The organism is Roseibium aestuarii (assembly GCF_008477545.1).
In the GTDB taxonomy this organism is placed as follows: Bacteria; Pseudomonadota; Alphaproteobacteria; order Rhizobiales; family Stappiaceae; genus Roseibium; species Roseibium aestuarii.
In genome coordinates this window covers 226,288-456,973 of record NZ_VORA01000001.1, presented here as the reverse complement: position 1 = coordinate 456,973, position 230,686 = coordinate 226,288, and the positions used below count along the sequence as shown (strand labels likewise).

The 230,686-nt window shown below is 64.8% G+C and carries 190 protein-coding genes, 2 tRNA genes and 2 riboswitches (2 of these 194 running past the window's edge); of the genes, 92 read left to right on the top strand and 100 right to left on the bottom strand.

Translation table 11 applies throughout. The features are described 5' to 3' along the window. Positions 1-35, bottom strand: the 5' portion of a protein-coding gene (locus FR728_RS01995) for a hypothetical protein (protein ID WP_208998618.1). It extends 535 nt beyond the left edge of the window; the window shows 35 of its 570 coding nt (coding positions 1-35); it begins with the start codon at positions 33-35; the stop codon falls past the left edge of the window. 289 nt (positions 36-324) lie between these two features. Between FR728_RS01995 and ispH the strand changes: the two genes are divergently transcribed. From ispH to FR728_RS01975, 4 genes are read left to right on the top strand one after another with little or no spacing between them, the layout of a single operon-like run. Continuing rightward, entirely contained in the window at positions 325-1,311 is a 987-nt protein-coding gene (ispH, locus tag FR728_RS01990) for a 4-hydroxy-3-methylbut-2-enyl diphosphate reductase (protein WP_188318758.1), read from the top strand. Between the two features lie 6 nt (positions 1,312-1,317). Continuing rightward, positions 1,318-2,283 (top strand): homoserine kinase, encoded by a 966-nt coding sequence (locus FR728_RS01985; protein ID WP_149890981.1) that lies wholly within the window; start codon positions 1,318-1,320, stop codon positions 2,281-2,283. Continuing rightward, entirely contained in the window at positions 2,280-2,753 is a 474-nt protein-coding gene (rnhA, locus tag FR728_RS01980; RefSeq protein WP_149890980.1) for a ribonuclease HI, read from the top strand. The genes FR728_RS01985 and rnhA overlap by 4 nt, the downstream gene beginning before the upstream one ends. A 47-nt stretch (positions 2,754-2,800) precedes the next feature. Beyond that, positions 2,801-3,661: a diacylglycerol/lipid kinase family protein gene (locus FR728_RS01975; RefSeq protein ID WP_208998617.1), complete on the top strand. Its 861-nt coding sequence runs from the start codon at positions 2,801-2,803 to the stop codon at positions 3,659-3,661. Between the two features lie 97 nt (positions 3,662-3,758). On the opposite strand, the gene FR728_RS01970 is transcribed toward FR728_RS01975, so the two are convergent. From FR728_RS01970 to FR728_RS01950, 5 genes are all read right to left on the bottom strand, one after another. Next, positions 3,759-6,665, bottom strand: a complete 2,907-nt coding sequence (locus FR728_RS01970) for an EAL domain-containing protein (RefSeq protein WP_149890978.1) — start codon at positions 6,663-6,665, stop codon at positions 3,759-3,761. Positions 6,666-6,695: 30 nt separating this feature from the next. Continuing rightward, positions 6,696-7,334 (bottom strand): GNAT family N-acetyltransferase, encoded by a 639-nt coding sequence (locus FR728_RS01965; protein ID WP_149890977.1) that lies wholly within the window; start codon positions 7,332-7,334, stop codon positions 6,696-6,698. A 13-nt stretch (positions 7,335-7,347) separates the two neighbouring features. Next, complete coding sequence (locus tag FR728_RS01960; RefSeq protein WP_149890976.1) at positions 7,348-8,637, bottom strand: M16 family metallopeptidase; 1,290 nt, start codon at positions 8,635-8,637, stop codon at positions 7,348-7,350. 2 nt (positions 8,638-8,639) lie between these two features. Next, positions 8,640-10,046: a threonine synthase gene (gene thrC, locus FR728_RS01955; protein WP_149890975.1), complete on the bottom strand. Its 1,407-nt coding sequence runs from the start codon at positions 10,044-10,046 to the stop codon at positions 8,640-8,642. Between the two features lie 157 nt (positions 10,047-10,203). Next, positions 10,204-10,785 (bottom strand): YqgE/AlgH family protein, encoded by a 582-nt coding sequence (locus tag FR728_RS01950; RefSeq protein ID WP_149890974.1) that lies wholly within the window; start codon positions 10,783-10,785, stop codon positions 10,204-10,206. A gap of 263 nt (positions 10,786-11,048) precedes the next feature. Between FR728_RS01950 and FR728_RS01945 the strand changes: the two genes are divergently transcribed. Further along, the gene (locus tag FR728_RS01945; protein ID WP_149890973.1) at positions 11,049-11,981 is read left to right on the top strand and encodes a protein-disulfide reductase DsbD domain-containing protein; all 933 of its coding nucleotides are present in this window, start codon (positions 11,049-11,051) and stop codon (positions 11,979-11,981) included. Positions 11,982-12,126: 145 nt separating this feature from the next. Further along, positions 12,127-12,606 (top strand): peroxiredoxin, encoded by a 480-nt coding sequence (locus FR728_RS01940; RefSeq protein ID WP_149890972.1) that lies wholly within the window; start codon positions 12,127-12,129, stop codon positions 12,604-12,606. 87 nt (positions 12,607-12,693) lie between these two features. Here the strand turns inward: FR728_RS01940 and FR728_RS01935 are convergent, their stop codons facing one another. The 8 genes from FR728_RS01935 to coxB form a co-directional block, all read right to left on the bottom strand. Next, positions 12,694-13,533 (bottom strand): SURF1 family protein, encoded by an 840-nt coding sequence (locus FR728_RS01935; RefSeq protein WP_149890971.1) that lies wholly within the window; start codon positions 13,531-13,533, stop codon positions 12,694-12,696. Continuing rightward, the gene (locus FR728_RS01930) at positions 13,530-13,964 is read right to left on the bottom strand and encodes a DUF983 domain-containing protein (RefSeq protein ID WP_149890970.1); all 435 of its coding nucleotides are present in this window, start codon (positions 13,962-13,964) and stop codon (positions 13,530-13,532) included. The genes FR728_RS01935 and FR728_RS01930 overlap by 4 nt, the downstream gene beginning before the upstream one ends. Positions 13,965-14,099: 135 nt before the next feature. Continuing rightward, complete coding sequence (locus tag FR728_RS01925; protein ID WP_149890969.1) at positions 14,100-14,972, bottom strand: cytochrome c oxidase subunit 3; 873 nt, start codon at positions 14,970-14,972, stop codon at positions 14,100-14,102. A 50-nt stretch (positions 14,973-15,022) separates the two neighbouring features. Continuing rightward, the gene (locus FR728_RS01920) at positions 15,023-15,649 is read right to left on the bottom strand and encodes a cytochrome c oxidase assembly protein (RefSeq protein ID WP_149890968.1); all 627 of its coding nucleotides are present in this window, start codon (positions 15,647-15,649) and stop codon (positions 15,023-15,025) included. A gap of 19 nt (positions 15,650-15,668) precedes the next feature. Then, entirely contained in the window at positions 15,669-15,842 is a 174-nt protein-coding gene (locus FR728_RS19285; protein WP_188318757.1) for a hypothetical protein, read from the bottom strand. Positions 15,843-15,845: 3 nt separating this feature from the next. After that, a complete protein-coding gene (locus tag FR728_RS01915) occupies positions 15,846-16,781 on the bottom strand; it encodes a heme o synthase (RefSeq protein ID WP_149890967.1) in 936 nt (311 codons plus the stop codon). Between the two features lie 152 nt (positions 16,782-16,933). Continuing rightward, positions 16,934-18,529: a cytochrome c oxidase subunit I gene (gene ctaD, locus FR728_RS01910; RefSeq protein WP_149890966.1), complete on the bottom strand. Its 1,596-nt coding sequence runs from the start codon at positions 18,527-18,529 to the stop codon at positions 16,934-16,936. A gap of 78 nt (positions 18,530-18,607) precedes the next feature. Beyond that, positions 18,608-19,552, bottom strand: a complete 945-nt coding sequence (coxB, locus tag FR728_RS01905) for a cytochrome c oxidase subunit II (protein WP_244304349.1) — start codon at positions 19,550-19,552, stop codon at positions 18,608-18,610. Positions 19,553-20,146: 594 nt separating this feature from the next. On the opposite strand from coxB, the gene FR728_RS01900 reads away from it, so the two are divergent. Further along, the gene (locus tag FR728_RS01900) at positions 20,147-20,665 is read left to right on the top strand and encodes an invasion associated locus B family protein (RefSeq protein WP_149890965.1); all 519 of its coding nucleotides are present in this window, start codon (positions 20,147-20,149) and stop codon (positions 20,663-20,665) included. Positions 20,666-20,719: 54 nt separating this feature from the next. Here the strand turns inward: FR728_RS01900 and FR728_RS01895 are convergent, their stop codons facing one another. The 4 genes from FR728_RS01895 to tldD form a co-directional block, all read right to left on the bottom strand. After that, positions 20,720-22,504 (bottom strand): monovalent cation:proton antiporter-2 (CPA2) family protein, encoded by a 1,785-nt coding sequence (locus FR728_RS01895; protein WP_149890964.1) that lies wholly within the window; start codon positions 22,502-22,504, stop codon positions 20,720-20,722. A gap of 103 nt (positions 22,505-22,607) precedes the next feature. After that, on the bottom strand, positions 22,608-23,231 hold the full coding sequence (locus tag FR728_RS01890; protein WP_244304348.1) for a glutathione S-transferase family protein: 624 nt from the start codon (positions 23,229-23,231) through the stop codon (positions 22,608-22,610). Further along, positions 23,228-23,872: an HAD family hydrolase gene (locus tag FR728_RS01885; protein ID WP_149890963.1), complete on the bottom strand. Its 645-nt coding sequence runs from the start codon at positions 23,870-23,872 to the stop codon at positions 23,228-23,230. Before FR728_RS01885 ends, FR728_RS01890 begins: the two co-directional genes overlap by 4 nt. A gap of 40 nt (positions 23,873-23,912) precedes the next feature. Further along, positions 23,913-25,337 (bottom strand): metalloprotease TldD, encoded by a 1,425-nt coding sequence (gene tldD / locus FR728_RS01880; protein WP_149890962.1) that lies wholly within the window; start codon positions 25,335-25,337, stop codon positions 23,913-23,915. A gap of 277 nt (positions 25,338-25,614) precedes the next feature. On the opposite strand from tldD, the gene FR728_RS01875 reads away from it, so the two are divergent. Continuing rightward, entirely contained in the window at positions 25,615-25,836 is a 222-nt protein-coding gene (locus FR728_RS01875) for a DUF2093 domain-containing protein (protein ID WP_149890961.1), read from the top strand. A 19-nt stretch (positions 25,837-25,855) separates the two neighbouring features. On the opposite strand, the gene lpxK is transcribed toward FR728_RS01875, so the two are convergent. From lpxK to FR728_RS01845, 6 genes are all read right to left on the bottom strand, one after another. Continuing rightward, positions 25,856-26,938 carry a tetraacyldisaccharide 4'-kinase gene (gene lpxK / locus FR728_RS01870; RefSeq protein WP_149890960.1) on the bottom strand — a complete coding sequence of 361 codons (1,083 nt, stop codon included), beginning with the start codon at positions 26,936-26,938 and terminating at the stop codon, positions 25,856-25,858. Beyond that, complete coding sequence (locus tag FR728_RS01865) at positions 26,935-28,254, bottom strand: 3-deoxy-D-manno-octulosonic acid transferase (protein WP_149890959.1); 1,320 nt, start codon at positions 28,252-28,254, stop codon at positions 26,935-26,937. Before FR728_RS01865 ends, lpxK begins: the two co-directional genes overlap by 4 nt. Then, positions 28,247-28,945: a lysophospholipid acyltransferase family protein gene (locus FR728_RS01860; protein ID WP_149890958.1), complete on the bottom strand. Its 699-nt coding sequence runs from the start codon at positions 28,943-28,945 to the stop codon at positions 28,247-28,249. Before FR728_RS01860 ends, FR728_RS01865 begins: the two co-directional genes overlap by 8 nt. Positions 28,946-28,977: 32 nt before the next feature. Beyond that, complete coding sequence (locus FR728_RS01855; protein ID WP_149890957.1) at positions 28,978-29,205, bottom strand: DUF4170 domain-containing protein; 228 nt, start codon at positions 29,203-29,205, stop codon at positions 28,978-28,980. Between the two features lie 70 nt (positions 29,206-29,275). Then, positions 29,276-30,091: a 3'(2'),5'-bisphosphate nucleotidase CysQ gene (locus FR728_RS01850; RefSeq protein WP_244304347.1), complete on the bottom strand. Its 816-nt coding sequence runs from the start codon at positions 30,089-30,091 to the stop codon at positions 29,276-29,278. Then, entirely contained in the window at positions 30,078-31,421 is a 1,344-nt protein-coding gene (locus tag FR728_RS01845; protein WP_149890956.1) for a TldD/PmbA family protein, read from the bottom strand. Before FR728_RS01845 ends, FR728_RS01850 begins: the two co-directional genes overlap by 14 nt. A 312-nt stretch (positions 31,422-31,733) precedes the next feature. Between FR728_RS01845 and FR728_RS01840 the strand changes: the two genes are divergently transcribed. Further along, entirely contained in the window at positions 31,734-32,327 is a 594-nt protein-coding gene (locus FR728_RS01840; protein WP_149890955.1) for a DUF6101 family protein, read from the top strand. A gap of 180 nt (positions 32,328-32,507) precedes the next feature. Here FR728_RS01840 and ubiA read toward each other — a convergent pair whose 3' ends face one another. Beyond that, complete coding sequence (gene ubiA / locus FR728_RS01835; protein ID WP_149890954.1) at positions 32,508-33,452, bottom strand: 4-hydroxybenzoate octaprenyltransferase; 945 nt, start codon at positions 33,450-33,452, stop codon at positions 32,508-32,510. A 221-nt stretch (positions 33,453-33,673) separates the two neighbouring features. Between ubiA and purD the strand changes: the two genes are divergently transcribed. The 4 genes from purD (at position 33,674) to FR728_RS01815 (ending at position 40,203) form a co-directional block, all read left to right on the top strand. After that, the gene (gene purD, locus FR728_RS01830; protein ID WP_149890953.1) at positions 33,674-34,936 is read left to right on the top strand and encodes a phosphoribosylamine--glycine ligase; all 1,263 of its coding nucleotides are present in this window, start codon (positions 33,674-33,676) and stop codon (positions 34,934-34,936) included. A gap of 636 nt (positions 34,937-35,572) precedes the next feature. Continuing rightward, positions 35,573-38,758: a bifunctional diguanylate cyclase/phosphodiesterase gene (locus tag FR728_RS01825; protein WP_149890952.1), complete on the top strand. Its 3,186-nt coding sequence runs from the start codon at positions 35,573-35,575 to the stop codon at positions 38,756-38,758. Positions 38,759-38,904: 146 nt separating this feature from the next. Further along, positions 38,905-39,741, top strand: coding sequence for a patatin-like phospholipase family protein (locus FR728_RS01820; protein ID WP_149890951.1), 837 nt, complete (start codon positions 38,905-38,907; stop codon positions 39,739-39,741). A 111-nt stretch (positions 39,742-39,852) separates the two neighbouring features. Next, the gene (locus tag FR728_RS01815; protein ID WP_188318756.1) at positions 39,853-40,203 is read left to right on the top strand and encodes a hypothetical protein; all 351 of its coding nucleotides are present in this window, start codon (positions 39,853-39,855) and stop codon (positions 40,201-40,203) included. A gap of 199 nt (positions 40,204-40,402) precedes the next feature. Here FR728_RS01815 and rsmD read toward each other — a convergent pair whose 3' ends face one another. Together rsmD and FR728_RS01805 are read right to left on the bottom strand one after the other, a co-directional pair. Then, entirely contained in the window at positions 40,403-40,960 is a 558-nt protein-coding gene (gene rsmD, locus FR728_RS01810) for a 16S rRNA (guanine(966)-N(2))-methyltransferase RsmD (protein WP_149890950.1), read from the bottom strand. Then, positions 40,960-42,645 carry a pseudouridine synthase gene (locus FR728_RS01805; RefSeq protein ID WP_244304346.1) on the bottom strand — a complete coding sequence of 562 codons (1,686 nt, stop codon included), beginning with the start codon at positions 42,643-42,645 and terminating at the stop codon, positions 40,960-40,962. The genes rsmD and FR728_RS01805 overlap by 1 nt, the downstream gene beginning before the upstream one ends. A 239-nt stretch (positions 42,646-42,884) precedes the next feature. Here FR728_RS01805 and FR728_RS01800 point away from each other — a divergent pair, with 239 nt between their 5' ends. Both FR728_RS01800 and amt read left to right on the top strand, forming a co-directional pair. Beyond that, positions 42,885-43,358: a nucleoside deaminase gene (locus FR728_RS01800; protein WP_208998616.1), complete on the top strand. Its 474-nt coding sequence runs from the start codon at positions 42,885-42,887 to the stop codon at positions 43,356-43,358. A gap of 227 nt (positions 43,359-43,585) precedes the next feature. Further along, positions 43,586-46,786, top strand: coding sequence for an ammonium transporter (amt, locus tag FR728_RS01795; protein ID WP_149890949.1), 3,201 nt, complete (start codon positions 43,586-43,588; stop codon positions 46,784-46,786). Between the two features lie 30 nt (positions 46,787-46,816). Here the strand turns inward: amt and mutL are convergent, their stop codons facing one another. Continuing rightward, positions 46,817-48,769 (bottom strand): DNA mismatch repair endonuclease MutL, encoded by a 1,953-nt coding sequence (mutL, locus tag FR728_RS01790; protein ID WP_149890948.1) that lies wholly within the window; start codon positions 48,767-48,769, stop codon positions 46,817-46,819. Between the two features lie 126 nt (positions 48,770-48,895). Here mutL and FR728_RS01785 point away from each other — a divergent pair, with 126 nt between their 5' ends. Continuing rightward, positions 48,896-49,768 (top strand): TIGR01459 family HAD-type hydrolase, encoded by an 873-nt coding sequence (locus FR728_RS01785; protein ID WP_149890947.1) that lies wholly within the window; start codon positions 48,896-48,898, stop codon positions 49,766-49,768. A gap of 64 nt (positions 49,769-49,832) precedes the next feature. Here FR728_RS01785 and FR728_RS01780 read toward each other — a convergent pair whose 3' ends face one another. Together FR728_RS01780 and FR728_RS01775 are read right to left on the bottom strand one after the other, a co-directional pair. Then, a complete protein-coding gene (locus tag FR728_RS01780) occupies positions 49,833-50,510 on the bottom strand; it encodes a protein phosphatase CheZ (protein ID WP_208998615.1) in 678 nt (225 codons plus the stop codon). A gap of 180 nt (positions 50,511-50,690) precedes the next feature. After that, complete coding sequence (locus FR728_RS01775) at positions 50,691-51,074, bottom strand: response regulator (protein WP_149890946.1); 384 nt, start codon at positions 51,072-51,074, stop codon at positions 50,691-50,693. A gap of 236 nt (positions 51,075-51,310) precedes the next feature. Between FR728_RS01775 and FR728_RS01770 the strand changes: the two genes are divergently transcribed. The 8 genes from FR728_RS01770 (at position 51,311) to FR728_RS01735 (ending at position 61,924) form a co-directional block, all read left to right on the top strand. Further along, positions 51,311-51,757 (top strand): MaoC family dehydratase, encoded by a 447-nt coding sequence (locus tag FR728_RS01770; RefSeq protein ID WP_149890945.1) that lies wholly within the window; start codon positions 51,311-51,313, stop codon positions 51,755-51,757. A gap of 197 nt (positions 51,758-51,954) precedes the next feature. Continuing rightward, a complete protein-coding gene (locus FR728_RS01765; protein ID WP_149890944.1) occupies positions 51,955-52,962 on the top strand; it encodes a bifunctional riboflavin kinase/FAD synthetase in 1,008 nt (335 codons plus the stop codon). A 140-nt stretch (positions 52,963-53,102) separates the two neighbouring features. After that, entirely contained in the window at positions 53,103-54,053 is a 951-nt protein-coding gene (locus tag FR728_RS01760) for a DMT family transporter (RefSeq protein ID WP_149890943.1), read from the top strand. A 275-nt stretch (positions 54,054-54,328) separates the two neighbouring features. Next, positions 54,329-57,319 (top strand): isoleucine--tRNA ligase, encoded by a 2,991-nt coding sequence (gene ileS / locus FR728_RS01755; RefSeq protein ID WP_149890942.1) that lies wholly within the window; start codon positions 54,329-54,331, stop codon positions 57,317-57,319. A 45-nt stretch (positions 57,320-57,364) separates the two neighbouring features. Next, the gene (lspA, locus tag FR728_RS01750) at positions 57,365-57,901 is read left to right on the top strand and encodes a signal peptidase II (RefSeq protein WP_149890941.1); all 537 of its coding nucleotides are present in this window, start codon (positions 57,365-57,367) and stop codon (positions 57,899-57,901) included. 126 nt (positions 57,902-58,027) lie between these two features. Continuing rightward, positions 58,028-58,717: a hypothetical protein gene (locus tag FR728_RS01745; protein ID WP_149890940.1), complete on the top strand. Its 690-nt coding sequence runs from the start codon at positions 58,028-58,030 to the stop codon at positions 58,715-58,717. A gap of 308 nt (positions 58,718-59,025) precedes the next feature. Next, positions 59,026-60,501 (top strand): M16 family metallopeptidase, encoded by a 1,476-nt coding sequence (locus FR728_RS01740; RefSeq protein ID WP_341872922.1) that lies wholly within the window; start codon positions 59,026-59,028, stop codon positions 60,499-60,501. A 76-nt stretch (positions 60,502-60,577) separates the two neighbouring features. Next, positions 60,578-61,924 (top strand): M16 family metallopeptidase, encoded by a 1,347-nt coding sequence (locus FR728_RS01735; protein WP_149890939.1) that lies wholly within the window; start codon positions 60,578-60,580, stop codon positions 61,922-61,924. A 162-nt stretch (positions 61,925-62,086) separates the two neighbouring features. Here FR728_RS01735 and FR728_RS01730 read toward each other — a convergent pair whose 3' ends face one another. Continuing rightward, positions 62,087-63,685 (bottom strand): EAL domain-containing protein, encoded by a 1,599-nt coding sequence (locus FR728_RS01730; protein WP_149890938.1) that lies wholly within the window; start codon positions 63,683-63,685, stop codon positions 62,087-62,089. Positions 63,686-64,269: 584 nt separating this feature from the next. Between FR728_RS01730 and FR728_RS01725 the strand changes: the two genes are divergently transcribed. From FR728_RS01725 to FR728_RS01690, 8 genes are all read left to right on the top strand, one after another. Continuing rightward, positions 64,270-64,980, top strand: a complete 711-nt coding sequence (locus FR728_RS01725; RefSeq protein ID WP_149890937.1) for a hypothetical protein — start codon at positions 64,270-64,272, stop codon at positions 64,978-64,980. Positions 64,981-65,142: 162 nt separating this feature from the next. Continuing rightward, positions 65,143-66,672, top strand: a complete 1,530-nt coding sequence (locus FR728_RS01720; protein WP_149890936.1) for a sigma-54 dependent transcriptional regulator — start codon at positions 65,143-65,145, stop codon at positions 66,670-66,672. 125 nt (positions 66,673-66,797) lie between these two features. Then, positions 66,798-67,403: a hypothetical protein gene (locus FR728_RS01715; protein WP_149890935.1), complete on the top strand. Its 606-nt coding sequence runs from the start codon at positions 66,798-66,800 to the stop codon at positions 67,401-67,403. A gap of 358 nt (positions 67,404-67,761) precedes the next feature. After that, on the top strand, positions 67,762-68,049 hold the full coding sequence (groES, locus tag FR728_RS01710) for a co-chaperone GroES (RefSeq protein ID WP_149890934.1): 288 nt from the start codon (positions 67,762-67,764) through the stop codon (positions 68,047-68,049). A gap of 56 nt (positions 68,050-68,105) precedes the next feature. Further along, positions 68,106-69,743, top strand: a complete 1,638-nt coding sequence (groL, locus tag FR728_RS01705) for a chaperonin GroEL (RefSeq protein ID WP_149890933.1) — start codon at positions 68,106-68,108, stop codon at positions 69,741-69,743. 487 nt (positions 69,744-70,230) lie between these two features. After that, positions 70,231-70,572 (top strand): hypothetical protein, encoded by a 342-nt coding sequence (locus FR728_RS01700; protein ID WP_149890932.1) that lies wholly within the window; start codon positions 70,231-70,233, stop codon positions 70,570-70,572. A 75-nt stretch (positions 70,573-70,647) separates the two neighbouring features. Next, positions 70,648-70,857: a SlyX family protein gene (locus tag FR728_RS01695; protein WP_208998614.1), complete on the top strand. Its 210-nt coding sequence runs from the start codon at positions 70,648-70,650 to the stop codon at positions 70,855-70,857. A gap of 95 nt (positions 70,858-70,952) precedes the next feature. Further along, positions 70,953-71,073: riboswitch (SAM-I-IV-variant riboswitch) on the top strand. A 44-nt stretch (positions 71,074-71,117) separates the two neighbouring features. Next, positions 71,118-71,444 carry a hypothetical protein gene (locus FR728_RS01690; protein ID WP_149890930.1) on the top strand — a complete coding sequence of 109 codons (327 nt, stop codon included), beginning with the start codon at positions 71,118-71,120 and terminating at the stop codon, positions 71,442-71,444. 9 nt (positions 71,445-71,453) lie between these two features. On the opposite strand, the gene FR728_RS01685 is transcribed toward FR728_RS01690, so the two are convergent. The 5 genes from FR728_RS01685 to FR728_RS01665 all read right to left on the bottom strand — a co-directional run bounded on the left by FR728_RS01685 (position 71,454) and on the right by FR728_RS01665 (position 76,518). After that, positions 71,454-71,807, bottom strand: a complete 354-nt coding sequence (locus FR728_RS01685; RefSeq protein ID WP_377175313.1) for an acyl-CoA thioesterase — start codon at positions 71,805-71,807, stop codon at positions 71,454-71,456. Positions 71,808-71,939: 132 nt separating this feature from the next. Continuing rightward, a complete protein-coding gene (locus FR728_RS01680) occupies positions 71,940-72,629 on the bottom strand; it encodes a Crp/Fnr family transcriptional regulator (protein WP_149890928.1) in 690 nt (229 codons plus the stop codon). A gap of 268 nt (positions 72,630-72,897) precedes the next feature. Beyond that, positions 72,898-73,695 carry a ChbG/HpnK family deacetylase gene (locus FR728_RS01675; protein ID WP_149890927.1) on the bottom strand — a complete coding sequence of 266 codons (798 nt, stop codon included), beginning with the start codon at positions 73,693-73,695 and terminating at the stop codon, positions 72,898-72,900. 86 nt (positions 73,696-73,781) lie between these two features. Beyond that, a complete protein-coding gene (locus FR728_RS01670; RefSeq protein ID WP_149892141.1) occupies positions 73,782-75,281 on the bottom strand; it encodes an ArnT family glycosyltransferase in 1,500 nt (499 codons plus the stop codon). 61 nt (positions 75,282-75,342) lie between these two features. Beyond that, positions 75,343-76,518 carry a glycosyltransferase family 2 protein gene (locus tag FR728_RS01665; protein ID WP_149890926.1) on the bottom strand — a complete coding sequence of 392 codons (1,176 nt, stop codon included), beginning with the start codon at positions 76,516-76,518 and terminating at the stop codon, positions 75,343-75,345. 385 nt (positions 76,519-76,903) lie between these two features. Here FR728_RS01665 and hisS point away from each other — a divergent pair, with 385 nt between their 5' ends. Genes hisS through hisG form a run of 3 tightly spaced genes read left to right on the top strand, consistent with a single transcriptional unit; the run spans position 76,904 to position 80,533 of the window. Next, the gene (gene hisS / locus FR728_RS01660) at positions 76,904-78,379 is read left to right on the top strand and encodes a histidine--tRNA ligase (RefSeq protein ID WP_149890925.1); all 1,476 of its coding nucleotides are present in this window, start codon (positions 76,904-76,906) and stop codon (positions 78,377-78,379) included. 1 nt (position 78,380) lies between these two features. Next, the gene (locus FR728_RS01655; protein WP_149890924.1) at positions 78,381-79,556 is read left to right on the top strand and encodes an ATP phosphoribosyltransferase regulatory subunit; all 1,176 of its coding nucleotides are present in this window, start codon (positions 78,381-78,383) and stop codon (positions 79,554-79,556) included. Next, entirely contained in the window at positions 79,553-80,533 is a 981-nt protein-coding gene (gene hisG / locus FR728_RS01650; protein WP_149890923.1) for an ATP phosphoribosyltransferase, read from the top strand. Before FR728_RS01655 ends, hisG begins: the two co-directional genes overlap by 4 nt. 226 nt (positions 80,534-80,759) lie before the next feature. Here hisG and FR728_RS01645 read toward each other — a convergent pair whose 3' ends face one another. Together FR728_RS01645 and FR728_RS01640 are read right to left on the bottom strand one after the other, a co-directional pair. Then, positions 80,760-81,425, bottom strand: a complete 666-nt coding sequence (locus FR728_RS01645; protein ID WP_149890922.1) for a DNA-3-methyladenine glycosylase I — start codon at positions 81,423-81,425, stop codon at positions 80,760-80,762. 152 nt (positions 81,426-81,577) lie between these two features. Then, the gene (locus FR728_RS01640) at positions 81,578-82,330 is read right to left on the bottom strand and encodes a protein phosphatase CheZ (RefSeq protein WP_149890921.1); all 753 of its coding nucleotides are present in this window, start codon (positions 82,328-82,330) and stop codon (positions 81,578-81,580) included. Between the two features lie 349 nt (positions 82,331-82,679). On the opposite strand from FR728_RS01640, the gene FR728_RS01635 reads away from it, so the two are divergent. Next, positions 82,680-83,408: a DUF2927 domain-containing protein gene (locus FR728_RS01635; protein ID WP_149890920.1), complete on the top strand. Its 729-nt coding sequence runs from the start codon at positions 82,680-82,682 to the stop codon at positions 83,406-83,408. Between the two features lie 213 nt (positions 83,409-83,621). Beyond that, positions 83,622-84,347: a L,D-transpeptidase gene (locus FR728_RS01630; protein WP_149890919.1), complete on the top strand. Its 726-nt coding sequence runs from the start codon at positions 83,622-83,624 to the stop codon at positions 84,345-84,347. 28 nt (positions 84,348-84,375) lie between these two features. Here FR728_RS01630 and FR728_RS01625 read toward each other — a convergent pair whose 3' ends face one another. The 4 genes from FR728_RS01625 to FR728_RS01610 form a co-directional block, all read right to left on the bottom strand. After that, positions 84,376-85,059: a hypothetical protein gene (locus FR728_RS01625; RefSeq protein WP_149890918.1), complete on the bottom strand. Its 684-nt coding sequence runs from the start codon at positions 85,057-85,059 to the stop codon at positions 84,376-84,378. Between the two features lie 91 nt (positions 85,060-85,150). Then, a complete protein-coding gene (gene glcF / locus FR728_RS01620) occupies positions 85,151-86,476 on the bottom strand; it encodes a glycolate oxidase subunit GlcF (RefSeq protein WP_149890917.1) in 1,326 nt (441 codons plus the stop codon). Between the two features lie 2 nt (positions 86,477-86,478). Next, positions 86,479-87,693, bottom strand: coding sequence for a glycolate oxidase subunit GlcE (gene glcE / locus FR728_RS01615; RefSeq protein WP_149890916.1), 1,215 nt, complete (start codon positions 87,691-87,693; stop codon positions 86,479-86,481). A gap of 26 nt (positions 87,694-87,719) precedes the next feature. Then, positions 87,720-89,216, bottom strand: coding sequence for an FAD-linked oxidase C-terminal domain-containing protein (locus FR728_RS01610; RefSeq protein WP_149890915.1), 1,497 nt, complete (start codon positions 89,214-89,216; stop codon positions 87,720-87,722). A 184-nt stretch (positions 89,217-89,400) separates the two neighbouring features. Here FR728_RS01610 and FR728_RS01605 point away from each other — a divergent pair, with 184 nt between their 5' ends. Together FR728_RS01605 and FR728_RS01600 are read left to right on the top strand one after the other, a co-directional pair. After that, on the top strand, positions 89,401-90,348 hold the full coding sequence (locus tag FR728_RS01605) for a LysR family transcriptional regulator (protein WP_149890914.1): 948 nt from the start codon (positions 89,401-89,403) through the stop codon (positions 90,346-90,348). A 147-nt stretch (positions 90,349-90,495) separates the two neighbouring features. Continuing rightward, complete coding sequence (locus FR728_RS01600; RefSeq protein ID WP_149890913.1) at positions 90,496-90,873, top strand: c-type cytochrome; 378 nt, start codon at positions 90,496-90,498, stop codon at positions 90,871-90,873. A gap of 92 nt (positions 90,874-90,965) precedes the next feature. Here FR728_RS01600 and FR728_RS01595 read toward each other — a convergent pair whose 3' ends face one another. Beyond that, positions 90,966-92,276, bottom strand: a complete 1,311-nt coding sequence (locus FR728_RS01595; RefSeq protein WP_149890912.1) for a DUF3422 family protein — start codon at positions 92,274-92,276, stop codon at positions 90,966-90,968. A gap of 216 nt (positions 92,277-92,492) precedes the next feature. Between FR728_RS01595 and FR728_RS01590 the strand changes: the two genes are divergently transcribed. Both FR728_RS01590 and FR728_RS01585 read left to right on the top strand, forming a co-directional pair. Next, complete coding sequence (locus tag FR728_RS01590; protein WP_149890911.1) at positions 92,493-93,308, top strand: FadR/GntR family transcriptional regulator; 816 nt, start codon at positions 92,493-92,495, stop codon at positions 93,306-93,308. Positions 93,309-93,391: 83 nt separating this feature from the next. Continuing rightward, a complete protein-coding gene (locus FR728_RS01585) occupies positions 93,392-94,528 on the top strand; it encodes an alpha-hydroxy acid oxidase (protein ID WP_149890910.1) in 1,137 nt (378 codons plus the stop codon). A gap of 59 nt (positions 94,529-94,587) precedes the next feature. Here FR728_RS01585 and FR728_RS01580 read toward each other — a convergent pair whose 3' ends face one another. Both FR728_RS01580 and FR728_RS01575 read right to left on the bottom strand, forming a co-directional pair. Further along, positions 94,588-95,292: a type 1 glutamine amidotransferase gene (locus FR728_RS01580; protein WP_149890909.1), complete on the bottom strand. Its 705-nt coding sequence runs from the start codon at positions 95,290-95,292 to the stop codon at positions 94,588-94,590. Between the two features lie 76 nt (positions 95,293-95,368). Beyond that, positions 95,369-96,310: a LysR family transcriptional regulator gene (locus tag FR728_RS01575; RefSeq protein ID WP_149890908.1), complete on the bottom strand. Its 942-nt coding sequence runs from the start codon at positions 96,308-96,310 to the stop codon at positions 95,369-95,371. A 366-nt stretch (positions 96,311-96,676) separates the two neighbouring features. On the opposite strand from FR728_RS01575, the gene FR728_RS01570 reads away from it, so the two are divergent. Then, positions 96,677-97,333 carry a hypothetical protein gene (locus tag FR728_RS01570; RefSeq protein WP_149890907.1) on the top strand — a complete coding sequence of 219 codons (657 nt, stop codon included), beginning with the start codon at positions 96,677-96,679 and terminating at the stop codon, positions 97,331-97,333. A 112-nt stretch (positions 97,334-97,445) separates the two neighbouring features. Here the strand turns inward: FR728_RS01570 and FR728_RS01565 are convergent, their stop codons facing one another. Continuing rightward, complete coding sequence (locus FR728_RS01565; protein ID WP_149890906.1) at positions 97,446-98,324, bottom strand: LysR substrate-binding domain-containing protein; 879 nt, start codon at positions 98,322-98,324, stop codon at positions 97,446-97,448. Positions 98,325-98,634: 310 nt separating this feature from the next. Between FR728_RS01565 and FR728_RS01560 the strand changes: the two genes are divergently transcribed. Next, entirely contained in the window at positions 98,635-99,000 is a 366-nt protein-coding gene (locus FR728_RS01560; RefSeq protein WP_149890905.1) for a DUF1127 domain-containing protein, read from the top strand. A 144-nt stretch (positions 99,001-99,144) separates the two neighbouring features. Here FR728_RS01560 and FR728_RS01555 read toward each other — a convergent pair whose 3' ends face one another. From FR728_RS01555 to FR728_RS01545, 3 genes are all read right to left on the bottom strand, one after another. Next, on the bottom strand, positions 99,145-99,957 hold the full coding sequence (locus FR728_RS01555; protein ID WP_208998612.1) for a hypothetical protein: 813 nt from the start codon (positions 99,955-99,957) through the stop codon (positions 99,145-99,147). A 102-nt stretch (positions 99,958-100,059) separates the two neighbouring features. Continuing rightward, positions 100,060-101,433, bottom strand: a complete 1,374-nt coding sequence (locus FR728_RS01550) for a glutamate--cysteine ligase (RefSeq protein WP_149890903.1) — start codon at positions 101,431-101,433, stop codon at positions 100,060-100,062. A 162-nt stretch (positions 101,434-101,595) separates the two neighbouring features. Further along, entirely contained in the window at positions 101,596-102,363 is a 768-nt protein-coding gene (locus FR728_RS01545) for a 16S rRNA (uracil(1498)-N(3))-methyltransferase (RefSeq protein WP_149890902.1), read from the bottom strand. Positions 102,364-102,560: 197 nt separating this feature from the next. Here FR728_RS01545 and xseA point away from each other — a divergent pair, with 197 nt between their 5' ends. Beyond that, positions 102,561-104,117 carry an exodeoxyribonuclease VII large subunit gene (gene xseA, locus FR728_RS01540; RefSeq protein WP_149890901.1) on the top strand — a complete coding sequence of 519 codons (1,557 nt, stop codon included), beginning with the start codon at positions 102,561-102,563 and terminating at the stop codon, positions 104,115-104,117. A gap of 39 nt (positions 104,118-104,156) precedes the next feature. Here xseA and FR728_RS01535 read toward each other — a convergent pair whose 3' ends face one another. The 4 genes from FR728_RS01535 to FR728_RS01520 form a co-directional block, all read right to left on the bottom strand. Beyond that, a complete protein-coding gene (locus FR728_RS01535) occupies positions 104,157-104,606 on the bottom strand; it encodes an RES family NAD+ phosphorylase (RefSeq protein ID WP_149890900.1) in 450 nt (149 codons plus the stop codon). Between the two features lie 170 nt (positions 104,607-104,776). Next, entirely contained in the window at positions 104,777-106,147 is a 1,371-nt protein-coding gene (locus FR728_RS01530; RefSeq protein WP_149890899.1) for a TRAP transporter large permease, read from the bottom strand. Further along, positions 106,144-106,788 (bottom strand): TRAP transporter small permease subunit, encoded by a 645-nt coding sequence (locus FR728_RS01525; protein WP_208998611.1) that lies wholly within the window; start codon positions 106,786-106,788, stop codon positions 106,144-106,146. Before FR728_RS01525 ends, FR728_RS01530 begins: the two co-directional genes overlap by 4 nt. 104 nt (positions 106,789-106,892) lie before the next feature. After that, positions 106,893-107,918 carry a C4-dicarboxylate TRAP transporter substrate-binding protein gene (locus FR728_RS01520; protein WP_149890898.1) on the bottom strand — a complete coding sequence of 342 codons (1,026 nt, stop codon included), beginning with the start codon at positions 107,916-107,918 and terminating at the stop codon, positions 106,893-106,895. Positions 107,919-108,237: 319 nt separating this feature from the next. Between FR728_RS01520 and FR728_RS01515 the strand changes: the two genes are divergently transcribed. The 3 genes from FR728_RS01515 (at position 108,238) to FR728_RS01505 (ending at position 113,330) form a co-directional block, all read left to right on the top strand. Continuing rightward, positions 108,238-109,392: an acyl-CoA dehydrogenase family protein gene (locus tag FR728_RS01515; RefSeq protein WP_149890897.1), complete on the top strand. Its 1,155-nt coding sequence runs from the start codon at positions 108,238-108,240 to the stop codon at positions 109,390-109,392. Positions 109,393-109,554: 162 nt separating this feature from the next. Further along, on the top strand, positions 109,555-110,385 hold the full coding sequence (locus FR728_RS01510; protein ID WP_149890896.1) for a universal stress protein: 831 nt from the start codon (positions 109,555-109,557) through the stop codon (positions 110,383-110,385). 197 nt (positions 110,386-110,582) lie between these two features. Further along, a complete protein-coding gene (locus FR728_RS01505; RefSeq protein WP_149890895.1) occupies positions 110,583-113,330 on the top strand; it encodes a bifunctional acetate--CoA ligase family protein/GNAT family N-acetyltransferase in 2,748 nt (915 codons plus the stop codon). Between the two features lie 64 nt (positions 113,331-113,394). Here FR728_RS01505 and FR728_RS01500 read toward each other — a convergent pair whose 3' ends face one another. Both FR728_RS01500 and FR728_RS01495 read right to left on the bottom strand, forming a co-directional pair. Beyond that, the gene (locus FR728_RS01500; RefSeq protein ID WP_149890894.1) at positions 113,395-115,062 is read right to left on the bottom strand and encodes a thiamine pyrophosphate-binding protein; all 1,668 of its coding nucleotides are present in this window, start codon (positions 115,060-115,062) and stop codon (positions 113,395-113,397) included. A gap of 256 nt (positions 115,063-115,318) precedes the next feature. Then, a complete protein-coding gene (locus FR728_RS01495; RefSeq protein ID WP_149890893.1) occupies positions 115,319-115,699 on the bottom strand; it encodes a hypothetical protein in 381 nt (126 codons plus the stop codon). 137 nt (positions 115,700-115,836) lie between these two features. Between FR728_RS01495 and FR728_RS01490 the strand changes: the two genes are divergently transcribed. Then, complete coding sequence (locus FR728_RS01490) at positions 115,837-117,432, top strand: bifunctional aminoglycoside phosphotransferase/ATP-binding protein (protein WP_149890892.1); 1,596 nt, start codon at positions 115,837-115,839, stop codon at positions 117,430-117,432. A 4-nt stretch (positions 117,433-117,436) separates the two neighbouring features. Here FR728_RS01490 and FR728_RS01485 read toward each other — a convergent pair whose 3' ends face one another. The 3 genes from FR728_RS01485 to FR728_RS01475 form a co-directional block, all read right to left on the bottom strand. Then, positions 117,437-117,757, bottom strand: a complete 321-nt coding sequence (locus FR728_RS01485; protein WP_149890891.1) for an AzlD family protein — start codon at positions 117,755-117,757, stop codon at positions 117,437-117,439. Further along, positions 117,750-118,454 (bottom strand): AzlC family ABC transporter permease, encoded by a 705-nt coding sequence (locus tag FR728_RS01480; protein WP_149890890.1) that lies wholly within the window; start codon positions 118,452-118,454, stop codon positions 117,750-117,752. The genes FR728_RS01485 and FR728_RS01480 overlap by 8 nt, the downstream gene beginning before the upstream one ends. A gap of 203 nt (positions 118,455-118,657) precedes the next feature. Continuing rightward, on the bottom strand, positions 118,658-119,485 hold the full coding sequence (locus tag FR728_RS01475; RefSeq protein ID WP_149890889.1) for a sulfite exporter TauE/SafE family protein: 828 nt from the start codon (positions 119,483-119,485) through the stop codon (positions 118,658-118,660). Positions 119,486-119,964: 479 nt separating this feature from the next. Between FR728_RS01475 and FR728_RS01470 the strand changes: the two genes are divergently transcribed. Then, on the top strand, positions 119,965-122,040 hold the full coding sequence (locus tag FR728_RS01470) for a methyl-accepting chemotaxis protein (RefSeq protein WP_244304446.1): 2,076 nt from the start codon (positions 119,965-119,967) through the stop codon (positions 122,038-122,040). 251 nt (positions 122,041-122,291) lie between these two features. On the opposite strand, the gene FR728_RS01465 is transcribed toward FR728_RS01470, so the two are convergent. The 3 genes from FR728_RS01465 to FR728_RS01455 form a co-directional block, all read right to left on the bottom strand. Further along, positions 122,292-122,368: transfer RNA gene (locus FR728_RS01465), tRNA-His, on the bottom strand. A 482-nt stretch (positions 122,369-122,850) separates the two neighbouring features. Further along, entirely contained in the window at positions 122,851-123,366 is a 516-nt protein-coding gene (locus tag FR728_RS01460; protein ID WP_149890887.1) for a phasin, read from the bottom strand. Between the two features lie 298 nt (positions 123,367-123,664). Beyond that, positions 123,665-124,048, bottom strand: coding sequence for a phasin (locus FR728_RS01455; protein WP_149890886.1), 384 nt, complete (start codon positions 124,046-124,048; stop codon positions 123,665-123,667). Positions 124,049-124,767: 719 nt separating this feature from the next. On the opposite strand from FR728_RS01455, the gene FR728_RS01450 reads away from it, so the two are divergent. From FR728_RS01450 to FR728_RS01440, 3 genes are all read left to right on the top strand, one after another. Then, positions 124,768-128,943, top strand: a complete 4,176-nt coding sequence (locus tag FR728_RS01450) for an ATP-binding protein (RefSeq protein WP_149890885.1) — start codon at positions 124,768-124,770, stop codon at positions 128,941-128,943. Between the two features lie 299 nt (positions 128,944-129,242). Beyond that, positions 129,243-130,289: a Fe(3+) ABC transporter substrate-binding protein gene (locus FR728_RS01445; RefSeq protein ID WP_149890884.1), complete on the top strand. Its 1,047-nt coding sequence runs from the start codon at positions 129,243-129,245 to the stop codon at positions 130,287-130,289. Between the two features lie 76 nt (positions 130,290-130,365). After that, the gene (locus FR728_RS01440) at positions 130,366-132,093 is read left to right on the top strand and encodes an ABC transporter permease (protein WP_208998610.1); all 1,728 of its coding nucleotides are present in this window, start codon (positions 130,366-130,368) and stop codon (positions 132,091-132,093) included. Positions 132,094-132,200: 107 nt separating this feature from the next. Here FR728_RS01440 and FR728_RS01435 read toward each other — a convergent pair whose 3' ends face one another. Beyond that, on the bottom strand, positions 132,201-132,830 hold the full coding sequence (locus FR728_RS01435; RefSeq protein WP_149890883.1) for a CoA transferase subunit B: 630 nt from the start codon (positions 132,828-132,830) through the stop codon (positions 132,201-132,203). 11 nt (positions 132,831-132,841) lie between these two features. Beyond that, entirely contained in the window at positions 132,842-133,537 is a 696-nt protein-coding gene (locus FR728_RS01430; protein WP_149890882.1) for a CoA transferase subunit A, read from the bottom strand. A gap of 257 nt (positions 133,538-133,794) precedes the next feature. Here FR728_RS01430 and FR728_RS01425 point away from each other — a divergent pair, with 257 nt between their 5' ends. Further along, a complete protein-coding gene (locus tag FR728_RS01425; RefSeq protein ID WP_149890881.1) occupies positions 133,795-134,040 on the top strand; it encodes a DUF6460 domain-containing protein in 246 nt (81 codons plus the stop codon). A gap of 72 nt (positions 134,041-134,112) precedes the next feature. Here FR728_RS01425 and FR728_RS01420 read toward each other — a convergent pair whose 3' ends face one another. The 5 genes from FR728_RS01420 to FR728_RS01400 form a co-directional block, all read right to left on the bottom strand. Continuing rightward, positions 134,113-134,934 (bottom strand): ABC transporter permease, encoded by an 822-nt coding sequence (locus tag FR728_RS01420; protein WP_149890880.1) that lies wholly within the window; start codon positions 134,932-134,934, stop codon positions 134,113-134,115. After that, positions 134,931-135,854 (bottom strand): ABC transporter permease subunit, encoded by a 924-nt coding sequence (locus tag FR728_RS01415; protein WP_149890879.1) that lies wholly within the window; start codon positions 135,852-135,854, stop codon positions 134,931-134,933. Before FR728_RS01415 ends, FR728_RS01420 begins: the two co-directional genes overlap by 4 nt. Positions 135,855-135,876: 22 nt before the next feature. Beyond that, on the bottom strand, positions 135,877-137,046 hold the full coding sequence (locus FR728_RS01410) for an ABC transporter ATP-binding protein (protein ID WP_149890878.1): 1,170 nt from the start codon (positions 137,044-137,046) through the stop codon (positions 135,877-135,879). Between the two features lie 560 nt (positions 137,047-137,606). Next, complete coding sequence (locus FR728_RS01405) at positions 137,607-138,695, bottom strand: polyamine ABC transporter substrate-binding protein (protein WP_149890877.1); 1,089 nt, start codon at positions 138,693-138,695, stop codon at positions 137,607-137,609. A gap of 150 nt (positions 138,696-138,845) precedes the next feature. After that, positions 138,846-140,231, bottom strand: coding sequence for a glutamine synthetase family protein (locus FR728_RS01400; protein ID WP_149890876.1), 1,386 nt, complete (start codon positions 140,229-140,231; stop codon positions 138,846-138,848). 361 nt (positions 140,232-140,592) lie between these two features. Between FR728_RS01400 and FR728_RS01395 the strand changes: the two genes are divergently transcribed. From FR728_RS01395 to FR728_RS01385, 3 genes are all read left to right on the top strand, one after another. Further along, a complete protein-coding gene (locus FR728_RS01395) occupies positions 140,593-141,351 on the top strand; it encodes a GntR family transcriptional regulator (protein WP_149890875.1) in 759 nt (252 codons plus the stop codon). Positions 141,352-141,696: 345 nt separating this feature from the next. Beyond that, positions 141,697-143,064, top strand: coding sequence for a glutamine synthetase family protein (locus FR728_RS01390; RefSeq protein WP_149892138.1), 1,368 nt, complete (start codon positions 141,697-141,699; stop codon positions 143,062-143,064). A 34-nt stretch (positions 143,065-143,098) separates the two neighbouring features. Further along, the gene (locus FR728_RS01385; protein ID WP_149890874.1) at positions 143,099-144,490 is read left to right on the top strand and encodes an aspartate aminotransferase family protein; all 1,392 of its coding nucleotides are present in this window, start codon (positions 143,099-143,101) and stop codon (positions 144,488-144,490) included. Positions 144,491-144,670: 180 nt separating this feature from the next. Here the strand turns inward: FR728_RS01385 and FR728_RS01380 are convergent, their stop codons facing one another. From FR728_RS01380 to FR728_RS01350, 7 genes are all read right to left on the bottom strand, one after another. Continuing rightward, positions 144,671-145,204, bottom strand: coding sequence for a DUF934 domain-containing protein (locus FR728_RS01380; RefSeq protein WP_149890873.1), 534 nt, complete (start codon positions 145,202-145,204; stop codon positions 144,671-144,673). A 51-nt stretch (positions 145,205-145,255) separates the two neighbouring features. After that, positions 145,256-146,017: a phosphoadenylyl-sulfate reductase gene (locus tag FR728_RS01375; RefSeq protein ID WP_149890872.1), complete on the bottom strand. Its 762-nt coding sequence runs from the start codon at positions 146,015-146,017 to the stop codon at positions 145,256-145,258. Continuing rightward, positions 146,004-147,662, bottom strand: coding sequence for a nitrite/sulfite reductase (locus FR728_RS01370; RefSeq protein WP_149890871.1), 1,659 nt, complete (start codon positions 147,660-147,662; stop codon positions 146,004-146,006). The genes FR728_RS01375 and FR728_RS01370 overlap by 14 nt, the downstream gene beginning before the upstream one ends. Before the next feature lie 116 nt (positions 147,663-147,778). Continuing rightward, a complete protein-coding gene (locus FR728_RS01365) occupies positions 147,779-148,078 on the bottom strand; it encodes a DUF2849 domain-containing protein (protein WP_149890870.1) in 300 nt (99 codons plus the stop codon). An 11-nt stretch (positions 148,079-148,089) separates the two neighbouring features. After that, a complete protein-coding gene (gene cysG / locus FR728_RS01360; RefSeq protein ID WP_149890869.1) occupies positions 148,090-149,535 on the bottom strand; it encodes a siroheme synthase CysG in 1,446 nt (481 codons plus the stop codon). A gap of 276 nt (positions 149,536-149,811) precedes the next feature. Next, positions 149,812-151,530, bottom strand: coding sequence for a methyl-accepting chemotaxis protein (locus FR728_RS01355; protein ID WP_149890868.1), 1,719 nt, complete (start codon positions 151,528-151,530; stop codon positions 149,812-149,814). Between the two features lie 237 nt (positions 151,531-151,767). Continuing rightward, positions 151,768-152,934, bottom strand: a complete 1,167-nt coding sequence (locus FR728_RS01350) for an acetyl-CoA acetyltransferase (RefSeq protein ID WP_149890867.1) — start codon at positions 152,932-152,934, stop codon at positions 151,768-151,770. Positions 152,935-153,415: 481 nt separating this feature from the next. Here FR728_RS01350 and FR728_RS01345 point away from each other — a divergent pair, with 481 nt between their 5' ends. Beyond that, the gene (locus tag FR728_RS01345; RefSeq protein WP_149890866.1) at positions 153,416-155,086 is read left to right on the top strand and encodes an alpha-glucosidase family protein; all 1,671 of its coding nucleotides are present in this window, start codon (positions 153,416-153,418) and stop codon (positions 155,084-155,086) included. A 168-nt stretch (positions 155,087-155,254) separates the two neighbouring features. Here FR728_RS01345 and FR728_RS01340 read toward each other — a convergent pair whose 3' ends face one another. From FR728_RS01340 to FR728_RS01315, 6 genes are all read right to left on the bottom strand, one after another. Continuing rightward, the gene (locus tag FR728_RS01340; protein WP_149890865.1) at positions 155,255-156,316 is read right to left on the bottom strand and encodes an ABC transporter ATP-binding protein; all 1,062 of its coding nucleotides are present in this window, start codon (positions 156,314-156,316) and stop codon (positions 155,255-155,257) included. Between the two features lie 32 nt (positions 156,317-156,348). Then, on the bottom strand, positions 156,349-157,635 hold the full coding sequence (locus tag FR728_RS01335) for an MGH1-like glycoside hydrolase domain-containing protein (protein WP_149890864.1): 1,287 nt from the start codon (positions 157,633-157,635) through the stop codon (positions 156,349-156,351). 66 nt (positions 157,636-157,701) lie between these two features. Next, positions 157,702-158,949 (bottom strand): carbohydrate ABC transporter permease, encoded by a 1,248-nt coding sequence (locus FR728_RS01330; RefSeq protein WP_149890863.1) that lies wholly within the window; start codon positions 158,947-158,949, stop codon positions 157,702-157,704. A gap of 1 nt (position 158,950) precedes the next feature. Then, positions 158,951-160,198: a sugar ABC transporter permease gene (locus FR728_RS01325; RefSeq protein WP_149890862.1), complete on the bottom strand. Its 1,248-nt coding sequence runs from the start codon at positions 160,196-160,198 to the stop codon at positions 158,951-158,953. Between the two features lie 288 nt (positions 160,199-160,486). Then, positions 160,487-161,836 (bottom strand): ABC transporter substrate-binding protein, encoded by a 1,350-nt coding sequence (locus FR728_RS01320; RefSeq protein ID WP_149890861.1) that lies wholly within the window; start codon positions 161,834-161,836, stop codon positions 160,487-160,489. A gap of 37 nt (positions 161,837-161,873) precedes the next feature. Beyond that, entirely contained in the window at positions 161,874-162,926 is a 1,053-nt protein-coding gene (locus FR728_RS01315) for a LacI family DNA-binding transcriptional regulator (protein WP_208998608.1), read from the bottom strand. Positions 162,927-163,327: 401 nt separating this feature from the next. Here FR728_RS01315 and FR728_RS01310 point away from each other — a divergent pair, with 401 nt between their 5' ends. After that, positions 163,328-164,107 (top strand): glycosyltransferase family 2 protein, encoded by a 780-nt coding sequence (locus FR728_RS01310; RefSeq protein ID WP_149890859.1) that lies wholly within the window; start codon positions 163,328-163,330, stop codon positions 164,105-164,107. A gap of 48 nt (positions 164,108-164,155) precedes the next feature. Here the strand turns inward: FR728_RS01310 and FR728_RS01305 are convergent, their stop codons facing one another. After that, complete coding sequence (locus FR728_RS01305) at positions 164,156-165,355, bottom strand: HD domain-containing phosphohydrolase (RefSeq protein ID WP_149890858.1); 1,200 nt, start codon at positions 165,353-165,355, stop codon at positions 164,156-164,158. Between the two features lie 252 nt (positions 165,356-165,607). Here FR728_RS01305 and FR728_RS01300 point away from each other — a divergent pair, with 252 nt between their 5' ends. Continuing rightward, complete coding sequence (locus FR728_RS01300) at positions 165,608-166,840, top strand: BaiN/RdsA family NAD(P)/FAD-dependent oxidoreductase (RefSeq protein WP_149890857.1); 1,233 nt, start codon at positions 165,608-165,610, stop codon at positions 166,838-166,840. After that, positions 166,837-167,292, top strand: a complete 456-nt coding sequence (locus FR728_RS01295) for a YaiI/YqxD family protein (RefSeq protein ID WP_149890856.1) — start codon at positions 166,837-166,839, stop codon at positions 167,290-167,292. Before FR728_RS01300 ends, FR728_RS01295 begins: the two co-directional genes overlap by 4 nt. 113 nt (positions 167,293-167,405) lie before the next feature. Here FR728_RS01295 and FR728_RS01290 read toward each other — a convergent pair whose 3' ends face one another. Continuing rightward, a complete protein-coding gene (locus FR728_RS01290; protein ID WP_149890855.1) occupies positions 167,406-167,747 on the bottom strand; it encodes a BA14K family protein in 342 nt (113 codons plus the stop codon). Positions 167,748-168,168: 421 nt separating this feature from the next. On the opposite strand from FR728_RS01290, the gene FR728_RS01285 reads away from it, so the two are divergent. Beyond that, complete coding sequence (locus tag FR728_RS01285; protein WP_149890854.1) at positions 168,169-168,381, top strand: cold-shock protein; 213 nt, start codon at positions 168,169-168,171, stop codon at positions 168,379-168,381. Between the two features lie 218 nt (positions 168,382-168,599). On the opposite strand, the gene FR728_RS01280 is transcribed toward FR728_RS01285, so the two are convergent. After that, on the bottom strand, positions 168,600-169,466 hold the full coding sequence (locus FR728_RS01280; RefSeq protein WP_149890853.1) for a MurR/RpiR family transcriptional regulator: 867 nt from the start codon (positions 169,464-169,466) through the stop codon (positions 168,600-168,602). A gap of 222 nt (positions 169,467-169,688) precedes the next feature. Here FR728_RS01280 and FR728_RS01275 point away from each other — a divergent pair, with 222 nt between their 5' ends. The 8 genes from FR728_RS01275 to FR728_RS01240 all read left to right on the top strand — a co-directional run bounded on the left by FR728_RS01275 (position 169,689) and on the right by FR728_RS01240 (position 178,469). Continuing rightward, complete coding sequence (locus FR728_RS01275; protein WP_149890852.1) at positions 169,689-170,480, top strand: N-formylglutamate amidohydrolase; 792 nt, start codon at positions 169,689-169,691, stop codon at positions 170,478-170,480. Next, positions 170,473-171,069, top strand: a complete 597-nt coding sequence (locus FR728_RS01270) for a TRAP transporter small permease subunit (protein ID WP_149890851.1) — start codon at positions 170,473-170,475, stop codon at positions 171,067-171,069. Before FR728_RS01275 ends, FR728_RS01270 begins: the two co-directional genes overlap by 8 nt. Further along, positions 171,069-172,409 (top strand): TRAP transporter large permease, encoded by a 1,341-nt coding sequence (locus FR728_RS01265; protein ID WP_149890850.1) that lies wholly within the window; start codon positions 171,069-171,071, stop codon positions 172,407-172,409. The genes FR728_RS01270 and FR728_RS01265 overlap by 1 nt, the downstream gene beginning before the upstream one ends. A gap of 122 nt (positions 172,410-172,531) precedes the next feature. Beyond that, positions 172,532-173,581: a TRAP transporter substrate-binding protein gene (locus tag FR728_RS01260; RefSeq protein WP_149890849.1), complete on the top strand. Its 1,050-nt coding sequence runs from the start codon at positions 172,532-172,534 to the stop codon at positions 173,579-173,581. Between the two features lie 88 nt (positions 173,582-173,669). Further along, positions 173,670-175,034, top strand: coding sequence for a glutamine synthetase family protein (locus tag FR728_RS01255; RefSeq protein WP_149890848.1), 1,365 nt, complete (start codon positions 173,670-173,672; stop codon positions 175,032-175,034). A gap of 95 nt (positions 175,035-175,129) precedes the next feature. After that, positions 175,130-176,518 carry an aldehyde dehydrogenase family protein gene (locus FR728_RS01250; RefSeq protein WP_149890847.1) on the top strand — a complete coding sequence of 463 codons (1,389 nt, stop codon included), beginning with the start codon at positions 175,130-175,132 and terminating at the stop codon, positions 176,516-176,518. A gap of 76 nt (positions 176,519-176,594) precedes the next feature. Further along, entirely contained in the window at positions 176,595-177,758 is a 1,164-nt protein-coding gene (locus FR728_RS01245) for an iron-containing alcohol dehydrogenase (protein ID WP_149890846.1), read from the top strand. Positions 177,759-177,965: 207 nt separating this feature from the next. Then, positions 177,966-178,469, top strand: a complete 504-nt coding sequence (locus FR728_RS01240; RefSeq protein WP_149890845.1) for a DUF4405 domain-containing protein — start codon at positions 177,966-177,968, stop codon at positions 178,467-178,469. 14 nt (positions 178,470-178,483) lie between these two features. Here FR728_RS01240 and FR728_RS01235 read toward each other — a convergent pair whose 3' ends face one another. The 4 genes from FR728_RS01235 to FR728_RS01220 form a co-directional block, all read right to left on the bottom strand. Then, a complete protein-coding gene (locus FR728_RS01235) occupies positions 178,484-179,335 on the bottom strand; it encodes a GGDEF domain-containing protein (RefSeq protein WP_188318754.1) in 852 nt (283 codons plus the stop codon). 132 nt (positions 179,336-179,467) lie between these two features. Next, on the bottom strand, positions 179,468-180,502 hold the full coding sequence (gene choV, locus FR728_RS01230) for a choline ABC transporter ATP-binding protein (protein ID WP_149890843.1): 1,035 nt from the start codon (positions 180,500-180,502) through the stop codon (positions 179,468-179,470). Then, positions 180,499-181,344 carry a choline ABC transporter permease subunit gene (gene choW, locus FR728_RS01225; protein WP_149890842.1) on the bottom strand — a complete coding sequence of 282 codons (846 nt, stop codon included), beginning with the start codon at positions 181,342-181,344 and terminating at the stop codon, positions 180,499-180,501. The genes choV and choW overlap by 4 nt, the downstream gene beginning before the upstream one ends. Positions 181,345-181,459: 115 nt before the next feature. Continuing rightward, positions 181,460-182,407, bottom strand: a complete 948-nt coding sequence (locus tag FR728_RS01220; protein WP_149890841.1) for a choline ABC transporter substrate-binding protein — start codon at positions 182,405-182,407, stop codon at positions 181,460-181,462. Positions 182,408-182,793: 386 nt separating this feature from the next. Between FR728_RS01220 and betI the strand changes: the two genes are divergently transcribed. From betI to betB, 3 genes are all read left to right on the top strand, one after another. Then, positions 182,794-183,405 (top strand): transcriptional regulator BetI, encoded by a 612-nt coding sequence (gene betI / locus FR728_RS01215; protein WP_149890840.1) that lies wholly within the window; start codon positions 182,794-182,796, stop codon positions 183,403-183,405. A gap of 83 nt (positions 183,406-183,488) precedes the next feature. After that, positions 183,489-185,147, top strand: coding sequence for a choline dehydrogenase (gene betA / locus FR728_RS01210; RefSeq protein ID WP_149890839.1), 1,659 nt, complete (start codon positions 183,489-183,491; stop codon positions 185,145-185,147). A gap of 53 nt (positions 185,148-185,200) precedes the next feature. Then, positions 185,201-186,670, top strand: a complete 1,470-nt coding sequence (gene betB / locus FR728_RS01205) for a betaine-aldehyde dehydrogenase (protein WP_149890838.1) — start codon at positions 185,201-185,203, stop codon at positions 186,668-186,670. Positions 186,671-186,727: 57 nt separating this feature from the next. On the opposite strand, the gene FR728_RS01200 is transcribed toward betB, so the two are convergent. After that, positions 186,728-187,777: a helix-turn-helix domain-containing protein gene (locus tag FR728_RS01200; RefSeq protein WP_149890837.1), complete on the bottom strand. Its 1,050-nt coding sequence runs from the start codon at positions 187,775-187,777 to the stop codon at positions 186,728-186,730. A 119-nt stretch (positions 187,778-187,896) separates the two neighbouring features. Here FR728_RS01200 and FR728_RS01195 point away from each other — a divergent pair, with 119 nt between their 5' ends. The 7 genes from FR728_RS01195 (at position 187,897) to FR728_RS01165 (ending at position 193,908) form a co-directional block, all read left to right on the top strand. Further along, a complete protein-coding gene (locus FR728_RS01195) occupies positions 187,897-189,084 on the top strand; it encodes a BaiN/RdsA family NAD(P)/FAD-dependent oxidoreductase (RefSeq protein ID WP_149890836.1) in 1,188 nt (395 codons plus the stop codon). A gap of 112 nt (positions 189,085-189,196) precedes the next feature. Beyond that, positions 189,197-190,252: a LacI family DNA-binding transcriptional regulator gene (locus FR728_RS01190; protein WP_149890835.1), complete on the top strand. Its 1,056-nt coding sequence runs from the start codon at positions 189,197-189,199 to the stop codon at positions 190,250-190,252. A 152-nt stretch (positions 190,253-190,404) separates the two neighbouring features. Then, complete coding sequence (gene rirA, locus FR728_RS01185; protein WP_149890834.1) at positions 190,405-190,887, top strand: iron-responsive transcriptional regulator RirA; 483 nt, start codon at positions 190,405-190,407, stop codon at positions 190,885-190,887. A gap of 403 nt (positions 190,888-191,290) precedes the next feature. After that, on the top strand, positions 191,291-191,491 hold the full coding sequence (gene hemP, locus FR728_RS01180) for a hemin uptake protein HemP (protein ID WP_149890833.1): 201 nt from the start codon (positions 191,291-191,293) through the stop codon (positions 191,489-191,491). 120 nt (positions 191,492-191,611) lie between these two features. Continuing rightward, on the top strand, positions 191,612-191,968 hold the full coding sequence (locus FR728_RS01175) for a DMT family protein (RefSeq protein ID WP_149890832.1): 357 nt from the start codon (positions 191,612-191,614) through the stop codon (positions 191,966-191,968). A 73-nt stretch (positions 191,969-192,041) separates the two neighbouring features. Beyond that, positions 192,042-193,436: an L-serine ammonia-lyase gene (locus tag FR728_RS01170; protein WP_149890831.1), complete on the top strand. Its 1,395-nt coding sequence runs from the start codon at positions 192,042-192,044 to the stop codon at positions 193,434-193,436. A 64-nt stretch (positions 193,437-193,500) separates the two neighbouring features. Beyond that, positions 193,501-193,908, top strand: coding sequence for an MAPEG family protein (locus tag FR728_RS01165; protein WP_149890830.1), 408 nt, complete (start codon positions 193,501-193,503; stop codon positions 193,906-193,908). 59 nt (positions 193,909-193,967) lie between these two features. On the opposite strand, the gene FR728_RS01160 is transcribed toward FR728_RS01165, so the two are convergent. The 3 genes from FR728_RS01160 to FR728_RS01150 are packed head-to-tail and all read right to left on the bottom strand — an operon-like array spanning position 193,968 to position 197,078. Continuing rightward, positions 193,968-194,585 (bottom strand): GntR family transcriptional regulator, encoded by a 618-nt coding sequence (locus FR728_RS01160; protein WP_149890829.1) that lies wholly within the window; start codon positions 194,583-194,585, stop codon positions 193,968-193,970. A gap of 44 nt (positions 194,586-194,629) precedes the next feature. After that, the gene (locus FR728_RS01155; RefSeq protein WP_149890828.1) at positions 194,630-195,724 is read right to left on the bottom strand and encodes an anhydro-N-acetylmuramic acid kinase; all 1,095 of its coding nucleotides are present in this window, start codon (positions 195,722-195,724) and stop codon (positions 194,630-194,632) included. Between the two features lies 1 nt (position 195,725). Then, positions 195,726-197,078, bottom strand: a complete 1,353-nt coding sequence (locus tag FR728_RS01150) for an aspartate aminotransferase family protein (RefSeq protein ID WP_149890827.1) — start codon at positions 197,076-197,078, stop codon at positions 195,726-195,728. 655 nt (positions 197,079-197,733) lie between these two features. Here FR728_RS01150 and FR728_RS01145 point away from each other — a divergent pair. The 6 genes from FR728_RS01145 to FR728_RS01120 all read left to right on the top strand — a co-directional run bounded on the left by FR728_RS01145 (position 197,734) and on the right by FR728_RS01120 (position 215,818). Beyond that, the gene (locus FR728_RS01145) at positions 197,734-199,155 is read left to right on the top strand and encodes a TolC family protein (RefSeq protein WP_188318753.1); all 1,422 of its coding nucleotides are present in this window, start codon (positions 197,734-197,736) and stop codon (positions 199,153-199,155) included. A gap of 5 nt (positions 199,156-199,160) precedes the next feature. After that, on the top strand, positions 199,161-200,141 hold the full coding sequence (locus FR728_RS01140; RefSeq protein ID WP_149890825.1) for an efflux RND transporter periplasmic adaptor subunit: 981 nt from the start codon (positions 199,161-199,163) through the stop codon (positions 200,139-200,141). A gap of 93 nt (positions 200,142-200,234) precedes the next feature. After that, positions 200,235-211,838: a beta strand repeat-containing protein gene (locus tag FR728_RS01135; RefSeq protein WP_149890824.1), complete on the top strand. Its 11,604-nt coding sequence runs from the start codon at positions 200,235-200,237 to the stop codon at positions 211,836-211,838. A gap of 17 nt (positions 211,839-211,855) precedes the next feature. Beyond that, the gene (locus FR728_RS01130; RefSeq protein WP_149890823.1) at positions 211,856-212,155 is read left to right on the top strand and encodes a DUF3467 domain-containing protein; all 300 of its coding nucleotides are present in this window, start codon (positions 211,856-211,858) and stop codon (positions 212,153-212,155) included. Between the two features lie 10 nt (positions 212,156-212,165). Beyond that, the gene (locus FR728_RS01125; protein WP_149890822.1) at positions 212,166-213,785 is read left to right on the top strand and encodes an HlyD family secretion protein; all 1,620 of its coding nucleotides are present in this window, start codon (positions 212,166-212,168) and stop codon (positions 213,783-213,785) included. Next, complete coding sequence (locus FR728_RS01120; protein WP_149890821.1) at positions 213,758-215,818, top strand: site-2 protease family protein; 2,061 nt, start codon at positions 213,758-213,760, stop codon at positions 215,816-215,818. The genes FR728_RS01125 and FR728_RS01120 overlap by 28 nt, the downstream gene beginning before the upstream one ends. A 71-nt stretch (positions 215,819-215,889) precedes the next feature. On the opposite strand, the gene nrdF is transcribed toward FR728_RS01120, so the two are convergent. The 8 genes from nrdF to FR728_RS01080 all read right to left on the bottom strand — a co-directional run bounded on the left by nrdF (position 215,890) and on the right by FR728_RS01080 (position 224,732). Beyond that, complete coding sequence (nrdF, locus tag FR728_RS01115) at positions 215,890-216,864, bottom strand: class 1b ribonucleoside-diphosphate reductase subunit beta (RefSeq protein WP_149890820.1); 975 nt, start codon at positions 216,862-216,864, stop codon at positions 215,890-215,892. An 8-nt stretch (positions 216,865-216,872) separates the two neighbouring features. Continuing rightward, a complete protein-coding gene (nrdE, locus tag FR728_RS01110) occupies positions 216,873-219,020 on the bottom strand; it encodes a class 1b ribonucleoside-diphosphate reductase subunit alpha (RefSeq protein ID WP_149890819.1) in 2,148 nt (715 codons plus the stop codon). Continuing rightward, a complete protein-coding gene (nrdI, locus tag FR728_RS01105) occupies positions 219,002-219,406 on the bottom strand; it encodes a class Ib ribonucleoside-diphosphate reductase assembly flavoprotein NrdI (RefSeq protein WP_149890818.1) in 405 nt (134 codons plus the stop codon). The genes nrdE and nrdI overlap by 19 nt, the downstream gene beginning before the upstream one ends. Before the next feature lie 5 nt (positions 219,407-219,411). Beyond that, entirely contained in the window at positions 219,412-219,633 is a 222-nt protein-coding gene (nrdH, locus tag FR728_RS01100) for a glutaredoxin-like protein NrdH (protein ID WP_149890817.1), read from the bottom strand. 111 nt (positions 219,634-219,744) lie between these two features. Beyond that, positions 219,745-219,992: riboswitch (cobalamin riboswitch) on the bottom strand. A gap of 357 nt (positions 219,993-220,349) precedes the next feature. Further along, positions 220,350-220,426, bottom strand: a tRNA-Arg gene (locus FR728_RS01095). A 251-nt stretch (positions 220,427-220,677) separates the two neighbouring features. Next, positions 220,678-222,315, bottom strand: coding sequence for a sensor histidine kinase (locus FR728_RS01090; protein WP_208998607.1), 1,638 nt, complete (start codon positions 222,313-222,315; stop codon positions 220,678-220,680). A 216-nt stretch (positions 222,316-222,531) separates the two neighbouring features. Continuing rightward, complete coding sequence (locus FR728_RS01085; protein WP_149890816.1) at positions 222,532-223,935, bottom strand: dihydrolipoyl dehydrogenase family protein; 1,404 nt, start codon at positions 223,933-223,935, stop codon at positions 222,532-222,534. Then, entirely contained in the window at positions 223,932-224,732 is an 801-nt protein-coding gene (locus tag FR728_RS01080; RefSeq protein ID WP_149890815.1) for a TVP38/TMEM64 family protein, read from the bottom strand. Before FR728_RS01080 ends, FR728_RS01085 begins: the two co-directional genes overlap by 4 nt. A gap of 428 nt (positions 224,733-225,160) precedes the next feature. Between FR728_RS01080 and rpmH the strand changes: the two genes are divergently transcribed. The 7 genes from rpmH to FR728_RS01045 form a co-directional block, all read left to right on the top strand. Continuing rightward, on the top strand, positions 225,161-225,295 hold the full coding sequence (rpmH, locus tag FR728_RS01075) for a 50S ribosomal protein L34 (RefSeq protein ID WP_149890814.1): 135 nt from the start codon (positions 225,161-225,163) through the stop codon (positions 225,293-225,295). Positions 225,296-225,360: 65 nt separating this feature from the next. Then, on the top strand, positions 225,361-225,762 hold the full coding sequence (gene rnpA, locus FR728_RS01070; protein ID WP_149890813.1) for a ribonuclease P protein component: 402 nt from the start codon (positions 225,361-225,363) through the stop codon (positions 225,760-225,762). 5 nt (positions 225,763-225,767) lie between these two features. Beyond that, the gene (yidC, locus tag FR728_RS01065) at positions 225,768-227,582 is read left to right on the top strand and encodes a membrane protein insertase YidC (RefSeq protein ID WP_149890812.1); all 1,815 of its coding nucleotides are present in this window, start codon (positions 225,768-225,770) and stop codon (positions 227,580-227,582) included. Positions 227,583-227,799: 217 nt separating this feature from the next. Next, on the top strand, positions 227,800-228,468 hold the full coding sequence (locus FR728_RS01060) for a CatB-related O-acetyltransferase (RefSeq protein ID WP_149890811.1): 669 nt from the start codon (positions 227,800-227,802) through the stop codon (positions 228,466-228,468). A 48-nt stretch (positions 228,469-228,516) separates the two neighbouring features. Next, positions 228,517-229,161 (top strand): ribosome biogenesis GTP-binding protein YihA/YsxC, encoded by a 645-nt coding sequence (yihA, locus tag FR728_RS01055; protein WP_149890810.1) that lies wholly within the window; start codon positions 228,517-228,519, stop codon positions 229,159-229,161. A 167-nt stretch (positions 229,162-229,328) separates the two neighbouring features. Beyond that, on the top strand, positions 229,329-230,216 hold the full coding sequence (gene argB, locus FR728_RS01050; protein ID WP_149890809.1) for an acetylglutamate kinase: 888 nt from the start codon (positions 229,329-229,331) through the stop codon (positions 230,214-230,216). 19 nt (positions 230,217-230,235) lie between these two features. Continuing rightward, on the top strand, positions 230,236-230,686 hold the 5' portion of the coding sequence (locus FR728_RS01045) for a pyrimidine 5'-nucleotidase (protein ID WP_149890808.1). Its footprint extends 293 nt past the window's final position; the window shows 451 of its 744 coding nt (coding positions 1-451); the start codon lies at positions 230,236-230,238; its stop codon lies off the right edge, out of view.

Sequence of the window (230,686 nt, the reverse complement as noted above, 5' to 3'; positions counted from 1 at the left end):
GAGGGTCCGCCAGCCACTTCCGGACGGTCGCTCATGCATCCGGCCAGGGCGAGAGCCACCCCGAGGGTTGCCGCACGCGCCAGTCGGGACGCCAAAGGATTCAGTGTTTCAAAGCCCTTACCCATCACCGGCTCATCACTCCCTGCTTCTGTCCGAAAGGGTCATAGCAGGTCCGTTTCGCCTTGGCGAGGGGAAGACGCGCGCTCGGGCCCGCAAGTTCGCCGCCAAAGGGCCGCTTGCTTTTGGATGCGGCCCGGTTTGAACCTTGACATGGGCCGGGGAGATCCCCTTATTGCGCGTATCACCCAGAACGCAGGCACAGGCATGACTTTGGCCCAGACACCCAAGCCGCCGCTGACGGTTTTCCTTTGCGCGCCGCGCGGCTTTTGCGCCGGTGTGGACCGCGCGATCCAAATCGTCGAGCTGGCGCTGAAGAAATTCGGTCAGCCGGTCTACGTGCGCCACGAGATCGTGCACAACAAGTTCGTCGTGGACGGGCTGAAGGCCAAGGGCGCCGTCTTCGTCGAGGAGCTGGACGAGATTCCGGCCGATCACCGCGACCGGCCCGTGATTTTCTCTGCCCACGGGGTGCCGAAATCCGTGCCCGCCGACGCCCAGTCGCGGCAGATGTTCTTCCTCGACGCCACCTGCCCGCTGGTGTCCAAGGTGCACAAGGAAGCGGAGATCCATTTCCGCCGCGACCGCGAGATCCTGCTGATCGGCCACGCCGGCCATCCGGAAGTGATCGGCACCATGGGTCAGCTGCCCGACGGCACCGTCTCCCTGATCGAGACGGAAGAGGATGCACGCCGCTTCGTGCGCCGCACGGACAAGCCGCTCGCCTTCATCACCCAGACCACGCTCTCCGTCGATGACACGGCAGGCATTGTCGCCGTGCTGCAGGAGCGCTTCCCCGACATCGTCGCCCCCCACAAGGAAGACATCTGCTACGCCACGACCAACCGCCAGGAAGCGGTCAAGGTGGTCGCGCCCAAGGTGGATGCCATGATCGTGGTCGGGGCGCCGAATTCCTCCAACTCCCAGCGTCTGCGGGAAGTGGGAGAGCGGGCCGGTTGCCGCGTGTCGCATCTGATCCAGCGCGCCAGCGAGATCGACTGGGCTGCCTTCGAGGGCATTTCCACCCTGGGCCTCACCGCCGGCGCCTCCGCACCGGAAACGCTGGTGGAAGAAATCATCGCCGCCTTCGCCGAACGTCATGACGTCACGGTGGAGATCGTGCGCACGGCCGAAGAGACCATTGCCTTCAATCTTCCGCGCGAATTGCGCGATCAGCGCGACGCCGCAGAGTAGAGTTTCATGGCCGTCTATACCGAAGTCACCGATGAAGAGCTTTCCGCCTTCATCGCCCAATATGATGTTGGCCAGCTGCTGTCCTACAAGGGCATCGCGGAAGGGGTCGAGAACTCCAACTTCCTCGTGCACACCGAGAAGGCCTATTTCATCCTCACCCTCTACGAGAAGCGGGTGAACCGGGACGATCTGCCCTTTTTCCTGAACCTGATGCAGCATCTGGCTGCCAAGGGGCTGAGCTGCCCGACACCGGTCGTGATGAAGACCGGCGCGACGCTCGGCGAACTGGCAGGCCGTCCGGCCGCCATGGTCACCTTCCTGGAAGGCATGTGGGTCAAGCGGCCGAAGCCGGTGCACTGCTCGGGACTCGGCGGCGGACTGGCTGCCCTGCATGTGGCCGGCGCCGACTTCGCCATGACCCGCCGCAACAGCCTGTCGGTGGCCAGCTGGCGTCCGCTCTTTTCCCAGAGTGCGGCGCGCGCCGACGAGGTGAAGCCCGGGCTTCGCGCGACCATCGAGCAGGCGCTGGACCAGCTGGAAGCCGACTGGCCGCAGGACCTGCCCGGCGGCGTGATCCATGCGGATCTCTTCCCCGACAACGTGTTCTTCCTCGGCGACCGGCTGTCGGGCCTGATCGACTTCTATTTCGCCTGCACCGATTCCTTTGCCTATGATCTGGTGATCTGCCTGAATGCCTGGTGTTTCGAGCCGGACCAGTCCTTCAACGTGACCAAGGCCCAGGCCCTGCTCGACGCCTATCAGAAGGTTCGTCCGCTGGAACCGGCCGAGATCGCAGCCCTGCCGGTTCTCGCCCGGGGTGCGGCCCTGCGCTTCCTGCTGACCCGTCTGCATGACTGGCTGAGCGTGCCGGAAGGCGCGCTCGTCACGCCGAAGGATCCGCTGGAATATCTCAAGAAGCTGCAGTTCCACCAGGACGTGGATACGGTCAGCGCCTATGGTCTGGCCCTATGAGCGAGACCTCCCGCGTCACGATCTATACGGACGGTGCCTGCTCCGGAAACCCGGGCCCGGGCGGCTGGGGCGCCGTGCTGCGCTTCGGCGCGCATGAAAAGGAATTGTGCGGCGGCGAGTCCGAGACCACCAACAACCGCATGGAGCTGACGGCGGCGATCGAAGCCCTCAACGCCCTGACCCGCCCCTGCCCGGTCGATCTCTATACGGACAGCACCTATGTCCGCTCCGGCATCAAGGAGTGGATGTTTGCCTGGAAGAAGAAGAACTGGAAGACGGCCGCCAACAAGCCGGTGAAGAATGCCGATCTGTGGCAGGCCCTCGACGAGGCACGCAAGCGCCATGACGTGACCTGGCACTGGGTGAAGGGCCACGCCGGCCATCCGGAAAACGAGCGCGCCGACGCGCTGGCCCGCAAGGGCATGGCGCCCTACAAGCCGGGCGGCGCGCCCGCGGCGGATTTCGATTGAGCCCCCGGGCGCCCCGTCTCTCCCCTGTGGAGCCGCGCGCCAGGCGCGTGCTCATCGTCGCCAATCCGACCAGCGGCGGCTACGATCCCCGGCGGCTCGAGCGGATCATGACCTATCTGCGCAACGCGGAGTGCACGGTCGACCTTCACCTGACGAGCCACGCCGGCGAGATCGAGAGCCTGGCCGCAGACCCGCTCCTCGCCCTGGACGTGCTGGCGATTGCCGGCGGCGACGGATCGGTGAACGAGGCGCTCACCGGCTTCCAGCGCAATGACGCACCGCCGGATCTGGCGGTCATCCCTGCCGGAACGGCGAATGTTCTCGCCCATGAACTGGGCCTGCCACGCCGGCCGCTTGCCATTGCCCGGTCGATCCTGGCCCACCGCACAAGGCCGCTGCATTTCGGCCTCGCCAACGGCCATCCCTTCGTGCTCATGGCCTCCGCCGGGTTCGATGCGGAGGTGGTGCATGGGGTGCCGCTGTCCCTCAAGCGCAAGCTCGGCAAGCTCGCCTATGTGCTCACCGCGCTGCGGATAGGCTTCACCCGGCGCTCCAGCGAGATGCAGGTGGATGTGGATGGCCAGACCCTCTCTGGCAAGCTGGTGGTCGCCACCAACGGCCGGTTCTATGGCGGCCCCTTCGTGCTATGCCCCGATGCCTCGGTGACCACCGAAGGCCTGCACGTTCTGGTGCTGCAGAAGGACGATCCGGTCTCCGCCCTGCGCTTCGGGCTGGCGCTGATGCTCGGCCGGGTGCACAAGGCGCGCGGCGTCACGGTCATGGCGTTCCGGAAGGCTCGCGTGCTTGCCGGTTTTCCCGTCGCAGTGCAGATCGACGGCGACCCCTTTGGGACCACTCCGCTGGATCTCGAACCGGCGGCGACAGGCTATTCGGTGGTCGTGCCTTGACGGGGTGCACGGGACTTCTTCCTCGACCGATCCATGAAAAAAAGCCCCGCGCCAATGCCGGGGCTTTTTCTGTCTTCATCTTCAGCGTCGGAAAGGCTCAGCCGGCCGCTTCAAGCGCCTTCAGGCCGACCTTCAGATATTTGGTCGCCTCGTCCGCATCCATCGCCTGACCAAAGTGGTAGCCCTGGGCGAATTCGCAGCCGAGCTGCAGCAGCTCCAGCGCATCGCCCTCGCTTTCGGCCCCTTCGGCCACGACGGACATGCCCAGGTCGTGACCCATGGCGACGATGGAACGCAGCAGCACCGGACGCACGGCGCGGGCGTCGGGCTTCACGAAGGACTGGTCAATCTTGATCGTGTCGAAGGGGAAGCGCTGGAGATAGGCCAGCGAGGAATGGCCCGTGCCGAAGTCGTCCAGCGACAGGCCCGCCCCCAGATCCTTCAGGCGCTCGAGAACGCGGGCGGCATATTCCGGGTTGGACATGACCATGCTTTCGGTCAGCTCAAGCTTCAGCGTGCCCTGTGCCAGCGCATTGCGCGAGAGCACCGCCTTCACCTCGTTGATCAGATCATGGCGCAGCAACTGGCGCGACGACAGGTTGATGCTGACGAAGAGCGGGTGCGGATAGGGGAAGTCACGCTGCCAGCGCGCAAGCTGCTGGGCGCCCCGGTCCAGCATATAGGTGCCCAGCTCGTTGATCAGGCCGGACTGCTCGGCAATCGGAATGAACTCGGATGGCGCGATGCGGCCGCGCTTCGGGTGGGTCCAGCGGGCCAGCACCTCGAAGCCCGCAACGCTCTGGTCCTGCAGGCGGATGATCGGCTGGAAATAGACACCGAGCGACTGGGTCTTGATCGCGTCGCGCAGCTCGCTTTCCAGTTCCACCACGTTCTTCGCCAGCGGGCGCAGGATCGGCCGGAAAACCTCCTGCCGGTCGCCGCCCAGGCGCTTGGCGTGGTTGATGGCGATCTCCGCATTGGTGACGAGATCCTCCAGCGACTGGCTCTCGCCTTCGAAGAGCGCAATGCCGACCGAACAGGTGAGGAAGATCTCGCGGTCGCCGAAGGTGATCGGCGCGCGCACGGATTTGCGCAGGCTGTCGGCCAGGGCGACGATCCGGTCCGGTTCGTTTTCCGACAGGAGCACCAGGCCGAACTGGTCGCCACTGAGGCGGGAGAGCGCATCCTGCGGGCCGATCAGACGGCTGAGGCGGCGCGCAACCGTCAGAAGGATGCTGTCGCCGGCAGACAGCCCGATGCTGTCGTTGACCTGTTTGAAGCGGTCCAGATTGATGATGAGCACGGTCGGCTTGCCGGCATTGTCCATCTTGGTGCGGGCAATGGCCGAGCGCAGGCGATCCATGAAGATCTCGCGGTTGGCGAGGCCGGTCAGGTTGTCGTGGACAGCATCATGGAGCAGGCGCTCCTCGGCGGTGCGCTCCTCGGTCACGTCGAGAAGGGTGCCGACGCAGCGGATCACCTCTCCGTCAGAGCCGACGATGGGCCGGGCGCGCAGGCGGAACCAGCGGAAGTGGCCGTCCTCGGCGCGCAGGCGGAAGTTCTGCGAGATCTTGCCGCGCCGCTGGTCGATGACCGCATCGAGGGTCGCGCGGAACCGGTCGCGGTCCTGCGGGTGCAGCACTTCCAGCCAGTCGCGGGCCGGACCGTCAAGAGTGCCATGGCGCAGGGAGAGCAGGTCTTCGACCTCGTTGCCGGTGAAGATCCGGTCCCGGTCCACATCCCAGTCCCAGATGATGTCGCCGGAGCCCGTCATGGCCAGCGCCCGGCGCTCCACGTCCGAGATCAGCCCCTGGGCAATCGCCCCGCCGGCAAAGGCGTGCTGCATCACGGTGAAGCCGATAAGGAGAACGATCAGAACCAGTCCGCCCCCAAGGGCAGGCTGCACGATGTCATTGGCAAGGGCGCCGGTCACCGTCATGGCCGCACCGATCAGCCAGGTAATCAGCAGGAACCAGGTGGGAATGAGCATGATCGCCCGGTCATAGCCCTTGAAGGCCAGCACCAGGATGGTGGCAAAGCCCAGCACGCCGATGACGCCCAGGGACAGCCGCGCAATGCCGGCCGCGACGGACGGATCCCAAACCGCCACACCCAGCAACCCGAGCAGCAGGACGAGGGTCGTCAGCGCCAGATGGCTGTAGTGAATGTTCCAGCGATTGAGGTTCAGATAGGCGTAGAGGAAGATGATAAGGCTGGCCGCCAGCATCACCTCCGCACTGGCTCGGTAAAGCTGGTCCTGCCCCTGAACCAGATCGAACACCCGGCTCCAGAAGCCGAAATCGATGCAGAGATAGGCCAGAACCGACCAGGCCAGGGCGGCCGTCGCCGGGAACATCACCGTGCCCTTCACCACGAAGAGAATGGTCAGGAACAGCGCAAGAAGACCGGAGATGCCGAGGATGATGCCGCGATAGAGCGTGTAGGAGTTCAGCGTCTCCTTGTAGACGTCCGGCTCCCACAGGCGCAGCTGCGGTAATTCGGGCGAGGTCAGCTCCGCCACGAAGGTGACGACAGAGCCCGGATCCAGCGTGATGCGGAAGACATCGGCCTCAAGGTTCTTTTCCCGCACCGGCGCGATGCCCTGGCTGGGGGTCAGATAGGCGATGCGCGACGAGCCGAGGTCCGGCCAGAACATGCGGGAGCCGACCAGCTGGAAGAAGGGAGCGACCAGAAGCCGGTCGATCTGCTCGTCGCTGGTGTTGGCCAGCGCGAAGACGGCCCAGTTGGAATTGACCCCGTTGCGGGACGACACTTCGATGCGGCGAACGATGCCGTCCGCGCCCGGTGCCGTCGAGACCTGCAGGCGCGAGCCCACCTCCACATGCATCTCGACCGCGTCGGTCAGGTCCAGGGCTTCCACGTCGAGGGGGACGGGAATGGGCTCCAGCGCGCGGGCAGCGGTCAGACCGGCCAGCAGCAGCATGAGACCTGCGACAGCGGTGAGAAGGAGGCGGTTCGCGCCCTGCGGGATCAGTCGAGACATGGGCGAAGGACTACTTGTTTGGGGCACATGTCACAAGATATCTTTCAGATTGCCCCCGACAGAGTAGGGCCGATTGGAGAGAGCATCCAGGTGATCCTGGCGCTGGCAGGCAAAGAGAATATGGTCCTGCCAGAGCCCATTGATCAACAGATAGTTGCGGGCATATCCCTCGCGCTGGAAGCCGGCCTTTTCCAGAAGATGGATGGACGGTCCGTTGCTGGGCAGACAGGCCGCCTCGACCCGGTTGAGACCCAGCGTATCGAAACAATACGGCAAGATCAGGCGCACGCCGGCACTCATGTGCCCCTGCCCCGCATTGGGCGCGCCCATCCAGTAGCCGAGCGTGGCGGCCTGGGACACGCCCCGGCGGATGTTGGAGACGGTCAGTCCGCCCAGAAGCCGGTCACTGCCGGCCTGAAACAGGAAGAGAGGCAGGGTGCGTCCGTCGCGCCATTCTTCCGCATAGCGGCGCAGACGGCGGCGAAAGGCGGCGCGGGTCAGGTCATCGGCGGGCCAGATCGGTTCCCACGGCTGAAGGAAATTGCGACTGTCCTCGCGCAGGCGCGCCCAGGCGGGGAAGTCCCCCATCACGGGGGGACGCAGGTAATGGGTGCGCGAGGCGATGCGCGGCTCGCCCTCCTGCGGCTGAAACGATCGCAGAAACACCATTCCCCACCCCGTCCTACATGCCGGCAACCTTCAGGGCTTCAGAATGCGCCAGAGCGGCGGCAATGTCATCGCTGCTCATCAATGCAGAGACCGGACCGACGCCGCACAGGGTCGGGCGACTGCCGAGGAAGGTCTCGTTGGCCACGCGGCGAATGTCGGCGGCGGTAACGGCGGCGATCTTGTCGGAGACTTCCTCGAGGGTGAGCACCCGGCCGTGGACCAGAATCTGGCGGGCGATCTGACCGGCGCGGGCGGCGGGGCTTTCCAGCGCCATCATCAAGCCGGCGCGGATCTGGGCGCGGGATCGGGCCACTTCTTCCTCGGTGATGGTCTCGCCTGCCTGACGCAGTTCCTTGAGGATCACCGGCATCAGCGCGGCGATCTCGTTCTCGCTGGTCGCCGCATGAAGACCGAAGAGACCGGTGTCGGAGAAGGCCCAGTGGAACGTGTAGATGGCGTAGCAGAGACCCAGGCGCTCGCGCACTTCCTGGAAGAGGCGCGAGGACATGCCGCCGCCCAGGATCGAGGCCAGGATCTGGATGGCATAATAGTCCCTGGACTTGTACGGCTGGCCGGGGAAGCCCATCAGGATCTGGGCTTCCATCAGCTCCTTGGGCAGGCGTTGCTCGCCGCCCTGGTAGGTGGCCAGGCCTTCGCTGATGGCCGGCTCCGCGCTGATCTTGCAGAACTTCTCTTCCGCCAGGGCCACGATGGCGTCGTGATCAACGGCGCCGGCGGCGGCCAGCACCATGTCCGGACCGCGATAGCGCTCGGCCATGTAAGTCCGCAGCGCATCGCCGGAGAAGCTGGTGACGGTTTCCGGCGTGCCGAGGATCGGCCGGCCGAGCGGCTGATCGGGCCAGGCGGCTGCCTGGAACAGGTCGAAGGCCTGATCCTCCGGACTGTCGTGAGCCGCACCGATTTCCTGCAGGATCACCTGCTTCTCTCGGCGCAGCTCTTCCTCGTCGCAGGTGGAATTCTGGAGAATATCCGCCAGGAGGTCGACGGCGAGCGGTACATCTTCGGCCAGAACGCGGGCGTAATAGTTGGTGTGCTCGATGGAGGTGGAGGCGTTGAGCTCACCGCCGACGGCCTCGATCTCCTCGGCGATCTGCCGGGCGGTGCGGGTCGCCGTGCCCTTGAAGGCCATGTGCTCGAGCAGATGGGTGATGCCGTTCTGGTCGATCGCCTCGTTGCGAGACCCGGTCCGAACCCACACGCCGAGAGCTGCGGTTTTCAGGGAAGGCATGCGGTCGGTGACGACCGTCATGCCATTTGCAATCTTGGTCGTGCGCACCTGCATGACTACACTCCGCTCCGGACCGCCCTTGCGTGATCCTCGATAAATCCTTCGACCGCCCCCTGTTCCGCAGCCAGGACGCTCAACCGCTCGTCGGCCGACATCATCGGCTGCAGTTCCGGCGGCAGCTCCGGCCGATGGCCGCAAGCCGCTTCCACTGCATCAGGGAACTTGGCCGGATGGGCGGTGCCCAGAATGATCATCGGCACGGCGCCATCGTCATGGTCTGCGGCCACATGCACGCCGATCGCGGTGTGCGGATCAAGCAAATAGCCGCTTCCCTTGAGGGTCTCGTCGATGGTCGCCGCCGTCTGCGCCTCGTCGCAGCGCCCGGCCGCGAAGGACGAGCGGATCTCGGCCAGGGCTGCATCCTCGATGGTGAAGGAGCCAGATTGACCGAGCTGGTTCATCATGCGACGCACCGCATCGGAATCACGCCCGGTGGCTTCCCACAGCAGACGCTCGAAATTGGACGAGATCTGGATGTCCATGGACGGCGCCGTGGTGGCGGTCACGCCGCGCATCTCGTAGCGGCCGGTGTCGAGGGTGCGCGCCAGAATGTCGTTCACATTGGTGGCGACCACCAGCTTCTCGACCGGAAGGCCCATCTTCATGGCCGCGTAGCCGGCGAAGATATCGCCGAAATTGCCGGTCGGCACGGTGAAGCTGACCTTGCGCGCCGGGCTGCCGAGTGCGGCGGCGGAGACGAAGTAATAGACGATCTGCGCCAGAATGCGCGCCCAGTTGATGGAATTGACCCCGGAGAGCCCCACCCGGTCGCGGAAGGCGAAGTTGTTGAACATGCCCTTCACGATGGACTGGCAGTCATCGAAATTGCCGGTCAGCGCGAGGGCGTGGACGTTGTCCTCCGTCGGCGTCGTCATCTGGCGACGCTGGACCGGCGACACGCGCCCGTCGGGGAAGAGAATGAAGACATCGGTGCGGGACCGGCCGCGGAAGGCCTCGATGGCAGCACCACCGGTGTCCCCGGACGTGGCGCCGACGATCGTCGCCCGCATGCCGCGCTGTTCCAGCACATGATCCATCAGGCGGCCGAGCAGCTGCATGGCCACGTCCTTGAACGCGAGCGTCGGACCGTGGAAGAGCTCCAGCACGAAGCGGTTGGGCGCGATCTGCACCAGCGGCGTGACGGCCGCGTGGCGGAAGCCGGCATAGGCCTCGTCGATCATGCGCTTCAGGTCGGCATCGGAAATCTCGCCGTCGACGAAAGGCTTGATCACCGCGAAGGCGACATCCTGATAGGGCTTGCCGGCGAAGGAGGCGATGGTCTCTTCGGAAAGCTGCGGCCAGGTTTCCGGCAGATACAGGCCGCCATCGCGGGCCAGACCCTGGAGGAGCACATCGCAAAATCCGAGTACAGGAGCCTCGCCACGCGTACTAAGATACTTCACCGCAAACCGCCTCCGCGTTTCCTGCCAGTTCTTTTGCGGCTGCCCGCGGGCGCCGCCGTCTTTAGCCGGAAGTAACATACTTCCGTTGTCCGGGACAGGATTTAACCCGGATTTTTTCCATGTCGGGAAAGGTCAAGCCCGGCCGGACGGCAAGGGCTCAGGCGTGGCCGGCCTCGCCGAAGAGCATGGCCGGATCAATGCCGATGGACTGGAGCGCGCGGTGCCACTTGTTGTCGGTCGCTCCGTCGAAGACCAGGGCCTTGTCCGCCGGTCCGGTGATCCAGCCATTCGCCTGAATTTCCGCTTCCAGCTGCCCCGGCGCCCAGCCGGAATAGCCCAGTGCCAGCATGGCCTGACGCGGCCCGCCGCCTTCCGCCATGGCCTTGAGGATCTCCAGCGTGGCCGTGAGGCAGATGCCATCGCGGATCTGCAGGGTGGAGCGATCGAGCACATAGTCGTCGCTGTGCAGGACGAAGCCACGCTCCACCTCCACCGGACCACCCTTGTGCACGCTCATCTCGCGCAGGCGATGCGGCACCTGGATGCCCGGATCGTCCCGCAGGATGTTGAGCTGGATGAGCAGGCCTTCGAGGCTGAGATGACGCGCCACCTGGTTGATGACCAGACCCATGGCCCCCTGTTCGGTGTGGGAGCAGATGTAGATCACCGAATGCTCGAACCTGCCATCCTCCATGTTGGGCATGGCGATCAGAAACTGTCCTTCGAGCGAATCGGTCATGGCGACGTGTCCCCGCGCAAGAGGTTCGGGAATGCCGGAGAATCCGGCACTCCCGGCAAGCCAGTCCCCGAAGGCGACCCGGATGCCGAGACGGCAGACTAGCCTGTCTTGCCGCGATTGTTAACGGCAAGCGCCGGGAAGGGTTGCGCTTTTACCCGTCGGGCACAAATTCGCCGCCATCACCGGTCACCTTCACGGGATTATGACCCTCGTGTGCGCGACCGGAGGATGACCGGGTCGCCTTCAGGCCCTAGCTTACGCCCATGAACAGACCCAAACCTCGCTTCCTGCCCCCTGCATCGTCCGAAGCATCGCGCCGGACCACAGGCCTCCCCCTGCGCCTTTCTCTGGCAGCATCGCTCGGCGCCGCGCTTGTGTTCGGTGGCGCCTTGCCGCTTGCGACGGATGCGCGGGCCGCAGGGTCGACGGCGGCTCTCGGGCTCGGCGGGTCGGCCCGTCTCATTTCCGAGGGACCGCTGGAGCAGGGAGCCTATCTTGCCGGGATCGAGCTGGCACTCGAGACGGGCTGGCACACCTACTGGCGCTTTCCGGGGGATGCGGGCATTCCGCCGCTCTTCGATTTTTCCGGTTCCACCAACCTGCGCGCGGCCGAGGTGCTCTATCCTGTGCCCGAGCGCGAGGATGACGGCTATTCGGTGAGCGCGGTCTACCATGGCGGAATCACCTTGCCGCTTCGAGTGGTGCCGGTGAATCCCGCGCAGCCCGTGGAGCTGAGGATCCAGGCGACCTACGGGGTCTGCAAGGACATCTGCGTGCCCCGCGACGACGTGCTGGAGCTGGCGCTTGCCCCCGACGAGAGGGCGGACAAGGTGAGCAGCCTGCTGATCCGCAGGGATCTTGCGGGAGTGCCGAAACCCATTCCTGCCGAGGAGGCGGAGGGAGCCTACAGGCTCGATCTTTCCGAAGACGGCAAGTCCCTGCTGATCGGCCTGACGCGGGAGGGAGATACGGATGTCCTCGACCTCTTCGTCGAGGGGCCGGAAGGGTCCTTCAACCGGCTTCCCGAGCGGATCACCGCGCCGAGCGGCTTGGCAGCGGCCTGGTCCCTTCCCTTGCGCGGGCTGGCCAAGACCGATGACGGCGGAACCCGGCTCCGGCTGGTGCTCAGCACCGCCGACGGAGGTCTGGAGAGCCTGCATGTGCTGGAGGCCGGAGACCTCTCCCGCGCACCCTGAGGCGTCCCGCCTGCTGATACTCCCAGTTGCGTGAGGGATTTTTCACCGACCGGTCGCGTCACACCTCGACGGATCGGAGGGAACATCCTATGTCATCGCTGGAGATGTTCCTGATACATTTCGCGAGCAACCAGGAGACAGGCGAATGACCATCAAGGTAGGCGACAAGCTGCCGCAGGCGACCTTCAAGACCAAGACCGCAGACGGCCCCGCGGAACTGACCACGGCGGACGTGTTCGCCGGCAAGACCGTCGTTCTCTTCGGCGTTCCGGGGGCCTTCACCCCGACCTGTCACATGAACCACCTGCCGGGCTTCGTGGAACATGCCGACACGATCAAGGGCAAGGGCGTTGACACCATCGCCGTGATCGCCGCCAACGACCTCTTCGTGATGGACGCCTGGTGCAAGGCCTCCAAGGCCGATGCCATCACCTTCCTGTCCGATCCGGCAGCCGACTTCATCAAGGCCATCGGCCTGGGTCTGGACGCACCGATCTTCGGCTCCACCCGCGCCCAGCGTTTCGCCCTGATCGCCAAGGACGGTGAAGTCACCTTCCTGAGCGTCGAGGAAACCCCCGGCACCGCCACCGCAACGGGTGCCGCCGCCATTCTCGAAGCTCTCTGAGCCTTTCGGCTCCACAGCTTCGGAAAAAGACAAAAGGCGCGGGCCGGTCCCGCGCCTTTTCTTGTTTTTACGGACCGTCGGCAGCCGTCATGCTTCGTCCTTGCGGCTTCCTCGCAGAACGGTGACAGCCCAGGTCGCGAAGACACCGATGAGGGTTGCGGCAAGACCGAACCAGGTCAGCGCGTATCCGAGGTGATCGTTCTTGAACCGCACCACGGTTTCCCCCGCCTGCGGCAGCCCGCCCGGCCCCGAGAAAGCCTGATCGAGGTCGAGACTGAAGGGTGCCCGCCCCTGCCCCGGCACGTCGAGCGTCTTGGCCATGTGGATCGTGTCGCGGGCAAACCAGACCATCCCGTCCGTGTCGGCCGCCGGTGTCGTCCAGTTGGGCTGTTCCGACAGGCGAAGCAGACCGGTCAGGGTCACGGGAGTGCTTGCGGCGCCTTGCGCTGGCGCATCTTGCCGGAAGTCCTCGCGGCGATCCCGCCAGACTTCCTGCGGCAGGAAGCCCCGGTTGACCATCAGCGTCCAGCCCTCGATCGTCTCGAAGGGCTGATAGAGCATGTAGCCCGGCCCTTGCGCCGCACCGCGTGCATCCTCCCCGAGCGCGGTGAAGTAGTAGGCCGTGCCCGGAAGATAGTGGCCGGTGACCGCCACGTGCCGGTAGTCGATCTCGAAAGGATCGAGGGTCGGCCAGGCGTCCGGACCGGGCGCCGCCACCGGATCGGCCGCCACATCGGCGGTGACCTTGGCAATCAGCGCTTCCTTCCAGACCAGCCGATCAACCTGCCACAGGCCGAGATTGACGAGGACGCCGAGGGCAATGGCGGCGGCAGCACCGGGCAGAAGCAGGCGCGACAGCGGGGATGGCGCCGCGTCCTCAAAGCTGGGTGCGGGCTCGCGGTCGGACTGGGGATTGGAAGCGGTCATGATGGGGTATTTTCGTCTGTTGCGTGGGCGTCAGATAGGGCCCCGGTTTCGAGCTGTCCCTCCTGGGCTGCATGGCGGAACTGCAGGGCGATCATCAGGCCCTTCAAGGGCCGCAGGATGCCCAGGGACAGACCAGTAGTCAGGGGCAGCCAGATCAGCAGATGCAGCCAGATCGGCGGCTGGAAGGTGAACTCGACCCAGAGCACCAGACCAACGATCAGGAAGCCAACCAGCAGGATGATGAAAACCGCCGGGCCGTCACCGCTGTCGGCAAAGTCGAAGTCCAGTCCGCAGGCCGAACAGCGGCGTCTCAGGGTGAGATAGCCCTTGAACAGGCGCCCCTGACCGCAGCGCGGACAATGGCCGGAGAGGCCCGAGGTCACCGGATTGACCGGCGGATAATGCGCCTTGTCGGCCTGTGGATCTGTCACCGGATACCTCCGCGTGGGCCCATGGCCCGGAAAATCGGCCGAGCCTAGCGCCTCTGCTCCCCCAATGCAAAACGCCCGAACCGTTTGCCGGTCCGGGCGTCCATTTGTCACAAGGCCACTGGCCGGTCGCGCAGGTCAGTGCGCGGCCGGGGTTCCGGCGCCCCAGATGTAGATGGCGACGAAGAGGAAGAGCCAGACCACATCGACGAAGTGCCAGTACCAGGCCGCTGCCTCGAAGCCGAAATGCTGCTTCGGAGTGAAGTGGCCGGCCAGCGCACGGAACAGGCAAACCGCCAGGAAGATGGTGCCGACGATCACGTGGAAGCCGTGGAAGCCTGTGGCCATGTAGAAGGTCGCGCCATAGATGTTGCCGCTGAAGTCAAAGGCGGCATGGCCGTATTCATAGGCCTGGCAGATGGTGAAGAGGACACCCAGCACGACGGTGAGGGTCAGGCCCCACTTCAACCCTTCCCGGTCGTCATGCAGCAGGGCGTGGTGCGCCCAGGTAACGGTGGTGCCGGAGCACAGCAGGATCAGGGTGTTGAGCAGCGGCAGGTGCCAGGGATCGAAGGTCTGGATGCCGGCCGGGGGCCAGTGACCGCCGGTCGCCTCGACGCGGGCATAGTTGATGGCCTCGCCGGCATAGAGCGCCGCATCGAAATAGGCCCAGAACCAGGCCACGAAGAACATCACTTCAGAGGCGATGAACAGCAGCATGCCATAGCGCAGGTGCAGGGACACGACCCGAGTGTGGTGACCCTGATGGGCTTCCTTGATGGTGTCGCGCCACCAGGCGAACATCACGTAGAGGACCACCAGAAGACCGATGGCGAAGAGGCCCCAGCCGGTGAGGTTCATGCCGAAGAGAACGAACTCCTCGCCCTTGCCGAGCTTCATGAATCCGATGGCGCCGAGCGCCAGAATGAAGGCGCCCATGGAGGCCAGGAACGGCCAGGGGCTCGGTTCAACCAGGTGGTAATCGTGATTCTTAACGTGTGCCTCAGCCATCGGCATGCTCCCCAAGCCTGACAATCCGGACGCCGTCATCGGCGGGCGGATCAGAGTTTCGATTTCGCGGCCCCGTCATCCTCCCGGGCCGCAACAGGTTGTTCCGGCGCGTCGACCGGAAAAAAGGTATACGAAAGCGTGATTTCCCGCACGTTTTTCAGGTCCGGATCGGTATCCATGTCCGGATCGACAAAAAACACCACCGGCATCTCGACCGTTTCACCCGGTTCGAGGGTCTGCTCGGTGAAGCAGAAACACTGCAACTTGTTGAAATAGGCCCCCGCTTCGAGCGGGGTCACGTTGAAGACGGAGGTTCCGGTCAGAGGCCGGGTGCCGGTGTTGGTGGCGCGATAGGCCATCTCTCCGGTCTCGCCCATCTTCAGCGTCATCTCCCGGTGTTCGGGCGCGAAGCTCCAGCTCAGGTCGTGGCGCACGTTGCCGTCGAAGCGGACGATGATCTTGCGGTCGATGACGTGATCCGCCGCCTGCTCGGCGACCTGGGTGGTGCCGCCGAAGCCGGTGACACGACAGAAGAGATTATAGAGAGGCACCGCTGCATAAGCCGCCCCCACCATGAACAGGAAGACACCGGCGCAGACGAGCCCGACCGTGCGATTGCGTCGCGCGGCGAGGGTCTGGGCTGCGGCCTCATCCTGAGGGGTGGCGGGGCGGGTCATCGGTCCTTGCAATCCTTCTTCAGAGCGGCCGGCTCATGATCTCGGGGCCCATCTTGACGATGGTCACCACGTAGAACAGCACGACCAGGGCCCCGAGCGCACAGGCAATCGCGATGGAGCGACCCCGGCGACGCTTCTGCTGGGCGTCCGTCAGACGGACGCCGTCGGGCAGGACGGTCTTGTCTTCAGCCACGGATCAGGCCCCCACGATCAGGCTTTCCGCCAGAAGGAAGGCGAAGAGCATGAAGAGATAGAACAGGGAGAAGGTGAAGAGCCGGACCGCGGACTTGCGGGCCAGATCCCCTTCCCGGTGACGCCAGACCTGCACGGCAAGACCCAGGAAGGCCAGGCCGAGGGCCCCGGCGAATGCGCCATAGGCGGCACTTGCGAAGCCGAAGACCCAGGGCAGCACGCCGATGGGCAGCAGCGCCAGGGAATAGATCAGGATCTGGTTGCGGGTCGCGGTCTCTCCGGCGACGACGGGCAGCATCGGCACGCCGGCCTTGCGATAGTCGCCGCACTTGAAGAGGGCCAGCGCCCAGAAATGGGGCGGCGTCCACATGAAGATGATGAGGAACAGGACCGCGCTCTCGATGCTGATGTCGCCGGTCACGCAGGACCAGGCCACCATCGGAGGGAAGGCGCCGGCCGCGCCACCGATGACGATGTTCTGCGGCGTCGAGCGCTTCAGCCACATGGTGTAGACCACCACATAGAAGAAGATGGTGAAGGCGAGGAAGGCAGCGGCGAACCAGTTGACGGCAAGGCCCAGGGTCAGCACGGAGCCGACGGACAGGGTCATGCCGAAGCCGAAGGCCTCCTGACGGGTGATCTTGCCGGCCGGGATCGGCCGCTTGGCGGTGCGCGACATCACGGCGTCGATGTCGGCGTCGTACCACATGTTCAAGGCACCTGACGCGCCCGCACCGATGGCGATGCAGAGGATCGAGACGACGGCCAGAACCGGGTGGAGATGACCGGGCGCGAGCATCATGCCGACGAAGGCGGTGAAGATCACCAGGGACATGACGCGCGGCTTCAGGAGAGCGATGTAATCGCCGACCGAGCCTTCGCCGCCCTCAAGGGCGAGACCGTCCACGGTGAAAGTATCCTGGCGCTCGACGAGCGACATGGGCGCATCCTTGACTGAATTCTTCAATTTCTTGTTTTCTGCCTGGCCCGTCCGGACGGATCGCGTCCCTGTCTGGCGGGCGACACCGCACCCGTGAGCGCGGTGTCTTATGTTCTTGGGTCGGCCCTCGGGCCGATGCGGATCGGGGCGACTTACTTGATCCGCGGCAGAGTTTCAAACTGGTGGAACGGAGGAGGAGACGTCAGCGTCCACTCCAGGGTCGTTGCACCTTCACCCCACGGGTTGTTGCCCACGGCCCGCTTCTTCATCATCGCCTCGACGATGCCGACCAGGAACACCAGGACGGCGAAGGCGGAGATGTAGGAGCCAATGGAGGACACGAAGTTCCAGCCGGCCAGCGCATCCGGATAGTCGGCATAGCGGCGCGGCATGCCGTTCAGACCCAGGAAGTGCTGCGGGAAGAAGATCAGGTTCACGCCAATGAAGGTGATCCAGAAGTGCGCCTTCCCGATCGTCTCGTTGTACATGTAGCCGAACATCTTCGGGAACCAGTAGTACCAGGCCGCGAAGATCGCGAAGACGGCCCCCAGCGACAGCACGTAGTGGAAATGCGCCACCACGTAGTAGGTGTCATGCAGCGCGCGGTCGAGACCGGCATTGGCCAGCTGCACCCCGGTCACACCACCGACGGTGAACAGGAAGATGAAGCCGATCGCCCAGACCATCGGGGTGCGGAAGGTGATGGAGCCGCCCCACATGGTGGCGATCCAGGAGAAGATCTTCACGCCCGTCGGAACCGCGATCACCATGGTGGCGGCGACGAAATAGGCCTGGGTCTCGGTGGACATGCCAACCGTGTACATGTGGTGCGCCCACACGATGAAGCCGACGACGCCGATGGCGACCATGGCATAGGCCATGCCCAGGTAGCCGAAGACCGGCTTGCGGGAGAAGGTGGAGATGATGTGGCTGATGATGCCGAAGCCCGGGAGGATCAGGATGTACACTTCCGGGTGACCGAAGAACCAGAACAGGTGCTGGAACAGGATCGGATCGCCACCGCCGGCCGGATCGAAGAAGGACGTGCCGAAGTTGCGGTCCGTCAGCAGCATGGTGATCGCGCCTGCCAGAACCGGCAGGGAGAGCAGCAGCAGGAAGGCGGTGACCAGAACCGACCAGGCAAAGAGCGGCATCTTGTGCAGCGTCATGCCCGGGGCGCGCATGTTCAGGATGGTGGTGATGAAGTTGATGGCACCGAGGATCGAGGAGGCACCTGCAATGTGCAGGGACAGGATCGCCAGATCCATCGCCGGGCCAGGCTGGCCGGAGGTGGACAGCGGCGGGTAGATGGTCCAGCCGCCACCCGTGCCGGAATAGCCGGACGGGCCGTCAACGAAGAGGGTCAGCAGCAGCAGGGCGAAGGCCGGCGGCAGCAGCCAGAAGGAGATGTTGTTCATCCGCGGGAAGGCCATGTCCGGCGCGCCGATCATGATCGGCACGAAGTAGTTGGCAAAGCCCCCGATCATCGCGGGCATGACCATGAAGAAGATCATGATCAGGCCATGCGACGTGGTGAACACGTTGAAGGTGTGGGGATTGGAGAAGATCTGCATCCCCGGCTCCTGCAGCTCCATGCGGATGCCCACGCTGAGTGCGCCGCCGATGATGCCCGCGCAGATCGCGAAGATCAGATACAGAATGCCGATATCCTTGTGGTTGGTCGAATAGACCCACCGTACCCATCCCGTCGGATGGTCATGTGCCGCATGTGCTTCGCTGGCAGCCATGATGAACTCCCTCTTTCAATCTCTCCAGAGCCGGCGCGGGTCTCACTCCCCCCGCCCGCCGGCTCGCATACCGTCGCCTCAGTTGCGGGCGACGGTGATCTCGGATGCGCTGCCTGCGACCTTCCGCTCGGAAGCGATCGCGGCCATGAGCTGCTTGTTGGCCGTGTCCAGGTCGCTCTGGGCGGCTTCGGCCCAGGCGTCGAACTGCTCGCGGGTCACGACCCGGACGGCGATCGGCATGAAGGCGTGGTTCAGGCCGCAGAGCTCGGAGCACTGGCCGTAGTAGACGCCGGTCTGGCGCGCACGGAACCAGGTCTCGTTCAGACGGCCCGGCATGGCATCGATCTTGACGCCGAAGGCCGGCATGGCGAAGGCGTGGATCACGTCCTCGGCGACCACCTGCAGGCGAACCGTGGTGTCGACCGGAATGACCAGCTCGTTGTCCACGGCCAGCAGGCGCGGCACTTCGTCGACGGTGACGCCACGGGCGGCCGCAACTTCGGTGCGCGCTGCCAGATCCTTCTCGGCATCCATGCTGTCACCAATCATGAGGGAATCCATCGCGAGACCGTTCATGTTCTCGTCGGTGTATTCGTAGCCCCAGTACCACTGGTAGCCGATGGCCTTCACGGTCATGTCGTATTGCGGGATTTCCAGCTCCTTGTAGAGGAGACGGAAGGAGGGAATGGCGATGACCACAAGGATGAGGATCGGCGCCACCGTCCAGACAACTTCAATGAAGGTGTTGTGGGAGGTGCGCGAAGGAACCGGGTTGGCCTTGGCGTTGAACTTGACCATGACGATGATCAGCAGCGCCAGCACGAACAGGACGACCGCGAACATGATCCAGAACGTGAGATCGTTGAACCAGCGGATATCGTCCATCACCTCGGTCGCGGCCTCCTGAAGGCCGATCATCCACGGGTGAAATCCTGCTTCCTGGGCCAGACCTGCACCGGCCGACCCGAACAGGGCGGCCGCACCGGCGACTGCCCCCATAAGACGCTTGAAGTTGGCCTTCACGTCCTCGCTCCCTTCCCTCAAACCGTCGACAGCCCGTCGACGTTCGCACTGTATAGTCACCATTCCGGCCGCGTCGCCCGGCAGGTCCTTGCGGCGCCCCCTGGCGCGGTCCTGTCGAAGGCGTCCATCCGCAGGTCGCGGGCACCTTGCCCTGCGCCCGACCCTCCCGGTCGGCCTGCAGATCGCCTTGCGCGAACTGACCGAAACAAACGCCGCAGCGGTATCTTATCCTGAAACCAGCACCTAACGCGACGGAGCCTTAAGACGAAGCGGCGATCTGCCGCACCCTGGTTTCAACAGCTACCTTCAGGACAAAAACCACAAGAACGGCCCTGCCGCAACGGATTTCCGCCTCGGCTGGCCAGAGGGGGTGTTTCAACTGTCTTGATAAGGATCAATGACTTGCATTTTTGCCCAGATTTGTCGGCAGCAAGGGAGAACCGACGTCGCTAGGGTGGAAAGCACCTTCGGCTTGGTGCACTCTGCACCGCAGAAAATCATCACGATTCGCCAGGAACGCTGAAGGTTCGCTCAGCCGGCCCGTTCCATGGCATCAGGAGGAAGTTCCCCTTGTCCAGACGCGTGCTCCGCCGAATGACCCGTCTCACCGCCTGCCTGGGCGCTGCCCTCACCGCGAGCCTTGCCGCGACCTCCCTTTCCGCGTTCGTGTCACCTGCGCTCGCCCAGGGCGAGGTGAAGGCGGTGCACGGGGACTGGCAGATGCGCTGCGACACGCCTCCGGGCGCTTCCGGCGAGCAATGCGCTCTGATCCAGAACGTGACGGCGGAAGACCGGGAGAATGTCGGGCTCTCCGTCATCATCCTGAAGACCGCCGACCAGCAGGCCAAGATCCTGCGGGTTCTGGCCCCTCTGGGCGTGCTGCTGCCCTCCGGTCTCGGCCTGCGGGTGGATGAAGCGGATATCGGCCGCGCCGCCTTCGTGCGCTGCGTCTCCAACGGCTGCATCGCCGAAGTCATTCTCGACGAGGAGCTGATCAAGAAGCTGAAGGCCGGCAACCTGGCCACCTTCATCATCTTCCAGACCCCGGAAGAAGGCATCGGCATTCCGATTTCGCTGAAAGGCTTCTCGGCCGGCTTCGACGCCCTGCCCTGATCCGCACCGCATCCAGGCATTCGAAGGCCCGCCCATGGCGGGTCTTTTTTTGGTTCAGGAGGGGTCGGCGGCCACGTCGCTCGCCCGGCGGCGCGGGGTGATGCCGTGAATGCGGTCCAGCCCGGCCTCGAACCCCTCGCGCATCTGGATGGCGAGGCGCTCCTGATCCCGCTGGCGCACGTCCGCCTCGATTTCGGCAACCCGGTCCGCCGGAATACCGAGGCTGTAGAGCGCTTCCTTGCCGAAGACGAGGGACGATTCGAAGGTCTCGCGGATCTGGAAGTCGACGCCCTTCTTCGCCAGTTCAAGCGCATGGGCCCGGTCGGTGGCGCGGCAGAAGATCAGCGCCTGGGGGAAGCCTTCGCGCACCACATCCACCGCCTGCCCCATCACCCGGTCGTTTTCGACGCAAAGCGCAATCAGGGCGGCCTTGCCGGCACCGGCCGCCGCCAGAACGTCCGGACGGGTGGCGTCGCCGTAATAGACCTTGAAGCCGAGGCGGCGGGCATAGGCGATCCGGTCCGGGGCATTGTCGATGGCGCGCACTTCCAGCCCTTCGGCGGTGAGGATCTGGGCCACCGTCATGCCGAATCGGCCGAAGCCGATGACAAGCACCGTGGGGGTCGCCTCCTCGAAGGTCTCCACCATCGGGTTCTCCACGCCGCGGGCGCGCAGGCGCTCTGCCACCGCATCGAGCAGCAGGCAGGCAATCGGCGTCAGAAGCATCGACAGGATGACGATGGAGTTCAGCACGTTGGCAACGTCATAGGTCAGGATGCGATTGCCGACGGCCGCGGTGAAGAGAACGAAGGCAAACTCCCCGCCCTGCGGCAGGGTGACGGCCACGCGCAGCGCATCGGAATTGGGAGAGCCGGTCGCCCGGGACAGGGCCCAGAGGAAGGCGCCCTTGACGGTCATGACGCCGAAAACGCCCAGCACCACCAGACCGATGTGGTCCATGAGCAGGCCGAAGTCGAGCGACATGCCGATGGCGGCAAAGAACAGGCCCATGAGCAGGGAGCGGAAGGGCTCGATATCGGCTTCCAGCACATGGCGGAAGCTCGATTCGGCGAGGAGCACACCGGCAAGGAAGGCACCCAGCGCCATGGACAGGCCGACCACATGCATGAGCCCGGCACTGCCCAGCGCGACCAGAAGGGCCGCGGCGAGCATCACCTCGCGGGCGTGGCTGCGGGCCAGGATGGTGAAGAGGGGCGAGGCCAGATAGCGCCCGGCAATCACCACGGCCGCGATGGCTCCGAGGATGGTCAGGCTCTCGATCCAGATCGAGGGTCCGGCCTGGGCATCGGCAAAGGGAGTCAGCAGGGTGACCATCGCCAGCAGCGGCACGATGGCAATGTCCTGCAGCAGCAGGATCGAGAAGGCCCGCTGGCCATAGGCCGCGGACAACTGTCCGCGCTCCTGCAGGATCTGCAAGGCAAAGGCTGTGGAGGACAGCGCCAGCCCGAAGCCCGCCACGAGGGCCATGCGCATGGGATACCCCATGAGCATGATCAGCGAACACAGGGTCAGGCCCGTGATCAGCACCTGCGCGGTGCCAAGGCCGAAGATGTCCCGTTTCATGCGCCAGAGCTTGGCGGGGTCGAGCTCCAGACCGATGACAAAGAGCAGCAGCACCACGCCCAGTTCCGCGATGGGCAGCATCTCCTCGCCCGAGGCCAGGAAGCCGAAGCCGAAGGGGCCGATCACGACGCCAGCCGCCAGATAGCCGACCACCGACCCGAGGCCCAGCCGCTTGGCCAGCGGCACCGCCACCACGGTTGCCGCAAGGAAGATCAGCCCGTCAGCCATGAAGGGGGGCACGCCACCGCCGGCCATTTTCGCTCCTTTGTCCGTAATCTGAATGCGTTGCACCCAGTCTAGCCCTGCAAGGTTAAGACTTGCATGTGCCAGCAGCGTTTCAGATCAGGGATTGCAGCGCTCAGGTCAGCGGCGACATGACGCCCTTGCGATAGGCCGGACGCTCCTTGAGCCGCGCGTACCAGGCTTCCAGATGGGGCATGGCCGGGCGCTCGATCGGCATTTCGAACCAGGCATAGGCGATGGAGCCGAGCGGAATGTCGCCGATGCCGAGATGGTCGCCCGAGAGATAGGGCTGGCGGGAGAGCGCCTCGTCGGCAAGGGCGAAATGGGAGATGCACTGGGCGAGCCCTGCCTCCAGCGCCGCATGGTCGCGCTTCTCGGGCGCGGTGCGCACGACGTTCCAGAACACATCCTTGAAGGGCACGGTGAAGGAGAAGGTCATCCAGTCCATCCAGCGGTCTGCAGAAGCCCAGCCTTCGAGCGTCTCGTTGACGAAGGGCGCCTTGCCGTATTTCCGGGCCAGATAGCGGACGATGGCGTTGCTCTCCCACAGGACGAAGTCGCCATCCTGCAGGCAGGGAATGCGCCCGTTCGGGTTCAGGGCGCGGTATTGCGGGGTGGCGACCACTCCGAAGGCGCCGCCCGCATCGATCTGCTCATAGGAGAGGCCAAGCTCTTCCGCGCACCAAAGAACCTTGCGCACGTTGGAGGAATTGATCCGGCCCCAGATCTTCATGCTCATTTCAAGTCATCCTGCTGGTGAGATCCGGGAAGAAGACCGAGATCCGTCAGATATGCGCGAAGCCCTGCCTCGTCGCGATAGAGATGGGCCGACAGCCCGCAGGCCCGAGCGCCCTCGATATTCTCCTGCCGGTCATCGACGAAGGCACTTGCCTCCGGCCGATGACCATAACGGGCGCAGATCCGCCGGAAGACCTCGGGATCCGGCTTGCGGGCGCCGAACTCCGCGGAGACATGCGCCTTTTCGGCGAAGATCTCGATCACTTCGGGTGCGCAGCCGGGCAAGGCCTTCTTGAGAAGCATGCCATTGTTGGTGAGGAGCGCCAGTTCCACCCGGCCCTTCAGCGCCCGCGCCATGTCGAGGACGCCGGGGCGCGGGGTCTTCATGCGGCGGCGGATGTCGGTCCAGGTCGCCTCGTCGATCGGATAGCCCAGCAGCGCCTGAAACTGGTCCAGATAGGCTTCCGCCGTTGCCGGATTGCCGGCCTCCGCCAGATTTTCGTGGGGACCGCCCCAGACGTCCCGGTCGATGTCGGCGGGATCGCGCCCGGTGAGCGTGGCCAGCGCACGCAGGCGGAAGTCATGGTCGAAGTCGTAAAGAACATCGTCCATGTCGAAGATCACGAAGGTGATGTCGCTCATCGGGTGGTCCTGCGGGGGAAGTGCGTTCGCGGCACGCGGATCAAACCGCCGTGCCGCCCACGGTCAGGCCATTGATGCGCAGGGAAGGCTGGCCGACACCCACGGGAACGCCCTGTCCCTGCTTGCCGCAGGTACCCATGCCCGTGTCGAGGGCCATGTCGTTGCCGATCATGGAAATACGGGTCAGCGCGTCAGGACCGTTGCCGATGAGCATGGCGCCCTTGACCGGCTCGCCGATCTTGCCGTCCCGCACCCGGTAGCCTTCCGTGCAGGAGAAGACGAACTTGCCGGAGGTGATGTCCACCTGACCGCCGCCGAAGGAGACCATGTAGAGCCCGTCCTTGACGGAAGAGAGGATCTCGTCCGGCTCGTGCTGGCCGTTGAGCATCAGCGTGTTGGTCATGCGCGGCATGGGAATGTGCGCGAAGGACTGGCGCCGTCCGTTGCCGGTGGGCTTCATGCCCATGAGCCGGGCGTTCTGCCGGTCCTGCATGTAGCCGGTGAGAATGCCGTCCTCGATCAGCACGGTGCGTCCCGACGGCGTGCCCTCGTCGTCGACGGTAATGGAGCCGCGGCGGTCCGGCAGGGTGCCGTCGTCCACCACGGTGACGCCCCTGGCCGCGACCTGCTGCCCCATGAGACCGGCAAAGGCGGAGGTCTTCTTGCGGTTGAAATCGCCTTCCAGCCCGTGGCCCACGGCCTCGTGCAGCAGGATGCCCGGCCAGCCCGGGCCCAGCACCACGTCGAAGGTTCCGGCAGGGGCCGGCACGGCGTCCAGATTGACCAGCGCCTGACGCAGGGCCTCGTCGACCCCGGCCTGCCACATGTCGGGGGAAATGAAGCGGGCAAAGCCTTCCCGGCCGCCACAGGAATAGGAGCCGGTTTCCTGACGGCTGTCGTCACCGGCCACGAGGGAGATGCTGAGGCGCACCATCGGGCGGATGTCGCGCACCCGGTGGCCGTCGGCGCGCAGGATGTCGACCACCTGCCAGGAGCCTGCGACCGAGGCGGTCACCTGACGAACGCGGGGATCCTTGTCGCGGGCATAGACATCGATCTGCTGGAGCAGGCGGACCTTTTCCTCAAAGGACGGGGCGCCGAGCGGATTGAGATCGGCATAGAGCGCCTGGTTGGTGCGGGCGGGTGCGGCGGCATAGCTGCCAGAATGCCCGCCCTTGACGGCGGAGACCGCTTCAGCGGCGCGGCGCAGGGCGCCTTCGGAAATCTCGCCGGAATGGGCATAGCCGGCCGCCTCGCCGACGACTGCCCGCAGGCCGAAGCCCTGGGCCGTGTCGTAATTGGCCCCTTTTAGGCGACCATTGTCGAAGACGAGCCCCTCGGACTGGCGGTATTCGACGAAAAGCTCGCCGTCATCGGCTCCCTGCAGGGCCTCCGCGGTAATCCGGCGGGCCGTCTCGAGGCCCAGGCCGGAGGATTCGATGAGGTCGGTGCTGAAGTCGCTCATGGTGCAGTCCTGCTTGCCGTGGCTTCTGCGGCGGGTCGTTGTCGGCGCAAGGGCTGCCTGACCGCCACCGCAGAGGGAAATCGTCCCCACCATATAGGAGCCGATGGGATTTACACCTGCGCAATTTCGCAAGTGGTGGACAAGATGTGCGCAGCTCTGTCTACCGGCGACGGGGGCGCGGGCCATTCCCGGCTTGCCCTTCCGGTCCCGGATCCTTAGGATCGCGCCACTTTCCGGCGCGCCCGTGCGCCCGCAACCGTTGACGATGGCCCCCAAGATGAACCGTTTCGACAAACCCAAGATGCCCAGTGAGGCGCGCGTGCGCTATCTCGACGGCGACTTCCAGATCGAGGTGCAGGGCACCTTCGTGCGCTGCGCCGTGACCGGCGTGCCGATCCCGCTGGACGAGCTGAAATACTGGTCCGTCGAGCTGCAGGAAGCCTATGCGGATCCGGAATCTTCGCTGAAGCGCTACAAAGAGACTAAGGGTCTCAAGTAAAGGGAAGATCCCGGCACCCTTACGCCGGATCCCCGCTGCTGCTGCCTGCCGACGGCGCCTGACGGAACACCCGCAGGCGCCGCATTTCATTGATCTGACCGAGCAGTCGGGCCTGCTGGTCGATGACCATCTCCACGGGCAGGACCTTCGTGCGGGCCGAAAGCCAGCGATGGATCTCGCCAGTGGCGGTGCGCAGGCGCGCCATGTCCTTGGCCGTGGTCACGAGCTGCCAGTCCTCGCGCTCCGCCTCGAGCAGCAGTTTCTCCGTCTCGGCTTCGCTGAAGGCATGATGATCGGGGAAGGCGACCTTGCAGGCGAGCGTGCAGCCACAGCTCTCCAGCGACGCGAAGAACTTCTCCGGCCGCCCGATGCCGGCGAAGGCCAAGACGGGACGGTCTGTCAGCCCCGCCTCAGGGCGCGCCTCGATGCGCGCGTGGTAAAGCGGCAGGCCGCGCCGCGCTGCCTGATGAACCACCTCATCGGCCGCCGTCCCCTCGCCCACCAGCACCAGCGCATCGGCATGGACGATCTGCTGGCGCAAGGGGGCGCGCAAGGGGCCTGCCGGGAAGCACAGCCCGTTGCCGAGCCCGGTGGCCGCATCGACCAGCACGAGGCTCAGATCCTTGCACAGGGCCGGGTTCTGGAAGCCGTCGTCCATGAGCAGAATGTCGATGGCCGCAGGATCCGCGAGGCTCGCTGCGAACCTTGCCCCCGCCACACGATCCGCACTGACGACAGTGGGGGCGACCTCGGCCAGGAGCAGCGCCTCGTCACCGACGTCGCTTGCGGAATGGCGGTCGAGATCGACCAGCAGCGGCCCCTTCTCGCGCCCGCCGTAGCCGCGCAGGAGAAATCCCGGCCGCAGCCCCTGCGCTTCGAGCGCCCTTGCCAATGCGATCGAGAACGGCGTCTTTCCCGCGCCGCCCAGAACGAAATTGCCGACGCAGATCACGGGAATGGCGCTCTTACCGGAGGGGGCGGCCTTCATGCGCTGGCCGGTTATGCGGCCGTAGATCAGCCCGGGAATGGCGAGCAGGAGCGATTGCCAGCTCAGGCCCTTGCGCCACCAGAAGGCAGGTGCCCGGCTGAAGGCGCCGCTCATGGGCGCTCTCCCCGCCCGGCGCGGGCAGATGCCAGAAGCGGGCGCAGCCGCTCCAGGGTGCGCTCCACGGCGCCGGAAGACGCGTCGATGACAGCTTGCCCGTTGCGGGACAGGCGCTCGGCGCGGGCCGGATCGAAGAGAAGACCGGCAACGGCTGCGGTCAGCGCTTCGGGGGTCTCGACCCGGCAGGCGGCATCCGCCTGCCAGAGGGCCTGATAGGTGGTGCGCGCGTTGGCGACCTTCGGCCCGGTGATCAGGCCGGCCCCGGCGCGCAGGGGCTCGAGCGGATTGTGTCCGCCCACATCGGCAAAAGACCCGCCGAGAAAGATCGTGCTGCAAAGGCTGTAGAAGATACCCATCTCGCCGATGGTATCGCCGAGATAGACGCCTGTCTGCGGAGAAATCGCGTCGCCGGCGCTGCGTTGGGCCACGCTCAGTCCCTCGCGCTCGCACAGGGCCCGGACATCCGCCGCACGGGCCGGATGGCGCGGCACCAGAAGCAGCAGCAGATCCGGATGATCGGCCAGCAAGGCGTGATGGGCCTTGAGGACGATCTCTTCCTCGCCCGGATGGGTCAGCGCCGCCAGCCAGACCGGCCTTGCGCCGATCTGGGCCTGCAGGCGCTCCAGTTCCTGCGGGTCCGCCGGGGCAAGCGCCCCGTCGAACTTGAGATTCCCCGGACAGCCGACATGGCGCGCGCCAAGAAGCGCAAGGCGCTCCGCATCGGCCGGGCTCTGGGCCAGGCAGAGGTCCAGGCAGCCGAAGATCACCTCCGCCGAGCGACCGACCCGGGACCAGCCACGGAAGGACTTCTCCGACATGCGCCCGTTGATCAGCACGAGCGGCACATGGCGCTCGGCCAAGGTCAGCCAGGTGACAGGCCAGACTTCGGATTCCACCACCAGCGCCAGATCCGGCCGCCAGTGATCGAGGAAGGCGCCCAGATAGGCCGGGTGGTCATAACAGGCAAACTGGTGGACCGCGCCCTTGGGAAGCCGGTCCGCTGCCAGCTCGGCCGAGGTCCGCGTGACCGTGGTCAGGACAACGAAGGCCCCCTCGGCGACAAGACGCTCGATCAGAGGCAGGACAGAAACGGTTTCACCGACGCTGGCCGCGTGAACCCAGACACAGGGGCCGGAAGCGATGGGGCCTGTGGGCCGTGAGCAGTTCGTCACGCCGAAACGCTCCGCGCCGCGCAAGGGATCATCCTTGCCGGCGGAGCGTCTCACGCGGTGAAGCAGGCGATAGACGGGGCCGGCGCTGGAGGCCAGGCGCCGATAGAGAGCGAGGGGGAGCGGCAGCCGCCCTTCAGCCATCGCTGCGCCCCACAAGCTCATAGGCCCGGCGGGTGGTGGCGTTCAGGCCGGCCTCCACCTGCTGGCGGGCCAGTTCGAGCGCCTCGTCATCCGCATCGGCCGCCACGTGGATCGGCGCGCCGAAGGTGATCGACCCCTTGCCGAAGGGCAGGTTGATGCTGGCCTTGTCCCAGGAATTGAGCTCGATGCTGCGGCTGGTGGCCACGGCAATCGGCACGATGGGGCAGCCGGAATGGCGGGCCAGCTGAACGATGCCGAGACCGGACACGCGGGCCGGACCCTTGGGCACGTCTGCGGTCAGGGCCACGCACGACCCTTCCTTCAAGGCGCGCATGGCCTCGATGAAGCCGCGCATGCCGCCGCGCTTGCGGAACTGATGGGCCTTCTGCCCGCCAGAGGCGCGAATGAGACCGAGGCCGAGCTTCTCGGCCGCGATCGCATTGACCTCGCCATCGGCGGAGCGGGAGATCATCACCTTGACCGACCAGCCGTCGGGCCGCACGAAGGGGGCCATGAAGTGCTGGCCATGCCACATGGCCACGATCACCGGCAGCTTCGGCAGCAGCTCGTCATAGATGCCGGGGGGATCGATCACGAAGCGATTGGTCCGGCGAACCAGCTTCAGGTATCCGGCGAGCGCCGTGCCGATGCTCTTCAGCACGAGGGGGTGGCGTCCATAGGTCTTGAGCATCAGGCAGTCCGTTCACATGGGGCCGTCGCCGATCAGGCGGCGGCAGTCTGAGCCAGAAGGCTTTCCAGGTTGACGAGGAAATAGCGCATATGCGCGTTGTCGACGGTGGACTGGGCCTTAGCCTTCCAAGCGGCGTAGGCGGTGTCGTGACTGTCGAAGATGCCCACGAGATCGAGCGCCTGAACATCGCGGAAGGTCAGGCCTTCCGGCGTCTCGAGTTCACCGCCGAAGACCAGATAGAGAGGCTGTGTCGTGCTCATGGGCGTAGATTCCTCTTGAATGTGTCTCGATGCCCGGATGGTCGGGCCTGGCAGCAGCGCCGCCAGCCGATCAGACAACCGCTCGGGACAGGATGTGCCGCGCCGCCTCTGCCAGCTGGAGAGGAGCTGCCAGAAGGGCCGGATGGCGTGTCGAGACCTGGTTGTAGGTTCGGGGCTGGCCGGAGAGATCGATCAGCCTGCCGCCCGCTTCCTGCACCAAAAGATCCGCCGCCGCAAGATCCCAGTCGTTTGCATGGGCCCGCGCTGCTGCAACGTCCACACGTCCGGCGGCCACCATGGTGAGCCGATAAGCCAGGGAGCGGAGCCGGTCCGAAGGCTCGATCCCCGCCTCCAGCAGCAGGGGATCGGACAGGAGCGACGGCGGAGCTGCCACCCGCGCGCCGCGCATCTCCGCCTGAGCCGACACGCGAACGGACGCGCCATTCAGGGTGGTTCCCTGCCCGGCGCCGCTGACGAACATCTCCTGGCGCACCGGACAATAGACCACACCCGCCACCGGGCGGCCATCCGTCACCACGGCAAGCGACACGGTCCATTCCTCGCCGCCGGCCAGAAAGGCACGGGTGCCGTCGATGGGGTCGACCACGAAAATCGTGGCGCGGGTCAGCCGATCCTCGGTATCTGCCGTTTCCTCCGACAGCCAGCCATAGTCCGGGCGGGCGGAGCGCAGGGCATCGATCAGGTAGGCGTCGACCTCAAGATCGGCTTCAGAGACCGGCGACTTCCCGTCCTTGAGCCAGGACCGGGGATGCTTGCCGAAGAAGCGGAGCGCGATCTCGCCGGCACGGCGCGCTGCCTCGCTCAGAAGCTCCATGTCCGCGCGGAGGGTCGGCGTGTCGGGCTGGTGACGATCAGCTCCCGGCAAGCGTCATGCCCTCGATCAGGATGGACGGCGTGGCCACGGCATAGCGGTTGTCGAGGTCGCTGGCCGGAACGAGCCGGGCGAACATGTCCTTCAGATTGCCTGCAATCGTGATCTCGCTGACCGCCTGAACCGGCTCGCCGTTCTCAATGAGGAAGCCGGCAGCGCCGCGCGAATAGTCGCCCGTCACCCCGTTGACCCCGTGGCCGATCAGGTCGGTGACCAGAAGGCCGTTGCCCATGGCCTTGAGCATCTCCTCCAAGGAGGTCTCGCCGGGCATCAGGGTGAGGTTGGTCGCGCCGGGCACGGTGCCGGAGCCACCCCGGTGAGCGCGGCCATTGGGGGCCAGACCCAGCTCGCGCGCCGTTGCGCCATCCAGGAACCAGTGACGCAGGACGCCGTCCTGCACCATGTCCAGACGCTCGGCGCGAGCCCCCTCCCCGTCGAAGGGGCGGGCCGCGCCGCCGCGCGCCTTGAAGGGATCATCCACGATGGAGATGCCGGGCGCAAAGACCCGCTCGTTCATCCGGTCGCGCAGGAAGCTGGTCTTGCGGGCAATCGCCGAGCCGTTGACGGCCCCGGCGAAATGACCGAGCAGCGACCGGGCGGCGCGGCTTTCATAAATGACATCCGTGGTGCGGGTGCTGATCTTCACCGGATTGAGCCGGCGCACGGCCCGCTCGCCCGCGCGGCGGCCGATCTCGGCCGGATCCGCCATGTCGGACAGGAACGTGCGGGAATCGAAGTCATAGTCCCGCTCCATCCCCGTGCCCTCGCCGGCCACAGCCGTCACCGAGAGACCGTGGCGGGAGGCCAGATAGGAGCCGCAAAAGCCGTTGCTGGTGGCCAGCACCACGCCGGCGAGCCGCCAGGAGGCGCCTGCGCCACCGGACTTGCTGACGCCGGAGACCGCAAGAGCAGCCTCTTCCGCCGCACGGGCGTATTCGGTCATCTGGTCGGGAGACACGGATGTGGGGTCGAGCAGCTCGAGCGCCGGGATCTCGCGCACCAGACGATCTTCCTCGGCGAGACCCGCATAGGGGTCTTCCGGGGTGACCCGGGCCATGGCGACGGCGCGGGCCGCGAGACTGTCCAGATCGGTCAGGCTGTTCGCCGAAACAGAAGCCGTGCGCCGGCCGACGAAGACGCGCAGCGTGACATCGTCGCCCTCGGCGCGATCCGTCTCCTCGACCCGACCGTCGCGCACATCGACGGACAATGCCGTGCCGGTGGCCGCCACCACATCACAGGCATCCGCTCCGGCGGCGCGGGCGGCCGCCACGAGCCGGGCGGCCCGATCCTCGAGGGCGCCCAGGTCAATCTGATCGGTCATGGACAAGAAGTCTCCTTGAAGTTCCGTCCTGTTTAGGACGGGATGGCGGTCGCGGCAAGGGCCAGAGCCACAGCGCCCGGCGCTGCGCCACAAGGGGCGCGACGGGAGCGGCCTGTTTGCATCCCTTGCGTGTCCTGCCGGTGGCGCGACACAGTAAAGAGGAGGTGAATGACCCGTTTGGGTTTGAGTAACCCTCTTTGAAATCAAGGTTTTTTAACCGTACCCGTTAAGCGGGTAAGCACTTCCTGCAAGTAGTGTCGGACTCGTTCGAGAGGTCTGGAGCAAAACCCACCGGCCCGACGGAGAAGAACATTGGGACGTCAGACAGCAACCGACTGGAACCTTGAAACGGATAGCGCAGGACCTGTTGCGCTCGATCCCGGCCAACTGCCGGTCCGCTTCGAGACCCATCTCGCCTGTGAAGGGGCCCGAGCCGGGCGCGCCACCCGGTGCCGGGTCCTTCTGAGCGCTCACGAAGTCCACATTCAATCGCTTGGCGGTCCCCAGACCGCAGCCCTCGTCGCGCCGACCTCCGCCTATGCCGGGGTGATGGTGCAGATCGAGCCGGGGCTGCAGCCGGGCACCGTCATGGCCCGCCTGATCCTCAAGCATCACGATGCGGCCCTGAGCCTCGTCCTGGTCGAGACCGACCAGCCCGAAGGCCTCGCCCAGTCGTGGCCGGCGTGGGCACGGGCGCTCGACCTGCCCATGCTCGTCTGCGATCAGGGGGGAACGACCAAGCCCATCGAGGCCTATCGCGCCGAACCCAAGGCCGTGCCGGCGCCCCGTCGCAAGCTCGCCCTTCTGACCGGCCGCCGTCCGCGCTTCCTGGTGCGCCGCCGGGTCGGCAATCCGGACGGCATGGTGATCCACCGGGACGAGGCGGAGCTCACCGCGCGCAGCTGACCGGTTCACCGCATGCAGGACAAGACAAGAGGGGCGGCCCGCCGGGACCGCCCCTTTGCTTTTCAAACACGGGAAGCGCTTGGCAGCTTCGGGCCTGTGCGGAGGATGACCGGCGACGGGGTGGAGGGCAGAGACTCCTGCAGGGATGACGCCAAATAGGGGCGTCAGGCCGCGTGCGGATCAGAGACCGCCGATGGCCGCGTCGAGCACGAAGCCGCCGAAGACGATCCAGCCATAGACCGTGTTGGAGCGGAAGAGCTTCAGGCACTGGTCGGGATCGTCGATGTCGAGGATGAGGCCCTGCCAGGCCAGGTGCAGGGCGCCCAGCGCGAGGCCGGCAAAGGCGGCAGGCCCAGCGTCCGCGAGGGTTGCGGCCAGAGCAAAGAGCGCCGTCGCCAGAAGATAGAGCGCGAAGATGGCGGGCTTGGTGAAAATCCCGAAGAGTCGCGCCGTGGATTTCACACCGACCACCGCATCGTCTTCCTTGTCCTGATGGGCATAGATGGTGTCGTAGCCGATGGTCCAGGCGATCCCGCCGACATAGAGTACAACCGGTGCCCAGCCGAGATGACCGAAGGCCGCCGCCCAGCCCATGAGCGCACCCCATGAGAAGGCCAGCCCCAGGAAGAACTGCGGCCAGTAGGTGATGCGCTTCATGAAGGGGTAGATGGCCACAGGCAGCAAAGAAGCTGCCCCCAGCACGACGGAGAACCAGTTGAACTGGAGCAGCACCACGAGACCGACGAGGGCCTGGATCACCAGAAAGACCTTCGCCTGGGCACGGGACACCTGGCCGGCGGGAATGGGGCGGGATCGGGTGCGCTCCACCTGGGCGTCGATATCCTCGTCCACCAGATCATTGTAGGTGCAGCCAGCGCCGCGCATGGCCACGGCGCCGATGAAGAAGAGCGCCAGGTGCCAGAGATTGGGCAGCATGGCGCCCTTGGCGATGGCGGCCAGCGCCGCCGACCACCAGCACGGCCAGAGCAGCAGCCACCAGCCGATGGGGCGCTCCCACCGGGCCAGACGCGCATAGGGACGCGCCCAGGACGGAAGATGGGTGTCGACCCAGTGGCGGCGGACGGCGTCGGCCACGGGTCCGGTGTCTTTGGTTCCGAACAACATGGTCCAAGGCTTTAGCGCGATCCGCAGGAGGATGCGAGCCGGATTTTCGCTGCCACGCCGACCTCCCCGGGGCCTTCCGCGTGCCATCGCCGATTGTTTGAGGCGAGCGACCATGCTAGAGCCGCCCACAAGATCCGCTCCCGCAGGGATGGGCAGGACATGCGTCCGCGGCAGATCCTTGTCGCCAGGCCCCTCCGCCACTCTTGGAAAGACGAGACCCCATGAACATTCTCCTCATCGGTTCCGGCGGCCGCGAACATGCGCTGGCCTGGGCAATCTCCAGATCTTCCCGTTGTGACACGCTCTATGCCGCGCCCGGCAATGCGGGCATCTCGGACTGCGCGATCCTCGTTGACCTTGATGTCGCCGATCATCCCGCCGTCATCGCCTTCTGCCGGTCTCATTCGGTCGAGTTCGTGGTGATCGGCCCGGAAGCGCCGCTGGTTGCGGGTCTCGCCGACGATCTGGCGGATGCAGGGATCAAGGCCTTCGGCCCGAGCAAGGCCGGCGCCCAGCTCGAAGGTTCCAAGGCCTTCACCAAGGGCGTATGCGACGAGGCCGGCATTCCCACCGCCGCCTACGGACGGTTTGCCGACAAGGCGGCCGCCCTTGCCTATGTGCGCGAACAGGGTGCTCCGATCGTGGTCAAGGCCGACGGCCTGGCCGCCGGCAAGGGCGTGGTCGTGGCCATGTCGCTCGCCGAGGCCGAAGAGGCCGTGGAGGCCTGTTTCGATGGCAGCTTCGGCGAGGCTGGCGCGGAAGTGGTGATCGAGGAGTTCCTCGAAGGGGAGGAAGCCAGCTTCTTCGTCCTGTCCGACGGCAAGACCGGTCTGGCGCTCGCCACCGCGCAGGACCACAAGCGCGCCTTCGACGGCGATCAGGGCCCGAACACCGGCGGCATGGGTGCCTATTCTCCCGCGCCGGTGATGACCGACGCCCTGATCGAGCAGACCCTGCGCGAGATCGTCACCCCGACCATCGAGACCATGGCCGCGCGTGGAACCCCCTTCAAGGGCGTGCTCTACGCCGGACTGATGATCACGAAGGACGGCCCGAAGCTCATCGAATACAATACCCGTTTCGGCGATCCGGAGTGCCAGGTTCTCATGCTGCGCCTGAAGAGCGACATCGTCGATCTGCTGCTGGCCAGCGCGGAAGGCACGCTCGACCAGACGTCCGCCGAGTGGCACGACATGGTGGCGCTGACCGTCGTCATGGCCGCAGAGGGATATCCGGGCGCCTATGCCAAGGGCACAGAGATCCGCGGGATCGAGGCGGCTGCCGCCGATCCGGATGTGGAAGTCTTCCACGCGGGCACCCGTTTCGGCAACGGCCGCCTGCTGGCCAACGGCGGACGGGTGCTCAATGTGACGGCCAGGGCTGCGACCGTGCGCGAAGCCCGCGACAAGGCCTATGCCGCCATCGAGCGGATCGACTGGCCGGAAGGCTTCTGCCGCAAGGACATCGGCTGGCGCGCCCTCTGAGGGAGCGCCTTTCCCGACCGCCCAGACCTTGCCCCCTCAGGCCCGCGTGCCCTCCGGTTTGGACGATGCGGGCCTGTTCAAAGCGATTTGAACGCCCGATTCGCGCCGGACATGCGTGCTTTCAGGTCCGCCGTTCCTGTCCTCAGCGAAGCTGTCTTCAGCTCTCGCGCCGACCGCCCGCCCCAGCAGTTCCGGAGACTTGACGCACGCCTTTCCCACCTTCGCGGGAGAGGGAAAGATACCGATGCGCTGAAACGGGTGTGGAAATCCGGCGAAGACACAATACGCCCGAGAGACCAGATAAAAACCGATCCAGATTTCTTTGTTCGTTTCCGGGTTTGACTTCGAAACGGGCCGAAGAACTTAATTTCATACCGTTCAATTTACCCCCAGCTAAAGACATCTGGAAATAGTTCTCCGGCTCACGGGTCACGAGCGCTCCCGGGATTTTTTATCCTTGGGCGCCATTACGTATTATCAATCGCACATTTCTCTAGCATTCTGTAATTATTGATGCTTTTCACAATGCATAAACTTTCATGGCGGACACTCATAAGCAGAACCCTCTAGCTGACGCCCGTGGAGAAACGCGTGTCTCATCCGAAATCTCGACTCGCCACGGGACCGCGCAACACCATGAGCGCCGCGCTCAGCGCCCTTTCGCCGGAGGAGCTGCTGCGCCGGTTGAGCAAGGATGGCCGGGAGATCTCCCGCCCCTTGAAAGTTCTGCTTGTTACCTTTTTCCTGCTGACCGTTCTCGGCCTCACGCTGCACTCCGCAGTCATAAATTATCTGCAGCTGAGCCGCCAGCTTACCGAACAGAGCGCGACGGCCGAGAATTTTCTCCTCTACCAGGAAGAAGTCGGCAGCGCCGGGCTGGAGCGGGCGCTGGCTGCCCTGTTTCACAATCGGCAACTGCTTGAGACAATCAAGTCCGGCGAACTGACCGAGCCCCGATCGGAGATCCGCGCCTTCTTCGAGGAGATGCGCAAGGATCACCGGGTTTCAGAACTCAGCATCTATTGTCCCGACCTGAGCCTGCTGATGCGCGGCCACGAGAGCGCCGGCAGCACCGATGCCGCTTCCGCGGAACAGAGCCTCACACGGCGGGCGCGCGAAACCCTGTCCACCACCCATGGGCTGGAAATCGGTGATCTCGGCACCCCGGTGATCGCGGTCGTTCGCCCCTTCTACGACAAGCAGGGCCAGCTGATTGGCCTCGTCCGCATGGCGATGGAGATCACCGATCCCCTGAACATGCTGGCTTCCACCCTGTCCTCCGATCTGATTGTGGCCATTCCCACCGGGGACATGGTGCCGGACGCCCTCACCGACCCCAGGGGAAGCGAGCAGCGGGAAACCCTGACGCTTCACGCAACGACGACCGGCCAGAACATCCCGGCAGGGATCAGCTCCCTTCTCAGTGACGCCCCTGGCAGCCGCAGCTTTCTTCAGCAGGACCGCATCCTCCTGAATGGCTGGCGCGTGCTCATGGTCCGCTCCGCATGGCGGCCGGTCGCCGGACACCGCGCGCCGCTGGGCGTTTTGATCGTTCGCGATATCACCCCCAATATCCTGCTTTTCACCCTGCACAGTCTGGGAAGCCTGTTCCTCGCGACGCTCTTTGCCGTGCTGACGGGTACGGTCGCCCTGCGGCTCATCAAAAGGCTGCAAGCATCGGTGGCCCGCACCCGCGACCGGCTGGAAAGCAGCGTCGCGACCAAGACACAGGCGCTGGAAGAAAGTCGGTCCCGGCTTCAGGAAGCGCAGAGGATCGCCTCGCTCGGCAGCTGGGAACGCAACCTGCGCACCGGAGAACATGCCTGGTCGGAGGAAATGTTCCGGATCACCGGCATTTCGCCGGAACTGACGGCGGATGAGGCCTATGTGGAGCTTCGCAAGCTGCGCAAGCCGCTGGAAACGGCCCTGATCCGCATCAAGCTGGAAGACGCGATCCGCTCCTGCGGGCGCTTCGACTATCTCTACCAACTGACTCGGCCGGATGGGACCGAGCGCACCATGCATGTGCTCGGCTATGTGCTGGCGGGTGAGGACGGAAAGGCGGAATGGGTCATCGGGACGACCCACGACATCACCGACCAGCATGATGCGATCGAGCATGGCCGCTGGCTGTCGGAAATCATGGAAGCCTCGCTGAACGAGATCTATGTGGCGGACGCAACCACCTTGCGGTTCCAGCATGCCAATGCCTGCGCCCTGTCCAACCTGCAGATGACCATGGACGAGCTGGCGGAGAAGACCCTGGGCGAGGTGATGTGCGACGAGAACGGCGAAAGGACCGGCCTCGATCTGGCGCCGCTTCTGACGGGCAAGACCAATCTCCTCTGGACGAATGGCCTCCATCGCCGCCGGGACGGCACCGTCTATCCGGTCGAAACCCGCATCCAGCTTCATCGCACCGGATATCGCCAGACCATCGTCGCCATCTGCAATGACATCAGCGAACGGGTGGCACGGGAACGGGAGACCCATCTGGCGCGCAAGCGGGCCGAACGCCTCGCCTATTTCGACGACCTGACCAATCTGCCGAACCGGGCCGCGTGCCAGCGTGACGCCTCGCTGCGGTTCCAGGCGGAGGTCGAACACCGTCCGCGGTTCCTGCTCCACATGGACATCGACAATTTCAAGCGCATCAATGACACGCTGGGTCACAGCGCCGGCGATGCGTGCCTTGCCCAAACAGGAGAACGGCTGCGCCTGTGCTGTGCAGGACTGGGTATCGCCTATCGCTGGGGCGGCGACGAGTTTGTCGTGGTGGCCCAGGGTCCCGATTGCGATCTAGAGGACCTGTGCGAGCGGCTGGCCGCCGTCATGCGCGCGCCCATGGATGTGGCCGGACACCAGATCTGGCCGACAGTCAGCATCGGCGCGGCCCGGTGCCCGGAAGACGGCGAGAGCTTCGAGCGTCTGCTGGTGAAGGCAGATCTTGCGCTCTATCATTCAAAGGATGGCGGGAAGGACCGCTGGACCTGCTTCACTCGCGACCTCAAGGATCGCAGCGACCAGGAGGCCGCCCTGGAGGCAGACCTGCGCCGGGCGCTGCAGGAGGACGAGTTCTTTCTGGTCTTCCAGCCCCAGGTCAACCTGCGCACGCATCAGGTGACCGGCGTCGAGGCTCTCGTGCGCTGGCAGCACCCGACAAAGGGTGAGCTGTCCCCCGGACTGTTCCTGCCGGTGGTGGAAAAGACCAACCTCGCTGCCCCGCTCGGCCGGATGGTGATCAACAAGGCGCTCATGGCCGCCCGGGAGCTGAAGGACCGAGGTCTGGACTTCGGACGGATCGCCGTCAACCTGTCGCCCGCACATCTGAAGACCGGCACGCTGATGCAGGACTTCCAGAACGCGATGGACGCGCATGGGGTCGGTCCCGAACTGCTGACTGCCGAGGTGCTGGAATCGGTCTTCTTCAACGACCCGAGCCACAGCAACGCCAAGCTCCTGCAGGACCTGCACGACCTGGGCCTGCATATCGAGCTGGATGACTTCGGCACGGGCTTTGCCTCGCTGTCCCACCTTGCGGATCTGCCGATCACCGGGCTCAAGATCGATCGCAGCTTCACCGCGCGCCTGCTGACGGACCGCAAGAAGGAGATCGTCACCAACCACCTGATCCATCTGGCCCGGGCGCTGGAGATCAACGTGGTCTGCGAGGGCGTGGAGACCGACGCCCAGTTCGAACGGTTGCGGATGATGGGGAACTTCTCGGTGCAGGGCTATCTCATCGCCCGGCCCATGCCCTTTGCCACCCTCACCACCTGGCTGAACACGGTGCAGAGCGACGTCACCTTCACGGTGACCTGAGACTCTGCGGATCCTTCCGCGCACGTCGAAAGACAGACCACCAAGAGAATTCCGGACGGCGCCTTGGCAGGCTCGTCAAAAGAGCTTACCTCTGCCCCACCGGACCCGGCAGCCTGCTGCGTCCGGCCTTGCGCAGAGGATGAGACATGTCCCAACCGACCATCGGACTGGCGCTCGGCGGCGGCGGTGCCCGCGGCCTGTCCCACATCCCCGTCCTTGAAGCCTTTGATGAGCTCGGCCTGCGCCCCCACGCCATTTCGGGCGCCTCGATCGGGGCGATCCTGGGCGCGGCCTATGCCTGCGGGCTGAGTGGCGCGGACATTCGCAAGATTGCGCTCGACACCTTCGGCGAGCGCAACAAGGTGCTCTCTTCCCTGTGGCAACTGCGGCCGCGCAAGTGGACCCAGATGTTCTCCGGCGGGCTGATGCAGTTCGACCCCGTGACCGTGCTCGACCTCTTCGTCACCTCGCATCTTCCGGCAAGTTTCGCCGACCTGGACATCCCGCTGGCGATCATTGCCGCCGATTACTACGGCTGCTCGGAAGTCGTGCTGGAGGACGGGGACCTGAAGCAGGCCATCGCGGCCTCGATTGCCATTCCGGCGGTCTTCCGTCCGGTGGAGCGGGACGGACAGGTGCTGGTCGATGGCGGCGTGGTCAATCCCCTGCCCTTCGACGCGCTGCCGGTGAGCTGCGACCTGATCGTCGCGGTGGATGTGGTCGGCGCGCCGGTGCAACGCAATGGCCAGACCCTGCCGAGCGCGCTGGATTCCCTCTTCGGCGCCTCCCAGATCCTGATGCAGACGATCACGCGGGAGAAGCTCAAGTCCCGGCATCCGGACCTGTTGCTGCGGCCGGCGGATGACAATGTGCGGGTGCTCGACTTCCTCCAGACGCGGCACATTCTGGAACAGGCCTCGCCATTGAAAGAGCTGGCGAAACACGAGATCGACCGGATCATCACAAACCATGCAAGTATCTGACACAACGTGACAAATACCTAATCCTACAGAACTCGGCGAACTGCCTTCGCTTTACTTAAAAATTAATAAATTTTTAACCAGAAAATAACACCCTGAACATGGAATTCAGGGATGACCATCATGCAGGCAGCAACGAACCAGAATGGTCCGGACGACTGTCCGGTCCGCGAGGATTTCCTCGCCCGACTCGTCACAGGACCCGGCGGAGAGTGCGTCGATCTCACACGCGACCTTCCGGAAGAAACAAGGGCCCGTCTGGCGCTCTTCTGCTATCGGCGAAATCATCTGCGACGGGTGGGGCTGCTCCTGGCGGCGACCTGCTCGAAGGCGGCCCTTGTGCGGGAAAGCGGACACGCAGGCGAGTTGATCCACCTGCAGGCGCAGAACCTCGAAGCCACCTTGTCCGGAGATCGCTATCTGTCGCCGCGCTACATGCGCCGACCGGTGACCCTGCCGGGCTGAGCTGGACCGACGGAACTGCCCGCCTGACCAGACTTGGACCGAGCTTCGGTCCCATGAACTTCGGAGCCTGACTTCCTCCCCGGGCTCCCCTTGGCAACCGCCCCTTCGTCTTAGCCTCCCGCTCCCGGGGCGGTTGCCACCTTTCCCAAGACAGCAGCAACAGACCCGGATCAGCGGAGACCCATGCGCAGGCCTGCCCTCAGGCAGACACGCGCAGGAAGAGCACCTGGCTGTCGCCAGCGGTGCGCCGGTCGATCTCCTCGAAGCCGGCAGGGATATCGATGTGGGCGCTTTCGCGCTCCTCCAGGACACAGATCGTGCCCGGACGCACCCATTTTCCCTCCAGACAGGAGGCTAGCGCCTTTTCACCCATCCCCTTGTCGTAAGGAGGGTCGGCGAAGAGCAGGTCGAAGGGATCGATCGTTCCGGCAGCCCCCATGCGAGTGGCATCGCGACGGAAGATCTTGGCCGCGCCATTGAGGCCCAGGGTCTCCATGTTGCGACGGATGACCCCACGCGCCTCGGTGCCTTCCTCGATGAAGGTACAGTGACGCGCGCCCCGGCTGATCGCCTCGAACCCCAGCGCGCCGGTACCGGCAAACAGGTCCAGCACCCTCAGTCCGTCCAGATCCACATCCAGGCCGTGGGCCAGGATGTTGAAGATGGTCTCGCGCAGACGGTCGCTGGTGGGGCGGGTTCCCTGGCCTTTCGGGGTGGCCAGGGCTGTTCCCTTGAAGCGTCCGGCGACAATGCGCATCAGTCGCGATCCTCACGGCGCGGACGACCGCGACCGCCGAACGGACGATCACCGCCGCCTTCACGACCGCCATCACGTCCGCCTTCGCGGCCGCGCGGGTTGCGGCGTTCCTGCTGCTTGTCCACGACCAGACCCTCGTCGCCCCAGATGCGGCGCTGCGGCAGCGGCCGTTCCGGACGCTCTTCGCGCATCGGACGGTTGGACGGTTCCTTGGTCAGGCGGAAGCGGCTGCGCGGAGAGACCTTCTGCTGACGTTCGCCCTGGTTCTTGCGACCGCCGCCGAAGCCACGATTCTCGTCGCGCTCGCCACGCTGCGGACGATCACCCCACTGCGGACGCTCGCCACGCTGAGGGCGGTCACCACGGTCGGGGCGGCCTTCGCCACGGGGTTCCCAGCCGCCGCGCCCTTCGGCGCCGCGCTTGCGGTCCCCGTCAGCGGGCTTGCGGCGGCGATCCTGGGCGGCCGCGCCATCGCGGGCCGTCATCCACTCGCCACGCTTCGCGCCTTCCTTGCGGTCGCCACGGCCAGCCGGGCCCTTGCGGGCGCCCTTTTCTTCCGTCTCGGCCTTGGCCTGATGCAGCAGCGGCGCGTCGAAATCGGCGCCGGCTTCTTCCGCCAGCTTGTCACCGAGCTGGTCGCGCAGCACGCGGCCACGGATCTCGCGCACTTCGCCTTCCGGCAGATCCATCAGCTGGAACGGACCGAAGGACAGGCGGATCAGGCGGTTCACGGCCAGACCCAGGTGCTCGAGCACGCGCTTGACTTCACGGTTCTTGCCTTCGCGCAGACCCACGGTGAGCCAGACGTTGTCGCCCTGTTCCTTGTCGAGGGTCGCCTCGATGGCGCCGTAGAGAACGCCGTCGATGGCCAGACCATCGGCCAGGGTGTCCAGATCGGCCTGGGTGACCGAGCCGAAGGCCCGCACCCGGTAGCGGCGCAGCCAGCCGGTGGCCGGCAGTTCCAGCACGCGGGCCAGACCGCCGTCATTGGTCAGCAGCAGCAGACCTTCGGTGTTGATGTCGAGACGGCCGACGGAGAGTACGCGCGGCAGGTCATCGGGCAGACGGTCGAAGACGGTCGGACGGCCTTCCGGGTCCTTGTTGGTGGTCACGAGGCCCTTGGGCTTGTGATAGAGCCACAGGCGGGTGCGCTCGCGCACCGGCAGGGGCTCGCCATCGACCAGGATCGTGTCACGGGGATTGACCGTATAGGCCGGGGTCTCGAGCACCGTGCCATTGACCTGAACGCGCCCGTTGGCGATCCAGACCTCGGCGTCCCGGCGCGAGCACAGGCCGGCGCGGGCCATGACCTTGGCAATCCGGTCGCCCTTGTCGGCGTCATCGTTGGCAAAGCCGCGATTGCCGCCTTCGGAGCGGGCGCGGAACTCGGGCTTCGGACGGTCGGAGGAGCGCTTCGGGCCAGGGCCCTTGCGGAACCCGGAATCCTTGCGGAAGCCAGCTTCCTTCTTGAAGCCGCCCTCTTTCTTGAAGCCACCTTCCTTTTTGAAGCCGCCTTCCTTGCGGAAACCGCCTTCCTTCTTGAACCCGCCCTCACGGCGCGGCTCGTCGCTGCGGAAGGAGGGCTTGCCGCCGCGGGCCGGGCCCTTGCGATCGCGAGAGGCTCCGTCGCGCGCCGGACGCGCACCCATGCGCTTGCGGTCACCCGTCTTGTTGCTGTCAGTCATGTCTCAGTCTTGCCGCTTGATGAGGTCGCCTCCACCGGCAACTGCCCATGAACGGGCAGGCATTGCGACCTGCGCGCACGCAGCGCGGACCAGGCAGCAGGACCGGGATATGGACCTTGTGTTAAAAACGTGTGCCGCCTCATATCAGAGCGCGTGCCTTTGGGGTATAGGCAATTTCAAAGAAAGGCGTCTTTCCTTCGCCCGTTCCGAATTTCTGACAGGTCCCGAGCCCGCGATCCATGACAGATGACGCCGTCCCCTCCCCGACCTGGTCCCGCTACATGGATCTTGCCCTCGAAGAGGCCCGGCTCGCCGAGCAGCGCGGCGAGGTGCCCATCGGTGCGGTTCTGGTGCGCGACGGCGAGATCCTGGCCCGCGCCGGCAACCGGACGCTGGAACTCAACGACCCCACCGCCCATGCGGAGGTTCTGGTCATCCGCGAGGCTTGCGCCCGGCTTCAGTCGCAGCGGCTGCCGGGGTGCGATGTCTATGTGACGCTGGAGCCCTGCCCCATGTGCGCCACGGCACTCTCCTTCGCGCGCATCCGCCGGATCTACTACGGGGCGGGCGACGAAAAGGGCGGCGGCGTGGACCATGGTCCGCGGCTCTATGCCCAGCCCACCTGCCATCATGCTCCCGAGGTCTATTCGGGTCTGGCCGAGCAGGATTGCGCGCGCATCCTGCGCGATTTCTTCCAGTCCCGGCGCGACTGACGCAGAGGCCACGCTCCGCCTGCCCGAAGGGCGGTTCAAGGTAAACGATGCCTGAATGACGCAGGGATCCGACCAAAACATTTGCACATGAACATTTTCGCGGCAGCAATAGGGACACAAGCCCTTCTTTTTCCTTCGGAATAAGCAAAAAACCTGAAAAAAATACGCATGCTTAACCCTTTGCCGGAAACCTGTGTCTTGGAACTTCTGCCAAGGCCCCGGAACCCATGCACAAGACTGTCAGACCGCTCATCCTGTCCGCGATCTTCCTGCCCCTGACCCTCGCCCCGGCCCTCGCTCAGGATCTGGGAGAGCTGCACGGCAAGCTGCAGTCCGGGCTGGATCTGACCTGGGTGATGATCTCTGCCGCCCTGGTGCTGATGATGCAGGTGGGTTTCCTGCTGCTGGAAGCCGGTCTCGTGCGGTCCAAGAACTCCATCAACGTGGCGCAGAAAAACCTGCTCGACTTTGCCTTCTCGGTGGTTCTCTTCGCCGGCGTTGGCTTCATGCTCGCCTTCGGCAAGGATGGCGGTCTGCCGATCGGCCTGGACATGCGGTTGCTCGGTCTCGGCGAGCTGAACTCTTGGGAATATGCCTTCTTCGGCTTCCAGGTCATGTTCTGCGGTACGGCCGCAACGATCATCTCCGGTGCGGTGGCCGAGCGCATGCGGCTCATCGTCTATCTCTGGATCACTGTGATCACGGCCGGGCTCATCTATCCGGTCTTCACCCACTGGGCCTGGGGCGCCGCGCTGTTTGCCAATGAGGGCGCCTTCCTTGGCAATCGCGGCTTCGTCGACTTCGCCGGGTCCACCGTGGTGCACGGCACCGGCGGCTGGATCGCGCTGGCGGCCGCGCTCGTCCTCGGCCCCCGCATCGGGAAGTTCGACAGCGCGGGACGTTCCTCGCGCATTCAGGGGCACAGTTCGGTGCTCGCCACCACGGGGGGCTTCCTGCTCTTCGTCGGCTGGCTCGGCTTCAACGGCGGCTCCACCCTCGCCGTCACGCCGGACATCGCCCATATCATCGCCAACACGGTGCTGGCCGCCGCTGCTGGCGGTGTGGGCGGCTATCTGATCTGCTGGAAACTGGACGGGGTGATCCTGCCAGAGCGTACCCTGTCGGGCATGCTGGGCGGGCTCGTCGCGGTCACCGCCGGATGCCACATCCTGACCCCGGCCGGCGCGCTGGCCATCGGTCTTCTGGGCGGGGGCGCGGCACTCCTCGCCTCGGAGCTTCTCGAACGCTGGCTGAAGCTCGATGATCCGGTCGGTGCGGTCGGTGTGCATGCCTTTGCGGGGATGGTGGGGACGGCAGGGCTCGCGCTCCTTGCGCCGGTCGACAGTCTCCCCCTCGGCAACCGGCTCGACCAGCTTGTCATTCAGCTCGGCGGCATCGGGCTGAACTTTGCCTGGTGCTTCGGAACTGCGCTGGTGATGATGCGGGTCATCCGCATGTTCACGCCGCTTCGCGTCAAGCCGGCGGAAGAGGAACTGGGCATGAACGAGGCCGAACACGGCACCCGCCTCGGGATCGGGCATGTCGAGGACGCGCTGGACAAGGTGATCGCCGGTCGCGCCGACCTCAACATGCGGCTTGCCGTTGCCCCCGGTGACGACAGCGAGCGGCTCACCCGCCTGTTCAATGCGCTGATGGACACGATCCAGTCCGAGGAGATCGCCCAGCACAAGGCGGAGGAAGCCAAGCGCTCGCGCGAGGAGGCCGAGCGGCTTTCCGCGCTGGCCAACGCGACCTTCGATGCCATCGTCATCTCCGTGGACGGGCGCATTCTCGACGGCAACTCGGCGCTGGAAGACCTGCTCGGCTATCCGATCGAGGACCTGAAGATGCGGGGGCTCTATGAATTCGTGCAGTCCGAGCTTGCGGGCACGCTGGAAAGCCATCTGGTCAAGGCAGAGCGCGAACCGCGCGAGATGAGCCTGGTCAATCGCGACGGCGAGACCATTCCGGTCGAAATCCGCACCCGCGTGATTTCCTATCGCGGCACGCCGACCCGGGTTTCCGCCCTTGTCGACCTGCGGGACCGGAAGCAGGCGGAAGCGCAGATCCTGCATCTGGCCCAGCATGATCCTCTCACCGATCTGCCCAACCGCGCCGTCTTCAACGCCGAGCTGAATCAGGTGATGGAACGCTGCCGGGCCAAGGGTCAGGGCGCGGCCCTCATGCTGCTGGATCTCGACCGGTTCAAGGACATCAACGACCTGCATGGCCACCCGATCGGAGACAAGGTGATCCGCGCGACCGCCGACCGGCTGCGGCATCATTCACGCTCCAAGGACTTGATCGCCCGTCTGGGCGGCGACGAGTTCGCCATCATCCAGCGGGACATCGCCTTCGGCAATCAGGCCGCAGACATGGCACACCGCTTCCTCAAGGTGCTGGCAGAACCGATCGACTGCGGCAACGGGCTGATCCTGCGTCCGCAGGCCAGCATCGGGGTCGCCATCATCGAGCAGGATCAGGAGATCAGCGCCGAGACCCTCGTCTCCAACGCCGACATTGCCCTTTATGAAGCCAAGAGCCGGGGGCGGGCCACCTATTGCCTGTTCCAGGACGGGATGGGTGACGCCATGCGCAAGCGGCGGCAGATCGAGGAAGACCTCCATGTGGCCATCGCCGACGGAGAGCTGGAACTCTATTATCAGCCCCGGCTCGACCTGGAGACCGGGCACATCTCCTCCTACGAGGCGCTTATCCGTTGGCATCATCCGCAAAAGGGCCTCATCAGCCCGGGGGACTTCATTCCCGTGGCGGAAAACTCCGGCCAGATCATCCAGATCGGCAAGTGGGTGCTGCACACGGCGCTGAAGGATGCCGCCGGGCCGCTGGCCCATGCCCGCATCAGCGTCAATGTCTCACCCGTCCAGTTCCGTGACACGGAATTTGCCGAAGAGGTGCGCCAGAGCCTTGCGGCCAGCGGAGTGCCCGCCGAGCGGCTGGAGCTTGAGATCACCGAGAACCTGCTGATCGAGGACGACGAGCGGGCCCTGTCGATCCTCAGCAGCCTGAAGGCCACGGGCATCAAGATCGCGCTCGACGACTTCGGCGTGGGTTATTCCTCGCTCGGCTATCTCAGCCGGTTCCCCTTCGACACGATCAAGATCGACAGGTCCTTCATCCAGCAGCGGGGCTACAACGCCAACAGCCAAGCGATCATCGACACGGTGGTGCGGCTCGGCAAGGCGCTCAACATGTCCATCGTTGCCGAGGGGGTCGAGGATCTGGACAGCCTGCTGTTCCTGCGCGACAGCGGTTGCGACGAGCTGCAGGGCTTCTTCATCGGCCGGCCGGAGCCCCTGTCGCGCATGGTTCTGGACACGTCCCCGGAGATCGCCGCAGCCCTCGCCGTCCCGTCCACGCCGGTCACGTCACGCGGCGAGGCCGCCCGGCTGCTGACGCGGGCCTAGGAGACGCCACACCGGACCACCTCGGCACATCTACTTGCGACCGAAGAGCTTCTCGATGTCGGAGAGCTTGAGTTCGACCCAGGTCGGGCGGCCGTGGTTGCACTGACCGGAGAGCGGCGTTGCCTCCATCTCGCGCAGGAGCGCATCCATCTCCTCCGGGCGCATGCGGCGGCCGGCGCGGATGGAGCCATGGCAGGCCATGGTCGCGGCCACATGGTCAAGCCGCTCGCGCAACCCGTCGGCGGTGTCCCATTCGGCCAGTTCGTCGGCAAGCTCCAGAACCATGCCGCGAATGTCCATGTCGCCCAGCATGGCCGGGGTCTCGCGCACCGCGATGGCTCCGGGCCCGAAGGGTTCCAGCGAAAGCCCGACCTGTTCCAGCTCCTCGGCGCGTTCGGCCAGACGGGCAACGTCCTCCTCGGGCAATTCGATCACCTCAGGGATCAGCAGCATCTGGCGCGGCACGTCGCGCCGGGCAAGTGCCGCCTTGAGCCGCTCGTAGACCAGCCGCTCGTGGGCGGCATGCTGATCGACGATCACCATTCCGTCCTCGGTCTGGGCGATCAGATAGGTCTCGTGCACCTGCGCCCGCGCGGCGCCGAGCGGCAGACGGGTGCGGGTTTCATCGAGCGGCACCGAGTGGGCGCGCGCATCGGCAGACGGCACGGAGAGTTCCGCCAGCCCACCCTGAGCGCCAGCGCCGCCCGGCGCAGCCGGTCCGTCGTCCAGATCCAGGAAGCCGGAGAAGCCCTCAGGGTCCTCGCGAAACTCGCCGGTCTGCGGATCGATGCTCTCGCGCAGGACCGTGGGCCGGAAGGCCTCGGCCGTGCTGAAACCGGTCTGGCTCTCCGCGCGCCAGGAGCCATAAAGCGAGCGGCCTGAAGTCACCGTGGGGCCGGAGGCGGACGCGCTCGGACTGCCGCCAGTGAAAGAGGAGCCAGCACGCAGCGCATCCAGGGCGACGGCCGCATTCGATGTCGAGGAGCGGTGCCCGGAGTGCACGAGCGCCTGCTTGATGGCCCCGACGAGGAGACCGCGCACGAGCTGGCCATCGCGGAAGCGGACATCCGCCTTGGCCGGATGCACGTTCACATCCACCAGCTGCGGGTCGAGATCGATGAAGAGCACCACGACCGGATGCCGGTCCCGAGCCAGCACATCCGCATAGGCGCCACGCAGGCCGGACAGCAGCAGCTTGTCCTTGACCGGGCGCCCATTGACGAAGAAGAACTGATGCTGGGCATTGCCGCGATGATAGGTCGGCAGACCGGCAAAGCCGGTCAGGTGCACGCCTTCGCGGGCGGCATCGATCTCCAGCGCATTGTCGGTGAAGTCCTGACCCAGAACCTGGGCGATGCGGGCCAGATGGGCGTCCCCGCCGCGGGCTGCGGGGAAACTCATGGCCTGCCGGTCCGCGCCGGAGAGCGAGAAGCTCACCTTCGGATAGGCAAGGGCGATGCGCCGCACGATCTCGGTGATGGCGGCGGCTTCCGCCCGGTCCGACTTGAGGAACTTCAGGCGCGCCGGCGTGGCAAAGAACAGGTCACGCACCTCGACCTGGGTGCCCTTGTGGCGGGCGGCGGGCGCGATCGGCACTTCCCTTCCCCCTTCCACGGAGATGCACCAGGCGTGATCCTCATCCGCATGGCGCGTCTGGATCGACAGGCGCGACACGGCCCCGATGGAGGGCAGGGCCTCGCCCCGGAACCCGAGCGAGCGGATGTCGAAGAGATCCTCCTCACGCAGCTTGGACGTGCAGTGCCGGCGGATGGCGAGGGCGAGATCGTCGCGGGTCATGCCGCTGCCGTCGTCGGAGACGCGCATCAGCGTCTTGCCACCGGCGGCGGTGACGATGTCGACGGAGGTGGCCCCCGCGTCGACCGCGTTCTCGACGAGCTCCTTGATCACGCTCGCCGGACGTTCGATGACCTCACCGGCGGCAATCTGGTTGATGACATTCTCGCCGAGCTGCCGAACCCGCATGCGGGGTGTCCCCTTTTTCGTTCTTCAGGTTTCGAAAAGACAAGGCTTCCTATATGGTCCGCCGCGGCGGGGCCAGTCGATTCCCGCGCAAGCTTACCAGATCCCCTTGTGACCGAGTGACCGACCATGACCGCTTCTTCACCGCTTCTTGTTTCCGGCCTGCGCGACCTCGCGTCCGAGTATGACGGAATTCTCAGCGACGTTTGGGGCGTCCTGCACAATGGGGTCTCGGCCTTTTCGGCAGCCCATGAAGCGCTGACCGCCTATCGCCAGGAAGCCGGCGGGGCCGTGGTGCTGATCACCAACGCGCCGCGTCCGAACGAGCCGATCCGCGAACAGCTGGCCCATCTCGGCGTGCCCCAGACCGCCTTCGACGACATCGTGACGTCGGGCGATGTGACCCGTGAACTGCTCGCCACCCACCCGGGTGCGAAGGTGTTCCACATGGGTCCGGAGCGGGACCTGACCCTCTACGACGGCCTGGATGTGACCCTGACGGGCGAGGACGACGCGGATCTGATCGGCTGCACCGGTCTCTTCGATGACGAAAACGAAACGCCGGATGACTACCGCGACCAGCTGCAGCGGCTTGCCGCCCGTGGCCTGCCCTTCGTCTGCGCCAACCCGGACATCGTGGTGGAGCGCGGCGACCGGCTGATCTGGTGCGCCGGCGCGCTCGGCCGTCTCTATGAAGATTTCGGCGGGCCGCTCAGCATCGTGGGCAAGCCGCACAAGCCGATCTACGACAGCGCCAAGGGCCGTCTTGCCCGCATCAAGGGCGCTGCCCTTGACGAAAGCCGGATCCTCGCCGTCGGCGATGGCCTGCCCACCGACATTCGCGGCGCGGACAGCCAGGGGCTCGATGTGCTCTTCGTGACCGCCGGCATCCACGCTTCCGACTTCGGCCCAGCCGACCAGCCGGACGAAGCCCTGATCCGCCGCCGCCTGGCGGAAGAAGGCCTGAGCGCCCGGGCCGCCATCCCGCGCCTCGTCTGGTAAGGCCCCAAGCAAAAAGGCCGCCCCGAGGGAGCGGCCTTTTTCAATTCTCGACGCTGCGAGGGGATCAGTCGAACAGCTTGTCGATGTCGTCCTGGGAGCCGGAGTTCAGCAGCGCGTCGATGTCGTTCTGGGAGACACCCTCGCCCTTGTGCTGCGGACCGTGGAGGATCAGCTCGCGCTTGCGGCGTTCTTCCTCGGATTCTTCTGCTTCCAGCTCCATGCCGGCGGGAATGCGCAGCTTCTCGACGAAGGTGGTCACCCGTTCGTCGATGTAATTCAGGGTGGAGACCACCTTGGAAATGCGCTGGCCGGTGATGTCCTGGAAGGTGCAGGCCTCGAAGATCTCGATCATCTTGTTGGAGACAAGCTCCTGATAGGCATCGATATCGGAGGGGTCTGCGCTCATGATTTCCTCGGCTGCTTCCATGATGGAATGGGTCGCGGATTCGGTCGCCTCGACGATGGCGTCGAGTTCGCGTCCCGCATCGGGAATGCGCGAGGTCTTCATGTCGTTGGCGCGAAGGGCGGAGATTTCCGTCTTCATGCGCGTGATTTCGCGGGCGATGAGCTGGAGTTCCTCGGTGACCGCAGGCTGAACCACGGTGAGGAACTCGTGCATCGAGCCCGACATCACTTCGGCCAGGTGCATCACGTCATTCAGGGAAACGTCGCCACCGCGGCTCTTGTTCTCCTGCAGGAACTCGATCACCCGAGCCATGTTTTCTTTTGTCATTGCGGCCATGCCTGCCCTCCTTCAGGAGAATAAGGGAACCCGTCTGCCGTGAGCTTCCCGGCTCGCGGCATTGACTCTGGTGGTTCCACCGGCCGTGCCCCCGCACGGTACCCCTCGATTAGAAAGTTCGGGAGATCGAGGGCGTTCCCTGTCACGCGGAAGGGGAACGCCTCGTCTCAACCTTCGGCATCAGTCGGCGAAAACCGCCTCGATCTTGCCCTTGAGGGTCTGCGCGTTGAACGGCTTCACGATGTAGTTGTTCACACCGGCCTTCTTCGCGGCAATCACGTTCTCGGTCTTGGATTCCGCCGTGACCATGATGAACGGGGTCTTGCTGAGACCGCTGTCGGCACGGACCTGCTTCAGCAGCTCGTAACCGGTCATCGGTTCCATGTTCCAGTCGGAAATCACCAGGCCGTAGCGGCGCTGCTTCATCTTTTCCAAAGCTTCGGTGCCGTCCGCTGCGTCGTCGATATCTTCGAAGCCGAGCTGCTTCAGAAGGTTACGGATGATGCGAATCATCGTCTTGTAATCATCGACGACCAGGACCGGCATCTGAAGATCAAGGGCCATTGTCTACTCCATACTGTCAAACTGCGCGGCCCCGGCCATGGGCCTTGGAAGCGCTCAATGACTTCAAAGGAGAGAGACACATTCCTGTGTCCTCGCCTCCCCACACTTCAGCCAAGCTAGTCCAAGGCCCTGAAAACTCCGTTAATGCGTACACGCCGCCTGCATCGTTTGGCCAATTGCAGCCGATACGGCCCCGCCCTAGCCTCTCCGCACGAACAAGGACAGGAGGGGAACCCATGGAAATCCTCGAGTTGCGGAGCCTCACATTCGAGGATCTTTCCGTCGGAATGCGCGAAACCCTGGTGAAGCAGGTCCAGTCGAGCGACGTCATCGGATTTGCCGAGGTTTCGGGCGACAGGAACCCGATCCACCTCTCTGAGCATTTTGCCGCCCGCACCCCCTTCAAGAGCCGAATCGCCCACGGGCTCTACACGGCCAGCCTCATCTCGGCGGTGCTTGGCACCCGCCTGCCCGGGCCGGGGGCGATCTATCTGTCCCAGACGCTCAAATTCCTCGCCCCCGTCTATATCGGCGACAAGGTGAGCGTCACCGTGGAGGTGAAGGAACTGATCGAGCGCGGGCACCGGGCCCTGCTCAGCTGTCTTTGCCAGGTCGAGGGGACGGACGTCCTGACCGGCGAGGCGCTGGTCAAGGTGCCAAGCCGGGGCGAGCAGCCGGGCTGACCGGCGGAGCACCCGGACTTGGAAGAGTGGCGCATAGCGGGCAGGATGCGCCACGAAGCCTGTTGACCTTTGCCGGTCCAGACGGCAGTTTCCCGGCACCTTGAGAGAGACAGGCGTGGCACACCGGGCAGATGCGCGGCGTGCCAGGCGGTGCCTTGCTCCTCTCGCCTGCTTGCCGAACCGCCACCGGACCTTACATGCGCGTCTCGCCCGATCCCGCTTTCACCGTCGTTCAGGACCTTGCCGACTTTCCCGCCGAGCTGCGGGGCGGTGTCGTGGCAATCGGCAATTTCGATGGGGTGCACCGGGGCCACAGGGCCGTGCTCGATGCGGCGCTGTCGCTCGGCCAGGGGTCGAACCGTCCGGTCTATGCCATGACCTTCGAGCCACATCCGCGCACCCTGTTCAACCCGGACGCTCCGGTCTTCCGCCTGAGCCCGGCACAGCAGAAGGCGGATCTGCTGCGGGCCGCGGGCCTGCGCGGCGTGCTTGAACTGCCCTTCACCCGCGATTTCGCCGGGATGGAAGCCGAGGATTTCGTGCGGGACATCCTGATCGACCGGCTGAAGATCACCCATGCGGTGACCGGCTACGACTTCCACTTCGGCAAGGCCCGCAAGGGAACGCCAGCGTTCCTGTCCGCCTCGGGCGAGCATCACGATTTCGGCGTGACCATCGTCGCCGCGCAGAACGACGAGGGCGACGGAGTGATCTCCTCCTCCCGCATCCGCGCGGCGCTGGCGGAAGGCGATCTTGCCCACGCGAACGGGTTGCTCGGCTATCGCTGGTTCGTCGACGCGCCCGTCCAGCATGGCGACAAGCGCGGCCGCAACCTCGGCTATCCGACCGCCAACCTGCGTCTGGCGGAGGGATGCCCCCTCAAGCACGGCATCTATGCGGTGCGGGTGCGCATCGGCGAGAGCTGGCATGATGGCGTGGCGAGCTATGGCCGTCGCCCGACCTTCGACAATGGCGCAGCGCTGCTGGAGGTTCATGTCTTCGACCTGCAGGCCGATCTCTATGACAAGGTGATGCGCGTGCACCTGATCAGCTATCTGCGCGGAGAACAGAAGTTCGACAGCGCCGACGCCCTCGTCACCCAGATGAACCAGGACAGTGCCGAGGCCCGAGCAGCGCTTGCCTCCCTGCAGCCCCTGAGCGATCTGGACGGGGCGCTGATGCCGCTGGTGCTCGACGCCGCTTGATCCCGTCCGAGTTGTCTGACCCAACCCGCTGAGTGGTTTCGGGGCTTGTGCTTGCAAACCCGCTTGCCAAGCGAAGCTGCCTATGTCACCGCAGGATGATCGGCGCTCCCACGCGAGAGCCTCCCTTGCCCGGTGACCCCATGTCCTCCTCTGCAACCCCATCGGCGCCCTCGACCCAGGGCAATCTTGCGGCCATCGGCCTCATGGCCCTGGCGGCCACGATCCTGCCCGTGATGGATATCGCGGCCAAGTACCTGACCGGCACCCTGCCGCCGCTCGAGGTCACCTTCGGACGCTTCTTCTTCCAGATGGTGGTCTGTGTCGGGCTGGCGGTCGTCACCGGCAACGTGGCGCGGCTCAAGGGCAAGCGCCCGGGCATCAACCTGCTGCGCGGCTCGCTGCTCGCCATCTCCTCGCTCTTCTTCTTCACGGCGGTGAAGTTCATGTCGGTCGCCACGGCGCTGGCGATCTTCTTCGTGGAGCCCATGGTGCTGACCCTGCTGGCGGCGCTGCTGCTCAAGGAGAAATTCGGCGTCCGGCGTTTCGGTGCGATCCTCGTCGGGCTGATGGGCGCAATGATGATCCTGCGGCCGAACTTCCTGGCACTCGGCTTCGTCAGCCTGCTGCCGCTCGGCACGGCGGTGTGCTTTGCCTGCTATCTGCTGGTCAGCCGCAAGTTCGCCGGGGCCGACGGGCTCTTTGCCATCCAGTTCGGCGCCAGCGTCGCCGGGTGTCTGATCATCGGCGCGCTGCTGGTCGTGGGGACGCTGGCCGGGATCGAGGAGATGACCTTCATCCTGCCCACGGGCCGCGAACTGGGTCTCGCCTTCGTCACCGGAGCCGTGTCCTTTGCCGGTCACGGGCTGGTGGTCAGCGCCATGCAACGGGGCGAGGCCGGGGCTCTGGCGCCGCTGCAATATATCGAGATCGTCAGTGCCACGGTGCTGGGCTACATGGTCTTCGGCGACTTCCCCGATGCGGTCACCTGGGCCGGCATCGGACTGATCGTCGCCGGCGGTCTCTACATCGCACACCGGGAGCGGAAACTGCAGGGAAAGGACGCCCCCGTTTCCATCGTGGCCAAAGGTTAAGTGCTTTATTCGCGGGCGAATGCCTGCTATGTGCAAGCCCCATGACGAACAGCCCTCAGGATCTGCGAGACTGCATCGTGCCGATGTCCTTGCACCTCTCACGCCGAATTATCGGCCCGGCCTTCGGCTGACGCGACACACGCGGCGCCCAAGGACCGGGAGCTTCCTGCTTCACGAAGGCCTGCGATCCCGCGGGACCCGACCAAGTTTGACCGATCGGACGCCTGCCCTCACCCGCTTTCAATGGCGCGTCCGGCCTACGGATTGACCGAGCGATGAGCGACACCAAGACCCGCGACTATTCCGAGACCCTGAACCTTCCCACCACCGACTTTCCCATGCGCGCCGGCCTGCCCCAGAAGGAGCCGGAACTGATCGCCCGCTGGGAGAAGATGGAGCTCTACAAGCGCCTGCGCGAACAGGGCAAGGGCCGGAAGAAGTTCGTCCTGCACGACGGCCCTCCCTATGCCAACGGCAACATCCACATCGGTCACGCGCTGAACAAGACGCTGAAGGACATGGTCACCCGCTCCATGCAGATGACCGGCTGGGAAAGCAACTACGTTCCGGGCTGGGACTGCCATGGCCTGCCGATCGAGTGGAAGATCGAGGAACAGTATCGCGCCAAGGGCAAGAACAAGGACGAGGTTCCGGTCATCGAATTCCGTCAGGAATGCCGTGAGTTCGCCGACCACTGGATCGGCGTGCAGAAGGCCGAGTTCAAGCGCCTGGGCATCGAGGGCGACTGGGACAACCCCTACCTGACCATGCGCTTCGAGGCGGAAGCGGTCATCGCCAACGAGCTGATGAAATTCGCCACCTCCGGCCAGCTCTATCGCGGCTCCAAGCCGGTGATGTGGTCCGTGGTGGAAAAGACCGCCCTGGCCGAGGCGGAAATCGAATATCACGAATACCAGTCCGACCAGATCTGGGTGAAGTTCCCGGTAGTTCAAACTGACACTATGCAACCTTTGAAGCCGGGACAGCGGCCTGCAGCTCTTCAACCCCAAGAGTATCTCGAAGGAGCATCCGTGGTCATCTGGACCACAACTCCCTGGACCATGCCGGGCAACCGGGCGGTTTCCTATTCCAACCGGATTTCCTACGGTCTCTACGAAGTGACCCAGGACGGCCTGCCGGAAGACAATTGGGTACAAAAGGGCGACCGTTTCATCCTCGCTGACGCGTTGGCCGCAGAAGTGTTTAAGAATGCTCGTATTTCAGAGTTTGCAAGGGATCGCGACGTTCCGCATGAACACCTTGCGAAAATTACGTTACAGCACCCCTTCAGAGAACTAGGACTGGGTGGCTATCAGTTCGACGTGCCGCTGCTGGACGGCGACCATGTGACCGACGATGCCGGTACCGGCTTCGTGCACACCGCTCCGGGCCACGGCGTGGACGACTTCGAGATCTGGATGGCCTCGTCCCGCGAGCTGGAAGCGCGCGGCATCGACACCGCCATCCCCTTCACCGTGGCCGACGACGGCTTCTACACCAAGGACGCTCCGGGCTTCGACGGCGTTCAGGTGATCACTCACAAGGGTGAGAAGGGCAAGGCCAACAAGGTTGCCATCGAGTATCTGAAAGACGCCGGCAACCTTATCGGTCTCGGCCGCCTGAAGCACCAGTATCCGCATTCCTGGCGTTCCAAGAAGCCGATCATCTTCCGCAACACGCCGCAGTGGTTCGTCTATATGGACCGCGCTATCGAGGCGGAAGGCGACACCCTGCGTGCCCGGGCGCTCAAGGCCATCGACCAGACCCGCTTCGTGCCGGGCTCGGGTCAGAACCGCCTGCGTTCGATGATCGAGAACCGTCCGGACTGGGTGCTGTCGCGCCAGCGCGCCTGGGGCGTGCCGATCTCCGTTTTCGTCAACAAGGAGACCTCCGAGGTCCTGAAGGACGAGACCGTCAACGCCCGCATCTTCGAGGCCTTCAAGGTTGAAGGCGCGGACGCCTGGTACAAGGACGGTGCCAAGGAACGCTTCCTCGGCTCCGACTACAAGGCGGACGAGTGGGACATGGTCACCGACATCCTCGATGTCTGGTTCGACAGCGGCTCCACCCATGCCTTCGTGCTGGAAGGCCGCGACGACCTGTCGCCGAAGCGTCAGGGCACCGGTGGCGACGACTACGTTCTCTATCTGGAAGGCTCGGACCAGCATCGCGGCTGGTTCCACTCCTCGCTGCTGGAAAGCTGCGGCACCCGTGGCCACGCGCCCTATGACGCGGTGCTGACCCACGGCTTCACCATGGCCGAAGACGGCCGCAAGATGTCGAAGTCTCTCGGCAACCAGGTGTTCCCGCAGGACGTGATCAAGCAGTACGGCGCCGACATCCTGCGCCTGTGGGTGGCCTCCGGCGACTATTCCGAGGACCAGCGCATCGGCCAGGAGATCCTGAAGACCTCCGTCGACAGCTACCGCAAGCTGCGCAACACCCTGCGCTGGATGCTGGGCTCGCTTGCCCACTCCACCGGCGAGGAAGTGGCGCTGGCCGACATGCCCGAGCTGGAGCGGCTGATGCTGCACCGTCTGGCCGAGCTGGACGATCTCGTCCGCAAGGCCTACTGGGACTTCGACTACAAGCGCGTGTTCCACCACCTGTTCACGTTCATGACCGTGGACCTGTCGGCCTTCTACTTCGACATCCGCAAGGATGCGCTCTACTGCGACGGCAAGTCGTCGGTGCGGCGCAAGTCGGCCCTCTACGTGATCGAGCAGCTGTTCAAGTGCCTCGTGACCTGGATGGCGCCGCTCCTGCCCTTCACCATGGAAGAGAGCTGGATGTCGCGCTTCGGCGAGGCGGAGAGCGTGCATCTGCAGCAGTTCCCGGATGTTCCGGCCGCATGGCGCGACGACGCGCTCGCAGCCAAGTGGGACAAGATCCGCAAGGTGCGCCGGGTGATCACCGGGGCGCTGGAAATCGAACGCCGCGAAAAGCGCATCGGCTCGTCCCTCGAGGCGCATCCGGTTGTGCATGTGACCGATCCGGACCTTATGGCAGCCCTGACCGGCCGCGACATGGCCGACATCGCCATCACCAGCCAGATCACCCTGACCGATGCAGCCGCACCGGAGGGCGCCTTCACCCTGGACGACACACCCGGCGTGGCCGTTGTTCCGGGCCTGGCCGAGGGCACCAAATGCGCCCGCTCCTGGAAGATCCTCCCCGAGGTCGGCACCGACCCGGACTATCCGGAGGTGAGCCTGCGGGATGCGGACGCGCTGCGCGAATGGGATGCGGAGCACGCGGCAGCCTGAGGCTGACGCTGCCCCCTCCTTCCGGTTGGCAACAGGATGACCCCGATGAGCGATCCCACTTCCTCCACCCGGCCGAGCGCCTCGCGCGGCTGGGTGTGGTCGGCCTCGAGCCCCCGGGTTCTGGTCATCGCCGTGCTCGGCCTGATCCTCGATCAGGCCAGCAAGCTCTGGGTGCTCTTCGGTCTGGATCTGGGAGAGCTCGGCCGAATCGCCCTGCTCCCCGTCCTCGACATCGTGCTGGTCTGGAACCGCGGCATTTCCTACGGTCTCTTCCAGCAGGACAGCGACCTGGGCCGCTGGGCGCTCGCGATCTTCACGATCGGGGCTTCCATCGGCATCTGGGTCTGGAGCGTCCGGAGCCGGGACCCGCTGGTTCTGGTGAGCCTTGCCCTCATTCTGGGCGGGGCGATCGGCAACGGGATCGACCGCTTCGTCCATGGCGCTGTCGTTGATTTCGTTCACTTCCACGTGGGCAGCTTCTCCTGGTACGTCTTCAATCTGGCGGATGTCTGGATCGTTGCCGGGGTGCTCGGTCTCCTGTATGACAGTCTCAAGCGCGGTCCTAATTCAGCCGCAAAATGAAGATCTATGGTTCCTGAGAACCGCCCTCTTCAGCCGTGCCTTTTCTGGCCGCGGGTGGCCGGAGGAAAAGACAACGGGATTTCCAGGGTGCAGCGGACGATGATGAGCGTGTTTCGACGGGCAGGAATGATTGTGGTCGCAGGCCTCGCGCTTGCAGCATGCCAGGCCGCGGACGGAACGAGCCAGGCGCCGGATACGGCTCTCGTCAACTCCATCATGAGCGGTCTGGGCGCCGTGGATCCCCATGCCAAGCAGATCGAGTACAAGCCGCGCGCGCCGCTGGCCATGCCGGCCGATGCGAGCAAGCTGCCGCCACCTGAAACCGCCGTTGCCGGAACCGCTTCTCCCGACTGGCCGGCCAACCAGCAGAATGCGTCGCTGGAAAAGGTCCGCGCCATCTATGCGGAAAAGGATCCGCTTCAGCGCAACAAGCTCGGCACCCAGCTGTCGCCGGAACAGATGCGCGGCATCAACGTGATCACCGATCGCGAACGGGACGTGGCGGCCGAAAACCGGGATGCGGACATCATCTCCGGCGGTCTGCTGACCAATGAAGAGCAGAAGTCCATCAACGCCAACGCGCTTGATGCGGCGAGCCAGGTCTCTGATGGCCAAAACACCCGCAAGAAGCTGGCCGTGCGCAAGTATCTGACCGAACCTCCGGTCGAGTACTCCGTGCCCGCCGCCAATGCACCTCTGCCGGAGACGGTCGCGACGGAGACGAAGCCGACCAATTTCGACACCTACAGCGCCAAGCCGCTCGACATGCGCTGCCTGGAGGAAAAGGGTGGCAACGGCGACGACTGCCGCCGCTGACAGTGCTTTGACCTCAGGCCCTGACGTTTTCGAAACCCGGCTCCCGCGAGCCGGGTTTTTTCTTGTCACCTTTCGCGATGGTCCCAAGCATTGGCCCCAGCGCTATCCCCAGTCCTATGAGAGAGCGATCACCCGCAGGACACGAAGAATTCGCTGCGAAAGATTGACCCGGACCTTGTCTCGCCACGAACATGACCGAACTTTAATGGGATTTCGGAGAGGAGGACGGATAGCTTTCCTCACGATCCGCCGAAGGCACGGCGCGCCGGTTGCGCGCGGCCCCGGTCCATCCAAGAAGGAGAATTACCGTGCAGCCTGCCTCATCGAGGACCCGCTTCCTGCCCGGCCCGCGCCGCACCCGCTACGGGTTGCTGGCCGCCCTTGTCTGCTCCACCCTGCTGGTGCCCGCGCCGCTCATGGCCGCGGGTGCTGCGCCGACCGCAAATCCCGCGGCAGCCGCCGAGGTCGAGGCCGACGTGTTCGCGCCCAATCTCAGCCATTTCACGCTGACCAACGGCATGGAAGTCGTCGTGATCCCCGATCACCGCGCGCCGGTTGTCACCCACATGGTCTGGTACAAGGTCGGCAGCGCCGATGAGCCGGAAGGACAGTCGGGGGTCGCCCACTTCCTAGAGCACCTGATGTTCAAGGGCACGACCGCCCATCCGGACGGCGAGTTCTCCAAGACCGTGGCGGAGCTGGGGGGCGAGGAAAACGCCTTCACCACCACCGACTACACCGCCTATTTCCAGCGCGTGGCCAAGGAACATCTTCCGCTGATGATGGCCTTCGAGGCCGACCGGATGGAAAACCTCATCCTCACCGACGAAGTGGTGAAGCCGGAGCGGGATGTGGTTCTGGAAGAACGCCGCATGCGGGTGGACAGCGAACCGTCCTCGCGCCTGCGCGAAGCCCTCACCTCGATCCTCTTCGTGAACCATCCCTATGGCTCGCCGGTGATCGGCTGGCAGAGCGAGATCGAAGCCCTGAACGAGGACTCCGCGATCGCCTTCTATGACCGGTTCTACACGCCCAACAACGCGGTGCTGGTGATTGCCGGTGACGTGGAGGCCGACGAGGTCAAGGCGCTGGCCGAGGAGACCTATGGCAAGGTGGCCCGCCGGGCCGAACCGGGAGCGCGCGTGCGCCCGGCCGAACCGCCGCTGGCCGGCGAACGGCGCATCAGCATGGCCGACCCGCGCGTGACCCAGGAAACCGTCAGCTACTCCTATCTGGTCCCCAGCGATGCCACCGGCACGGACGGAGAGCCGGAAGCCCTCGAACTGCTCGCCTATATCCTCGGCGGCGGACCGACCAGTCGCCTGCACAAGGCCGGCGTGCTGGAGCAGCGCATCGCCACGGCCGCCGGGGCCTATTACCAGAGCGGCAGCCTGGACATGGGACAGTTCGGCTTCTACGCCGCACCGACCCCGGGCCATGACCTCGACGAAATGGAAAAGCTGATCCGGGCCGAACTCGCCCGGGTGCTGAAGGATGGGGTGAGCGAAGAGGAAGTCGCCAAGGCGACGAAGTCCATGATCGCGGAAGCCGTGTTCGCCCAGGACAGCCAGCAGGCGCTGGCCCGCATCTTCGGCAGCGCCCTGACCACCGGCAAGACGGTTGAGGACGTGCAGACCTGGCCGCAGCGCATGAAGAAGGTCACCCCGGAACAGGTGCAGGCCGTGGCCCGCAAGTATCTCTCCGGCGATCCGGTGGTGGGGCTGCTGACCCGACCCAAGCCCGAGGACACTGCCGCTGCAACCGCCCCCGAAAAGCAGGGTTGAGCGCGTGCGTCACCTGATCAAGTTCACGGCCCCCGCGCCGCTTTCCCTTTCTTCTGACAGAGCGAGGAGCCTTTCCATGTCTGTCGCGCGTCTTCTCAAGCCCGTCGTGACCGGTCTCGGTCTGCTCGGTCTTGCCCTCACCTCCGCCCAAGCGGTCGAAATCCAGAAAGTCACCAGCCCGGGTGGCATCGAGGCCTGGCTGGTCGAGGACCACACGGTGCCGCTGGTCGCCATGAACTTCGCCTTCAAGGGCGGGGCGACGCAGGATCCGGAGGGCAAGCAAGGCCTGACCCGTCTGCTCGCCGCCACGCTGGACGAGGGCGCCGGCGATCTGACCTCCGAAGAGTTCCAGGCCCGTCTGGAAGAACAGTCCATCTCGCTCAGCTTCGACACGGGCAAGGACTATTTCTACGGCACCCTGCGCACCCTCACCGCCACGCGGGACGAGGCCTTCGACCTGACGGCGCTGGCCCTGACCCAGCCGCGATTCGACGCGGCGCCGGTCGACCGGATGAAAACACAGTTCCTCACCGGCATCCGCCGCTCCAAGCAGGACCCGCAGGACATCGCCAGCGAGCTTCTCTACAAGAGCCTTCTGGGCGAGCACCCCTACACCTGGCAGACCGAGGGCACCGAAGAGAGCATGGCGGCGCTGACGGCTGACGATCTGCGCGCCCAGTTCAAGCGGGTCATCGGCCGCGATACGCTGATGATCGGCGTGGTGGGCGACATTGATGCCGAGACCCTGGCGAGTGCCCTGGACAAGACCTTCGGCGCGCTGCCGGCCACGTCGCAGCTCGATGCGGTGGCATCCCTGGAGTTCACGCCCGGCGAGACCGTCACCGGTCTGCTCGATGTGCCCCAGACCCAGATCTTCTTCGCCCTGCCCGGCATCACCCGGGAGGATCCGGACTATCAGGCCGCCTATGTGATGAACCACATCCTCGGCGGCGGGTCCTTCACCTCCTGGCTTTATGAGGAAGTGCGCGAAAAGCGCGGCCTGACCTATGGCATCGGCACCTCTCTGGCGCCCTATGATGCGGGCGGAATGCTCGTCGGCTCCGTTGCGACCCGGGCGGATCGCGCAGGCGAGACCGTCGAGGTGATCCGCGAGCAACTGCGCCGCATGGCCGAAGAGGGCCCGAGCGAAGAAGAACTCGTCAGCGCCAAGAAGTATCTGACCGGCTCCTATGCGCTGCGGTTCGATACCTCGGCCAAGATCGCGGCCCAGCTGGTCGCGCTGCAGAACTCCAAGCTCGGCATCGATTATTTCGACCGCCGCAACGGCGAGATCGAGGCGGTGACCCTGGATGACGTGAAGCGAGTCGCCAAGCGGCTGCTGGGTGCCTCGGCCCCGACCTTCGCCGCCGTGGGCCCGGAAGCCTCGGTCGAGGCGGTGCGCAAGGCTGCCAGCGGCGGCTGAGACCGCCACGCTCTCTCAATTGAAGCGAGCATGGAAAAGGCCGCCGGTGTCACACGACGCCGGCGACCCTTGCATTTGCTGTACCCGGGTTCAAACCGGATCAGGCTCAAACTTAGTACGGGGTCCTGAACCGTGAAAAGGCGGAGCGTTGTCGCGAACGGCTTACTGCGCGGCCTGGGCCCTGTCGGACTGGCGGGAGGGACCACGCCCGGGTGCGGCCGGTGCGGGCGCCGGGGCCCCTTGCAGCACTTCGGCACGAACCGGACGGGCGGGCGAGAAGAGATTGCCCTGGGCCAGGCCCACATCCAGATCCAGCAGCTCCAGAACCTGGGATTCGGTTTCCACATGGTTCGGGATAAGCGTGATGCCGTAGCGGTGCAGCAGGTCGCCGAAGTCGGACGGGTGGATGTGCCCGTGATTGGCCTGACGGCGGCCGATCAGATAGTCGCAGTGCAGCTTGGCATACTTGAACCCGCGCTGAGCGAGGGCCTTGAAGTCCATCTTCATGTCGGTGATGCCATCGACGGAGAAGCGGAAGCCGAGCTCGGACAGGGCGCTCAGGCTTTCCAGCTCCATCACGCCCATCTGGTTCACGTCCTGCTGGCTGAACTCGAAGACCAGCACCTCGGAGAAGGTGCGGTTTGCCTTCACGAACTCCAGGAAGCCCGGGAAGAAGGTTTCGTCGATCAGGGACAGGGACGAGAGATTGCAGAACAGGGCCGTGTTGCGGCTGCGCGATGTCAGGCGGCGGATGACCTGTATGGAGCGGAAGAGCAGCAGGTTGTCGATGCGGGCAATGCGGCCGGAGCGGATCGCCTCCGGCATGAAGACGGCAGCCTCGATCAGCTGGCCCTCGCTGTCGCGCAGGCGGGTGTAGGCCTCGTAGTATTTCACCTGGCGCTGCGGCAGGGTGACGATCGGCTGGAGATGCAACTCGACGCGGTTGTTGTTCAGGGCCGCGTTGATGATCTCGCGCATGGCCGGATCACCGCCACCATTGCCGCCGCCAGGCTGCCCCTGAGGCGGATAGACCGTCTGCTGGCCGCGAGATCTGGGAGCCGCATAGGGATCCACATAGTCGTCCCGGGGCGCGGGCTGCGGCGCCGGAGCGGAGCGTGGCGGCTCGGGCTGGACGTAGCCGGAGGACCATTCCTGGCGCACCGTCTCGCGCTGCCCGTCATGGGGCGCCATGGCCTGAGGCATGGAGGGGGGCACCGGACGGGCATCCGCATGGACATGAGACCCCGGTGCCATGGCGGACTGGGGTGCCGAAAGTTGGGGCGCCATTCCCTGGTCATAGGTCATGGACGGGCGCGCGCCATAGGACGGCAATGCCGGCTGCGGCGCATGGGGAAGCTGGCCCTGTTCCTCGACCCGGGTTTCCAGATCGGACATGGCCTCAGCCATCTGCTTGACCAGCGTTCCCAGCACCTCGACTTCGGCAAAGAGCGGATCGATCTCCTGACGGGTCCGGTGGGGGATCGTGCTTTCCATGCCGGTCAGCCGACCCTCGAGATTGCCCACATCCTCGTCGATCTCGGCGATCCGGTCCTCGAGGCGGTCGACCACCTCGCCAAGGGCACCCCGATCGCGGGAGCGGGTGAAGAGAACATGCAGCAGGATCATCGTGCACATGATCGCCAGCGACAGCGACACTGCCTCACCGACCGGTCGCCCCAACTGGAAGACGAGAATGGTCGCGGCCGAGGCAGATATCACGGCCATGCAAATCACGATGAAGATGGTCGCGGTGCGCCCCATGATCGCGCGTGCTCTCTTACTCGAATCACAAATCCAGCGTTAATCATGCCTTAATCTTTTTGTCCTTCCGAGCCCCTGCTCCGGCAGCAACGGAGAAAAGCGGGACTTGTCCCCCGATTAGCCCCAAGCTCCCTGCCCTCACCTGACAGGCTTGCGCAGTCCTGCATCGTCGCCCCTGTCGGTTCTGGCAAGTTTACCGGCGTGCGCTCCCCCCTCTTTTCTTCATCGCTTTTTTTACGTAACGTTAAGCATGCCCGGATTTGGGGCGTGCATGCTCCAGCCACGCTCGGGAGGCAGAGATCGTGGAAAGGCAGGAAACGGTCGACAGGAACAGATCACGGCTCACCCGATGGGGCAGCGCCCTGAAGAAACTCGGGCACGCAGATATATCGAACGAGACCAGCGGCGCGACTGGTCACCCCATTGGGGACGTCGCCGGGGTCGAAAGCAATCCCGGCATTCGCGCACCGCGCCCGCCAGATGCCGCGATCGGACTTCCCGCCACGGAGCGCACTCCTGCCCCACGCCAATCCCTCCCCGCTCAGGAGCATAGCCCCATACCGGAGCCGGCTTCTGCGACGCCCGTGCTGAGTGCTTCCACAAGTCAGGATGACACCCCGTCGACCGATGACATTCGCAATGCGCTCGTCGCCGTGCTGCAAAGCGAGGTCTTTGCCCCCGTCGGCCAGTTGCGGGCCTTTCTTGCATATGTGGTACGCGCCGTACTGGAGAATCGGGAGCAGGAGCTGAAGGGCTACACGATTGCCGTGGAGGCGCTGGGGCGAGACGAAAGCTTCGACCCGAACACCAACCCGATCGTCCGGGTGGAGGCTGCCCGGCTGCGGCGCAGGCTGGCCCTCTACTACGACGACCAGGGCGCGGACGATCCGGTGCGCATCCTCATTCCGAAGGGATCCTACGTGCCTGTTTTCCGGTTTTCCGAAGAGGGACACCGCGACGGGGCGCCGACCCGGCGGCCTTCTGCCATGACCTGGAGCGGGCTCATGCCGGGCGGAGCGCTCACCGCCCCGCTGCCGGCGTCGATTCCTGGGGACGTCCGTTCCCTGTCGGCGTCCCGCGCCCTGTCTGCCCTCTCCGGACTTGCGGAGCTCGCCGCACAGGGAGCGACAGCCTATGCCCCTGCGCTTCCGCGCCAAAGCGCCAGACCCGTTGCCACGGTGTCCTGTCTGGGGGCGCGGGTCTATTCGGAAACCTCGCTGATGCTGGCGATCCTGGGTTGCCTTGTTGCGCTGTGCCTCGCCTTCTTCGCCGGCTATCTGGCCGGACAGATCTGAGGATCCCTGCTGATTGCTGCAAGCCGGGGTCGGCCTTGCCGGGAATTGCACTCGCAATTTTCAACAAGGACAACGCTTTGTTTACCCTGATACGCGAATGTGTCTGAGCGGGCGCAATCTGGTGCCCGTGTCGCAGCACTCGTGAGAAGGGGACGCCCAGAAATGGGAAGTAATGGGGGCATGGCCAAGCCGGTAACAGTGCGTGTTCTGGATTCATCTGCGTCGGAAGGCGCCCGGACGGCAGCCGTCTGCGCCAAGCTGGCCGTCGCCTGCGACGAGCCGACCCTCTACACCGACGCCACCAACTGCCTCAACGAACTGTCCCGCATCAACACCGATGTCCTGATCGTGGATCTGGAGAGCATCGGTGGCGAAGATGCCCTCGAGACCTTTGCGGTTCGCTGCCCTTCCTCCGTCATCGTGGCCGTCTCGGCGCAGGGGTCGATCTCGCGGGCCGTGAGTGCCATGCGGTGCGGGGCACATGACTTCCTGACCAAGCCCTTTTCCCTCGACGCCCTCGCCTCCAAGATCACATTCCAGCTCGAACAGCGCCGTCCCCAGACGATCCGCGATGCGGCCATGGTCTCTGGCGCGCAGCACGGTGGAACCACCACCCCTCAGGGCTCGGCCCGCCTCGACACCCAGGCCCACCCGGCCGCCCAGTCCTCAATCCTGAGCAGCGGCCTTCAGTCTCCCCGGGGCCTCGAACAGCTCATCGGCGCCTCGACCAGCATGCGCGAGGTCTATGACAAGATCCGCCGCATGGCCCCCTCCCAGGCACCGGTCTTCATCACCGGCGAATCCGGAACCGGCAAGGAGCTGTGCGCGACCGCGCTGCACGCCCAGTCCGACCGGCGCAAGGCCCCCTTCATCGCCCTCAACTGCGCGGCCATCCCGCGGGATCTGATCGAAAGCGAGATCTTCGGCCACGTGCGCGGCGCCTTCACCGGCGCCTCCGACACCCGGATCGGGGCGGCGGAACAGGCCGACGGCGGCACCCTGTTCCTCGACGAAATCGGCGAGATGGATCTTCTGCTGCAGAGCAAGCTCCTGCGCTTCCTGCAGACCGGCAGCTTCCAGCGCCTCGGCGAAACCGTGACGCGCAAGGTGGATGCCCGTATCATCTGCGCCACCAACCGGAACCCGCTGGAAGAGATTTCGGCCGGCCGCTTCCGCGAAGATCTCTATTACCGGCTGCATGTGCTGCCGATCCCGCTGCCGCCCTTGCGCGACCGGCGGGAAGACATCCTGCTTCTGGCCGAGACCTTCCTGCACCGTTACTCCCGTGAGGAAGGCCGCTCGTTCAAGGGGTTCGATGCGGACGCCGAAGCCGCGCTGATCGCCTACAACTGGCCCGGCAACGTGCGTCAGCTGGAAAACACCATCCGGCAGATCGTCGTGATGAACGAAGGTCTGGCCATCACCCACGCCATGCTGCCGCTGCTCATCCGCGACCCCGCCCGCCGGCAGACCCCGTCTTCCGTGGTCGACCTGCACCGGGAAAAGTCGCGTGCGGCCAGCGTCGCCCGGCCCTTCGGCAGCATCGAGCCGCTCTGGGCGCAGGAACGGCGGATCATCGAAACCGCCCTGGACGCCTTCGACGGCAACATCGCCATGGCGGCCGCCGCCCTCGAGATCAGCCCCTCGACCATCTATCGCAAGAAGCAGTCCTGGATGGCCCGCGGCGCCTGAGCCGCGCGGCGTTTACCAGTTCGCGCCTCTTTTCCGCCATGTTTCTTGTGCGGTTTCCGCGAAGAGTTTATATCCTCTTCTGATGTCAGGGGATTTTCCTCCCCTGCGACAGGGAGGTTCCTGGAATGCATCGAGATCCGGTGTCCTCGACCCGCAACAGGGTCCTGTGCGCGACCGTCGCGGCACTGATGCTGTGCGGCAATGGTCCGGCCCTCTCCCAGTCCTCATCCCCGACACAGACCCCGGCGCTCTCCGCCGACCTGCCGCTTCCCGAGGCGCTTGCCACGGCGCGCGAGACGCTGGACCAGGCCTGGGACGCCGCGCCGATCACTCTCGCGCGGGCCCTCTTCATCGACGGCAGCTCCGCCGGCTTCGGCCTCTTCACCGCGCGCGAGACCGCAGTGTTCGCCGCCGGTAAGCCGCTGCATGTCTATCTCGAGCCGGTGGCCTATGGCTTCCAGACGACCGAAGGCATGACCGGCTACCGGATGGACGTGAGCTACCGTCTGCTCACGCCGGGCGGTCAGGTTCTTGCCAGCCAGGACGGGTTCGCGACGATCACCGGATCTGCCCGGAGCCGGAAGCGGGAGGTCTCCGCCTCGCTGCGCTTTGCCTTCGAAGGGCTGCCTGCGGGTGAGTTTCGTCTCGAGCTGACGGTTACCGACCGGATGGACGCATCCGCCGGCACGGCCACGGTCACTCTGCCCTTCTCGGTCGTGAAGGGCGGCTAGGCAGGGTCACATCCCTGTCTCATTTGACTGCGAGTATGCTTTGGTGAAACTGCCGAACCGGCCGGTTGGAATGCCAGGTCAGCACGTTCTTCCGGAAGCCCTGCCGGGCACTCCCGGGACTGTGCGGCGCAACAACGATTGAGCCTCAAATCGGTTCCCCGCGCAGGGCAAAATTTTCCCCTCCGAACATTGACAAAGCCTGCCCCGCCTCCTATCTCGAATGGCGTGATTAGCACTCGCCAAGTGGGAGTGCTAACACACCGAGGAAGAGGCATCTTCCCGGTTTTCCGATAACCCTGATCATCATGCCCGCACGCTGCCTGAAGGTGGGGGCGTGCACCATGAGAGGAAACACAACATGGCATTTCGTCCGCTGCACGATCGTGTCGTTGTCCGTCGCGTTGAGTCTGAAGCAAAGACCGCTGGCGGCATCATCATTCCGGACACCGCAAAGGAAAAGCCGCAGGAAGGCGAAATCGTCGCCGTCGGCACCGGTGCCCGCAAGGACAATGGCGAGCTGATCCCGCTTGATGTCAAGGCAGGCGACCGCGTCCTGTTCGGCAAGTGGTCCGGCACCGAAGTGAAGATCAACGGTGAAGACCTGCTGATCATGAAGGAATCCGACATCATGGGCGTGATCGCGTAAATCCGCGAACCGCTTTTGATTTCCGTTTGAATTCCAGCAAGAAGTGAGACGATCACATGGCTGCTAAAGAAGTTAAGTTTTCGACCGAAGCCCGCGACAAGATGCTGCGCGGCGTGGACATCCTCGCCAACGCCGTCAAGGTGACCCTCGGCCCGAAGGGTCGTAACGTCGTCCTCGACAAGTCCTTCGGCGCTCCGCGCATCACCAAGGACGGTGTCTCCGTCGCCAAGGAAATCGAACTCGAAGACAAGTTCGAAAACATGGGCGCACAGATGGTCAAGGAAGTTGCTTCCAAGACCAACGACATCGCTGGTGACGGCACCACCACCGCGACGGTTCTGGCTCAGGCCATCGTCAAGGAAGGCGCCAAGGCCGTTGCTGCCGGCATGAACCCGATGGACCTGAAGCGCGGCGTCGACATGGCCGCTGCCGAAGCCGTCAAGGCTCTGATCGCTGCCTCCAAGACCATCACCACCTCTGAAGAAGTGGCTCAGGTCGGCACCATCTCCGCCAACGGCGACGAGCAGGTCGGTAAGGACATTGCCGAAGCCATGCAGCGCGTCGGCAACGAAGGCGTCATCACCGTCGAAGAAGCCAAGTCCCTCGAGACCGAACTCGAAGTCGTCGAAGGCATGCAGTTCGACCGTGGCTACCTGTCCCCGTACTTCGTGACCAACGCCGAAAAGATGCAGGCCGAGCTGGACAAGCCGTACATCCTGCTCTTCGAAAAGAAGCTCTCCAACCTGCAGGCCATGCTGCCGATCCTGGAAGCCGTTGTTCAGTCCTCCCGTCCGCTGCTCATCATCGCAGAAGACGTTGAAGGCGAAGCCCTGGCAACCCTGGTCGTCAACAAGCTGCGTGGCGGCCTGAAGATCGCTGCCGTCAAGGCTCCGGGCTTCGGCGATCGCCGCAAGGCCATGCTGGAAGACATCGCCGTCCTGACCGGCGGCACCGTCATTTCCGAAGACCTGGGCATCAAGCTCGAGAACGTGACCCTCGACATGCTCGGCACCGCCGACAAGGTTTCCATCACCAAGGAAACCACCACCATCGTTGATGGTGCCGGCGAGAAGTCCGACATCGAAGGCCGCGTCGCTCAGATCAAGGCTCAGATCGAAGAAACCACTTCCGATTACGACCGCGAGAAGCTGCAGGAACGTCTTGCCAAGCTCGCTGGCGGCGTGGCCGTGATCCGCGTTGGCGGTGCGACCGAAATCGAAGTGAAGGAAAAGAAGGACCGCATCGACGACGCGCTGAACGCAACCCGCGCAGCCGTTGAAGAAGGCATCGTCCCGGGTGGCGGCACCGCCCTGCTGCGCGCCAAGAAGGCCGTCGAAGCCCTGGCTTCCGACAACGCCGACATCGCAGCCGGCATCAAGATCGTCCTGCGCGCCCTGGAAGCTCCGATCCGTCAGATCGCAACCAACGCTGGCGTCGAAGGCTCCATCGTTGTTGGCAAGATCCTGGAAAATGACGACACCTCGTTCGGCTTCAACGCCCAGACCGAGAAGTTCGTCAACATGATCGAAGCCGGCATCATCGACCCGACCAAGGTTGTGCGTACCGCTCTGCAGGACGCTGCTTCCGTCGCTGGTCTGCTGATCACCACCGAAGCCATGGTTGGCGAAGTTGCCAAGAAGGACTCCGGCATGCCGGCTCCGGACATGGGTGGCATGGGCGGCATGGGCTTCTAAGCCCATAAAGCCGACCATCAACTTAAAGCTGAACCCGCTACGGCGGGTTCAGTGGCGGCATGGGCTTCTAAGCCCATAAAGCCGACCATCAACTTAAAGCTGAACCCGCTACGGCGGGTTCAGTGGCGGCATGGGCTTCAAGCAAGCCCAAACGCTCAAAGCTCAAGCTTTGCGGAAAGGGCGGCCTTCGGGCCGCCTTTTTTGCTTGTCAGGCACCGCTTGGAGCATAGCCCCAAAGGCCTCCCAACTCGATGCTCGGGACAAGCCCGAGCATGGCGGAGCGAGAAAGTGCCACACGGGACGCACCGAGGCGATGCGGCCCCTCACTCCCCTCAAAGATGCCGCTTGCCTCAGAAAACAGGCTCGCATGGCTTGCAAGGAACGCCGGGTTTTCCTATTCGGGACAGGCCTACCCTTACGGCGTCTCGCAGCGGCAGAACTCCATTTTCCTGGCCGGCCGGCGCCTCTCATCTCTGGAAAGACAAGCATGTTTCTGATCTGGCGAGGCTGGGGCCTCCTCCTGCCGCTGGGTGTCTGCCTCGGCGGCATTCTCGGACTGTTCCTCTATGCACTGGTCGAGGGGTCCGTCCCCGGTGATCTGGCACCGGCCATCGTGGCGGTCGGCTGCAGCCTCGGGGCCTATGGCGCCCTGCGCATCTGCCAGCGCACGGACAAGGGTCGCCTGGTGGTCGACAAGAAGACCGGCGAGGAAATCCTGATGGTGCGCGGCGACAGCATCTTCTTCATTCCCGTACGGTTCTGGTTCTATCTCGTCGTTCTGGCCACCGTCGCCCTGTTCGTCATGGGCCTGGCCAAGCTGGTCGGCTGACGGCATCCCCTCTTCAGGTTGGGCGGCGAAGGTGATATCAAGCGCCGATTGCCGCCCCCCATCTGGAGAATGTCCTTGAGCGACCACGAAGCCCGCATCGAAAAACTCGAGATCGACCTGGCCCATGCCAATCACACGATCGACGAGCTCAACGACGTGGTGATCGAGCAGGGAAAGCAGATCCATCGGCTGACCCGCAAGCTCGCGGAGATGACAGACCAGATGGAAGAGCTGATCGAGAACGCCCTCCCCGGCCACCAGGTCGACAAGCCGCCGCACTACTGATCCGCCCCGCCGACCGCGCGCGAGGCCACAGACCTGCCCTGCGGCTACCGCATGGGCAGCCTCTTGCCAAGCAAACGCACCCGTGGCATAAGCGCGCCAGACATCAAGAGAAGGGCTGGCGCCCTCGCCAACCTGCCTGATCGGGCAAGGTGGTTCCCGCCGGGGATGTGGTCGTGCACCGTCAGTGACGGTCAGCCGACAACAAATCGGTCGAATTTTCCAAAGCGCCAGTCCTCCTCGGGCAACCGATGGAGGATTTCATGTCAAAGCACCCGTTCCACGGGTCGACCCTGTTGCGTGTATCGACGGAGGCCGACTTGCGTCACCTGATCCCGGACACCCTGCTTCCCGCTGTCGAGGCAGACGGTCTTTCCCTCGAAGTCGCGGCCGAGGCCTGTGTGCTGGACCGCCTCAAGGCCGGGCGCCTGCTGCGCCGGCTGCCGCTGCATCTGCCGCCCCTGTCGGATGCGGAGCGGGCGCAGCGCCTGAGGGATCAGCTCGCCTATTGGCGCAGCGGCTGCTCGCGGGTCATCGACGAGGGACTGGCCGCGGACATCGTCCGCCGCCATCGTCTCGCGGCGGCCTGATCGCTCCGGTCAGGCTTCGTCCTCGCGAACGGGGACAGGCCGGGGTCGACCATCATCATCGACCGCCACCATGGTGAAGGTCGCCTGGGTCACCTTTTCCCGGACCTTCTGGAGATAGCGCAGGGCCCAGGCCTCCAGATGCATTTCCATGGAGGACGTGCCGATCCGGCCGATGCGGCTGTAAATGCACATGATGTCGCCCACGTGGACGGGACGGATGAACTTCATCTTGTCCACGGCGACGGTCACCACACGACCCTCCGCCCGCTGGCTCGCGGCAATGCCCCCCGCCAGATCCATCTGGGACAGAACCCAGCCGCCGAAGATGTCCCCCGCGGCATTCGTGTCACCCGGCATAGCCATGGTACGCAGGGTCAGGTCACCGGTCGGTGCTTCATCGGAACTGTCGGGCGTGTCGGTCACGAGGGCTATCCTTCATGAAATGTCGAGAGGGGAGACCGGCGACATAGTGGGAAACGCCAGGCAGCGCTACCCTCAGAGGGTCGCTGCCTTGGTCAGAATCTCAGGTTTTTCAATGCAATAATATCCGGAAATGCGCGTGACCGTGCCCGCCCGCTTCCAGTCGTTGAGCACGCGGCTGACGTTTTCGCGCGCTGCCCCCGCCATGTTGGCGATGTCCGCCTGGCTGAGCTTGTAATGGATGAGCACACGCCCGTCATCGAGGGGCTTGCCGAAAGTCTCGGCCAGCTGGAGCAGGGTCTGGGCCACACGGCCGGGCAGCGGCAGGAAGGAGCGTGCGGCCAGAACGTCATTGGCCTGGCGCAGACGCTGGCCGACGATGGACAGCATGTGGCGATAGACCGCCGGATTGGCGTCGGAGAAGCGCTCGAAAGCCTGTTTCTCGATGAACGCAAGCTGCGTCGCCTTCAGTGCGGTGACCGTGGCAGAACGCGGCCGGCCATCGAGGAGTGCCAGCTCGCCTACCAGATGACCGGGGCCAAGCACGGCCAGAAGCTGCTCGTCCCCCTCGACAGAGAGGATCGAGACCTTCAGCGAACCGTCGATCACCGCATAGCAGCCGTTGCCCGGATCGCCGGCGTCAAAGAGAATGGCCCCCGCGCCGATCTTCATCGGCCGTGCCAGACAGGCCAGCCCTGCCACCAGATCCGCAGAGAGCCCTTCCAGCGAGAAGCTGTTCTGAAGGAAGTCCTTGATTTCCGCCACGTCGCCTGTCCTGTTTTCCGGTTCCGCGCACGCCGCCATCTTGGCCGCAGAACACGGGAAGCGCCGACCTGTGACGCCCGTCACAGTGCGGACATCAGACTAGCGCCAGATTGTTTCGTGAGGAAGGGGACATGCCGCGTCTCCTTCCCGGGCCCTCGGGCCGGCCTCCCGGGCCAGACGGTTCCGCACCCCCGCCGGAACCGTCTCCCGCCGGGAGGTTTCCTGCGTCCTGCCCCTTCCAGCTCCGACCCCGGCTTGCGATGCTCGATCAGGTGAGAAACACCTCACGATCATCGAGAAGCTGAAAGAACCGGTCGCTTGCCAGCACCTTGCGCTGGAGGTCCCTCAGCGCTAGTTTTTCGACCGGCTCGGCGCGGCGCAGCCGGTCATCCGGTTCGCCGGCAAGGGTCGCGACGAAGGTGTCGTCACTCATGGGGTCGAAGTGATGCCGGAGCTGACGAAAGAGCCGCTCCTCCTCGCCGATCTCGGGAACCGGTGCGCCCCAGTCGAGCACCGGGAAGCCGCGCGCCTCCGCCCTCCTGCGAAACTTGCGCGCCGCCCGCGCGCCGTCGGCCGGGCCCACCAGCGCCGGAAGCACTGGCAGCTCGAACCCCTCGACAGCCTCCAGCACCAGGCGCTGGATCTCGCCATAGGACATCAGGCCCTCGCGCACGGCGATGAAGTCGGGCCAGAACCCCAGCCGGTCATGGAAGGCGCTCAGCTGGGCGCCGATTTCCTGGTGGATGATCTCGTCGGGAAGAAGCCGCAGGACCGCCTGCCGCTCGAGCCGCGCGCGCGAGGGAAAGCGCCCGTGGAAGGCCTCGCGCATGCGCTCTCCGAGCGGTGCCGTCACATCACCGCTCAAGGCGAGCGAGAGCCCGACCAGCATCCGGGAGCCACCCGACTGAACCAGATCATGCAGGGGCTTCCATTCCCGCGGCCACAGATCCCCGCCGACGAGACAGCCGACTGCGCTCAGCCGCCCCTGAGCAAGGAGATCGCGCAGGGTGCGGTCGATGCCAAAGGCCAGACCATAATCGAGAGAACCGAGGATAATCTTCTTCATGAAAGGGCGTTCGGGAAAATTCGCGAAATTTCCCCTATCCCTGCGTCATATCCAGTGCAATTGCAAGGCGGCTTGTCCCGCCGGGTCTACTCCGGCTGTGTCATCTCAACGGGGTCGAGCACCGGCCCGAGGGGATCCGCCAGCCGGTAGACGCGCATGCGCTCCAGCTCGACGCCCTTCACCTGACGCGGAAAATCGTCCACCAGCTCGACCTCGGCGAAGCGCTCGCGCAGCAGCCCGGCGTTGTCCCGCCGGTTGGTGGTGACATAGAGCCCGGTACCGGCCAGCACCGACGGGTCGGGCGCCGGGCCCATGACATAGCGGATGCGTTCGTTCATCTGGGCGACCGGAAGGCGGTCGTGCAGCAGATAGTCGAGCTGACCGGTCAGGGCGTAGGAGGTGGTCAGCACATAGGCCGCACCGGCCTTCTCCGCCTGGGCCTTGATTTCCGCGCCGACTTCCGGCCAGCCACGCAGCTGGAAGGTCGGGTCCTTGCGGGCGAAGGCTCCGGTCAGGGGATGCACCGCATGCACCTGCACGAGACCGGTGACCGCCAGCCCGAGCGCCACCGCCACGGCGCCGAAGCGCGCGCGCCCGCGCTGACCCTGAGCCACCCAGACGGCGGCGATGAGGGCAAGGGCGGGGAAGAGCGGCGCCGGCCAGTTGGCCTGAACCCGCGCATGAAGGCTGTGATAGAGAAGATAGACAAGGAACGGCAGGCTGGTGAGCAGAAGCAGGCTTGCCAGCGGATCCCGCCGGCCGGCCTTGCGCAGCAGCGCCCAAGATCCCGCCCCGGCCGCAACCGCGATCAGCGGATTGAGCAGACCGATGAAGCCGCCAAGGAACTCACCCACGTACTTGGCGGTCAGTGTGCCCCGCCCTGCCCTGCCGAACTGCTTGTAGAAGCTCACCCACTCATGGGCGTGGTTCCACACGAGCACCGGCGCAAAGAGCAGCAGCGCCAGCGCGCCCCCGGCCCAGAGTTGCCAGCAGGCCAGCCAGCGCCGGTTTTCGGGCACCCAGAGCAGCCAGAGCACGATGCCGGCGCCGAGAAAAAGAACGGAATATTTGGACGCGAGGCCCAGACCCGCGAAGACCCCGACCGCCAGCCACCAGACGGCATTGCGAGAGACGGAGAGCTCCGTCAGGGCCCAGAAGGCAAGGCCCCAGAAGAGCACCGAGGGCGCATCCGGGGTGGCCAGAATGCCGCCAATCCCGACCAGCAGGCTGGCATTGAGGAAGAGCACGGACCAACCGGCAGCGCGCGGCCCGGCCATCAGGAAGGCGCTGCGCCAGAGCGCCAGCGACCCGACCACGGAAGACAGGATGACGAACAGGCGCACGGCCAGCACCGTGTCACCCAGAAGCCACTGACCCGCATGGATCCACCAGGCGATCATCGGCGGGTGGTCATAGTAGCCGAGTGCCGGGTTGAGGCCCCAGAGCCGGTAATAGGCCTCGTCCTCGACGAAATGGGCGTTTGTCCCGGACCAGAGCTTGAGCAGGGTCAGCGCCAGCACGACCAGCGCGAGACCTGCCGGACGCAAGAGAAGCGGCAGGTCGCCCGGCCGCTCCGCTGAAATCATCGATGTCCTGTCGTCAGACACGGGTGCCCCTTTGTGCTGGCCTCTGATCCTGCCGCGCGGTTCAGGCCTTCTTCCAGGTCAGGGCGGAGCTCGCCGCATAGTTCCACACTGCGCCCATGATGGCGCCTGCGGTGCCTGCAAGCCACCAGTATTCCGGCTCGGCATAGACCAGATCCGCGACGCCCACATTGGCCAGCACGCCGACGCTGCAGACCGCGTAGAAGGTCACCAGCCCGACGATCGCGCGGACGCCGGTGAGGCGCCGGTCGCGGTAGGTCAGCTGGTTGTTGAGGAAGAAGTTGGAGGTCATGGCGACGAAGGAAGCCGCCGTCTGGGCCCAGTTGAACTCCATCGCGCCCATTACAAGGAAGAGACGCAGGGCAACAAGGTGCACCACCAGACCGCTGGCGCCGACCAGACCGAACATCAGGAAGCGGACGGAGACCACATCACCGAAATATTTCGCCAGCAGCAGGCCGAAATAGTCGAGGGTCACCAGGGTGTCGAGCTTGCTCTCGCCATGCTGGCGCTGACGGAAGGTGAAGGGCAGTTCCTTGATCCGCAGCGCGCCCTTGGCGCTGGAGACGATGTCGAGCAGGATCTTGAAGCCTTGCGCGGAGAGCTGGGGCGCCAGATCCTCGACCTTCTGGCGGCGGATCATGAAGAAGCCGCTCATCGGGTCGCTGAGCGACACATTCAGCAGCTTCTGGGCCAGACCATTGGCGATGTTGGAGCCCCAGGCGCGCACGCTGGACAGGCCCTCGCCGATGGTGCCGCCCTCGACCTTGCGGCTGGCCACAACCAGATCGGCCCGGTCGGCACGCAGTTCCTCAAGCATCTTCGGCAGCAGGCTTTCGTCATGCTGCAGGTCGGCGTCCATCACGGCCACGAAGTCGGCGGAGCTGGAGAGGATGCCCTCGACACAGGCGCCCGACAGGCCGCGACGGCCGATGCGGCGGATGACGCGGACCCGCGGATTGCCGCGGGCGATGGCCCGGCCGGTCTGGCTGGTGCCGTCCGGAGAATTGTCGTCGACGACGATGACTTCCCAGTCGATGCCCGCCAGCGTCTTTTCCAGCAGATCGACCATGAGCGGCACGTTCTGCGCTTCGTTGAAGGTCGGCAGGACGATGCTCAGCTCCGGTCCCGTGGTCACAGGGCGAGGGGAAGGGGTGCCCGTCGCGGAACCGGTATCGGGCGACGTGATCCGGGCCTGGTCGTCTACCGCGTGATCCATTGAAACTGTCCAGTGCTGGGGCTTTCGGCGCTCGCGAGCGGATCGGAGCAGCCTGGCCGGTCAAAAAAGTGGGCGGACCATACTCCGACACCCGGTGAATGCAAGCGAAACCGCCGGAACATCCCGTCGCGCAGCGGCGAGAACGGTCCGGACGGCCGGTTCGCAGGCAGCGACGGAGACATGCACGCCGATCGCCGGAGAAGGTCGGTTTCCTTATGCCTGACAGTCCTTACTTTTCCGTATGGCTGGCAGAAACCGCGAAGGGTTGCGGAAGGCTTGCCTTGCCCTGAAATGGCGTTTCGTCTAGGACAGCCGGAACACACCGGCGCTTGCTCCGACCACGGATCCGCCGGCCAGACATTCTTCGCCGGGACTTCAGAACGCCATGTCCAAAAAGCCGAACAAACTCAAGGCGCGCCTGCCGCGCGGGTTCGTTGACCGCTCTGCCGCCGACATCCGTGCCACGGATGAGATGATCGCCAGGATCAAGGAGGTCTACGAACGCTACGGCTTCGATCCGGTCGAGACTCCGGCCTTCGAATATACGGACTGCCTCGGCAAGTTCCTGCCCGACACGGACCGGCCGAACGCCGGCGTCTTCTCCGTGCAGGACGATGACGAGCAGTGGATGAGCCTGCGCTATGACCTGACCGCGCCGCTGGCCCGGCACGTGGCAGAGAACATCAACGAGATCCAGCTGCCCTACCGCACCTATCGCGCCGGCTGGGTGTTCCGCAACGAAAAGCCGGGGCCGGGGCGCTTCCGCCAGTTCATGCAGTTCGACGCGGACACGGTGGGCGCGCCCGGCGTCCAGACCGACGCCGAAATGTGCATGATGATGGCCGATGCCATGGAGGCCCTCGGCCTGCAGCGTGGCCAGTATGTGATCCGCGTCAACAACCGCAAGGTTCTCGACGGGGTTCTGGACGCCATCGGCCTTGGCGGTGACGAGAACGCGGAGCGCCGGCTGACCGTGCTGCGCGCCATCGACAAGCTGGACAAGTTCGGCACCGAGGGCGTGCGCCTGCTTCTGGGCGAAGGCCGCAAGGACGAGAGCGGCGACTTCACCAAGGGCGCTGAACTCGACGCCGCAGCCATCGACCAGATCGTCGGCTTTGTCGGCGGCACCGCCCAGATCGACAACGAAGGTCAGGCCGAGCTCGACCAGATGCAGGCGATCTTCGATGCCTGCGGCTATGGCGCGGACCGGGTGAAGATCGATCCTTCCGTGGTGCGCGGCCTCGAATATTACACCGGCCCTGTCTATGAGGCCGAGCTGCTCTTCGACGTGACGAACGAGAAGGGCGAAGTCGTCCAGTTCGGCTCCGTCGGTGGCGGCGGGCGCTATGACGGGCTGGTGAAGCGCTTCACCGGCCGCGACGTGCCGGCGACCGGTTTCTCCATCGGCGTTTCCCGCCTGATGACCGCGCTGAAGAACCTGGGCAAGCTGGGTCAGACCGAGGTCGTCGCCCCGGTGCTCGTCACCGTCATGGACGGCGATGCGGAGGCTCTCGGCCGCTATCAGAAGATGGTGCAGGACCTGCGCGGTGCCGGCATTCGCGCCGAGATGTATCAGGGCAACTGGAAGAAGTTCGGCAACCAGCTGAAATATGCCGACCGCCGCGACTGCCCCATCGCCATCATCCAGGGCTCTGACGAGCGCGCCGCCGGCGAACTTCAGATCAAGGATCTGATCGAGGGCAAGCGCCTGTCGGAGGAAATCACCGACAACGTGACCTGGCGCGAAAGCCGCCCGGCCCAGATCACCGTGGCCGAGAATGCCCTGGTGGAGACCGTGCGCAAGCTCCTCGCCGATCAGGCAGAGGACCGCGCCCGCTCCGCCAATGCCGGAGCTGCCTGACATGATCGCAATCCCGCCCAAGAGCCCTGCCCTGTCGAAGACCCGGATCGCCGCGGCCCTGTCGCTGCTGGAAAAGGCAGGTCATACGCCGATCGAGCCGCCGGTTCTTCAGCCGGCCGACGTGTTCCTCGACCTCATCGGCGAGGACATCCGGCGCCGCCTGTTCCTGACCACCGGCCCTGACGGTGCGGACCTGTGCCTGCGACCGGACTTCACCATCCCCGTCTGCCGCCAGCATCTGGCGGACGGTGGCACGGCTCCGGCGGATTATGTCTATAACGGTCTGGTGTTCCGCCAGCGCGCAGACGGCACGGGAGAGATCCCGCAGCTCGGCGCCGAAAGCCTGGGCCGGGCCGATCTGGACGGGGCGGATGCGGACATGCTCGCCCTCTCCTCCTCGGTGCTGGCCACCCTCGGGGTCGAGGATCAGGACATCCGCATCGGGGACGAGACCCTCTTTGCGGCGGTTCTTTCGGGCCTCAACCTGCCGGCCGCCTGGCAGCGTCGCCTGCGCGGCCTCTTCGGCGAGGGCCAGAAGCTGACCGACGCCATCGCCCGCATGGCCGGAACCGGCCAGAGCGCCGGGGACGCCAGCCGCGACGAAAGCCGCGATGTGCGCTTCGGCTTCCTTTCCGCCCTGGAAGGGGTCGCCCCGGAAGCCGCCCATGCGGTGGTGGAGGATCTGCTGTCGATCGCCGGGATCTCGGCCGTAGGCGGACGCACGCCGAGCGAGATCGCCGACCGCTTCCTGGAACAGGCAGCCCTTGCCGGCGGCAACGGCACCAACGCCCAGGCAGCTGCGGTGCTGTCGCGCTATCTCGCCATCAACGGCCCGGCTGATCAGGCCCTCGATCAGCTGCGCCTCTTTGCGGCCGACAGCGGCATCGACCTGCAACTTCCGATCCAGACCTTCGCCGCACGGCTGAAGGCGCTGGAAGCCCGGGGCGTTGCGGCCTCGCAGCTGCATTTCGCCGCCGATTTCGGCCGCCGTCTGGACTATTACTCAGGCTTCGTCTTCGAGATCCACGCCCGCAGCGGCGCCGACGAAGGGCAGCTGGTGGGTGGTGGCCGCTATGACCGGCTGGTCACCCTGCTGGGCGCGGAGAGCGACGTTCCGGCCATCGGCTTCTCGGTCTGGCTCGACCGGGTTGCCAAGACTTGCGGAGAGGACGCATGAGCAAGCTCACGATCGCCATCCCCTCCAAGGGACGGCTTCAGGAAAACACCCACGCCTTCTTCGCCCGCTCCGGCCTGCGCGTAATGCAGCCGGGCGGTGCCCGCAACTATCGCGGCACGATTGCCGAGCTGCCGGATGTGGACATCGCGTTCCTCTCCGCCTCGGAAATCGCCCGCGAGCTCGCTGACGGGTCCGTGCATTTCGGCATTACCGGGCTGGATCTGGTGCATGAGAGCATCAGTGCCCCGGAGGATGCGATCCATCTGGTGACCCCGCTGGGCTTCGGATACGCAGATGTGGTCGTGGCCGTGCCCAAGGCATGGATCGACGTGGAGACCATGGCCGACCTCAATGACGTGGCCTCGGACTTCCGCAACCGGCATGGCAACCGCCTGCGGGTGGCGACGAAATACGTCAACCTGACCCGCGCCTTCTTTGCCCGTCACGGGCTGGCGGACTATCGCATCGTCGAAAGCGCCGGGGCGACCGAAGGGGCGCCAGCCGCAGGTTCGGCCGAGCTGATCGTCGACATCACCACCACCGGCTCCACGCTTCAGGCGAACAACCTGAAGATTCTCGGCGACGGGGTGATGCTGAAGAGCCAGGCTCATCTGGTGGCGTCGCGCCGGGCCGACTGGTCGGCGGGAGCGCTGAACATGGCGCGCGCCATCCTCGACAGGATCGCCGCGGAAGAAGAAGCCCGGGGCCTGCGCAAGATCCAGGCGAAGGTCGGCGACCGGCGCAAGGCGCTGGCGGAAGCCTATCGCTTCGGCGCAACCGCACCCTTCGGATCGGACGGCGCGGACAATTCGGTGCTGACCCTGCTGTGCCCCAAGGCCAAGGTCGCCGATTGCGCCAAGGCGCTGATCGGTCTGGGTTGCGCCGCGGTCACCGTGCAGGATCTGGAATATGTCTTCCGGGAAGACAACGCGCTCTACGCGCCCTTTGCCGAAAAGGTCGCCGGCGGCAAGGGCTGAGGGCCGCGCCACGAGGAATAAAAGAAGGGCCACCGGAGAGATCCGGTGGCCCTTTGAGTTCGAGGCAGGTGACTACCTCGGGCAAATGAACAGGAGGGGAGGAAGAGTTCCTGTTGTGATCATCATACGACAGGATGCGCGTCCGGATCTCATCAAGGCTCTTCACAGGGGTGTGAGAGGACCGCGATCCCGCTCCGGTCAGGGGTGACAAGGACCGATGGCCCGCTCAGCCGGGGGCTGCGGCCCGATCCTGAGGACGCACGAAACGCAGCCGGGCAGCATGGACGGGCGCGCGGCAGCAACAGCCGTCCAGGTGATCATTGACCATCCCCATGGACTGCATGAAGGCATAGACCGTGGTCGGGCCGACAAAGCTCCAGCCCCGCTTCTTCAGGGCCTTGGAGAGCGCCGTGCTTTCTGCCGTACTGCCGGGAATGGTGCCCTTGACCGGGGCCAGCTCCCGCTCCGGCGGCTCGAAGCTCCAGATGAAGGCGGCAAGGGAGCCAGCTTCCTGCTTCAGCTCAAGCACACGGCGGGCATTGTTGATCACCGAGAGGATCTTGCCGCGATGGCGCACGATGCCCGCATCGGCAAGACAGCGCGCGATGTCAGTGTCATCGAAACGGGCGACCTTCTCCGCCTCGAAATTGGCGAAGGCGGCGCGGAAGGCCTCACGCTTGCGCAGGATGGTGAGCCAGGACAGGCCGGACTGAAACCCTTCCAGGCAGAGCTTCTCGAAGAGGCGCCGGTCCTCATCGACAGGCCAGCCCCACTCCTCGTCGTGGTACCGCTGGTAATCTTCGAGACCGCCATGCCACCAGCAGCGTGCCTTGCCGTCGTCACCGAGGATCAGACCCTCGGGAAGGTCTGGTGCATTGCTCTGGTCCGACATTCATCGCCTCCCGGTGAGATTGTTCCCGTTTCGTTCTTGATGGCATGAATCACGGTCAGTGGCAAGGCGGCACGACGCGGAGGGAGGCGCAAACGAAACGAGCCGCCCCGAGGGACGGCTCGCGAATTCGGACGTCTCGGGCGAGACCGAGCTCAGGCAAAGAGCGCGTCGATGTCGTCCTGGCTGGCGACGTCCATGTCGGTGTCGAGAGACGGACCGTTGAGCAGCTTCGCATCGCCGAGCTTTTCGGCCCGCTGCTCGACCTCGACATCGCGGAAGCTCTCGATGCCGCCCCAGATGTCCATCATCTGGATGATGCGGTCCTCGATGAAACGCAGGGTGCCCACCACCTTGGTGATGCGCTGGCCGGTCAGATCCTGGAAGTTGCAGGCCTCGAAGATCTGGATCACCCGTTCCTGGATGTCATTGGCCAGATCCGCATCCTGGCCCTTGAGGCGGGCGGAAAGGGTGTTTGCGGTCTCGTCGATGAATTCGGCAGAGGACAGAATGGCTTCGGTCGCGCCTTCGGTGCCGGAGACGACGGCATCGAGTTCATTGGTGACACGGGTCATTTCCTCACCACGGGAGCCGGTGGTGTGGTGAAGGGTGGCGATTTCCTTCTTGGTCTGGTTGATCGCCTCATAGATGGCGTCGAGCTCGACCTTCAGCTTGGAGGCTTCATTCATCTCCTTGCGGAATTCCTGAAGGACGCTGTCGCTGACAGCCTTCGGGTCAACCTGAACCTGAGGCGTATCGGCGCGGGTCTGCTGGAACAGACGCTTCAGCTCGGCAATTTCCGACATCAGCTCCTGATGCCGGCGATCTTCGCCAATCCCCGGTTCGTCACCGTCGTACTGAACGCGCATCAAGCTCTCGGCGCGAAAGGACTTTCTCACAGCAACCATCTTGTCTCCGCCAACTCCCGGGAAACCGCACACCACACGTCCGCAGACCATAGGCGCGGAACCTTTAAGGAAATGTTTTTTCGGACGAAACGCCTGCATCCGGTCATTTGCGAACCCTGTCAGTCCCGACAAGGGGGATCATGAGCCAGCACGCGGCGTTCCAGGGTCACAGATTGCAGCTTCGATGCGGTGCGCCGACCGGTTCTCTTGCGACGTCAGGCGGCGCACGGCGCTCCGGCGGCTGGCATACCGCCTTGCGTTGGCCGCCCGGCGAAACTCCTCTAAGATGCTCTGAACGCTCCGGCATTGATTCCCCGTCCCCACCCCTTGCCCTGGTTCTGCCGATCCCATGTTGCGGTTGCCGCGTCTCTTCCTCCTGTCCCTGCTGCTGGCGTGCCTGGCGCCGGAGGCGTCTGCCCGGGCGCAGGAGGATCGTGTCTTCACCACAGAGGAGCTGATCGACGGGTTCAACAAGACCGTCTTCGGGCTGGAATACCGCAGCTGGAGCTGGCGCCCCTATCAGGTGAAGAAATACACCCGCCCCGTGCGCTTCTATGTGCACAATCCGGCGCGGATTGATCGGCGGCCCACCGTTCAGGCCTTCCTGCGCCAACTCGAGAGCAAGATCTCCGGCATCGAGGTGGAGCTGGCCGAGAGCCCAGAGAGCGCCAATTTCGAAATCTTCGTGGTGGATCGGGCGGACTATCTGACCACGGTACGCGAGCAGGTCTATCGCAAGGCCAGCGCGGATGCGCCGGGCCGCTGTCTGGTGCGGGTCGTCTCGGGGCGTGATGGCATCAAGCGCTCCACGTCGGTCATCGTCTCCGACGAGGGCGAGTTCATCTTCCGCCGCTGCATGGTGGAAGAGACGCTGCAGGGCCTCGGCCCCATGAATGACGACACCTCGCTGACCCATTCCGTCTTCAACGACGAATCCCGTCACAACCGCTTCACGGCCTTCGACCGGCTCCTTCTCAACATGCTCTATGATCCGCGCATCCGGCCGGGCATGAGCCGCAAGGACACGGATGCGCTGCTGCCGCTCATCCTGAGGGATCTGCGTGCGAGGCTGCCGTAGGGCTCTGGCGGGCCAGGCGGGGTTAACGTTGGCTTAACCGTGTTCCTCAACCTCGCGCTAACCATGGATTCACTTTGCAAACATGGTTATCCGTCGATTCACCAAGTCCATGCGTTTGTGCTCTAGCCTTTCATGAGATCCCGGCCGGAGAGGTGCGCCCTGCGCATCGTCCCCGTCGGGAGAACCGTTCGACCCGTCTGGAGCAGAACACCCATGTTGCGTACCCCTCGCCTGATCCGAGCCTCAGGTCTGCCTGCCTCGTGCCTGGCCGCGTGTCTTCTGGCCGCCAGCGCCCTGCCCGCCGCGGCCGGCAACCCGGGCCGCTCCGCCCCGCCGCCTCTGGTTCTCAGCCCCAACCTGACCCAGCCCTGGCTGCTGCAGCTGCGCGAAGCGCCCAAGACCCGTGGCCTGTCCCGCGACAGCGGCTGGCACATGGCAGCCCGCACGCCGCAGCCCCAGGCCCAGGAGCCGGGGCAGTCGCCCCAGCGCGAGATCCCGCCGCAATTCCTGCCGACCATCGTCTCCTATCAGGGCAATGAAAAGCCCGGCACCATCGTGATCGACACCAACGAGCGCTATCTCTATCTGGTGCAAGCCGACGGCACGGCGCGGCGCTACGGGGTGGGCGTGGGCAAGCCCGGCTTCGAATGGGCCGGCACCCACAAGGTCACCCGCAAGGCGGAATGGCCCGACTGGCGCCCGCCGGCGGAGATGCGTGCCCGCCGCCCGGATCTGCCCACCTTTATGGAAGGCGGCCCGGCCAATCCGCTGGGCGCACGCGCCCTCTATCTCGGCTCCACGCTCTACCGGATCCACGGCTCCAACCAGCCCTGGACCATTGGGCAGGCGGTGTCCTCCGGCTGCATCCGCATGCGCAATGAAGACGTGACGGATCTTTACGAGCGGGTTGGTGTCGGCACGACGGTCCGGGTGATCTGACGCTTCCCTGACCAGCACGGCCACTCGATCAGACGGCGAAGGGCTCGACCGGGTCCTTCGCCAGATAGCGGCGGAAGAGGGCGCGCCACTGTGCCTTGTCTCCGGTCCATTCGCTGTCATCGGCCTCCAGCACCGTCAGCTCCGGCAGATCCGCTCCGCCATGACGCTCCGGATGCGCGACCACCAGATACTCGCATGACCGGCCGAAGAACCCGTCCACCGCCTGCTGCAGGCGCGTCAGTTCCTGCAAATCAAAATGCAGGGTTTCCAGGCAGACCTGACGGGCGACCAGATCCAGATTGTTCTGGGTGTTGGAGATGACGAAGACCAGCCGGCGTCTCGCGCCCAGCGCCTCGAACTTGCCGCGCAGGTGACGGAAGCGCGAGAGGTCATGGTCGAACCAGCCGTCGATATCGGCCGGTGACTCCGGCTCGGGCCGGAAGTGATGCAGGAAGCGGATGCCATAGGGCTGCCAGGTCGGGTGGCCCGGCCCCGCCGCTATGTCTTCGCGGCGAAACAGCGGAAACCCGTCCTCGAACAGGCGTGCCAGCCCATCGACCGGCGAGATCAGCCCGTCGAAGAAATGGCGCTCCGGCACCAGCTCCTCGCGCAGCGCCGCGCTCAGGATCTCCAGGCTGGAGCGGATCTGCCGCGCGCTCTGGCAGGACATGCCAAGCGAGATGATCGCGGTTGTCTCACTGCCTGCCGACATGGCGCTTCCGTCTCTCCATGGTCCGTCGCCGTGACTGATCCCGGCGGCTGGTGCCCCTCAGGTATGCATCAGGCGCGGCTCCGCCAAGCCCCTATTGCGCCGCCTGGGGCAGTCGTTCCAGCTCCTTCGGCATGGGGCCGCCATAGGCCCAGTCGAGCAGCTCGGCCGTATGCACCACCGGCAGGTCGATGCCCGACCCGATCTGGGTGATGCAGCCGATGTTGCCGGTCGCGACCAGATCCGGAACGGTCTTGCGGATATTGGCGACCTTGCGGTCACGCAGGCGGGTGGCAATCTCGGGTTGCAGGATGTTGTAGGTTCCGGCCGAGCCGCAGCACAGATGGCCTTCCGGCACATCCTTCACCGTGAAGCCCGCCCCGGCGAGCAGGGTCTTGGGCTGGCGGGTGATCTTCTGTCCGTGCTGCATGGAACAGGCCGAGTGATAGGCCACCGTCAGGCCCGGGCGCAGGGCGGGTTCTCCGAGATCGATGGTGCAGAGGAACTCGGTGATGTCCTTGGCCAGAGCGGAGACCCGCGCGGCCTTGTCCCGATAGGCCTCATCCTCGCGCAGCATGAAGCCATAGTCCTTGATGGTCGTGCCGCAGCCGGAGGCGGTGATCAGGATGGCGTCCAGCCCGCCATTTTCGAGCTCACGGGTCCAGACATCGACGTTGCGCCGGGCGTTGTCCAGCGCATCATGTTCCTTGCCCATGTGGTGAACGAGCGCGCCGCAGCAGCCCTCCCCTTCCGGCAGGACGATCTCATATCCGGCCCTTTGCAGCAGACGCAGGGTGGCCGCGTTGATCGAGGGCTTGAGCACCGGCTGGGCGCAGCCCGACAGGAGCGCAACCCGGCCCTTGCGGGGTTGATCGGGCGCATAGGTGCCCGGACCGCTGACCGCCGAGGCGGGCGGAACGGAGGCGGGGGCAAGCGACAGCATGGCGCCCATGCGGGCAAAGACACCGCCGAAACGCTTGAGGGGCGCCGCAAGCGGACGGGCCAGGGCAGCTGCCTTGAGGGCGAGCCGGAAGCGGGCCGGATGCGGCAGCACAACGGCGAGGAGACCGCGCAGGAGCCGGTCGGTGAGCGGACGCCGGTAGGTCGCCTCGATATGGGCGCGGGCATGGTCCACCAGATGCATGTAATGCACGCCGGAGGGACAGGTGGTCATGCAGGACAGACACGAGAGGCAGCGGTCCACGTGTTTCACCACGCGCGCATCCGCCGGCTTGTTGTTCTCCAGCATATCCTTGATCAGGTAGATGCGGCCGCGCGGGCTGTCGAGCTCATCGCCCAGCAGGGTGAAGGTCGGGCACGTGGCCGTGCAGAAACCGCAATGCACGCATTTGCGCAGGATCTTCTCGGATTCGGCAACCGCCGGATCGGCCAGCTGGGCGGGGGAGAAATTCGTCTGCATGGTCAGGCCTTCTCCACCTTGGCAGGCACATCCGCGACCATCCGGCCCGGATTGAGGATCCCCACCGGATCGAACTGATGCTTCAGGCGGGCGCTGAGGGCGGCCAGGGCCGCGGGCTGGGGCTGGAACACGGGCACGTCGCGGCGCTCGGCTGCGGAGGCGCGCACCAGAGTGGCATGACCGCCGCCGACAGCGGCAAGGGCTGCCCGGATCTCGTCGGCGTGGTGACGGCCATCCTCGCAGCGCAACCAGATCAGGCCGCCCGACCAGTCGTGGATGACCTTGACGTCGAAGCGGTTGCGCAGGGCAGCGACATAGGCCGCGCCCGAGGCGGGCGGCACGGAGATCTTCCACACCGGGGCCTCCCCCGAGGCCAGAGGCTGGCAGTCGCGGATCCGCCGCCAGACCTGAGCGGTTGCATCGGAGCCGAGCCGTTCGGGTGTGCCCAGATGGCCGAGCCGCTTCAGCAGGATATCGAACCGGTAGTCGATCGAGGTGGGGAAGCCCTCGAGACGCAGCAGCGTGAGCGCGCCCTCGCCGATCTCCAGCCCATCGGGAAGATGGGCCGCGCCGGAGACTTCCGCCGAGGAGCCCATGGCCTCGCAAAGCGCCGCAATACCTTGAGCCTCGCCGAGACCGCGCAGGCAGAATGTGGCGCTGCTTTCCGGCTTCGGATTGACCTTCAGGGTCACCTCGGTGGCGACCGCCAGCGTGCCGAAAGAGCCGCAGAGCGCCCGGGGCAGATCGTAGCCCGTGACGTTCTTCACCACCTTGCCGCCAGCACGGAAGATCTCGGCCCGGCCGGAGACGGCTTCGCAGCCGAGGATGTGGTCGCGGGCGGCCCCGGCCTTGATGCGCCGGGGGCCGGAGAGGTTGGCAGCGATGACGCCACCGATGGAGCCCGCCCCTTCCGTCAGGCCCAGCAGGGGCCCCAGATCCATCGGCTCGAAGGAGAGCTCCTGGCCGTTCTGGGCCACCAGCGCCTCGACCTCGGCGATGGGCGTGCCGGTGCGCAGGGTCAGGACCAGCTCGGCCGGTTCATAGTCGATGATGCCGGACAGCCCCGACAGTTCGAGAGCATGGGTGGCGCGCACCGGACGCCCGTAGGCCTCCTTGCTGCCATGACCGCGCAGCGCCAGTGGCGTCTCGCTGGCCACAGCCCATTCGATGGCGGAGCGCACTTCCTCGACGGTGCGCGGACGCAGGGTTTCCTGCATGATCGGTTTCTCCCCCCAGGACCCGGTCAGAACCGCGGGATATCGGGAAACGGCAGTTTCCCCTTATGAACATGCATGCGCCCCAGTTCGGCGCAGCGGTGCAGGACAGGAAAGACCTTGCCCGGATTGAGCAGATGCTTCTCGTCGAAGGCGCATTTGACGCGTTGCTGCTGCTTCAGATCATCCTCGGAGAACATCTCCGGCATGAGATCGCGCTTCTCGATGCCGACCCCATGCTCGCCGGTCAGCACGCCGCCGACCTCCACGCAGAGACGCAGGATATCGGCACCGAAGGCTTCGGCCGCTTCAAGCTCGCCGGGCAGGTTTGCATCATAAAGGATGAGCGGATGCAGGTTGCCGTCGCCGGCATGGAAGACATTGGCGACGCGCAGGCCATGCTTGTCGGACAGCTCGCGCATGCGGGCAAGAACCTTCGGCAGCTCCTTGCGCGGAATGGTGCCGTCCATGCAAAGATAGTCGGGCGAGATGCGCCCCACGGCCGGGAAGGCCGCCTTGCGCCCGGCCCAGAAGACCATGCGCTCCTCCTCGGAGGTGGAGATGCGGATGTGGGAGGCGGCATTCTTCAGGGCGATGGCCTCCACCCGGTCGATCAGATCGTTGACCTCCGCCTCGGGACCGTCCAGCTCGACGATCAGCAGGGCCTCGACGTCGAGGGGATAGCCCGCATTGACGAAAGCCTCGGCCGCATCGATGGCGAGCTTGTCCATCATCTCCATGCCGCCGGGAATGATGCCGGCCGCGATGATCTCGGCCACGCAGCGTCCGCCATCCTCGCTGGTCGGGAAACCGACGAGCAGGGCCCGGGCGGTCTCCGGCTTCTGGAGGATGCGCAGGGTCACTTCCGTGACGACGCCGAGCAAGCCTTCCGAGCCGGTCATCAGGGCGAGGAGATCATAGCCTTCGCTGTCCAGATGCTTGCCGCCGAGGCGGATGACCTCGCCGGTGATCAGCACCATCTCCAGGCCCAGCACATTGTTGGTGGTCAGGCCGTACTTGAGGCAGTGAACGCCGCCGGAGTTCTCGGCAATGTTGCCGCCGACCGAACAGGCGATCTGGGATGAGGGATCGGGCGCATAATAGAAGCCCTCGTGCTCGACCGCGCGGGTGACGCCCAGGTTGGTCACGCCGGGCTGGACGGTCGCCGTGCGATTGGCGAAGTCGATGTCGAGCACCTGATTGAACTTCATCATCGACATGAGCACCCCGTCCGCCAGCGGCAGGGCGCCGCCCGACAGGGATGTTCCAGCGCCACGGGGGACGACCTTGATGCCGTTTTCATGGCAGTAGCGCAGGACCTGCGACACCTGCTCCACGGTTTCCGGCAGGACCACGATCAGGGGCATCTGGCGATAGGCGGTGAGCGCGTCCGTCTCGTAGGGGCGCATTTCCGTCTCGTCGTCGATCACCCCTTCTCCGGGCACGATCTCGCGCAAGGTGGCGACGATCTCGCGCCGACGCGCGAGAACAGACGCATCCGGCGCCGGCATGGCAATGGCGGTCATGGCCTCCCTCAGCCTCCCTAGACCTCTTGTCTATTTCCGAATACGAATAAATATGATCTATTATTGCCGCAATGGCGTAAATAGACCAACGTCGATCCGGCCTCTCATGTCCCCTTTTCTAGCAGGTTCGCGGGGGACTGAAAGCCTCAGGCATCCAACAGACGTTTTTTCCGGACGGTTGAAAATGAGCGATTTCACGGACATGGAGATTTACGCCCGCGTGATTTCCGCAGGCAGCATGTCGGCGGCGGGGCGCGAGATGAACCTGTCGCCTGCCGTGGTGTCGAAACGCATCCGCCGACTGGAGGAGCGACTGGGCACGCGGCTGCTGCAACGGACGACGCGGCAGATTGCCATGACCGAATCCGGGCAAGGCTTCTACGAGCGGGTGATCGCGATTCTGGCCTCCGTCGAAGAGGCGGAAGCCTATGTGGCGGATGGCGCGGCTCAGGCGCGGGGCACCCTGAAGGTGGCGGCGCCCACCTCCTTCGGCCGCCTGCACATTGCCCCGCATCTGGCCAAATTCTTCAAGGCCAACCCGGATCTCGGGGTCAATCTCGACCTGGAAGACAGTTTCGTCGATATCGTCGGCGAGGGCTATGACCTGGCGATCCGCATCGCGGAACTCTCCGACAGCAGCCTTGTCGCCCGGAGGCTGGCGCCGGTGCACCGGATCCTGTGCGCCTCTCCGGCCTATCTTCAGCGCCATGGCGAACCGCAGAGCATCGCCGATCTGATGGAGAACCACATCTGCCTTGCGGCGGCGAACCAGGACCCCTGGCGGCTTGTCGGCCCCGAGGGACAGGTCACCATCCGCACCCAGGCGCCCATCCGCACCAACTCCTCGGAAGTGGTGCGCGAATGCGTGCTGGCCGGGGTGGGCATTGCGTTGCGTTCCACCTGGGACATCGGCCCGGAACTGCGCGACGGCAAGCTGAAGGTGGTGCTGCCCGAATACCGCGCCTCGAGCAAGGTGGGGCTCTTTGCGGTCTATCCGAGCCGACGCTTCCTGGCGGCGAAGGTGCGCGTTTTTATCGACTTCCTGGCGACCCTCTACGGCCCGGATCCCTATTGGGACGAAGGGCTGGACGACTGGCTGAAGCTGCCGGAGCGCACCCGCGAAGACGCCTGAGAAGCGCCATCGAGACGGAATGCTGCGACACTTCGTATCGGAAAAGGGCTGTATTTCCCCCTCGACCTTGATCTATGTCCTGTCCGGACCAATTAACTGGTAGAGATTGGACGGCAAATCCGATCCTCATGAGGGAGAATTGTAAAGATGCGTTTGTTTGCAGCAGCCGCCGTGATCGGCCTGGCCCTGACCGCCTCCGCCCACGCAGACGGCGATGCCGCCAAGGGTGAAAAGGTCTTCAAGAAGTGCGCCGCCTGCCATGCGGTCGGCGAAGGCGCGAAGAACAAGGTCGGCCCGGTCCTGAACGGCGTCATCGGCCGTCATGCCGCCGCCATCGAAGACTTCAAGTATTCCAAGGCCATGGTCGACAAGGGCGCCGAAGGCCTCGTCTGGGACGAAGCCACTCTGGCCACCTATCTGGAAAAGCCGAAGGATCTGGTGCCCGGCACCAAGATGGCCTTTGCCGGCCTGAAGAAGGAAGACGAGCGCGAAGACGTCATCGCCTACCTGAAGCAGTTCCAGTAAGCACAGCCTCTTCTGGACGCGACGATTTCAAAGGCCCGGCCGCTTCTGCGTGCCGGGCCGTGCCCGTTTCAGGGCACCGCGCAGAACCAAGCCTATTCGGCATCTTCTTCCGCATGATGGGCGCGGATGCGGCGCACGGTCCACCAGATCGCCAGCACCACCACGGGCACGGCCAGCCCGGTTGCCAGCTCCGGTTCGGGCATGGGCAGACCCGACTTCTTCGCCGCCTTGATCACGTAGGACACGAGCCCCACTACATAGTAGCTGACGGCGGCGACAGAAAGCCCCTCCACCGTCTGTTGCAGGCGCAGCTGCAGGCGCGCGCGGTGGTTCATGCGTTCCAGCAAGGTTCGGTTCTGGTCTTCCAGATCCACATCCACCCGGGTGCGCAGCAAGGTGGTGGCGCGGGCGAGCTTGCGCGACAGGTTCGCCTGACGATCCTCAACCGACTGGCAGGTGCGCATGGCCGGCGCCAGTCTGCGCCGCAGGAAGCCGGCCAGACCCAGATATCCGGCAAGCGGCTCTTCCCGCAGGGCCTCCAGCCGCGCGGTCGTGATCTCGTAATAGGCCCGGCTCGCCCCGAAGCGATAGGAGCTTGCGGCGGCGCCTGCTTCCAGCCGGGCGGCGAGACGGGACAGCTCCTCCAGCACCTTCCGATTGGCCTGAAGTCCGTTGAGCCCCTGCATCTGCTGGGTGAGATCCGCCAGCTCGTTCTCGATGGCGGTGATGTCGGGCTGGAGGCGATTGGCCTCGAAAAGCCCCAGGAGCGCAAAGGTGCGATAGGTCTCGACCTCGAGCAGGCGCTGCACGATGGTGCCAGCCTGCGACGGGGTCATGGCCTTGTTGACGATGAGCGCGCGGGTCATGCCGTTGCCATCGGCGCGGAAGTCGGTCGCGATGAAGCCAGCACCCTGCTCCACCCCACTGGCCGTGAGACTGGCGGCATCGAACCCATCGGCCCAGTTCGCCGGCAGGTCCGCGTCGGGCATCAGGTCGATGCGCATGGCAACCATCATCGGACCGGACACCTGGAACGCCTGGCCGAAGGGGTGATTGCCCGAGACCGGCGGAAAGAGCCCGCCATCGCCCTTGGGCAGGGGACCATCCCAGGTGTAGGTGGTGAACTCGGTATGCCGCTCCCAGCTGAGCGTCCCGCCAGCGAAGGGCAGCGTGTGGTAGCGGGCAAAGGCATCGGGACCGGGGGCCCCTTGCGCGCGACAGAATTCGGCAAAGGCGCGCATGTCTGCCGCCCCGCCCTCGCCGTCGAGACAGAAGGCGTAATGAATGATGACCCGTGGCGTCGCCAGAGGGCGGAAGGGACGGGCGTGAATTTCGCCCAGGACCGCGTCCCGCAAGGGATGTCCGGAAAAGCGCGGCAGGTGCTGGGTGTCGGCGGCGGTCATTGTGTCCCTCGGTGTGACTGGCGTCCCGCACTGTTACGCAAGGGCAAGGCCGTGTCCAATCGTCAAAATGTCCCGGTTCGGCATTTTTCTGGGTCCCCCGGCAGCCATCGGATCAAGCTTGGGCAGCATCCGCGCGGAAATTGGATAATTGAATTGACCAATTTCCATGTTTGCCGATACAACCGCCCCTGAGCCCATTGCCGAGGTGCTTCTTCCATGTTTCGCAAGATACCGTCGAACCGGACGGCCGATGCCGTCACCAGCCAGATCGAGGATCTGATCCTGGCCGGCGTGCTGCGTCCCGGTGACCGTCTGCCCGCCGAGCGGGATCTGGCCGAGCGGCTGGACGTGTCGCGTCCAGTCCTGCGCGAGAGCTTTCGCGCACTCGAAGCGGAGGGACTTCTGGTCAGCCGGGAGGGCAGCGGCACCTTCGTCGCCGACGTGATCGGCCCGATCTTTTCCGAACCGGTCGTCGCCCTGATCGAGCGCCACGGCGAGGCGGCCAGCGACTATCTGGAGTTTCGCCGCGACCTGGAGGCCCAGGCTGCCGCCTATGCCGCGGCCCGGGCGAGCGAGACCGACATCGCCATTCTGGACACGCTGATTTCGGGCATGCGCGAGGCCCATGCGGCCAGAGACCAGACGCGGGAGGCCAGCCTCGACATCGAGTTCCATCAGGCCATCGGTGAAGCCGCTCACAACATCATCCTGATGCACTGCCTGCGTTCCTGCTACCGGCTTCTGGAAAACGGCATTCTGGTGAACCAGCGCCTGCTCTTCGACATGGCGGGCGCGCGCGACACACTTCTGGCCCAGCACGAGGCGCTGGCCGAGGCCATCCGGGCCCGGGATCCGGAGCGGGCCGCAGACGCTGCCCGCCAGCATATCGATTTCGTCCGCAGCGCCGTCGAAACCGTCCGCCTGTCGCAGGAACGGGACGCGCTCGCTGGCCTGCGGCGCACCGGCCGGGAGATGGGCGCGACGACCGCGCTCGACCAACCCGGCCGCCGCCGCCGCACCTCATCCACCTGACACATGTCCTGCAAGGGCCGCGCAAGGCCCGACACGCCATGGCCCGCCGAGGCCATTTCAACCGAACCGAGGGGAAACGTCACATGCAGCCGATCACCAGCATCGCAGACCTTCAGGCCCTGGCGAAACGCCGGGTGCCCAAGATGTTCTACGACTATGCCGATACTGGGTCCTGGACCCAGGGCACCTACAAGGACAACGAAGCCGCCTTCCAGCGGCAGAAGCTGCGTCAGCGGGTGGCGGTCAACATCGACAACCGCAGCCTCAACACCACCATGCTCGGGCAGGAGGTCTCCATGCCCGTGGCCCTCGCCCCGGTCGGCCTGACTGGCATGCAGCACGCGGATGGCGAGATCCTCGCGGCCCAGGCGGCCGAGGAATTCGGCGTGCCCTTCACGCTCACCACCATGAGCGTCTGCTCCATCGAGGACGTGGCGGAGCACACCAAAACCCCGTTCTGGTTCCAGCTCTACGTGATGCGCGATCGCGGCTTCTCTGAAAGCCTGATGCAGCGCGCGCTTGCGGCCAATTGTTCCGCACTCTGCCTGACCCTCGACCTGCAGGTGCTGGGCCAGCGCCACATGGACATCAAGAACGGCCTGTCGACCCCGCCCAAGCCGACGCCGCGCGTGCTGCTCGACCTGCTGTTCAAGCCGCGCTGGTGCCTCGCCATGGCGCAGACCAAGCGGCGCCAGTTCGGCAACATCCACGGCCATGTGAAGGGCGTCGACGACATGTCGTCCCTCGCAGAGTGGACGGCGAGCCAGTTCGACCCGACGCTGGACTGGTCTTCGGTGGAATGGGTGAAGAAGCACTGGAACCGCAAGCTGATCCTCAAGGGCATCAACGATGTGGAAGATGCGAAGATCGCGGCCGAGATCGGCGCCGATGCGATCATCGTCTCCAATCACGGCGGGCGGCAGCTCGACGGGGCGCAGGCGTCCTATGACGTGCTGAAGGAGATCGTGGACGCCGTGGGCGACAAGATCGAGGTGCACATGGATGGCGGCGTCCGCTCGGGCCAGGATGTGTTCAAGGCCGTGGCCATGGGCGCAAAGGGCACCTTCATCGGCCGCTCCTACATCTATGGCCTTGGCGCCCTAGGCAAGCCCGGCGTCACCAAGGCGCTGGAGATCATCCGCAAGGAGCTGGACGTGACCATGGGCCTTTGCGGCGAAACCAATATCGAGAAGGTCGGCCGGCACAATCTGGTGCTCTGAGCACCTCCCGCACGGTTCTCTCCGACCCGTTCCGTCAGGCCGACGACAGGCCTGACGGATCACCCTGCAAGCAGGTCGAGCCAGGCTCCGGCAATGGACGTGCCGACGCGGGCCGCCTCCTGCCCCTGCCGCGCGAGTTCACTCTCCAGCCGATCCGGCCAGTCGGGCGCATGATGGGCAATGGATCCGGCGAAGCGGGTCGACCAGTGCCGCACCACCGCCTCCCCCGCCTCGAAGTGGAACTGAAGGCCGTAGGTGGCCCGCCCGACCCTGAAGGCCTGGACGGGCGTCTGGTCGCTGCTGGCCAGATGGACTGCCTCCGGCGGCAAGCTCACCGTGTCGGAGTGCCAGTGGAACAGGGGCGCGCGGGCCCCAAGCGTGGACACCACAGGATCCTCGCGTCCGGCGCTCGTCGGCCGCACCTCATGCCAGCCGAATTCCACCGGACGCCCGAGAATATTCTCGCCGCCAAAGGCCCGCGCGATGAGCTGCGAGCCGAGACATATCCCCAGGACCGGGCGGTCCATGTCGTGGAAACTGCGGATCAGGTCGCAGACCCTTGGCAGAAAGGGATAGGCATCGTCGCTGACCGCCGTCTGCTCGCCGCCGAGCACGATCAGCCCGGCATGGTCCGCCGGTGTTTCCGGAACAGGATCCCCCGCATGGGCGGCAATGATGGTGGCCGACAAGCCGCGTGCGGCAAGGGTTTCCCCCACCAGCCCGAGCGGCGTGTCCGGATAGTTTTCGATGACGAGAAGGCGCATGGGAGATCCGGTCGCAGAAGGGCCTTCAGCTTAAGGCGATTCCCCCTGTCTCCCGCAAGTCCGCCATCTGCCCGGTTCAGTGAGGGCGGGGTGCCTGCAGGGAGGAGCCGTTGCGAACCGGACGGACCGGCCCCGGCTCCGGATCAGTATCCAGGCCGTTCGAGTTCCCGATGGCCGCACGGATATGACGGTCGAGCGCCAGGAGCCCGGCATGGCTCGCGTTCTCCCGCGCAAAGAGGCTGACATGGCACTGGGGCAAGCGCGGCAGCTCGTCCGTATCATCGAGGATCCGCAAGCCTTCGCGGATGGCACTTTCAGGCAGGACGGTGATGCCGAGCCCGCTGCCGAGCGGCCCGAAGAGCGCCGGGGCACAGGCGCACTGATAGGCAATCTCGTGCGGGCGCTCCGCCTGCTGCAGCTGCTCCAGCGCCACGGCGCGCCAGGGGCACCCTTCCTCGGCAAGGATCAGCCGGATCTTGCGCAGGGCGAGCGCCCCGTGATCCAGCGACCCGACCCAGTGGAGCGGCTCGCTGCGCACCACACGGCCGGCCAGAGCCTCTGCGTCCACCGCCACGAGCAGGGCAAGATCCAGCGCGCCAGCCCGCACGGCGGCCTCGGCCTCCTCCCGGGTGCAGCAGGTGACCCGGACATCATAGACCGGGTGGAGGCGCGCGAAGGACGCGATGACAGCAGCCATCATGCGATCGGCAAACTCATGCGGAAGCCCGAGATGAATGGGGCGGCGGAGATCCTGGTTGTTCAGGGCCGTCAGGGTCTCGCTGTTGAGGTCGATCATACGCCGGGCATAGGCTACCAGACGCAGCCCCTCCGGGGTCAGGGCCGAGTGACGCCCCTTGCGGGTGAAGATCGGGTGGCCGACCTTGCTCTCCAGGCGCCGCATCTGCATAGAAACCGCCGACTGGGTCTTGTGGACCGCCTCGCCCGCACGGGAAAAGCTGCCGAGCTCGGCGATGGCCAGGAAGGTCCGCAATTGATCCAGATCGAGAATATATGTCATGAAGCCTTCGCGTGTTCACGGAATTCGACATGGTTGGCGCAATGGTCCCACCCAGTGGGATGTCATCAAGTCTTGAGAGCCCCTGCTCCGGGTCCCCCCGGGCCCTGCGGGCCTGGCATCAGCTGACCGGCTTGTCCTCGGCGACAGTCTTCCTGACAATCGTCCTGGTGGTCTTCCTCTTGGCGGGAAGGATCAGTCCAAGTTCCCCTGATCATCAGGGAAGCATAGAATATGCCGTTACGTAATTTACCGTATTTTACACTCAGGTTTCAACCCGGAATGGCGCATTTCCGGCAACTCAGCGTAAGCTTTGACAGTGACACGCGGATTTCGCTGCACAGCCTCTCTCTTCCTCCGGGCCGCCCCATGACCTCCTTCAGATCGCCGCTTCAGAACCGGGTGCTGCCCACGGGCGAGATCATCGCGATGAGCCAGCGTGGCAGCCTGATGGGGAACCGGGGCGGGCGGCTGCATGATCCGGACAGCCGTGAGCTTGGCGCACGCCGGTGGGCAAGCCGCCGCTGGATCTGCTGCGCGCTGGACTTCAAGAACCGGCAGCGCGAGGTGATGGGGCCCGGATATACGGAGCTGTTCTTCCTGGACGAGGTGACGGCGCTGGCTGCCGGTCACCGCCCCTGCTTCGAGTGCCGGCGGGACGCGGCGCAGGCCTATGCACGGGCCTTGGCTGCGGAACAGGGACGGGGGCAGACCGAAAGTGGCTCGCCGCCGAGCGCAGACGTCATCGACCGGTTGCTGCATGCGCAGCGCACTCAGCCCTTCCGCCCCAAGCTGTCACCGGCAGACGTCGCCGCCCTGCCCGAGGGCGCCATGATCGCGCGTGGAGAAACCTGGTTCGCCCTGCGAGGCGGTGACGAGCTGCGCTGGACCCCGTCAGGCTATGAGCGGACGACACCTGCCGAGCGGCAGAGCGAGCCGGCCGTCCTGCTGACCCCACCTGCCAGTGTCAGTGCCCTTGCCAATGGCTATCGCCCGATCTGGCATCAAAGCGCCGGGACCTGTTGACGCCTGCCGCCCCTTGCGAGGACTGGCTGGAGCCAGGGTGACCGGCGTTACCGCATGGGCACGCTGGGAAGCCTCACTGAAAAGTCTCACACGATGACCTCACACGATGACCTCACTGGGCAGCGAGCTGTGCCACGGACAGGTTGTCGAGCGAGGAGATGATATGCTCCACCAGCGCCTCGGTGACCCGGCCGTTCTGGCGCCAGGACCGCAGAAGACCGATCTCGCAGTCGGGCAGCTTCGGGAAGCCTTCCGCCTCGGTCAGCACGCGCATGCCGGACCTGAGCGCACTTTCGGGAAGCACGGAAATCGCCAGCCCGGCGAGCACGGCCGCGCCCACGGCGGTGGAGTTCCAGCTGGAATAGAGCAGCCGGCTTTCCCGCCCTGATGCTGCCAGGGCCGCAAGGGCTGCCTTGCGCCAGTCGCAGGTGGGCCGCCCCAGCGCCAGCGGCAAAGGGTTCTCGTTTTCCGTCGCATGGCGGGCCGAGACCACCCAAAGCAGCGGTTCACGACGGATCGCCTCGGAGCCCTGCTGGGAGAATTTCGGCACGTGCGTGACGATGGCCACATCCAGCTCGTTGGTGCGGATCAGCTCCGAGAGATTGGGCGTGGGCGCACAGACAACGTTGACCTCGGCCTTGGGATGGGTGCGCGAGAACCGCGCCAGGATCTCCGGCAGGAAGCGGTCGGCATAGTCGTCCGGTGTGCCCAGGCGGACGAAGCCGGCCACTTCGGAATCGTCGAAGGCCGCAAGGGTCTCGTCGTTGAGCTGAACCAGCCGCCGGGCATAGTGGAGAAGGCGCTCGCCGTCTTCGGTCAGGCGGGACATGCGGCCGTCCCGAAAGAACAGGGAGCGTCCGATCCGCTCCTCCAGCCGGCGCATCTGCATGGAGACGGCGGACTGGGTCTTGTAGACGGCCTCGGCGGCCCGGGTGAAGCTGCCGTTCTCGGCAATGGCCACGAAGGTGCGAAGCTGGTCCAGATCGAGCATGAGACCTCTCATTCATTTCGCCGATCAATAACAGCTTTTCCATAAGTCGAGGAGATGAATTATGTCGCATTCATGACATTTTCCTCGGCAGATCCGAGAGATACGCATCATTTCCGCAGCCATTCCAACAGCTTGCTTTCAGGTAACAGAAATCGATCATTCCCATAAAAAACATTCGTTTGAGTAATAACTAAGGCTGACAGATAGTCGGCCCAGAGCTCGAAAAGCGCCCCTCGAGAAACCTTCTTCCAGACCCTGTTCATCGATCGGTCGCGGCGTGGAGCCCCCGACCCCATGGAGGCCTGTGGCCATGTTCTATCGCGCAATGACAAATCCATTCACCCTGCTCGTTTCCGGCGCCCGGCGCCAGCTGCGCGTGTTCAAGAACCGCCGTCAGGCGGCCCGCCTCTATGACCTGAGCGATGCCCAGCTCGAGGACATCGGTCTGACCCGGGGGGACGTTCGACGCGCCCTCGGCCGCTCCCTTCTCGCTGATCCGGCTCCGCTCCTGAGCGCGCGCGCCGAAGAGCGCCTGAGCGTTTCCAGCCTCCCTGCCCGCCGGGTGACCTCCGGCGCGGCCCTGACGGTGAGCGACCTCATGTCCTCCGTCATCTCCCCCTTCTCTCAGTCTTCTGCGGCACCCTCGCAGACCTCGGAGAGCAGCCTGGCCGCCTGACACCCAGCGGCCATCCCGGCACCAACCCCTTGATGCCGATACCCCAAATGACTTGGGCCCGTTCTTGCGAACGGGCCCTTTTTTCATGTCCTGATCTGGACTTCCCCACCGCGTCTTTCTTGGCAGGAGAAGGGTGAGAAGCGTCTATTTTCCCTTGGCGACCGTATCCATGTCGCGGCGCGCCCGCTCGAAGAGACTGTCGAAGGCCCGGAACTGGGACACCTGCATCTCGCGGCTGCGGCTCATCCAGTCGCTCACCATGGCCTCGAACCCGGCAGGCGCCTCGGCGGGCATCACCTCTTCGGGGGTGTCTTCGGGCGCGTCATCCGGCGGAAGGTCGTCCTCGAAATCGTCTTCCATCTGATGGGCGCTGACGTGGGGATCCAGCGCATCGTCAGCCTCGGCACCGGGTCCCGTGCCGCCGAAGGGTTTCAGGAAGCCGGTCCAGAAGGACTGCATCGCCTGCGCATAGCCCTGGAAATAGTCTGCAGGGCTGGGCACGGGCTTCGGGCGCCCGCGGGCATAGCCGCGCATGAAGGCGTCAAGCAGCTCCCTTGCATCCTCGGGCACATAGGGACGGGCGATCTGGCCGAGCGCAAGCGTCGCGGCGACAGGCATCATGTCCATGATCGCCTCGCGCTGCAGCCCGGTGATCGAGGCGATCTGCAGGGCCACGGCCTCACGCACGGGCTTGGGACCATAGACCATGGCCAGATAGGGGGCGTCGTCGGCCACAGCGGCCGAAGACATGAACATGGACAAGGGGTTGGACGCACCGCCGGGCAATCCCAGAGCCGCTGGGGCCGTCATGGGCGAGACACCGGCCAGCACCTTCATGCCGGAAGTGGCCGCGCCCATGAGCGCGGTCATGGCATTGCCGAGATCGGTCTCGCTCCAGCCGAAGCGCGCCTGGGCCTCGCGGACAAGCTCCGTCGGATCAAATGCAAACGGAACCAACGGATTGTCCTTCATGAGCGCCTCGCAAATCACGGTCGTTCCCCCATGATCCGCTTAATCCGGGCGAAGGTCAAATCCCGCTTTTGGCGGGACTTTTTCCGCTCAGTAGGCGTAGTCCGTGTAGATGCGCGACAGATCGCCGTCCCAGCCGCCGTTGTAGCGCTGCAGCAGCACATCGGCCGGGCACTGTCCGGCAGCGAGGTTCTCCTCGATGGCGGCCAGATGGACGCTTTCGTCGAGACCACCGGTGCTCAGGCGGTTGCGGCGCTTGAGCCCCTGCTTGGAGATGCGCACGGCCTCGCGCGCGATGTCCAGCACCTTGGCCGAGCGGAACGGCGTGTCGAGCGCCAGGCGCGGAACATCCCGGCGCAGAGCGTCGCGCTCTTCCTGGGTCCAGTCCTTGACCAGTTCCCAGGCCGCATCCATGGCCGTTTCGTCATAGAGCAGCCCGACCCAGAAGGCCGGCAGGGCGCAGATCCGCGTCCAGGGGCCGCCATCGGCGCCGCGCATCTCGAGGAAGGTCTTCAGGCGCACATCCGGGAAGAGGGTGGACAGATGGTTGTTCCAGTCGCCCAGGTTCGGCACCGCATCCGGCACCCGGCCGTTCAGCGCGCCGTTCATGAACTGGCGGAAGGTGACGTCGGTCGCCTCGTAATAGGTTGGGCCGCGCTTGACGAAATACATGGGCACATCGAGGGCCCACTCCACGTAGCGCTCGAAGCCGAACCCGTCCTCGAAGGCGAAGGGAAGGTTGCCAGTCCGGTCCGCATCCAGGTCGTTCCAGACCTCGGCACGGAAGGACTTGTAGCCGTTCACCTTGCCGTCGGTGAAGGGCGAGTTGGCGAAGATGGCGGTCGCGATCGGCTGAAGCGCCAGGCTGATCCGCATCTTGCGCACCATGTCCGCCTCGCTCTCGAAGTCGAGGTTCACCTGAATGGTGGAGGTGCGGTGCATCATGTCGAGGCCGTACTTGCCGACCTTCGGCATGTAGCGCCGCATGATGTCATAGCGGGACTTGGGCATGTGCGGCACCTCGTCCCGGGTCCAGGTGGGCGTCATGCCCGCGCCCAGGAAGCCGATGCCCAGGGGCTCGGCCACGGTGCGCACTTGATCCAGATGGGAATGGGTCTCGCGACAGGTCTGGTGCAGGTTTTCCAGCGGGGCACCGGAGAGCTCGAACTGTCCGCCCGGTTCGATGGAAATGGCGCCTCCGCCGACCGTGTCGGCCAGACCGATGATCCGGCCGTTGTCGTCGATGCGTTCCCAGCCCAGCAGCTTTTCCATGCCGGTCAGCACGGCTTCGATGCCCTGGGGGCCCTCGTAGGGGATCGGAGTGTGATCGCTCAGGCGGAACCCGAACTTCTCGTGCTCCGTGCCAATGCGGAAACGCTCCTTCGGCTTGCAGCCGGCCTCCATCACCGCAGCCAGATCGGCAACCGTGCCGAGCGGCGTGGAATCAACGGTATCGCGAGCCATGAAGGTCTCCCCTGATCAAAACCGGACATGTCATCTCGCCGTCCGGATATCCGGCGGGAGAGGCCCCAGACTGCTGGCCTGTCCGTCGTAGCGCGCCAGCCCGTCGCATTTAGGACTGTAAGGTCCGTAAAGCAAGCCGCGCGGGACGCAAAAAACCGATACTCAGACCGTCGGGCCCCAGTCGCCCAAAGTGGCCTGAATCACTGCGAGAGCGGCCACTGCCGCGGTGTCTGCCCGCAGGATGCGCGGGCCCAGCGGGATGACGGTCACGAAAGGTTGAGCCCGAAGCAGCGCGCGTTCCTCGTCCGAGAAGCCGCCCTCCGGCCCGATGAGGAGCGCATAGGGTTGAGGCCCCTGCTCTGCCAGCCTGGCCAGTGCCGGCAGGGGATTGCTGGTTTCAGCCGCCTCGTCGCAGAAGAGAAGGCGGCGGGCAGGATCAGCCATCTGCCATCCTGAAAGCAGCTCCTTCAGCGAGCGGGGCTCCAGAACGTCCGGCACGGAAATGATGCCGCATTGCTCGGCCGCCTCGATCACGTTGGCTTCCATGCGCTCCAGATTGACCCGGCTCGCCTGGGTGTGCTGGGTCATGACCGGCCGCAGGGCCGAGGCTCCCATTTCCACCGCCTTCTGCACCATGTAGTCGAGGCGGGCGTGTTTCAGAGGCGCGAAGAGATAATGGATGTCGGCGGGGACGGTCTGCGGCCGTACCTGTTCCACCAGCTCGATGGTGCAGGCACGGCGGCCTTCGACGCGCAGTCGCGCCAGCCACTCGCCATCCTTGCCGTTGAATACGAGCACCTGATCGCCGTCCGACATGCGCAGGACGTTGATCAGATAATTGGCCTGGGTCCGGTCGGCCTCTATGGCGGCGCCAGAGGCGAGGATGTGGCGCAGGAAGAGCCGTTGCATCTTGTGGTCATATCGTTCCATGGGCGCAGGTTATGCAATCCCGGCCTGATTTTTCAATGCCCTCGCCACACCGACCTTGGGATTAAGATCGCAACCGACCGATCTTTCCCCGCGCGCATTAAGGTCTGGATTAGAGCGCGCGCCGCCCCCTCGCCGCTTGACCCCACCGCGGCTGGACCCCACCCTTGGTCTTCCCTTCGAACCAGGACGAGCAACCCGTGGCCGAATCCGCTTCCAACGTCGCCGAGTTTTCCGTCTCCGAGATTTCCTTCTCGATCAAGAAGACGATGGAAGACGCCTTCGGTTATGTGCGGGTGCGCGGCGAACTGGGGCGCATCTCGCGGCCCGGTTCGGGGCACATCTATCTGGACCTCAAGGACGACCGCTCCGTCCTCTCCGGCGTCATCTGGAAGGGCAACGCAGCCAAGCTGAAGATCCGTCCCGAGCAGGGGCTGGAGGTCATCGCCACGGGGAAGATCACCACCTTCCCGGGTCAGTCGAAGTATCAGATGGTGATCGATGCTCTGGAGCCGGCGGGAGCCGGGGCTCTCATGGCCCTGCTGGAAGAGCGCAAGCGGCGTCTGGGCGAAGAGGGGCTCTTCGCGCCAGAACGCAAGCGCCCCCTGCCCTCGCTTCCCCGGGTCATCGGGGTGGTGACCTCGCCCACCGGTGCCGTGATCCGCGACATCCTGCACCGCATCTCCGACCGTTTCCCGCTGCATGTTCTGGTCTGGCCCGTGCGCGTTCAGGGCGAGACCTGCGCAGCCGAGGTCGCCAACGGCATCCGGGGCTTCAACGCGCTGCAGCCGGGTGGCCCCATTCCCCGTCCGGACGTGATCATCGTCGCGCGCGGCGGCGGCAGCATCGAGGATCTCTGGGGCTTCAACGAGGAAGTGGTGGTGCGCGCGGCTGCCGCCAGCGACATCCCGCTGATTTCGGCGGTCGGCCATGAGACCGACTGGACGCTGATCGACCTGGTCGCCGACCTGCGCGCGCCCACCCCGACCGGTGCGGCGGAAATCGCCGTCCCCGTGAAGGCGGATCTGATGTCGATGGTCGACGACCTGTCGCGCCGCCTGTCCTCCGGCCTGCAGCGGCTGGTGACCACCCGCCGAACCGAGCTGCGCGCGGCCGGTGCCGCCCTGCCCGCTCCGCACGAGCTGCTTGCCCTGCCCCGGCAGCGTTTCGACACGGCAGCCGGGCGGCTGGAACATGCGCTGACCGTCAACACCCGCAGCCATCGCTCCGCCTTCCAGGGCACGGGCGCGCGGCTGTCGCCCCATCTGCTCGCCCGCTCCACGCAGGAGGCACGCCTGCGCCTGACCCAGCTCGGCGAGCGCCAGCACCGGGCGCTCGGCGTGGCGGTGGCGCAGAAACGCCAGGGCTTCGCGGCACAGGCCAACCGGCTTACGCCCCACCGGCTTGGACAGCAGATCGTGCTCGGAACGGAGCGCCTGAACGGCCTGAGCGAGCGACTGGAGCGGGCCTATGGCCTGGGGCTCGCCAAGCGCCGGGACGGGCTCTTCACACTGGAGAAGCTGCTGAAATCCCTGTCCTACAAGGATGTTCTGGCACGTGGCTATGCGCTGGTGCGCGACGACAAGGGCCAGCCGGTCCGCTCGCCTGCGGATGTTGCCTCCGGTGCGACCCTGTCCATCGAGATGGCCGAGGGCGTGCTGAACGCGGTGGCCGTGGGCGGCGAGGCTCCGGCTCCCAGACCCGCCCCCAAGGCAAAGAAGAGCACGCCCCCGGCAAAGCAGGGCAGCCTGTTCTGAATCGACTGAGACCGCCAGGAACGGGACACCGGCCCCGATTCAGGTTTCAGGCGGAATGAAGTCTGTGACCGGCCCCACAAGACGCAGGCACTCGGGCTCAAAAACAACCACATGCGAGAGATCGGGGCGCGACCGCGAGGAATAGAGCATGGCCTGAGCGCCGGCCCCGCGCGCCCGATCCGAATAGACCCAGGTGGGCGAGACCTCACCCGCGGCATGCAGGTCTTGCCAGACAACCGAAGCCCCGGCCTCCCCACGACAATCCGCGACCCGGTCCGCCTCCAGCCACATGGGAACCAGCACGCGCTGCACGCCATCGGAGAGGTAGCGCTTGATGGCGACCACCGTGCCCTCCGCCGAAAGTGACGCATAGGCTGCGACCTGTCCGGAGTGATGAAATCGTCCGACAGGCGCGTGCGCCGGCGCAGTGGGTGTGGCGACGAGTGCCTGCGCGAGCAGCCTCCAGACAGGCCCGGAAAAAGGTTTCATCTCCAATATTTCGATCCTCTCGATCCGTCCCACACGAGATACTCTCAGCCATCGTCGCGGGGGAGCCATCAGCGGCCCGTGACATTTTCCTGCGAACGTCTCGCTGTTTCATGAAAAAAGCCGCCGGGAAGACCCGGCGGCTTTCGTATTTTCGTAACGTCGGCAGGCCGTCAGGCCATGAGTTCCGGCAGGATGGTGATGATCGCCGGGAAGGCCAGCAGGCCGCCGATGGTCAGCACGTCCGCCACGAAGAACGGAATGCAGCCACGGAAGACTTCCTGCACCGGAATGTCGGGGCGAACGCCGGACACCACGAAGCAGTTGAGGCCGATCGGCGGGGTGATCAGGCAGAGTTCCGCCATCTTCACCACCAGGATGCCGAACCAGATCGCGCAGGCCTCGCCGGACATGCCGAAGGCGCTGTCGGCGGCAGAGACACCTTCGCCGCCGTTGAGGGCCATCACCGCCGGATAGACCACCGGCAGGGTGAGGATCAGCATGCCGATGGCATCCATGAACATGCCCAGCACCGCGTAGGCGCAGAGGATGAGCACGAGCGTGGTCCAGGGCGAGAAGTGCAGGGAGACGATGAAGGCCTCGAAGGCATCCGGCAGACCGGCAAAGCCCAGGAAGCGGACATAGACCAGCACGCCCCAGATGAGGGTGAAGATCATCACCGTCAGCTTGGCGGACTCATGCAGGGCCTGACCCAGCTGCTTGACCTTCATGCCCTTGGCGAGTGCCACGATCAGCACGATGAACGCGCCGAGGGAGCCGGCTTCGGTCGGGGTGGCCAGACCGAAGAAGAAGGAGCAGAAGATGATCGCCACCACGGCGATGATCGGCAGGGTGCCCGGGATGGACTCGAAGCGCTGCTTCCAAGTGAAGCCGCGGATCGGGGGCGCGTCACCGCGCCAGGCGGAAATGCCGACGATTATCGCGATGTAGATGGCGGCCGAGAAGACACCCGGCAGGAAGCCGGCGATCAGCAGCTTGCCGACCGACTGCTCCACCAGAATGGCGTAGATCACCAGAATGGCGGAGGGCGGGATCAGGGAGGCCAGCGTGCCACCTGCCGCAACCACGGCAGCCGACATGCGCTTGGAATAGCCGGCGGCCAGCATTTCCGGGATCGCCACGCGGGCGAAGACGGCCGCCGTTGCCACGGAGGCACCCGACACGGCGGCGAAACCTGCGGTCGCAAAGACCGTGCCCACGGCCATGCCGCCCGGCATCCAGCCCAGCCAGCGCTTGGAGGCTTCGAAGAGCTGCTTGGTGAAGCCGGCGTAGAAGGCCAGGAAGCCGATCAGGATGAAGGTCGGCAGCACGGAGAGCGAATAGGTCACCGACTTCGAATGGGGGATGGTGCCCGCCATCTTGAGCGCGGTGAAGAACCCGCGATCAAAACCCTGAAGCAGGGAGAAGTGGATGATCAGGCCCACAAGGCCGGTGAAGGCGGCGGCAAAGGCAACGCGCACGCCGATGAGAACGAGGACGAGCAGAATGCCCGTCATCATGAGGCCTACGTCGAACGGGGTCATTTGGTCTCTCCCGCGATGGCGTCATCGCCGAATGCGTCTTCGATTTCATGCTGGGCGTGGGCGGTGACGTCCTCGATGACGGGGACGGCGACCGGCTGGCGCGACGGGTCGACCACGAGGCGCAAATAGCCGTAGGTCTGGAGCATGAGACGCAGGAAGAGCAGGCCGAGGGCAACCGGGACCATCAGCTTGGACGGCCAGGTCGGGAGACGGATGTCCATGGTGCTGTCGCCGATCGTCCAGGACCGGTCGAAGTGATACCAGGAGCCCCAGATCAGCATGAAGACCACGAAGGCCAGAACCAGCGTGCCGATGGTCTCGGCAATCCAGAGCGGACGGCCGGTGATCCTGCCGAGCAGGATCTCCATGCGGATGTGGCCTCCGACGCGCTGGCAATAGGCCACACCGGCAAAGGCGAAGATCGCCATCGCCTGTTCGGTGATGTCGATGAAGCCCGGAACCGGCATGTTGAAGAGCAGGCGGCCGAAGATCTGGACAACGGCCATGAGCATCAGGATGAGGATGCTGGCGGCCGCGATCAGATTGAAGATGTTTTCCAGAACGCCCAGCGCCCCGTCAAACCGGATGTAGGTTTCCGGCCTGCCCGGCCCTGAAGCCGCGGCATTGCCTCGCATGGTCATGATGTGTGTCGTCCCCTCGAAAGAGTTCCGGCCCTCGAAAGAGTTCCGGCGCCACAGGGCGCCGGAGCCGGGTCTTGTTTGAAATCCGGACAGGCCGGATGGTCTCAGCCCTTGATCTGGGCCTTGACGAAGTCGAGCAGTTCCTGGGCCGGCAGGCCGGCTGCGGACTGTTCCTTCACCCATGCGTCATGGATCGGGCCGGCCTTTTCGGCAAAGGCAGCCAGTTCCTCGGCGGAATATTCGATCTGGGTGATGTTGCGCTCTTCCAGGGTCTTCCACCACTTGGCGTAGGTGTCGTCATAGACTTTGATGTAGTGGTCGAGCGCCGGTGCAACGGCTTCGTTCAGCGCGGTCTTGAACTCTTCCGGCAGCGCATTGTAGGCGTCGGTGCTCATGACGACCGGGCACTGGACGGTGCCGGGGTTCAGGTTCTTGGTCCACCAGTTGGACGCTTCCACGGTCTTGAAGGACAGGTGGGCGTGCGGAGCGAAGCTCGCCGCGCGCACGGTGCCGCTGTCGATCGCCTGGAAGGTCTCGGAGGCGGTCACGGAGGTCGGAACGGCGCCGACGGCTTCCATCAGGGAGCCGATGCCGCCCAGCGCACGCACGCGCATGCCGTCGAAGTCGGTGATCTTGGTCGGTGCGTCACCCTTGCCGGCGAAATTATACTGCGGCATCGGGGTCGGCATCAGCAGGGTGGCGTTCCAGCGCGCCATGTCCTGAACCACGGCCGGCTGCTTGTAGAGCTCCATGGCCACGCGGCTTTCAGTTTCCAGATCCTCGACACCCAGGAACGGCAGTTCCAGAACGGTCAGGCTCGGGTTCTTGTCCGGGTGGTAGGAGGCGCAGATCTGCGCCATTTCGAACGCACCGAAGGAAATGCCGTCCAGGTTCTCGCGCGACTTGGACAGGGCCTCGCCGTACTGAAGCTTGAGCTCGAACTTGCCATCGGTGCGGGCAGCGACTTCCTCGGCCAGCTTTTCGACGTTCTCGGTGAAGGCGCGGCGCTTGCCCCACAGCGAGACGTTCCAGGTGACGTCGGCCGCGAAGGTCTCGGTGGCGAAGATCAGCGCGAGCGCGCTGGCGGATGCTGCAACAACAGCCTTGCTGCGGAAGTTACCCTTGAACATGTCGTCCTCCCACGGGCCGGAAACAGGTGGGGTTCGGTGCAGGAAGATCGGGCCCGTCGCGATCAAACCATCCCCAAATCCGCCACAATTCGAGCAAATTCCTCCCGGAACAAATACCCACAGCGCGGATTTGGCCCCGATCCTTTGCGAATATGACAAGTTTTTCAAGGCGCTATTTTGGAATGGCTTTGAAACAGGTTCGAATGGGGTGCATCATTTCGCCGCCCCTTTGCCACACCCCCTACCTATTTTCGAAGATTCCGTATTTTATAACAGGAGCTTAAGCGGGAGAGGCGCTGAAGCTCGTCTGGGAGGATCAATGTTTCACGAACTTAGCGAAGAAAATCAGCTGATTGCCGAAACCGCCGCAAAACTTGCGCGGGACCAACTGGAGCCGGTGGCGGCGGCCCTTGATCGGGGCGAGGAGCGCGAATCCTTCCTCAGCAACCTGAAATTGCTGGCAGAAAACGGCTTCATGGGCCTGAACATCTCGGCCGACTATGGCGGCACGGAAGCCGGCGCCACGGGCTTCGCCCTGGCGATCACGGAAATCGCGAAGGCCTGTGCGGCCACCGCGCTCACGGTCTCAGTCTCGAACATGGTCGCGGAGGTCATTCAGGCCATCGGGTCCGAAGAGCAGCGCCAGACCCACCTACCCCGCCTGACTGATGGCACCTATGCCGCAGGCAGCTTCTGTCTGACGGAAGCCGATGCCGGATCGGACGCGGCCTCCATGCGTTGCCGGGCGGTGAAGGACGGAGACAGCTACGTGCTCAACGGCACGAAGCTCTACATCTCCTCGGCCGAATATGCCGGCGTCTTCGTCGTCTGGGCGGTCACCGATCCGTCCGCCCCCAAGGGCAAGGGCATTTCCACCTTCCTGGTCGAAGCCGGAACGCCCGGTCTCGTGATCGGCAAGGAAGAGAAAAAGATGGGCCAGACGGCCTCGGCCACGAACGAGGTCCATTTCCAGGACTGCCGGGTGCCTGCCTCCGCCCTGATGGGCAAGGAGAATGACGGGTTCCGCTTTGCCGTGAAGGAGCTCTCCGGCGGGCGCATCGGCATCGGGGCGCTGGCCCTTGGCATTGGCCTCAAGGCGATGGACGTGGCGACCGCCTATGTGAGCGAGCGCAAGCAGTTCGGTCAGCCTCTGGCCGCCCAGCAGGGCATCCAGTGGATGCTGGCCGACAGGGCGACGGAGCTGGAAGCCTCGCGGCTTCTGATCCTGCAAGCGGCCGGTCTCAAGGATGCCGGCAAGCCCTTCTCGACCCAGGCGTCGATGGCCAAGCTCTATGCGTCGGAAACCGCCCAGCGCGCGACCTATACCGCCCTGCAGCTTCATGGCGGCGCCGGCTACATCAAGGACTATCCGCTGGAGCGCTATGCCCGCGATGCCCGGATCACCACGATCTATGAAGGCACGTCCGAGATCCAGCGGCTGATCATCGCCCGGGATCTGCTGAAGGACATGTGAAAGGGAGCGGCCCTCGTCTGCACGGATGAGGGCCGCTGCGCGCCCGGATTTGATCCCTGTCAAGGAACGGCCACGCCAGTTCCGTATTTTGACGGATAAGGGCACCGCCCGGTCCTGAATGGTCAGACCGTCGAGTGCGGCGCCCCCAAAAGGAGGGATCCCATGCCCATCAAGGATATTCTCACCGTCATCGATCTTCAGGGCGACCAGCCGGCTGCGAAATATGCCCTGTCGCTGGCCGAGCTCCACGACGCCCATGTGACCGGCCTTGCGCTCGCCTTCGAGCCGCTGGCGCCGGCCTTTGCGGCCGCGCCCATGCCGATCGACTACATTCAAGCTGCGCAGGAACAGGCCATTGCAGCGGCCAAGGCCAGCCAGGCCACCTTCGAGGAAATGGCACGGGTTGCCGGCGTGAAATTCGAAGGCCGCCGCGCCGACCTGCTGACCGGCGGACCGCTGGAAAACGTACTCTATCACTGCCGTCCGACCGATCTGGTCGTGATCGGCCAGAATGATCCGGAGACCTCCGAGCCGATGCGCGACCTGCTCATCGAGACCATCCTGTTCGAGAGCGGCGCCCCGGTTCTGGTCGTGCCCTATATCGGCGCCAAGACGACCGGCCCGAAGAACGTGCTGATCGGCTGGGACGGCAGCCCGACGGCCAGCCGCGCCGTGCACGCCGCCCTGCCCATGCTGGCGGATGCGGACAAGATCACGGTCATGGTCATCGAGAAGCGGTCCGGTTCTGCCGGCCAGCCGGGCGCGGACATCGCGACCTATCTCGCTCGCCACGACCTGAACGTGACCGTCAACGTGGTCACCAACCCGCAGATCGGGGTGGCCGACACGTTGCTCAACACGGTTTCCGAACAGGGCCACGACCTGGTGGTGATGGGCGGTTACGGCCACAGCCGCATGCGCGAGTTCCTCTTCGGCGGCGCGACGCGCGAGATCCTCGCCAGCATGACCGTTCCGGTCCTGATGTCTCACTGAGACCTTCGCATTCTGGCTCCGGCAGGCAACGAGACGGCTTGCCTGCCGAAGCCTTCTCGACGCGTGGTGTCCCGGCCTTCCCACCGGGATATTCAAGACGCCTCGACGACCCTTCTCCATGTCCTCCGCCAGCCGGCGTGCTATATGTTCCGGCAACATGCGCCACTCACGTCCGGACCGCAGAGAGGGCCCTCGCCGTGACCATTCGCAACCTCGACGGTTTTTTCGCTCCCACCTCCATCGCCGTGATCGGCCCCTGTCGTCATGATGACGTGGTGGTAAGGCGCGTGCTCGACCAGCTCACCCATCTGCCCCAGCGCATCCCGGTCACGACGCTCGGCCTTCCCCGGTCGATGGTTCCGGCCGGCATCGTGCCGCAGGAAGAGCTCGAAGGGGCGGTGGACCTGACGATCTACCTCGGCCCCGCGAAAGCGGCTCCGGCTCACATCCGCGACATTGCCCGCAAGGGCGGCAAGGCGGTGCTGCTGCTGTCACCTGGCTTCGAGACCTGGGACGAGAGCCTGCTTCAGGCCTGCCGGGACGCCGCGAAGGCCGGTCGCGTGCGGCTGATCGGGCCTGGCTCCATCGGCCTTGCCGTGCCTGCCACCCGGCTGGATGCGCTGCTTGCGACGGACACGCCCGAGACCGGTGACGTGGCCTTCATCTCGCGCTCGGCTGCCGTCTTCAACGCAACGCTCGCCTGGGCGCGGTCGCACCGCATCGGCTTTTCCGCCGCCGTCTCCCTCGGTGACCGGAGCGACGTCGATGTGAGCGACCTGATCGACTATTTCGCCCAGGACTTCCGCACGCGGGCCATCGTGCTGCACATCGAGAGCGTCTCGAGCCCGCGCAAGTTCCTCTCTGCCGCCCGGGCTGCGGCCCGGGGCAAGCCGGTGATCGCCTTGTGGTCGGGACGGCGGGCAGCCCGCAACCAGTCCCATGCCACCCATGCCTCGCGGCTGCTGACGCGGGAGGCCGTTTTCGAAGCCGCCTTCCGGCGCTCGGGCATCCTGCGGGTCACGGATCTGGACGAAATGTTCGAGGCGGTCGAAACCCTGTCGCGCATCCGCATTCCGCAGGCCCATGCCTTCAGCGTGATGACCAACGGACGGGGCCTCGCCAATCTCGCGGCCGAACGCTTCCAGGATCTGGAGGGCAATCTGGCCGCCCTGTCACCGGAGACGCTTGAGCGTCTGGCCCCCGCCTGCCGGGGCGCGAACCCGCTTTCGCCGGACGCGGCGGGGCAGCCGATCCTGCTGCGCGACAATCTGACGGCCGCGGAACTTTCGGCCGCGATCTCCGATGTGCTGGCGGACTCGGCAACGGACGGGCTTCTGGTCCTGCAAGCCCCCACCTGCTGCTGCAGTCTGGAAGACATGGCGGAGGCGATTGCCGAGGCGGCGCGCAAGGACAAGCGCCGGAGCGGGCGCAAGAAGGCGCTGGTGGCCGGACTGATGGGTAGCCCCGGAGCGGCCCGCAAGGTTCTCGACGAGGCGAAGATCCCCTGTTACGGCACGCCGGCGGAAGCCGCGCGCAGCCTGATGCATCTGGCGCGGGATGCGAGCCTGAAGGACTTTCTCATGGCAGCGCCCCCGAGCCTGCCGGAGGACTTCAGCCCCGATGTGGAAGATGCCCGCGCCCTGATCGGCAGGGCCGTCGCCGAAGGGCGCAGCTGGCTCGACCCGGATGAGGTGGTCACCCTGCTGGAATGCTACCAGATCCCCATGATGCCCAGCCTCTTCTGCGCAGCCGACGAGGCGCTGGGGGCACAGGTGCATGAGGCCGCGCGGCAGGTGCTGTCAGGGTCCGCCCATTGCGTGCTGAAGCTGATCTCCCCCGACCTGCCCTTCAAGTCGCAGATCGACGGGGTGCGTCTGGGCCTGGAAAGCCCGGAGAGCGCGCAGACGGCGGCGCTCGATCTGGTGGCCGCGACCCGCACCACCTTCCCGCAGGCGCGGATCTCCGGCGTCACCGTGCAGCCGATGCTGGAGGACCGTCACGGTCTGGAGCTCTATCTCGGGCTCGGCGACAGCCGCGCGTTCGGTCCGGCGATCCTCTTCGGCCACGGCGGAACGTCGGTGGAGGACCGGGAGGATCTGAGCGTCGACCTGCCGCCTCTGGATCTTCATCTGGCCCAGGCCTTCATGCGCCGCACCAAGGTCGCGCGGCTGCTGGACGGCGGCCGTGGACGACCGGCGCTCGACCGGGACCATGTGACACTGGCGCTGGTGAAGCTGTCGCAAATGGCGGTGGACCTTCCGGAAATCCTCGAACTGGACATCAATCCGCTCGTCGCCCTGCCCGACCGGCTGATCGCGCTGGATGCGCGCGTCACCCTGCGGCCCGGCGAGGATCTCAGCCGTGCCGCCCGGCGCGAAAGGCTGGCCATCACGCCCTATCCGAAGGAATGGGAGCTGCCACTCGACCTCAAGGACGGCACCCGCCTGAAGGTTCGCCCCGTGCGGCCGGAAGACGAGGATCTCTTTGCCCGGTTCTTCGAGCACGTGACACCGGAAGATCTGCGCCTGCGCTTCTTCGCCCCGGTGAAGGATTTCAGCCACCGGTTCCTCGCCCGGCTGACCCAGCTCGATTATGCCCGGGCGATGGCCTTCTGCGCCATCGAACCGGAGAGCGGCGAGCTGCTCGGCGTCGTGCGCCTGCATGCGGATGCAGACCACCGCACGGGCGAATATGCGGTGATGGTGCGCTCGGACCTGAAGGGCATCGGACTGGGCTGGGCCTTGATGAAGCTCATCATCGACTACGCCCGCTCGGACGGGATCGAGGAGATCCACGGCGAGGTGCTGAAGGAAAACACCAGTATGATCGGTGTCTGCGAGGCCCTCGGCTTCCGCATCGACCCCTCCCCCGACGATCCGGGGATCGTCCACGTCACCTTGCCGGTGAAGGATTACACGGCGGAGATTTCCCGCGCCGTCAGATGACAAAAGGGCCGGAGACGATGGAACGTCTCCGGCCCTTTTTTGTCGGTCTTCACCCGATTCCGGATCAGCCCTTGTTCAGCGACGCTTCGCGGATCTGGGTCAGGGAGGCGGCCGGGGTGATGGCTTCCGGATCGAGCTTCAGGTGCAGCAGGGCCGGGGTGCCGGCGGCACGGGCACGCTCGAAGGCAGGGCCGAATTCCTCGGTCGTGGTCACGGTTTCCGCATGGGCGCCATAGGCACGCGCGAAGGCCGCGAAGTCCGGATTGACCAGTTCGGTGGCCGACACGCGCCCGGGATAGTGACGCTCCTGGTGCATGCGGATCGTGCCATACATGGAGTTGTCGACGGCCACGACGATGATGTTGGCCTTTTCCTGACAGGCCGTGCCGAATTCCTGCATGGTCATCTGCAGGCAGCCGTCACCGGCAAAGCAGATCACTTCCCGATCGGGGAAGGCCAGCTTGGCGGCAATCGCGCCGGGCAGGCCATAGCCCATGGAGCCGGAGGTCGGCGCCGCCTGCGTGGCATAGGCCCGAAACCGGTGGAACCGGTGCACCCAGGTGGCGTAGTTGCCAGCCCCGTTGGCGAAGATCGCATCACCCGCCACGTTCTGCTCGATCCAGTCCATGACGCCGGCCATCTGCAGGGCGCCCGGGGTCTGCGGACGGGCGCCGGACCAGGCGAGATAATCCGCATGGGCCTCTTCCACGGCGGCGGCGTTCTTCAGATCGTTGGGAGGCTGCAGGCCTTCGGCTGCCTTGGCAAAGGCGGTCGGGCTCGCATGGATGGCCATGGCCGGGCGATAGACCTTGCCCAGCTCTTCCGCATCCGGGTGAATGTGGATGAGCGGCTGGGACGGCTGGGGGATATCCAACAGGGTGTAGGACTGGCTCGGCATCTCGGACAGGCGTCCGCCGACCAGCAGGATCAGGTCCGAGGCCTTGATGCGCGCGGCAAGCTTCGGATTGATGCCGATGCCCACGTCGCCGGCATAGTTGGCGTGCAGGTTGTCGAAGAGCATCTGCCGACGGAAGGAGCAGGCGACCGGCAGGGCGAACCGTTCCGCGAAGCGGGTGAAGGCCGCAACCGCGCTTTCGGACCAGCGCGAACCGCCCAGAATGGCGATGGGGCGTTCTGCGGCCCAGAGGCGCTTCTGCAGCTCGGCCATCTGGGTGAGGCCCGGATAGGTTTCCACCTGGGTCCAGGGGGCGGGCTGGGCGACGTCGGCTTCCTCGACCAGCATGTCCTCCGGCAGGGCCAGGACGACCGGACCGGGACGGCCGGAAGTCGCCACATGCCAGGCGCGGGAAATGAACTCGGGCACCCGGTCGGCGTGGTCGATCTCGGCAACCCACTTGGTCATGCCGCCGAACATCTGCCGGTAGTCGACTTCCTGGAAGGCCTCGCGCTCGCGCATGCCACGCTCGATCTGACCGATAAAGAGGATCATCGGGGTGCTGTCCTGCATGGCGACATGGACACCGGCGGCGGCGTTGGTCGCGCCCGGCCCGCGGGTGACCATGCAGATGCCCGGGCGGCCCGTGAGCTTGCCATGGGCTTCGGCCATCATGGCCGCGCCGCCTTCCTGACGGCACAGGGTCACGGGGATGGAGGCATCATGAAGCGCATCCAGCACGGCCAGATAGCTTTCGCCCGGCACGCAGTACACCCGATCGGCTCCGTGTGTCTCAAGCGCCTCGACAATCAGCTGACCACCGGTCTTCGCCGCCATATCCTGCTCCCTTCGGCAATTCCATTCCGGGATGGAATGCCCATCACCGGTTCGAAAAACTCTATAGCGCAAGCCTGCGTCATTGGAGAGGGTCGCGCTCACGGAAATTCGCAATGGGGTCATTCCAAACTCGGCGAGACGGCGCGCCTTCACTTCTCCGACCGCGCGCAAAACAAAGAAGGGACCCGCAGCTTGCGCCGCAGATCCCCTCTTCTCCCCAAGTTCCCCCCTCGGGTTCGTGTCGCTCCCGGTGGCGTCAGACAGGCTGAACGGTCACCACCTGGAACGTATGCAGATCGCCATCCTCATCCTTGATGGACACATATTCGCCGGGGACGAAGGCATGGGCACCAAAGCGATAGCCTGCCTCGTCGTCATCCTCACCGTCGATGTCATAGCGGAAGGCCCAAGAGCCGCCCGGACGATGGACCAGATGGCCGATTTCCTCTTCCTCGCCAGCCCAGAAGCGGCGCACGCGGCAATGGTCGCGGTCCTTCTTCCAGCCCGCCGCATCGATATGACCGGTGCCGTCGAGCGGTGCGGTGAACTCGTAGCCGTGCTGGGCGGAGCCGTTCGGGAACTCCTTCGTGCGCGCCAGGTTCAACCGGATTTTCTTCAAGCCCGCATGTTCGGTCATGGCGGAACCTCCCGTCCTTGTCTTATAGAGGTTGCATAGCCCCGCGCCGCGCGGACCACCTTGAGGCAGGTCAAACTTCCGGCATCCGATCGCGATATTCTGACCGAGCCCTGCCACGCCCTTGCCCCGGAGGCTCGATGACCGACAGCCAGACGCCGCTTCAGCACGAGGCCCTTGCGCATTTCGACCATCTCGCCCGGGAGGCCGCGACGGGCTCCTCCTCCGGCACCGGCCACCGCATCGACACCCACGCCAATGTGGTGTTTCTGATTGGGCCGCTTGCCTACAAGATGAAGCGGGCGGTGCGCTTTCCCTTTCTCGACTACTCGACCCTCGCCCTGCGGGAGGCGGCCTGCAAGGCCGAGATCACCTGCAACCGGCACAATGCGCCGCAGATCTATCGCCGCGCCGTGGCCCTGCGCCGAGACGCGGACGGGACCCTGAGCCTGGAAGGCGACGGCGAGATCGTCGAATGGGTGGTGGAGATGAACCGGTTCGACACCTCCGCCCAGCTGGACCGGATCGCCGAACAAGGCCCGCTTGCCCCGGAACTCTGCGAGAGGCTGGCGCGGATGATGCTCGAGGCCCATGAGCAGGCGCCGGTTCACCGGGACGCAGGGCCGGGATTTCTGGAGGAGCTGCGCAGCTACATCTCCCAGAACGCGCAGGCCTTTTCCGAGTTTCCCGCGCTCTTCGCCCCGCCTGCCGCCCAGGCCCTGACAGAGACTGCCGACGCACGGCTGACGGAGCTTGCACCCCTGCTGCTGCGCCGGGGCGAGGCCGGCCATGTGCGCCTGTGCCACGGGGATGCTCACGCGCGCAACATCGTGCTGCTGGACGGGAAGCCGGTTCTGTTCGACGCCATCGAGTTCTCCCCCGCCATCGCCACCACGGACTGGCTCTACGATCTGGCCTTCCTGCTCATGGACCTGTGGGACCGGGACCAGAAGCCCGCCGCCAACCGGGTGTTCAACCGTTATCTGGATCTGCGCACGCTCACGGCGCCCGGCGGAGCCGATCAGGGGGATGAGGACGCGCTTCGCCTGTTGCCCTTCTATCTGATGATGCGGGCCTGCATCCGCGCCAAGATCGCCGCTGCTGCCTCGCTCAACCAGGAAGGCACGGCGGAAAAAACAAGTCTCGAGGCGGAAGCCCGAGGCTATTTCGCCCTCGCCCAGGCCTTCCTCGGCAAGGCCCCTGCCCGGTTGGTGGCCATCGGCGGACTTTCGGGCAGCGGCAAGTCCACCCTTGCCCGGGCGCTGGCCTGCGACGTGGGGCCGGCACCAGGTGCCCGGATCCTGCGCACGGATGTGGAGCGCAAGGCCCATCTCGGGCTCCGGGAGACCGACAAGGCTCCGGCGGAGGCCTATACGGCGGAAGCGGCCCAGGCCATCTATGACAAGCTGGATCAGCGCATCCGGCGGGTGCTCGGCGCCGGTCACGCGGTGATCTTCGATGCGGTCTTTGCCCGGGACGCCCAGAGGCGGGATGCGCGGGATCTGGCCACGGGCGCGGGCGCTTCCTTCCTGGGGCTCTGGCTGGATGCGCCGGCGGACGTTCTCAAGGCGAGGGTGACGGCGCGCACCGGCGACGCCTCCGATGCGGATGCGGATGTGGTGGCGTTCCAGCTGACGCTCGACACCGGCACGCTGGAGTGGCCCCGGCTGGATGCCTCGCACGGGCCGGAGGCAACCCTTGCCCAGGCCCGGCAGGTGCTCGGCACCCTGTCCTGAGGCTTCAGATCCCGGCGGAACGCAACAGGGCTGCGGTGACCACGGCGGCCGCCACCGCGATGAAGTCCTTGCGTAGGAGTGCCATGACGGCAATCGCCGACAGCAGGCTGAGGCCCAGCGCCAGATCGCCCTTCAGCACGATGGGCAAGATGGTGGAAATGATGATCGCCCCGGGCAGAGCCTCGAGCCCGCGTCGCACCCGGTCCGTCAGGGGCAGGCGGCCCATAAGCCAGTAGCCTCCGGCGCGCATGAAATAGGTGACGCCGGTCATCATGGCCACGGCGAGCACGAAGAGGAGATCGGCGGAGAAGGCGGCATCAGTCATGGAAATAAGCCCCCGCGACCGCTCCGGCGACGGCACCGGTCAGCACGCCCCAATAGCCGCCGAGCAGTTCCCAGGTCAGCGTTGCCACGGCACCGGCGATGATCCAGCCCAGGGTCTGGCGCTTGCCCTTCCACAGCGGCACCAGCAGGGCGGCGAAGAAGGCGGGAAGCACCACGTCCAGTCCCCAGGCCTGAGGGTCCTCGATGAGGGCGCCGAAGAAATAGCCGGGCAGCACGGCGAGCGACCAGACCACCCAGATCATCAGGCCGCTGCCGAACAACACACCCCAGTCGCGGTGCCCGTCCTGATGATGGCGCATGGCCAGCAACCAGTTGATGTCCGTCAGGAAGAAGAGGGTCGGATAGACCTGCCAGGCCGGCTGTCCGCCCAGCCAGGGACGCAGGCTGGCACCGACGAGGAGCATGCGCATGTTGACGGCCGCAACCACACCAGTCATGGCCAGCACCAGACCCCAGTTGAGAGGGTCGCGATAGACCTCCATCGCCACGAACTGGGATGCACCCGCAAAGACAAAGGATTGCATCATCACCGTCTCGAGCAGGGTCAGCCCCTTCTGGGCGGCCACCATGCCAAAGACCGAACCGAGGGCGACCGAGCCGGGAATGATCGTCAGGCTGAGACGCGCTCCCAGCAGAATGCCGGCCGGCGTGATCGTCACGGGGGAGGAGGAGGTCATGAGCCACCGTCTGCGGCAGCGCGCCGCAAGCAAGGGCCGCTGCGGAAGGCGCCGGTCGAGAAAAGGGAAAAAGCCGGAGCCCCAGAGGGACACCGGCTTGATGGTGCTTCACAGTGCCGAATTCACGCGCGCCTGACCAATGAAATTCCGTGATCAACCCATCACGGATCGCCGCGTGGCGTCAGCAGAGCGCGATCCGCGCTTCAGAACATGACGTTGTAGATCATCCGCAGGCCGGTGAAGCCCAGGAAGAGGGCGAAGACCAGCTTCAGCTTCGAGGCGTCGATGGCATGCGCGATCCTGGCGCCCAGCGGCGCGCAATAGGTCGAGGCCGGGATGATCAGGAAGAAGCCGATCAGGTTGACGTAACCGATGGAAAAGGGCGGAAGACCCTCCTCGCCCAGGCCGAAATACATGGAGGCGAGCGCCCCCGGAATGGCGATGATCAGGCCGATGGCCGCCGCCGTGCCGACCGCCAGACGGATCGGATAGTTGAAGAGGGTCAGGATCGGCACGCCCAGCGTGCCGCCGCCGATGCCCATCATCACCGAGATCCCGCCGATTACGAAGCCGATGAGTTCCTTGAAGGGCGAGCCAGGCAGATGCTTGGCGAGGGCCGAGCCGTTCTGCCGGAAGAGCATGTTGAGGGAGACGAGGAGCGCGACCACGCCGAAGATGATCGTCAGCGCACCGCCGGAAATGTTGCCGGCCAGCGTCGCCCCGGCGATCACGCCGATGGCGATGGACCACCACCAGCGCTTCAGCAGGTCCAGATCGACGCTGCCGCGCTTCCAGTGGGCCCGGGCGGAGGAATATCCGGTGGCGACGATGGTGGCGAGGGACGTTCCCACCGCCACATGCATCAGCACATCCGGGTCAAGCCCGAGGCCGGAGAACATGTAATAGAGCACCGGGACAATGACGATGCCGCCGCCAACCCCCAGCAGGCCGGCAATGATGCCCGCGACAACCCCGGTGGCCAGCAATGCCCCCGCCAGAAGGGCCATCGAGGCCAGGCTCAGATCTTCCATGTGTCTCTCCACGTCGCCGGACGTTTCAGTCCGCGTTCCTCCCGCCGGTCCCGGTCCGGGCCAGGCCTTCCCTGACCCGCTGCCGCACGTCCAGCCGCCTATCAACAGCTATCGCAGGCGGACCCGAGACGCCAGCCTCTTCATAATTGCATACAATTCTTTCCTCAAGATGAGATTTTGTCGACAGACTTGGACGGTATACCTGCCCCCTCGACCTCTGCGAGGATCTCGCGGGACGCAGCGGCTTCTGCGCAGGGACCGCCGCTTGCTTCGGGCAGAGCTGGAGGAGAAAGGCCCTGCCGACGCCATCCCCCACCAACGAAAAGGGCAAGATCTGACGACGGCCGATTTAAGACAATTTTAGAACCATCGGATCAAGGAGGCTTCAATAATCAAGCGAGGCAAATATCTTGAAGTTCTCCGACATAAAAATCGCTGTCAAAATTCCCGCACTTGTTTGCGCAGCGGCACTTTTCTCCATCATCTGCGTCACGACGATCAGCATTCTCAAGTCGAGTTCTGATCTCGAAAAGCAAAGTGGAAACCAGCTCCTCACACTTGTTGACAGTCGCGCAGAGACACTCAGCCGTTACCTGAAGGATATCGCGGACTCCCTGCTTGCCGTTTCCACCTCCGAGAACGTGCAATGGGCCGTGAAGGACCTGACTGCCGCCTACGCCCGCGAGGGCAAGGGAACATCCAACAGCGTCAGGCAAAACTATATCTCCGAAAATCCTTATCCGAAGGGCGAGAAGCAGAAGCTGGACCGGGCGCAGGCGGACACGATCTACAACACCGTCCATGGCGATCATCACCCCTGGTTCCGCAAGCTGCTGGAGTCCAAGGGCTATTACGACATCTTCCTGATCACGCCGGAAGGGGACGTGGTCTATACGGTTTTCAAGGAAGAAGACTTCGGCACCAACCTGAAGACCGGCCCATGGAAGACCTCGGATCTGGCCCGCGCCTTCTCGGAAGCCAGCGGCAAGGCGGCCGGGTCGGTCACCTTCCTGGACTTTGCCCCCTATGCCCCGAGCAACGGAGAGCCGGCGAGCTTCATCGCCACCCCGATCTATCAGGGAGAGACCTTGCTCGGCGTACTTGCCTTCCAGATGCCGATCGGCCGGATCAACGAGATCATGCAATCGACCCTGGGGATGGGCGATACGGGTGAAACCTATCTGGTGGGTGAAGACCGGTTGATGCGCAGCGATTCCCGCTTCTCTCAGGACAGCACCATCCTGTCGCGCAAGGTGGACACCCCGGCCGTGGCGGCTGCCTTTGAAGGGCGCCAGGACCTGATGGAGGTGACCGACTACCGGGGAACGGATGTTCTGTCCGCCTTCACCCTGATCGAATTCCAGGGCGCACGCTGGGGCGTGATCGGCGAACAGGACATGAGCGAGATCCTCGCCCCCGTGCACGAGCTGCGCGACACGATCCTTCTGGCCAGCGCCTGCGTGCTCGCCGTGGTCACCTTGCTGGGCTGGGTTGCGGCCCGCGGCATCTCCCGCCCCCTGACGGCCATGTGCACGGTGATGACACGGCTGGCCCATCAGGATCTCGACGTCGCCATCACCGGTGCGGACCGGAAAGACGAACTGGGCGCCATGGCCCAGGCCCTGACGATCTTCAAGGGGAACATGCAGGAGACCAACCGCCTGCGGCACGAGCAGGAACAGGCGAAGCTGCGGACCGAGGAAGAGAAGCGCGCCTTCATGCACCGGCTGGCCGACGAGTTCAACGCGGTGGTGGGCAGCATCATCGAAAGCGTTGCCCGCTCCGCGCAGGACCTCAACATGACCTCGGCCACCATGGCCGGTTCGGCAGAGGAAACCACCCACCAGGCTTCCGCAGTGGCGGCCGCCGCCGAACAGGCCTCCGCCAACGTGCAGACCGTGGCCTCGGCAACGGAGGAAATGTCGGCCTCGGTGGAGGAGATCAACCGACAGGTGTCTGAATCCTTCTCCATCACCCGCCAGGCGGTGGACGAGGCGGATCAGGCGAACGCCGCCGTCAACAGCCTCTCGGAAGGGGCTGAGCGGATCGGCAACGTGGTTCAGATCATTCAGGAAATCGCCAACCAGACCAACCTGCTGGCCCTCAATGCCACCATCGAGGCCGCCCGCGCCGGTGAAGCCGGCAAGGGCTTTGCCGTGGTGGCATCCGAGGTAAAGGCGCTTGCCGGCCAGACGGCCAGCGCAACGGACGAGATCGCCACCCAGATTGCCTCCATGCAGTCATCCACCGAGGCGTCGGTCCTGCGGATCCGCAACATCTCCCGGACGATCACCCGCATGAACGAGATCTCGGGCATGATCGCGGCAGCCATCGAGGAACAGACCTCGGCCAACAACGAGATCGCCCGCAACGTTCAGGAAGCGGCAGAAGGCACCACGGAAGTCTCCGCCAATATCGCAGGCGTCAGCCAGGCGGCCAACGAGACGGGGGCAGCCGCAGCACAGGTGCAGTCCGCCTCCACGGAACTGGCCCATCAGGCGGGCGAGCTGGAAGCCAAGCTCGATTCCTTCCTCGACAAGGTCCGCAGCGCCTGATCCACGGAGCAGGAAAGGCCCCTCGCGGCCACACAGCTATCGAAAACACGAAGACCCGGACGGCGCGCCGCCCGGGTCTTTTTTCATGACAGGCGCGGTCTGCCGACATCGGCAGCGGGAGCGTTGAGACACGCCGCCAGGATGGCCCACGATCGGAAAACGCAGACGCAAACCAAGACGTGAAACCACCGCACGCCACACGCACGCAAGCGAACTGCGATGATCAACCTGTCAGAAGATGGGAGAGAGAATGGTACAGACGGGTGGATTCGAACCACCGACCTTCGGAGCCACAATCCGACGCTCTAACCAACTGAGCTACGTCTGCACAAGATACAGGACCGGGCCGGAGCCGCGCTGTCTTGTCGTGGCGACACGGAGGATCAAGCCGCCGCGTCGTTTGCTTGGGGGCTTCTAGCGCCGTTTCCGCCGGACCACAAGGGGAAATTTTGGGGTTTTCCCCGAAATGCCGAAACTGTTGAAGGACTGATGTTTTCCGTCGGAAGGGCAGCAGAGGGGAGGACACCGGCGCGGCCCATGGACGGCGCATGACACTCAGGCCCCTGCGGCCTGGCAGGCTGATTGCTCGGCCAGGGTTCGGGCGCGCAAAAAAAGGCGGCAGATTGCCGGGCAGATTACGGGGCAAGGTGGAAGGATGGCGCCGCGAACAGGAGATCGGGCAAGGACGGCGCCGCATCTGCATCGTCCTTGCCTGTCTCGAAGGGCATCGGGGCCATGAGCCCTGCGCCCGCAACAAGGGCCTCAACCGAAGGCCCATGGAGCGGTCCGAAGACCGCCCTCGCCACCGGATCAGGCGGCCTTGAAGTCCTTGAAAGCCTTTTCCATCGCGGACTTGACCGGGGAGGTCAGCTCGGTGGAGAGCTTGGTCGCGAAGTCCTGCATGTCCTTGGCCTGGGCGGTCAGCGTGTCGAACTGCTGACGGGCGAAGGAGGACTGCAGCTCGACGACTTCAGCCATGGTCTTGGCAGCAATCACGTCCTTCATGAAGGTGAAGGCGGCATCGGTGTTGGACTTGGCCAGATCAACGGCCTTGTGGTTGAAGTCCACGGCACCCTGACGGGTGGTCTCGAAGGAATCTTCCATCAGGTCGGTGGCTTCTTCCGCAGCAGACTTCACCTTTTCATAGGTGTCGCGTGCCTGGGAAATGCTCTTCTCGGTGGCTTCGCGGAAGGCGGTCGGGATTTCCATCTTCGGCATGGCGAAGGCTTCGAAATCCATGAAAGGATTGGCAGCCGCGCCGGTCTTGGGGGTCTTGGTTGCGCGTGCCTTGGGGGCCGGCTTTGCCGGGGTCGTCGTCTCACTCATGATGTTCTCTCCAGTTTCGGCGGATGATCATCATTCTCGAATAGTGCTGGGCCGGCCGCAGGCTTCACTGCCCGGCCGCTAACGTCATCCGTAACGTCAATATAGGGAGGCTCGTGCTGCATTGCAATATTATTTTGCACTGCACAAAAGTCGCATGCGCAGGACCGTTCGCCGCACCGGAAGCGCGGCGACAGACAAACATGCGTGAGGGGTGATCGCGGCGCGAGACCCACATCCCGAAGAACCCCTGCCTTCAGGACCCGGAGATCCGGAAACGGCACCCCGCGCCGGGAAGGCCTTAGTCCTTGGCCGCGTCGCTGGCCTTCTGGGCGGCCTTGGTGGCCGTGGCGCTCAGCTCGCGGGTCTGTTCGCCCAGGGCCTCCATCTGCTTGCGCATGTAGTCACGCTGCAGGGACATGACCTCTTCCACGTCCTTGGCACGCACCATCTGCTGGGCAAAGCGGAAGGCCGCGTCCACGTGCTCCTCAGCGTAGGTGAGGGTCTTGCGGTTCACGTCCGTGGCGCCGGACTGGACGGCGGTGGCCGAGCCTTCCACGCTGGAGACCGCCTTCTGGGTCATGGCCATGAAATCGTCGAAGGCCTTGCGAGCCTGATCGACGCTCTTCTCGGCAAAGTCCCGCATCTGGTCCGGAATCTCGAAACCGTTCTTGTCACTGGCCATTCACTGCTTCCTCTTGCTCGAGAGGTCAGGCACATGCCGACCGACATCAGCCTTCCCGTACCCGGCCCCTGTCAGGCGTCTGACAGGCGTCCGGCGACGCGAAGGCGGATGGTCGGACCAGACCGGTCCTGACCGGATACAGATCGTTAAGGTCTTACTATCCGGATGCTGTGACGTCCAAACGACGCCCGGCACTGCGCCTGCACTGCCGCCACATCTCTCGTTCAGGGCTGCTGCCTGCCCTCCCCTCCGCCATGCGCTCCCGGAACGGGCCCGGCAAAACACACGCGAGAGTAGCGAATTCTCGCCCGCCCGCAATGCTGAGAGGCAAGGCACAGCGTCAATTTACATCCTGCTCCGGGCGCCCCTGCCCTTGCTGCCGCTTGCCGTCCCGGGCCCGGGACTGTCGCCAGAACGGCCGCAAGATCTGCGGATCAGCCCTCCGGTCTGCCCTCGAAAGGCGACCCAACGGAGTGACCGAGCGGAAGGTGACGCACCAGCGCAGGAGGAAGATCTCAATGCGCAATCAATTCCTTACCACGGGGAACCCGGCATCGCAATTCTGACACTGGCAATTAACCACGCCTTCACGTGGGGCCGGTAGACACCGCCCTTCCCGTGGACGCGACTGGCCAGAAACGGTATTAACAAGACGTTTATGATCGATGCGCCCACGACTGCTGAAAATCCCGGACTGCCCGGACCCTCGGAGCTGAGCCATGACTGACACTCTCGACACCTTCATGGCTCTCAGTGCTCTGCCGGTCGTGGCCCCCCTGTGCCTGGACGCCCGGGCTGCCTGGATCTGGTCCGAAGACGGGGCGGAGGTTTTGTGGACCAACGCCGCTGGCGCGCGTTTCTTTTCCCTGCGCGACGCGGGTGCCCTGTCGAGCCTGACCCATCTCGCCCAGTCCCCCGCGCGGCCCCATATCGCCCGCATTGCCACCAGCGGTGCCGAAGACCGGCTGACCGCCGAGCGCCTGCGATTCTACCGGGGCCTGCGCGTCATGGTGCTGACCTGTCAGGGCCAGCGCATCACCCTGCCTTCGGGCGCAAGCGGCGCCCTGATCATCTGCCTGGACCGCAGCCTCTCCTTCGATGGCAATGCATACGACGGCTTTCTCTCGCTTCTGGCGGGCGCGTCACGCAGTGCCGGATTGCTGGATGATACCGGTCGCCTGGTGGCACAGGCCGGCGATCTGGATCTGAGCCAGGTTGCCCCGCGCCCCGCAGACAACGGCACGATCCGTGTCGGCAACTGGCTGCATGCGGGTCACATGATCGACCTGGCCGACGGGCAAAGGCTTGTGCTGGCGGAAAACCGCACGGAGCAGCGAGCCGACGACCTTCCGGACCCGAAGGCGCAAGAGGATGCCCCGGAGGCGAGCGCCTCGTCGACACCCGCACCGACCCCGGCACCGACCCCGGCACCGGCACCAACCCCGGCAAGCGATCTGCCCGCCATGGCGGATGAAACGCCTTTTGCGGCCGACACCGAGCCTCACGAGGCCACGGAAGGCGATGTTGGGGAGACCGGTTTCGACTTCCAGCGCCGCCGGCGCCCTGTGCGCTTTGCTTGGAAGATGGATCTAGACCAGCGCTTCACCTTCCTCTCCGACGAATTCACCGAAGCGCTGGGGCCGCGTGCCTCCGATATCGTCGGGCTGACCTGGCGCGATGTGGCGGAGCAGTTCGGCATCGATCGGGAGGGCGACATCGCCCGTTCGCTCGACCGGCGCGACACCTGGAGCAGCAAGACGGTCATGTGGCCCGTCTCCGATGCGCCGCTGCGGGTGCCGGTGGACATGGCCGCCCTGCCCGCCTTTGACCGCAACCGGATGTTCGAAGGCTATCGCGGCTTCGGCGTGTGTCGGATCATGGATGCGGAAGACGACGCAAACGCGCCGCTTGCCCCCCGCTCCGCCCAGTCAGAGACCGAACTCGAGACCGAAGCCTATGCTCTGCAGGCCCTGACCGAGGACGGCCAGGAGGCTCCGGAGAGCGCGGGGCAGACTTTGGCACCTACGCCTCCCGCCGGGCCCGCCATCGACCTGACGCCGCTCAAGCGCGTGCCGGAGCCCAATGGGGGCGGACTGGCGCTGGGAGCACGGGCCTCCGCACTGCTCAACATTCTGGCCAACCGGTCGGGTGCGCCGGTGCCACGCAATCCGGTGCGCCCGGTTTCGACCCCGCCCGCTGCGCCGACGCCGAGCGAAGCCCCCTCCGTCTCCGCGACGCAATCCGAGCCGGAGCAGGAGACATCGCCGGCGCTGGGGGCAACGCAGGCGCCCGAGGCCGCCGAAACGCTTGCCGCAAACCTTGCAGACCGGCCGACCCTCTTCATGGATCTGCGCAGCGATGCGCCGAAGGCAGAGGACGACACGGCGAACGACAACGCGAGCGAAGAGCGCGGAACCGGCGAGATCGAGGCTGATCATGCGGCGCGCCCATCAGTAGACGAGGCCGAAGACCTGTCTGCCGAAGAACCCGCCGAGAGCGACCGCGCTGCTGAGCCGGTGGAAACCGGGACGGCTCCGCGATCCCGCGCGGCCGCGCCTGCGTCCGACGCAGAGGATTTCGAGGGCATTTCGGGCCCTCGGCCCCTCGATGCCCGAGAAATCGAGAGCGCTGTCGCGTCCATGGCGCGCAGCATGAAGCCGAAGTCCTCCACCAGCCGCGATGCCGCCGACGAGGCCGCGCCCCGATCGATGAGCCCCCGCGACCTCTTCACCCAGGAGAACTCCGACGCTGGAACGCCGGCCGGCAGTGACGAGCTGTCGGATCCGCACCTCACGGAGCTTGCCGCAGACGATGCCGATCTGGAGATCGACGCCGATGAGGCATGGGACGAAGGTGGCGTCGCTCCCGCCGCTCCCGTCGGCGCAGAAGGGTCCCCGGACGACGAGGACGAGTTCCGCAGTGAGACGACCGACCATCTGGCGGAAGACCTGGCCGAGGAATTCAACGAGGATCTGCTCGCCCTTGAGGCCGAAGAGCGCGCCCAGCGCATGCATTTCCGGGAAATTCAGCTGAGCCGCGAAGCCGAGCGGGACCGTCTGGAGGGAGAAGCCTCGTTCGACGCTCCGGAGGCGGCCGCGGCAACCGAGGCGCCGGAGACGGTGCAGCCCAGCAACGTGGTGGCCCTGCCCCATCGTCGCGCCCACATGATGCCCGTGGATACGTCCCGCCTTTCCAAGCCGGAGATTGCCGCCTTCCGCAAGATCGCCGAGGCGCTGGGGGCACGTCTGGAAGACGATTACCCCGACGACGGGGGCACCCGCCCGTCCGGCGAGGGGGATCTGGATCCGGAGATGGCGGAGCATTACGCCCGCGAGACCACGCCGCCCGACGCCGGTCCCATCGATCCCCGCCTGCTCGACCGGCTGCCCATCGGCATTGCCATCGTCCGGGACCGGGACGTGCTCTACGCCAATGACACACTTCTGGCGCTGCTCGGCTACAAGTCTCTTGCAACCCTGGCTCAGGCCGGCGGTCTGGAGGCGGTGTTTGCCGATGACGACGACGACCTTCCGGACACGGACATGGAAGGCACCATCGACGGCACCCTGAAGGTGCGTCTGGCCGAAGGCGGCTCACGCCAGGTGGATGCCCGCATGCACACCGTGCCCTGGAACGGTGGCCAGGGTCTGATGATTTCCATCATGGAGCGGGTAACACCGGTCGTGCGCCGCCCTGTTGCGGTTGCCGCCGAGCCGGCGAACCCCTTTGCGGATCAGGATGCGCGCACCCTGCTCGAGCGCGACCTGGCCCAGAGCCGTGAGCTGGCCGACGAACTGGATTCCATTCTCGAGACCGCGACGGACGGCATCCTCGTGCTGGATCGCCACGGCACGATCGTGAAGTCGAACCGGTCCGCCGAGGCCCTGTTCGCGGCAAGCCGGGGCGACATCGTCGGCGCGGCGCTCACCGACTTCCTTGCCCCCGAAAGCCACCGGTCCGCCCTCGACTACCTGGACGGCCTGTCCCGCAACGGGGTTGCCAGCATCCTGAATGACGGCCGCGAGGTTCTGGGACGGGTCGCCACCGGCGGCCTCATCCCGCTGTTCATGACCATCGGCCGGGTGACCGCCAAGAGCGATCAGCCGAAGTTCTGCGCCGTGCTGCGCGACATCACCCACTGGAAGCGTGCCGAGGAAGAGCTGACGGATGCCAAGCGTCAGGCGGAAAACGCCAGCTCGCACAAGTCCGACTTCCTGGCCAAGATCAGCCACGAGATCCGCACGCCGCTCAACGCCATCATCGGTTTCTCCGAGGTGATGATGGAAGAGCGCTTCGGGCCGATCGGCGGCGATCGCTACAAGGAATATCTGAGGGACATCCGCACCTCCGGCGCGCATATCCTGAGCCTGATCAACGATCTCCTCGACCTGTCGAAGATCGAGGCGGGCAAGATGGACCTGCAGTTCGCGGCCGTGTCCCCCAATGACATCATCCGCGAATGCGTGGCCCTGATGCAGCCCCAGGCCAACCGGGACCGGGTGATCATCCGCGCCAGCCTGCCGGATGCGGTGCCGAGCGTCGTGGCCGATCCCCGCTCCCTGCGCCAGATCACGCTGAACCTGCTGTCGAACGCCATCAAGTTCAACCGGTCGGGCGGACAGGTGATCGTCTCCACGGCCCTGGAAGACAACGGGGAAGTGGCCCTGCGGGTGCGCGACACCGGTCCGGGCATGAACGAGAAGGATCTGTCGGCGGCGATGGAACCCTTCCGCCAGCTGCACACGTCGCGGCTGGGAGGCGGCACCGGCCTCGGGCTTCCCCTCACCAAGGCGCTGACGGAAGCCAATCGGGCGCGGTTCCAGATCGACTCCAGCCCGGATCAGGGCACGCTGGTGGAGATCCGCTTCCCGTCGCAGCGGGTTCTGGCCGAGTAAGCCGGCGCGGCATCCGTGCCGGCCCGCACGCCGCGCGACGGTCTTCCAGACAATCGGGACGGGGACAAAGGGTCGCGCCCACACGATGATTTGCGTGCGGACGCGCCGCCCTCCCTTGCGGGAAAAGCAGAGACATTTCAAAACGCTCCTCGTGAAAAGTCACATGCTAGCCTCAGCTTTTTAGAATATTTCTAAACTATTGAATTCATTGCGTTTCATTGACAGGACGCTGGTCGATACCCATAGTCTCCCGCGAACCTGAAAGACCGTGAGCGACACGGCGAAAACGGGAGATCCTGATGAAACGACCCTGGCACCTTCTTGCCCTGACCGCCCTCACCCTGCTGCCCGCCGCTGGAGCCCTGCCCGGTGCCGCGTCCGCCGAGGAGCTGAACGTCTATTCCTACCGGCAGCCCTATCTGATCCAGCCGCTGCTGGACGCCTTCACTGCCAAGACGGGGATCACGACCAACGTGGTCTTCTCCGACAAGGGCCTGGGCGAACGCATTGCGGCCGAGGGTGAGAATTCCCCGGTGGACGTGATGCTGACCGTCGATATCGGCCGTCTGGCAGGCGCCAAGGATCTCGGCATCACCAGCCCCATTCCGATGGACCAGCTGGAAGGCAATGTACCGGCCGAATTCCGCGACCCCGATGGCAATTGGATCGGCCTGACCAGCCGGGCCCGCATCGTCTATGCGTCCCGCGAGCGGGTCGAGCAGGACAGCATCACCTATGAGGAGCTGGCGGATCCGAAGTGGCGCGGCCGCATCTGCACCCGCTCGGGCCAGCATGACTACACGCTCGGTCTGATTGCCTCCATGATCGCCCATCACGGCGAAAAGGACACCGAGACCTGGCTGACGGCCGTGCGCGACAACCTGGCGCGCAAGCCGACCGGCAACGACCGGGCGCAGGTGAAGTCCATCTATGCCGGCGAATGCGACATCGCCCTGGGCAACACCTATTACATGGGCCAGATGGAAACCAACGAGAAGGATCCGGAACAGAAGGACTGGGCCGCTTCGGTCAAGCTTCTCTTCCCCAACTCGGATGAGCGGGGCAGCCACGTGAACCTGTCCGGTGTCGTGCTGGCAAAGCATGCGCCGCACCGGGACGCTGCCCTGAAGTTCATCAGCTTCCTGACCTCTCACGATGCCCAGGCGATCTACGCGGAAACCAATTTCGAGTATCCGGTGGATCCGGAAGTGCCGGTCTCCGAGCGGGTCAAGTCCTGGGGAACGCTGAAACCGGACAGCCTGCCCTTGCACGAAATCGCCGACTTCCGTAAAGCGGCGAGCGAGATGGTGGACCGGGTCGGGTTCGACAACGGCCCCCAGAGCTGATTTCCTCCTCCTCGAGGAAACCTGACATCCTGCCGCGTCGGTCCGCCCGACGCGGCTTTCCGCTTGGGAGAGGCGCTTGAACACGGGACACGCCGGACGCTCGGAACATTTCTGGTCGGGTCTGTCGATTGCCGCGGCGGCGCTTGTTCTCGTGCCGTTGCTGGCCATCGGCTGGATTGCCCTGACCCCGTCCGGTGATGTCTGGGACCATCTGGTCAGCACCGTTCTTCCCGATGCGCTGGCCACCACGCTGCTGATGATGGCCGGCGTCGGCAGCCTCACGCTGATCATTGGCGTGGGAACCGCCTGGCTCACCACCATGTGCCGCTTCCCCGGCCGGGGCCTGTTCGACTGGCTGCTGCTGGTGCCGCTGGCCGTGCCCACCTACATCATCGCCTTCGCCTATGTGGAGGCGCTCGACTACACCGGACCGGTGCAATCGACCCTGCGGGCGGTGATGGGCTTCAAGACCTCGCGGGACTATTGGTTCCCGGAAGTCCGCTCCCTCGGAGGAGCGATCCTGGTCATGAGCTTCGTGCTCTATCCTTATGTCTATCTGACCAGCCGCGCGGCCTTCCTGCTGCAGACCTCGTCGATGCTGGATGTGTCGCGCACGCTCGGGGCGTCCCCCTTGCGGGTGTTCCTGGCCATTGCCCTGCCGATGGCGCGCCCGGCCGCGGCCGTCGGCGTGTCGCTGGCCCTGATGGAATGTCTTAACGACATCGGTGCCGTCACCTTCTTCGGGGTGCGGACGCTGACCTTCTCGGTCTACGAGACTTGGCTCAACCGCTCCAGCCTCGGTGGCGCAGCCCAGCTGGCCATTGCCATGCTGCTGATGGTCTTTGCCCTGCTCTGGGTGGAGCGCCGTGCGCGTCGGCATCAGCGCTTCAACTCGGGCCACAGCAAGCAGCGCCAGCCCTCGCGCATTCACCTGAACGGACTTGCTGCTCCGGCCGCGCTGATCGCCTGTGCCCTGCCCGTGCTGCTGGGCTTCGGGGTGCCGGCGCTGATCCTGGTCGAAATGGCCGCGCGCCGACTTGAGCTCTTTTCCGACCCCGCCCTGCACCGGGCGATCGGTCACAGCCTGCAGCTGGCGGCGATTGCCTCCGTCCTGACGGTCGCCCTGTCGGTCGCGCTCGCCTATGGGCTGCGCCTGCGCGACACGCCCGTCCTGCGGCTGGCGATCCGCTTCTCCTCCATCGGCTATGCCATTCCCGGCGCGGTTCTGGCGGTCGGCATTCTGACCCCGCTCGCCGCCCTCGACGGGATCCTCGGCGGGGCCCTGCGCGCACTCTTCGGCGACCTGTCCGGGCCGCTGCTGCTGGGCTCGGGAGTCGGGCTCATCTATGCCTATTCGGTGCGCTTCCTCGCCGTCTCCTATGGCCAGATCGACAGCGGCTTCGGCAAGATCTCTCCCCATCTCGACATGGTGTCGCGCACCCTGGGCAGCACCGCCGCCCGCACCCTGTGGCAGGTCCATCTGCCGCTGCTGAAGCCGGTGCTTCTCTCCGCCCTACTCCTGACCTTCGTGGACTGCATGAAGGAACTGCCGGCGACGGTGCTGCTGCGGCCCTTCAATTTCGACACGCTGGCCACCACGGTCTTCGAGGCGGCCTCCCGCGAAGCCTTCGAGGAAGCGGCCCTTCCGGCACTGGCCATCGTGCTTGTCGGGCTTATTCCGGTGATCCTGCTGGCCCGCACCAGTGCCCGCAGCTTCCGGGATGCGACATCGCGACGCGAAAGCCTGGCCTCCGCCGCCGCCTCCCTTCTCGACCGGCAGGATGCTCCGGCTGCGGCCGAATAGAGAGCCTCCCCCTTCGCTTCAGCAGAAATGCAAAGACCGCCGCAGCTCCCCGGCCGCGGCGGTCTTCTTGATCTCTCACCGGCCCGTCAGGCCGAGGGCGGCCGGTCTCAGTTGACCAGGGTCGCCTCGGTCTTGGCGCGGACTTCCTCTTCCGTGATGCCCGGGGCCAGTTCGACGATCTTCAGGCCGCCCTCGGCGACATCGAACACGCCCAGGTTGGTGATGATGCGGTCAACGCATTTCACGCCGGTCAGCGGCAGGGTGCAGGCCTTGAGCAGCTTGGATTCGCCGCCCTTGGAGGTGTGATCCATGACCACGACCACGCGCTTCACGCCGGCCACCAGATCCATGGCGCCGCCCATGCCCTTGACCATCTTGCCGGGGATCATCCAGTTGGCGAGATCGCCGCTTTCGGAGACTTCCATGGCGCCCAGGATCGACAGGTCGATGTGACCGCCGCGGATCATGGCGAAGCTGTCGGCCGAGGAGAAATAGGAGGTCTGCGGCAGTTCGGTGATCGTCTGCTTGCCGGCGTTGATCAGGTCCGCATCGACCTCGTCATCGGTCGGGAACGGACCCATGCCGAGCATGCCGTTTTCCGACTGCAGGGCAACGTGGATGCCTTCCGGGATGTAGTTGGAAACCAGGGTCGGAATGCCGATGCCCAGGTTCACGTAGAAACCGTCTTCAAGCTCGCGGGCGGCCCGCTTGGCCATGTCGTCGCGTGTCCAGCTCATGATGCCCCTCCTCAGGCCTGACGGGTGGTGCGCTTTTCGATGCGCTTCTCGAATGTTCCAAGGACGATCCGGTCCACGAAGATCCCCGGCGTGTGGATGTGGTCGGGGTCAAGCTCGCCCATCTCCACGATCTCTTCCACTTCCACCACGGTCACCTTGCCGGCGGTGGCCATCATCGGGTTGAAGTTGCGGGCGGTCTTGCGGAAGATCAGGTTGCCTTCCTTGTCGGCCTTCCAGGCCTTCACCAGGGAGAGATCGGCTACCAGGCCGGTTTCCATGATGTAGGTCTCGCCGTTGAAGTCCTTGTGCTCCTTGCCCTCGGCAATGAGCGTGCCGACGCCGGTCTTGGTGTAGAAGCCCGGAATGCCGGCGCCACCGGCGCGAATGCGCTCGGCCAGCGTGCCCTGCGGGTTGAACTCCAGCTCCAGCTCGCCGTTCAGATACTGGCGCTCGAAGGTGGCGTTCTCGCCGACATAGGACGAGATCATCTTGCGGATCTGCCGGGTCTGCAGCAGAAGGCCCAGGCCGAAGTCATCCACCCCGGCGTTGTTGGAAACGGCGGTGATGTCCTTCGTGCCCGCATCCCGCAGAGCCGCGATCAGGTTTTCCGGAATGCCGCACAGGCCGAACCCGCCGGCCATGATCGTCATTCCATCGAAAACGACGCCCTCCAACGCGGCCGCCGCGTTCGGGTAAATCTTCTGCATATCTGTCTCCCAAGCAGATCCTCAACGAAGGGCCAATTGAGCCCACATGCTGCGGCGCGTCAAGGGACAAGCCCCTCGAAAGACGCCGCTTTCCCTGCGGTTCGGCGCGGTTTGGACGCTTGCTGAGACACGCTTTCGTCAATTGCCCGCGAAGCAGGCACGGCTTGCGCCTTGACCCGCCCGGCGGGGGCCGACAGTGTGTGCCCATTGACCACACGTGATTTGACCGCGCCCGGCGCACCCGGAGTTTTTTCCTCGTGTCCAACTTCCTGCTGACGATCCTGCGCCTTGCAGGCTTCTCCCTGTTCGTCGGGATCGGCCTGTCCATCTTCGGCCTGAGCGCGGAGGACCTTCTGGCCCAGATCGGCCTGACTCCGCTGGATGTCTGGATCTATGTCCTGAACTTCGTCGACTGGGCCATCCCCACCATGGTGCTGGGCGCGCTGATCGTGGTGCCGATCTGGCTGGTCATCTTCCTGCTTCGCCCGCCCGGCACGGAGTGACCCCGTCCCCCACATGAAAACGGGGAGCCGAAGCTCCCCGTCCAGTCATCGGATCATGTGGCCAGAGGGGCCTCACCCTTGCGCGATGGCCGCACGCTCGTCGCGCTGGCGCTGCTGCTCGCGGCGCTTGGTGGTGATGGACGCGGCGATGACGCCCACGGTCACCAGACCCACCAGGATCGTGCAGACCGCGTTGATCTCCGGGGTCACGCCAAGGCGGACCTGCGAATAGATCTTCATGGGCAGGGTCGTCGCGCCGGGACCGGTGGTGAAGCTCGCGATCACCAGGTCATCGAGCGACAGGGTGAAGGCCAGCATCCAGCCGGCCACCACCGCCGGGAAGATGAGCGGCAGGGTGATCAGGAAGAAGGTCTTCAGGGGCGGGCTGCCCAGATCCTCGGCCGCTTCCTCGATGGAGCGGTCGAAGCCGACCAGCCGCGACTGGACCACAACGGCCACGTAGCACATGGCGAAGGTGGTGTGGGCGATCATGATCGTCCAGAAGCCGCGCGACTGGTCGATGGCCACGAAGAGCAGCAGCAGGGACAAGCCCAGGATCACCTCAGGCATGACCAGGGGCGCGAAGATCATGCCGGAGAACATGCTGCGTCCCGGGAACCGGCCCGAGCGGTTGAGCACGAGGGCGGCCATGGTGCCCAGCACCGTGGCGCAAGAGGCGGAGAGGAAGGCGACCTCAAGGGTGACCTTCGCCGCATCCAGAAGCTGGGTGTTGCGGAAGAGCTCGCCATACCACTTGGTGGAGAACCCGCCCCAGACCGTGACCAGCCGGGATTCGTTGAAGGAGAACACCACGAGCAGCACGATCGGCAGGTAGAGGAACGAGAAGCCGAGCACCAGGGACGTGACGTTGAACCAGGACGGACCGTTTCTCATGACTGCCTCTCCTGCAGTTTCTGCTGGTGGTTCTGGAAGAGTACAATCGGGACGACCAGAAGCAGCAGCAGCAGCACCGCCACCGCCGACGATACAGGCCAGTCGCGGTTGGCGAAGAACTCCACCCACAGGGTCTTGCCGATCATCAGCGTGTTGGACCCGCCGAGCAGATCCGGGATCACGAATTCACCCACCGCCGGAATGAAGACGAGGAAGCAGCCAGCCACGACGCCCGGAAGCGACAGGGGGAAGGTGATCTTCCAGAAGGCCTGCCAGGACGGGCAGCCGAGATCTTCGGCGGCTTCGAGCAGGGTCTCGTCCAGCTTCTCCAGGGTGGCATAGAGCGGCAGCACCAGGAACGGCAGGTAGGAATAGACGATGCCGATATAGACCGCGATGTTGGTATTGAGGATCACCAGCGGCTGATCGATCACGCCGAGCCAGAGCAGGAACTGGTTCAGCAGGCCCTCGTTCTTCAGGATGCCGATCCACGCATAGACGCGGATCAGGAAGCTGGTCCAGAAGGGCAGGATGATCAGCATCAGCAGCGTGGCGCGCCAGGCCTTGGGCGCCCGGGACATGCCATAGGCGATCGGATATCCCACCAGCAGGGCAATGAAGGTGGAGATCGTCGCGATGACCACGCTGGAGAGATAGGACTTCCAGTAAAGGTCGTCCTCGGTCAGCCAGAGGTAGTTGTCGAAGGAAAACTGCGAGACGCTGTCCACCAGCCCGGCCCAGCCCTCGGCCAGATCGAAGGCCGGAAGATAGGGCGGGATCGCCACGGCGACCTCCGACAGGGAGATCTTGAAGACGATCAGGAAGGGCGCGAGGAAAAAGACCAGCAGCCACAGATAGGGGACTGCGATCAGGGCCCAGGACCCAAGCGACCGACGGGGCTTTGATTGTGATTGGCTCATGGCCGCACTCCTTGCTCCCGGTTCAGTTGGTCAGGATGACGCCGGCGTCGCGGCCCCAGCTCAGGGTCACCTTGTCGTCCCAGGTCAGCGGACGTTCCACCAGACGGGTGACGTTGGCGACAGTCGAGCGGATGCTGACCCCATTACCGTTGCCCACGTGGGAGTGGAAGATCGACACATCGCCCATGTAGGCAATGTCCCAGATTTCCCCGTTGGTCTGATTGACCGCCGTGGTGCCTTCGGCGTGTTCGGTCTCGCCCAGTTCGATGCGGATCTTCTCGGGCCGCACCGCATACCAGACCGTGTCGCCGACAGCGGCCGTCGTGGTCTGGGAGGTCTCGATCTGGCAGCCGAGAGCCACGGCCTGCATCACGGTACCATCCTCGGAGGTGGAGACCACACGGGCTTCCATGAGGTTGATGTCGCCGATGAAGTCGGCCACGAAACGTGAATTCGGGGTCTCATAGATTTCGGCCGGGGTCGCGACCTGCATGATCTTGCCCGCATCCATCACCGCGATGCGGTCGGCCACGGTCATGGCCTCTTCCTGGTCGTGGGTCACGATGAGGAAGGTCGTCTTCAGCTCTTCCTGAATGTTCATCAGCTCGAACTGGGTTTCCTCGCGCAGCTTGCGGTCCAGCGCGCCGAGCGGTTCGTCGAGCAGCAGGACCTTCGGCCTCTTGGCGAGGGCGCGGGCGAGCGCCACGCGCTGGCGCTGACCGCCGGAAAGCTGATGCGGCTTGCGCTTGGCAAAGGGCTCGAGCTTCACGAGACGCAGCATCTCCGCCACGCGCGCCGCGATGTCCGCCTTTGCCATGCCGTCCTGCTTGAGACCGAAGGCAATGTTGCCTTCCACGCTCATGTGCGGGAACAGCGCATAGGACTGGAACATCATGTTGGCCGGGCGCTTGTAGGGCGGTACACCGGCCATGTCCTGTCCGTCGAGAAGGATCTGGCCCTCGGTCGGGCTCTCGAAGCCGGCGAGCATGCGCATCATGGTCGTCTTGCCGCAGCCCGATCCGCCGAGCAGGGCGAAGAACTCGCGCTCGTAGATCTTGAGGCTGAGGTTGTCGACCGCCGTGAAATCACCGAACCGCTTGGTCACATTGCGGAATTCGATGAAAGGCTTCGCCGAACTGTCTTCCCACGGAGTGAATGTCCGGCGAACCGGCCCGATCGCTTTCTTAGCCAAGTACCCTACCCCCTGCTGCGCAGTCTGCAGCCAAGACCTGTCGTTCCGGCCCCATCCTGGAAGGCGGAGGGGCCCTGCCGTGCATTTCGTCGGATGACCGGTCGCGCTGCCACCGCAATACCGCCTTCCGAACCTGTCGGGGCGAGTGCGGACCGTGCGCGACGGGCAGTCTCCACTCGGGCATGGTGCCCCATCCCGAGGCTTTTGCGGAAGGAAAATTTACGGATATTCAGTGATCCCGACAAGGACAGGCCACGACGGACCCGAAACGGTCCGGACCTGCATCAGCCCGAGATCTCCCCGCGAGATCCTGGCTGGCCGGGCTTCCCCATTTCCCATTCCAGTCGGAGTACGCGCAAACCTCGGTCCGGGTTGCCCGGAAAACGGGACGCAATAGGCCCCGGAGAGCGTCTGTGCGAAGGCACGCGTGTCCAGTCTGTCTACCAGGCGTCCCCGGATATCCGATGGCTTTGAACCGGAGCGCACCGGAGCCGCCGGAGCGTGTGGCGACACCTGGAGCGGATCCGGCGCGCGATCGCTCGCGCGCCGGGCCACAAGCCTTACTGGCCGCTCTTGAGCGAGGTCCAGACCTTGTTCTGGACGCGGCTCACCTTGGCCGACTTGGTCGACACGGTGTAGAGCTTCTTCACGGTCTCTTCGTCCGGATAGATTGCCGGATCTTCGAAGACTTCCTTGTCGAGAAGCTCCTGGCTGTCCTTGTTGCCGTTGGCGTAGAACACGTAGTTCGAGGCCTTGGCGATCACTTCCGGACGCATGATGTAGTCGAGGAACTCGTGGGCTTCGTCCACATGGGGGGCATCCGCCGGGATGGCCATGTTGTCGAACCACATCAGGGCGCCTTCCTTCGGAATGATGTATTCCACGGTCACGCCGTTGTTGGCTTCGGCCGCACGGTCACGGGCCTGCAGCAGGTCACCCGACCAACCCACGGCCAGGCAGATGTCGCCGTTGGCGAGAGCGTTGATGTACTCGGAGGAGTGGAACTTGCGGATGTAGGGGCGAATGGTCTTGAGCAGCTCGCCAGCCTTCTCGATGTCCGCCGGGTCGTTGGAATCCGGATCCATGCCCATGTAGTTCAGGGCTGCCGGAACGATTTCTTCCGGGGTATCGAGGACGAAGATGCCGCAATCGGCGAGCTTGGCAGCGTTTTCCGGCTTGAAGACCAGATCCCAGCTGTTCAGCGGTGCATCCGGCAGGGCAGCCTTCACCTTGTCGACGTTGATGCCGATGCCGGTGGTGCCCCACATGTAGTTGATGGCGTAGTCGTTGCCGGCGTCATACTTCTGCAGACGGGCCTCGATGTCCTTCCACATGTGCGTCAGGTTCGGCAGCTTCGACTTGTCGAGCTTCTGGAAGACACCGGCCTGGATCTGACGGCCGAGGAAGGTACCGGTCGGAACGACCACGTCATAGCCGGTGCCACCGGCCAGCAGCTTGGTCTCGAGGACCTCGTTGCTGTCAAAGACGTCATACTGGACCTTGATCCCGGTTTCCTTGGTGAAATCCTCAAGGATGGATTCGTCGATATAGTCGGACCAGTTGTAGACGTTGACCACTCGGTCCTGGGCATGGGCAGACACACCCATGAGGCCAAGAGCTGCAACGCTCATCATCAGAAACTTGTGCATCTCAAACTCCACTCAAGAAGGACTGTTGCCCGCCGTTGTCGGCTTGTTGTGGCTTTTGCTCGGCGGCCGTCTACCGCCGAACGCTAAGTCAAAGGCCCGCTCCCTTCAAGACGCGATTTGCGTCACACCGAGCCTGAATTCCGTGCTGACCTAAAGGTAGGTCTGTCGTTCCAGCGAGGAGATTTCGCGACCGAACTCGTTGAGCTCCTCCCGCTTGATCTCCGTGAGAACCTTGTGCATTTCCGGTCCCACCGCGGTTTTCATCCGCTCCGAGGCGGCGAAAGCGTCGATCGCCTCGTCCATCCAGGGCGTCAGGCGCTTGTGGGTCGCCTCATAGGCATTGCCGATGACCGGCGGCGGAGCTGGCTGCCGGCTTTCCAGCCCTTCCAGCATTCCGGCCAGCACACCAACCAGAACAAAATAGGGATTGGCGTCGGCGCCGGCGATTCGGTGCTCGATGCGGGTCGCCTCGGCGCTGCTGGCAGGCACGCGCAGGGCGACCGAGCGGTTGTCGTATCCCCAGCAGATGGACGTCGGCGCGTAGGATCCCGGCTGCATCCGGCGGAAGCCGTTGAAGGTCGAGGTGAAGAGCAGAAGTGCCTCGGGCATGGTCTTCAGCAGGCCGCTGATGGCATGGCCCAGACGGGTGCTGCCTTCGTCGGGACAGGCGAAGATGTTGCCGTTCTTGTCCTCCATGGAGACATGCACGTGCATGCCGTTGCCCGGCCATTCCACGAAGGGCTTGGCCATGAAGGACGCCTTGAGATTGTGCTTGCGCGCGACACCCTGCACCAGGCGGCGCAGCAGCACGGCGTCATCGGCGGCGCGCAGCGGATCGCGGCGGTGGTGAAGATTGAGCTCGAACTGACCGGGCGCGGCTTCGGACACGGCGGCGTCGGCGGGAATGTTCTGCAATTCGGCTGCCCGGCGCAGGTCGTCGACCAGCGGCATCAACGCCTCCAGATCAGACAACGCATACATGTTCTGGCGTGCCGGCCCGAGATGGGTGGAGAAGAGCGGCTTGGGGTGATCCCCCCACCCGCCTTCGGATTCCTCGAGAAGATAGAACTCCAGCTCGAAGGCACAGGTGGCCGAAAGCCCGTGCTGGGCCAGCCGGTCGCACATGCGCTGAAGCACATGGCGCGGATCCATCATGAAGGGCGCACCGTCCCGGTCATACATGGAAAGAAGGACCTGCGCCGTCTTGCGGTCGGTCCAGGGCACCAGCTTCAGGGTTTCGGGGATCGGCCAGCACAGGGCGTCCCTGTCGCCCGTCTCGATGTGCATGCCGGTGCTCTCGACCTCGCGGCCCCAGACATCCAGCCCGAAGAGCGAGAAGGGAAAGGCCACGCCTTGTTCAAAGACCTTGCGGGCCGCACTGCCGGGAAGCCACTTGCCGCGCAGCACGCCATTGGTGTCGGGAAGGACGACTTCCAGCGTGTCCAGGTCGGGATGCTCTGCCAGAAAGGCTTCGACGCCCTGCTTCCATCCGGACTCGTCAGGGTGTTCGAGAGTGAGTTGTGGCAGATCCACCATATGAAGGCCTGTTCCGCTGTTCTTGTCTGTTGCTTCTGCGTCTTGCCCCTGCCCGAAGGCGTGTCGGGAGTGCCCGCATCGGACGTTTTTTCCGAGAAGGCTCTCAAGTTGTGATCACAAAGAAAGGCCCTGTCAAGTTTTAGGCCTGCCTAAAGGAGAGGCGATCAGGGTCACGGCGCCGGAGTTCCAGGCCATTGCCAGGACCCGTCTCAGGGGTGACGGTCAGTCCTGGAGCGCAAGAACAATAGGGAAGAAACGGCAAGATCCGTAGACAAATCGGCTGGCCTTCTGTCAAATGAGGGCAAGACCGCCTCATGGCGTGAAGCAATCCGGCTCTCACGTCCAGCCTGCAAGGAGTTGAATGGAGCCGTCGCATAAGCCCGCTGCCCCGCCGACCGGCAGCACCTCCCCCAGTGGCAACGGCGAACGCAAGTCTGATCCCTCCGTCCCGGGAGCAGCTCCCGCCGGCACCGCGGTGCCGCGTGGCGCGACCCGTGCCCAGGTGGAACAGGCCATCCGCTCCTCGCTCCTGACAGGACGTTTCATTCCCGGCAAGGCCGTCACCCTGCGCGGCCTCGCCGCCGAACTCGGGGTCAGCCCGATGCCGGTGCGCGAGGTGATCCAGCGGCTGGCCGCCGAACATGCGCTGGTGGTCAAGTCGAATGGCCGGGTGCAGGTGCCAGAGATGACCGGCGCCCGGTTCGACGAAATCCTCAAGGCCCGCCTGCTGCTGGAACCGGAAGTGGCCGCCATGGCCCTGCCGAACCTCACCAAGGCGGATGCGGACCGGCTTCTGCGCATCGATCTGGACATCGACAGGTGTCTGGGAAGCGGTGACGCGGTCGGCTACATGACGCTCAATCATCAATTCCACTTCCACATGTACCGGGCTTCCGGCTCGCAGATCCTCCTTCCCCTGGTGGAGAGCCTGTGGCTGCAATTCGGCCCCTACATGCGGATGGTCTACGGCCGGGTGGGCACTGCCAACCTGGTCGACTGGCACAAGCAGGCCCTGCGGGCGATCGATACCCGCGACGCCACCGCCTTGCGCCAGGCCATCGCCTCCGACATTTCGGATGGCATGGGCATGCTCGGACGGGACGGTCTGCCCAACCCCTGAGCGCGCCGGATGGCTCAAAAGACGGCGCACCCCGGATGGTCCGGACCGCGATGTGCCTCACCTGACCTCCGGATCAGACAACACGACCTTGCATTTTTTGTGATCACAAATTATGGCTACTGTCATGCCGATGCCTTCGGGCTCGCTCCTTGCTGCAAGGATCACGCCTTGCGCGAGGGTGCGGCACCCGACCGGGACACCGGTGATGCAAGGAACTGGAAGACCTCACGGCCCGATCCGGGCGCGACAGGCTCGCGACCGGCAGGCTGATAAACAGCACGAACTGGAGCTCTGCACGTGACGACCGATTCCTTGCCCTCCTCTTCTTTCTCCTCCGATTCCGCCATGGAAAGCCTGCGCGGTGTTGCCGACGAGGACGCCGCCCGCAGCTGGCTGCATGCCCGCAACATCCAGGACATCGAGTGCATCGTGCCCGACCTCTCCGGGGTCGCACGCGGCAAGATGATGCCGACGGAGAAGTTCTTCTCCGGCCCGGTGATGACCATGCCGGCCTCCATCTTCGCCCAGACGATTTCCGGCAACTATCCGGAAGACGACGACCGCTTCCAGCACAACCCGATCGACGGCGATCTCTACTTCCGGCCGGACTACTCGACCCTGACCGCCGTGCCGTGGGAAACCGACCCCACCGCCCAGCTGATCCATGATGCCTATTCCCGCGACGGTTCGCCGGTGGAAACCGCGCCGCGCAACGTGCTGCGCCGCATCCTGTCGCTCTACGAGGACAAGGGATGGAAGCCGGTTGTGGCGCCGGAAATCGAGTTCTACCTGGTCAAGCCGAACACGGATCCGGACTACCCGCTGGAGCGCCCGACCGGCCGGTCCGGTCGCCCGGAAGTGGGCCGCCAGTCCTATTCCATCTCTGCCCTGAACGAGTTCGACGATCTCATCGACGACATCTACGACCTGTCCGAGAAGCAGGGCCTGGAAATCGACACGATGATCCACGAGGAAGGCGCAGCGCAGATGGAAATCAACCTGCGTCATGGCCATCCGCTGGAACTGGCCGACCAGGTGTTCCTGTTCAAGCGCACCATCCGGGAAGCGGCCCTGCGCCACGACATGTATGCGACCTTCATGTCCAAGCCCATGTCGAACGAGCCCGGCTCCGCCATGCACATTCACCAGTCGGTGGTGGACATGGAAAGCGGACGCAACATCTTCTCCGATGCGGACGGCAACGAGACGAGCGACTTCCGGGCGTTCATCGCCGGCTTCCAGACCTACCTGCCGCAGGTCACGTCGCTCATGGCGCCCTACGTCAATTCCTATCGCCGCTTTGCCCGCAACTCGACCGCGCCGGTGAACGTCTACTGGGGCTATGACAACCGGACCGTGGGCCTGCGCGTGCCCTTCTCCAATGCCCAGGCGCGCCGTCTCGAGAACCGCGTGCCGGGCTCCGACGTGAACCCGTATCTCGCCATCGCCGCCTCGCTGGCCTGCGGCTATCTGGGCATGACCAAGGGTCTGAGCCCGGACGAGCCCCAGGCAGGCGACTGCAGCGACAAGCAGAAGGCCCTGCCGCGCGGCCTGACCGAGGCGCTTGCGCTCTGGGAAAGCAGCCAGGAGATGGTCGACGTGTTCGGCGAGCGCTTCGTCGCGACCTATCGCGCCATCAAGCAGGAAGAATTCGAAACCTTCATGTCCGTGATCAGTCCGTGGGAGCGGGAATACCTGCTTCTCAACGTCTGATCCGGGCGACATCCACCGTATCCGGAGTATCTCAATGACCGCGGTGTCCAACATCTATCCCACTGCCGCCCTGCGCGCGGCCGATGCAGCCCACCACATCCATCCCTTCAGCGACACGAAGGAGCTGAATGCCGAGGGCAGCCGCATCATCACGCAGGCAGACGGTGTGTGGCTGACGGACAGCGACGGCAACCGGATCATGGACGGCATGGCCGGCCTGTGGTGCGTGCAGGTTGGCCATGGCCGCAAGGAAATCGCCGACGCGGTGCACAAGCAGATGTGCGAGCTGAGCTATTACAACACCTTCTTCAAGACGACCCACCCGCCGGTGGTCGCCCTTGCCGAGAAGCTGGCCCAGCTTGCGCCTGACCACATGAACCGGGTGTTCTTCTGCTCCTCCGGGTCGGAAGCCAATGACACGGTCTTCCGCATGGTGCGTCACTACTGGGCGCAGATGGGCAAGCCGGAGAAGCAGGTCATCATCGGCCGCTGGAACGGCTATCACGGCTCCACGCTCGCCGGCACCAGCCTCGGCGGCATGAAGGCCATGCACGGACAGGGCAACCTGCCGGTGCCGGGTGTCCACCACATCGACCAGCCCTACTGGTTCGGTGAAGGCGGCGACATGAGCCCGGAAGACTTCGGCATTGCGGTGGCCCGCAAGCTGGAGGAAGCCATCGACCAGATCGGCGAGGACAAGGTGGCTGCCTTCATCGCCGAACCGATCCAGGGGGCCGGCGGCGTGATCATTCCGCCGGAAACCTACTGGCCTGAAGTGAAGCGCATCCTCAAGGAGCGTGACATTCTCTTCGTCGCGGACGAGGTGATCTGCGGCTTCGGGCGGCTGGGAAGCTGGTTCGGCTCGGATTACTACGACCTCAAGCCGGACCTGATGCCCATCGCCAAGGGCCTGTCCTCGGGCTATCTACCGATCGGCGGCGTGATGGTCTCCGACCGGGTGGCCGAGGGCATCATCGACAAGGGCGGCGAGTTCTACCACGGCTACACCTATTCCGGTCACCCGGCCTGTGCGGCGGCAGCGCTCGCAAACCTGGAGATCATGGAACGGGAAAAGCTGGTGGAGCGGGTTCGCGACGACATCGGCCCCTATCTGCAGAAGCACTGGCAGGCGCTCGGCGATCATCCTCTGGTGGGCGAAGCCCGCATGGTGGGTCTGGTCGGCGCGCTGGAGCTGGTGCCGGTCAAGGGCGACCGCACGAAGAAGTTTGCCGACGAGGGCACGGTCGGGACGATCTGCCGGGACATCTCGTTCAAGAACGGCCTCGTCATGCGCGCGGTCTCCGACCGCATGATCATCTCCCCGCCGCTGGTCCTCTCCCACGAGGAAGCCGACCTTCTGGCCGCGACCGCCAAGAAGACGCTGGACGAAACTTATGCGGAGCTGAAGCGCACGGGCCGGATCTGAACAGCGGGGCTGCCGGGCCTGACCCGGCACTCCCCCCCGTGACCCTTCCCCTCCCCGCAGCGTCTCGCTTCAACGCGAGGCAAGGGCATGACGGATGAGAGGGGGCTGATTGCAGCAAGCGGAAACCAGAAAAGCCCGCCGGATGGCGGGCTTTTGTTTTTTCAGACAGAGGCGCCGGAGTTATTCGGCCGCCTGGCTCTGGCTGCGAACGGGCTTGCGGGCCCAGGGTCGGGTGCCCGCAGGAATTTCCGCGACCGAGCCGACCGGCTGGAGATAGTTCGTGACCTCGGGCCACTCACCTGCTTCCAGCGCTTTCAGGACTTCGGGTTTGGTGATCTCGAAGCTGGTGACGCCACAGCGGCGCAGCATCGGCACCTGATCGAGAATGTATTTGCCGAGCGCCCGGATATCCCCCTCGTAGCCCAGATGCTCGCGCAGAACGCGGGCCGCCGAGAAGCCGCGGCCATCGGAGAAGGCCGGGAAATCGACCGCGATCAGCGGGATCGCATCCAGATGCCCGCCGAGCAGTTCCACATCCTCGCCGGGCGCGATGACCACGCCGAAGGCGCGGGTGTTGCCAGCGAAACGTTCAGGCGCCTCGAGATAGCGGCTCAGAGGAACGAGCAGGTTGCCGGTTTCCGGCAGCTCATCCTCGAGACCGATCCGCGTCCAGTCCTCGTCGCGGAAACCGCCGTTTGCAAAGATCTTGGTCATGTCGTTCATCGCGTCCGTGTCGCGGGGCGCCCTGGCCCCCTTGTTCTCATCTCAGATGCCGCTGCCATCCACTTCGCGCCCATGGGTCGCGATGTGAATGCCGCACTCGGTCTTGTCCTGTCCGCGCCAGCGTCCGGCGCGCGGGTCCTCTCCCTCGGCCACCGGCGACGTGCAGGGCATGCAGCCGATGGACGGATAGCCCTTGGCCACCAGCGGATGGGCCGGCAGATCATGCTCGCGAGCATAGGCGAGGATATCCTTCGCGTCCCAGCCCGCAAGCGGATTGACCTTCACCCGGCCGTCCTCGATCTCGAACACCTCGAGCCGGGCGCGGGTTGCGCTCTGGAACCGCTTGCGTCCGGAGATCCAGGCGCCGAAGCCCGCAAGGGCCCGATCCAGCGGCACGACCTTGCGGACGTGACAGCAGGCGTCGGTATCGCTCATCCAGAGCATCCCTGCCGGGTCGACCTCGGAGAGGTCAGCCCGTGTGGCCCGCTCGGAGCGCACGTCGGTCAGGCCGAGGCGCTCCGCCAAGAGATCCCGATAGCGCAGGGTATCAGGAAACAGCTTGTTGGTGTCCACCATGATCACCGGGGTCGACGGGTCGACCTGGGCCACCAGATGCAGGAGCACCGCGGAATCCGCGCCAAAGCTGGAGACCATCGCGATATTTCCGGCAAAGCCTTCGGAGATCGCGAAGCGCAGGATGTCGAGGGCGGACGCGTCGGCGAACCGGAGGTTCAGCGCCGCGACCACGTCTGCAAGCGGATTGTCGGCTCCCTGCGAGGGAGCCCAGGCTTCAGCCAATGCCATAGAGGGCCTCCTTGAAGGGCTCCTCCCCGATCCGCCGGTAAGCGTCCAGGAAGGTCTCTTCCTTGCTCGTGCGCAGGCCGAGATAGGTGTCGACCAGGGTTTCGATCGCGTCCACCACCGTCTCGGAAGAGAAGCCGCGACCGACGATCTTGCCGATCGAGCTTTCCTCGTTGGCGGAGCCGCCGAGGGTGATCTGGTAGAACTCCTCGCCCTTCTTCTCCAGGCCGAGAATGCCGATGTGGCCGACATGGTGATGTCCGCAGGCGTTGATGCAGCCGGAGATCTTGATCTTCAGCTCGCCGACCTCTGCCTGACGTTCCGCATTGCCGAAGCGCTCGGAGATTTCCTGGGCGACCGGGATGGAGCGGGCGGTTGCCAGGGCGCAATAGTCCATGCCCGGGCATGCGATGATGTCGGTAATCAGACCAGCATTGCCTTCCGCCATCTTGTGCTCGACCAGCACGTCGAAGAGCGCGGGCAGGTCACGGATCGCCACATGGGGCAGGATCACGTTCTGCTCGTGGGAGATGCGGATCTCGTCATGGCCATAGCGCTCGGCCAGATCGGCGATCACGTCCATCTGGGCGTCAGACGCATCGCCGGGAATGCCGCCGATGGGCTTCATGGAGATGGTCACGCTGACATGGCCCGGAACCCGGTGCGGGTTCAGGTTGTGGGCAACGAACTGGGCAAAGGCCGCATCGGAAGCCTTGCGCGCTTCAACAGCAGCATCGGTCACCGCGAGAACTTCCAGGGTCGGCGGAGCGAAATAGGCCTCGATGCGATGGACTTCCTCTTCCGGCAGACGCAGCACCCCGTGGCGGATCTTGTCGAATTCCGCCTCGATGTCGGCCTTCAGCTCCTCCAGACCGGTCTCGTGGACCAGGATCTTGATGCGGGCCTTGTACTTGTTGTCGCGGCGGCCATAGCGGTTGTAGACGCGCAGGATCGCTTCCGAATAGGCCAGCAGGTCCTCTTCGGGCAGGAAGTCGCGCACCTTGCGGCCGATCATCGGCGTGCGGCCGAGACCGCCGCCGACGAAGACGACGAAGCCGATCTCGCCGGCGTCGTTGCGGGCCAGCTGCAGGCCGATGTCATGCACCTGCACGGCCGCACGGTCATGGGGCGCCCCGGTGATGGCGATCTTGAACTTGCGCGGCAGGAAGGTGAATTCCGGGTGGATCGACGACCACTGGCGCAGGATCTCCGCATAGGGGCGCGGGTCGGCGATCTCGTCGGCGGCAGCTCCGGCGAAATGGTCGGCAGTCACGTTGCGAATGCAGTTGCCCGACGTCTGGATGGCGTGCATCTCGACCTCGGCCAGCTCCTGCAGGATGCGCGGCGTGTCTTCCAGACGCGGCCAGTTGAACTGGATGTTCTGGCGGGTGGTGAAGTGGCCGTAGCCCCGGTCATAGGTGCGGGCGATATGGGCCAGCTTGCGCATCTGCCGGCCGTTGAGCGTGCCATAGGGAATGGCGACGCGCAGCATGTAGGCGTGAAGCTGAAGGTAGAGACCGTTCATCAGGCGCAGGGGCTTGAACTCGTCCTCCGACAGCTCGCCGGCCAGACGGCGGCGAACCTGATCGGCGAACTGCGCCGTGCGCTGGTCCACGAACTCCTGATCGAATTCATCGTAGCGGTACATGTCACTTCCTCTCCGCGCGGGCGCTGCCTTGGCCTCTCGATGGCGGCGCGGCCCTCAGATACAATCTCGTGCAAACGCGGCGCGTCCCGCCGCGTGTCAGTCTTTTCGGCTCGGCCTCAGGCGGTTGCCGTGCGGGCCTGCTTGCCCAGGTGGGGCAGAACGGTGGGGCCGGCGGCGCGAATGATCTCGCGCAGGCGGACCGGAACGACGCGTCCGTCCTCGACGGTGACGTCGATCTCATAGACGTCCACCATCACCCGGTCAGCGAGGGACTGGCGTGCCACCTCGAGGGCTGCGGCGAGCTCGTCGCTTCCTTCCAGAACACGGGCCTGAGAGAGAAGCTCCACCCAGGAGCCATTCTCGCCGAGCCAGACAACTTCTCCGTCCAGCAGACGGTTACCGGTAATTACCTTCATGGCCTCTCTCCTCAGGCGGCATGGTTTCGTGCAAGTGCCACCGCCGCGATGGGCTCGGCACCGGCCAGTGCGGCATGTCCAACGGCGTCCCCGATGACCATGAGCACAGGCCCGTCAATATCGTCGCGCCCGGACAGGGCGCCGAGATCGGCCAGCGTTCCCAGGAACTGGCGTTCCTCGGCGCGGGCCGCGTTTTCAATGATGGCGACCGGGGTTGCCGGGCGCATGCCGGCCTCGATGAGGCGGCGGGACACGTCGGAGGCGACCGTGCGCCCCATGTAGACGGCGACGGTCGCCCCCTTGAGCGCCAGACCGGCCCACTCGGGCAGAGTTTCCGACCTGGCGTTGTGACCGGTTGCAAAGACGAGGGTCGAGGCCACGCCGCGAAGGGTGAGCGGGAGCTGGGCCGAGGCAGCGGCCGCGAAGGCTGCCGTCACGCCGGGGACCACCTCGAAGGGCAGATCGGCGGCCCGCAGGGCGTCCATTTCCTCGGCCGCACGGCCGAAGATCATCGGGTCGCCGGACTTCAGGCGCACCACCTTGCGGCCTTCGGAGGCCAGCTTGACCAGAAGACCGCAGATGTCCTTCTGGGAGACCGAATGATGGCCCTTGCGCTTGCCGACGGAGATGCGTTCCGCATCGCGACGCCCCATGGCGACGACCGCGTCGGGCACCAGGGCGTCATGGACGATCACGTCCGCTTCCTGCAGCAGCCGCTGGGCCCGCAGGGTGAGCAGGTCCTCGGCACCGGGGCCTGCGCCCACGAGCCAGACGAAGCCGTTGTTCTCGGCCTCCCCGTTCAGCAGGCGCTGCGCCTCCTGACGGGCCGCGCCAAGATCGCCGCCGTGCACGAGGCTGGCGACGGGACCGGCGAAGAAGCGGGCCCAGAAGCGACGGCGCGCGGCGCCGTCCGGGATCATGGCCGCTGCCGCATCGCGCAGGGATTCGGCCAGACGGGCCAGATCACCGGTGGTGCGGGGCAGCATCGCCTCGATGCGCGCGCGGATGTGGCGGGCGAGAACCGGCCCCACACCCGTGGAGGTGATGGCCACGGCAATCGGTGCGCGGTTGACGAGGGCGCCGGTGTAGAACTGGCAGAGATGGGGCTTGTCGACCGCATTGGCCGGCACGCCGAAGATCCGCGCGGCCTCGACGACGGCCCGGTCGAGCGCTTCGTCCTCGCGGGCGGAAAAGACCAGAACGGCACCATTGAGGTGCGCGGGACGGAATTCCTCGGCAATGTGCCGGGCGCCCACCTTCTCCATGACCTCGGCGAGCTCGGGCTCGATCTCGGCGGAGATCACTTCGATGCGGGCGTTGGTTTCGCCCAGCAGACGGACCTTGGCCGCGGCCTCGCCGCCATGTCCGACCACGCAGACGCGCTCACCCGCCACCTTGAAGAAGGTCGGGAAGACGTCGAGCCTGGATGCAGAACTGTCGCGGTTGCCAGCGGCCATGTGATCCTCTTTCGCACACGGGGTTCGGAGTGACCTCAATGTAGCGAAGACGCGGCGTTTTCTGCGGGCACGGCGTTTCAAAGAAACCGGACGGGAGAGAAATGATTTCCGTGAAACCGCATTCGCTCAAAATCCGCGCGGTTCCTCACGGTTTCGCGAGCGCTCCGGCCCCTCCGGCCGGGCTCTCGTCGGGAAGGACATGGTCCATGACCGGAATGCAAAAAGGCCGGCGCCCCTCAAGGACACCGGCCTTCTGACGTTTCCCTGACGCCCGGATCAGGCAGACAGGCTGCTGATGAACTTCTCGATCTGATGGGTCAGCCCCTGGGTCCGCTGGGAGACCGCCTGAACCGCACCGGTCACATGGCTGGCCGCCTCGGTGGTCTCGCCCGCATTGCCGGCAAGGCCCGCCACGGCCGCATTGGTGGTCTGGGTGCCGTTGGCCGCCTCGTTCACGCTGCGCGAAATCTCGTCCGTTGCAGAGCTCTGCTCGGTGACGGCGGAGGCGATGATGGTGGTCTCCTGGGAGATCTCGCCCATGATGCGGGCAATTTCCTGGATCGATGCGGCAGCATCCCCCGTCGCGCTCTGGATCTCCGCGATCTGCGCGGTGATGCTCTCGGTCGCCTTGGCGGTCTGGGTGGCCAGCGCCTTGACCTCGTTGGCCACCACGGCGAAGCCCTTGCCGGCGTCTCCGGCGCGGGCGGCCTCGATGGTCGCATTCAGCGCCAGAAGATTGGTCTGTTCGGCGATGGTCGAGATGAGCTGCACCACTTCGCCGATTTCCTCGGCCGCATCCGACAGCCGGGCCACCTTAACGTTGGTCTGCTGGGTCGTCTCGGCGGCTTCGGCCACCACATTGGTCGTGACACTGAGGCGACGGTTGATTTCCTCGATGGAGCGGGAGAGCTGGTCGGTGGCGGCGGCAACCGCCTGGACGTTGTCGAGGGCAACCTGGGAGGCCTGGGCCGCGTCGCGGGCGTTGCCGTCGGTGTTCTCCGCCAGACGGGCGAGACCGGTCGCCGTCGATTCCAGGCGCTGCATGTTCTCGTTCACCTGGCCGATCAGGCCGTTCACCTCATTGCGGAACTCGGCGACGATCGCCTCGCGCTGGCGAAGACGCTGACTGCGGGCCTGTTCTTCGTGCAGGGCCGCGGCCTGAAGCTGCTCGCGCTCGGCCGCCTTGTCGCGGAGGATGAGGATGGACTTCGCCACATTGCCGATCTCGTCTTCCCGGCGGCTCTCCATCAGCTCGCCGGTGTAATCGCCTGCGGTGATGCGGTTGAGGGCCTGTGCCAGCTTGCCCAGCGGCGCCAGACCAAAACGATAGATACCGGCGCACAGCGCGGTCAGCCCGACGAGCACGACGACGATGTTGATGACATTCATCCAGGTGGCATCGCGTGCGGCGCCGAGGCTGAGCTGCGCCTCCTCGTCGAGCACGGCGCGTTCGCGAGCCAGCACCTTCACCTGATCTGCAAAGACCTTGTCCACTTCCTCGGTCAGGCTGCTGGCGGCTTCGTCGAAGCTGCCCATGAAGGCATTGCCGGCTTCAGGTCCGCTCTGCACATAGGCTTCGGCCATGGTGCGGCCGGCAGCGTAATAGGTGGGAAAGAGGCCGCGGATCCGATCAATCCCGGCGACCACATCCGCATAGCCCAGATCCGAGGCCAGCTTGCGGGCGGCAGCGCTGTCCTTTTCGAAGGACTGGGCGAACTCGGCGGCGAGATCGAAGCCGTCATTCAGCCCATCGAGACCACGGGTGGCGGAAATATCCGTCAGCCACTGCTGCACCTGCACGATGTCGAAGCGCATGGCCTGAAGCTGGACCGCGAGATCGATGACGCCGCCTGAGAAGCGACGGGCCTGCTGCTCCAGCTCCTGATTGGAACTGCGCAGTCCATCCAGCATGTACAACTGACCGGCGCTGCACAGAGCCACCAGCGCAAACACGGAAGCTGCCGCGATGACCAGCTTCGCCTTCAATGTCTTCATTCACTCGATCCCGCGTCTGGCGAAGCTGCTTTCCACAGACCCGCACCATCGCCGACCCTCGCGGGTCCGCCCATCCGCTTCCTGAGTGAACCTGACAGTGTAACCGGGCAGTTAATTACCCTGCGAAATATACGGATTAATCCGCCGAGTAAGTATTTTCCCGAGCAAGAAAAAGGCCCCGCAAATGCTTTTGCGGGGCCTGGCAACACATAGAAATATTCAGATCTGACCAGCCGATTACCGCAGCGCCTGCAGGATCGAGACATAGTTGGCGACCGCAGCCCCGCCCATGTTGAAGATCCCGGCGATCTCCGCATTCGGGATCTGCAGACCGCTGGCCTGCCCGGTCAGCTGCATGGCGGAAAGCACATGCATGGACACACCGGTGGCGCCGATGGGGTGGCCCTTGGCCTTCAGGCCACCGGACGGGTTGACCGGCAGCTTGCCGTCCGGCTCGGTCCAGCCTTCCAGGATCGCGCGGGCGCCCTGGCCTTCCGCCGTCAGGCCCATGGCTTCGTACTCGATCAGTTCGGCAATGGTGAAGCAGTCATGGGTTTCCACAAAGGACAGGTCTTCGAGGGCGAGACCCGCATCGCCGAGCGCCATGCCCCAGGCCTTGGAACAGCCCTCGAACTTGAGGATGTCGCGGCGGGACATGGGCAGGAAATCCTGCGCATGGGCATGGGCGCGGAAGGCGACGGCCTTCTTCATGCCAAGAGCGGTGGAAGCATCGGTCAGGACGAGGGCTGCGGCACCATCGGAGACCAGCGAGCAGTCCGTCCGCTTCAGGGGGCCGGCGACGAAGGGGTTCTTGTCGGATTCCTCGCGGCAGAAGTCGAAGCCCAGGTCCTTGCGCATCTGGGCGAGCGGGTTGGACACGCCATTGCGATGGTTCTTGGCAGCGATCCGGGCCAGCGCATCGGACTGGTCACCGTATTTCTGGAAATAACTCTCGGCGATCTTGCCGAAGACCCCTGCGAAGCCTGCCGGGATGTCACCGTCTTCCGGCAGATAGGAGGCCTTCAGAAGGTTCTGGCCGATCTGCGGCCCCGGGGTCGTGGTCATCTGTTCCACGCCGACAACCAGAACGACACGCGCGTCCCGGGATTCAATGGCGCGCACGCCCTGATGCACGGCGGCGGAGCCGGTGGCGCAGGCATTTTCAACGCGGGTGGCGCGGGTGAAGCGCAGGGCAGGATCGGCCTGCAGCACCAGCGACGCGGTAAAGTCCTGGGCGGAGAAGCCCGCATTGAAGTGACCGAGGAAGATCTCGTCCACGTCAGAAGCCTCGATGCCGGCATCTTCCAGGGCAGCGCTGGCGGCCTTCACGATCAGGCTCTCGACAGTGTCTTCGGCGTGCTTGCCGAACGGCAGATGGGACCAGCCCACGATAGCGGTCGTCATGCGTTTTCCTCCCTCAACGAGTGGCGGCGGACCGCCCTCAAAGCATGTTTCGGCCGGAGGCTACGCCGCGCGAGGCGCGAAGAAAAGACCTGCAAACGGCCAATGGACGGTTCTTGTCCAGCGCCAAGACAGGTGACGCAACTGCGGCCGCCACTTGAGGCCGACGGGCCGATACAGTTTTTTCTTCATGCGGTTGTCTTCATGCGGCTGTCATGGGGGCCGGGCATAGTCCGGCGCATAGTTCACGACCTTTGACACATCCCTTTTCAGATCCGGCCGGTCTCCTTCTGGAGGTCGGCCTTTTTTTTCGTTTCGCAGGTCCCGCCCGCAAGACCGCGCTGCCCCTTCGGCACTCCGCAGGTCTTGACGCAGGATGGGGAACAGGATAGCGATCCAAAGCGCTTTGAAGCGGCGCGAATGCCGCGCCTGGCGCCGGCAAGTCTCCTGTCAGATGCGGCCGGAAGCGGCCGGAAAGGTCCCCATGAACGATCCTCAGGCCCAGCGTCCGTCAAGCCATGCCTCCGGCGCGCTGTCGAGCGCGAACCCGGACTGGTGGCGCGGCGCGGTGATCTACCAGATCTATCCGCGCTCCTTCCAGGACAGCAACGGCGATGGCATCGGGGATCTGCCGGGCATTACCCAGCGGCTGGACCATGTCGCCGCCCTCGGCGCGGATGCGATCTGGCTTTCCCCCTTCTTCACCTCGCCCATGGCGGATTTCGGCTATGACGTCTCCGACTACAAGGACGTCGATCCGATGTTCGGCACGCTTGCCGACTTCAAGGCGATGATGGCGAAGGCCAAAGCCCTGGGCCTCAAGGTGCTGATCGATCTGGTGATCTCGCACACGTCGGACCAGCACCCCTGGTTCGTCGAAAGCCGCTCTTCGCGCGACAATCCCAAGGCCGACTGGTACGTCTGGGCGGATGCCAAGCCGGAAGGATCGCCCCCCAACAACTGGCTGTCGATCTTCGGCGGCTCGGGCTGGGAATGGGACAGTGTCCGCTGCCAGTACTATCTGCACAACTTCCTGATTTCCCAGCCGGATCTGAACTTCCACAACGAGGCAGTGCAGGTTGCCGTGCTCGATGCGGCCCGGTTCTGGCTGGATCTCGGCGTCGACGGCTTCCGTCTCGACACTGTGAACTTCTACTTCCACGACAAGGACCTGCGGGACAACCCGCCGCGCCCGGCGGATGTGCCCATCACCGGGGTGGACCCGACGAACCCTTATGCCTTCCAGCATCACGTCTATGACAAGACCCGACCGGAGAACCTCGCCTTCCTGGAGCGACTGCGGAAGCTGATGGACAGCTATCCGGACACCACGCTGGTCGGAGAGATCGGCGCGGACCGGGACGTGATCGGCACGACGGCGGCCTATACGGTTGCGGGCACGCGGCTGCACATGGCCTACAGCTTCGATCTTCTGACCGAGCAGCATTCGCCGGCCTATCTGCGCAAGACGGTGGAGGCGATGGAAGCGGGTCTGGGCTCGGGCTGGGCCAGCTGGGCGCTTTCCAACCACGACGTGGTGCGCGTGGCCACCCGCTGGGGCCAGGGCTGCGACCTCGCCCGCTTCGCGCCGCTCTGCACCGCCCTGGTGACGACCTTGCGCGGCACGCCCTGTCTCTATCAGGGCGAGGAGCTGGGGCTGGAAGAGGCCGATGTTCCCTTCGAGCTGCTGCAGGATCCCTATGGCAAGCGCTTCTGGCCGAAGTTCAAGGGCCGGGACGGATGCCGGACGCCGATGTCCTGGGCAACGCAGGAAGACCACGCCGGCTTCACCACCGGTTCGCCCTGGCTGCCGGTGCCCAATGCCCAGCGGGACAAGGCGGTGTCCGGCCAGACCGGCGTCAGCGGTTCGGTGCTGGAGCGCACACGAGCCTTCCTGACCTGGCGCAAGCAGCATGCGGCGCTTGCCAAGGGAACCATCCGCTTCCTCGATGCGCCGGAGAGCCTTCTCGTCTTCGAGCGCGCCCACGGCAATGAGACGGTGCTCTGCGTGTTCAATTTCGGCGAGGAGACGTGCCGCTACACCCCGGACACGGCCACGCTCGAGCTGCTGCAGGGCCACGGGTTCAGCGGCATGCTGGATGGGGGCGATGTGGTGGTCCCGGCGCTGGACGCCGCCTTCGCGCGGATCGCCTGACGCGCCAAGACTTGTCGCCTCAGCTGGTCATGCTCGGGCTGGTCCCGAGCATCCAGTACGCAGCGTATCCCCCTCAGAAAGGCTGGATTCTCGGCAAAGGGCCGAGAATGACGGAGGAGAGGCAGGCGAAAGATCTCTCTCTCCGCATTATTGGCCCTAACCGGCAGCTCAACGCGCGCGGATGGCCTGTCCCTGAGCATCGAAGAAATGCAGACGGGTCTCGTCGAAGGCGAGGCCGATGCGGGTGCCCTCGGCGACCTCATCCGCCCCGTCTATGCGCACGAGCAGGGTGTCGAGCCCCTCGACGGTGACATAGAGATAGGTGTCGGCTCCCAGATATTCGGCCACGTCCACCGTGGCATCGAGATGGCCCTCGCCTGCCGGCACCACGCGGATGTGCTCCGGGCGGATGCCGAGGCTGGCCGGATCGGCAATGGCCTCGAAGGGATAGGGACCGCTGCCCTTGCCACCGAGATCGAAGCGTCCCGCGGCTGCCGTGCAGGGCAGCACGTTCATCTTCGGCGAGCCGATGAACTGGGCGACGAAGAGGTTGTCCGGGCGCTCGTAGAGCTCGCGCGGCGAGCCGACCTGTTCGATCCTTCCCGCCTGCAGCACCACGATCTTGTCGGCCAGGGTCATGGCCTCCACCTGATCGTGGGTGACGTAGATCATGGTCGTGCCCAGCGCCTTGTGGAGGCGGGCGATCTCGAAGCGCATTTCCACCCGCAGGGCGGCGTCCAGATTGGACAGCGGCTCGTCGAAGAGGAAGGCTGCCGGCTCGCGCACGATGGCACGGCCGATGGCCACGCGCTGGCGCTGACCGCCGGACAGGGCCTTGGGGCGCCGGTCGAGATAGTCGTCGAGCTTCAGCACCTCGGCGGCCCGCGCGACACGGGCATCGATCTCGGCCTTGGGCATGCCGGCGGTCTTCAGGGCGAAGCCGACGTTCTCGCGCACGCTCATGTGCGGATAGAGCGCATAGGACTGGAAGACCATGGACAGGCCGCGGGCGGAGGGCGGTTCCGCCGTCACGTCGCGCCCGTCGATGTCGATGATGCCGCGGCTGGTTTCCTCCAGACCCGAGATCAGGCGCAGCAAGGTGGACTTGCCGCAGCCGGAGGGGCCAACGAAGATCACGAACTCGCCGTCGGCGATGTCGAGATCGATACCCTTGATGACTTGCAGGTCGCCGAACCATTTCTCGACGGCGGACAGACGGATCGCACCCATTTACTTCTTCCCGTTCTGAAAGGTCTTCATTCTCAGGCCGCCTGGACCTGCCGCTGCGGAGACACCCAGGCCAGCCAGACTGCTGCCGTCCAGGAGAAGGATCTCCCGCCCGCGCCGGTGCCGTCGATCGGGCTGAAATATTCCGCGAAGCCGCTGAGGGCGACGAGCCGTTCGGTGTCGGCGCGTACGCGCTCGGACCGCTCCGCATCGCCACTTTCCGCAAGGCCCCGGGCGATCATGTAGTTGACCACGGCCCAGATCGGCCCGCGCCAGTAGCGCATGGGTTCGAAGCCCGGATAGTCCGGGTCATAGGACGGCACGGTGAAGGTCGCCTTTGCGGCAATCCGGTCGAAATGGGCGCGCATTGCGGCAAGCTGGTCCGGCGTTCCGACGCCTGCGAAAGGGGCCAGGAAGGCCGCGCTCGACACGCCGGCGCCGCGAACACCGCTCCGCAGGTTCTTGGTGGTGAAGGCCTGAACCTCCTCGTTCCAGAGGCTTGCCGCCCCCTTCTCCAGACGTGCGATCCAGCCCTCGATCTCCGCCTTCGCCTCATCGATCCCGAGACTTGCGGCGAGTGCCAGGAGATCCCGGTTGGCGCGCAGGAGGATCATGGTGATGGCCGGATCGGCCACCAGGAAGGGGCTGTTCTCGACCACCTTGACCGGATCCCAGCCGACCGCGCGGCCGGATTGCAAGATGGCCATGTAGCGATCGTAATCGAGCTTGCGCGGACGCACGGAGGCATCCACGTGCGTGGTGTCCTTGCGCTCGTAGGCCTCGATGCCGGAGGTGTCGACAAGGGACAGGGGCTCATCCCAGTCCGGCAGGTTGTCGCGACCGGATTCCCAGGGGTGGATGATGGCGACACTGCCCTCCCCCGACGGGTCGCGGTAGGTCGCCCACCAGCGGTGCCAGGCCATCAGCTTCGGGAAGAGCGCCTTCGCCCGCGCCGCATTTTCCGGCGTCGGGGACTGCTCGTAGAGATCGCGCACCACGATGGCGGCGACCGGCGGCTGGGAATGGCCAGAGGTCGGGAAGGGTTCGTGGGTGGTCTTCCACACATCGGGACCGGGGAAATAGCCCGGATCATTCTTGCGGAAGAGAATGTGCGGCAGCATGCCGTCTGTCCACTGCCCCTCGAACAGGGTTTCCAGCTCGCGCCAGGCCCGGTTCAGGTCGAAGGTGGCAAAGCCCAGCGCCACGAAAACGGAATCCCAGTTCCACTGGTAGGGATAGAGCCCCTTGGTGGGGATGGTGTAGCCCCCGAGATCATTCCCGATGAGAATGTCATGGGCGACGGTATCAAGGCTGGAAGCCATGGTCTTTCAACTCCCTGAGGGAAAACTGATCGCTCTTTGCGGCGATGTCAGCGAGGTTCGGATCGATCACCCCTTCACGCTGCCTGCGGTCAGGCCCTGAACCAGGAAGCGCTCGAACCACAGGAAGATGAAGAGCACCGGCACGGTGGCGATCACCGCCCCGGCCATAAGGTGCTGTCTTGGGACTTCGGAGGAATTCAGCGCGACGATGCCGCGCGACAGGGTGAAGATGTCCGGATTGTCCAGGAACATGAAGGCGAAGAGGAACTCGTTCCAGGCGATCATGAAGACATAGAGGGACACGGACGCGAGCGCCGGAAGGGACAGCGGCAAGGTGATCTTGAGGATCACGCCGAGACGGCTCAGGCCATCCATCAGCCCCGCCTCTTCCAGCTCGGCCGGCAGGCCGCGGAAATAGCCCTGCAGCATGTAGAGCGCCACGGGAATGGTCGTCGCCGGATAGACGATGAGCAGTCCGGTCAGGCTGTTGCGCAGCCCGAGCTGGGAGAAGACCGCGTAAAGCGGAATGACCAGAACGATGGCCGGGACCATGTAGATCAGCAGCACCGAGCGCGACAGCATCGCCTGACCGCGGAACCGGAGCCGCGCCACCGCATAGGCGCCGGGCACGGAAAAGAGCAGGGTCAGCACCACGGTTGCCACGGACACCACGGTCGACACCCAGAGATAGGTGCCGAAGTCGTATTTGGTGAAGAGCTCCACATAGGACCGCAGCAGGCTCGTGATGCCCTGTCCCAGGTCGATGGACAGGTCCAGCGGATTGGCGAGCAGCGCCTGCTGGCTCTTCAGGGAGGTCATCACCATGACGTAGAACGGCAGGGCGACGATGATGAAGAAGAAGACGAAGCCAAGCCCCTTCAGCGCGCGGATGATGACCAGCTCCACGTCATAGCGGCGCATGGGCGCCAGACGCACGCCCGTCAGGCACAGGCGGTTGGCCGCGATCACAGCCGCAAGGGCTGCAACCAGCGCCAGGGCCTGCATCAGCGGATGGGTGTCGAACGGCAGGCTGAAGGGCATGGCGAGGCTCAGGCCCATCATCAGCACGAAGAGCAGCAGCAGATCGATGCCGAGATCCGGGGCAAGACGGAGCGCCTCGCCCGAGGCGCTGCGACCGGCGCGGCCGGTGACCACCAGCCAGACCCCATGACAGGCGCCGGCAAGGGCGGCGGCGCCGGCGGCCGGCATGGCGACCACACCGCTGACCAGCGTGAGCGTGACCCCCATGACCGAGAGCGCCACAGCGCCCCACAGAGTACCGGACAGCACGGCAAGAAGAAGCGGAGCGAGCATCTCAGAGGCCCTCCTCTTTCGGCGAAAGGGTCATGAAGAGGGTGGCGAAGACGACGAGGACCACGAAGACCACCACGGCCACGGCGGCGCCTGCGCCCAGGTTGGACAGGGCAAAGCCCTGTTCATAGACATCCACGGTCAGGGTGCGGGTGCCCGCATTGCCGCCGGTGAGCAGGAAGATGTCGTCGAACTTGTTGAAGGTCCAGATGAAGCGCAGCAGGAACAGGACCGAGAGAATGCCCACAAGCTGCGGCAGCGAGATGTACCAGAACTGCTGGAACGGGGTCGCGCCGTCCATCTCGGCCGCCTCGTAGACATCCGTGTTCATGGACTGCATGCGCGCGAGGATGAAGAGGAAGGACAGCGGGAAATAGCGCCAGGCCTCGAAGGCGATGACCGTGGTCAGCGCCAGGGGAAACTCGATGGTCAGGCCGAAGAGATGCAGATCCACCGCGCGCTGGCCGAAGAAGTTGATCGCCTGATCGGCCAGACCCATCTTGGTCGCCAGCGCATTGACCGTGCCGGAGAAGGGATCCAGCAGAACGACCCAGGTGAAGGCCACGGCAATGACCGGCGAGACATAGGGGAAGAGGAAGAGCCCGCGCAGGAAGCCGCGTCCGCGGAAGGACACATGCAGGAGCTGGGCGGCAAAGAGGCCGAGCACGAGGGCGCCCGCCGTGCCGAAGATCGTGTAGTAGAAGGTGACCCGCAGCACGCTCCAGAATTCGGCGTGATCGAAGATGCGGGCGAAGTTCTCGAGGGTGAACTCGAAGCTGGTGAGGATGTTGTCGGCATCGCCGGTTACCGTTGCCTCGACCTGCTCGTGCGGGTCCTCGATGTCGAGAAAGGCCTGGGAGACCGTGCCCTCAAGCTTCAGGGTCTCGCGCCATTTGCCTGGCACCGTGCCCAGCGCACAGGTGAGCGTTTCGCCTTCGAGGGCGCAACCCTCCGGCAGGGACGTGACGGTCAGACCGGCGGGCAGTGCATCGGTGAGCACCACGTCGCGGATTTCCTTGTCGGTGGTGGAATTGCGCAGGCGATATTCCAGCGTCACCGCGTCGCCCACGGCCTTCGGGCTGCCGCGCAGGCGTTCGCTCACGAGCACGCTCGGCGGCCGCAGATCGGCAAGGCCGACGGGCTTCACGCTGATCCAGAAGTTGGCGAGCAGCGGCCCCAGGACGATCACCAGGACGATCAGGAACGTGGGCGCAAGCATCAGATAGGCGAGCCGCGATTCCCGGCGGCGCATGGGACCGATGCCCCGGGGCGGATGCGCGGGAACTTCCGCCTTTGTTGCGACGGATGCCGAAGCTGCGGCCGAGGCGCTGGCCGAAACTGAGGATGGGCTGATGTCAGACATCGCTCGAACTGCTTTTCTCTTCGGAGAGGGGCCGGATCCGACGTCCTGCAAATGGCGGGATCAACGTGATGGCCGGGCCTTGAGAACCGGGCGCCGGAAAACCGGCACCTGCGGAGAGAGACCCTCCCGGACCGGCTGGCGGCCCGGGAAGATGCGTCTTGTCGAAGCGCGATCCGCTTACTGGATCTTGGCCAGCTCATCGTTGATGGCGGCAACCGTCGCGGCGGCATCGCGCTCACCGTCGATGAACTCGCGCACCAGACGGTTCAGGACCTGGCTGTTGACGATCTTGGATGCCAGCGAGAGCTGACCTTCCTCGACGCCCCAGCGGCTTGCGGTCTCCAGACCATCGACAATCGACTGGATGGTGGCTGCATCATAGAGGTCGCCCAGGGGCGCCTTGCGGTCCACGCCCACCGGCAGGGCAGCCCAGCCCTTCACGAACTTGTCGGCTTCGGCATCGGTGCCGCGACGGATCGGGAACTTGCCTTCCGGAGCGATGGACAGGGTGGAAAGGTAGCCTTCGTCCATGGAGAACTTGACGAATTCCATGGCCGCATCGGTGTCGGCATCGTTGGTGATGCCGAAGTAGCGGATGTCACCCCAGGCAGCGCCCTTCGGGTTCGAAGGACCGGCAAAAGTGGTCACCACGCCGGTGAGGCTGGCCAGTTCCGGGGAGGTCGGATCATCGTTGATGGTGGGCGGAGCGCTGTCGCGCAGGCCGGCCAGCTCGTCGAGGATGAAGGGCGACCAGATGATCATGGCAGCCTGGCCCGCGAAGTAGACTTCACGAGACTGCTTCCAGAACAGGTCCCCCGGAGGGGATGCCTTGGAGATGGCCTTGTAGAACTCGAGGGCTTCGACGGTCTTCTTCTCGTCCAGCGGCTTGAAGCCGTCGGCACTGACCGGGGACACGCCGTTGGCGAGGAACACATGCTCCAGCACCTGGCTCATGAAGTTCTCGTCGATCTTGGTGGCCGACACGAAGCCGAACATTTCCGGCGGGTTGTGCAGTTTCTCGACGGCCTTCAGGATCGCGTCATAGGTGGTCGGCGCTTCCAGACCGTTCTTCTCGAAGAGATCCTTGCGATAGACGATCATCTGGGTCCAGCCATCGACCGGAACGGATGCATATTCACCGTCCACGGTGGACATGGCGAGAGCGCCGGGAGCGAAGGTCTTGGCATCGAGGGCGGCGATCACGTCGGAGGCGGCTTCCGCATCCAGGATCCCGGCTTCGGTCCAGGGGCCGACATACTGCAAGGTGTGATAGATCACGTCGGGCAGATCGCCCGCGGCAAAGGCTGCGGTGGCACGGGTGCCCAGATCCTTCTCGGTCACCGGAATGACCTCGACGTCGATGCCGGTCTTGGCCTTGAAGGCCGCAGCCATTTCTTCCTGCTTGGCGAGGCGTTCCGGCTGTTCCTCGATGGTCCAGAACTTCAGGGCCTCTGCCTGTGCGCCCGCCATGCCCAGCGCCAGCGCGCTCACCATGGTCGAAACGGCGATCAATTTCCTCCCAATCATGCTCAACTCCCTTTGTATCAATAAGAAAATGGTCTCGTCACTTGCCGAGAAGACCGGCAATTTCCTGCGGTGTCCGGGCGGGCGGTCCGTCGGACCCACGCCGGATGAGAAGCGCGTCAGTCAGGTCCTGCACGGGCCGCGCAAGCGGGTTGCCGATCTGGTCGACCAGCATGGCGGCGATGCGACCTCCCGCCTCACGCGCGGCCTGCGAGAATGTGGTCAGCGGCGGATCGAGATAGGCCCCGACTGGCAGCCCGTCGTAGCCGATCACGGTGATGTCCTGTCCCACGACCAGCCCGGCATCCCGGATGAGCCGCATGGCGCCAATGGCCTGGGCATCGGTCGTGCAGAGCACGGCGGTGGGCGGCAACGGCAGGGCGAGCAGCCGGCGAGCGCCTTCCGCACCGCCCTCCTCGGTCAGATCCGTGACGATCTCGAGCTCGACCTCGACCTCGACCGGGATGCCCGATTGCGCCAGGCCGCCGCGATAGCCTTCCACACGCTGCCGGGCGAAGTTCAGGTCCTGCGGTCCGGCCAGCATGGCGATCCGCCGGTGGCCAAGCCCGTGGAGGTGACGAACGCCTTCGACGAAAACCGCCTCATTGTCCACGTCGAGCCAGGAAAAGGCCTCGGGCTGACCGGTGCGTCCATGGGCCACGAAGGGGAAACCACGCTCGGTCAGGAACCGGATGCGCGCGTCGTCCACCTCGGTACGGGTGAGGATGAACCCATCCACCTTGCGGCGGGCAATCAGGCGCTCGTGCACGGCCACCAGATCGGCGGTCGACGGCGCCGTGGTGATCAGCAGGTCGAGGTTGAGCCCGTCCAGCGCGCGGGCAATGCCGTCGATGAATTCCGACAGGAACGGATCCGCGCCGCGACCTCGACCCACGGGCATGACCAGACCGATCGTGTCCTGACGCCCGCGCTTCAGACTGCGGGCGGTGGATGAAGGCTGGTAGCCCAGCTCCTTCACGGCGTGCAGGATGCGCTCCCGGGTGGCGGGCGAGATATCCTTGTAGTTGTTGAGCACGCGGGACACGGTTCCCTTCGCCACGCCGACATGGCGCGCGACGTCATCAATCGTCACCGACCTGCGCTCTTCCTCCAGGGTTCCCATCCCGCTCCCTTGAGTGTTCCTCGAGGCTGCTGGCAGCCCTCGCTTTTCCATATTTGTTGAAAACAGAGTTACAAAAACGGTTTCGGACGTCAACAAAATCGGTTTCGGCGTCGCATCAAGCGGCTGCGTGACTCGGGCAGGATTCCACAACAGCACCCAAGACGACGCCGGGGTTTCCAAGGGATTTGAGCTTGGTGCAATGCAGCATGCTTTTTCGCCGGCGCAGGACCCATGGGGCCTTCTTCCGCAACGGGACAGCGGGTCGTGACCGACAGACCCACCGAATTGGGCAAGGTCTCCGCTGCCGCCTGACACCTGCCGCAAGACCTGCTAAACCGACGCGAGCCCTTTCAACGCGCCGGTCTGCCTGCATGTCCCTTCCCGTCTCCGCCTTCATCATCGCCTGCAACGAAGCCGATCGCATCGGCCGTGCCATCTCCAGCGTCATCGACTGGGCAGATGAGGTGATCGTCATCGACAGTGGCTCCAGCGACGACACGGTGGCGGTGGCACAGGCGCTCGGCGCCCGGGTGATCCACAATCCCTGGCCCGGATATGGTCCGCAAAAGCGTTTCGGAGAGGACCAGTGCCGCAACGACTGGCTGTTCAACCTGGATGCGGACGAGGAAGTCACGCCGGAGCTTCGGACCGAGATCGAGAGCCTCGTCTCCTCAGGCCGTCACCGGCAAGCCGATCACTGGCGTGTCATGATCCTGGATGTCTTCGCCCACGAGGAAAAACCCGCCGCCTGGGCCTATGGCTATCACCAGATCCGGCTCTACGACCGGCGCAAGGGCCGGTTCTCCGCGTCCACGGTGCATGACACCGTACGCCCGGAGCCCGGAACCCGTGGCGAGGATCTGCGCCACCCCATGGCGCATCGCTCGATCCGCGATCTGGATTTTCAGGTCGGCAAGTACAACCGCTATTCGAACATGCAGGTGGCGGACATGCGGGCTCGCGGCCGCAGCCTGTCACGCTGGCGGCTTCTGAGCGAGTTTCCGGTGGCGTTCTTCAAGGCCTATCTGGTGCGCCGCTATGCCCGCTATGGCTGGTGGGGCCTAATCCTGTCGGTCAATTATGCCCATGCCCGCTTCCTGCGGGTGGCCAAGGCCTATGAGGCCGAGCTCGCGGATCGCGCGTCGGACTGACCGGCAGCGCCATGCAACCCCGTCAGGAAGACGTCTCAGGCCGACCTATCAGGCAGACATGGGCTCCAGCGCCATCTCGGGCCGGGTGTTGCGGTGAACGCGAATCGGCTGACGGATCCCGGCCACGTGATTGTAGTGATCCAGCCGGCGAATGGTCGTGCGGGTCAGCTCATGCCCACGCGAGAGCACCAGTTCGAGGGTGCCTTCGGTGAGGACATCGTCCACCAGGATATCACCCGGACGTAGGGCCCGGATGTAGCAGAGGGAGATCTTCTCCTCTTCCGCCGTCGCCTCTTCGTCCGTCAGCAGGGTCTCGCGGGCAATGGCGAGGAGCTCCGGGTCATACTGACGCTTGTTGATGGCGAGGGCCTCGAAGGCCGCCGCGTCGATGCCGTTTTCCGGGCTGGCGTACCACAGGTCGGTCAGCAGCTTCAGGATGCGGGCGGTCAGCGGGATGTCCTTGCCGGTGGGCCCATCTTCCGGATAGCCGGATCCATCGAACCCGCGGCCAGAATAAAAGATGGCTTCCGCGACCTTTTCCAGCTGGGGAATGTTGTTGAGAAGATCGCGGGTCTGTCCCGGCGCCGAGGCAAGGATCGCCCGCTGCTGGTCAGTCAGGCTCTTGGCGCCGCGATAGCGCGCCAGAATTTCCTTCGGCAGCAGGGCCTCGCCCAGGGGCGAGAACATGACCGCCATTTCCAGTTCCCAGGTGCGTTTCATGCCGAGCTTTCGGGCAATGGTCACCGCCTGGGGGCGAATGATGTGGGTGCGGCGGAAGGCTTCCGCATGGAAGAGGCCCAGCATGTCGATCAGCAGCTTGACCGAACCGGAAAGGGTTCGTTCCAGCATCATCCGGTCATGGACCATTTTCTCGTGATGGGCGAGCCCGGCCTCCACCGCCGAGGCGATCTCGGAGGAAGAACAGGGTTTATTCAGCAGCATGAAGATGGAGCTGTCATTGACCGCCCGCTTCACCATGTCGATGGAGGTATCGGCCGTCAGCAGGATACGCGCGGCCATGTTTGCGAAGGGTTGGGACGCCTTGAGGAAACCGACTCCACCACGACCGGGCAAATTGAGGCAGGACACGATCACCGCCGAACCGGGATGGTCCTTGAGGTAGCGAAGAGCCTCCTCGGTCTCCGGGAAGGTCTCGACCGTAAAGCGTCCCTCGAACAGACGCTGGAACGCCTGCAAGACCTTCGGATCATCATCCACGACTACCAAAGTCTTCAAGGGTTTCGCCATCAAGTTCCTCCTGCGCCACGCTTCATCGACGCACCATGCGGACCAGTCGCCGTCAAAAAGCAGGGCCATCGCGAAAGACTTGCGGTCCGCTTGTCTACTCCCTGAAGAAATAATGTCCGAAAGAGTCCTAGGAAATTGCTAATTTCGCCCGATACGGGTTTCTACTTCTCCCTTACCGTGTAAGGAATTACAGGGAGTGCTGGCTTTTCATTTCCACCTTCATTCCCCGGCAAACCCCGCTATAAGAGCGACATGCCAGACGCACTCATCATCGGCGCCGGCCCGGCCGGGCTCATGGCCGCCGAGGTTCTCTCCACCTCCGGTCACTCCGTGCTGGTCGTTGACCAGATGCCCTCGCCTGCCCGCAAATTCCTCATGGCCGGGCGCGGTGGGCTGAACCTGACCCACAGCGAGGCGCTCGATCCCTTCCTGCGCCGCTACGGCGAGGCTCAAGAGTTTCTTGCCCCCATGATCCGTGCCTTCACCCCGCAGGACCTGCGCGACTGGTGCGAGGGCCTGGGGCAGCCGACCTTCGTCGGCAGCAGTGGCCGGGTCTTCCCGCAGGCGATGAAGGCCTCGCCCCTGCTCCGTGCCTGGCTGGCGCGCCTGAGCGACCAGGGGTCCGAACTGCGCCTGAAGACCAGGCTGAGCGGACTGGAGCCACGGCCTGACGGGTTCACCGTCACCCTGAGTGATGGGCAAGGCCATGAGGAGATCCTCGACGCCCGCGTCGTGCTGCTGGCGCTCGGCGGGGCAAGCTGGCCGAAGCTCGGCAGCGACGCCGGCTGGGTTCCCCTGTTGCAGGACCGGCTCGCGCTCAAGATCAAGGCCTTCCGGGCGGCGAATTGCGGGTTTCTCTGCGACTGGTCGGAGCATCTGCGCGACCGACACGCCGGGACGCCGCTCAAGCGCATCCGCCTGACGCTCGGCGATCTGTCGCGCATGGGAGAAGCCGTGATTTCCGCGCAAGGGATCGAGGGGGGCGTGGTCTATGCACTCGGCACTGCGATCCGGCAGGCGATCGAGAGCGAGGGTGTTGCAAGGATCGGGATCGACCTCCGGCCGGATCTCACCGTGGAGGCACTTGCCCGCCGGCTGGAGAAAGGCCCCGGCCGCCAGTCGCTCGGCTCCTTCCTGAGAAAGGCCGCCGGCCTGACGGGCGCCGAAGTCGCCCTGCTGCATGAAGACGGCACGCCCTTGCCGAAGCAGGCGGATCAGCTTGCCGCCCGGATCAAGTCCGTGCCGCTCAGCTTGTCAGCGTCCTATCCGATCGACCGGGCCATCTCCAGCGCGGGAGGGGTCTGCCTCGATGAGCTGGACGACACGCTGATGACCCGCAAGGTGCCGGGCCTGTTCCTTGCCGGCGAGATGCTCGACTGGGAAGCGCCGACCGGCGGATATCTGCTTCAGGCCTGCATGGCCATGGGCGTTCACGCCGGACGAAGCATGGCCGCACGGCTGACGAGGGGAGAAACCCTGCCATGACAACGCTTTATGTGGACGCCGATGCCTGCCCGGTGAAGGACGAGGCGATCCGGGTGGGAGAGCGGTTCGATGTTCCCGTCATCATGGTCTCGAATGCCTGGTTCCGGCTGCCGGACAGTCCGGTCGTGCAGCGGGTGGTCGTGGCGGAAGGGCCGGATGAGGCCGACAACTGGATCGCCGAACGGGCGGGCCCGGGCGATGTGGTGGTGACGGCGGATGTGCCTCTTGCCTCGCGCTGTGTCGCGGCCGGGGCTCAGGTCATCTCGCCCAATGGCAAGCCCTTCGCCGAGGCCGCCATGGGCATGCGCCTCGCAGTGCGCGATCTCAACACGCATCTGCGGGAGATCGGGGCCATCCGCGAAGGCGGACCGGCCTTCAGCAAAGCCGACAGGTCCCGCTTTCTCAATCAGCTCGACCCGATGATGCGCCGCGCGCTGAACACCGCCGTCTGACGACCTCCGGCACCGGTTATGGCTTGCCCCGGCGATCAGGCTGGCAGAACCTGATCGCCGGGGCTTGCGCACCCGCCGGGGCTGTCCCTCGGGGCATCCGCTTGTATTACGGCTCAGCGGCAGAAGCGGTATTCTCCCGAATAGGCCAGGAAGTAACCCGACCGCGGATCGAAGGACCGGTAGCGGGCGGAGCAGTAGCGATACCACTCAGGCGACCAGGGGGCGGGGCGATAGCCATAGGCCCGGACCGGATGGTGATAGCGCGGGGCCGGCGCCGGAGCGTAATAGCCGCGCGGTTGCGCCAGGGCCCCGCCGACAATGGCGCCGGCGACAAAGCCGCCGACAAGGGCTGCACCGGAGTTGCCGGCATGGGCAGACTGAACAGGGGCGGTGGCCGCCAGGACGGTGAGGGCGAGAGCGCCGGCGACGGCGGACTTTGCGAAAGACTTGAACATGGTGACATCCTCCTTCTCGAGAGGCTGGCCCTGTTTCAATCCGAGTGATCTGGCCTCGCCTCGATGAAAGTGACCTTAAGGAAGATATCGAAACATCGATGTGACTCCGGTCACAATCCCGCCTAATTTTCGGCGCGACTGCGATTTTCCTTGTTTTCCCGAAGATGAATCGCAGCACAGCGTGGGTTTGCAGGCGCATCCGACCAAAAGGCATGCTTGTAATCGCTGCCTCGCACACCTATCATTCCCTTATCGGCAGTGTCTGCCGAGCGGGACGTGACTTAGACCCGGTGAAGACTGTTTTCGGCCCGATACAAAGGGCTCTGAATTGCCAAGCTTTTCCGTCTCTAGCTGACTGCTCGTACCAGGCAATCCTTGGGAGTGTCTCAAGGGACAGCCGCAACCAACGGAAAGGTTACCCATGCGTCAGAACGGCACCATCAAGTTCTTCAACCATGATCGCGGTTTCGGGTTCATCACCCCGGCCGATGGCGGCAAGGACGTGTTCGTTCACATCACCGCTTTCGAGCAGGCCGGTCTTCCGACCCCGGAAGAGGGCGCAAAGATCTCCTTCGTGGCCGAAGACGATCGCCGCGGCCGCGGCAAGCAGGCGGCTCAGCTCGAGCTCGCCTGACCTCAGGCTTTCGGCAGGTTGCGGGGACGGCGCGACGACGCGCCCTCCCCTCCCTGCCAAAACGGGCGTTTTCCCTCGGGATCGCCCGACCGATATGAAAGAACGCCGGCTCTTCGGGCCGGCGTTTGGCATGTGCGCTTGAGAATACGGGCTTTCACGGTCTGGCTTGGCCGACCAGACTGGCTGACTGGACTGGCTGACTGCACTCGCTCTCAGTCCTAGACCTGATCCGGCGACCGGCGCAGCGGATCATGGGCATTGCGCAGCTCTTCGAGTGCCTTCATGCGGGTGCGGCTGCGCTCCGGATTGAGGCGGGTGACGCCTGCGATCAGCATTTCCGCGATGGCCATGAGCGCCGTGGAGGAATCCCACGGAGAGGGAACCGCCACCTGAGCGGGCAGCACATGGGCCGCAACGCGGGCGATGGGCGAGCGCCAGCTGTCTGTGATCAGGGCCACCGTTGCTCCCTGATCGGCCGCAGCCTCGGCAAAATGGATGATCTCGGTCTGGTAGCGCCGGATGTCGAAGATCACCACCACATCCTTCACCCCCAGTCCGATGAGCTGATCGAGCCAGTTGCCGTGCTGGCCGGCAACATGCAGCACATTCGGGCGCACGATGCGCAGATGGGCGGCCATGTAGCGGGCGAGCGCGTCGGTGAAACGGCCACCGATCAGATGCAGGGTCTTGCGTTCATCCGCCAGCAGGCGGACGAAGGCCTCGATCTCCGCACGCGGCAGGCTGGCAAATGTGTCCCGCAGATTGCTCAGGAGCTGATCGACGAACGGGTCCCCTGCCCCGGTATCCTCGTCTGAGAGCATGGAACTGCGCGCCAGCGGCGTGGAGAGCTGCGTCTGAAGCTCGCTGCGCAGACGGGTCTGAAACTCGGCGTAAGAGGAGAACCCCAGACGCGAGACGAAGCGCAGGATGGTCGGCGGACTGACCCCGGAATCCTTGGCGAAGCCAGCGACGGTTGCCAGACCCAGCAGCGGATAGGTGGACAGAAGCGCCAGGGCCGCACGGCGTTCGGTCGCCGTGAACTGATCAAGGCGCTCCTCGATTTCCTGACGCAGATTCCGCTCCATCCGCCACGTCCCCGACACGTTGTCCGACACCCGCTCCGAACCAAGCTCGGCTCACCGACCCGTGACCGGGCGCGGTTCCGAATTTGCGACCCATTCGCTGTTTTGCGTTTGACAATAAAACCGAGATCCGTTTCAAATCATACAAAATTCTTTGTTCGGCGCATTTTGTAATAAAACATACAACGCCTTCCGATGCGCCGGACCAGCTGAGGGGACCAGCTGATGGCATATGGGTCATCGGCCGTAGGGGAGACCTATGCGCCGGTCGGAATCGAGAACGAAACCGGGGCGGGAGGCTTTGTGTTCCTGTGCGAACACGCCAGCAACTACATTCCGCCTTCCATGGGAACGCTCGGCCTCGACAGTGAGGCACTGAGCAGCCACATCGCGTGGGATCCGGGTGCGCTCGGCGTTGCCCGCGCCCTGGCCGGCCTGCTCGACAGCCCGCTCGTTGCCTCCGGTCTCTCCCGGCTGCTGATCGACTGCAACCGCGAGACCGACGCGCCGGATCTCATTCCGGTGCGCAGCGAGCTGACCGACATTCCGGGCAATGCGGATCTCGACGAAGCGGCTCGGCGTCACCGCATCAATCTGGCCCATGTTCCGTTTCATGCGGCCGCCGAAGCGGTGATCAGTGCAAGATGCGCTGCCGGGCTGCGGCCGGCGGTCGTGTCCCTGCACAGTTTCACCCCCGTCTACAAGGGCGTCTCGCGCCCCTGGGAGATCGGGCTGATCCATGACCGGGATCCTGCGCTCGCGGCCCCCGTGCTCAAGGCGCTTGCCGACACCACCACCCATGTGGTGGGCGACAACGAGCCCTATTCCCCGGCTGACGGGGTGTTCTATTCGCTTGATCGTCATGCCCAGTCGCTCGGACTGCCGCATCTGATGATCGAGATCCGCAACGACCTGCTGAAGACGCCGGCCCAGGAACAGGGCTGGGCGCGCCTGCTTGCACCGCTGCTGAAGGACGCGCTCGCGGGGCTGGACCGATCGGGAGGCACGCATGCGTAAGCTTGCCTGCGCCTATGTGCGCGCCGTCGACGGCTTCAATGCCGGCCTCGGACGCCTGATGATCTGGGGTGTCTTCGTCATGGCCGGGATCCTGCTGTGGTCGTCGGCCTCCAAGGCCTTCTTCGACCCCTCGCTCTGGACCCTGGAAATGGCCCAGTTTGCAATGGTCGCCTATTACGTGCTCGGCGGCCCCTACTCGATCCAGATGGGCGCGAACGTGCGCATGGACCTGTTCTACGCGGAATGGTCCCATCGCAAGAAGGCGTGGGTCGATGCCTTCACCGTGCTGTTGCTGGTGTTCTACATCGGCGTGCTGATCCACGGCGCTCTGAACTCGACCGCCTACTCGCTCGGCTATTTCGGCAAGAACTCCTACGCGTTCTGGTGGGACCTGATCACGGCCTTCGTGACCGGCGGACCCGACGCGGCAAAGGAAACGATGGGTTACATCGAACGCAGCCCGACCGCCTGGCGCCCCTATCTCTGGCCGATCAAGGCCATCATGCTCTTCGGCTTCATTCTCATGCTACTCCAGACGGTTTCCGAACTGATCAAGGACATCGCCCGCATCAAGGGAGAGGAAATCTGATGTCCTACGAGATGATCGCCCTTCTGATGTTCTCGTCGATGATGCTGATGCTACTGACCGGTCAGCGCGTCTTCGGTGCCATCGGTGCGATTGCCGCCATCGCATCCATCTGCCTCTGGGGCACGGGCGGCGGCGACATTCCCTTCTCCGCCGCCATGAAGCTGATGAAGTGGTACCCGCTGCTGACGCTGCCGATGTTCATCTTCATGGGCTACATCCTGTCGGAGACGAAGATCGCCGACGATCTCTACAAGATGTTCCATGTGTGGATGGGCCCGCTACCCGGTGGGTTGGCCATCGGCACCATCCTGCTCATGGTGCTGATCTCCGCCATGAACGGCCTGTCGGTTGCCGGCATGGCCATCGGGGCGACCATTGCCCTGCCGGAACTGCTCAAGCGCAGTTACGACAAGCGCATGGTCACCGGCGTGATCCAGGCCGGATCGTCGCTCGGCATTCTGGTGCCGCCGTCCGTGGTGCTGGTGCTCTATGCCATGATTGCCCGCGCGCCGGTGGGACAGCTGTGGCTGGCCGGCGTGCTGCCGGGCCTGATGATGGCGGCGATGTTCATCATCTACATCTGGATCCGCTGCCGTCTGCAACCGGAGCTCGGCCCGCCGCTTTCGGACGAGGAACGCGACGTGTCGCGGGGCGAGAAGTATCGCCTTCTGGCTGCCGGACTGCTGCCTCTGGCGATCTTCGCCACCATGATGGTGCCCTTCGTCAATGGCTGGACGAGCCTGGTGGAAAGCTCGGCCATCGGCGCGCTGGCCGCGCTGCTGGCTGCCATCTTCAAACGCCGCCTGACCTATCCGATCCTGACGTCCTCCCTGAAGCAGACGCTCGGCATCTCGTGCATGTTCATGTGGATCATCCTGGCGGCCCTGGGCTTTGGCGCGGTGTTCGACGGCCTGGGCGCGGTCAAGGCAATCGAGAACCTCTTCACCGAACAGCTTGGCCTCGGGCCCTGGACCATCCTGATCCTGATGCAGCTGTCGTTCCTGGTGATGGGCACCTTCCTCGACGACACGGCGATGCTGGTGATCGTGGCCCCGCTCTATGTACCGCTGGTGGGCACGCTGGACCTGGGCATGCCGCGCAACGAGGTGCTGATCTGGTACGGCGTGCTCTACACGATCACGACCCAGATCGCCTACATGACACCGCCCTTCGGCTACAACCTGTTCCTGATGCGCGCCATGGCGCCACCCAGCATCAACATGCGTGACATCTATGCCTCCATCGTGCCCTTCGTGGCGGTGATGGCCCTGGCGCTGGCGATCGTCATGCTGTTTCCGCAGATTGCGCTCTGGCTGCCCGATACCGTGTACGGTCGCTAAGGCAGACGGAGTGCCAAGAACAACAAGAGATGCCATGATGTAATCTTTCACGAGGGAGTTCCGAAAAGACCACAAGGCGACGGAACGCCCGCCATTGCGAACCCAGAGGGGAATACTGGACCATGACCAACAGACGCGATTTTCTGAAGAAGGCTGGCCTCGGCACCGTTGCCGCCGCCAGCGCCACGACGCTCGCCGCTCCCGCCGTCAAGGCGCAGGGGCCGATCCGCTGGCGTCTCCAGACCTATGCCGGCCCGGCTCTCGCCGAGCACGTCATCAAGCCGCACATCGATGCCTTCAACAAGGCCGCCAACGGCGAGATGGTCATCGACCTGTACACCGCCGACCAGCTGGTTCCGACGGGCGAGCTGTTCCGTGCCATGCAGAACGGCACCATTGATGCCGTGCAGTCCGATGACGACAGCATGGCCTCCCCGACCGAAGTGACCGTCTTCGGCGGCTACTTCCCCTTCGCGTCCCGCTACTCCCTCGACGTGCCGGTGCTGTTCAACCAGTACGGCCTGAAGGAAATCTGGGAAGAGGAATATGCCAAGGTCGGCGTGAAGCACATTTCGGCCGGCTCCTGGGATCCGTGCCACTTCGCCACCAAGGACCCGATCCGCTCGCTGGCCGACCTGCAGGGCAAACGCGTCTTCACCTTCCCGACCGCTGGCCGCTTCATGAGCCAGTTCGGCGTGGTGCCGGTCACCCTGCCCTGGGAAGACATCGAAGTCGCCGTGCAGACCGGCGAACTTGACGGCATCGCCTGGTCGGGCATCACAGAGGACTACACGGTGGGTTGGGCCGACGTGACCAACTACTTCCTGACAAACAACATCTCGGGTGCCTGGGCAGGTTCCTTCTTCGCCAACATGGAACGCTGGAACGAGCTTCCGGATCACCTGAAGACCCTTCTGCAGCTGGCCATGGATGCGTCGCATTACTATCGTCAGTGGTGGTACTGGGGTGGCGAAGCCTCCCTGCGCGTCGAGGGCACCAAGATGGAGCTGACCTCCATCCCAGACGCCGAATGGGCAACCGTGGAAGAAGCTGCCGTCAAGTTCTGGGACGAGATCGCGGCCGAATCCCCGGTCAAGGCGAAGGTCGTCGAGATCTTCAAGAAGTATAACGCCGACATGCAGAAGGCCGGTCGGCCCTATCGTTACGGCTAATACCAGCCGATCAAGACCTGCCGGCCCGGGAGAGCCCGGGCCGGTTTCCCGTTGCAACGACATCGCGCACAAGCGGATACCCTTTTCCATGGCTGGCACCTTCACCTTCGATGCCCTCAAGCAGGCCGTTTCCAGCGGCCAGATCGATACCGTTCTTACCTGCATCGTCGACATGCAGGGGCGGTTGATGGGCAAACGTTTCCACGCGCAGCACTTCATCGACAGCGGCTACAAGGAAACGCACGGCTGCAACTACCTGCTGGCCACCGACCTGGAGATGGCCACCGTTCAGGGCTACGCCGCGACCAGCTGGGCCGGCGGCTATGGCGACTATGTCATGAAGCCGGATCTGGAGACCCTGCGGCCTGTACCGTGGCTCGAAGGCACCGCCATGGTGCTATGCGACCTGTACGACCACCACACCCATGAGCTGGTGCCGCACGCGCCGCGCACCATGCTGAAGAAGCAGGTGCAGAAGCTCTGGGACATGGGCTTCACCGTGATGGCCGCAACGGAGCTGGAGTTCTTCCTGTTCGAGAAGGGCTACGAGGAGCTGCGCAAGAGCGGCTATCGCCCGCTCGACCCGATCTCCGGCTACAACGAGGATTACAACATCCTGCAGACCACCCGCGAAGAGCATGTGATGCGGCCGATCCGCAACCATCTCTACAATGCCGGGATCCCGATCGAGAACTCCAAGGGCGAGGCCGAGACGGGGCAGGAAGAGCTGAACATCCGTTATGCGGAAGCCCTGCTCTGCGCCGACTATCACACCATCGCCAAGAACGCGGTGAAGGAAATCGCCCACATCAAGGGTCATGCCGCGAGCTTCATGGCCAAGTGGCGCGCCGACAAGGTGGGCAGCGCCACGCACGTTCACCAGTCGCTCTGGGATCAGGACGGGCAGAATGCCTTCTGCGGTGACGGCCCCCACGGCATGTCGGAGCTGATGGAACACTATGTGGCCGGGCTGATGAAATACGCCCCGGACTACACCTATTTCCTGGCGCCCTACATCAACTCCTACAAGCGCTTCCAGAAGGGCACCTTTGCCCCGACGAAGATTGCCTGGTCCGTCGACAACCGCACCGCCGGCTTCCGCCTCTGCGGCGAAGGCTCCAAGGGCCTGCGCATCGAATGCCGCGTCGGCGGCGCGGATCTGAACCCCTATCTCGCCATCGCCGTGCAGCTGGCCGCCGGTGCGCGCGGCATCGAGGAAAAGCTCAAGCTGCAGCCTGCGACCGACGGGGACATCTATGACGCGGAAGGTGTCGGCGAAGTCCCGACCACCCTGCGCGATGCCCGCGAGACCCTGCTTGCCTCCAGCTTCCTGCGGGAAGCCTTCGGCGATGCGGTCATCGACCATTACGGCCGCGCGGCCGAGTGGGAGATCGAGGAATTCGACCGGGCGGTGACCGACTACGAAATTGCGCGCGGTTTCGAACGCGCCTAATGCTGTGGGCAAGCCCGGCGCCGGAGACCCGCTCCGCACCGGCAGCCTCCCATCCCGACCTGCCGCCCGACACGGGCGGCCCCTAGAGGTGTGAAATGACTGATACGATCAAGCTCGTCTCTCCCGTCGACGGCTCCGTCTACGCGGAACGCGCCGCCCTCGACGAAGCAGCCCTCGCGCATGTAGTCGCCGTGGCCCGCAAGGCCCAGGCCGACTGGGCGCAGGTGCCGCTGGACGAACGCGTCGCCTATTGCCTGAAGGCGCTGGACGCGCTGAAGGCCATGAACCCGGACGTGGTGCCGGAACTCGCCTGGCAGATGGGTCGTCCGATCCGCTACGGCGGCGAGCTCGGCGGCACCATCGAGCGGACCGAATATTGCGCGTCCGTCGCCAAGGATGCCCTGGCCGACATCGTGCGCACCGACCGGCCCGGCTTCAACCGCTACCTGCGCCGGGTTCCCCTCGGCATCGTGATGGTGATCGCGCCCTGGAACTATCCGTTCATGACGGCGATCAACACGATCATGCCGGCCCTGATGTCCGGCAACGTGATCATCCTGAAGCATGCGGCCCAGACCCTGCTCGTGGGTGAGCGTCTGGCCCAGGCCTTCGAGACCGCCGGTCTGCCGAAGGGCGTGTTCCAGAACATCGTGCTGACCCATGAAGGCACGGAAAAGCTGCTGGGCTCCGGCGTCATCGACCACGTCAACTTCACTGGCTCCGTGGCCGGTGGCCGCGCCATCGAGAAGGCACTTGCCGGCACCTTCGCCAGCCTCGGCCTGGAGCTGGGCGGCAAGGATCCGGCCTATGTGCGTGCCGATGCGGACCTGCCCTATGCCATCGAGAACCTGGTGGACGGCGCCTTCTACAATGCCGGCCAGTGCTGCTGCGGCATCGAGCGCATCTATGTGCACGAAAGCCACTTCGACAAGTTCGTCGAGGGCTTCGTGGACCTGACCAGCCAGTACAAGCTGGGCAACCCGCTGGACGAAGCCACCACGCTGGGCCCCATGGCCCAGGCCCGCTTCGCCGCATGGGTACGCCAGCAGACCGAAGAGGCCCTGCGTCAGGGCGCGACCGCCCATATCGACCCGGCCCTCTTCCCGGCCGCCAAGGAAGGCACTCCCTATCTGGCGCCGCAGGTCCTGACCAACGTCAACCATCAGATGTCCGTCATGCGGGAAGAGAGCTTCGGCCCGGTCGTCGGCATCATGAAGGTGAAGGACGACGAGGAAGCCCTGCAGTTCATGAACGACAGCCCCTATGGTCTGACCGCGTCGCTGTGGACCGAGGATGCGGATGCGGCTGCTGCCATCGGCGACCGGATCGAGACCGGCACGGTCTTCATGAACCGCTGCGACTACCTCGACCCCGCGCTGGTGTGGACCGGCGTGAAGGAAACCGGCAAGGGTGCGGCCCTGTCGGAAATCGGCTTCCACAACCTGACGCGTCCGAAGTCCTTCCACTTCCGCGTCAAGCACTGATCCCCGTGCGGCCGGCGCCCAAGGCTCCGGCCGCCCCTCAAATCATGACGACCAACCATTCTTTCCGGGTGACCCCATGAGCTCCCTTCCCAACGTCAACTGGTCCTATCCCACGTCCGTGCGCTTTGGCGTCGGCCGCATCAAGGAACTGCCCGCAGCGGTCCAGGCCGCCGGCATGTCCAATCCGCTGCTGGTCACCGATCCGGGCCTTGCCGGCCTGCCGATGGTTGCCGATGCCGTCGCCAGCCTGAAGGCCGCCGGTCTCGGTGTCGAAGTCTTCTCCAACGTCAAGCCGAACCCGATCGATGCCAACATCGAGGCCGGTGTCGCGGCCTACAAGATGGGCAAGCATGACGGCGTCATCGCCTTCGGTGGCGGCTCGGGCCTGGATGCGGGCAAGCTGATCGCCTTCATGTCCGGTCAGACCCGCCCGATCTGGGACTTCGAGGACATCGGTGACTGGTGGACCCGCGCGGACCCGGCCGGCATCGCGCCGATCGTCGCCGTTCCGACCACGGCCGGCACTGGCTCGGAAGTGGGCCGCGCCGGGGTTGTTACCAACTCCGCCACCCACACCAAGAAGGTGATCTTCCATCCGAAGATGCTGCCGGCCATCGTGATCTGCGATCCGGAGCTGACCGCCGGCATGCCGAAGATGATCACCGTGGGCACCGGCATGGACGCCCTCGCCCACTGCCTGGAAGCCTATTCCTCGCCCTTCTATCATCCGATGTCCCAAGGCATCGCGCTGGAAGGCATGCGTCTGGTCTTCGAGAACCTGCCGAAGGTCGCCGCCAACGGGTCCGATCTGGAAGCCCGCGGTCATCTGATGAGTGCGGCCGCCATGGGCGCCGTCGCCTTCCAGAAGGGTCTGGGCGCGATCCACTCCCTGTCCCACCCGGTCGGCGCGCTTTATGACACCCACCACGGCATGACCAACGCGGTCTTCATGCCCTACGTGCTGCAGTTCAACAAGCCGGCCATCGAGGCCAAGTTCGAGCGCCTTGCCGGCTTCCTCGGCTTCCAGGGTGGCTATCAGGGTGTGCTCGATGCGATCCTGAAGCTGCGCGAGGATCTGGGCGTTCCGCACACGCTCGCTGGCCTGAACGTGGATGGCGAGAAACGCGACCTGATCGCCGAGATGGCCATCGTCGACCCGACCGCCGGTGGCAATCCGGTGGAACTGACCAAGGACGGCGCGCTCGAGATCTTCGACAAGGCGCTGGCCGGTACGGTCTGACCTTCGACGCCTCTTTTCGCATCCGGAAAGCCCCGCCTCGCGCGGGGCTTTTCATTTGTCCGCGAGCCTGCGGGCCGAGGGGGCGCACCGGTATGAAACAGGAAAAGCGTAACAGGACCGTCGCAGGTTCAAATCGCTGACACGTCGGGGCGCGAGGCTCGCTAGAGTAAGGCCTTCCCCGGATCCGATCACCGCAAGGACTGCGACATGCCCTCTCTTCTGTCCCGTTACGCCACCCCCTTCACGACGGGGTTCTTTCTCGTCTCGCTGGTTTCCGGCATCGCCCTCTTCTTCCACTGGAACTCTTCCCTGTTCCACAGCATGCACGAGTGGCTGAGCATGGTGCTCATCCTGCCCTTCGTCCTGCATGTCTGGAAGAACTGGCGGCCGTTCCTGGCCTATTTCAAGCGGATGCCGATGGTGGCGGCTCTGGTGCTGAGCGTGGTGGCGGCCCTGCCCTTCATGATCCCCTCCAGCGGACCGGCACGGGGCGGCAATCCGATGGTGGCCATCGCCAACAAGGTGCAGTCGGCCTCGCTGGAGACCGTGGCCCCTCTCTACGGCCTGAGCCCGGAGGCCTTTCAGGCAGAGCTGGAAACGCGGGGATGGAAGGCACCGGACCTGACGCGCAGCCTGCGCGCCGTGGCCGCAGATAATGGTAAGTCGACCGGCGAGATCTATGGCCTGCTGTCCGATCTCGGACGCCGCTAAGGCGCGAGGCGCCCTCACACGAGGGCGAATTCGGAGATGACCACCTTGTTGCGGCCGCCGCGCTTGGCCTTGTAGATCGCTTCATCTGCCCGCTGGATCAGGTCCGGCAGGCTGGTGGAACGGGTGGACAGGGCCACGCCGATGGACACGGTGACGACCCTGGGCCCGGCGTGGACCTGCTCGGCCACGGATCTGCGAATGCGCTCGGCGATGTCGCTGGCCGCGTGAAGCTCGGCCTTCGGCAGGTAGATGATGAATTCTTCGCCGCCGTGGCGCCCGACGATGTCCGAGGTGCGGACACTGTCCTTCAGCACCTGCGCCACGTCGCTCAGCACCTCGTCGCCCATGTCATGACCGAGGGTATCGTTGATGGACTTGAATCTGTCGATGTCGATCAGGAGCAGCGCCCCGCGCGGAAGGTTCTCGGTACGTGCCCGGAAACCACGACGGTTCAGCAAACCGGTCAACGGATCGGTCTGGGCCGCCACTACCGCCTGATCGAGATCGCTCGACACCTTCCGCAGGAGCGTGTTGACGCCCTTCATCAGGACGCCAACCTGATCCTGGTGATGGTCCGGCAGCATGCGCGCCGTCTCCCCCTCGCAATAGCGCTCCAGGGTCCGCTGCACGAGGAAGAGGGGCGACAGCATCCCCTTCAAGGCCAGAAGGGTTGCCGCCGTGCCCAGGAGGGTCGCCACCAGCAACGGCAGGAGCGTGCCCAGCTCGTCCATCAGGTTGCGATGGCGTGCCAGGGTGAGCACCACCATGGTCACCAGGGGTACATGGGTCCCGACAAAGGCCACACAGAAGAGCTTGGCCGTGTAACTGCGGGGAAAGACCCGGTCCAGTCGCTCGTACAGGTTCATCCCGACCTCCATTCGATCTTCGAAGGTCAGGCTACGGGAAAACACTTAATCAAAGTTTCCCCGTTTCCTTCAATTTTACAAGCGCTTGCACTCTCCGCACATTTTCCCCGACCCTTGTCGGGACTTCCGATGTCAAAGCAGGCAATCGATGAGCTGACGCTCCGAAACCTTGCCAAGGATCGCGCCATCCCGCTCGATCCAGATCGGAGCACAGGCAGCCTTCTGCATCTTCATCACCTCGCGAATCGTGAGGTTCGGTTTACAGATAACTGCGTCTGAAGGGGCGGTTTCGCCCGGCTCCAGCCCCACCATCACGTCGCGCGCACGCAGCACCTTGAGCGGGTTCATGTGACCGACAAAGTCGGCGACATAGTCGGTTGCCGGACGGGTCACGATTTCCTGCGGCGTGCCCAGCTGGATCACCCGCCCGCCTTCCATGATAGCAATGCGGGACCCGATCTTGGCCGCCTCGTCCAGATCGTGACTGACGAAGAGGATGGTGCGGTTCAGGCGGGTCTGGAGATCGAGCAGCTCGTCCTGCAGCCGGTCCCGGATCAAAGGGTCAAGGGCCGAGAAAGGCTCGTCCATGAGCAGGATCGGCGCATCGGTGGCAAAGGCGCGTGCTAGACCGACCCGCTGCTGCATGCCGCCGGAAAGCTCGTGGACATACTTGTCGCTCCAGCCATCGAGGCCGACCAGCTCGAGCTGTTCGCGCACCTTGGCGCTGCGTTGCGATCGCGGAACGCCGGCCAGTTCAAGACCGAAGGCGACATTCTCGGCAACCGTGCGCCAGGGTAGCAGGGCGAATTGCTGGAACACCATGGCGACCTGACGACGCCGCAGTTCCTTCAGCTGCTGCTCGGAACATTTGGCCGGATCGACATATTCGTCGCCCATGAGCACCTCGACGCCGCCCCGGATCACCGGGTTGAGGCCGTTGACGGCGCGCAGGAGCGTGGACTTGCCGGACCCGGACAGGCCCATGAGCACGAGAAGCTCGCCCTTCTGAACGTCGAAGCTGGCGCCAGCGACCCCCAAGGTCTGACCGGTGGATTCCTGAATGTCCGCACGGCTCGCGCCCTGATCGATGAGCGGCAGCGCGCGTTGCGGCTTGTCGCCAAAGACGATGTCGACGTCCTGGAAGCGGATGATGGGCTGCTCGGTCATTTACGGTCTCCCACGGCATCCACCTTGAAGAAGCGGTCAAGCACGATCGCGATAAGGACGATGGCAAGACCCACCTCGAAGCCCTTGGCGATATCGACGGAGTTCAGCGCACGCAGGGTCGGGACACCGAGACCGTCCGCGCCGACAAGGGCTGCGATCACGACCATGGAAAGCGACAGCATGATGGTCTGGGTCAGACCGGCCATGATCTGCGGCAGGGCATAGGGCAGCTCGATCTTCCAAAGCAGTTGGGAGCGGGTGGCGCCAAAGGCCTTGCCGGCTTCCAGCAGATGCTCCGGGGTCGAGGAGACGCCGAGCTGGGTCAGGCGGATCGGTGCGGGAATGGCGAAGATCACCGTGGCGATGAGTCCCGGAACCATGCCGAGGCCAAAGAGGATCAGTGCCGGGATCAGATAGACGAAGGTCGGGATCGTCTGCATCAGGTCGAGGACCGGACGCAGGAAGGCAAAGAGGCGTGGCCGATGGGCCGCAGCCACGCCAACCGGCACGCCGATGGCCATGCAGACGAGGGAGGACGCAATCACGAGGGCGAGGGTCTCGGTGGTCTCTTCCCAATAGCCCTGATTGATGATGAGCAGCATGCTGGCAAACGTGAAGGCCGGCAGGGTCCAGCGGCGCTGGACGGCGAAGGCGATGGCGGTGGCGGCCGCAACGACCACGAAGGGATGGGGCGCCTGCAGGACCCACAGGATCGCATCGATCATGGTCCTGAGGGTGAGGGCAATCGCGTCAAAAAAGCCGTAAGCGTTGTCGGTGAGCCAGTCCACGACAGTCTTGGCCAGTTTGCCGATGGGCAGTTTGTGCTCTGTCAGCCACTCCAAAACCCGGTCTCCTTGCATATGTCTTGTCTTGTTGCTTTGTCTTGGGGCGCCCTGCAGCACCCGAAACGGACCGGCGAGAGCCTCGCCGGTCCGCAATATCATTTCCTGGTGGAGCTCAGAGGCCGAGCTTGGCCTTCACGGCTTCATAGCCGTCGGTGCCGTCAACAGCGGTGACACCGTCGAGCCAGGCCTTGACTGTGTCCGGATTGGACTTCAGCCAGGCCGTTGCCGCCGGTTCCGCATCCATGCCCTCATCCAGGATCGACGCCATGATCGCGTTTTCCATGTCGAGGGAGAAGACGAGGTTGTTCAGGAGCTTGCCGGTGTTCGGGCATTCCTGGACATAGCCTGCACGCACGTTGGTGTAGACCGTGGCGCCGCCGTAGTTGGGGCCGAAGAAGTCATCACCGCCGTCGAGATATTCGAGCTCGAAATTGGCGTTCATCGGGTGCGGAGCCCAGCCGAGGAAGACCACGTCTTCCTTGCGCTTGCTGGCGCGGGCGACCTGAGCCAGCATGCCCTGCTCGGAGGATTCGACCAGATCGAAGCCCTTGAGACCGAAGGCATCACCTTCCACCATGTCGAGGATCAGGCGGTTGCCGTCATTCCCCGGCTCGATGCCATAGATCTTGCCGTCCAGATCGTCCTTGAACTTGGCGATGTCGGCGAAGGTCTTCAGACCCTTCTCGAACGTGTAGGCCGGAACGGCGAGGGTGTATTTCGCGCCTTCCAGGTTGGCCCGAACGGTCTCGACCGAGCCATCTTCCCGATAGGCCGCGATGTCGCCTTCCATGGTCGGCATCCAGTTGCCGAGGAAGATGTCGATGTCCTTGTTCTTCAGCGAGGCATAGGTGACCGGAACCGAGAGGATCTTGGTCTCGGGCTCATAGCCGAGGGCTTCCAGGACAACAGAGGTGGCGGCGGTGGTTGCCGTGATGTCGGTCCAGCCCACGTCGGAGAAGCGGACGGTCTTGCAGGCTTCCGACACTTCGGCCAGGGCCGGGCCACTTGCCAGAATGGCCGCGAGAGCCACGCCGCCGGACAGTTTTGCAAAACGGTTCATTCAAAATCCTCCTTCGGGTTTCCAGCACGATGTGCTGCGATCGGAGCACCATCCGCGACAGCGGCAGGCGCAAGATGACACGCGAAGAAAGCAATCCCCGAAACCGAAGATCCTGAGAATGGCCGCGACGGACGTCGTGACCCTGAAGGACCTGCACGCGGTGGAAACGACAGGTCGTCTCCCCCTCGGGCGGTCGTATTTCCGTCTCCCGCGATGGTCCGACTCCTGTCGGAAAATCAGGGAGATTCGAGGCTTGGACGCACCGTCGCCGGTTGTTTGCCCCTCCGCAATCTGCGCCATAGCAAACATTTTCCGCTCACCATTTCAAGTTTTTTATTGATTGAACGTTCAATCAAAAATAAACCTGACGCGGAAAGGAGCGCCCGATGCCCCGTATTGGAATGGAAGGCGAGCGCCGCAAGACGCTGATCGACGCGACGATATCCGCGATCCATGATCGTGGATTCTTCGAGGTGACACTCGCGGAGATCGCGAGGCGCGCCGGCGTGTCCAGTGGCCTGGCCCTGCATTACTTCGGCAGCAAGGATCAGCTTCTTGCGGCGACAATGCGGCACATGCTCAAGGACCTGCAGGACGGGATCCGCGACGAGCTGAAACGTGCCCACACGCCGCGGGCCCGGGTGTCGGCCATCATCGCCGGCAACTTCTCCGCCGAGCAGTTCCGGGACGCCACCATTGCCGCATGGCTGGCCTTCTATGTCCAGTCCAGATCCCATGCCGGCAACCGGCGCCTGTTGCAGATCTATGCACGCCGGCTCGCATCGAACCTGGCGCATAATCTCAAGTCCTTCATGGCCGCACCGGCGGCCCGCAAGGTGGCGGAAGGCACCGCCTCGATGATCGACGGCGTGTGGATTCGCCAATCCCTGCGCGAAGGCAAGACCGATCGTCTGGCCGCCATCGCCATGGTGGAAGAATACGTCGAGACCCAGATCGCCATTCATCGGGCCACGGCGCTCACGCCACCGCAGCCCTGATCTCGGGGCCGCTGCCATCCCAGACGCTCTGACCGGATCCGCCGGTCACATTCCTTTTCACCCGTACTCGCATCATGAGGCTCATGTCCGACACATACGACTACATCATCGTTGGCGCAGGAAGCGCCGGTTGCGCACTCGCTGCTCGTCTGTCCGAGGATTCGAAGATCCGCGTTCTGGTGCTGGAATTCGGCGGCACGGACGCCGGACCCTTCATTCAGATGCCGGCCGCCCTCTCCTACCCGATGAACATGCGGCGCTACGACTGGGGCTACAGCAGTGATCCCGAACCGCATCTGGGCGGCCGCCAACTGGCGACCCCGCGCGGCAAGGTGGTCGGCGGGTCGAGTTCGATCAACGGGATGGTCTATGTGCGCGGTCACGCCCGCGATTTCGACACGTGGGACGCCATGGGCGCGTCCGGCTGGTCCTATGGCGATGTGCTGCCCTATTTCCAGCGCATGGAAACCGCCCATGGCGGCCAGCCCGACTGGCGCGGCACCAGGGGGCCTCTGCATGTGCGGCGCGGCACGCGGTGGAACCCGCTCTTCGACGCCTTCAAGTCCGCCGGACATCAGGCCGGCTACGGCCTGACCGAGGACTATAACGGCGAGCGGCAGGAAGGCTTCGCCGACATGGAAATGACGGTGCACAAGGGGGTCCGCTGGTCGGCTGCCAATGCCTATCTGAAGCCGGCTCTGAAGCGCCCGAACCTGCGCCTCGTCAAGGGTGCGCTGGTCGAGCGCGTGCTCTTCGACGGCCGGCGGGCCATCGGGGTGCGGGCCCGGGTGGGCGGAAGCGTGACGGAGTATCGCGCGGGCCGCGAGGTGGTGCTCTCTGCCTCGGCCATCAACTCGCCGAAGATCCTGCTGCAATCAGGCATCGGACCCGCCGCCGATCTGACGGCCCTGGGGCTCGACGTTGTCGCTGACCGGCCCGGCGTCGGCCAGAACCTGCAGGACCATCTGGAACTCTACATCCAGCAGGCCTGCGCCCAGCCGATCACCCTCTATCGCCACTGGAACCCGGTGTCCAAGGCCTTCATCGGCCTGCAATGGCTGCTTCAGGGCAAGGGGCTCGGCGCCTCGAACCACTTCGAGGCCTGCGCCTTCATCCGGTCCCGCGCCGGGGTGGAATATCCGGACATCCAGTATCATTTCCTGCCCTTCGCCGTGCGCTATGACGGCAAGGCCGCAGCCGAGGGGCACGGGTTCCAGGCCCATGTGGGACCGATGCGGTCTGCCTCGCGAGGCCGGGTCCGCCTGACCTCGCCAGATCCTGACAGCGCGCCGTCGATCCTCTTCAACTACATGTCGAAGGACGAGGACTGGGCCGACTTCCGCGCGGCCATCCGCCTGACCCGGGAGATCTTCGGCCAGCAGGCCTTTGATGCCTATCGCGGCAAGGAGATCCAGCCCGGTGCGGACGTTCAGTCCGACGAGGAGCTGAATGCCTTCATCGCCGAGCACGTGGAAAGCGCCTATCATCCCTGCGGCACCTGCCGGATGGGTGCGGCGGACGACCCGTTTGCGGTGGTCGATCCGCAGTGCCGGGTGATCGGCGTTGACGGCCTGCGGGTTGCCGACAGCTCGATCTTCCCGCAGATCACCAATGGCAATCTCAACGGACCGTCGATCATGGTGGGCGAGAAGGCCGCCGATCACATTCTGGGCCGGCAGCCGCTGGCCCGCTCCGACCTGCAACCCTGGATCCATCCGCAATGGCAGACCAGCCAGCGCTGATCCGCCAGACCCGACGTCCCGCTATCCGTTTCAAAGACCCGAAAGAGGCTCTCATGCGCGCCCAGCCCACCGCATCCCACTTCGTCAACGGCACCTACCGGAACTGCCCCGATGGTGACCGCTTCACGTCCATTTATCCGGCGACCGGAGAGACCATCGCGGAACTGACCTTCGCAAGCGCTTCACTGGTCGACGAGGCCATGGAGACGGCCGCGAAGGCGCAGAAGGCGTGGGCCGCCACCGCCCCGGCCGAGCGCAGCCGCATCCTGCGTCGGGCGGCCGAGCTTCTGCGCGAGCGCAACCGGGAGCTCTCAGAGCTGGAGACCCTGGACACGGGCAAGCCGCTGCAGGAGACCCTGATCGCCGATGCGGCCTCGGGAGCAGAAAGCCTCGACTATTTCGCCAGCCTCGCCGCCACCATGACAGGCCAACACATCGATCTGGGCGGCGGCACCTTCGCCTATACTCGGCGCGAGGCGCTCGGGGTTTGCGTCGGCATCGGCGCCTGGAACTACCCGATCCAGATCGCCTGCTGGAAGGCGGCCCCCGCACTTGCCTGCGGCAATGCCATGGTCTTCAAGCCGTCCGAAGTCACGCCGCTTTCGGCCCTGAAGCTGGCCGAGATCTTCAAGGAGGCCGGGCTTCCCGACGGGGTCTTCAATGTGGTGCAGGGCGACGGACGTGTGGGCGCGCAGCTCGCCTCCCATCCGCTGACAGCGAAGGTGTCGCTGACCGGATCGGTCGCCACGGGCAAGCGGGTCGCGGCCCTCGCCGGCGAACACCTGAAGAAAGTGACGCTCGAACTGGGCGGCAAGTCGCCGCTCATCATCTTCGACGATGCCAACGTCGAGAATGCGGTCGCCGCCGCGATCAACGCCAACTTCTATTCCACCGGCCAGATCTGCTCCAATGGCACCCGCGTCTTCGTGCAGACGGGCATCAAGGAGGCCCTCCTGCGCCGATTGCAGGAACGCACGCAGGCCGGCGTCCTGCTCGGCGACCCGCTGGACGAACGCGTGAATGTGGGCCCGCTGGTTTCCAGCGCCCAGCACGAGAAGGTGCTCGGTTACATGGCGCTCGGCCGTGAGGAAGGCGCACGGCTCGTGTTCGGCGGCGGCAAGGCGACGGTGGCGAGCCTTCCCGAAGGCTATTTCGTCGAGCCCACGGTCTTTGCCGATGTGCGCGACGACATGCGCATCGCCAGGGAGGAGATCTTCGGCCCGGTCATGTGCGTTCTCGACTTCGAGACCGAGGAAGAGGTTGTCGCCCGCGCCAATGCCACGGAATACGGTCTGGCCGCCGGGGTCTTTACCCGCGACCTCACCCGCGCCCACCGGGTGGTTCAGGATCTGGAGGCGGGCACCTGCTGGATCAACACCTACAATCTGACGCCCGTGGAAATGCCCTTCGGCGGTCACAAGGCGTCGGGCATCGGCCGGGAAAACGGCCATGCGGCGCTGGAGTCCTATTCACAGGTGAAGAGCGTCTACGTGGAAAACGGCGACGTCGAAGCGGCCTACTGACAAGAGCCACGGCGGCGGCCCCGACACCCGGGGTCCCACCCTTGCGGCCTTGGCGCATCAGCTACCCTGAGCGACCGCGTCGGCGGTCGCCGATCCGGTTCCCTGGCGCACCTGCAGCGGCGGAACGCCGAACCAGCCTTTGGCTGCGCGCGAGAAGGCGCTCAGTTCCGAATAGCCGAGCAGATAGGCGATTTCCGAGAGTTGCAGCTCGCTTTCCTTGAGATAGCGCAGGGCAAGGGACTGGCGCACCTCGTCAAGCAGCGCCCGGAAGCTTGTGCCCGAACTTTCCAGCAGGCGCTGAAGGGCACGACGCGACATGCCGAGACGACGGGCTACCGCATCGACGGAGGCATCCCCCTCCTTCAGACTTGCGCTGATCTCCGTCGAGATCTGGTGGACCTTGTCGTTACGGCGGGCCTGATCCTGGATCCGCACAAGGGCCGAGCGCTCGATGATGGCAAGAAGGTTGTTCTCGCTGTCCTGAGGTTTGAGGGCCAGGGCACTGTCGGGGAAACCAAGCCTGAGCCGTTCGCATCCGAAGCGCACATTGGGTCCCAGAAGCCGGCGGAACTCCTGATCATTCGCGGGCGCGCGATGCGGAAACTCGACATGGAGCGGGATCTCATTCTCGCCAAAGATCCGGCGCAGGCGTGTGACCGAATAGCCGATGATCAATCCGCAGGTCTGTGCCGTGGGGCCAATCGTGTCCGGCAATTCCCAAATCAGATAGGTCCGGCCATCCCGTGCTTCGCGAGAGATATTGATCGAGGTGGTGGGAATACGCTGATAGTGGATCCAGTTGTCCAGTGCCCGATCCACCGTGGGGGCGGCCAGCGCCAGATAGTCAAAGACCGAGGCAATTCCGATCGGTTCTGAAATCGAGATCCGCAGGGCAAAGGCTTCGTCGTCGAAAATTTCGGCCGCCGCTTCGTGATAGGCCGCAAAGGCACGCAGGGAAACAAGGTCTTCGGGGCCATAGTTCACTGCCGGATCGAGACCGCACTTGCGCTCAAGCGCAGCCCAATCATGGCCGGCTGCCTTCAGAGCGCTTCTCACGCTCATCACGCCCACGCCAACGATCAGGCCTCCGCGCTCGATCTGCCCCATTCCACGCCTCCCAGCTGTCGCATATCGTCAAGTCTGGCGCGTAAAATGTCAAATAACTTTGCAGGCCGGCAGGCGTGCACTTCTTGTGCGGTTTCCCGGTTCGGGATAGAGCGGGCGACATGTTGGAAACCGATGTCATCGTTGTGGGCGCCGGGGCGGCTGGCCTCATGTGCGCCATCGAAGCGGGCAAGCGCGGGCTGCGTGTGCTCGTGCTCGACCATGCGCGCAAGCCGGCCGAGAAAATCCGCATCTCCGGCGGCGGGCGCTGCAACTTCACGAACCTGCACACCAGCCCGGCGAACTATCTCTCCGAGACCCCCCGCTTCTGCATCTCTGCCCTGAAGCGCTACACCCAACTCGACTTCATCGCCCTCGTGGATCGCTACCGGATCCCCTGGCATGAGAAGACGCTGGGCCAGCTGTTCTGCGACACGAGTGCGCAGGACATCATCGACATGCTGCTCTCGGAACTGTCGGCGGCGGGCGGAAAGCTGAGCCTGGAGACCGCGATCACCGGCATCAGCAAGCCGGATGACCGCTTCCGGCTGGAGACCAGCCGTGGTCCGATGCTGAGCCGCGCCCTGGTGATTGCCACCGGTGGCCCCTCCATTCCGAAGATGGGCGCGACCGGGTTCGGCTATGAGGTCGCCCGCCACTTCGGCCTCGCCGTGGTGCCGCCCCGCCCGGCGCTCGTGCCCCTCACCTTCTCCGACCGGAACCGGGACCTGTGCCAGCGGCTGGCGGGCGTCAGCCTCGATGCGCGGGTCAGCTGCGGCAAGACGACCTTCCGGGAAGGGCTCCTGTTCACGCACCGCGGCCTTTCCGGCCCGTCCATCCTGCAGATCTCGTCCTACTGGCGCGAAGGTCTGGAGCTGAGCGTCAACCTGGCGCCCGATGAAACCGTGCTGGACGCGCTGATCACGGCGCGCGCGGCCTCGCCCAAGCAGGAACTGCGCACCGCCATGGGCCGCATCCTCCCGGGCCGGCTGGCCGACGAACTTGCCAAGGACTTCGGCTGGAACGGACGGCTGGCGGATCTCTCCAACAAGGTCCTTGCCCGGGTGGCCGAGGAGGTCAACGGCTGGCGCCTCACCCCGGTGGGCAGCGAGGGCTATCGCACGGCGGAAGTGACGCTCGGCGGCGTGGACACGGCAGAACTGTCCTCGCGCAGTCTGGAAGCCAGCAAGGTTCCGGGTCTGCATTTCATCGGCGAGGTGGTGGATGTGACCGGCCATCTGGGCGGCTTCAATTTCCAGTGGGCCTGGTCGTCGGGCCATGCGGCAGGCCGCGCGATCCTGGCGGACTGACCCTCCCGCTCCCCTCCGTCAGGGCGGCGTCACTTTTTGCGCCAGAGTGCCGTTGCGACACGGATGACGGATGATGTCAGGCGGCTATACTCGGGCCGACGAAAGGGGATCCATGCGCCGAATCACAATTCACGATGTTGCCGCCCGCGCCGGGGTCAGTCTTGCCACGGTAGATCGGGTGCTGAACAACCGTGCCGGTGTGCGCAAGATCACCATCGAGAAGGTGCAATCGGCCGTCCGCGAGCTCAACTACACACCGGATGTGCATGCGGCCAACCTCGCCAAGCGCCGGACCTATCGCCTGAAGTTCCTTCTGCCCAACAGCGCCAACGGCTTCATGCAGGATCTGGTGCGCGAGGCGCGCGAGCGCGCCAATGCCCTGCGGGCGGAACGGGTGCTCATCGAGATCATCCCCATCGACGCCTTCGATTCCCATGCGGTGACTGGCACCCTGGCAATCCTCGACCGGTCGACCTGCGACGGGGTTGCCGTGGTGGCGCCGGCCTTTCCGGAGGTGCGGGCCGCCATCGACCGGCTGCAGGAACGCGGCGTGCATGTGGTCACCCTGGTCTCGGACCATCCGGCCTCGACCCGTCGGCATTTCATCGGCATCAACAATGATGCCGCAGGCCGTGTGGCCGGGCGGCTGCTCGGCCGCTTCCTCGGCGGGCGGCAGGGCAAGATCGGCTTTCTGGCCGGCTCGCTCGGCCTGCGCGACCATGCGGAGCGTTATGGCGGCTGCACCGATGTTCTGGCGCGGGAGTTTCCCGATCTGACCTTCCTTCCCGTGCTGGAGGGACGGGACGACCCGGACCGCAACGCGGCGCTGCTGCGGCGCATGCTCGACGAGCATCCCGACCTGATCGGGCTCTACAACATCGGGGCCGGCAATCAGGGGGTGATCGAGACCCTAAAACAGGCGGCAGCGGACCGGAAGATCACCTTTGTCGCCCATGAGCTGACCCCGCAAACCCGGGCAGCCCTTGAGGACGATGTGCTGGATGCGGTGATTGCCCAGGACCCGGGCCACGAGGTGCGCAGCGCCATTCGTGTGCTGAAGTCCCTGTGCGATCTGGCCCCCATCGTGGAGGGGCAGGAACGCATCCGGATCGACATCTTCCTGAAGGACAACCTGCCCGATCTGACCGGCGCGGCCCCTGAGACCTGAAAGAGATTCGGCAGCCACTCCGGCACGCTGCCTTCTCTGGAACGGTTTTAAGGTAGCAATCACAGGCACTTGCGGGCTCGGCCCACAAAACCCGAGCGAAGAACTCAATTATAGCCGTTGACCTTGCCCGGCCGAGACCGCATATCTAGTGCATGCGCCTGACCCAACAGACCAATTACGCCGTTCGTGCGCTGATGTACTGCGCAGCGAACCCCGATCGCCCGAGCAAGGTGGCCGATATCGCCGCCAGCTTCGACATGTCCGAAACCCATCTGTTCAAGATCATGAAGGTTCTCGTTGACGCGAACCTGATCCGGACCATCCGCGGCCGCAACGGCGGCGTCATGCTGGCGCGTCCGGCCGAACAGATCACCGTGGGCGAAGTCGTGCGCTCAGCCGAGGAGAGCTTCCTGCTGGCCGAATGTTTCGACAGCGGCAAGACCGACTGCCCGCTGATCATGTCCTGCGGCTTCAATGGCCTGCTGCACGAAGCGCTTGAAGCCTTCCTGGATGTTCTGGACACCAAGACCATTGCCGACCTTTCCGAGGACCGGCCGGGCCTGCGTCACCTGCTGAAGATCACCGATCCGCCGGCCGCACCCGTTCTCAAGCCGACGGTTGCCCGGGCAGGCTGAAGATCCTCTCGCCGGCGGCATCAGGCGCCCCTGGCGAAGACACTGACGACAGTTCAAGACGACACAAAAAAACCCGCCCTTCGGAGGCGGGTTTTTTCGTATCGGAGGACCGGCGGCGCGCTCAGGACGCGATTGAGCGTCCGCTCGGAATCCTGCTCTTGAAGAGGTCATCTGGCTGGCTCACCGTTGAGGGAGAGGAGAGGACGGTTGGCTTGCCTGACACTCCGGTGCAGAGCACCGTGCCTGTTCGAAAGGACCGAAAGGACGCGATTTCCGGCCGCCTCAAATCAGGCATTGCCTTCATACTTAAACTTGAGTATTTGTGTCAAGAAATTTTCTTGAGTTAAAAGCTCAAGTTTTTAGAAGCCCTCTGAACGACCTCCCGAAAAAGGTATGACAGACGATGCAAGCCACCAAGGTCCGCCGCGAAAAGCTCACCATTTCCACCCTGCGCCGACCGCCTGCGGAGCCGAAGGTCTCGGCCGAGGCGGTGCTGGACACCCGTACCCTCTTCAACGGTCAGCGTGAGCTCAAGATCCTGCACAACTCGGAGACCTACCGCCTGTCGATCACCAAGCTGGGAAAGCTGATCCTGACCAAGTGAGGCAAGCGCGGCGGACGCGCGTGACAGACATGTTGAGCGCCGCCCTAGCCCCGATTGCCTCCACCGCCGCGCCGCAGTAAGACCGATCCGCCCGCTCCTCCCCGCGGGCGGAGACCCCTCATGAGCTTCCTGACCTCGCTGCCCGTTTCCCTGACGACCATCCTCCTCCTCATCGGCTCGAATGTCTTCATGACCTTCGCCTGGTACGGGCACCTGAAGGTGAAGAGCGCGTCGGTCATCGCGGTGATCTTCATCAGCTGGGGCATCGCCTTCTTCGAATATTGCCTGATGATCCCGGCGAACCGCATGGGTTACGGGGTCTATTCGGCCGCACAGCTGAAGACGATCCAGGAGGTGATCACCCTCACGGTCTTCGTGCTCTTCTCGTGGTTCTATCTTGGCGAGGCGATCCGTCCGACCCAGCTCATCGGCTTTGCCCTGATCGCCGCAGGCAGCTTCTTCATCTTCCAGAAATAGGGGATCCATCCGGCTTGACCTGACGGGAGGATCCTGTTGCGCGACCGCGTGAGCCATGTCAGGCTGACGCATCATGTTCATCAGCGTCTTCGACATCTTCAAGATCGGCATCGGCCCCTCCAGCTCTCACACGGTCGGACCCATGGTCGCGGCCGCACGCTATCTGGACCGGCTGCGGGGCCTCTCCGGCCTTGGCGATCAGAGCGACCTGCGCCTGCAGGTCACCCTCCACGGATCGCTCGCCTTCACCGGCAAGGGCCACGCCACGGATCAGGCGGTGAGCCTGGGGCTGCTGGGCGCACGCCCCGACAGCCTGGACCCGGACAAGGTGCCGGGAATGATCGCCGGACTGGCGGAGAGCCGGCAGCTTGCGCCAGAAGGCCTGCCGCCGCTGCATCACGATCCGGCCAAGGACCTGATCTTCGACTATGGCCCCGCCCTGCCGCTCCATGCCAATGGCATGACCTTCCGCCTGCTCGATGGCGCGGGAAAGGTCATCGACGACATGGTCTATTACTCCATCGGCGGCGGCTTCGTGGTGACGGAGGCCGAGCATCGCAAGACCCGCAATGCGGTGGAAGATCTGGCGGAGCAGCCCGTTCCCTATCCCTTTGCCTCGGCCGCCGAGATGCTGTCCATGGCCCGCGAGAGCGGCCTCTCCATTGCGCAGATGAAGCTTGCCAACGAGACCGCCAGCAAGCCGGAAGCGGACGTTCTGGCGGGCATCGACCGGGTGTGGGGTGCCATGGACGCCTGCATCAACCGGGGCATTTCCTCGAGCGGGATCCTGCCTGGCGGGCTGAAGGTGAAGCGGCGCGCCGGTGATATCTACCAGCAGCTGATCCGCGAAGGCCGGACCAATCCGCCCTTCGAACACACGGTGATGGACTGGCTCGGCGTCTATGCCATGGCGGTGAACGAGGAGAATGCGGCAGGCGGCCGGGTGGTCACCGCGCCCACGAACGGCGCGGCCGGGGTCATTCCCGCCGTCACCCGCTACTATCTCGACCATGTGCCCTCAGCCTCGGCAGAGGGGATCCGCACCTTCCTTCTCACCGCCTCGGCCATCGGCGGCATCATCAAGGCGAATGCCTCGATCTCGGGCGCCGAAGTGGGATGTCAGGGGGAAGTTGGGTCTGCATCGGCCATGGCCGCCGCCGGACTTTGCGCCGCTCTTGGCGGCACGCCGGAGCAGGTGGAAAATGCCGCCGAAATCGCGCTCGAGCACCATCTGGGCATGACCTGCGACCCGATTGCCGGGCTCGTTCAGGTGCCCTGCATCGAGCGCAATGCGGTGGGAGCGGTGAAGGCCGTCACCGCCTGCTCGCTCGCGCTGCGCGGCGACGGCTCGCATTTCGTGCCCCTCGACGGCTGCATCGAGACCATGCGCCAAACCGGGCTCGACATGTCGGAGCAATACAAGGAAACCTCGCGCGGCGGGCTGGCGGTCAATATCGTGGCCTGCTGAGCCGGGCCGCGACATCCGAGCGAGCAGGTCTGACGAAAGAACGGGCTGACATGAGCATGTCGACATGGATGTAATCATCACGCCGGTCTATGCAGCCGTGCTTGCGCTGATCTTCGTCGTGCTCAGCGTGCGGGTGATCCGCATGCGCCAGAAGCTCTGGATCCCCATCGGCGACAACGGTCAGGATGCTCTTCTGCGCCGTCAAAGGGTGCACGGAAATTTCGCCGAATATGTGCCCATCGCGCTGATCCTGATGATCTGCGCGGAGCTGATGCTGACGCCGGACTGGCTCGTCCATGCGATGGGAGGCTGCCTCGTGACCGGGCGCCTGCTACATGCCTATGGAGTCAGCCAGCCGCGCGAAAACCTGGCCTTCCGCACGGCGGGCATGGCGCTCACCTTCCTGGTGCTGACAGCCGGCGCCGGCATCAATCTGGTTCAGGCCTGGCGCATGGCCGACTTCGCCGGCTGACCGGCCGGACCTTCCCCAAGACCGGACCTTCCCCAAGCGTTGAGCCTTGAGATGTGGCCTCAGACCTGCTGGAGGCGGGTCTTGTGGGCAGCAGCGATGTGGCGGCGGGCGGCGGCCTCTGCGGCGGCGCTGTCGCCTGCGGCAATGGCGTTGACGATGGCCGCATGTTCCTCGACCGCCGTCTCGCGCCGCTCCGGTGTGTCGAGGGTCGTTCCCGCCATGAGGATCAGGGACAGGCGCAGATGGTCGATCTGATCGACCAGATAGCGGTTGTGGGAGGCCAGGCACAGACGGCGATGGAAATCGCGGTTGGAGCGGACCAGCTCTTCCTTGTCGGTGATGCGCTGGCGATCCGCGTTCACGAGATCCTGCAGGATCTCGATCTCGGGCTCGGAGGCGTGCTTGGCCGCAAGGGCGGCAGCCGTGCCTTCCAGAACCTCGCGCATGAAATAGACCTCGTTGACCTGGGAGTGGTCGAGGGTCGGGATCACCATGCCCCGGTTGGGCTCATGCACGGCAAGACCCTGCGCCTCGAGCCGCTTGAGGCCCTCGCGGATCGGCGTGCGGGACACGTTGAATTCCTTGGCGAGGTCCGCTTCGCGCAGACGGTCGCCAGGCTTGAGCACCCGCTCTTCGATGAGGCCGATCAGGCGCTGGTAAATCTCGGATCCGTTCATGGCTTGGTCTTAGCCGATTTTCAACGCCGGTGCAGCTGGCGTTTTCACACCAGCCGACCCTGCTCCGCCGGTTTTGCGGGTCGATAGAGACGCCCGCCCACGACCGGATGCGTTGCCCCGGTGGTGGCGGGAAAGCTGGTCGGCAGTCCCTCCAGCAGGCGCGCGCCCAGAAAGGCCATGGCCTGTGCTTCCAGCCCGTCGCCATCCAGCCCGTGCAGATCGACCGGCTCGACCCGGCCCGACAGAGCTTCGTCGAGTGCCGTCATGAGCGCACCGTTGCGACGTCCGCCGCCGCAGACGAGCCAGACGACCGGCGGCTTCGGGCAAAGAGCCTCGGCGCGTGCAATCGCCCCGACCGTAAAGGCCAGAAGGGTGGCGGCACCGTCTTCCAGCGAGGTGCCCTCTCGCAGCTTCACGGAGGCAAAGGCGTTGCGATCCAGAGACTTGGGACCGGGCGCGGCGAAGAAGGGATGCGTCAGCGCCTTCTCCAGCACCTCTTCATCCGCCTTGCCTCGCGCTGCAATCGCACCGTCCGCGTCGAAGTCGCCGGCCCCATATGCCCGCACCCAGTCGTCGATCAGCGCATTGCCGGGACCGATGTCGAAGGCAAGCAGCGTGTCACCATCGACATAGGTCAGGTTCGAGACGCCGCCGATATTGAGGAAACACAAGGGCTGCGGCAGGTTCCACGCCAGCGCCTGATGATAGACGGGCACAAGCGGTGCCCCCTGCCCGCCCGCGGCCATGTCGGCCAAACGCACGTCGCCCACCACAGGCACGCCCAGCCGGTCGGCCAGGCCTTGCGGGTCGCCCAGCTGAACGGTCTCGCCCCGGCCCGGGTCATGCCAGACCGTCTGACCGTGGAAGACCACCAGATCCGGCGCAAGCCCCTGCTCCGCCATGTAGCGTTCCAGGGCCTCGGCATGATCGCGGGTCACGAGCTGCGCGATCTGCGGCCAGCCGGTCCGGTCGCCGGCGCCCCGGGCCACCGCGTCGAGCACGGCGGTCCGGGTCTCCTGCTGATAGGGAAACATGGCGGCAGCGCCAAAACGGGCGACCGTGCGGCCGTCCGTTTCGATTTCCGCCAGATCGATGCCATCGGCGGAGGTGCCACTCATGGTGCCGATGACAGTGACCATGTCAGAGGGCCTTGGCGACGGCCGCCAGACCGGCTTCGGCGATGTCGAACATCTCGTTCACCTGGGCTTCGGTCATGATCAGCGGCGGGCAGAAGGCCATGGTGTCGCCCAGAGCGCGGGAGATCAGGCCCCGTTCGGTGAAGGCCGCATTTGCCTTGGCACCCAGCGCACCGGGGGTCTTGGCCAAGTCCGAATGGGCCAGTTCGATCGCGCCGATGAAACCGATGCCCCGGCTTTCGATCACGAGATCATGTTCGCCCAGCGCATGCAGGCGCTTGAGGAAGGTGGGGCTGATGTCGCGCACATGGCCGACCAGATCCCGCTCCTCGATGATCTTGAGATTTTCCAGCGCAACGGCTGCGGCAACCGGATGACCAGCGGCCGTATAGCCATGGCCGAAGGTGCCGATCTTGTGGCTCTCGTCCGCCACGGCGCCATAGACCTTCTCGTTCACCAGAAGGGCCGACATGGGCAGGTAGGAGGACGACAGGGCCTTGGACAGGGTCATGATGTCGGGCTGCAGGCCATAGGTCTCGGTGCCGAACATGTTGCCCGTGCGGCCGAAGCCGCAGATGACCTCGTCGGCGACGAAGAGGATGTCGTATTTCTTCAGGATCGGCTGGACGAGATCCCAGTAGCCTTCGGGCGGAACGATGACGCCACCCGCCCCCATGACCGGCTCGCCAAAGAAGGCGGCAATCGTCTCGGGTCCTTCGGCGAGGATCAGCTTCTCCAGCTCGTCGGCACAGCGGCGGGCGAAATCCGCCTCGCTTTCGCCCTCGAGGCGCATGGTGCGATAGTGGGGGCTCATCGTGTGCAGGATGTTGGACATCGGCAGGTCGAAGGAGCGGTGGTTGTTCGGCAGACCGGTCAGGCTGGCCGAGGCAATGGTCACCCCGTGATAGCCGCGCACGCGCGAGATGATCTTCTTCTTCTCCGGCTTGCCCATGGCATTGGAGCGGTACCAGATCAACTTGATGGCCGTGTCATTCGCCTCGGAACCGGAGTTGGTGAAATAGGCCTTGGACATGGGCACCGGGGCCATGGTCACGAGCTTTTCCGCCAGTTCCACGGACGGGCCGTGGGTCTTGTGGGCGAAGGTGTGGTAATAGGGCAGCTTCTCCATCTGGCGGGCAGCAGCCTCCACCAGACGCTTCTCGCCGAAGCCGACGGCGACACTCCACAGGCCCGCCAGACCCTCGATGTAGCGCTTGCCGGAGCTGTCCTCGACGTAGATCCCCTCCCCCTTCTCGATCACCATCGGCCCCATTTCCTCGTGCTTGCGGGCATCGGTGTAGGAATGGAGCTGGAAGGCGATGTCGCGTGCCTCGAGCGAATTGGGGAGCTGGGTCATGACGTCCTCTGGGTATCGTTCTGTGCGGATGGTTCTGCGCGGGTCGTTCTTGCGCGGATGGTTGTGTCTGGCAGGCCGGCTTGTCCGCCAGATCGCGGGACGGAGGCCACCGTCGACACCACCTTGTCTCGACCTTATCGAAGCCCCTGGCCCTTTTCACCTGCATTTTCTGGATCCACACCGTTCCGCACGGACGCCCGGACCGCTCTGACGCCACCAACCCGAGGCCGTGGAACAAGGTCATTCCCACGGCGCGTGACAGGCAGATGACGCCTCGATGACGGCATCAGCTTTTCGCGACTGCCTCTTATTTCATCAAGAAGAACGGACCAGCAGGCACAGTCGGAGAAAAAGCAACCTACGGTTCAAACACGCTTTCCGCATCGGCAATTTTACGCATACACTAGGAAATAAATTCATTATAATTTCCAATTTATAAGATGTATATCAACGATCATTCGATTTTATCTTGAATGTACACGACGTGACGCAATAAAAATGAAAATCAGTTTGGAAAATCCAAAATATAAAATCACTCATTAACCATTTCTTAACCCGATTTCCCTAGCGATTGCCTCAAGTGTGTGTGGGGCGATTTATGTCTAAATTACTTTTCCCGTTGTTTCTGTCGGCAGGGCTGGCAGCGTGCAACAGCATGTCCATCGAGATGGCTTCCGAAGAACGCCTGGAGAAAATTCGTGAGACGGGGGTCTCCGCGAGCCTGCAGGAGAGCATCGAGCGGAAGTCGCAGGCCGCGCTGAATGCGGACCCTGTGCTGCGCAAGATCCGCAACAACAATGAGGAGAAGGTCACGTCTGCCGCGCAGACCGCGACCCTCGGCGAATTGCTCGCCAACACCCTCAACCGCAACAGCCGGATTGCCGCCGCAGCCAAGAACGTGGATCGGGCGAGCGCCGAGCGCATGAATGCGGTTCTGGGCTATGCCCCGCAGGTGAGCGCCAGCTACACCTTCGAGCGGCTGAACGAGAAGGTCATCAGCTCGGACAACGCGGTCTATCAGCTCGGCGAGGCCACCTACCCGGTGCTGACCGCCGGCCTGACCCTCGAACAGCCCCTGTTCGACCTGTCCCGCATCTATGCCATCGACTATGCCAACACCCAGGGACAGAAGGCCGAGATCGACTATCTGGCGGCGATTGCCGAAGCCAGCCACGAGGTGTTCGAGACCTATCTGACCGCGACCCAGTCCAAGGCTCGCATGGCGTCCCTGCAGGTCCGTCAGGCCTATCTGGAACGCCAGATCTCCGGCGAGCGCTCCCTGCAGGTCAACGGCCTCGGCGACGAGGTCAGCATCGCATCCCTGCGTGGCAACCGGGCCGATGTGGCGGCCGAAGAAGCCCTGGAAGCGGCCACCTATGCAGAGGCGCTCTCAACCCTGTCGCGCCTCAGCGGCATGACCATCCGCGACGTGAAGCCGATCGTCTTCCCGCGCGGCCTGCTCGGCATGGAAACCACCGTCGACATCGACCAGGCGGTGGAAGAGGCGCTGCGCCGCAACCCGATGATGCTGTCGTCCGCCCTGCAGGTCACCAGCGCCCGCAAGCGCCGCCAGCAGGCTCTGGCCAAGGACTTCGCGCCTGTGGTCAACGGCTATTTCACCTATGAGAACGAAGACCGGGCCGCCAGCCGCTTCGGCGGCGGGTCGCACACCCGTGACGCCACCATCGGCGTGAAGGTGAGCGTTCCGATCTTCAACGCCGGCGGCAACGGTTACGCCAGCGCCACCACGGCGCAGGAGGCCCATGCGGCCGCCATCGACCACTATGGCCTGGCCCGGCAGCTGGAAACCGAACTGCGTTCCACCCATCAGCGCATGATCGAGCTGACCCGCTCCATCCAGCGGATGGACACGGTGGTGAGCGAAAGCCGCAAGGCGTTCCAGACCGAGCGCAACAGGCTCGAGACCGGCGAGAGCGTGGATCTGGCGGTTGCCACCCGCGAGCTGTCCCTCGACAAGGCACTCGAAAAGCGCAGCTTCTATCAGGCCGAGTATCTCAAGGCCTGGGGCCGCCTGCAGTACCTGATGGGCAAGAACCTGCTGCGGCAGGAGCTCTGAGCCACATGGCCCGCACGCGCCTGCCCCGCATCGGTGTTCCGCACAGCCGCGCCCAGACTTCGGGCGCGGATCGCGGCTGCCTGCGGGAGGGTCTGGGCCTCCTTGCCCGAACGGGCGGGATCGCCGGCGTGCTCCTGGCCCTCGGGGTGGCCCCGGGGCTCGCCGACGAGCTTCCGGCCAACCTGAGCGACTACCTGCCGGCCATGCCGATGACGGGTGGTGCAGATATCAACTGCACCATCAAGCCCCTGCAGATGGTGGACATCAGCTCCCAGGTGCGCGGCATCGTGCGCGAGGTGATGGTGCGGCCGGGCGAGACCGTCCAGCCGGGTCAGCCGCTGGTGCAGCTCGACACGGACATGGCGGCGGCCGAAATGGAGCTTGCCCTGGCCAAGGCGGAAGCGGATGCCACCCTGCAATCGGCCCTGACCAACCGGGAAGGCCTCGCCCGCAAGGAAGCGCGTCTCGCCAAGGCTCTGGCCAAGAAGGCCGTGTCCCTGGCCGACCACGAGGCCGCGCAGCTTGAACTGGCCCTGGCGGAGACCGCCGTGCGGCGGGAGGAACAGGCCCTGCGCATTGCCCGGATGGAGTATGAGCGCAGCCGTCTCCTCGTGGAAAAGTCGCTCATCCGCAGCCCGGTCGCCGGAATGGTTGGCGAGAACCTCGTCGACCCGGGTGAGAGCGTCAACGAAGGCCCGATAGCCACCGTCTATGTGACCCGGCCGATGCGCGTGGAAGCCTTCGTGCCCTCGCAGGCGCTCGGCCAGTTTGCACCCGCAGACGGCACCTACCGCAGCTTTGCCATCAGCATCGATGGCCGCGCGGGCCCCGCCCTTCCGGTCACGCTCGACTATGTCAGTCAGGTCGCGGACCTGACCTCGAACACCGTTTCGGTGTTCTTCACCCTGCAGGCCGATGACGTTCTGCCGGGCAGCAAATGCCGGCTGGTGAGCCAGCCCCTGGCCCCGGGCCAGACCCAGAATTGACAGGTCGGCCGTCCCCCCGGCCCGACCACCGCGTAGAGTTTCAAGCGAAGGCTGCGGTCCCGCAGGCTTCACCCAGATTTGAGAGCAATGGTCATGAACACGGCTGTGTTTTCCCGCAAGGCTGACGCCCCCTCCACGAAGACCGTGGACCAGGCCGGGGTGTCCAACGGGGCTCCCGAAGCCCTCGACGGCGAGATCCTGCTGCCGACCATGCTCGAGCCGCGCGTCATGCTCGATGCCAATCTGGAATGGGACCTGAGCGCGGCGACCGCCGATATCTCCAACGCGATGGACGGCTTTGCCGATGCCTTCGACGACACGATGGATGACATCAGCGACTTCCTCACCGCCTTCCAGGACCAGGTGGAGGACGCAGCCGCCGTCATCAACGTGCTGTCCGGCCATGCCAGCGCCAACGGCAGCTCGGCGGATCTCACCGCCCTGAGTGACGCGGTGGGACGCATCCTTGGCGCCATCAGCGCGCTGAAGGACGGGGTGCTCGACGAGATTGCGACCATTTCCGGCAGCGCCGATGCCCTGACCGTTGCCCTCACCGACATCGAGGTGGACGGGGAAACCGTCGTCACCTTCTCCGAGGATGCCAACCCGGCAGACGACAGCTCCGTCGTGGTCTCGATCAACCTGGCGTCACTGACTGCCAACCTGGACGGGCTTCTGTCGCAGGTGCTTGGCGACCTGTCCCTGTCCGAGGGCCTGACCCTGACCACGGCGGCCGGCGGTGACATCAGCTTCACCATGTCGAGTGCCGTTTCCGTGTCCGGGGGGGCGATCACCAGTGTCGGCCTCGACATTTCCGACTTCGACTTCCCGGCCCTGTTCGAGCTTGGCGGATCGCTCTCTCTCACCGACAGTCCCCAGTTCAACCTGGGTCTGCTCGATATCGAGATCAGTGACGCGACGCTTGCAGACGTGCGGCTCGCGGTCGATGCGACCGGGCTTGATCTCGGCTTCAGCTTCACCGTCAGCGGCGCCAGCGTGGCCTCCCATTTCGACAGCGGCGACATGCCGACCGTCGAAGCCCAGATTAAGCAAGTGGGCGCAGCCGATTTCGTCGCCATCGAAAGCGACACGAGCTACGACCTGCTGTCGATCTCGGGCACGGGCACCATCGCGGTCGAAGGGGTGGATCACAGCTTCACCAGCGTCCTGACGGTCTCCGGCGTGCTGGATGACAGCTCCGCGGTGAACCCTGTCGCCGGACTGCTGGAGAGCGCGTCTCTCGGTTTCGAGGTGGACAGCGGTCTCGACAGCGCGCTCGGGGATGCGATCGAAAGCCTGGCCCAGGCCCTCGCCGTCATGGGCGCCGACGACATCCTGACCTTCCTGTCGGACATTGGCGGAACGCTGGAATCGGTGCTCTCCGACACGCTCTTCGACATCGATCTGCCCTTCACCGACCTTGGCCTCGGCGACGTCCTGGACGAGCTGGCAACCCTCGTGTCGTCCCTCGCCGACCGGTACATGATCGCCCAGGAGAGCCTTGGTTTCGGCGAGGTCTCCTCGATCGACCTCTACCAGCAGATGACCTCCCAGACGAGCGACATCTTCACGTCTGCGGGGCTGGATGTGCTGGCGGGCTACGAGTCCCTGACCCTGTCTGTCATCGATGCCACGGGCGCGATCCAGACCATCACCGTGGAGCTGACCGGCGACGCGGTAAACACCGCCCTCAGTGTCTCTGACCGTCTGACGGCGCTGGCCGGGCTGTTCAATGCCCAGCTTGCCGTCTTCGGACTGGCGGCCTCGGTTACCGGCAGCGGAAAGACGCTGACCTTCACCGGCACCAAGACCAGCGATGGCGATGGCGGCGAGGCTTACGCAACCTTCGCCCTGACCTCCGCCACCAAGGCGGGCGGCAGCGTTGACGACACCTTCGGTCTGGACGACCTGGGCTTCGGCTCGGGCAGCTGGATTGCCATCGCCGGCGCCTTCGATCCGGAAAGCGACGCGGAAGAGCTCGTCTTCAACTTCGGCGACGCCAGCCTGTCGGGTGCCACGGGCGCCCTCGACATGGACGACCTGACCGGCGTCACCTCCCTGCGCTTCATCGTGACCATCGACGGGATCGAGCGCTATGTGGACATCTCGTCCGCCGGCGGATGGGCCGACGCGACGGCCGTGGCGGCCTCCCTCTCCGGCGCATTGTCCGATCTGGAGCTGGGCGTCGGCGTGACCGCCCAGAGCGGCGCGCTGGCCTTCACGCTCGACGGCTCGGAAACCCGCAGCATTTCCATCTCTGTCGACCCGACCGAGCTGGTTCGCGCACAGGGCATCGATGCCCTGATCGGCTGGGTGACCGGAGAGCTGAACACGGTGCTTGCCGGCGTGGGTCTAGAGCTGACCACCGAGGGCGAACTGGTGTTCGACTTCTCCGGCCTCGGCACGTCCCTCACCTTTGCCGAAAGCGACGATGTCTCCTTCGACGCCAGCGACATCGGCCTGGGCCTGCTGGGCGACCTTTCGCTCAGCGCCAAGCTGACCGCCAGCCTGGAGGCCGTGCTCAACGGGGCAATCGGGCTCGATCTGGTCGGACTGGTCAGCGACCTGTCGCAGGACGGCAAGACCGCCCTCGACAGCAGCGAAGACGCGGACAGCGACATTTCCGATGCCATCGAAGCCAACATGTTCCTGGAGAACGTGAGCTTCAGCGTCGACGTGACCGCGACCGCGAGCGAGATCACCGGCAGTGCCGACCTCGGTCTGGTCTCCGTTGCCATCGGCAGCGAAAACGCGGCCGCCAACTTCCTGGCCCTCAACACCCAGCTCGATGTCGAGCTGGTGGGCACCGACGAGAATGGCGTCTACGGGTCGCGCGTGACCATGGACACGGTGCTCGATGCCCTGCTCACCACCGTTTCCGAAGACAGCGTGGACGCTGCCCTCGGGGTCTCCAGCCTGATCGGCCGGCTCGATCTGGTAGGCGGGATCGTCACCGACGGCGCGGGACGGGGGATGAGCGCCAGCGACCAGCTGACCGCCGCCCTTGCGGATGTGCAGATCGTCGACGTGGACGGGTTCTCCGGCGACACCGCGGACCTTGTGCAGCTGCTCGTGCAGCTTGGCGATATCAAGATCACCGTGGCCGGGATCGATGGCCTGAACGAGGATCTGATCGATGGCATCGGCTTCTCCGTCGGCAATCTGCTTGCCTACAACGAGACCGCACATGTGGCGCTGATCAGCAACGATCCGGACGCCCTGGAAGCGATCACCGCGCTGGCCGACCTGAAGGATGGCGACATCCTCGACACGCTGGTCGCCATTGCCAACATGCTGGAAGTGGTCGGTGACGCCCTGTCGGAGAAGATGCCCTTCCTCGACACGGAAATCCCGCTGCTGAACTTCTCAGTTCTGGATGCGGTGAGCTTCTCCGCCGACTTCCTCGAAGCCCTGCAGGATCTGCGCAACAACCCGCAAAGCGGGCTGGACGTGGTGGAGGCCTATCTGGAGGGCGTGTTCGGCGAGGACACGGTCACGCTCACCTGGGATGCGGATGCGCAGACCATCCTCTTCGATCTCACTTTCGCCTTCCTAGAGGACTATTCCGAGGAACTGTCCTTCCGCTTGGATCTGGCCGAGATGCTGGGCGATGCCCTCGCCGGCCTGCTGGGTGACGAGCTTGCCGGTCTGGTCACCTCGCTGACGGATGCCAGCGGCGAAGCGGCCCTGGTCTTCGACCCGGAACTGGCCTTCACCTTCTCCTTCGGCATCGACCTCAGCCGCACCCTCGGCACCGGCTCGACAGTTGCCACCCGCGACACGGCCCTCAACGCGCTGGCCACGGTCTCCACGGTGAACCTCAATCCGAACGGCGGCAACGAGTTCAAGATCACCTGGAAGAACACGACTACCGGCCAGAGCTCGAACCTGAAGTTCGACGCGGATGGCTATGACACGGTCGGCGCGATGGTGGATGCGCTCAACAGCGCGGTCCAGACTGCATTCGGCGCCACCGTTTCCGTGACCTTCGACGAGACCACGGGTCAGGTGACCCTGGCAGACAGCCGCGCCGGTGCGGTGGATGCCACCGACGTGACCCTGCTCTTCGGCTCTGCCTCGGTGGATGCAAGCGACGTGGACGGGACGCCGACGGTGGCCCTTTCCGAAGCCTTCGCCGATTTCGACAGCGCCTATGCCTTCACGGTCAACGTGAACGGCGAAGCGGTCGGCGTGTCGGTCGAAGCTGCCTCGGGCCGCACGGCGGCCGAATTCGTCGCCGCCCTGAACGCCAGCCTGGCCGATACGCTGGTCAGCCGCGCGGCGCTCGGCGCACAGGCGGTGTCGGGAACGACCGTCAATGCCTCCCTGCTTGCCGGGTTCTCGCTCACCCAGTCGGGCGGTATCGTTCTGGAGGCGACCAGCTTCGCCGAAGCCTCGGGCTATGACGCGCTCACCCTGTCCGTCAGCGGCGAGGACGTGTCGCAGGATATCTCCTTCACCGTCTCCGAGATCGGCGGCTCGAACATCGCCACCGCCCTCGGCCTCACCACGGATGCAGCAAGCGACGGCGACCTGACCGGATCGGCGCTGGTGCTGACCGAAGAGACCGGCGCACCGCGCATCTATCTCGACACCGAGAAGACCGGCATCACCCTGTCCTTCACCGCCGGTGCCCGCGACATAACGGTGGATCTCTCCCTCGGCCCGGTCGGCGTGACCGTGACCGACGGCACCGCGCTGATCACTGACGGCGACGGCGGGGCCGCCTATCTGTCCCTTGTCCTGAACGACATCGACGGCGATGCCCATGACGGTCAGCTTGACCTGGCGAGCCTGTTCGATCTCGAGAACTATGGCGCGCTGTTCGGCGTCGAGGCGCAGATCGCCATCGAGCTCGACCTGCCCTTCTCCGACAGCCTCGGCCTGTTCGACCCGTCGGACATGGGCCTGAGCTGGTCGGCGGATCTCATTTCCGTGGTGAACGGAGCCGATCTTTCCGATTTCGACCTGAACGACCTCTCGTCCTTCTATGAAGGCGCGCTGGTCGACCTCTATGTGGACGGCGAGATCAACCTCGACGGGTTCGAGCTGGACCTGCCGGACCTGACCGAGTTCTTCGACAACCTGAACGTCCTGGCCCTGCTCAACAACCCGGTGCTGGTGCTGGAAGGTCTCGACATGATCTTCGCCCAGGTCCAGAAGCTGATCGACGACTATCTCGGCGGCATCGACCTGCCGATAATCGGCGACGCGCTGGGGGATTCCGCCAAGCTGTTCCAGCAGCTGCGCTATTACGTGATCGAGGAAGCGCTGGTCTATGCCCTGACGCCGACCGCCGACGGCACGCTGCCGACCACGATCGAGCTTCTCACCGGGTTCCTGAACGATACGCTGAACGACCTCTTCGGCACTGGCGACATCGAGTTCATCCAGGCCTATCTGAACACGGATGGCAGCACCGAGGAGAGCTATGTCTACGGGGTGCTGAACTTCTCGGCCGTGCTCTTCTCCGAGAGCATCGACATCGATTTCGATCTCGGCATTCCGGGCCTCAATCTGGCGGTCGAGGAAGGCTCGCAGGTTCTGCTGCAGCTCTCCTATATGGTCAACATCGGCTTCGGCTATGACCGCAACGGCTTCTTCCTGCTGAACGACACGGATGATGCGGAAGTGAAGCTGGAGTTCCTTGTGGACGCCGGCAGCTTCGAAGGCTCCATGTCGGTGCTCAACATCCTGGGCGTGACGGCCACCGCCGTGACGACGGACGAGGATGGCAACATCGTCGGTAGTGATGGCACGGCGGAAGTGACCGCAAGCCTGGTGGCTGATCTCTTCGGCAATCAGGGTCTGACGATCCTCGACCCGGCCGGCCAGGGCGACAGCGATGCCCTGACGGCGACCGGTGTCTACCGCGACTTCTCCGGCGTTTCGCCCGTGGATGGCAGCGACGACCCGCTGACCTTCGAAACGGTGATCTACCTGTCCCAGCTCGACACGTCGGATCTGGTCCTCTTCGATTTCGTCGCGACCTTCGACATCCAGATCCAGCTGGAAGCCAACATCTACGATCCGACCACCGGCCAGGCGATCCTCATCGGCGGCAAGCAGGTGATGCCGAGCGTGGTGACGGAGCTGATCTATCAGGGCAGCTTCTCGCTCAGCGAAGGCATGGTCATCGACGCGCTGGAATTCTCCAACGTGCGCGTGGATGCCAGCGTCATCTACGAAGCCTATCTCGCGACGATCCTCGACCCGATCAACGAGTTCCTGTCGCCGATCGCGGATGCCTTCTCGTTCCTGACCAAGGCGCCGTTCTCGCTCGTCGCGGATCTGCTGTCGAATGCCTATCCGATCATCGGCATCGTGAAGACGGTCGCCGAGGTGACCGTCGCCATCGACAACTTCCTCGATTCCATGGCGGCCACCGGCGGCTGGATCGTCATCGGCACCTATGACCTGAGCGGCGCATCCGAGGATGCCGCCGAGGACGGCGCCACGAGCCTGGATGCCGGCGCGATCAGCTTCACCGGCGACAGCTCGAGCGCGGGCAACAGCTTCGGCGTCTTCGGGAACACCCGCCAGGGCTTCTCGATCGACATCAACCTGATCTCCGATCCGATGAACATCCTCAACCTGCTGCTCGGCAAGTTCGAGGACGTGACCATCGTCACCGCCACCTACACCCTGTTCAACCTGGATGTGCATTTCGACCTGGCGGACACGGTGCTGTCGGGCATCGGCATGCCGGGCTGGGCGAAGAAGGCGATCAAGAGCGCCTTCAACTTCACCATCGACGTGGACATGGAAGCGGCCTTCAGCGTTGTCTTCACCATGGACGGGATCGTCAACTTCGTCGAAACCCAGGATCCGGAGCGCCTGCTCGACAGCATCAACCTGGACACCGACCTGGTCTATGTCAGCATCCAGATCGCTGCGGGCCTGAACCTCGGCATCGCCGGGGTCAATGGCGGCGGCGGTGTCACCATCGACATCGACCTGAACGATCCGAACGACGACGGCCTGCTGAGCTTCACCGAACTGCTGCTGGTGCTCGACGCCATGGGCAACGCTTCGGGCTTCGATGCGCTGGGGTACCTCTTCGAGGGCACCTTCACCGTCAACTTCCACCTGTCGGTCTGGGTCGGCATCGACTTCGGTTTCTTCAGCCTGAAGTGGTCGAAGTCGCTCTTCAACTTCACCGTCAGCGAGCATTTCGGCGGCTATGACATCGGCACCCAGATCTCCAATTCGGTGGCCGATGGCGAAACGGCCATCCTGAACATCGGCGCCAACGCCTCCTCGTCCATCTCCGGCATCACCGCCGACGGGGACGACAAGGTCGTGATCTCCGGTCCGAATTCGCCGATCTCCGTTAGCTACAGCCAGGGCAACCAGACTGTCACCGGCACGGTGAACCAGAATGCAGGCGCCATCATCATTCCGGCGGGCGAAGGCAACAACCTCGTCAATCTGGGCGCCGTGAACAACGTGACCACCATCACCTACACCGGCTCCGGCAACGACGAGATCATCCTGCCGGACGAGGGCGTGCATGTGGTCTTCGCCGGCGACGGGAACGACCGGATCACCGCGGGCAACGATGCCTCGGGCCTCTACATCATCTTCGGCGAGGAAGGCTCCGACACGGTCTCCATTCCGGGCGGCACGGTCATTTATATCGGTGACGACGACTACGGGCTGCGCGATCTGTTCCAGACCGAATTCGCCAATGGCAACGTGACCGTCGAGGCCATTCTGGACCTCATCGGCCTGAACGCGGACGGCACGGTCAAGACCGATGGCGACCGCAACTATGCGGTGGGCTCGGCGACCTACAATCTGGCCGAACTACTGACCAACTACACGGCCGCGACCCAGCCGCTCGCCTCCCGTGATGCGGACACGGTCACCCTGGGCAACGTGTCCGGCATCGTGCTGACCGGTGGTGGCGACGACACGATCTCCGTCGACCTGTCGGGCACGGGCAATGTCAGCATCTTCTCCGGTGCGGGCGACGACACGATCACCGCCGGCGGCGCGAATGTCTATGTGGAAGGCGGCGCGGGCGCGGATGTCATCAAGGTCAACGGCGCGGATACGGAAGTCTGGGGCTGGGGCGCTCAGGCAGGCGCCAGCGGCCTGGTGGACGGTGCAACCAACCTGGCCAATCTGGCCCTCGACGACGGCGCGGACATCCTGATCGGCGGCAGCGGCGAGGACGTGTTCTACGGCCAGCTGGGCAATGACATCCTGGAAGGCAACCTGGGCAACGATACGCTCGACGGCGGCAACGGCGACGACATCGTCACCGGCGGCTCCTTCGTCTTCACGCTCAGCAGCGGTGTTGTCGATCCGACATCCCTCGACCTGACGCGGCCGCTGAGCTCCAGCCTGACCATCGCGGTGAAGGATCTGGCCGACGGCAACGACACGCTCAAGGGCGGCTCGGGCAAGGACGTGCTCATCGGCGGTGGCGGCAACGACACGCTGGAAGGCAATGACGGCGGCGACCTTCTGATCGGCGACTTCGCCGACATCGTGGTGTCCTCCAGCTTCGTCGCCCAGAGCGTGGTGTCCACCTTCATCACCAGCAGCCGGGCCGGCACCGACAGTCTGGACGGCGGCAAGGGCGACGACATCCTCGTCGCCGGGGCTGCAGCCAGCGGCGAGACGGAAACCCTCACCGATCTTTACGGCGACAACGTCCTCGTGGGCGATTTCGCCGAGATCCGGGGCGCGAAGCTCCTGGAAGGCGCGACCTATGTCGCCTCCATCGCCTCCGTCGACGGCGGCGCGGACACGATCACGGCCGGTCGCGGCCATGACATGATCCTCGGCGGCGAAGGCAATGACGTGATCAACTCGAGCCTCGGCGGCGACGTCATCCTGGGCGACAACGGCATCATCGACATCACCAAGGCGACGATTTCCGGTGTGGCCACGGCCCATGACGGCAACGACATCATCGTCACCGGCACGGACACCCCTGCGGCCTATGGGACTGCCGCGCCGGCCGACCTGATCGATCTGGTGATCGGCGGCACCGGTGATGACAGCATCACCAGCGAAAGCGCCGATCTGGTCGTGCTGGGCGACACCGGCGAGATCCACTACAGCGCCACCGCGCTCAACGCCCTGTGGAGCTACGAGCCGCTGAGCTCGGGCGCCTCGGCCGACGACATCACCAAGGATGCCAAGACCCGGGCGCTGATCGCGACGCTCGCCCGCTCCATCGAGAGCACGGCGCTGGCCGCAGACGGCGATGACACCATCACCGTGAAGCAGGGTGCCGTCACCGGGATCCTGGGCGGTGGCGACGATGTGGCGACCCTGGGCAATGGCACCACGACCCTGATCACCGACGACGGCTCGATCACCATTGCCCCGAATGCCGCTCTCGACGGCGCGCTGGTGACCATGACCAGTACCGCCAGCCAGACCACGTCCAACGCCGACCGGGTGAACGGCGGCAACGGCCGGACCCTGCTCATCGGCGGGACTGACGGCGACACCATGACGCTCGGCAATGGCGATGCAGTCATCCTGGCCGACACGGGTTCGATCGTTCATGACGATCGCAGCGCGGACGTGACCTATACTGCGACCAGCGAAAGCGTCGTTCAGGCGACCGCAGGACAAAGCGACGGGGCAGACAGCATCACGATCGGCAACGGCGATCACACGGTCATCCTGGGCGGCGGCAACGACACGCTGACCGCCACGGGTGGCGTCAACGCGGTGCTCGGCGACAGTGGCGAGATCGTCTTCGACGAGGATCTGCATCTCACCTCGCTCTCCACGGCGATTGGCGGAAACGACAGCATTTCCACCGGAGCCGGCGACGACATCCTCTTCGGCGGCGTCGGTCAGGACACGCTTCACGCGGGCAACGGCAACAACATCCTGCTCGGCGACAGCGGCGAGTATGAGGACGGGGTGCTGACTTCGGCCGCACTTGCCAGCGACGGCAATGACACCGTTACCTCCGGAACCGGCCAAGACTTCGTCATCCTCGGCGGCGGCGCGGACGAGGCCAATCTGGGCGACGGCGACAACCGGGTCATCGGCGACAGCGGCGAGATGATCTGGTCGGACGATGCGGATGGACGCCTGTCCACGAGCTCTTCCGCGACCGGGGGCATCGACCGCATCACCACGGGTTCCGGCAATGACATGATCCTCGGCGGGGCCGCGGGGGACATCATTTCCGCCGGAGACGGCAACAACACGGTGCTCGGTGACAACGGCAACGTGATCCTCTTCCCGGGCAGCGCCTCGGCGGTTCTGAAGTCTGCCGAAACGGTCGATCCGTCCATCGGCGGGGACGACTGGATCCAGTCCGGCACCGGCCATGACACGCTCTTCGGCGGCGCGGGATCGGATACGCTCCTTGCCGGCGCGGGCGACGATCTGCTCGCAGGCGACAACGGCACCTATGTGTCCTCCGCCGTTTCCGGCCTCGGCTCCTTCACCAGCACCATCCTGACCTTCGGCGGCAACGACAACCTGAACGGGGAAGATGGCGACGACCTGATCATCGGGGGCCTGGGCAAGGACACGATCTCGGTTGGCAACGGCAACGACATTGCGCTTGGCGATGACGGGGTGCTCACCTTCCTGAACCGCTCGGATCTCCAGAGCCTCGTCCTGACCAACCAGGATCTGGGCGGCGATGACGTGATGACGGCCTCGGGCACGACCGGCGACAACATGCTCTTCGGTCAGGCCGGCAGCGACACAATCACCGGCGGCCTCGATGACGATATCCTCATCGGCGATCTGATCACCCTGACGCTGACCGATCATGCCAGCGGCCTGACCGGCCAGTCGGCTGCGGACCGGGTCGATCACATGATCTCCATCCGCATCGACGTGAAGGGCGACGACGAGATCCACGGCGAAGATGGCGACGACATCATGATCGGCGGCTTTGGTGCGGATCTGATGACCGGCGGCTCGGGCGACGACATCCTCGTCGGCGACACCATCATCTTCGACCGGACCTACCGGGTCGATGGCGACACGGGGCTCATCTCCGGCGAGCTGAACCTGCAGACCAACTATGCCTATGTCACGGGCGGCTATGACCGGCTCTACGGCAATGATGGCCCGGACATCATGATCGGCGGTCTCGGCCCCGACATCTTCTTCGGCGACACGGCGTCCGACGTGCTGTTCTCCGATGGCTACACGGGTATCTTCCGCGTGACCTGGAGTGTCGACGGCTTCCTGGGCGAGACGCCCCAGTGGCGCCTCTACACCTCCAACTTCGCCGGCAGCGAGGCCGTGGACGTGGTGTCGAACGCCCAGCAGAATGACGTGATCGGCTCGCCGCTCGCCTCCATCGACAATGGTCCGGGCGACAACCTGCTGGCCGGAGAGAACAGCCTGATCGGCGAGCGCGACGACCAGGGATCCGCTGCGGATCGCCGGGCGCTCGCGGATGATCTCCTCGACCTGCTGAACAGTGAAAACTTCATCCACACGGTCGCCAGCCTGGTCGCCAGCGGCATCGATGACGATGTCTTGCGCTCGGCCATCAAACAGGCCATTACGGACCAGCTTGGCAACGTGTGGAACCTGGACCAGCCGGCCGTCGATCGTCTCATCAAGCTGATGATCGACTTCCTGGTGGATCGGGTGAACACCGAAATGCCCGCGGCGGAAGCCCCGGCTGCACCTTCCAACCAGAGCCAGACCGCGCCAGCCATCGAGCTGCCTGTGGCGGCACAATAACCTGACAGGACCGCTCCATGACCGACACTCCCGAAGCTCCGAACCAGACCATCAATGGCGTCTCCATCAACTGGGACGACAGCGCGATGGAAAGCATGTACGCCAACATCGGCACGGCGACGGCCAACCGGGAAGAGTTCTTCCTGCTGTTCGGCACGCACCAGCATTGGCGCGGGTCCGTCAAGGACAAGACCACCGTCGACGTGAAGCTGGCCCAGCGCATCGTCATGAGCCCCTTCGCCGCCAAGCGTCTGGCCGCCATCCTGGCCCAGTCGATCAAGGCCTACGAACAGCAGTTCGGCAAGATCGAGATCTGATCGGACCTCCATGCTCAAGCACCTCACCGCGCTGGCCCATTGCGGCGCCGGCGCGGGCGAGCCTCGTGTGCTGCACGGGGCCTTCCCCGAAAGCCTCGACCTTCCTGCCCTGGCGCTTGGCCTCGAGGGCAAGCCGAGCCTGAAGAAGCTCGACGAGCAGCTTCTTGTCCTCGTTCCCGTCGCCGGCAGCGGCTGGTGCGCCTGGCTCTTCGACCGGATGCCGCCGGTGACCGAACTGCCCGGCCTGATCGACCGGATCCGCATGCTGTCGGAGGGCCTGCTCGCCGCGTCCGGCCCTGCCGCCGCATCCCCCGCTTCTGCGACACCCGACACGCCACCCCTTGCCGCGACCCTGCTCAAGGACGTCTCCGGGACCGGCCGCCCGTCGCGGGCGGGCGCCTTGCAGATCCTGGCGGATGCAGGTGTCGTCCATGATCTTGGCGCCGGCCTGATCGCGATGGCCTGTGGCGCCACACGCTGCGGCAAGGCCGCCGCCTCGCGGCAGGACTGGCTCTCCCACGTGGATGAATGCCGCCGTCTCGTGAAGCTCCACCGGGGCGAGACAACCGCAATCCGCACCTTCCGCGCCCAGTCCCAGGAAGACGGCGACCTGGAGGGAGCGATGCTCTGCGAGACCCTGGGCGCCAGAAGTCTCACGCTCCTTGCGCCGCCCCTGGGGCAGCCGGGCGTCGCGCTGATGCTGATCGACCCCAAGCCTGCCCGCGAGAGCGACCTGACCACGCTCGCCGATCTCGGATCGGTGATGCTGGGCCTGCGTCATGCCACCGCCCGCGAGCAGCGCGGACGCAAGCTCGCCATGCGCGTCTCTCTTGCCGCAGTGATGGCGGCCGTGATCTTCCTCGGCTGGCCGGTGGCACGCATCGTGACCGCGCCCGCCCTGAGCGAACCGGCGATGGCGCGGGCGGTGAACCTGCCCTTCGACAGCTTCCTGTCCACGATGGATGTGGAGGTCGGCGACACGGTGGCCGAGGGTCAGCCCATCGCCCGCATGAGTGCGCCCGATCTGGAAGCCAAGCGCAATCAGATCGAGTTCCAGATGTCCGTCCAGGACATTTCGGCCAAGGCGGCGCTCGCCCAGAACGACTATGGCAGCTATCAGCTCTCCATGCAGAAGATCGAGACCCTGAAGGGCGAGCTGTCGCAGGTCACGGAGCGGCTCGACCGGCTGGAAGTGAAGGCCCCGGTGGCGGGGACGGTGATCGGCACCCTGGGGCGGGATGCGCTCGGGCGCTTCGTGCCGACGGGTCAGGAAGTCGCGCTGCTGCAACCGGATGACCGGTTTGCCATGTCCGTCACCATCTCGCGGGTGGATGCGCCGCTCATTCGCCCCGGACAGACCGGCGAGGTCTATTTCCGGGGTCTCGGCGGGGAGACCTATCCCTTCACCATCCTGACGCCCGTGCATGTGGAACCGGCGCGCGAGGGCAGCAGCGAGCGTCTGGTGACGCTGGCGCGCATCGACCGGCCGGGCGGCGGACAACTGATCAGCGGGCTTTCGGGCTTTGCCCAGATCGAGGCCGGCCGCACCCTGCGGATTGCCAATTACACCCGATATCTGCGGGAATATCTGAAGGTGACGGCGTGGACCTACCTCGGCTTGCACTTCTGAAGCAGATCGAGTTCCGCCTGTCGCAGGAAGGCGACGGCGCGCTCTATCTTGCCCGTGACCGGTCGACGGGGAAGATCTTCTCCCTGTCGCGGCCGCTGCTGGCGGCCCTGCGCTCCGCCAGGGCAAGCCTTTCGGGTCAATCGGGCATAGCGCCGCCCACGGGTAACCGGGCGAGGGACCTGTTCCAGTTCCTCCACATCCTGCAGGATGTGCGCAAATCGGAGACCCATGGCCGCAAGAGCTTCAATCCGGTCTTCATGAGCTTCGCGCTCTTCGACGTCGGGCGCTTTCAGGCCCGGCTCGCGCCGATGGCCCGGCTGCTGGTTTCACCGCTCTTCCCCGCTCTCATGGCCGTTCTGGCGCTGGCCTGTGTGGTGCTGGGCGTGCGCAACGACTGGGCGATCATGGACACGTTCGACCACGTGTTCTCGCTCGAGGCCATTCTCACCTTCGGGCTCATGGCCCCGTTCCTGAAGATCATCCATGAGCTGGGGCATGTGCTGACGGCAACCCGCTACGGCGTCGCAGTGCGCAAGGCCGGCGTCTTCCTCATCTCCTTCTATCCCCTGCCCTATGTGGACTGCACGGATGCGGATTTCAGCGCGCCGCGACGGCATCGCATCGCAATCAGTCTGGCCGGGATCGTGGTCGATGTGACCATCGGCATGATTGCCTTCATCGGCTGGCACTTCACCCGTGGCACCTATCTTCACACCCTGCTCGGCAACGTCTTCGTCTTCTCGACCCTGAACTCGGTGCTGTTCAACGCCAACCCGCTGGTGAAGCTCGACGGCTACTTCGCCTTTGCCGATGCGATCGGAAATCGCAATCTCTACACCAAGGCCTCCGCCCGCCTGTCCGGCCTGACACGCTATCTCTTCACGCTGGGCCAGGGCGGCGCCCTGCCCCGGAGCCGCGGCGACGGTCTGATGGCGGCCTATGGCGCGGCCACCGTGCTCTACCGCCTCAACATGCTGTTCAACATCGCGCTGGGTCTGGCGCCGAAATATCTCGGCGCGGGTCTGGTTTGCGTGGTCTGGGGCGCCATCGTCATGTTCCATGCGCCGTTGCAGGCCATGGTGCTGAAGCTGATCGACCGGCCGAACGACAAGGGCAAGGACAAGGACGGGGGCAAGGTCACCTCCTCCGGTGGAACGGCTTCTCCGACAGGGGGCGAGACCTCCGGCCCGAACAGGTTCCGTCGCCTGCATCCCGGCTTGCGCGCCGGAGTTCCGCTGGCCGTCCTGCTGCTGCTGAGCCTCATTCCCCTGCCCTTCTCCACCGTCGTGCCCGTGACGCTCGACGAGGCCCAGAGCTATTCGGTCAGCCTGTCGCAGGACGGTTTCCTGAAGGAGATCCGCCCCGCCGGCCGGGTTGTCGCGGGAGAGGTGCTTGGGCGTTTCGTCAATCCGGGAACCGAGCAGGAGCTGGCGGTCAACCTGCTGGAGCTGCGGGAGGCCGCACTTGCGCTTCAGACGGCGCGCGGGCTGGGCGAAGCCAAGGCGCAGGCCGCGCTGAAGCAGTTCCGGACCCTGGAGGCCGAGCGCAAGCAGCTGGAGGGCGAGATCGACAGCCTGACGGTCAAGGCCGCGCAGGATGGCTATTTCATTCCGCACATGGGCCGCACGGCCGATCTGCTGGTGACCTCTGGCCACACGGTCGGCGCGCTCTATCCGGATGGCCCGATGGCGCTGTTTTCCGGCGTCTTTCCCGAACGCTACGTGTCGATGTTCCAGGAGAGCCTCGTCGGAGCGGAACTGCGGATCGGCGAGACCTATCACCGGCTCGACCCGGCCACGCTCCGGCTGCAGACGATCCTCAGCTTCGAGGAGGCCTCGGGCTCGCGGGGATATCGGGTTCTCCTGCCACTTCAGGCAGCGCCCTCGGCCCATGTGGGCGAACCCGGCCTTGTCCGCTTCCGCTTTGCGGCGGGCAACAGCTGGGCGCATCTGGCCTTCTGGTACGACAATCTTCTGGCCAATTACCGCCAGTCGCAGCTGGCGGACCGGGAGAAATATCTGGCCGGGGAATAGGCGGCAAACGACATGCAAAAAGCCCGGGTCCATGACCCGGGCTTTTTCATGCGTGCAACAGGATCCGGACCTCAGAAGTCCCAATCCTCGTCCTCGGTGGCGACCGCCTTGCCGATGACATAGGACGAGCCGGAGCCGGAGAAGAAGTCGTGGTTCTCGCTGTCCGGGCTGAGAGCCGCCAGGATCGCCGGGTTGACCTGGCAGGCCTCTTCCGGGAACAGCGCCTCGTAGCCGAGGTTCATCAGCGCCTTGTTGGCGTTGTAATGGAGGAAGTGCTTCACGTCCTCGGTCAGCCCCACGTCGTCATAGAGACTTTCGGTGTAGTGGCACTCGATCTCGTAGAGGTCGAACATCAGGGCGAAGGCGAAGTCCTTCAGCTCCTGGCGCTCGGCCTCGGTGAGCCGTTCCAGACCGCGCTGGTACTTGTAGCCGATGTAATAGCCGTGCACCGCCTCGTCGCGAATGATCAGACGGATCAGGTCGGCGGTGTTGGTCAGCTTGGCGCGGCTCGACCAGTGCATGGGCAGATAGAAGCCGGAATAGAAGAGGAAGCTCTCCAGGAAGACGCTGGCGATCTTCTTCTTCAGGGGCGAGGAGGCGGCCTTGTACTCGTCCAGAATCAGCTTCGACTTGGCCTGGAGATGCGGGTCTTCGGTGGACCAGCGGAAGGCCTCGTCCACTTCCTGCATGGAGCAGAGGGTGGAGAAGATGGAGGAGTAGGAGCGCGCATGCACCGCTTCCATGAAGGCGATGTTGGTGAGCACCGCTTCCTCGTGGGGCGTGACCGCATCCGGCATCAGGGTCGGCGCGCCGACCGTGTTTTGAATGGTGTCGAGCAGGGTCAGGCCGGTGAAGACCCGGATGGTCAGCTGCTGCTCATGCGGCGTCAGCGTGGCCCAGCTCTGGATGTCGTTGGACAGCGGCACCTTTTCGGGCAGCCAGAAATTGGCGGTCAGACGGTTCCAGATCTCCAGGTCCTTCTCGTCCTGAAGCCGGTTCCAGTTCACGGCCCGCGGCACCGAGGTGATCTTCTGATGAATGGTCATGTCTAGTCTCACAGCGAGCAGGAAACGCAGCCCTGCACTTCGGTCCCTTCCAGGGCCATCTGGCGCAGACGGATATAGTAGATGGTCTTGATGCCCTTCTTCCAGGCGTAGATCTGCGCCTTGTTCAGGTCACGGGTGGTCGCCGTGTCCTTGAAGAAGAGGGTCAGCGACAGGCCCTGATCGACGTGCTGGGTGGCCGCCGCATAGGTGTCGATGATCTTTTCCGGACCGATCTCGTAGGCATCCTCGTAATAGTCGAGGTTGTCGTTCGACATGTAGGCAGCCGGATAATAGACGCGGCCCAGCTTGCCTTCCTTGCGGATCTCGATCTTGGAAACGATCGGATGGATCGAGGAGGTCGAGTTGTTGATGTAGCTGATGGACCCGGTGGGCGGCACGGCCTGAAGATTGCGGTTGTAGAGGCCATGGGCCATCACGTCCGCCTTCAGGGCTTCCCAGTCGGCGCGGGTCGGGATCGTCACGCCGAACTTCTCGAACAGGGCCTTGACCGTTTCGGTCGCCGGCACCCAGTCGGTCTCGGTGTATTTGTCGAAATAGGTGCCGTCGGCATATTTCGACTTCTCGAAGCCCTTGAAGCTCTGGCCGAGCTCGCGCGCAATGCGATTGGAGGCGCGGACCGCGTGGAACGTCACCGTGTAGAAATACATGTTGGTGAAGTCGACGCCTTCCTCCGAGCCGTAATAGATCCGCTCGCGGGCGAGGAAGCCGTGCAGGTTCATCTGGCCGAGGCCGATGGCATGGCTTTCGTCATTGCCGCGACGCACGGAGGGAACGCTGTCGATGGCGCTCATGGTGGATACGGAGGTCAGCGCCCGCACGGCGGTTTCCACGGTGGCGCCTATGTCGCCCCCGTCCATGGTGCGGGCAATGTTCAGAGAGCCGAGGTTGCAGGAAATGTCCGTGCCCAGGTGGCTGTAGGACAGGTCCTCGTTGAATTCGGACGCCTCGTTCACCTGCAGGATTTCCGAGCAGAGGTTCGACATGTTGATGCGCCCCTCCACCGGGTTGGCCCGGTTGGCGGTGTCCTCGAAGAGGATGTAGGGGTAGCCGCTCTCGAACTGGATCTCGGCGATGATCTGGAAGAAGGTGCGCGCCTTGATCTTCTTCTTGGCGATCCGGCTGTCGTCCACCATCTCGTGATACTTCTCGCTGACCGAGATTTCCGAGAAGGGAACGCCATAGACCTTCTGAACGTCGTGGGGCGAGAAGAGGTACATGTCCTCGTTCTTCTTCGCCAGTTCGAAGGTGATGTCCGGAATGACGACGCCGAGCGACAGGGTCTTGATGCGGATCTTCTCGTCCGCATTCTCGCGCTTGGTGTCGAGGAACTTCAGGATGTCCGGGTGATGGGCGTTCAGATAGACCGCACCGGCCCCCTGGCGGGCGCCCAGCTGGTTGGCATAGGAGAAGCTGTCCTCGAGCAGCTTCATCACCGGGATGACGCCGGAAGACTGGTTCTCGATGCCTTTGATGGGGGCGCCGGATTCACGCAGGTTCGACAGGAGCAGGGCCACGCCGCCGCCGCGCTTGGACAGCTGCAGGGCGGAATTGATGGAGCGGCCGATGGACTCCATGTTGTCTTCGATGCGCAGCAGGAAGCAGGAGATCAGCTCCCCGCGCTGCTTCTTGCCCGCGTTCAGGAAGGTGGGCGTGGCCGGCTGGAAGCGGCCGGAGATGATCTCGTCCATGAGGCGCATGGCGAGGTCTTCGTCGCCGCGGGCCAGGGTCAGCGCCACCATCACCACCCGGTCCTCGAAGCGCTCGAGATAGCGCTTTCCGTCGAAGGTCTTCAGGGTGTAGCTGGTGTAGTACTTGAACGCGCCGAGGAAGGTCGGGAAGCGGAACTTGCGCTTGTAGGAGGCGGCAAAGATCTGCTCGACGAAGGCCGGGTCGTACTGGTCCAGAACTTCCTGCTCGTAGTAGCCCTCGCGCACCAGATAGCCGAGCTTCTCTTCCAGGGAATGGAAGAAGACCGTGTTCTGGTTCACGTGCTGCAGGAAATACTGGCGCGCTGCCTCGCGGTCCGCCTCGAAGCGGATCTGCCCCTTCTCGTCATAGAGATTCAGCAAGGCGTTGAGCGCGTGATAATCGAGGTTCGCGTGGCCCGAGGGCCGCTTCAGGACTGCCGTTTCCAAAATTCTTCCATCCCTTGCTGGATGCGTTTCACGTCGCCATCGGTGCCTGCCAGCTCGAAGCGGTAGAGCACCGGAACCTTGCACTTGGAGGCAATCACCTCGCCGGCATGGGCGTAAAATTCACCGAAATTCCTGTTGCCCGAGGCGATCACGCCCCGCAGGTGAGAGCGGTTGTCCGCATCATTGAGAAAACGGATGACCTGCTTGTGCACAGCGCCCCGGCCCTCACCGTCCGCATAGGTCGGAGTGACGAGCACGAAAGGCTCGCTCACCCGGATCATCGGCTCGTCCGCCTTGATCGGGATCCGATGGGCGGGCAAGCCGAGACGCTCAACAAGACGATGGGTGTTGCCGGACGCGCTGGAAAAATAGACGAGCGCGCCCAAGGCGATCAGCTGAGGGCGCTGATCTTGTCCGGGCGGAAGCCGGACCAATGCTCGTCACCGGCGATGACCACCGGAGCCTGACGGTAACCGAGATCCTGGACGGCCTGAAGGGCTTCGTCGTCCTGGGTCAGATCGACCACGTCGAAGAGAATGCCGCGCTGCTGGAGGGCGCGCGTGGTTGCAGTGCACTGGACGCAGGCGGGCTTGGAGTAGACGGTAACGGCCATGTGAGTTCTTGCACCCCGGAGATCAGTTTTCGAATTTCATTCTGGAGAGCGAAGGACGCATGACGAAACGCCGCGCTGTCGCGCGGGCTGCGCCATCCGGGCCCTCCGCCCTTGGACGATCTGCTCAGGGCAGGTTTCCTGGCTCTCGGCATGAAGCATCCGACCGCCTTCCCGGCACCGCCTTGAAGGGCAGCACCAGTGACATGATTGGTCGAACGCTGAACCGACTACAGTTGCGGGGGCAGCGCCGGAGTTGACCTACCAGATCTGGTACCCAGACCTGTCAGCCGGACCGGCTTCCCTCTTAGCTGGCGACCCAAAAACGCGAGTCGCGGAGCACCCTGAACACAAGATGCAGTATGTTGCTCCGGGCGGATGGGTCAAGGGATTGATCTTGTGGAAGATCGAAAGGAATCGTTTACCTCCTCCCTTTTCCCCGATTTCCCGGCTTTTCCGAGGCCAATTTTTTTTGCCCTCCGGAGGGCTTGCAACCCGTCAAGAGTGAATCCTGACAAGGCTGGTCCGCAAGGGTTGAAGAGGTCGCAGGAGAGAGGTCCTTGAGCGCCCGTCAAGGGTACACCCGGTCCGCCACAGGCAGATGACGGGACCAGATGGGTCTGGCGCCGTGCAGGACATCGGAGCGACGGGCAAACGCAAAAAACGCCGACCAAGGCCAACGTTACAGCGTTTCGTCTCTGATCTTGAGAGGAGAGAAATGGCGCACCGGGGAAGATTCGAACTCCCGACCCCCAGATTCGTAGTCTGGTGCTCTATCCAGCTGAGCTACCGGTGCTTTTGACGCCGAAGACTTGATGCGAACCGTGCCGCCGTCTTCCGTCTCGCTGGAGCGCCGTGGCGGCGTCTCCGTCTGCGATGAGGGGACTTCTACTTGGCTCTTCCGGACTTGGCAAGAGGCCGTTTCAGATTTTTTCGAGCTTTCGTTTTGACGTCGAAAAAACGAGAGATTTCAGCCACTTTTGCCTGTGCAAAACATTTTTCCGGCTTCGGGATAACGTCTGGCCGCCAGCGTCCTTCGCACTTTTCTCAGGCGGAGGCCGAGGCGGGGCGGTCCGGCAGGTGAAGGGTGAAGATGGTGCCGCGGGTCTCCGGCTCCAGGCGGATGTCCCCGCCGTGGGCGCGGACGACTTCCGCCGCAATCACCAGGCCAAGACCCACGCCGCCACTCTTGGCACCCGAATGGAACGGGCGGAACAGGGAGGCGCGCAGGGCGGGCGGAATCCCCGGCCCCGTGTCGGCAACCGTGATGACAACCCCCTGCCCCTCGCGCCGCCCGGACACGCAGATCCGTCGCACGAGGGCGGGTTCGCTGTCCCCCTCAAGCGCCTGAGCGGCATTGCGGCAGAGATTGACCAGCACGCGGAAGAGCTGCTCCGCGTCGGCATCCACCTCCACGTCCCGGTCCACATTGCATTCGAAGGTGATGACCGGATGCTCCGCCAACCCCAGCACGTCCGCCACGTCGTCCACCACCCTTCGCAGGCTGAGAAGGCGTCTGCGCGGGGGCTCCTCCTGGGCCTTGCCATAGGCCATGACCGCCTGGGTGTAGCCGACGGCCCGATCGAGTGTCGCCAGCACCTTGGGCACCAGCCGGCGCACCGTCGGGTCTTCTACATGCTCGAGGCGCTCGGCAAAGAGCTGGGCGGAGGCCAGAAGATTGCGCAGGTCGTGATTGATCTTGGAGACCGCGAGCCCGAGCTCCGCCAGGCGCCGCTTCTGCTGCAGGGCACGCGCGAGCGCCTCCTGCATGACAGCAAGCCGCGCCTGGGCGTCGCCGATCTCGTCGCGCCGGCTGGAGGCCGCAAGCAGGGTCGAGGGATCCTCCGGCGCTTCGGCGAAGCGATCCATGGCGCGGGTCAGCTGTTGCAGCGGGCGAAGGAAGAGCGCACGCAGGCTGATGTAGACCAGCCCGGCGGTGATCACGGAAATGACCAGCGACAGCCCGAGAATGCGCCAGGAGAAGGAGAGCATGTCCCCCTGCAGGACCCGGATCGGGAGGACGATGTCGACACGGCGCACCAGACCCATCTGCCCCTTGCCGACCACGCGGATATAGCCTTCGCCCTGATAGAAGAGGGTTGCGAAGCTCTGGACAATGGCCGTCACCGGGGTGATGGTGCCGATGTCGGCGACCATCTCCACCTCGACCGGAGTGTCGGAGCGGGCAATGAGGCTGCGCCGGCTGCCGAAGTCGAGCGCGATGGCGACAGCACCGGTGGCACGCAGCAATTCATCCTGAAGCCTTGGCGCCAGGGTGTTCGTTTCGCTGAGCACGGCAGCAGCGACGCCCGCCGTGGTGAGCCGGTCCATGAGCCAGTTGTTGCGGAAATTCGCGACCGACGGAACATATATGAAGACTTCCGCCAGCATGACGAAGGCAACGGTGAGCAGGAGCAGCTTGCCGGAGAGCCCGCCGAAGGAATGATGCGGGTCTGGCGCCGGCTCCTGCTCCTTCGGGGTCTCGAGCCGACGCGCGCCTTGACTTCCTGCAGCCTTTGCTGCTTCCGCCGCGCGCTCGACGCTGGCGTCCGCCTGCTGTTCCATGCGGGAGGGGTCCTGCGGAGCCGGAGCCGCAGCACACGCCGGGGACAGATGCGAAACAGCCTCTCCCTCCACCGGTTCGGCGCTGGCGGCCTTTTCGATTCCGACGTCCTGCCTGGTCATGGAGTGGACTGTCCTGTGCTTCTGGCCTGTACTCTTGGCCTGTACTCTTGGCCTCTACTCTGGGCCTGTGCCCCTGGCCCTCTGGCGGGGGGCTGTGCTGGTGGTCCCGCCCTGCTTCACATGCCCGTGTCACGGGTCGGGGCGAAGGAGGAACCGTCAGAGTTGCGCCTTCCTGCCGGAAAGACAAGTCTCGGCTTTCGGCCGCATCCCGCCCCCTCAGCCGAACCGGCGCAGGAAGCGGACGAGGCCACGCACCAGCGGCTTGCGCGGCGCATCGGCATAATAGGAAAGAGCGGCCCGGCGCACCAGCTCGCTCAGGGTGGGATAGGGCGCCACGAAGCCGACGAGGTCGCGCATCTTCATCTTGCTGCTCCACGCCAACGACAGGAGCGCGGCCAGTTCACCGGCCTGCAGACCGACCAGATCGGCCCCGAGCAGGCGCCCTCCACGCCCTGCATAGAGCTTCACCGAACCGGCATCCGCCCCTTCCGCCAGCGCACGATCATTCTCCTCGTAGCGGGCGACGAGAACGCGCACCGCCTCACCATGCCGTCGCCGGCACTCCTCAAGGCTGAAGCCCACGTGAGCGATTTCAGGGCTTGAGTAGGTCACCCAGGGCAGCCCCTCCGGCGCATAGCGCACGGGCAGGCGGAACAGGAGATTGCGCAGGAGAAGGGAGGCCTGGGCTCCGGCCGCATGGGTGAAGCCCGGACCTCCCGTCACATCGCCTATGGCATGGATACGGCGGTTGGTGGTGCGCATGGCACCATCGACGACAATGCCGCGCGCATGGGTCTCGACGCCCGCGGCCGGCAGGTCCAGCGCATCAAAGACAGGACGCCGACCGGTGGCCAACAGCAGATCGGTGCCGCCGACGCGGGACACGTCGCCCCCGGCTTTGCGAAACTCGAGGCTGACGCCGCCACCCTGACGCATGACACGCTGGATCTCCACGTCCTCGAGCACCCGCACGCCTTCGCGGATCAGGGCCTGGCGCACCAGATCCACATGCTGCGGGTCATCGCGGGGCAGCAACCGGTTCCCTTCAAGCAGGGTCACCTTTGATCCGAGACGCCGATGGGCCTGGGCCATTTCAACCCCGATGGACCCGCCGCCGATGATGATGAGATGCTCGCGCGGGATGAGGGGCGAGAACAGGGTCTCGTTGGTAAGGACCTCCACGGTCTCCAGGCCGGGGATCGGCGGAATGCGCGGGGCAGATCCGGTCGCGATCACGAAGCGGCGGGCCCGCACCTGCGTCTCTCCCACCACAAGGGTGCGCGGATCGGCGAAGCGCCCCTCTCCCTTGAGCACGGTCACACCAAGTCCCTCGAATCGCTCGACGGAATCATGGGGGGCGATGGCGGCGATGGTGGCGGCCACATGGTCGGCGGCCTGCTGGAAGGCCTCGCTCATGCGCGCGCGGCCGCGCAGGGACCGGGCAACGGAGAGCATGGCCTTTGAGGGCACGCATCCGGTGTTGAGACAGTCACCGCCCATGGCGCCACGCTCGACGAGCACGACGGGCACGCCGAAGGCGGCGGCGCCCGCCGCAACGGACAGGCCGCCGGAGCCTGCGCCGATCACGCAGATGTCCGGGGTCAGAAGAGGCTGGGTCATGAACGGGTCCGGAGGGTCTGTCTGGAGGATCTTGCCCGCCATTTCTTCACGGCCACGGGCACGAGCGCAAGGGCGCCAAGAGCAAAGAGGGCGGCGAGCAGCCCGGGGGTGACGAGCGCGGAGACATCGATGTTGCAGGATCCGGCAGCCGCGCAGCCAGGGGAGGCCGCCTCTTGCGCCGCGATCAGCCCGCCGAGGCCGGCGCCAAGGATCGCAAAGGCCACGGTGCCGGGAATGATGCCGATCAGGGTCGCCAGCACATAGATGCGCAAGGAGACATGCAACAGGGCCGGCGCCACATTGACGAGCCAGAAGGGAAAGAGCGGCGTGAGCCGCAGAAAGAGAAGATAGCTGAAGGCATCCTCGGCAAAGCCCTTCCGCATCCGGTCCATCAGACCACCCGCGCGGCGACGGAAGATCGCGCCGAAGGACGACCGGGCAATCAGGAAGACCAGGGTGGCTCCGGCTGTTGCGGAGAGAACCGTGATGATGCCGGCCACGGCCCAGCCGAAGAGGAAACCGCCTGCGAGGGTCAGAAGCGATGCACCGGGAAAGGAGAGCGCAACCGACACCACATAGATGAGTGCGTAGAGAAGAAGACCGGCCATCAAATGACCCGCGACGAAGCCGGAGAGCGCCTCGTGATGGCGAATCACGGTCGACAGGCTGAGGTGGTCGCCCAGGCCAGACGCCCAGGCCGCGCCAAGAACCAGCAGAACGACCAGGGGCAGACGCCAGGCCCGGCGGGTGCGGACTGGCGATGTCTGCGGATCGATGCCGGTGTCCGGCTCCTGCATTCCCTGTCTCCTTGCGCTCCCTTGCGGACGCGGGCGCTGATGATCGGCGGCACAGATCGAATCGAGCGCTTGCATAGCCGGCGATCACGGCCAATCGGGGCTCTCGCGGGTATCCGCGACATATGTTCAGTCCGTAATGTATGAGCAAAGCCGGAGCATGAAACGAGAATTCCGCTGGTTTCACCTATATTTGAGGCAGCGTGAAAGCATTCGCCGGCTTCTGCCGAAGGATTCGCGGGAAAAACCGAAATTGCCCGTGGCGTCGTTGACTCATGCGTCTTGCCCGCTTATAAGCGCGCTCGACCGGGACATGCACCTGCAATCCAGCGCCATGAGGCGTGGGCGTTCGAGCTTACGAGCCGGACGGGTGCCTCTTCCAACGACTTTTAAAGAACAAAGGGCCGCGCCCCGGGCGCGGATAAAGAGCAATGAAGCGTACGTATCAGCCGAGCCGTCTTGTCCGCAAGCGCCGTCATGGTTTCCGCGCACGTATGGCCACCAAGAATGGCCGTCAGGTTCTCGCGCGTCGCCGGGCAAAGGGTCGCAAGGTCCTGAGCGCCTAACAGCCTCACGCCCAGCGGTGGTCCAGGCGATGACTGTCTCACATTCACAGCCGACACCTCCGCACATGGACACACTTAAAAAGCGCTCCGAGTTCCTCGCCGTCGCCAAAGGTGGCCGCGTGGGCCGGCGCGCTTTTGTGTTACAGGGACTGCAACGCGAGGCGGAAACCCCCTCGCGTGTGGGCTACACGGTCACCAAGAAGACCGGCAATTCGGTCGTGCGCAGCCGCATCAAGCGTCGCCTGCGTGCCGCCGTGCGCGCCCTCGATCCGGCGGATGTGCCGCCGCGCGCCGACTTTGTTCTCGTCGGCCGGGAAGCAGCCCTCTCCCATCCTTTTGAAAATCTGGTATCCGATCTCAGGACCGGTCTCAGGCAGGTGCTTGATCCCAAGGCCTCGCAAGGCGGCAGAAGACCGCAGCGACAGGGCCGCGGGGCAAAACCGGCACCGGGCAGAAAACAGGGGTAATCCAGTTGTTCTCAGAAAATCGAAATACGATTCTGGCAATCGTTCTTTCCCTGGCGGTCCTGCTTGGCTGGCAATTCTTCGTCGCCAAGCCGCAGCTCGAAAAGCAGCAGGCGGAACTCGCCGCCCAGCAGGAGGCAGCCCAGACCGCCGCCGCCGAGGCCGCCGCCACTCCGGGCGCTGCCCCGCAGGCCGGCGCTCCGGCAGCCACGCCCACCGCTGGCGCTCCCGTGGCGGCTGTCACCCGTGACGCCGCCCTCGGTCAGAGTGCCCGCGTGAAGGTGGAAACGCCCCGTCTGACCGGTTCGCTCAACCTGACTGGCGCGCGCATCGACGACCTGCGCCTGAAGGACTATCGCCAGACCGTCGAGGACAACAGCCCGACCGTCGAGCTGCTGTCCCCGAAGGGCAGCGCTGCTCCCTATTTCGTCGACTATGGCTGGGTGCCGGAAGCCGGCGCGACCGTGACGCTGCCCTCCGCCACCACCGTCTGGTCGATTGACGGCAATGACACGCTGACCCCGACCTCGCCGGTCACGCTCACCTGGGACAACGGCGAAGGCCTGGTCTTCAAGCGCAGCTTCTCCGTGGACGAGAACTACATGTTCTCCGTGACCCAGACGGTCGAGAACGGCACCGGGCAGGCGCTGACGCTCTATCCCTATGGCATGATCGTCCGCACCGGCGAACCGAACCACCAGAGCTTCTACATCCTGCATGAGGGCCTCATCGGCTACTTCGGCGACAAGGGTCTTCAGGAAGTCGACTATTCGGACCTGCGCGAAGAGCTGAAGGTGCCGGTGGCGGAGAGCAACCAGGGCTGGATCGGCATCACCGACAAGTACTGGGCGACGACGCTGATCCCGACCCCGGGCACCAGCTTCACGCCGACCTTCGGCTACAATGCCTCCACCGACAATTTCCAGGCCGATTTCCTCGGCGAGGCCGTGACCATTGCCGCTGGGGCTTCCGGTGAAGCCAAGTCCCACGTGTTTGCAGGTGCCAAGGAAACCAAGCTCCTCAACGCCTACAAGGACAACCTCGGCATCTCGAACTTCGAGCTGCTGATCGACTGGGGCTGGTTCTACTTCCTGACCAAGCCGATGTTCTACGCCATCGACTTCCTCTACCACCTGGTGGGGAACTTCGGCGTCGCCATCCTGCTGGTGACCGTGGTCGTCAAGGCGATCTTCTTCCCGCTGGCCAACAAGTCCTACGTTTCCATGAGCAAGATGAAGCTCGTGCAGCCGCAGATGGCCGCGATCAAGGAACGCTATCCGGACGACCGGCAGAAGCAGCAGCAGGAGCTCATGGAGCTCTACAAGAAGGAAAAGATCAATCCGCTGGCCGGCTGCCTTCCGGTGCTGATCCAGATCCCGGTGTTCTTCTCCCTCTATAAGGTGCTGTTCGTCACCATCGAAATGCGGCACGCGCCGTTCTTCGGCTGGATCCACGATCTGTCCGCTCCGGACCCCACCACAGTCTTCAACCTCTTCGGCCTGATCCCTTGGGATCCGCCGCAGATGCTGATGCTCGGTGTCTGGCCGCTGATCATGGGTGTCACCATGTTCCTGCAGATGAAGATGAACCCGACTCCGCCGGACCCGGCGCAGCAGATGATCTTCACCTGGATGCCGGTGCTCTTCACCTTCATGCTGGCCTCGTTCCCGGCGGGTCTGGTGATCTACTGGGCCTGGAACAACAGCCTGTCGATCACCCAGCAGTATCTGATCATGCGCCGTCAGGGTGTGAAGATCGAACTGTGGGACAACCTTCGGACCACGTTCCGACGCAAGAAGGGCGACGAAGCCTCAAAGGGCTGACGCCCGCGCCGCATCGTGCTAGTGATCAGGGGCTCCGGATTTCCGGGGCCCCTTTTCCTTTTCAAGCGATTGTTCCCGGAGGCCGCCGGCCGATGATTTCCTGACCGTCCGATCCGTCCCGAGATGCAGCAAGGAGAGGACCGCCCGCCGCGGACCTCCCGCTTCGCGCAGCCGCCGTCTCGCCCGATCCCAGACCGTCAGACACAGGACATCCGCCATGCAAGGCCCCTCCCCCGAAGCGATCCATCCCTTTCCCTCCGCCGCACCGGGCGACAATCACCACACCGTCTTCATCCGCAACGTGATTTCCGGACCGAACATCGAGGCCGGAGACTACAGCTACTACAATGACCCGGAGGGGGCGGACCGCTTCCAGGAGAGATGTGTCCGCTATCACTTCGACTTCCTGGGGGACCGGCTGGTCATCGGCCGGTTCTGTGCCATCGCCACCGGCGTGCAGTTCATCATGAACGGTGCGAACCATCTGATGAGCGGGATCTCGACCTATCCGTTCCAGATCTTCGGCCAGGGCTGGGAGGAAGGCTTCGATCCTTCTGTCTATCGCGCGGCCTCGCGCGGGGACACGGTCATCGGCCACGATGTGTGGATCGGCACCGACGCCACGATCCTGCCCGGCGTCACCATCGGGTCGGGGGCGATCATCGGCGCCAAGGCCGTGGTGGGCAGCGATGTCCCGCCGTATGCGATCGTTGTCGGCAATCCGGCCCGCGTCATTCGCCTGCGCTTCGATGACAAGACCATCGAACGCCTGCTGGAGATTGCCTGGTGGGACTGGCCGATCGAAAAGATTTCGCAGCATCGTGATGCTATCAGATCCGGAACCCTCGCCGACCTCGAACTGGCAAGCGACGCGCGGGAGACCTGACCGGTTTTCCCGCTCGACGGAAGGCCAAGAGACCGCTAGAAGGCCCATATGAGCGACCAAGACGAATTTTTCACCGAAGAGCTGCTGGAAACCGGCCGGCTGATGTTTGCCAAGCGCTGGGACTTCCAGACGAGCGTCACCGACATGCGCCAGCTGCCGGATATCGGCGGCACGGAGATCGCCTTCGCCGGGCGGTCGAACGTGGGCAAGTCCAGCCTGATCAACGCGCTGACCGGGCGCACCGGACTGGCACGGACCTCGTCCACCCCGGGCCGCACCCAGATGCTGAACTTCTTTTCGGCCGAAGACACGCCGGTCACCATCGTCGACATGCCCGGCTATGGCTATGCCCAGGCGCCGAAGGAAATGGTCGATGCCTGGACCAAGCTTGTCTTCTCCTATCTGCGCGGCCGGCCGACGCTGCGCCGGGTGTTCGTGCTGATCGACAGCCGCCACGGCATCAAGGCCAATGACAAGGAAGCGATGGACCTGCTCGACAAGGCGGCTGTCAGCTACCAGGTGGTGCTGACCAAGGCCGACAAGATCAAGCCGGGCCAGCTGGAACGTCTGGAAGCCGAGACCCTGGAGCTTCTGCGCAAGCGTGTTGCCGCCTTCCCGCGGATCATCTCCACGTCTTCCGAGAAGAACAAGGGCCTGGATCTGCTGCGCGCCGAAATCGCCAGCCTCGCCTGAGGCCGGCCCTGCCCGCGACCGGCGGCACTGCCCCTTCCCCGGGGTGTGCCCGGTCCTCGCGGAACAGATTGCAGACTGGGGCATTTTCCCCTCAGCAATTGAGATCGTCCGCGAAACCCGCTATCAAATCAGTCCCGTTTCACTCCTGAGCCGAGTACCAGCACCCCATGACCACTCCGGAACAGCCCAGCCGCGCCCATATCATCGCCCAGGCCCTGCCCTACATGCAGCGCTATGACGGGCGCACCGTGGTCGTGAAATACGGCGGCCACGCCATGGGTGACACGGATCTGTCCAAGGCCTTTGCCCGCGACATCACCCTGCTGCGCCAGTCGGGCGTCCAGCCGGTGGTGGTGCATGGCGGCGGTCCGCAGATCGGCAAGATGCTGACCCGTCTGGGCATCGTCAGCGAGTTCCAGGGCGGTCTGCGCGTCACTGACAAGGCAACCGTCGAAGTGGTCGAGATGGTTCTGGCCGGCTCCATCAACAAGGAGATCGTCCAGGCGATCAACGCCGAGGGCGGACGCGCCGTGGGCCTGTGCGGCAAGGACGGCAACATGGTGACCGCAGAAAAGCTGCGCCGCACCGTGGTCGATCCCAACAGCAACATCGAGAAGATCCTCGACCTGGGCTTCGTCGGCGAACCGGCCGACGTGAACCCGACGGTGCTGAAGCTGGTGCTCAAGGAAGACCTGATCCCCGTGGTGGCCCCGGTGGCCCCCGGCGCGGACGGCGAGACCTACAACGTCAACGCGGACACCTTCGCGGGCGCCGTTGCCGGTGCGCTGAACGCCAAGCGGCTGCTCTTCCTCACGGACGTTCCGGGCGTGCTCGACAAGGACGGCAACCTGATCAAGCAGCTGACGGTGGCCAAGGCGCATGAATTGATTGCCGATGGCACCATCTCCGGCGGCATGATCCCGAAGGTGGAAACCTGCATCGAGGCCCTGGAACAGGGCGTCGAGGGCGTGGTCATCCTGAACGGCAAGGTGCCGCACGCGGTGCTGCTCGAGCTGTTCACCGATGGCGGTGCCGGCACCCTGATCCGTCCCTGAGAAAGAGCGCGAGTCCCGATTGAGCGATCCGATCCACACCCAAGGCGAAGGCCGGCACGCGCACAGTCAGGACCTGCGCGTGTTCCATGGCGTGGAGGCCTGGGTCTTCGACCTGGACAATACGCTCTATCCGGCGCACAGCGACGTGTTCCCCCAGATCAATGACCGGATCGCCTCTTATGTGGCGGACCTGCTGAAGATCGACCGGGAGAGCGCCCTCAAGCAGCAAAAGGCCTACTATCATCAGTATGGCACGACGCTGCGGGGCCTGATGACCGAGCGCGACATCGACCCGGATCACTTCCTCGCCTATGTCCACGACATCGACTATTCGGGCGTCGCTCCGAACCCGGATCTGGGCGCCGCAATCGAAGCCCTGCCGGGGAAGAAATACATCTTCACCAATGGCGACCGGCCACATGCGGAACGCACCGCGGCCGCCCTTGGCATCACCGACCATTTCGAGGACA

Excerpts from the sequence above, each read along its gene's own strand:
- ispH (WP_188318758.1), top strand. The coding sequence starts at position 325 with ATGACTTTGGCCCAGACACCCAAGCCGCCGCTGACGGTTTTCCTTTGC.
- FR728_RS01985 (WP_149890981.1), top strand. The coding sequence starts at position 1,318 with ATGGCCGTCTATACCGAAGTCACCGATGAAGAGCTTTCCGCCTTCATC.
- rnhA (WP_149890980.1), top strand. The coding sequence starts at position 2,280 with ATGAGCGAGACCTCCCGCGTCACGATCTATACGGACGGTGCCTGCTCC.
- FR728_RS01970 (WP_149890978.1), bottom strand. The coding sequence starts at position 6,665 with ATGTCTCGACTGATCCCGCAGGGCGCGAACCGCCTCCTTCTCACCGCT.
- FR728_RS01965 (WP_149890977.1), bottom strand. The coding sequence starts at position 7,334 with ATGGTGTTTCTGCGATCGTTTCAGCCGCAGGAGGGCGAGCCGCGCATC.
- FR728_RS01960 (WP_149890976.1), bottom strand. The coding sequence starts at position 8,637 with ATGCAGGTGCGCACGACCAAGATTGCAAATGGCATGACGGTCGTCACC.
- FR728_RS01950 (WP_149890974.1), bottom strand. The coding sequence starts at position 10,785 with ATGACCGATTCGCTCGAAGGACAGTTTCTGATCGCCATGCCCAACATG.
- FR728_RS01945 (WP_149890973.1), top strand. The coding sequence starts at position 11,049 with ATGAACAGACCCAAACCTCGCTTCCTGCCCCCTGCATCGTCCGAAGCA.
- FR728_RS01940 (WP_149890972.1), top strand. The coding sequence starts at position 12,127 with ATGACCATCAAGGTAGGCGACAAGCTGCCGCAGGCGACCTTCAAGACC.
- FR728_RS01935 (WP_149890971.1), bottom strand. The coding sequence starts at position 13,533 with ATGACCGCTTCCAATCCCCAGTCCGACCGCGAGCCCGCACCCAGCTTT.
- FR728_RS01925 (WP_149890969.1), bottom strand. The coding sequence starts at position 14,972 with ATGGCTGAGGCACACGTTAAGAATCACGATTACCACCTGGTTGAACCG.
- FR728_RS01920 (WP_149890968.1), bottom strand. The coding sequence starts at position 15,649 with ATGACCCGCCCCGCCACCCCTCAGGATGAGGCCGCAGCCCAGACCCTC.
- FR728_RS01915 (WP_149890967.1), bottom strand. The coding sequence starts at position 16,781 with ATGTCGCTCGTCGAGCGCCAGGATACTTTCACCGTGGACGGTCTCGCC.
- ctaD (WP_149890966.1), bottom strand. The coding sequence starts at position 18,529 with ATGGCTGCCAGCGAAGCACATGCGGCACATGACCATCCGACGGGATGG.
- FR728_RS01900 (WP_149890965.1), top strand. The coding sequence starts at position 20,147 with ATGACCCGTCTCACCGCCTGCCTGGGCGCTGCCCTCACCGCGAGCCTT.
- FR728_RS01895 (WP_149890964.1), bottom strand. The coding sequence starts at position 22,504 with ATGGCCGGCGGTGGCGTGCCCCCCTTCATGGCTGACGGGCTGATCTTC.
- FR728_RS01890 (WP_244304348.1), bottom strand. The coding sequence starts at position 23,231 with ATGAGCATGAAGATCTGGGGCCGGATCAATTCCTCCAACGTGCGCAAG.
- FR728_RS01885 (WP_149890963.1), bottom strand. The coding sequence starts at position 23,872 with ATGAGCGACATCACCTTCGTGATCTTCGACATGGACGATGTTCTTTAC.
- tldD (WP_149890962.1), bottom strand. The coding sequence starts at position 25,337 with ATGAGCGACTTCAGCACCGACCTCATCGAATCCTCCGGCCTGGGCCTC.
- FR728_RS01875 (WP_149890961.1), top strand. The coding sequence starts at position 25,615 with ATGAACCGTTTCGACAAACCCAAGATGCCCAGTGAGGCGCGCGTGCGC.
- lpxK (WP_149890960.1), bottom strand. The coding sequence starts at position 26,938 with ATGAGCGGCGCCTTCAGCCGGGCACCTGCCTTCTGGTGGCGCAAGGGC.
- FR728_RS01865 (WP_149890959.1), bottom strand. The coding sequence starts at position 28,254 with ATGGCTGAAGGGCGGCTGCCGCTCCCCCTCGCTCTCTATCGGCGCCTG.
- FR728_RS01860 (WP_149890958.1), bottom strand. The coding sequence starts at position 28,945 with ATGCTCAAGACCTATGGACGCCACCCCCTCGTGCTGAAGAGCATCGGC.
- FR728_RS01855 (WP_149890957.1), bottom strand. The coding sequence starts at position 29,205 with ATGAGCACGACACAGCCTCTCTATCTGGTCTTCGGCGGTGAACTCGAG.
- FR728_RS01845 (WP_149890956.1), bottom strand. The coding sequence starts at position 31,421 with ATGACCGATCAGATTGACCTGGGCGCCCTCGAGGATCGGGCCGCCCGG.
- ubiA (WP_149890954.1), bottom strand. The coding sequence starts at position 33,452 with ATGTTGTTCGGAACCAAAGACACCGGACCCGTGGCCGACGCCGTCCGC.
- purD (WP_149890953.1), top strand. The coding sequence starts at position 33,674 with ATGAACATTCTCCTCATCGGTTCCGGCGGCCGCGAACATGCGCTGGCC.
- FR728_RS01825 (WP_149890952.1), top strand. The coding sequence starts at position 35,573 with ATGAGCGCCGCGCTCAGCGCCCTTTCGCCGGAGGAGCTGCTGCGCCGG.
- FR728_RS01820 (WP_149890951.1), top strand. The coding sequence starts at position 38,905 with ATGTCCCAACCGACCATCGGACTGGCGCTCGGCGGCGGCGGTGCCCGC.
- FR728_RS01815 (WP_188318756.1), top strand. The coding sequence starts at position 39,853 with ATGACCATCATGCAGGCAGCAACGAACCAGAATGGTCCGGACGACTGT.
- rsmD (WP_149890950.1), bottom strand. The coding sequence starts at position 40,960 with ATGCGCATTGTCGCCGGACGCTTCAAGGGAACAGCCCTGGCCACCCCG.
- FR728_RS01805 (WP_244304346.1), bottom strand. The coding sequence starts at position 42,645 with ATGACTGACAGCAACAAGACGGGTGACCGCAAGCGCATGGGTGCGCGT.
- FR728_RS01800 (WP_208998616.1), top strand. The coding sequence starts at position 42,885 with ATGACAGATGACGCCGTCCCCTCCCCGACCTGGTCCCGCTACATGGAT.
- amt (WP_149890949.1), top strand. The coding sequence starts at position 43,586 with ATGCACAAGACTGTCAGACCGCTCATCCTGTCCGCGATCTTCCTGCCC.
- mutL (WP_149890948.1), bottom strand. The coding sequence starts at position 48,769 with ATGCGGGTTCGGCAGCTCGGCGAGAATGTCATCAACCAGATTGCCGCC.
- FR728_RS01785 (WP_149890947.1), top strand. The coding sequence starts at position 48,896 with ATGACCGCTTCTTCACCGCTTCTTGTTTCCGGCCTGCGCGACCTCGCG.
- FR728_RS01780 (WP_208998615.1), bottom strand. The coding sequence starts at position 50,510 with ATGGCCGCAATGACAAAAGAAAACATGGCTCGGGTGATCGAGTTCCTG.
- FR728_RS01775 (WP_149890946.1), bottom strand. The coding sequence starts at position 51,074 with ATGGCCCTTGATCTTCAGATGCCGGTCCTGGTCGTCGATGATTACAAG.
- FR728_RS01770 (WP_149890945.1), top strand. The coding sequence starts at position 51,311 with ATGGAAATCCTCGAGTTGCGGAGCCTCACATTCGAGGATCTTTCCGTC.
- FR728_RS01765 (WP_149890944.1), top strand. The coding sequence starts at position 51,955 with ATGCGCGTCTCGCCCGATCCCGCTTTCACCGTCGTTCAGGACCTTGCC.
- FR728_RS01760 (WP_149890943.1), top strand. The coding sequence starts at position 53,103 with ATGTCCTCCTCTGCAACCCCATCGGCGCCCTCGACCCAGGGCAATCTT.
- ileS (WP_149890942.1), top strand. The coding sequence starts at position 54,329 with ATGAGCGACACCAAGACCCGCGACTATTCCGAGACCCTGAACCTTCCC.
- lspA (WP_149890941.1), top strand. The coding sequence starts at position 57,365 with ATGAGCGATCCCACTTCCTCCACCCGGCCGAGCGCCTCGCGCGGCTGG.
- FR728_RS01745 (WP_149890940.1), top strand. The coding sequence starts at position 58,028 with ATGATTGTGGTCGCAGGCCTCGCGCTTGCAGCATGCCAGGCCGCGGAC.
- FR728_RS01735 (WP_149890939.1), top strand. The coding sequence starts at position 60,578 with ATGTCTGTCGCGCGTCTTCTCAAGCCCGTCGTGACCGGTCTCGGTCTG.
- FR728_RS01730 (WP_149890938.1), bottom strand. The coding sequence starts at position 63,685 with ATGGGGCGCACCGCGACCATCTTCATCGTGATTTGCATGGCCGTGATA.
- FR728_RS01720 (WP_149890936.1), top strand. The coding sequence starts at position 65,143 with ATGGGAAGTAATGGGGGCATGGCCAAGCCGGTAACAGTGCGTGTTCTG.
- FR728_RS01715 (WP_149890935.1), top strand. The coding sequence starts at position 66,798 with ATGCATCGAGATCCGGTGTCCTCGACCCGCAACAGGGTCCTGTGCGCG.
- groES (WP_149890934.1), top strand. The coding sequence starts at position 67,762 with ATGGCATTTCGTCCGCTGCACGATCGTGTCGTTGTCCGTCGCGTTGAG.
- groL (WP_149890933.1), top strand. The coding sequence starts at position 68,106 with ATGGCTGCTAAAGAAGTTAAGTTTTCGACCGAAGCCCGCGACAAGATG.
- FR728_RS01700 (WP_149890932.1), top strand. The coding sequence starts at position 70,231 with ATGTTTCTGATCTGGCGAGGCTGGGGCCTCCTCCTGCCGCTGGGTGTC.
- FR728_RS01690 (WP_149890930.1), top strand. The coding sequence starts at position 71,118 with ATGTCAAAGCACCCGTTCCACGGGTCGACCCTGTTGCGTGTATCGACG.
- FR728_RS01685 (WP_377175313.1), bottom strand. The coding sequence starts at position 71,807 with ATGGCTATGCCGGGTGACACGAATGCCGCGGGGGACATCTTCGGCGGC.
- FR728_RS01675 (WP_149890927.1), bottom strand. The coding sequence starts at position 73,695 with ATGAAGAAGATTATCCTCGGTTCTCTCGATTATGGTCTGGCCTTTGGC.
- FR728_RS01670 (WP_149892141.1), bottom strand. The coding sequence starts at position 75,281 with ATGATTTCAGCGGAGCGGCCGGGCGACCTGCCGCTTCTCTTGCGTCCG.
- FR728_RS01665 (WP_149890926.1), bottom strand. The coding sequence starts at position 76,518 with ATGGATCACGCGGTAGACGACCAGGCCCGGATCACGTCGCCCGATACC.
- hisS (WP_149890925.1), top strand. The coding sequence starts at position 76,904 with ATGTCCAAAAAGCCGAACAAACTCAAGGCGCGCCTGCCGCGCGGGTTC.
- FR728_RS01655 (WP_149890924.1), top strand. The coding sequence starts at position 78,381 with ATGATCGCAATCCCGCCCAAGAGCCCTGCCCTGTCGAAGACCCGGATC.
- hisG (WP_149890923.1), top strand. The coding sequence starts at position 79,553 with ATGAGCAAGCTCACGATCGCCATCCCCTCCAAGGGACGGCTTCAGGAA.
- FR728_RS01645 (WP_149890922.1), bottom strand. The coding sequence starts at position 81,425 with ATGTCGGACCAGAGCAATGCACCAGACCTTCCCGAGGGTCTGATCCTC.
- FR728_RS01640 (WP_149890921.1), bottom strand. The coding sequence starts at position 82,330 with ATGGTTGCTGTGAGAAAGTCCTTTCGCGCCGAGAGCTTGATGCGCGTT.
- FR728_RS01635 (WP_149890920.1), top strand. The coding sequence starts at position 82,680 with ATGTTGCGGTTGCCGCGTCTCTTCCTCCTGTCCCTGCTGCTGGCGTGC.
- FR728_RS01630 (WP_149890919.1), top strand. The coding sequence starts at position 83,622 with ATGTTGCGTACCCCTCGCCTGATCCGAGCCTCAGGTCTGCCTGCCTCG.
- FR728_RS01625 (WP_149890918.1), bottom strand. The coding sequence starts at position 85,059 with ATGTCGGCAGGCAGTGAGACAACCGCGATCATCTCGCTTGGCATGTCC.
- glcF (WP_149890917.1), bottom strand. The coding sequence starts at position 86,476 with ATGCAGACGAATTTCTCCCCCGCCCAGCTGGCCGATCCGGCGGTTGCC.
- glcE (WP_149890916.1), bottom strand. The coding sequence starts at position 87,693 with ATGCAGGAAACCCTGCGTCCGCGCACCGTCGAGGAAGTGCGCTCCGCC.
- FR728_RS01610 (WP_149890915.1), bottom strand. The coding sequence starts at position 89,216 with ATGACCGCCATTGCCATGCCGGCGCCGGATGCGTCTGTTCTCGCGCGT.
- FR728_RS01605 (WP_149890914.1), top strand. The coding sequence starts at position 89,401 with ATGAGCGATTTCACGGACATGGAGATTTACGCCCGCGTGATTTCCGCA.
- FR728_RS01600 (WP_149890913.1), top strand. The coding sequence starts at position 90,496 with ATGCGTTTGTTTGCAGCAGCCGCCGTGATCGGCCTGGCCCTGACCGCC.
- FR728_RS01595 (WP_149890912.1), bottom strand. The coding sequence starts at position 92,276 with ATGACCGCCGCCGACACCCAGCACCTGCCGCGCTTTTCCGGACATCCC.
- FR728_RS01590 (WP_149890911.1), top strand. The coding sequence starts at position 92,493 with ATGTTTCGCAAGATACCGTCGAACCGGACGGCCGATGCCGTCACCAGC.
- FR728_RS01585 (WP_149890910.1), top strand. The coding sequence starts at position 93,392 with ATGCAGCCGATCACCAGCATCGCAGACCTTCAGGCCCTGGCGAAACGC.
- FR728_RS01580 (WP_149890909.1), bottom strand. The coding sequence starts at position 95,292 with ATGCGCCTTCTCGTCATCGAAAACTATCCGGACACGCCGCTCGGGCTG.
- FR728_RS01575 (WP_149890908.1), bottom strand. The coding sequence starts at position 96,310 with ATGACATATATTCTCGATCTGGATCAATTGCGGACCTTCCTGGCCATC.
- FR728_RS01570 (WP_149890907.1), top strand. The coding sequence starts at position 96,677 with ATGACCTCCTTCAGATCGCCGCTTCAGAACCGGGTGCTGCCCACGGGC.
- FR728_RS01565 (WP_149890906.1), bottom strand. The coding sequence starts at position 98,324 with ATGCTCGATCTGGACCAGCTTCGCACCTTCGTGGCCATTGCCGAGAAC.
- FR728_RS01560 (WP_149890905.1), top strand. The coding sequence starts at position 98,635 with ATGTTCTATCGCGCAATGACAAATCCATTCACCCTGCTCGTTTCCGGC.
- FR728_RS01550 (WP_149890903.1), bottom strand. The coding sequence starts at position 101,433 with ATGGCTCGCGATACCGTTGATTCCACGCCGCTCGGCACGGTTGCCGAT.
- FR728_RS01545 (WP_149890902.1), bottom strand. The coding sequence starts at position 102,363 with ATGGAACGATATGACCACAAGATGCAACGGCTCTTCCTGCGCCACATC.
- FR728_RS01535 (WP_149890900.1), bottom strand. The coding sequence starts at position 104,606 with ATGAAACCTTTTTCCGGGCCTGTCTGGAGGCTGCTCGCGCAGGCACTC.
- FR728_RS01530 (WP_149890899.1), bottom strand. The coding sequence starts at position 106,147 with ATGACCCCGTTCGACGTAGGCCTCATGATGACGGGCATTCTGCTCGTC.
- FR728_RS01525 (WP_208998611.1), bottom strand. The coding sequence starts at position 106,788 with ATGACCATGCGAGGCAATGCCGCGGCTTCAGGGCCGGGCAGGCCGGAA.
- FR728_RS01520 (WP_149890898.1), bottom strand. The coding sequence starts at position 107,918 with ATGTTCAAGGGTAACTTCCGCAGCAAGGCTGTTGTTGCAGCATCCGCC.
- FR728_RS01515 (WP_149890897.1), top strand. The coding sequence starts at position 108,238 with ATGTTTCACGAACTTAGCGAAGAAAATCAGCTGATTGCCGAAACCGCC.
- FR728_RS01510 (WP_149890896.1), top strand. The coding sequence starts at position 109,555 with ATGCCCATCAAGGATATTCTCACCGTCATCGATCTTCAGGGCGACCAG.
- FR728_RS01500 (WP_149890894.1), bottom strand. The coding sequence starts at position 115,062 with ATGGCGGCGAAGACCGGTGGTCAGCTGATTGTCGAGGCGCTTGAGACA.
- FR728_RS01495 (WP_149890893.1), bottom strand. The coding sequence starts at position 115,699 with ATGACCGAACATGCGGGCTTGAAGAAAATCCGGTTGAACCTGGCGCGC.
- FR728_RS01490 (WP_149890892.1), top strand. The coding sequence starts at position 115,837 with ATGACCGACAGCCAGACGCCGCTTCAGCACGAGGCCCTTGCGCATTTC.
- FR728_RS01485 (WP_149890891.1), bottom strand. The coding sequence starts at position 117,757 with ATGACTGATGCCGCCTTCTCCGCCGATCTCCTCTTCGTGCTCGCCGTG.
- FR728_RS01480 (WP_149890890.1), bottom strand. The coding sequence starts at position 118,454 with ATGACCTCCTCCTCCCCCGTGACGATCACGCCGGCCGGCATTCTGCTG.
- FR728_RS01475 (WP_149890889.1), bottom strand. The coding sequence starts at position 119,485 with ATGGAAGATCTGAGCCTGGCCTCGATGGCCCTTCTGGCGGGGGCATTG.
- FR728_RS01460 (WP_149890887.1), bottom strand. The coding sequence starts at position 123,366 with ATGAGTGAGACGACGACCCCGGCAAAGCCGGCCCCCAAGGCACGCGCA.
- FR728_RS01455 (WP_149890886.1), bottom strand. The coding sequence starts at position 124,048 with ATGGCCAGTGACAAGAACGGTTTCGAGATTCCGGACCAGATGCGGGAC.
- FR728_RS01450 (WP_149890885.1), top strand. The coding sequence starts at position 124,768 with ATGACTGACACTCTCGACACCTTCATGGCTCTCAGTGCTCTGCCGGTC.
- FR728_RS01445 (WP_149890884.1), top strand. The coding sequence starts at position 129,243 with ATGAAACGACCCTGGCACCTTCTTGCCCTGACCGCCCTCACCCTGCTG.
- FR728_RS01435 (WP_149890883.1), bottom strand. The coding sequence starts at position 132,830 with ATGAGCTGGACACGCGACGACATGGCCAAGCGGGCCGCCCGCGAGCTT.
- FR728_RS01430 (WP_149890882.1), bottom strand. The coding sequence starts at position 133,537 with ATGCAGAAGATTTACCCGAACGCGGCGGCCGCGTTGGAGGGCGTCGTT.
- FR728_RS01420 (WP_149890880.1), bottom strand. The coding sequence starts at position 134,934 with ATGAGAAACGGTCCGTCCTGGTTCAACGTCACGTCCCTGGTGCTCGGC.
- FR728_RS01415 (WP_149890879.1), bottom strand. The coding sequence starts at position 135,854 with ATGAGCCAATCACAATCAAAGCCCCGTCGGTCGCTTGGGTCCTGGGCC.
- FR728_RS01405 (WP_149890877.1), bottom strand. The coding sequence starts at position 138,695 with ATGCACAAGTTTCTGATGATGAGCGTTGCAGCTCTTGGCCTCATGGGT.
- FR728_RS01400 (WP_149890876.1), bottom strand. The coding sequence starts at position 140,231 with ATGGTGGATCTGCCACAACTCACTCTCGAACACCCTGACGAGTCCGGA.
- FR728_RS01395 (WP_149890875.1), top strand. The coding sequence starts at position 140,593 with ATGGAGCCGTCGCATAAGCCCGCTGCCCCGCCGACCGGCAGCACCTCC.
- FR728_RS01390 (WP_149892138.1), top strand. The coding sequence starts at position 141,697 with ATGGAAAGCCTGCGCGGTGTTGCCGACGAGGACGCCGCCCGCAGCTGG.
- FR728_RS01385 (WP_149890874.1), top strand. The coding sequence starts at position 143,099 with ATGACCGCGGTGTCCAACATCTATCCCACTGCCGCCCTGCGCGCGGCC.
- FR728_RS01380 (WP_149890873.1), bottom strand. The coding sequence starts at position 145,204 with ATGACCAAGATCTTTGCAAACGGCGGTTTCCGCGACGAGGACTGGACG.
- FR728_RS01375 (WP_149890872.1), bottom strand. The coding sequence starts at position 146,017 with ATGGCATTGGCTGAAGCCTGGGCTCCCTCGCAGGGAGCCGACAATCCG.
- FR728_RS01370 (WP_149890871.1), bottom strand. The coding sequence starts at position 147,662 with ATGTACCGCTACGATGAATTCGATCAGGAGTTCGTGGACCAGCGCACG.
- FR728_RS01365 (WP_149890870.1), bottom strand. The coding sequence starts at position 148,078 with ATGAAGGTAATTACCGGTAACCGTCTGCTGGACGGAGAAGTTGTCTGG.
- cysG (WP_149890869.1), bottom strand. The coding sequence starts at position 149,535 with ATGGCCGCTGGCAACCGCGACAGTTCTGCATCCAGGCTCGACGTCTTC.
- FR728_RS01355 (WP_149890868.1), bottom strand. The coding sequence starts at position 151,530 with ATGAAGACATTGAAGGCGAAGCTGGTCATCGCGGCAGCTTCCGTGTTT.
- FR728_RS01350 (WP_149890867.1), bottom strand. The coding sequence starts at position 152,934 with ATGACGACCGCTATCGTGGGCTGGTCCCATCTGCCGTTCGGCAAGCAC.
- FR728_RS01345 (WP_149890866.1), top strand. The coding sequence starts at position 153,416 with ATGAACGATCCTCAGGCCCAGCGTCCGTCAAGCCATGCCTCCGGCGCG.
- FR728_RS01340 (WP_149890865.1), bottom strand. The coding sequence starts at position 156,316 with ATGGGTGCGATCCGTCTGTCCGCCGTCGAGAAATGGTTCGGCGACCTG.
- FR728_RS01335 (WP_149890864.1), bottom strand. The coding sequence starts at position 157,635 with ATGGCTTCCAGCCTTGATACCGTCGCCCATGACATTCTCATCGGGAAT.
- FR728_RS01330 (WP_149890863.1), bottom strand. The coding sequence starts at position 158,949 with ATGCTCGCTCCGCTTCTTCTTGCCGTGCTGTCCGGTACTCTGTGGGGC.
- FR728_RS01325 (WP_149890862.1), bottom strand. The coding sequence starts at position 160,198 with ATGCGCCGCCGGGAATCGCGGCTCGCCTATCTGATGCTTGCGCCCACG.
- FR728_RS01320 (WP_149890861.1), bottom strand. The coding sequence starts at position 161,836 with ATGATTGGGAGGAAATTGATCGCCGTTTCGACCATGGTGAGCGCGCTG.
- FR728_RS01310 (WP_149890859.1), top strand. The coding sequence starts at position 163,328 with ATGTCCCTTCCCGTCTCCGCCTTCATCATCGCCTGCAACGAAGCCGAT.
- FR728_RS01305 (WP_149890858.1), bottom strand. The coding sequence starts at position 165,355 with ATGGCGAAACCCTTGAAGACTTTGGTAGTCGTGGATGATGATCCGAAG.
- FR728_RS01300 (WP_149890857.1), top strand. The coding sequence starts at position 165,608 with ATGCCAGACGCACTCATCATCGGCGCCGGCCCGGCCGGGCTCATGGCC.
- FR728_RS01295 (WP_149890856.1), top strand. The coding sequence starts at position 166,837 with ATGACAACGCTTTATGTGGACGCCGATGCCTGCCCGGTGAAGGACGAG.
- FR728_RS01290 (WP_149890855.1), bottom strand. The coding sequence starts at position 167,747 with ATGTTCAAGTCTTTCGCAAAGTCCGCCGTCGCCGGCGCTCTCGCCCTC.
- FR728_RS01285 (WP_149890854.1), top strand. The coding sequence starts at position 168,169 with ATGCGTCAGAACGGCACCATCAAGTTCTTCAACCATGATCGCGGTTTC.
- FR728_RS01280 (WP_149890853.1), bottom strand. The coding sequence starts at position 169,466 with ATGGAGCGGAATCTGCGTCAGGAAATCGAGGAGCGCCTTGATCAGTTC.
- FR728_RS01275 (WP_149890852.1), top strand. The coding sequence starts at position 169,689 with ATGGCATATGGGTCATCGGCCGTAGGGGAGACCTATGCGCCGGTCGGA.
- FR728_RS01270 (WP_149890851.1), top strand. The coding sequence starts at position 170,473 with ATGCGTAAGCTTGCCTGCGCCTATGTGCGCGCCGTCGACGGCTTCAAT.
- FR728_RS01265 (WP_149890850.1), top strand. The coding sequence starts at position 171,069 with ATGTCCTACGAGATGATCGCCCTTCTGATGTTCTCGTCGATGATGCTG.
- FR728_RS01260 (WP_149890849.1), top strand. The coding sequence starts at position 172,532 with ATGACCAACAGACGCGATTTTCTGAAGAAGGCTGGCCTCGGCACCGTT.
- FR728_RS01255 (WP_149890848.1), top strand. The coding sequence starts at position 173,670 with ATGGCTGGCACCTTCACCTTCGATGCCCTCAAGCAGGCCGTTTCCAGC.
- FR728_RS01250 (WP_149890847.1), top strand. The coding sequence starts at position 175,130 with ATGACTGATACGATCAAGCTCGTCTCTCCCGTCGACGGCTCCGTCTAC.
- FR728_RS01245 (WP_149890846.1), top strand. The coding sequence starts at position 176,595 with ATGAGCTCCCTTCCCAACGTCAACTGGTCCTATCCCACGTCCGTGCGC.
- FR728_RS01240 (WP_149890845.1), top strand. The coding sequence starts at position 177,966 with ATGCCCTCTCTTCTGTCCCGTTACGCCACCCCCTTCACGACGGGGTTC.
- FR728_RS01235 (WP_188318754.1), bottom strand. The coding sequence starts at position 179,335 with ATGAACCTGTACGAGCGACTGGACCGGGTCTTTCCCCGCAGTTACACG.
- choV (WP_149890843.1), bottom strand. The coding sequence starts at position 180,502 with ATGACCGAGCAGCCCATCATCCGCTTCCAGGACGTCGACATCGTCTTT.
- FR728_RS01220 (WP_149890841.1), bottom strand. The coding sequence starts at position 182,407 with ATGAACCGTTTTGCAAAACTGTCCGGCGGCGTGGCTCTCGCGGCCATT.
- betI (WP_149890840.1), top strand. The coding sequence starts at position 182,794 with ATGCCCCGTATTGGAATGGAAGGCGAGCGCCGCAAGACGCTGATCGAC.
- betA (WP_149890839.1), top strand. The coding sequence starts at position 183,489 with ATGTCCGACACATACGACTACATCATCGTTGGCGCAGGAAGCGCCGGT.
- betB (WP_149890838.1), top strand. The coding sequence starts at position 185,201 with ATGCGCGCCCAGCCCACCGCATCCCACTTCGTCAACGGCACCTACCGG.
- FR728_RS01200 (WP_149890837.1), bottom strand. The coding sequence starts at position 187,777 with ATGGGGCAGATCGAGCGCGGAGGCCTGATCGTTGGCGTGGGCGTGATG.
- FR728_RS01195 (WP_149890836.1), top strand. The coding sequence starts at position 187,897 with ATGTTGGAAACCGATGTCATCGTTGTGGGCGCCGGGGCGGCTGGCCTC.
- FR728_RS01190 (WP_149890835.1), top strand. The coding sequence starts at position 189,197 with ATGCGCCGAATCACAATTCACGATGTTGCCGCCCGCGCCGGGGTCAGT.
- rirA (WP_149890834.1), top strand. The coding sequence starts at position 190,405 with ATGCGCCTGACCCAACAGACCAATTACGCCGTTCGTGCGCTGATGTAC.
- hemP (WP_149890833.1), top strand. The coding sequence starts at position 191,291 with ATGCAAGCCACCAAGGTCCGCCGCGAAAAGCTCACCATTTCCACCCTG.
- FR728_RS01175 (WP_149890832.1), top strand. The coding sequence starts at position 191,612 with ATGAGCTTCCTGACCTCGCTGCCCGTTTCCCTGACGACCATCCTCCTC.
- FR728_RS01170 (WP_149890831.1), top strand. The coding sequence starts at position 192,042 with ATGTTCATCAGCGTCTTCGACATCTTCAAGATCGGCATCGGCCCCTCC.
- FR728_RS01165 (WP_149890830.1), top strand. The coding sequence starts at position 193,501 with ATGGATGTAATCATCACGCCGGTCTATGCAGCCGTGCTTGCGCTGATC.
- FR728_RS01160 (WP_149890829.1), bottom strand. The coding sequence starts at position 194,585 with ATGAACGGATCCGAGATTTACCAGCGCCTGATCGGCCTCATCGAAGAG.
- FR728_RS01155 (WP_149890828.1), bottom strand. The coding sequence starts at position 195,724 with ATGGTCACTGTCATCGGCACCATGAGTGGCACCTCCGCCGATGGCATC.
- FR728_RS01150 (WP_149890827.1), bottom strand. The coding sequence starts at position 197,078 with ATGACCCAGCTCCCCAATTCGCTCGAGGCACGCGACATCGCCTTCCAG.
- FR728_RS01145 (WP_188318753.1), top strand. The coding sequence starts at position 197,734 with ATGTCCATCGAGATGGCTTCCGAAGAACGCCTGGAGAAAATTCGTGAG.
- FR728_RS01140 (WP_149890825.1), top strand. The coding sequence starts at position 199,161 with ATGGCCCGCACGCGCCTGCCCCGCATCGGTGTTCCGCACAGCCGCGCC.
- FR728_RS01135 (WP_149890824.1), top strand. The coding sequence starts at position 200,235 with ATGAACACGGCTGTGTTTTCCCGCAAGGCTGACGCCCCCTCCACGAAG.
- FR728_RS01130 (WP_149890823.1), top strand. The coding sequence starts at position 211,856 with ATGACCGACACTCCCGAAGCTCCGAACCAGACCATCAATGGCGTCTCC.
- FR728_RS01125 (WP_149890822.1), top strand. The coding sequence starts at position 212,166 with ATGCTCAAGCACCTCACCGCGCTGGCCCATTGCGGCGCCGGCGCGGGC.
- nrdF (WP_149890820.1), bottom strand. The coding sequence starts at position 216,864 with ATGACCATTCATCAGAAGATCACCTCGGTGCCGCGGGCCGTGAACTGG.
- nrdH (WP_149890817.1), bottom strand. The coding sequence starts at position 219,633 with ATGGCCGTTACCGTCTACTCCAAGCCCGCCTGCGTCCAGTGCACTGCA.
- FR728_RS01090 (WP_208998607.1), bottom strand. The coding sequence starts at position 222,315 with ATGACCAGGCAGGACGTCGGAATCGAAAAGGCCGCCAGCGCCGAACCG.
- FR728_RS01085 (WP_149890816.1), bottom strand. The coding sequence starts at position 223,935 with ATGACCCAGCCTCTTCTGACCCCGGACATCTGCGTGATCGGCGCAGGC.
- FR728_RS01080 (WP_149890815.1), bottom strand. The coding sequence starts at position 224,732 with ATGCAGGAGCCGGACACCGGCATCGATCCGCAGACATCGCCAGTCCGC.
- rpmH (WP_149890814.1), top strand. The coding sequence starts at position 225,161 with ATGAAGCGTACGTATCAGCCGAGCCGTCTTGTCCGCAAGCGCCGTCAT.
- rnpA (WP_149890813.1), top strand. The coding sequence starts at position 225,361 with ATGGACACACTTAAAAAGCGCTCCGAGTTCCTCGCCGTCGCCAAAGGT.
- FR728_RS01060 (WP_149890811.1), top strand. The coding sequence starts at position 227,800 with ATGCAAGGCCCCTCCCCCGAAGCGATCCATCCCTTTCCCTCCGCCGCA.
- yihA (WP_149890810.1), top strand. The coding sequence starts at position 228,517 with ATGAGCGACCAAGACGAATTTTTCACCGAAGAGCTGCTGGAAACCGGC.
- argB (WP_149890809.1), top strand. The coding sequence starts at position 229,329 with ATGACCACTCCGGAACAGCCCAGCCGCGCCCATATCATCGCCCAGGCC.